The sequence below is a fragment of the Streptomyces sp. NPDC020996 genome, from assembly GCF_040641355.1.
Classification (GTDB): Bacteria; Actinomycetota; Actinomycetes; order Streptomycetales; family Streptomycetaceae; genus Streptomyces.
This window is the reverse complement of sequence record NZ_JBFADM010000007.1, coordinates 1-165,400: the sequence shown is the minus strand read 5'-3', so window position 1 is coordinate 165,400 and position 165,400 is coordinate 1. Positions and strand designations below refer to the sequence as shown.

137 protein-coding genes and 2 tRNA genes are annotated in these 165,400 nt (G+C 71.8%); 41 read left to right on the top strand and 98 right to left on the bottom strand.

Going from position 1 to position 165,400, the window contains the following annotated elements; genetic code table 11:
* The first annotated feature begins 1,195 nt into the window (after positions 1-1,195).
* Positions 1,196-2,857, top strand: coding sequence for a CDP-alcohol phosphatidyltransferase (locus AB0G63_RS08190; RefSeq protein WP_360746179.1), 1,662 nt, complete (start codon positions 1,196-1,198; stop codon positions 2,855-2,857).
* Between the two features lie 23 nt (positions 2,858-2,880).
* Here the strand turns inward: AB0G63_RS08190 and AB0G63_RS08185 are convergent, their stop codons facing one another.
* The gene (locus tag AB0G63_RS08185; protein ID WP_360746126.1) at positions 2,881-3,408 is read right to left on the bottom strand and encodes a hypothetical protein; all 528 of its coding nucleotides are present in this window, start codon (positions 3,406-3,408) and stop codon (positions 2,881-2,883) included.
* A 44-nt stretch (positions 3,409-3,452) separates the two neighbouring features.
* The gene (gene dusB / locus AB0G63_RS08180; RefSeq protein WP_360746123.1) at positions 3,453-4,595 is read right to left on the bottom strand and encodes a tRNA dihydrouridine synthase DusB; all 1,143 of its coding nucleotides are present in this window, start codon (positions 4,593-4,595) and stop codon (positions 3,453-3,455) included.
* Positions 4,596-4,700: 105 nt separating this feature from the next.
* Here dusB and AB0G63_RS08175 point away from each other — a divergent pair, with 105 nt between their 5' ends.
* Entirely contained in the window at positions 4,701-6,146 is a 1,446-nt protein-coding gene (locus AB0G63_RS08175; protein ID WP_360746120.1) for an MFS transporter, read from the top strand.
* Positions 6,147-6,469: 323 nt separating this feature from the next.
* Here AB0G63_RS08175 and AB0G63_RS08170 read toward each other — a convergent pair whose 3' ends face one another.
* The gene (locus AB0G63_RS08170) at positions 6,470-7,477 is read right to left on the bottom strand and encodes a helix-turn-helix transcriptional regulator (protein ID WP_360746117.1); all 1,008 of its coding nucleotides are present in this window, start codon (positions 7,475-7,477) and stop codon (positions 6,470-6,472) included.
* Positions 7,478-7,578: 101 nt separating this feature from the next.
* Here AB0G63_RS08170 and AB0G63_RS08165 point away from each other — a divergent pair, with 101 nt between their 5' ends.
* Complete coding sequence (locus tag AB0G63_RS08165; RefSeq protein WP_360746114.1) at positions 7,579-9,006, top strand: MFS transporter; 1,428 nt, start codon at positions 7,579-7,581, stop codon at positions 9,004-9,006.
* Positions 9,007-9,141: 135 nt separating this feature from the next.
* Here AB0G63_RS08165 and AB0G63_RS08160 read toward each other — a convergent pair whose 3' ends face one another.
* Positions 9,142-10,524, bottom strand: a complete 1,383-nt coding sequence (locus tag AB0G63_RS08160) for a glycine--tRNA ligase (RefSeq protein WP_360746111.1) — start codon at positions 10,522-10,524, stop codon at positions 9,142-9,144.
* Positions 10,525-10,697: 173 nt separating this feature from the next.
* Here AB0G63_RS08160 and AB0G63_RS08155 point away from each other — a divergent pair, with 173 nt between their 5' ends.
* From AB0G63_RS08155 to AB0G63_RS08140, 4 genes are read left to right on the top strand one after another with little or no spacing between them, the layout of a single operon-like run.
* Entirely contained in the window at positions 10,698-11,642 is a 945-nt protein-coding gene (locus AB0G63_RS08155; RefSeq protein WP_360746109.1) for a metal ABC transporter substrate-binding protein, read from the top strand.
* 17 nt (positions 11,643-11,659) lie between these two features.
* Positions 11,660-12,469 (top strand): metal ABC transporter ATP-binding protein, encoded by an 810-nt coding sequence (locus AB0G63_RS08150; RefSeq protein WP_360746106.1) that lies wholly within the window; start codon positions 11,660-11,662, stop codon positions 12,467-12,469.
* Positions 12,469-13,371, top strand: a complete 903-nt coding sequence (locus tag AB0G63_RS08145; RefSeq protein ID WP_360746103.1) for a metal ABC transporter permease — start codon at positions 12,469-12,471, stop codon at positions 13,369-13,371. Before AB0G63_RS08150 ends, AB0G63_RS08145 begins: the two co-directional genes overlap by 1 nt.
* A gap of 57 nt (positions 13,372-13,428) precedes the next feature.
* The gene (locus AB0G63_RS08140; protein WP_360746100.1) at positions 13,429-13,851 is read left to right on the top strand and encodes a transcriptional repressor; all 423 of its coding nucleotides are present in this window, start codon (positions 13,429-13,431) and stop codon (positions 13,849-13,851) included.
* A 1-nt stretch (position 13,852) separates the two neighbouring features.
* Here the strand turns inward: AB0G63_RS08140 and AB0G63_RS08135 are convergent, their stop codons facing one another.
* From AB0G63_RS08135 to recO, 3 genes are all read right to left on the bottom strand, one after another.
* Positions 13,853-14,389, bottom strand: coding sequence for a YcxB family protein (locus AB0G63_RS08135; protein WP_360746097.1), 537 nt, complete (start codon positions 14,387-14,389; stop codon positions 13,853-13,855).
* Positions 14,390-14,528: 139 nt separating this feature from the next.
* The gene (locus AB0G63_RS08130; protein ID WP_360746094.1) at positions 14,529-15,380 is read right to left on the bottom strand and encodes an isoprenyl transferase; all 852 of its coding nucleotides are present in this window, start codon (positions 15,378-15,380) and stop codon (positions 14,529-14,531) included.
* Positions 15,381-15,409: 29 nt separating this feature from the next.
* Complete coding sequence (gene recO, locus AB0G63_RS08125; RefSeq protein WP_360746091.1) at positions 15,410-16,159, bottom strand: DNA repair protein RecO; 750 nt, start codon at positions 16,157-16,159, stop codon at positions 15,410-15,412.
* Positions 16,160-16,281: 122 nt separating this feature from the next.
* Here recO and AB0G63_RS08120 point away from each other — a divergent pair, with 122 nt between their 5' ends.
* The 3 genes from AB0G63_RS08120 to bla all read left to right on the top strand — a co-directional run bounded on the left by AB0G63_RS08120 (position 16,282) and on the right by bla (position 20,694).
* Positions 16,282-18,009, top strand: coding sequence for an FAD-dependent oxidoreductase (locus tag AB0G63_RS08120; RefSeq protein ID WP_360746088.1), 1,728 nt, complete (start codon positions 16,282-16,284; stop codon positions 18,007-18,009).
* Entirely contained in the window at positions 17,985-19,664 is a 1,680-nt protein-coding gene (locus tag AB0G63_RS08115) for an FAD-dependent monooxygenase (protein ID WP_360746085.1), read from the top strand. The genes AB0G63_RS08120 and AB0G63_RS08115 overlap by 25 nt, the downstream gene beginning before the upstream one ends.
* 145 nt (positions 19,665-19,809) lie before the next feature.
* Positions 19,810-20,694, top strand: a complete 885-nt coding sequence (bla, locus tag AB0G63_RS08110) for a class A beta-lactamase (protein ID WP_360746083.1) — start codon at positions 19,810-19,812, stop codon at positions 20,692-20,694.
* Here bla and AB0G63_RS08105 read toward each other — a convergent pair.
* On the bottom strand, positions 20,691-21,134 hold the full coding sequence (locus AB0G63_RS08105) for a protein phosphatase (protein WP_360746080.1): 444 nt from the start codon (positions 21,132-21,134) through the stop codon (positions 20,691-20,693). The two genes, bla and AB0G63_RS08105, sit on opposite strands and share 4 nt — an antisense overlap.
* A gap of 95 nt (positions 21,135-21,229) precedes the next feature.
* Between AB0G63_RS08105 and AB0G63_RS08100 the strand changes: the two genes are divergently transcribed.
* The 4 genes from AB0G63_RS08100 (at position 21,230) to AB0G63_RS08085 (ending at position 27,257) form a co-directional block, all read left to right on the top strand.
* Positions 21,230-22,165, top strand: a complete 936-nt coding sequence (locus AB0G63_RS08100; protein WP_360746077.1) for a dihydrodipicolinate synthase family protein — start codon at positions 21,230-21,232, stop codon at positions 22,163-22,165.
* A 165-nt stretch (positions 22,166-22,330) separates the two neighbouring features.
* Positions 22,331-26,116, top strand: coding sequence for a CHAT domain-containing protein (locus AB0G63_RS08095; RefSeq protein ID WP_360746074.1), 3,786 nt, complete (start codon positions 22,331-22,333; stop codon positions 26,114-26,116).
* A 42-nt stretch (positions 26,117-26,158) separates the two neighbouring features.
* The gene (locus tag AB0G63_RS08090) at positions 26,159-26,530 is read left to right on the top strand and encodes a CATRA system-associated protein (protein ID WP_360746072.1); all 372 of its coding nucleotides are present in this window, start codon (positions 26,159-26,161) and stop codon (positions 26,528-26,530) included.
* A 10-nt stretch (positions 26,531-26,540) separates the two neighbouring features.
* Positions 26,541-27,257, top strand: a complete 717-nt coding sequence (locus AB0G63_RS08085; RefSeq protein ID WP_360746069.1) for a hypothetical protein — start codon at positions 26,541-26,543, stop codon at positions 27,255-27,257.
* A gap of 130 nt (positions 27,258-27,387) precedes the next feature.
* Here the strand turns inward: AB0G63_RS08085 and AB0G63_RS08080 are convergent, their stop codons facing one another.
* The 3 genes from AB0G63_RS08080 to AB0G63_RS08070 are packed head-to-tail and all read right to left on the bottom strand — an operon-like array spanning position 27,388 to position 28,725.
* Entirely contained in the window at positions 27,388-27,774 is a 387-nt protein-coding gene (locus AB0G63_RS08080) for a hypothetical protein (protein WP_360746066.1), read from the bottom strand.
* 27 nt (positions 27,775-27,801) lie between these two features.
* A complete protein-coding gene (locus AB0G63_RS08075; protein ID WP_360746063.1) occupies positions 27,802-27,975 on the bottom strand; it encodes a hypothetical protein in 174 nt (57 codons plus the stop codon).
* A gap of 30 nt (positions 27,976-28,005) precedes the next feature.
* Positions 28,006-28,725: a hypothetical protein gene (locus AB0G63_RS08070; RefSeq protein WP_360746060.1), complete on the bottom strand. Its 720-nt coding sequence runs from the start codon at positions 28,723-28,725 to the stop codon at positions 28,006-28,008.
* Positions 28,726-28,965: 240 nt separating this feature from the next.
* Here AB0G63_RS08070 and AB0G63_RS08065 point away from each other — a divergent pair, with 240 nt between their 5' ends.
* Positions 28,966-29,916 carry a helix-turn-helix transcriptional regulator gene (locus AB0G63_RS08065; protein WP_360746057.1) on the top strand — a complete coding sequence of 317 codons (951 nt, stop codon included), beginning with the start codon at positions 28,966-28,968 and terminating at the stop codon, positions 29,914-29,916.
* Here the strand turns inward: AB0G63_RS08065 and AB0G63_RS08060 are convergent.
* The 4 genes from AB0G63_RS08060 to leuA all read right to left on the bottom strand — a co-directional run bounded on the left by AB0G63_RS08060 (position 29,880) and on the right by leuA (position 37,663).
* Positions 29,880-32,270 (bottom strand): tetratricopeptide repeat protein, encoded by a 2,391-nt coding sequence (locus tag AB0G63_RS08060; RefSeq protein WP_360746054.1) that lies wholly within the window; start codon positions 32,268-32,270, stop codon positions 29,880-29,882. The genes AB0G63_RS08065 and AB0G63_RS08060 overlap by 37 nt on opposite strands.
* A gap of 418 nt (positions 32,271-32,688) precedes the next feature.
* Entirely contained in the window at positions 32,689-34,857 is a 2,169-nt protein-coding gene (locus AB0G63_RS08055; RefSeq protein ID WP_360746051.1) for a CATRA conflict system CASPASE/TPR repeat-associated protein, read from the bottom strand.
* Between the two features lie 203 nt (positions 34,858-35,060).
* A complete protein-coding gene (locus AB0G63_RS08050) occupies positions 35,061-35,756 on the bottom strand; it encodes a TerB family tellurite resistance protein (RefSeq protein WP_360746048.1) in 696 nt (231 codons plus the stop codon).
* Positions 35,757-35,941: 185 nt separating this feature from the next.
* Positions 35,942-37,663 carry a 2-isopropylmalate synthase gene (leuA, locus tag AB0G63_RS08045; protein WP_360746045.1) on the bottom strand — a complete coding sequence of 574 codons (1,722 nt, stop codon included), beginning with the start codon at positions 37,661-37,663 and terminating at the stop codon, positions 35,942-35,944.
* A 319-nt stretch (positions 37,664-37,982) separates the two neighbouring features.
* On the opposite strand from leuA, the gene AB0G63_RS08040 reads away from it, so the two are divergent.
* From AB0G63_RS08040 to AB0G63_RS08025, 4 genes are read left to right on the top strand one after another with little or no spacing between them, the layout of a single operon-like run.
* A complete protein-coding gene (locus AB0G63_RS08040; RefSeq protein WP_360746042.1) occupies positions 37,983-39,056 on the top strand; it encodes a M4 family metallopeptidase in 1,074 nt (357 codons plus the stop codon).
* Between the two features lie 21 nt (positions 39,057-39,077).
* Positions 39,078-39,344: a protealysin inhibitor emfourin gene (locus tag AB0G63_RS08035; RefSeq protein WP_360746039.1), complete on the top strand. Its 267-nt coding sequence runs from the start codon at positions 39,078-39,080 to the stop codon at positions 39,342-39,344.
* Between the two features lie 57 nt (positions 39,345-39,401).
* The gene (locus AB0G63_RS08030; protein WP_360746036.1) at positions 39,402-40,709 is read left to right on the top strand and encodes a GH1 family beta-glucosidase; all 1,308 of its coding nucleotides are present in this window, start codon (positions 39,402-39,404) and stop codon (positions 40,707-40,709) included.
* Positions 40,706-41,977 (top strand): MFS transporter, encoded by a 1,272-nt coding sequence (locus AB0G63_RS08025; RefSeq protein ID WP_360746033.1) that lies wholly within the window; start codon positions 40,706-40,708, stop codon positions 41,975-41,977. The genes AB0G63_RS08030 and AB0G63_RS08025 overlap by 4 nt, the downstream gene beginning before the upstream one ends.
* Before the next feature lie 91 nt (positions 41,978-42,068).
* Here the strand turns inward: AB0G63_RS08025 and era are convergent, their stop codons facing one another.
* Complete coding sequence (era, locus tag AB0G63_RS08020) at positions 42,069-43,028, bottom strand: GTPase Era (protein WP_360746030.1); 960 nt, start codon at positions 43,026-43,028, stop codon at positions 42,069-42,071.
* A gap of 174 nt (positions 43,029-43,202) precedes the next feature.
* Between era and AB0G63_RS08015 the strand changes: the two genes are divergently transcribed.
* Both AB0G63_RS08015 and AB0G63_RS08010 read left to right on the top strand, forming a co-directional pair.
* The gene (locus AB0G63_RS08015; protein ID WP_360746176.1) at positions 43,203-44,513 is read left to right on the top strand and encodes an ammonium transporter; all 1,311 of its coding nucleotides are present in this window, start codon (positions 43,203-43,205) and stop codon (positions 44,511-44,513) included.
* The gene (locus tag AB0G63_RS08010) at positions 44,510-44,848 is read left to right on the top strand and encodes a P-II family nitrogen regulator (RefSeq protein WP_360746027.1); all 339 of its coding nucleotides are present in this window, start codon (positions 44,510-44,512) and stop codon (positions 44,846-44,848) included. The genes AB0G63_RS08015 and AB0G63_RS08010 overlap by 4 nt, the downstream gene beginning before the upstream one ends.
* Here AB0G63_RS08010 and AB0G63_RS08005 read toward each other — a convergent pair.
* From AB0G63_RS08005 to AB0G63_RS07995, 3 genes are all read right to left on the bottom strand, one after another.
* Complete coding sequence (locus tag AB0G63_RS08005; protein ID WP_360746024.1) at positions 44,742-45,848, bottom strand: DUF916 domain-containing protein; 1,107 nt, start codon at positions 45,846-45,848, stop codon at positions 44,742-44,744. The genes AB0G63_RS08010 and AB0G63_RS08005 overlap by 107 nt on opposite strands.
* A 146-nt stretch (positions 45,849-45,994) precedes the next feature.
* A complete protein-coding gene (locus tag AB0G63_RS08000) occupies positions 45,995-47,341 on the bottom strand; it encodes a beta-xylosidase (protein WP_360746021.1) in 1,347 nt (448 codons plus the stop codon).
* A gap of 285 nt (positions 47,342-47,626) precedes the next feature.
* Entirely contained in the window at positions 47,627-48,103 is a 477-nt protein-coding gene (locus tag AB0G63_RS07995) for a hypothetical protein (RefSeq protein ID WP_360746018.1), read from the bottom strand.
* Positions 48,104-48,498: 395 nt separating this feature from the next.
* On the opposite strand from AB0G63_RS07995, the gene AB0G63_RS07990 reads away from it, so the two are divergent.
* From AB0G63_RS07990 to AB0G63_RS07970, 5 genes are all read left to right on the top strand, one after another.
* Positions 48,499-49,572: a PhoH family protein gene (locus AB0G63_RS07990; RefSeq protein ID WP_360746015.1), complete on the top strand. Its 1,074-nt coding sequence runs from the start codon at positions 48,499-48,501 to the stop codon at positions 49,570-49,572.
* 13 nt (positions 49,573-49,585) lie between these two features.
* Positions 49,586-50,083: an rRNA maturation RNase YbeY gene (gene ybeY / locus AB0G63_RS07985; protein ID WP_360746012.1), complete on the top strand. Its 498-nt coding sequence runs from the start codon at positions 49,586-49,588 to the stop codon at positions 50,081-50,083.
* The gene (locus tag AB0G63_RS07980; RefSeq protein ID WP_360746009.1) at positions 50,080-51,384 is read left to right on the top strand and encodes a hemolysin family protein; all 1,305 of its coding nucleotides are present in this window, start codon (positions 50,080-50,082) and stop codon (positions 51,382-51,384) included. Before ybeY ends, AB0G63_RS07980 begins: the two co-directional genes overlap by 4 nt.
* Positions 51,381-51,740 (top strand): MmcQ/YjbR family DNA-binding protein, encoded by a 360-nt coding sequence (locus tag AB0G63_RS07975; RefSeq protein ID WP_360746006.1) that lies wholly within the window; start codon positions 51,381-51,383, stop codon positions 51,738-51,740. Before AB0G63_RS07980 ends, AB0G63_RS07975 begins: the two co-directional genes overlap by 4 nt.
* Positions 51,741-51,810: 70 nt before the next feature.
* A complete protein-coding gene (locus AB0G63_RS07970; protein ID WP_360746003.1) occupies positions 51,811-52,164 on the top strand; it encodes a cytidine deaminase in 354 nt (117 codons plus the stop codon).
* Positions 52,165-52,858: 694 nt separating this feature from the next.
* On the opposite strand, the gene AB0G63_RS07965 is transcribed toward AB0G63_RS07970, so the two are convergent.
* Positions 52,859-53,908, bottom strand: coding sequence for a PfkB family carbohydrate kinase (locus AB0G63_RS07965; protein WP_360746173.1), 1,050 nt, complete (start codon positions 53,906-53,908; stop codon positions 52,859-52,861).
* Between the two features lie 194 nt (positions 53,909-54,102).
* Entirely contained in the window at positions 54,103-55,392 is a 1,290-nt protein-coding gene (locus AB0G63_RS07960) for a glucarate dehydratase family protein (RefSeq protein ID WP_360746000.1), read from the bottom strand.
* A gap of 108 nt (positions 55,393-55,500) precedes the next feature.
* On the opposite strand from AB0G63_RS07960, the gene AB0G63_RS07955 reads away from it, so the two are divergent.
* Positions 55,501-56,304, top strand: a complete 804-nt coding sequence (locus AB0G63_RS07955) for an IclR family transcriptional regulator (protein ID WP_360745997.1) — start codon at positions 55,501-55,503, stop codon at positions 56,302-56,304.
* A gap of 67 nt (positions 56,305-56,371) precedes the next feature.
* On the opposite strand, the gene AB0G63_RS07950 is transcribed toward AB0G63_RS07955, so the two are convergent.
* From AB0G63_RS07950 to hrcA, 10 genes are all read right to left on the bottom strand, one after another.
* Entirely contained in the window at positions 56,372-57,361 is a 990-nt protein-coding gene (locus tag AB0G63_RS07950) for an adenosine deaminase (RefSeq protein WP_360745994.1), read from the bottom strand.
* A gap of 20 nt (positions 57,362-57,381) precedes the next feature.
* Positions 57,382-58,287: a ribonuclease Z gene (locus AB0G63_RS07945; RefSeq protein WP_360745991.1), complete on the bottom strand. Its 906-nt coding sequence runs from the start codon at positions 58,285-58,287 to the stop codon at positions 57,382-57,384.
* A gap of 6 nt (positions 58,288-58,293) precedes the next feature.
* Positions 58,294-58,647 carry a histidine triad nucleotide-binding protein gene (locus AB0G63_RS07940; protein ID WP_324784312.1) on the bottom strand — a complete coding sequence of 118 codons (354 nt, stop codon included), beginning with the start codon at positions 58,645-58,647 and terminating at the stop codon, positions 58,294-58,296.
* Between the two features lie 92 nt (positions 58,648-58,739).
* The gene (locus tag AB0G63_RS07935; RefSeq protein WP_360745987.1) at positions 58,740-61,937 is read right to left on the bottom strand and encodes a PDZ domain-containing protein; all 3,198 of its coding nucleotides are present in this window, start codon (positions 61,935-61,937) and stop codon (positions 58,740-58,742) included.
* Positions 61,938-62,012: 75 nt separating this feature from the next.
* On the bottom strand, positions 62,013-62,558 hold the full coding sequence (locus AB0G63_RS07930) for a hypothetical protein (protein WP_360745984.1): 546 nt from the start codon (positions 62,556-62,558) through the stop codon (positions 62,013-62,015).
* A gap of 120 nt (positions 62,559-62,678) precedes the next feature.
* Positions 62,679-63,071: a VOC family protein gene (locus tag AB0G63_RS07925; RefSeq protein ID WP_360745981.1), complete on the bottom strand. Its 393-nt coding sequence runs from the start codon at positions 63,069-63,071 to the stop codon at positions 62,679-62,681.
* Positions 63,072-63,115: 44 nt separating this feature from the next.
* Positions 63,116-63,874, bottom strand: coding sequence for a 16S rRNA (uracil(1498)-N(3))-methyltransferase (locus tag AB0G63_RS07920; RefSeq protein ID WP_360745978.1), 759 nt, complete (start codon positions 63,872-63,874; stop codon positions 63,116-63,118).
* Positions 63,871-64,944 (bottom strand): nitronate monooxygenase, encoded by a 1,074-nt coding sequence (locus AB0G63_RS07915; RefSeq protein WP_360745975.1) that lies wholly within the window; start codon positions 64,942-64,944, stop codon positions 63,871-63,873. Before AB0G63_RS07915 ends, AB0G63_RS07920 begins: the two co-directional genes overlap by 4 nt.
* A gap of 78 nt (positions 64,945-65,022) precedes the next feature.
* Positions 65,023-66,159, bottom strand: coding sequence for a molecular chaperone DnaJ (dnaJ, locus tag AB0G63_RS07910; protein ID WP_324784318.1), 1,137 nt, complete (start codon positions 66,157-66,159; stop codon positions 65,023-65,025).
* Complete coding sequence (hrcA, locus tag AB0G63_RS07905; protein WP_360745971.1) at positions 66,160-67,176, bottom strand: heat-inducible transcriptional repressor HrcA; 1,017 nt, start codon at positions 67,174-67,176, stop codon at positions 66,160-66,162.
* A 152-nt stretch (positions 67,177-67,328) separates the two neighbouring features.
* On the opposite strand from hrcA, the gene AB0G63_RS07900 reads away from it, so the two are divergent.
* Entirely contained in the window at positions 67,329-68,060 is a 732-nt protein-coding gene (locus tag AB0G63_RS07900) for an MBL fold metallo-hydrolase (protein ID WP_360745968.1), read from the top strand.
* A gap of 31 nt (positions 68,061-68,091) precedes the next feature.
* Entirely contained in the window at positions 68,092-68,898 is an 807-nt protein-coding gene (locus AB0G63_RS07895) for a DUF3097 domain-containing protein (protein WP_360745965.1), read from the top strand.
* Here AB0G63_RS07895 and AB0G63_RS07890 read toward each other — a convergent pair.
* From AB0G63_RS07890 to lepA, 5 genes are all read right to left on the bottom strand, one after another.
* Positions 68,882-69,454, bottom strand: a complete 573-nt coding sequence (locus AB0G63_RS07890; protein ID WP_360745963.1) for a Uma2 family endonuclease — start codon at positions 69,452-69,454, stop codon at positions 68,882-68,884. The two genes, AB0G63_RS07895 and AB0G63_RS07890, sit on opposite strands and share 17 nt — an antisense overlap.
* Positions 69,455-69,555: 101 nt before the next feature.
* On the bottom strand, positions 69,556-70,788 hold the full coding sequence (gene hemW / locus AB0G63_RS07885) for a radical SAM family heme chaperone HemW (RefSeq protein ID WP_360745960.1): 1,233 nt from the start codon (positions 70,786-70,788) through the stop codon (positions 69,556-69,558).
* Positions 70,789-70,899: 111 nt separating this feature from the next.
* Positions 70,900-72,942, bottom strand: a complete 2,043-nt coding sequence (locus AB0G63_RS07880) for a SpoIIE family protein phosphatase (protein WP_360745957.1) — start codon at positions 72,940-72,942, stop codon at positions 70,900-70,902.
* Between the two features lie 264 nt (positions 72,943-73,206).
* Complete coding sequence (locus AB0G63_RS07875) at positions 73,207-75,081, bottom strand: AMP-dependent synthetase/ligase (protein WP_360745954.1); 1,875 nt, start codon at positions 75,079-75,081, stop codon at positions 73,207-73,209.
* A 292-nt stretch (positions 75,082-75,373) separates the two neighbouring features.
* Positions 75,374-77,242: a translation elongation factor 4 gene (gene lepA, locus AB0G63_RS07870; protein ID WP_360745950.1), complete on the bottom strand. Its 1,869-nt coding sequence runs from the start codon at positions 77,240-77,242 to the stop codon at positions 75,374-75,376.
* A gap of 220 nt (positions 77,243-77,462) precedes the next feature.
* On the opposite strand from lepA, the gene rpsT reads away from it, so the two are divergent.
* A complete protein-coding gene (rpsT, locus tag AB0G63_RS07865) occupies positions 77,463-77,729 on the top strand; it encodes a 30S ribosomal protein S20 (protein ID WP_086168781.1) in 267 nt (88 codons plus the stop codon).
* A gap of 205 nt (positions 77,730-77,934) precedes the next feature.
* Here the strand turns inward: rpsT and holA are convergent, their stop codons facing one another.
* The 7 genes from holA to leuS all read right to left on the bottom strand — a co-directional run bounded on the left by holA (position 77,935) and on the right by leuS (position 88,089).
* Positions 77,935-78,918 carry a DNA polymerase III subunit delta gene (holA, locus tag AB0G63_RS07860; protein WP_360745946.1) on the bottom strand — a complete coding sequence of 328 codons (984 nt, stop codon included), beginning with the start codon at positions 78,916-78,918 and terminating at the stop codon, positions 77,935-77,937.
* A gap of 241 nt (positions 78,919-79,159) precedes the next feature.
* A complete protein-coding gene (locus AB0G63_RS07855; RefSeq protein ID WP_360745943.1) occupies positions 79,160-79,405 on the bottom strand; it encodes a hypothetical protein in 246 nt (81 codons plus the stop codon).
* A gap of 79 nt (positions 79,406-79,484) precedes the next feature.
* Entirely contained in the window at positions 79,485-82,100 is a 2,616-nt protein-coding gene (locus AB0G63_RS07850; RefSeq protein WP_360745940.1) for a ComEC/Rec2 family competence protein, read from the bottom strand.
* Positions 82,097-83,197, bottom strand: coding sequence for a ComEA family DNA-binding protein (locus tag AB0G63_RS07845; protein ID WP_360745937.1), 1,101 nt, complete (start codon positions 83,195-83,197; stop codon positions 82,097-82,099). The genes AB0G63_RS07850 and AB0G63_RS07845 overlap by 4 nt, the downstream gene beginning before the upstream one ends.
* 143 nt (positions 83,198-83,340) lie before the next feature.
* Positions 83,341-84,186: a DegV family protein gene (locus tag AB0G63_RS07840; protein ID WP_351886939.1), complete on the bottom strand. Its 846-nt coding sequence runs from the start codon at positions 84,184-84,186 to the stop codon at positions 83,341-83,343.
* Between the two features lie 72 nt (positions 84,187-84,258).
* The gene (locus AB0G63_RS07835; RefSeq protein WP_360745933.1) at positions 84,259-84,999 is read right to left on the bottom strand and encodes a hypothetical protein; all 741 of its coding nucleotides are present in this window, start codon (positions 84,997-84,999) and stop codon (positions 84,259-84,261) included.
* A 201-nt stretch (positions 85,000-85,200) separates the two neighbouring features.
* Entirely contained in the window at positions 85,201-88,089 is a 2,889-nt protein-coding gene (gene leuS / locus AB0G63_RS07830) for a leucine--tRNA ligase (protein ID WP_360745930.1), read from the bottom strand.
* A 408-nt stretch (positions 88,090-88,497) separates the two neighbouring features.
* Between leuS and AB0G63_RS07825 the strand changes: the two genes are divergently transcribed.
* Together AB0G63_RS07825 and AB0G63_RS07820 are read left to right on the top strand one after the other, a co-directional pair.
* Positions 88,498-89,832, top strand: coding sequence for a cytochrome b/b6 domain-containing protein (locus AB0G63_RS07825; RefSeq protein WP_360745927.1), 1,335 nt, complete (start codon positions 88,498-88,500; stop codon positions 89,830-89,832).
* Positions 89,829-91,442, top strand: a complete 1,614-nt coding sequence (locus AB0G63_RS07820; protein WP_360745924.1) for an NADH-ubiquinone oxidoreductase-F iron-sulfur binding region domain-containing protein — start codon at positions 89,829-89,831, stop codon at positions 91,440-91,442. The genes AB0G63_RS07825 and AB0G63_RS07820 overlap by 4 nt, the downstream gene beginning before the upstream one ends.
* Positions 91,443-91,622: 180 nt before the next feature.
* On the opposite strand, the gene AB0G63_RS07815 is transcribed toward AB0G63_RS07820, so the two are convergent.
* The 4 genes from AB0G63_RS07815 to AB0G63_RS07800 all read right to left on the bottom strand — a co-directional run bounded on the left by AB0G63_RS07815 (position 91,623) and on the right by AB0G63_RS07800 (position 93,642).
* Positions 91,623-91,695: transfer RNA gene (locus AB0G63_RS07815), tRNA-Ala, on the bottom strand.
* A gap of 108 nt (positions 91,696-91,803) precedes the next feature.
* On the bottom strand, positions 91,804-92,037 hold the full coding sequence (locus tag AB0G63_RS07810) for a hypothetical protein (protein WP_003976229.1): 234 nt from the start codon (positions 92,035-92,037) through the stop codon (positions 91,804-91,806).
* A 3-nt stretch (positions 92,038-92,040) separates the two neighbouring features.
* Positions 92,041-92,214 (bottom strand): hypothetical protein, encoded by a 174-nt coding sequence (locus AB0G63_RS07805; protein ID WP_107057459.1) that lies wholly within the window; start codon positions 92,212-92,214, stop codon positions 92,041-92,043.
* Positions 92,215-92,283: 69 nt separating this feature from the next.
* Complete coding sequence (locus AB0G63_RS07800) at positions 92,284-93,642, bottom strand: MFS transporter (protein ID WP_360746170.1); 1,359 nt, start codon at positions 93,640-93,642, stop codon at positions 92,284-92,286.
* Between the two features lie 237 nt (positions 93,643-93,879).
* On the opposite strand from AB0G63_RS07800, the gene AB0G63_RS07795 reads away from it, so the two are divergent.
* A complete protein-coding gene (locus AB0G63_RS07795; RefSeq protein ID WP_360745920.1) occupies positions 93,880-94,800 on the top strand; it encodes a helix-turn-helix transcriptional regulator in 921 nt (306 codons plus the stop codon).
* Positions 94,801-94,884: 84 nt separating this feature from the next.
* On the opposite strand, the gene AB0G63_RS07790 is transcribed toward AB0G63_RS07795, so the two are convergent.
* The 7 genes from AB0G63_RS07790 to AB0G63_RS07760 all read right to left on the bottom strand — a co-directional run bounded on the left by AB0G63_RS07790 (position 94,885) and on the right by AB0G63_RS07760 (position 99,366).
* Positions 94,885-94,957 (bottom strand) — tRNA-Ala (locus AB0G63_RS07790).
* Between the two features lie 116 nt (positions 94,958-95,073).
* Complete coding sequence (locus AB0G63_RS07785) at positions 95,074-95,742, bottom strand: histidine phosphatase family protein (RefSeq protein ID WP_360745917.1); 669 nt, start codon at positions 95,740-95,742, stop codon at positions 95,074-95,076.
* The gene (gene rsfS / locus AB0G63_RS07780) at positions 95,742-96,185 is read right to left on the bottom strand and encodes a ribosome silencing factor (RefSeq protein WP_360745914.1); all 444 of its coding nucleotides are present in this window, start codon (positions 96,183-96,185) and stop codon (positions 95,742-95,744) included. Before rsfS ends, AB0G63_RS07785 begins: the two co-directional genes overlap by 1 nt.
* 112 nt (positions 96,186-96,297) lie before the next feature.
* A complete protein-coding gene (locus AB0G63_RS07775; RefSeq protein ID WP_360745912.1) occupies positions 96,298-98,055 on the bottom strand; it encodes a LytR C-terminal domain-containing protein in 1,758 nt (585 codons plus the stop codon).
* 17 nt (positions 98,056-98,072) lie between these two features.
* The gene (nadD, locus tag AB0G63_RS07770; RefSeq protein WP_360745909.1) at positions 98,073-98,828 is read right to left on the bottom strand and encodes a nicotinate-nucleotide adenylyltransferase; all 756 of its coding nucleotides are present in this window, start codon (positions 98,826-98,828) and stop codon (positions 98,073-98,075) included.
* A gap of 70 nt (positions 98,829-98,898) precedes the next feature.
* Entirely contained in the window at positions 98,899-99,063 is a 165-nt protein-coding gene (locus AB0G63_RS07765; RefSeq protein ID WP_324785662.1) for a hypothetical protein, read from the bottom strand.
* Between the two features lie 108 nt (positions 99,064-99,171).
* Positions 99,172-99,366 (bottom strand): hypothetical protein, encoded by a 195-nt coding sequence (locus AB0G63_RS07760; RefSeq protein ID WP_360746182.1) that lies wholly within the window; start codon positions 99,364-99,366, stop codon positions 99,172-99,174.
* Between the two features lie 92 nt (positions 99,367-99,458).
* On the opposite strand from AB0G63_RS07760, the gene AB0G63_RS07755 reads away from it, so the two are divergent.
* Complete coding sequence (locus AB0G63_RS07755) at positions 99,459-100,583, top strand: M48 family metallopeptidase (RefSeq protein ID WP_360746167.1); 1,125 nt, start codon at positions 99,459-99,461, stop codon at positions 100,581-100,583.
* Between the two features lie 43 nt (positions 100,584-100,626).
* Here the strand turns inward: AB0G63_RS07755 and AB0G63_RS07750 are convergent, their stop codons facing one another.
* The 7 genes from AB0G63_RS07750 to AB0G63_RS07720 all read right to left on the bottom strand — a co-directional run bounded on the left by AB0G63_RS07750 (position 100,627) and on the right by AB0G63_RS07720 (position 107,840).
* Positions 100,627-101,697: a hypothetical protein gene (locus AB0G63_RS07750; protein ID WP_360745905.1), complete on the bottom strand. Its 1,071-nt coding sequence runs from the start codon at positions 101,695-101,697 to the stop codon at positions 100,627-100,629.
* Positions 101,698-101,832: 135 nt separating this feature from the next.
* A complete protein-coding gene (locus tag AB0G63_RS07745; RefSeq protein ID WP_360745902.1) occupies positions 101,833-102,435 on the bottom strand; it encodes a hypothetical protein in 603 nt (200 codons plus the stop codon).
* Between the two features lie 112 nt (positions 102,436-102,547).
* Entirely contained in the window at positions 102,548-103,834 is a 1,287-nt protein-coding gene (locus AB0G63_RS07740; protein ID WP_360745899.1) for a glutamate-5-semialdehyde dehydrogenase, read from the bottom strand.
* Positions 103,835-103,895: 61 nt separating this feature from the next.
* On the bottom strand, positions 103,896-104,366 hold the full coding sequence (locus tag AB0G63_RS07735) for a hypothetical protein (protein ID WP_360745896.1): 471 nt from the start codon (positions 104,364-104,366) through the stop codon (positions 103,896-103,898).
* 133 nt (positions 104,367-104,499) lie between these two features.
* Positions 104,500-105,660, bottom strand: a complete 1,161-nt coding sequence (proB, locus tag AB0G63_RS07730) for a glutamate 5-kinase (protein WP_360746164.1) — start codon at positions 105,658-105,660, stop codon at positions 104,500-104,502.
* 114 nt (positions 105,661-105,774) lie between these two features.
* Positions 105,775-106,959, bottom strand: a complete 1,185-nt coding sequence (locus AB0G63_RS07725) for a phospholipase D-like domain-containing protein (RefSeq protein ID WP_360745893.1) — start codon at positions 106,957-106,959, stop codon at positions 105,775-105,777.
* Between the two features lie 83 nt (positions 106,960-107,042).
* Positions 107,043-107,840 carry a trypsin-like serine protease gene (locus AB0G63_RS07720; RefSeq protein WP_360745890.1) on the bottom strand — a complete coding sequence of 266 codons (798 nt, stop codon included), beginning with the start codon at positions 107,838-107,840 and terminating at the stop codon, positions 107,043-107,045.
* A 267-nt stretch (positions 107,841-108,107) separates the two neighbouring features.
* On the opposite strand from AB0G63_RS07720, the gene AB0G63_RS07715 reads away from it, so the two are divergent.
* Positions 108,108-108,860, top strand: a complete 753-nt coding sequence (locus AB0G63_RS07715) for an AfsR/SARP family transcriptional regulator (protein WP_360745887.1) — start codon at positions 108,108-108,110, stop codon at positions 108,858-108,860.
* A gap of 76 nt (positions 108,861-108,936) precedes the next feature.
* Here the strand turns inward: AB0G63_RS07715 and AB0G63_RS07710 are convergent, their stop codons facing one another.
* The 13 genes from AB0G63_RS07710 to AB0G63_RS07650 all read right to left on the bottom strand — a co-directional run bounded on the left by AB0G63_RS07710 (position 108,937) and on the right by AB0G63_RS07650 (position 129,559).
* The gene (locus AB0G63_RS07710) at positions 108,937-110,148 is read right to left on the bottom strand and encodes a glycosyltransferase family 2 protein (protein WP_360745884.1); all 1,212 of its coding nucleotides are present in this window, start codon (positions 110,146-110,148) and stop codon (positions 108,937-108,939) included.
* Between the two features lie 295 nt (positions 110,149-110,443).
* A complete protein-coding gene (locus AB0G63_RS07705; RefSeq protein ID WP_360745881.1) occupies positions 110,444-112,582 on the bottom strand; it encodes a hypothetical protein in 2,139 nt (712 codons plus the stop codon).
* A 156-nt stretch (positions 112,583-112,738) separates the two neighbouring features.
* The gene (locus tag AB0G63_RS07700; RefSeq protein WP_360745878.1) at positions 112,739-114,235 is read right to left on the bottom strand and encodes a bifunctional cytidylyltransferase/SDR family oxidoreductase; all 1,497 of its coding nucleotides are present in this window, start codon (positions 114,233-114,235) and stop codon (positions 112,739-112,741) included.
* A 210-nt stretch (positions 114,236-114,445) separates the two neighbouring features.
* Positions 114,446-115,636: a hypothetical protein gene (locus AB0G63_RS07695; RefSeq protein WP_360745875.1), complete on the bottom strand. Its 1,191-nt coding sequence runs from the start codon at positions 115,634-115,636 to the stop codon at positions 114,446-114,448.
* Between the two features lie 142 nt (positions 115,637-115,778).
* Positions 115,779-117,329, bottom strand: a complete 1,551-nt coding sequence (locus tag AB0G63_RS07690; RefSeq protein ID WP_360745873.1) for an alkaline phosphatase D family protein — start codon at positions 117,327-117,329, stop codon at positions 115,779-115,781.
* Between the two features lie 217 nt (positions 117,330-117,546).
* Positions 117,547-119,049, bottom strand: coding sequence for an FG-GAP-like repeat-containing protein (locus AB0G63_RS07685; protein ID WP_360745870.1), 1,503 nt, complete (start codon positions 119,047-119,049; stop codon positions 117,547-117,549).
* Between the two features lie 29 nt (positions 119,050-119,078).
* Positions 119,079-120,557, bottom strand: a complete 1,479-nt coding sequence (locus tag AB0G63_RS07680; RefSeq protein ID WP_360745867.1) for an FG-GAP-like repeat-containing protein — start codon at positions 120,555-120,557, stop codon at positions 119,079-119,081.
* 152 nt (positions 120,558-120,709) lie between these two features.
* Positions 120,710-122,146, bottom strand: a complete 1,437-nt coding sequence (obgE, locus tag AB0G63_RS07675; protein ID WP_360745864.1) for a GTPase ObgE — start codon at positions 122,144-122,146, stop codon at positions 120,710-120,712.
* A gap of 164 nt (positions 122,147-122,310) precedes the next feature.
* The gene (rpmA, locus tag AB0G63_RS07670) at positions 122,311-122,565 is read right to left on the bottom strand and encodes a 50S ribosomal protein L27 (protein ID WP_324785643.1); all 255 of its coding nucleotides are present in this window, start codon (positions 122,563-122,565) and stop codon (positions 122,311-122,313) included.
* A gap of 14 nt (positions 122,566-122,579) precedes the next feature.
* Positions 122,580-122,900, bottom strand: a complete 321-nt coding sequence (rplU, locus tag AB0G63_RS07665) for a 50S ribosomal protein L21 (protein WP_004931419.1) — start codon at positions 122,898-122,900, stop codon at positions 122,580-122,582.
* 237 nt (positions 122,901-123,137) lie between these two features.
* Positions 123,138-127,340: an Rne/Rng family ribonuclease gene (locus AB0G63_RS07660; protein WP_360745859.1), complete on the bottom strand. Its 4,203-nt coding sequence runs from the start codon at positions 127,338-127,340 to the stop codon at positions 123,138-123,140.
* 272 nt (positions 127,341-127,612) lie between these two features.
* A complete protein-coding gene (locus AB0G63_RS07655; RefSeq protein ID WP_360745856.1) occupies positions 127,613-128,377 on the bottom strand; it encodes a TIGR03936 family radical SAM-associated protein in 765 nt (254 codons plus the stop codon).
* A gap of 48 nt (positions 128,378-128,425) precedes the next feature.
* Positions 128,426-129,559: a hypothetical protein gene (locus AB0G63_RS07650; RefSeq protein ID WP_360745853.1), complete on the bottom strand. Its 1,134-nt coding sequence runs from the start codon at positions 129,557-129,559 to the stop codon at positions 128,426-128,428.
* Between the two features lie 143 nt (positions 129,560-129,702).
* Here AB0G63_RS07650 and AB0G63_RS07645 point away from each other — a divergent pair, with 143 nt between their 5' ends.
* A complete protein-coding gene (locus tag AB0G63_RS07645; RefSeq protein WP_360745850.1) occupies positions 129,703-130,071 on the top strand; it encodes a hypothetical protein in 369 nt (122 codons plus the stop codon).
* A 50-nt stretch (positions 130,072-130,121) separates the two neighbouring features.
* Here the strand turns inward: AB0G63_RS07645 and AB0G63_RS07640 are convergent, their stop codons facing one another.
* The gene (locus tag AB0G63_RS07640) at positions 130,122-132,161 is read right to left on the bottom strand and encodes a restriction endonuclease (RefSeq protein WP_360745848.1); all 2,040 of its coding nucleotides are present in this window, start codon (positions 132,159-132,161) and stop codon (positions 130,122-130,124) included.
* Between the two features lie 438 nt (positions 132,162-132,599).
* Here AB0G63_RS07640 and AB0G63_RS07635 point away from each other — a divergent pair, with 438 nt between their 5' ends.
* The 3 genes from AB0G63_RS07635 to AB0G63_RS07625 all read left to right on the top strand — a co-directional run bounded on the left by AB0G63_RS07635 (position 132,600) and on the right by AB0G63_RS07625 (position 138,661).
* Positions 132,600-134,279 carry a SpoIIE family protein phosphatase gene (locus tag AB0G63_RS07635; RefSeq protein WP_360745845.1) on the top strand — a complete coding sequence of 560 codons (1,680 nt, stop codon included), beginning with the start codon at positions 132,600-132,602 and terminating at the stop codon, positions 134,277-134,279.
* A 218-nt stretch (positions 134,280-134,497) separates the two neighbouring features.
* Positions 134,498-135,493, top strand: coding sequence for a hypothetical protein (locus tag AB0G63_RS07630; protein ID WP_360745842.1), 996 nt, complete (start codon positions 134,498-134,500; stop codon positions 135,491-135,493).
* 1,554 nt (positions 135,494-137,047) lie between these two features.
* On the top strand, positions 137,048-138,661 hold the full coding sequence (locus tag AB0G63_RS07625) for a recombinase family protein (RefSeq protein WP_360745839.1): 1,614 nt from the start codon (positions 137,048-137,050) through the stop codon (positions 138,659-138,661).
* A gap of 64 nt (positions 138,662-138,725) precedes the next feature.
* On the opposite strand, the gene AB0G63_RS07620 is transcribed toward AB0G63_RS07625, so the two are convergent.
* From AB0G63_RS07620 to AB0G63_RS07600, 5 genes are all read right to left on the bottom strand, one after another.
* On the bottom strand, positions 138,726-138,884 hold the full coding sequence (locus AB0G63_RS07620) for a hypothetical protein (protein ID WP_360745836.1): 159 nt from the start codon (positions 138,882-138,884) through the stop codon (positions 138,726-138,728).
* Positions 138,881-140,239 carry a replication initiator gene (locus tag AB0G63_RS07615; protein WP_360746161.1) on the bottom strand — a complete coding sequence of 453 codons (1,359 nt, stop codon included), beginning with the start codon at positions 140,237-140,239 and terminating at the stop codon, positions 138,881-138,883. Before AB0G63_RS07615 ends, AB0G63_RS07620 begins: the two co-directional genes overlap by 4 nt.
* Positions 140,240-140,531: 292 nt before the next feature.
* The gene (locus tag AB0G63_RS07610) at positions 140,532-140,729 is read right to left on the bottom strand and encodes a hypothetical protein (protein ID WP_345060559.1); all 198 of its coding nucleotides are present in this window, start codon (positions 140,727-140,729) and stop codon (positions 140,532-140,534) included.
* The gene (locus AB0G63_RS07605; RefSeq protein WP_360745833.1) at positions 140,726-142,027 is read right to left on the bottom strand and encodes an FtsK/SpoIIIE domain-containing protein; all 1,302 of its coding nucleotides are present in this window, start codon (positions 142,025-142,027) and stop codon (positions 140,726-140,728) included. The genes AB0G63_RS07610 and AB0G63_RS07605 overlap by 4 nt, the downstream gene beginning before the upstream one ends.
* Positions 142,027-142,371, bottom strand: coding sequence for a hypothetical protein (locus AB0G63_RS07600; protein WP_360745830.1), 345 nt, complete (start codon positions 142,369-142,371; stop codon positions 142,027-142,029). Before AB0G63_RS07600 ends, AB0G63_RS07605 begins: the two co-directional genes overlap by 1 nt.
* Positions 142,372-142,534: 163 nt before the next feature.
* Between AB0G63_RS07600 and AB0G63_RS07595 the strand changes: the two genes are divergently transcribed.
* The gene (locus tag AB0G63_RS07595; RefSeq protein WP_360745827.1) at positions 142,535-143,314 is read left to right on the top strand and encodes a GntR family transcriptional regulator; all 780 of its coding nucleotides are present in this window, start codon (positions 142,535-142,537) and stop codon (positions 143,312-143,314) included.
* A 368-nt stretch (positions 143,315-143,682) separates the two neighbouring features.
* Here AB0G63_RS07595 and AB0G63_RS07590 read toward each other — a convergent pair whose 3' ends face one another.
* Together AB0G63_RS07590 and AB0G63_RS07585 are read right to left on the bottom strand one after the other, a co-directional pair.
* The gene (locus AB0G63_RS07590; RefSeq protein ID WP_360745824.1) at positions 143,683-143,988 is read right to left on the bottom strand and encodes a hypothetical protein; all 306 of its coding nucleotides are present in this window, start codon (positions 143,986-143,988) and stop codon (positions 143,683-143,685) included.
* A 313-nt stretch (positions 143,989-144,301) separates the two neighbouring features.
* A complete protein-coding gene (locus AB0G63_RS07585; protein WP_360745821.1) occupies positions 144,302-144,856 on the bottom strand; it encodes an ATP-binding protein in 555 nt (184 codons plus the stop codon).
* Between the two features lie 198 nt (positions 144,857-145,054).
* Here AB0G63_RS07585 and AB0G63_RS07580 point away from each other — a divergent pair, with 198 nt between their 5' ends.
* Complete coding sequence (locus AB0G63_RS07580; RefSeq protein WP_360745818.1) at positions 145,055-146,431, top strand: sporulation protein; 1,377 nt, start codon at positions 145,055-145,057, stop codon at positions 146,429-146,431.
* 3 nt (positions 146,432-146,434) lie between these two features.
* On the opposite strand, the gene AB0G63_RS07575 is transcribed toward AB0G63_RS07580, so the two are convergent.
* The 16 genes from AB0G63_RS07575 to AB0G63_RS07500 all read right to left on the bottom strand — a co-directional run bounded on the left by AB0G63_RS07575 (position 146,435) and on the right by AB0G63_RS07500 (position 164,369).
* Positions 146,435-147,349 (bottom strand): aminoglycoside phosphotransferase family protein, encoded by a 915-nt coding sequence (locus AB0G63_RS07575; RefSeq protein ID WP_360745815.1) that lies wholly within the window; start codon positions 147,347-147,349, stop codon positions 146,435-146,437.
* 197 nt (positions 147,350-147,546) lie between these two features.
* Positions 147,547-147,714 (bottom strand): hypothetical protein, encoded by a 168-nt coding sequence (locus AB0G63_RS07570; protein ID WP_360745813.1) that lies wholly within the window; start codon positions 147,712-147,714, stop codon positions 147,547-147,549.
* Positions 147,715-147,751: 37 nt separating this feature from the next.
* Positions 147,752-148,495, bottom strand: a complete 744-nt coding sequence (locus tag AB0G63_RS07565; RefSeq protein ID WP_360745810.1) for a GAF domain-containing protein — start codon at positions 148,493-148,495, stop codon at positions 147,752-147,754.
* A 343-nt stretch (positions 148,496-148,838) separates the two neighbouring features.
* Positions 148,839-150,113, bottom strand: coding sequence for a hypothetical protein (locus AB0G63_RS07560; protein WP_360745807.1), 1,275 nt, complete (start codon positions 150,111-150,113; stop codon positions 148,839-148,841).
* Positions 150,114-150,753: 640 nt separating this feature from the next.
* On the bottom strand, positions 150,754-151,185 hold the full coding sequence (locus AB0G63_RS07555) for a hypothetical protein (RefSeq protein ID WP_360745804.1): 432 nt from the start codon (positions 151,183-151,185) through the stop codon (positions 150,754-150,756).
* Positions 151,186-151,342: 157 nt separating this feature from the next.
* Complete coding sequence (locus AB0G63_RS07550; RefSeq protein ID WP_360745801.1) at positions 151,343-151,531, bottom strand: hypothetical protein; 189 nt, start codon at positions 151,529-151,531, stop codon at positions 151,343-151,345.
* Positions 151,528-153,504, bottom strand: coding sequence for a TIGR03960 family B12-binding radical SAM protein (locus tag AB0G63_RS07545; protein ID WP_360745798.1), 1,977 nt, complete (start codon positions 153,502-153,504; stop codon positions 151,528-151,530). Before AB0G63_RS07545 ends, AB0G63_RS07550 begins: the two co-directional genes overlap by 4 nt.
* 94 nt (positions 153,505-153,598) lie before the next feature.
* Positions 153,599-155,116, bottom strand: coding sequence for a CYTH and CHAD domain-containing protein (locus AB0G63_RS07540; RefSeq protein WP_360745795.1), 1,518 nt, complete (start codon positions 155,114-155,116; stop codon positions 153,599-153,601).
* 180 nt (positions 155,117-155,296) lie between these two features.
* Positions 155,297-156,496 (bottom strand): rod shape-determining protein RodA, encoded by a 1,200-nt coding sequence (gene rodA, locus AB0G63_RS07535; RefSeq protein ID WP_360745793.1) that lies wholly within the window; start codon positions 156,494-156,496, stop codon positions 155,297-155,299.
* Positions 156,493-158,742, bottom strand: coding sequence for a penicillin-binding protein 2 (gene mrdA, locus AB0G63_RS07530; protein WP_360745790.1), 2,250 nt, complete (start codon positions 158,740-158,742; stop codon positions 156,493-156,495). Before mrdA ends, rodA begins: the two co-directional genes overlap by 4 nt.
* 83 nt (positions 158,743-158,825) lie before the next feature.
* Entirely contained in the window at positions 158,826-159,506 is a 681-nt protein-coding gene (mreD, locus tag AB0G63_RS07525) for a rod shape-determining protein MreD (RefSeq protein ID WP_360745787.1), read from the bottom strand.
* 13 nt (positions 159,507-159,519) lie between these two features.
* Positions 159,520-160,461, bottom strand: a complete 942-nt coding sequence (gene mreC, locus AB0G63_RS07520; protein WP_360745784.1) for a rod shape-determining protein MreC — start codon at positions 160,459-160,461, stop codon at positions 159,520-159,522.
* 169 nt (positions 160,462-160,630) lie between these two features.
* Positions 160,631-161,650 (bottom strand): rod shape-determining protein, encoded by a 1,020-nt coding sequence (locus tag AB0G63_RS07515; RefSeq protein WP_006133575.1) that lies wholly within the window; start codon positions 161,648-161,650, stop codon positions 160,631-160,633.
* A 392-nt stretch (positions 161,651-162,042) separates the two neighbouring features.
* On the bottom strand, positions 162,043-162,456 hold the full coding sequence (ndk, locus tag AB0G63_RS07510) for a nucleoside-diphosphate kinase (RefSeq protein WP_360745780.1): 414 nt from the start codon (positions 162,454-162,456) through the stop codon (positions 162,043-162,045).
* A gap of 67 nt (positions 162,457-162,523) precedes the next feature.
* The gene (locus AB0G63_RS07505; protein WP_360745777.1) at positions 162,524-162,880 is read right to left on the bottom strand and encodes a DUF4233 domain-containing protein; all 357 of its coding nucleotides are present in this window, start codon (positions 162,878-162,880) and stop codon (positions 162,524-162,526) included.
* Between the two features lie 4 nt (positions 162,881-162,884).
* Positions 162,885-164,369: a folylpolyglutamate synthase/dihydrofolate synthase family protein gene (locus AB0G63_RS07500; protein WP_360745774.1), complete on the bottom strand. Its 1,485-nt coding sequence runs from the start codon at positions 164,367-164,369 to the stop codon at positions 162,885-162,887.
* Positions 164,370-165,400 lie beyond the last annotated feature (1,031 nt).

Genomic DNA, 165,400 nt, shown 5'->3' with positions numbered 1-165,400 from the left:
GACGGCGCACAGACGCCCCGCACGGGGCGCGCGCCGAGCCGGCACCGGCCGCCCGACGTACTCGCCGGGTACTGGCACCGCACCCACCGGGACCCGACGCCCCACCCGCACGCGTGCGCACGCGAATCCCGCTCGGCGGCGGCACCACTCGCCCTCCTCACAGCGGTCGGCGGCGCGCAGGCGCTCCGCGCGGGTGGGCGGCGACGACGACCGGCACCGCCCGGCCAGAGGTGCTCCCCGGGTACAGGCACCCCACCCACGCGGGGCCGGTGCCCACCCGCACGCCGGCGTGCGCGAGCCCGGTCGGCGGCGCACAGACGCCCCGCGCGGGCACCGGGCACCGGCTGCCCGACGTGTTCGCCGGGCAGGGCGCGGCACCACCGGGAACCGGCGCCCCACCCGCAAGCCCGCGTGCACGAGCCTCGCTCGGCAGCGCACAGACGCCCCGCACGGGGGTGCGGCCGAGCCGGCACCAGCCGCCCGACCTGCTCGCCGAGTACAGGCGCCACACCCACGGGACCCGGCGCCCCGCCCGCACGCCCGCGAGCACAAGCCCCGCTCGGCGGCGCGCAGACGCTCCGCGCCGGGCCCGGCCGTACGCGGTGACGGCGACCGGGCACCCGAGCACCGGCCGTCCGACGTGCTCGCCGGGTACGGGCGCCGCGCCTGCGGGGAGCCGGTGCCTTGTCCGCGCGTGTGCCTGCGCGGGTAAGGCACCGGTGGCGTGCAGGCGCCCCGCGCCGGGCCACACGGCGGCGGCGACCGGAACCGGGTGCCGGAGGTGCTCGCCGGATATGGGCGGGGCGCCCGCGCGGAGGCGGTGCCTGCCCGCACGCGTGCGTGCGTGCGCGGATCACGGCCGGCGGCGGCCTGACGCCCCGCGCGGGGCCCGTCCGCGGCTGCGTTGACCAGCCGTTTGCCGGGTGTTTGCCCGGGACTGTGAACAGGTCTCCGCGGCCGGCCGTACGGGAGGACGGCGGGCCCCGAGCCTCCCCGGTGCGGCCCGCCCTCCGCCACGGGCCTCGCACGGAAGGACCTTCGGGTGCCTGTCTTCACGCGCCTTCGTCAACTGCCGGACACGACCGACCCCGTGAGCGGGGAGCCGTCGCCCGGGGCCGGGACCGCGAGCGCGCCGGAGCCGGCGGCCCCCGCGCGGAACGCCCTGCGCGCCCGTCTGGCCGCCCCGCGCGCCCGTCTGGCCGCCCTGCGCGACCGCCACCCGGGGGCCGTGCGCGCCGCCCGCTGGACCGTCACGGCCCTGGCCGCAGCCCTGGTGCTCGGGGCGCTGCTGTTGCCGAACACGTCGGCCGCGCTGCGGCCGAACCGGTTCACCCGCATCCCGGTGGAGGCGATCATCGGGGCGGCCGTGCTGCTGGCGCTGCCGCGCCGCAGGCCGCGGCAGGCGGTGGCGGCGCTGGCCGGGCTGGCGCTGGGCGCGATGACGATCCTGAACCTGCTGGACATGGGGTTCACCGACTATCTCGGCCGCGGCTTCAACCCGGTCCTGGACTGGGAGCTGCTGGACGACGCGCGGTCGTACGTCCGGGACTCGATGGGCGGCGCCGTGGCGGCCGGCGCGGTGGTCGGCGTCGTCGTCCTGGTCCTGCTCGTGCTCGGTCTCATGGCCCTGGCGACGGTCCGGCTCGGCAACCTGCTGGACCGCAACCGGCGGACGGCGACCAGGGCGACGCTGGTGGCGGCCGTCGTGTGGGTGCTGTGCTCCGGTCTGGGGCTGGAGCTCATGGGCGTGCCGGTCGCCTCCGACCGCACCGCCGCGGCCCTGCAGATCCAGGTGCGCCGGGTGCGGGACACCCTGCGGGACGAGGCCGCCTTCGGCAAGGAGGCCAGGAGCGACACCTTCGGCAACACGCCGGGCAGCCAGCTGGTGCCCGACCTGCGCGGCAAGGACATGATCTTCACGTTCATCGAGAGCTACGGCCGTAGCGCGATCGAGGACCCGATCATGGCGCCCGGCGTCGACCGGACGCTCGACGCGCGCACCGCGGCCCTGGCGAAGGCCGGCTTCCACGCCAGGAGCGGCTGGCTGACGTCGGCGACGTACGGCGGCAGCAGCTGGCTGGGGCACTCGACGACCCTGTCGGGCCTGTGGATCGACAACCAGCAGCGGTATCGCACGGTCATGGCCAGCGACCACCTCAGCCTCACCAAGGCGTTCAAGAAGACGGGCGCCTGGGACACGGTCGGCATCATGCCGGGCGTGCAGAAGGGCTGGCCGGAGGCGAAGTTCTACGGCCTGGACAAGGTGCGCAACGCCTTCCAGCTCGGCTACCGGGGGCCGAAGTTCAGCTGGTCGACGATGCCCGACCAGTACGCCCTGGAGGCCTTCCAGCGCCTGGAGCACGGCAGGAAGCGCGACAAGCCGCTGATGTCGGAGATCATCCTCACCTCCAGCCACCAGCCCTGGGCGCCGGTCCCGAAGATGGTCGGCTGGGACGAACTCGGTGACGGGTCGGTCTTCGACGCGATCCAGAAGGCCGGCAAGAAGCCGTCGGACATCATCACCAGCCCGGCCAAGTCCCGCGCGGAGTACGGCAAGTCCATCCAGTACTCGGTGACCGCGCTCACCCAGTGGCTGGAGCGCTACGGCGACGACGACACCGTCCTGGTCTTCCTCGGCGACCACCAGCCGATCGCCCGCGTCAGCGGCGACCACGCCAGCCGTGACGTGCCGGTCTCGATCGTCGCCAAGGACCCGAAGGTGCTCGACAAGATCGGCTCCTGGGGCTGGACGGACGGCCTGCGCCCGGCCCACGACGCCCCGGTGTGGAAGATGAGCGCCTTCCGCGACCGCTTCCTGACCGCGTACGGATCGACCCCGCATCCGAAGAAGGGCTGAACTCGAGGGAGGGCGGGGGCCCTTCAGGCCACATCCATCACGGCGCGCGCCGTTTCGGCGAACCGGTCCAGGGACACCAGGCAGGCGTCCCGGGCCGCGTCGAAGCGGACGCGCGCCTCCGGCTCCCCGCGGCAGACGTGCCACAGGGCGCGGCTGACCTCCGTCGCCGCCGCAAGCACCGCCTGCGCCGCCTCCGCCACCTGCGCGGGACCCTCCAGGCGCACGACGCGGACACCCCGCAGGAGCGGGTCGTACGCCTCACGCACCGCCCCGCGTATCTCCTGGCAGCGCGTCAGGAATCGCTCGGAACCGGCGAGTTGGAAGTACGCGTCGACGACCTGCCGGTACAGCTCGCCCATGGCGTGCGAGCGCTCCATCAGCTCCAGATACGCCGCCCGCCGCAACTCCCGCACCCGTAACCGGTGTTGCGCCCGCGCCGTCTCCTCCGCCTGCACTCTGGCCGCCCGCACGCTCCCCATGGTGGCCACCCAGCTCGCGAGCACCGCCGTACCGCCGGTGAACGCCGCGACCCACACCGCGCTGTCCCCCACGCGGATCAGTGTCGGCCCGCGCCCGGAAGCTGTCGAGGGGACGGTCAGCCGCCCGACGTGTCCAGTTCGGCGTCCTCGCCGACGCCCGCGCAGTCGTACGGGTCCTTCAGCCAGCCGTCCGGCAGGACCACCCGGTTGTTGCCGGAGGTGCGGCCGCGGGGGCCGTCGGCACCGGCCGGCCAGGGCTGGTCGAGGTCCAGTTCGTCGAGGCCGGCGCGGAGCTCCTCCAGGGAGGAGGTGACGGCAAGGCGCTTGCGCATCTCGCTGCCGACCGCGAAGCCCTTCAGGTACCAGGCCACGTGCTTGCGGAAGTCGATCACGCCCCGGGAGGCGTCGCCGAGCCATTCGCCGAGGAGGGCCGCGTGCCGGACCATGACGTCGGCGACCTCGCGGAGGGCGGGCCGGGCGATGTCGTCGTCGCGGCCCTCGAAGGACGCCACCAGGTCGGAGAACAGCCACGGGCGGCCCAGGCAGCCGCGTCCGACGACGACTCCGTCGCAGCCGGTCTCCCGCACCATCCGCACGGCGTCACCGGCCGACCAGATGTCGCCGTTGCCGAGCACCGGGATCTCCGGGACGTGCTCCTTCAGGCGGGCGATGGCGTCCCAGTCGGCGGTGCCGCCGTAGTGCTGGGCGGCGGTGCGGCCGTGCAGGGCGATGGCGGTGACGCCCTCCTCGACGGCGATCCGGCCGGCGTCGAGGTAGGTGAGGTGGTCGTCGTCGATGCCCTTGCGCATCTTCATCGTCACCGGGAGGTCCCCGGCGCCCGACACCGCCTCGCGCAGGATCGCGCGCAGCAGGTTGCGCTTGTACGGGAGGGCCGAGCCGCCGCCCTTCCTGGTCACCTTCGGCACCGGGCAGCCGAAGTTGAGGTCGATGTGGTCGGCGAGGTCCTCTTCCGCGATCATGCGGACGGCCTTGCCGACGGTCGCCGGGTCGACGCCGTACAGCTGGATCGAGCGGGGTGTCTCGCTCGCGTCGAAGCGGACCAGCTGCATGGTCTTCTCGTTGCGCTCGACCAGCGCCCGGGTCGTGATCATCTCGCTCACGAACAGGCCCTTGCCGCCGCTGAACTCCCGGCACAGGGTGCGGAAGGGCGCGTTGGTGATCCCGGTCATGGGGGCGAGGACGACGGGCGGCTGGACGCTGTGCGGGCCGATCTGCAGGGGCGTGGTGGGCGTGGGCATTCCCCCATTGTCCCGTACGGCGGGCGCTGCCCGTGACTGGCCGGGAAACGACCATGCACAGACCATTAGTTAGACGCACTATCGACATCGTCGTACGATGACCGCATGCCCGAGCTCAGCCATCGCCGACGCTTCCTGGTCCTCGCGATCTGTTGCATGAGCCTGCTGATCGTGAGCCTCGACGTCACCGCCCTGAACGTCGCCCTGCCCTCGATGCAGCGCGAGCTGGACGCGAGCACGGCGGGCCTGCAGTGGGCCGTCGACGCGTACACGCTGGTGCTGGCCGCGCTGCTGATGCTGGCGGGCTCCACGGCCGACCGGATCGGCCGCAAGCGCGTCTTCATGTCCGGCCTGGCGGTCTTCACGCTCGGCTCGCTGCTGTGTTCCCTCGCCCCGAACCTCCAGGCGCTGGTCGCCTTCCGGATGCTCCAGGCGGTGGGCGGCTCGATGCTCAACCCGGTCGCCATGTCGATCATCACCAACACCTTCACGGACCCGCGTGAGCGCGCCCGCGCGATAGGCGTGTGGGGCGGGGTGGTCGGCCTGTCGATGGCCGCGGGTCCGCTGGCCGGCGGGCTGCTGGTGGACTCGGTCGGCTGGCGCTCCATCTTCTGGGTCAACCTGCCGGTGGGCCTGGCGGCCCTGCTGCTGACCCTGCGCTTCGTCCCGGAGTCCCGCGCCCCCAGGGCCCGCCGCCCCGACCCGGTCGGCCAGGTGCTCGTCATCGCCCTGTTCGGTTCGCTGACGTACGCGATCATCGAGGCGCCGGCGTCCGGAGCGGCCTCCGTCCTGCCGTTCGCCGCGGTGGCGCTCGCCGCGCTGCTGGGCCTGCTGCTGTACGAGCCCCGTCGCGCCGAGCCGCTCATCGACCTGCGGTTCTTCCGCTCGGCGCCGTTCAGCGGGGCGACGGTGATCGCGGTCAGCGCGTTCGCCGCGCTGGGCGGTTTCCTCTTCCTGTCGACGCTGTACCTGCAGAACGTGCGCGGCTACGACGCCCTGCACGCGGGTCTGTGGATGCTGCCGATGGCGATCCCCTGCTTCCTGTGCGCGCCCCTGTCCGGACGACTGGTCGGCAGCCGCGGCCCGCGCCCGTCCCTGCTGGCCGCCGGGGTCACGATCACCGCGAGCGGGGTGCTGTTCGCGGCGTTCGAGGCGGAGACGTCGGACGTCACCCTGTTCCTCGGGTACGTCCTGTTCGGCATCGGCTTCGGCCTGGTGAACGCGCCGATCACCAACACGGCCGTCTCGGGCATGCCGCGTGCCCAGGCGGGCGTCGCCGCCGCGGTGGCCTCCACGAGCCGGCAGCTCGGCCAGACGCTGGGCGTCGCGGTGGTCGGCGCGGTACTGGCCTCCGGGGTGGGCTCGTCGCCGTACCGGGAGGTGTTCGTCCGGGCGGCCCGCCCCGGCTGGTGGATCCTCACGGCCTGCGGCGCCGCGGTGCTCGTCCTGGGCGCCCTGACGAGCGGCCGCTGGGCCCGGCGGACCGCGGAACGCACGGCGGAGCGGCTGGAGTCGGCCGAGGTGCGCGAGGCGGCCCGGGTCGGCGCGTGATCCGGCCGCTCACTGGCCGACCCGCCTCGTAAGCCGGCCGCTCACGGGCCGACCCGCCTCGTAAGCCAGCCGCTCACTGGCCGACCAGCCGCGTGAGCCGGCCCCTGAGCGCCCGGTGTCACTGTCGGCCGGGGCGCGCCGGCCGGCCTGCGGTTCCCGGGCCGGCCGCAGCGGGCGCAGACGGTGGACAGCCGCCCGGCACGACGTCGGCGTACGCCTGGTCCGGCACCTGGTCCGGTACCGCGCCGAGGACGCGGGGCTCCGCGAGGACGCGCTCGGGCGGTTCCACCGGCGGCGGTCGGCGGGGCGCGGCCGGGCGTGGGTCAGCGGCCCATGGCGCGGCCGGCGTGCCGCTCCAGCGCGATGGCGTGCAGCTGCTCCAGGCGTTGCCGCGATTCCTCGTCCGCCGGGGCGTAGGTGACCATGCGGGGGCCCGGCTCCGGGGTGAGCCACAGGTCCGTGTGGTCGACGGTGACGCGGCCGACGTAGCGGTTGCGGAACTCCTTGCGCTTGGTGCGGTGGGCGACGACCTCGTGGCGGTCCCACGCCGCGCGGAACTCCGCGGACTCCGCGCACAGGCGCTTCAGGAGCGTCTTCCAGGCCGGCTCGGCGAGATGGCCCGCCATCGCGGCGCGGAACCGGGCGGCCATCAGCCGCTGCGCCTCCTCCAGATGCACGATCGAGGAGCGCCACTCGGTGTTCGTGTACGACAGGATCATGCAGTTGCGGTCCTCGGGCGGCACCGCGTCCAGGTCGCACAGCAGCAGGCCGTAGGTGCGGTTGTGGGCGAGGATGTCGTACCGGCTGTTCTGCACGCAGGCCGGGAGGGGTTCGAGCTGCTCCAGCACGGCCCGCACGGCCGGTGTGACGGACGGGCAGACGGTGGCCGGCGCCGGGTCCACGTGCCCGGCCAGCTGGAAGAGGTGCGCCCGCTCGCTGGGGTCCAGCAGCAGGGTGCGGGCCAGGGCGTCGAGGACCTGGACGGAGACCTGGATGTCGCGGGCCTGCTCGAGCCAGGTGTACCAGGTGACGCCGACCGCGGAGAGCTGGGCGACCTCCTCGCGGCGCAGGCCCGGCGTGCGGCGCCGGCGGCCGCGGGGCAGGCCGACCTGCTCGGGGGTGATGTGCTCGCGGCGGTGACGCAGGAAGGCGGCGAGTTCACGCCGGCGGACCGCCGCCGACGCCGTCCCCGGAGCCGCCGCCGACGCCGTCCCCGGCGCCGTCCCCGGGGCGGTCTCCCGGACCGTGGTTCCCTGAGCGGTGGTTCCCTGAACGGTGGTTCCCTGAGCCGTGGTTCCCCGGGGCGCGGTTTCCTGGGCCGTGGTCGTCATGCACCAAGCCTGCCGTGCGCCGGAACCTGTTGCCAGGTACTCCTTCTACCAGGACAAGGAGACTCTGGTACCAGGCTGGGCGCGGTCGCAGAGTCTCGTACGTGACCGACACCATCACCTCACGCACCGTCCGCCCGCCGTCCGCGCCACCCGCGCTCGGCGGCCTCGGACTCTTCACCGTGCTGCTGGCCGCGGCACTCCCCCTCGTCGACTTCTTCATCGTCAACGTCGCCCTCCCGACCATCGGCCGGGACCTCGACGCGAGCGAGTCCGTCCTGGAACTCGTCGTCGCCGGATACGGGCTCGCGTACGCCGTGCTCCTCGTCCTCGGCGGCAGGCTCGGCGACCTGTTCGGGCGGCGCCGCTTCTTCCTGGGCGGGATGGCGGCGTTCGGCCTGACCTCGCTGCTGTGCGGGCTCGCGCCGGGCGCGTGGAGCCTCGTCGCGGCCCGGGTCGCGCAGGGCGCGTCGGCCGCCGCGATGCTGCCGCAGGTGCTCGCCACCATCCAGGCGGCCACCGCCGGGCCCCGGCGGGCGCGGGCCATGGGCCTGTACGGCGCCACAGCCGGCCTGTCGATGGTGGCCGGGCAGATCCTCGGCGGGGTCCTGGTGGCCGCCGACGTCGCCGGCACCGGCTGGCGCTCGGTGTTCCTGGTGAACGTCCCGGTCGTCGTCGTGGGCCTGGTCCTGGCCGCCCGCTCGGTCCCCGAGACCCGCTCACCGCACCCGGAGCCGGTGGACGGCCCCGGCACCGTCCTGCTCACCGCCTCCCTGCTCGCCCTGCTGGCCCCGCTCACCGAGGGCAGGTCGGCGGGCTGGCCGCTGTGGACGTGGCTGTCGCTGGCCGCGTTCCCGTTCCTGACGGCGGCGTTCTTCGCGGTGGAGCGCCGGGCGGACCGGCACGGCCGTACGCCGCTGGTGCCGCCCGGCCTGCTCGCGCTGACCTCGCTGCGGCGCGGGCTGGTGATGATCCTGCCGTTCTCGGTCGGCTTCAGCGGCTTCATGTTCGTGATCGCGGTGGCGTTGCAGCGGGGCGCCGGCCTGGGCCCGGTGGCCGCCGGGCTGGCGCTCGCCCCCATGGCCGTCGCGTTCTTCCTCGTCTCGCTCGCCGGTCCGCGCCTGGTCACCCGGTACGGCACCCGGGTCGTGACCGTCGGCGCGCTCGTCCAGGCGGCGGGCGTGGCCCTGCTGGCGCTGGCCGCGTGGCGCTCCTGGCCGGACCTCGGCTTCGCCGGGCTGCTCCCCGGCGCGGCGGTCGCCGGCGCCGGACAGGCGCTCCAACTGCCCATCCTCTTCCGCATCGTGCTGTCCGAGGTGCCGCCCGCCCGGGCGGGCGTCGGCGGCGGCGTCATGGTCACCACCCAGCAGTCGGCGCTGGCCCTGGGGGTAGCCACCCTCGGCACCCTGTTCCTGTCCCTCGTCCCGCACCTGGGCATGCGGGACGCCCTGGTGACGACGCTGCTGGTACAGCTGGCCGGGGTGGCCCTGACCGGGCTGCTGAGCCTGCGGCTGCCGCGCACGATCGGGTGAGCCCGTCGTGGGCGCCGACGGGCGGCACACCCCACCGCACAGCACCGCCCCACCGCCCCACCGCACAGCACGAGGCCGGCCCCGACGGGGGATTCCGTCGGGGCCGGCCTCGTAGGTACCGCGGGAGCAGGGGGGCTAGCAGCCGACCAGGCGGCCCGCCAGGTAGCCCTCGATCTGGTCCAGCGACACGCGCTCCTGCTTCATCGAGTCGCGCTCGCGCACCGTCACGGCGTTGTCCTCGAGGGTGTCGAAGTCGACCGTCACGCAGTACGGGGTGCCGATCTCGTCCTGGCGGCGGTAGCGGCGGCCGATGGCGCCCGCGTCGTCGAACTCGATGTTCCAGTTCTGCCGCAGCGCCTGGGCCAGGCCCTTGGCCTTGGGCGACAGCTCCGGGTTGCGGGACAGCGGCAGGACCGCGACCTTGACCGGGGCGAGGCGGTGGTCGAGGCGCAGGACGGTGCGCTTCTCCAGCTTGCCCTTGGCGTTGGGCGCCTCGTCCTCGACGTAGGCGTCGAGCAGGAACGCCAGCATCGCGCGGCCGACACCGGCCGCGGGCTCGATGACGTACGGCGTCCAGCGCTCGCCGGCCTCCTGGTCGAAGTAGGACAGGTCCTGGCCGGAGGCCTTGGAGTGCGCGCCGAGGTCGTAGTCGGTGCGGTTGGCGACGCCCTCCAGCTCGCCCCACTCGCTGCCGCCGAACTGGAAGCGGTACTCGATGTCGGCGGTGCGCTTGGAGTAGTGGGAGAGCTTCTCCTTGGGGTGCTCGTACCAGCGCATGTTCTCTTCACGCAGGCCCAGGCCGGTGTACCAGTTCCAGCGCTGCTCCATCCAGTACTCCTGCCACTTCTCGTCCTCGCCCGGCTTGACGAAGAACTCCATCTCCATCTGCTCGAACTCGCGGGTGCGGAAGATGAAGTTGCCCGGCGTGATCTCGTTGCGGAACGACTTGCCCATCTGGGCGATGCCGAACGGCGGCTTGCGGCGCGAAGTGGTCTGCACCTGGGCGAAGTTGGTGAAGATGCCCTGGGCGGTCTCGGGGCGCAGGTAGGCGATGGAGCCGGAGTCCTGCGTGGGACCGAGGTGGGTGGAGAGCAGGCCCGAGAACTGCTTGGGCTCGGTGAACTGGCCCTTGTTGCCGCAGTTGGGGCAGTTGACGTCCGCCAGGCCGTTCCCCGGCAGGCGGCCGTGCTTGGCCTCGTAGGCCTCCTCCAAGTGGTCCGCGCGGAACCGCTTGTGGCAGGAGGTGCACTCGGTGAGCGGGTCGGTGAAGGTGGCGACGTGACCGGAGGCCACCCAGACCTCGGAGGCCAGGATGACGGACGAGTCGATGCCGACCACGTCCTCGCGCGACGTCACCATGTAGCGCCACCACTGGCGCTTGAGGTTCTCCTTGAGCTCGACACCCAGCGGTCCGTAGTCCCAGGCGGCACGCTGGCCGCCGTAGATCTCACTACAGGGGAATACGAAGCCACGGCGCTTGCTCAGGCTGACGATGGTGTCGATCTTGTCGGCGGCCACGGTGCTCTCTTCATTACGACGACGGGCGACGAAGCGAGATGCTTCCAGCGAATGCTTCAGGGTACCGGCGGGGTGTCCCCCTCAACCAAATTGGGCCGTCCCCCTCGACCGATCCCCCGGCCGATCGAACCCGTTGTTGACAACGGTTTCCATCTTCGTTGAAAATGACTGTCATGAACGCCCGACGACCCCTCATACCCGCGGTGGCGACGACCGTGGTCACGGCCCTGGCCCTCGCCTCCCTCTCCGCCTGCTCCGGCAGCGCGGCCGCGGGCAACACGGACAAGTTCGACGTCGTCGCGTCGTTCTACCCGATGGCCTTCCTCGCGGAGCGGATCGGCGGCGGCCACGTCAACGTCACCACCCTGACCCAGCCCGGCCAGGAGCCGCACGACCTGGAGATCAGCGCCCGGCAGACCGCGCAGCTCCAGGAGTCCGACGCGGTGCTCTACCTCAAGAACCTCCAGCCCTCCGTCGACGACGCGGTGGCCCAGTCAGAGGTCAAGACCAAGATCGACGCCGCCTCGCTGACCACGCTCGAGGAGCACGGCAACGAGGTCGGCGGCCACGCGGCCGCGCACGGCGGGGAGGCGGCCGGCAAGGACCCGCACATCTGGCTCGACCCGGTGCGCTACGCCGAGGTCGCCGAGGGCGTCGGCAAGGCCTTCGAGAAGGCCGACCCGGACCACGCCGCCGACTACCGCAGGAACACCGCCGTCCTGGTCGGGAAGCTGGAGGCGCTCGACACCGCGTTCAAGGACGGCCTGGCCGGCACGCGGTCGAAGGTCTTCATCACCACCCACGCCGCCTTCGGCTACCTCGCCGAGCGCTACGGCCTGACCGAGGAGGCCATCAACGGCCTCGACCCCGAGTCCGAGCCGAGCGCGGGGAGGGTGAGGGAACTCGAGAAGACGGCCAAGGCCGACGGCGTCACCACCGTCTTCTACGAGACGCTCGTCAGCGACAAGACCGCGAAGACCGTCGCCGAGGACGCGGGCCTGAAGACCGACGTCCTCGATCCCATCGAGGGCATCACGTCCAAGTCCCGGGGCCAGGACTACATCTCGGTCATGAAGGCCAACCTCAAGGCGCTGCAGACGGCCCTGGGAAGCAAGTGATCCGCATGGAGGGCGTCATGGACAGCACACGGGAGCCCGTCATATCCCTGCGCGGGGTACGCGCCGAGCTGGGCGCGCGCCCCGTCCTGCGCGGCATCGACCTCACGGTGGGCCGCGGCGAGGTCGTCGCGCTGCTCGGCGCGAACGGCTCCGGCAAGTCGACCGCGGTGCGCAGCGTCATCGGGCAGGTCCCGGTCAGCGCGGGCGAGGTCGAACTGTTCGGCGTCCCGCGGCGCCGGTTCCGCGACTGGGCCCGCGTCGGGTACGTCCCGCAGCGCACCACGGCCGCGGGCGGGGTGCCGTCGACGGTGACCGAGGTGGTCACCTCGGGCCGGCTGTCCCGGGCCCGCTTCGGCATGCTGCGGAGGGCCGACCACGCGGCCGTGCGCCGGGCGCTGGAACTGGTCGGCATGGCGGACCGGGCGAAGGATTCGGTGAACGCCCTGTCCGGCGGCCAGCACCAGCGCGTGCTGATCGCCCGCGCGCTCACCGCCGAACCCGAGCTGCTGATCATGGACGAGCCGATGGCGGGCGTCGACCTGGCCAGCCAGGAGGTGCTGGCCCGCACGCTGCGGGAGCAGATCGCCGCCGGGGTCACGGTCCTGCTGGTGCTGCACGAGCTGGGCCCCCTGGAGCCCCTGATCGACCGGGCGGTCGTACTGCGCGACGGCTGCGTCCTGCACGACGGCCCGCCCCCGAAGGCCGTGGCCAGCACTCCCCCACTCTCGGCTTCGCTCGAGCGGGGGGACCCCCAGCACGGCCACGACCACGTCCACCCGCACGCGCCCGCGGGCACCGAACCGATCCGCACGGGACTGCTGAGCTGATGGACCTCCTGAACTACGCCTTCATGCAGCGGGCGCTGCTCGCCGCCGTCCTGGTCGGCGTCACCGCCCCCGCCATCGGCATCTACCTGGTGCAGCGCCGCCAGGCCCTGATGGGCGACGGCATCGGCCACGTGGCGATGACCGGCGTCGGCCTCGGCTTCCTGCTGAACGCCTCGCCGGTGTGGATGGCGACGCTGGTCTCCGTGCTGGGCGCGGTGCTGATGGAGCTGATCCGCTGGTACGGCCGCACCCGCGGCGACATCGCCCTGGCGATGCTCTTCTACGGCGGCATGGCCGGCGGCGTGATGTTCATCAACCTCGCCCCGACCGGGTCCAACGCCAACCTCACCTCGTACCTCTTCGGTTCCCTGTCCACGGTGTCGGAGTCGGACGTCACGGCGATCTGCCTGCTGGCCGGGTTCGTGGTGCTGGTCACCGTCGGGCTGCGCCGCCAGTTGTTCGCGGTCAGCCAGGACGAGGAGTTCGCGCGGGTCACGGGCCTGCCGGTGCGCGCCCTGAACCTGCTCACCGCGGTCACCGCGGCGGTGACGGTGACCGTCGCGATGCGCGTGGTGGGCCTGCTGCTGGTGTCGGCCCTGATGGTGGTCCCGGTGGCGGCGGCCCAGCAGCTCAGCCGCAGCTTCGCGGCGACGTTCGCGATCGCCGTCGCCATCGGCGTGACCGTGACGATCGGCGGCACCGTCACCTCGTACTACCAGGACGTGCCGCCCGGCGCGACGATCGTGCTGCTGACCATCGCGGCGTTCGTCGCGCTGACCGCGCTGGCCGCCCCGCTGGCCCGCCGACGCGCCCGCGCGGCGGCCGCCGCGCAGCCCGCCGGGGACCCCGCCGAGTGCGCGATTCCGGCCACCCGGGCGGCCGCCGACGAGGCCGGCGTCTGACCGCGGCCCGGGCCGGGCTGGCACAATGGCCGGCAGGCAGTGTGAAGGAGGCAACCGGTGACGACCGCTGGACCGCCCGTGAAGGGCCGCGCCACCCGGCAGCGCGCCGCGGTGGCGGCAGCCCTCGACGAGGTCGACGAGTTCCGCAGCGCGCAGGAACTGCACGACATGCTCAAGCACAAGGGTGACTCGGTCGGCCTCACCACGGTGTACCGCACGCTGCAGTCCCTCGCCGACGCGGGCGAGGTCGACGTCCTGCGCACCTCCGACGGCGAGTCCGTCTACCGCCGCTGCTCCACCGGCGAGCACCACCATCACCTCGTCTGCCGGGCCTGCGGCAAGGCGGTGGAGGTGGAGGGCCCGGCGGTGGAGAAGTGGGCCGAGGCCATCGCCGCCGAGCACGGGTACGTCAACGTCGCCCACACCGTCGAGATCTTCGGCACGTGCGCGGACTGCGCCGGGGCCGCTGAGGGCCGCTGAGCTACCCGCGCGTCAGGTGCCGGTCGAGGATCGCGCGCAGCCGGTCGGCGTCGGCGGGGTCCGGGAGGCCGCGCTTGGGCAGCACGGTGAAGCAGGAGGCGTTCTTGTCGTCGCTGTAGGTGATGAAGGCGTCTTCGGTCTCCCGGTAGCGGGGCTGCGCCGCCCAGTTGACCGACGTCGTGCTGTTGTCGGTGGCCATCGTCAGCCCGGCGTCCGCCACGGTCGCGCGATACGTGCCGTTGCGGGCGGCGAGCTTGAGGAAGGCGCGGGCCTGGACCCGGGGCATGCAGTGCAGCAGGGCCGCGGCCAGGGGCATACAGGTGAGCAGGAACCAGTCGGGTTTCTCGCTCCCCGCCACCGAGAGTGAGGCGTTCAGCACGAAAGCGGCGGCCACGAGACCGACGGCCCAGCGCCGCACCCACACCCGCCGCCGCAACCGCTCGCGTTCCCGCAGCGCCCCCAGGAAATCCCCCGCGACCGGCTGGTAGGCCAGCTCGACCACGCCCTGACCGGCGTCCCGCCCCATGTCCATGACCATGGGGCGGAGCGTAGCGGTGCCGGTCAGCTCCGGTCGAAGCACTTACGGGGGGCCGGGGACGGATCTTCCGCATCCCCGACGGCCCGCATCCCCGACGGCCCGCATGAAACGGCGGCCCTCACGAAACGGCGGCCGGCCGTCAGCTGCCCGACGGTTCCTCCTCCGTGCGGCCCTCCATGGCCAGCAGTTCCTCGTTGGGGATGGCCCCGCCGAACCGCCGGTCGCGGGAGGCGAATTCAACGCACGCCCGCCACAGGTCACGGCGGTCGAAGTCGGGCCACAGGACGTCCTGGAAGACCATCTCGGCGTAAGCGCTCTGCCAGATCAGGTAGTTGGAGGTGCGCTGCTCGCCGCTGGGCCGCAGGAACATGTCCACGTCCGGCATGTCGGCGTAGTACAAGTGCTTCTGGATGATCTTCTCGGTGATCTTCGACGGGTCGAGCCGGCCGGCCCTGACCTCCTCGGCGATCGCCTGCACCGCGTCGGTGATCTCGGCACGGCCGCCGTAGTTCATGCAGAAGTACAGGGTGAGCAGGTCGTTGTCCTTGGTCTGCTCCTGGGCGACCTGGAGTTCCTTGGCGACCGACTTCCACAGCCGGGGCATCCGGCCCGCCCAGCGCACCCGGACGCCGAGTGCGTCGAGCTGGTCGCGGGACTTGCGGATGAAGTCGCGGTTGAAATTCATCAGGAAGCGGACCTCTTCGGGCGAGCGCTTCCAGTTCTCCGTGGAGAAGGCGTACAGGGAGATGTTGCGGACGCCGATCTCGATCGCGCCCTGGAGCACGTCGAGGACCTGCTCGGCGCCGACCTTGTGGCCCTCGGTGCGCGGCAGTCCGCGTTCCTTGGCCCAGCGGCCGTTCCCGTCCATGACGATCGCCACATGGTTCGGGACCAGCTCGCCCGGGAGCTTCGGCGGGCGGGCGCCGGACGGGTGCGGTTCCGGCGTCCTGTACTCGCGGCGCTGGCGTCCCAGGATCCCGCGTACGACCATGTGCTCTCGTCTCCCTCTGGCTTTTCCCGCTAGCTTTTCTCTACGTACCTGAGCGAGCGCAGCCCGCGCTCCAGGTGCCAGTGCAGGTAGGCGGACACCAGCCCGCTCCCCTCCCGGACGTGGCGCGGCTCGCACGCGTCCGCGGTCTCCCAGTCTCCCGTAAGCAGCGCGCCGAGCAGTTCCAGGGTCCGCGGCGAGGGCACGACGCTGCCCGGAACCCGGCAGTCGGCGCAGACCGAGCCGCCGGAGGCCACCGAGAAGAACCGGTTCGGACCGGGCATCCCGCACTTCGCGCAGTCGCTGAAGCTGGGGGCGTAGCCGTTGACGGCCAGGGAGCGCAGGAGGAACGCGTCGAGCACCAGGTGCGGGGCGTGCTCGGCCCGGGCGAGGGTGCGCAGCGCGCCGACCAGCAGCAGGTACTGCTGCACGGCCGGCTCGCCCTCGTGGTCGGTGAAGCGTTCGGCGGTCTCCAGCATGGCGGTGCCTGCGGTGTAGCGGGCGTAGTCCGTGACGATGCCGCCGCCGTAGGGGGCGATGGTCTCGCTCTGCGTGCACAGCGGCAGCCCGCGGCCGACCAGCTCGCTCCCGCGCGCGAAGAACTGCACGTCGACGTGGGAGAAGGGTTCCAGCCGGGCGCCGAACTTCGACTTCGTGCGCCGTACTCCGCGGGCGACGGCCCGCACCCGCCCGTGTCCGCGCGTCAGCAGCGTGATGATGCGGTCCGCCTCACCCAGCTTCTGGGTGCGCAGCACGATGCCGTCGTCGCGGAACAGACTCATGCGTCCATTCTCGCCTACGCCGGCTGTGCGCCGGTCCGCGCTCCTCCCTTTCCCACCTAACTCAACGTATGTAGAATTCAACGCACAGTGCATTTGGTGTCCGACCGGCAGTGAGGCCCGCGATGGCGACCAGTGGCGCGAACGGTGCGGTGTACGACGTCGGCGTGATCGGCGGGGGCTTCACCGGCCCTCTGCTCGCGGCCGTGCTGGCCCGGGCCGGCGTGCGGACGGTGCTCCTCGCGCCGGATGCCGCACCGGACGCCGGGCCGGACATCGCGGTCGGCGAGACAATCGTGCCGTACGCCTCCGCGCTGCTGCGGGTCGTGGCCCGCCGCTACGACGTGCCCGAGCTGGAGGCGCTCGCCACGCTGAAGGGCGTCGAGCGGGACGTCTCGCCCCGCTGCGGGGTCATGCGGAACATCGGTTTCGTCCTGCACCGCGAGGGCCTGCGCCAGCACCCCGGCGAGGTGTACCAGGTCGTCAACCCCAAGGTCGTCGCCGATCCGCCGCACCTGTGGCGCGAGGACACCGACGGCTATCTGCTCGACGTGGCACGGCACCACGGCGCCGACGTGCGCACCGGGCCCGGAGCCCGCGTCGAGAAGGTGCGGATCGACCCGGAGGCGGGAGCGTGGCTGCGCACCGCCGACGGCACCACCTGCGAGATGCGGTACGTGGTCGACGCCGACGGCCGCGGATCGCCGCTCGCCCGAGAGCTGGGGCTGCGGGAGGACCCGCCGGCGCCGCGGCACCGGGCGCGCACCCTGTCCACCCGCATGACCGGCGTGCTGCCGTACGACGAGACCCCGGCCGGACGGCTGCACGGCCAGCCCAGCCCCTGGCACGAGGGCACCCTGCACCACGTCTTCGACGGCGGCTGGCTGCGCGTCGTGCCGTTCGGCAACCAGCGGCGGGCGTCGCCGGGGGCGCCGTGCGCCGTCGCGCTCACCCTCGACGCGCGCAGGCACCCGTTCATCGAGGGCCGACCGGCCGAGGAGGAACTGCGTACGGTCCTGCGCCGGTTCCCGGACATCGGCGCGCAGTTCGAGCAGGCCGTCGCGGCGGGCCCCTGGACGTCCACCGGCCGGCGGTCGCAGTACTCCCGCCGGGATCCGGTCGGCGACCGCTACTGCCTCGCCGCGCACGCCGCCGGATTCGTCGACCCGCTGTACGCGCGGGGTCCGGCGTACAGCCTGGAGGTCGTGAACAGCCTCGCCCGGCCGCTGATCGACGCCGCGCGCGACGGCGACTGGTCCACCGCGCGCTTCCGGCACGTGGCGGACCTCCAGCGGCGGCGGCTCGCCGCGCAGGACGACCTCGCGTACGCGTCCTTCACCGCGTTCCGCGACCACGGCCTGTTCAACGCCGTCGTCCGGGTGTGGACGCTCGGCACCGTGCTCGGCGCGCTCGCGGTGGAGGACGCCTGCGCCGCGTACGGCAGGACGGGGGACGACACGGTCTTCCGTGCCCTGGAGCCGGGCCGGCGCCCGGGTGCGCCCTCCCCGGGCGCCGACCACTTCGACTCGCTCGGCCCGCTCGCCCGCACGCTGTGCGAGGAGGTCGAGCGGGGCGCACGCACCCCGCGGGACGCGGCGGAGGACCTCTTCGCCGCCCTCCGCGCGGCCGACTACGTGCCGCCCTCGCTGGGGCTCGCCGATCCCACCGACCGCTTCTTCCACAACACCCCGGCACGCCTGCTGCGGGCCGCCCGCTGGGTGCGTACCGAGGCACCCGAGGAGACCGCCGCCCTCTTGAAGTCGGCCATGGGCGGACTCGTCCGGGAGCGGTTCGCCGGCCGTCGACAACGACGACAAGGAGACAGCAAATGGAGTCGCAGGGCAGCACGTTAGAGCTGGAGAAGGAGACGTTCGACGTCGCGATCCTCGGGTCGGGGGTCGCCGGCTCGATCCTGGGCGCGATCCTGGCCCGCAACGGCGCGAAAACGCTTCTGCTGGACGCCGGTTCGCATCCGCGGTTCGCGATCGGCGAGTCGACCATCCCGTTCACACTGGTGTCGATGCGCACGCTCGCCGAGCGCTACGACGTCCCGGAGATCGCGCACCTGGCGTCGTTCACGGACACCACGCGCGCCATCGGGCCCCGCTTCGGCGTCAAGCGGCACTTCGGGTTCCTGCTGCACCATGAGGGGGCGCCGCAGAACCCGCGCGAGGTCAACGAGTTCAACACCCCGCCGCAGCTGCTGCACGAGGCGGCGCACCTGTTCCGGCAGGACACCGACTCCTACCTCTTCCAGGTCGCGGTGAAGTACGGGTGCAGGATCCGGCAGAACTTCTTCGTCACCGACATCGACTTCGACGGCTCGGGAGTCACGCTGGCGGGCCGGGACGGCTCGTACCGGGCCCGCTACCTGGTCGACGCGAGCGGGTTCCGCTCGCCGGTCGCCGACAAGTTCGGCCTGCGGGAGGATCCCTGCCGGTTCAAGCACCACTCCCGTTCGGTGTGGAACCACGTGGTCGACCTGACGCCCACCGACCGCCTCTTCGAGCACGTTCCCGCGAGCCAGCAGCCGCCCGTGCCCTGGTACGAGGGCACCGTCCACCACATGTTCGAGCGGGGCTGGGCGTGGGTGATCGGCTTCGACAACAACAAGTGGTCGAAGAACCCGCTGTGCAGCGTCGGCATGACGGTCGACCCGCGCCGCTATCCGAAGCCGGAGGGCGTGACGCCGGAGGAGGACTTCCGGCGGCTGGCCTCGCCGTACCCGGACATCGTCCGCCAGTTCGAGGGCATGAAGCCGGTCCGCGAGTGGACGTCCACGGGCCGCCTGCAGTACTCCTCCAGGCAGACGGCCGGTGACCGCTGGTTCCTGCTCTCGCACGCGGCCGGCTTCATCGACCCGCTGTTCTCCCGGGGCCTGTCCAACACCACCGAGGCGCTGAACCTGCTGGCGTGGCGCCTGCTGAAGGCGGTGAAGGACGACGACTTCTCCGGCGAGCGCTTCGCCCCGGTCGACCGACTGCAGCAGGGCCTGTTCGACTACAACGACTCCCTCGTCAACTCGGCCTTCATCTCCTGGTGCGACTACGACCTGTGGAGCGCCGTCTTCCGGATCTGGGCGTGGGGCGCCAACGCGGGCGTCTACCGCATGCAGACCGCCCTGACCGCGTACCGCAAGGACGGCCGGGACAGCCACTTCACGGACCTGGAGGACGTGCCGCACCCGGGCCTGTACTGGCCCGACCACGAGGGCTTCGCCGGCCTGTACGACGCGATGGTCAGACAGTGCGAGGCGGTCGAGGCGGGCGTGGTGAGCGCGCCGGACGCGGCCGACTTCCTCTACGAACGGCTCCAGGCCGCCGACTTCGTGCCCAAGCACTTCGGCTTCGCCGAACGGGACATCCGCTTCCTCAACCCCCGCCCCAAGACGCTGCTGCGCATGGTCCGCTGGGCGGCCACGGACGCGGACCCGGTCGTCCGCCGCCTGGTGCTCGGCACCGGACGCGAGGCGGTCAAGGCGCGGCTGCGGGGCAAGAAGCTGCTGTGACGCCCGCGCCGGGCCGGACGCGGTGCGCGCGTCCGGCCCGGCAGCGGAGCAACCGGCGTACGGCGTCCGGGCGTCGGTCAAGGGGAGACGGCAGACCCGCACCGAGCGAAGGAGAACGACGATCTCAGGCTCGCACCGCTCCCCGATGACCCGACGTGCCCTGCTCGCGGCCGGAACCGCCACCGCGGCCGCCCTGCTCACGAGCGCGCCCGCCCACGCCGCCGCCCCGGCCACCGCCCCCGGCGCCGCTGATGACCGTCTGCGCGAGCTGGAGCGGCGACACGGCGCCCGGCTGGGGGTGTTCGGGCGCAACGTCCGCACGGGACGCACCGTCGGCCACCGCGCCGACGAGCTGTTCCCCGTCTGCTCCCTGTTCAAGACCCTGGCCGCGGCGGCCGTCCTGCGCGACCTGGACCGCCACGGCGAGGTCCTCGCCCGCCGGATCCACTACACGGAGGCCGACCCGGTGGACGGCTCCGACGTGACCCGCGCGCACCTGGCCGAGGGCCTGACGGTCGCCGAACTCGCCGACGCCGCGATCCGGTTCAGCGACAACACCGCGGGCAACCTGCTCCTGCGCGAGCTGGGCGGCCCCACCGCGGTCACCCGCTTCGCCCGCTCCCTCGGCGACCCGGTGACCCGGCTGGACCGCTGGGAGACCGAGCTGAACTCGGCGGAGCCCTGGCGCCGCACGGACACCACCAGCCCGCGCGCGATCGGCCGTACGTACGCCCGGCTGGTCCTCGGCGACGCGCTGGACGCTCCCGACCGGGCCCTGCTCACCCACTGGCTGCTGAACAACACGACCAGCGGAAACCGCCTGCGCGCGGGACTGCCGGCCTCCTGGACGGTCGCCGACAAGACCGGCGCGGGCTCCTACGGCGCCGACAACGACGCGGGCATCGCGTGGACCCCGGACGGCACACCCGTGGTGCTGGCGATCCAGGTGACGAAACCGGACCGGGACGCGGCGTGGGACCACGCGCTGATCGCCGAGACGGCGACCGTGCTGGCCGAGGCTCTCGTCTAGGGCGGGCCTGCCCGGAACCGCCGGACGTACCGCTTCTGCCACGGTGTCTCCACCGCGCGGCGGTCGTAGTGGCGGCGGACGAAGTCCACCGCCTCCGCGGCCGGTACGCCGTCCAGGACCGCCAGGCAGGCCAGCGCGGTCCCGGTGCGGCCGCGGCCGCCGCCGCAGGCGATCTCGACGCGCTCGCCGGCGGCCCGCTCCCAGGCCTCGGTGAGCGCGGCGCGGGCGTCCGCCCGGTCGGCGGGCAGCCGGAAGTCGGGCCAGCGGACCCAGCGGGACTCCCAGTGGACGGGCGCGGGCGGCCGGCCGAGCAGGTGGAGGGCGTACGAGGGCGTGGGCGTCCCCGGCGCCAGGGGGCGCCGCAGTCCCCGCCCCCGCACCAGCCGCCCCGACGGCAGCCGGAGCACACCGGGGTCCGCGGGCTGCCAGGTCTCCGTCACCGGGCCAGCGTACGGTTCCGCGCGCTGCCGTCATGCTGGAACGCAGGACCAGCCGACGCGCGGCCCCCGTGCGTCACAGCGAGCAAGGAGCCCGTATGACCTTCCCCGCCCCGCTCACCGGAGTCGTCCCGCCCGTGTGCACGCCCCTGACACCGGAGCGCGAGGTGGACGTTCCCTCGCTGCTCAGGCTGGTCGACCACCTGGTGGGAGGCGGCGTGCACGCGCTGTTCGTGCTGGGCTCGTCGTCGGAGGCGGCGTACCTGACCGACCGGCAGCGCGCCCTGGTGGTGACGTCGGTGGTGGCGCACGTGGGCGGACAGCTGCCGGTGCTGGCCGGCGCGATCGACATGACGACGCCGAGGGTGCTGGACCACGTCGCGGCGGTGACGGCGGCGGGCGCGGACGCGGTGGTCGTGACCGCGCCCTTCTACGCGCGCACCCACCCGGCCGAGATCGCCCGCCACTACCGCCTGGTCGCCGCCGCGTCCCCGGTCCCGGTCGTCGCCTACGACATCCCGGTCTCCGTCCACACCAAGCTGCCCGCCGAACTGGTCCTGGAGCTGGCCGCCGACGGCACGCTCGCCGCCCTGAAGGACTCCAGCGGCGACCTGGCCGCCTTCCGCGAGGTCGTCACCGGCGCCCGCAGCGATCCCGGGATCACCGGCTTCAGCGTGCTCACCGGCTCGGAGCTGATCGTGGACTCGGCGCTCGCGCTCGGCGCCGACGGAGCCGTGCCCGGCCTCGCCAACGTCGACCCGCACGGCTACGTCCGCCTCGACCGCCTGTGCCGCTCCGGCGACCGGGAGCGGGCCCGGCTCGAACAGGAGCGGCTGTGCGCCCTGTTCGGCATCGTGCGGGCCGGGGATCCCGCCCGGATGGGCGCCGGTTCGGCGGCGCTGGGCGCGTTCAAGGCGGCGCTGCACCTGCGCGGGATCATCGACTGCCCGGCGACGGCGGAGCCCCAGGTGCCGCTGTCGCCGCGGGAGGTGGAACGGGTCGGCGAACACCTCGCCGCGGCCGGCCTGCTGTAGGGCGGGCCGGCCGCGGCAAGGACATGCGTGTCCTGCCGCGCCCGGTGCCGCGAGCCGGACGGGACCCCCGGAGCACGTCCAGGGCGTCCCCGGCGGCCCGGGGGCCGTTTGTCGGAGATTTCCGGATGACGACCGGAGCGGGTCGCGGGCGGGAAGACTGGCGGTGTGTCAGAGATACGAACGGCCGTGGACCGGATGCTGGTGCGCTGTGAGGCGGCGTGGACGCCGGCCGTCGAACGGCTGGTCGCCGGCGCCGGTGAGGACCCGGAGAGCTGGCTGCCGTCGGCGGCCGGGCTGCTGCGCGCTTCCTGGAGCGAGGGTGGCCGGGACTGCGCGGTGGCCGCGGTGGCCGTCCTGGAGTACGCGCTCGACGTCGGGGAGAGGCGGGATCCGCGGCGGCCCCGTTGGGTGCTGCACCTGTGGCTGGCCGAGCGCACACTGGCGCTGCGGTTCCAGGACCACCGGTTGTCGGACGACGTCCACCACCATCTCGCCGCCCAGACCGGGGGCCGGCCGGCGGACGACCCGGTGGCGGTCGCGGCGACCTACCCGGAGGAGCCCCCGCCCCGCCACTTCGAGCCGCCCCGGCCGTCGCATCCGCACGCCGTACGACTGGCCGAAGGGCTTCCGGCGGACGACCTGGTCCGGCCCTGTCTGCTGGTCCGGCTGGCGCAGTCGGCGCTGTTCCGCCTGGAGTCGGGCGACATGTCGGCGCTGGAGGACGCCGGACGGTGGGCCGACGCGGCGTTCACCGGCATCACCGCCGACCATCCGGAGGCGGGTCTGGTCAGCTGTACCGCCGTCCAGGCGGCGCTGGCCCGCTTCCGCGACCGGCCGAGCGACACACGGGGCGTGCGGCTGGCGCTGAGTGCCGGCCGGTCGGCACTGCGGGCGGTCGAGCACTCCCGGCGCCACGGCACCCGCCCGGTCGACGGCGAGGCCGCCTCGGCCCATCTGATGTTCTCCCTCGCCCTCACCGCCGGTCTGCCGCTCGATCTGGACGAGGAGCTGGTCGACGAGGCCATCGCCCAGCTGGAGGCGTTCCGGGCCTGCGCGCCACCCGACGACAGCGGGCTCTACGCCGGGAACATGCCGGCGCTGCTCGTCTCGCGGGCCCTCCTCACCGGGTCACGGGACGACCTCCGGCGCTCGGACGAACTGTGGGCCGCGCTCCAGCGGGACCTGCCGCCCGCCCACCCCCTGCTGCCGCACATCGCCGACAAACGCGCCGCGTGCGCCGAGTTGGCGCGGATGCTCAGGTGGCTGCCGGTCAACGGCGGCCGGCTGCTCAAGCTCGCGGGTCCGATGCTGGGACCGCTGCTGACCGGGGTGCAGCTGCCGCCCGTCCGGATGTACGTCCCGCCGGGCCGCCCCGGCGTGCGCTCCCCCGGTCCCGGCCCGGAGGACTTCGCCCCCCTCACCGGCGCCCCCCGGCCGGCCACGGCGGACACCGGGCCCCGCCGCGCCGGGGCCGCCGACGCCGTATGGCCGCCCGGGCCGCCCGCGGACGCCGGGCCCGCGGAGCCGCCCTCCGCGGCGGACCTCGACGGGCTGCCCCCGGACGCCGCGGCCGTGCAGGCCGCCCTGCTGGGCACTGGGGTCAGCGATCCGCGCCGGCTCGCCCTGGCCGTGGACCAGTTGGACGCCGTGCTGGCCGGGCCGCTGCCCGACGGGCGGCGGGGCTTCGTCGCCACCGTCCTGGTGCAGTTACTGGCCGCGCGGTACACCTTCAGCGAGGACCCGGAGGACCTGGAACGGGCCGTGCGGTGCGGGGACCGGCAGCTGGCCCTGCTGCCGGCCACCAGTTCGCGGTACGTCGAGCTGCTGTGCGCGGTGGAGGCGCACCGGTACAACCACGGGACACTGCACCAGGACGAGGCGACGCTCGCCCGCGCCTGCGAGGCGCTGGCCTGGGCGGTCGGCCGGGTGCCGGAGATGTCGGCGAGCTGGCTCGGCTGTGTCATCCCTTACGCACAGGCACTGGCCGCCGTCTCCTGGCACCGCCGGGACGCGGCCGGCACCCAGGAGGCGGTACGACTCGCCGAGCTGGCGGCGCGGCGCCTCGAAGCCCTGCCGGACCGGCCGGAGTACTCGCCCGAGCTGGCCGCACTGCGCGAACAGCTCCGCCCCGCCCTGGCCACCGTCGCCGAACTGGCCCGCCGCGCCCACGACGAGGTCACCTGGTACCGCTACGGCGACGACGGGCCCGTCTCCTGGGACCCGGCCGCCGACCGGGCGCTGCCGCCCCGGGCCCGGTTCGAGAACGCGCGGGTCGCGCTCGGCGAGGCGGTGGAGCGCCATGACTGGGCGCTGGCGACGGATGCCGCCGAGGCCGCGCTGGAGGCGCTGCCGCTGATGGTGTCCCAGGCACTGCACCGCGACGACCGCCGGGCCGTGCTGCGCACCGCGCTGCTCGGCCGCCGCTATCCGGGCCCGGCCGGCACCCGCCGCGCCGCCGATCTCCCGGACGGGCTCGCCGGGACGAGTCTGGCCCGCACCGCGTGCGCGGTGGCGCTCCGCGCGGGCCGCACGGAGCAGGCGGCGGCGCTGCTGGAGCAGGGGCGGGCGGTGCTGATGGGGCAGGACCTCCAGGCCCGCAGCGACGTCTCCGACCTGGCCGCGGTCCATCCGGAGGCGGCGAGCGAGTTCACCGCCCTCGCCCGCCGGCTGCGGGAGACGGAGACGGCGGGCGCGCCGGACGGGGGGCCGGGCAGCCGGGCGTCTGCTTCTCCCACGGCCGGCGGGGACGGCGAAGCCGCGCGGATCCGGGAGCAGCACGCGGTGGCCGAGGAGTGGCAGCGGCTGCTGACCCGGATCCGGGGGCTCGACGGGTTCGAGCACTTCCTGCTGCCGCCGAGCGCCGAGCAGATGCGGGCCGAGGCGAAGGAGGGGCCGATCGTACTGGTCAACATCGACCGGCTGCGCTCCGACGCCCTCGTCGTCACGCCCCAGGGCATCGAGCTCGTGCCGCTCGACGCCACCGAGGGGCGGCTCGCGCACACCGCGCGGCGTTTCCTCACCGCGGTCTCCGTGGGTGCCGGAGAGTCACGCGCCCGGCGCGAGGAAGCCGCCGAGACCGTGTTCGACACCCTCGAATGGCTCTGGGACGCCATCGCCGAACCGGTGCTGGAGACGGCGGGCCTGACCCGGCCGATCGCCGAGGGCACCCCGCGCGGTGCGGTCCCGAGGCTGTGGTGGTCGGCGTCCGGGCCGCTGGCCCATCTGCCGCTGCACGCCGCCGGGCATCATCGGGGAACCGCGCTCGGCGACGGTCGCTCGGTGCTGGACCGGGTCGCCTCCTCGTACACGCCCAGCATCAGGGCGTTGCGGCACGCCCGGCAGGCCCCGGCGGCGGGCCGGGACGCCGGGCCCTACCTGGCGGTGCGCCGGCCCACCGGTGCCGGCGGCCGGGACGGCGCGTCCGTCGCCGAGGTCGAGGCGATGGCAGCCGCCGTGGGCGGGTTACGGACCGTGCAGGGCGCCGACGCGACGGTCGCACGGGTGCTCGCCGAGCTGTCCTCGGCGGCCACCGTGCACTTCGCGTGTCATGGTCTCAGCGACGCCGAGGACCCCTCCAGGAGCCATCTGGAGCTCGCCGACGGAGGGCTCGGGGTGCTGGACGTGGCCCGCAGGCATCTGCCGCACGCCCAGCTCGCCGTCCTGCTGGCCTGCCACACCACGCGCACCGACCGCCTCCCCGACGAGGCCGTCCATCTGACGTCGGCGTTCCAGACGGCCGGGTATCCGCAGGTGGTCGGGGCGTTGTGGGAGGCGCCGGATCTGGCGTCGGTGCGGCTGACGGGACGTCTGTACCGCGCCCTGCGGGCGTACGGCGGCGGGCTCGACGTCACCGACACCGCGCGGGCCGTGCACGGGATCGTACGGGAACTGCGGGCGCGGCATGCCGGGTCGCCGCGCATGTGGGCGCCGTACGTCCACACCGGGCGCTGACGGATGACGACGGGTGAGACGAGTGAGAGGGAGGACGACGGCGTGAGCACATCGGACAGGGCGGCCGTGATCGACCGGGAGACCGCCGGCGCGGCGCGGCTGGCGCTGCGGCTGATGCTGGAGGAGTGGCGGCTGCCGCCCGAGGTGTGGGAGGAGATCGCCGAGCTGCTGCCCGAGTTGTCGGCGGCCGTCGCCGCGGGGGACTCGCCGGCGGTGGACGCGCTGACGATCAGGCTGGAGGAGCTGTCGGACAGCCGGGTCACCCGGATCGGGGACGCCCAGGACGGGGGGTCCGACGACGGGAAGGTGGCGCTGCCCGAGCCGTACCGGGAGCGTGTCGTCGCCCTCGTGCACGCGCTCGACCCGGACTCCCCGCCCGGCGGACCGCAGCCCGCGCCCGCCGAGCGGACCTGACGGGCCGCCGATGCTGTCGGTATTCGCGAATGTCGCGATCGGTCTGCTGACCAGCCTCGTCGGTCTCGGTCTGGGGTCGTTGTGGGAGCGGGGACGGCGGACCAGGGAGCTGTACCGCAGGGCCGCCTTCTTCGGCACCCGGCCGGGCGAGCCCTGTGTGATCGTCGTCGGGACCAAGCACGGGCAGCCGGGCACGACCCAGCAGCGGGATCTGCGGGCGGTCGTCGAACTGGCCGTGCTGCTGAGCGAACTGGGCTGCCGGGTGAGCGTGGAGTCCGGCGATCTGCGCGGCAGCAACGGGGACCGTACCGAGTTCTGTGTCGGCGGGCCGATCGGCGGGTCCAATCCGCGCACCGGCGGGCATCTCACCGCCCATCTGCCCGGGGTGACGATCGTTCCGTTCAGCGACCGTCCCGACTCCGTGGCGATCGTGGTCGGCGGCGAGCGCTACTACTTCGACCGCGGGCGCCAGGAGTACGCGGTGGTCGCCAAGTTCACGCCACCGGAGTCGAGCCGGCCGGTCGTGCTGGTGTGCGGGCAGAGCTCGGTGGCGAACCAGGCGGCGGTCCACTTCATGCGGCGCGAGTACGCGCGGGTGGCCCGGTCCGTGGCGTCGGTGGACCGGTACTGCCTGCTGGTGAAGGTCTCCCACATCGACGTCTACTCGTTCCACCGGTCGGTGCTCGAACGGGACGTGTCCGCGGAGGCGTTCGCCACGGCCGGCTGAGCACCGGACGGGAGGGCGGCATACGGCGACGAGCACCCGGACGGCAGGGCACGCACACGGCGACGAGCACCCGGTCCCCCGCACCGGGTGCTCGTCCGTCCTCGGGGCCGGAGCCGGCCGTCGAGGCCGTTCAGATGCCCGAGAACTCCATGGACGGATCGAGGTCCGACAACGCGTCGACGTACCGGCGGATCTTGCGGTTCGCCTTGATGCCGAAGGCGCCGAGGTTGCGGCCGACGCCCAGCATGATCTCGCGGTGCGCGCCCCGGTTCCACATGTACATGTGGACCGCGGACTTCTGGATCTCCGCTCCCCGGCCGCCGAGGATCGCCATCACGGCGAAGTCGGGCCGGTCCTCGGCCACGGTGTCGAAGACCGAGCCTCTAGGTTCCTCGAAGGTGGTCCCCGCGCCGGTGATGTTCTCGCTCCACCAGCTCACCCGCATCGCCGCGCGGAAGGCGTCGGCCGCCTCCGCCATCGACAGCCGGGTCGTTATCTCCACCGGTGACTTGGCCATGCCCTGCTCCCTACTCGTTCCGCTCGCTCACTTGTCCTCGAAGACCTTTTCGCTGAACCGGTAGCGCCGACCGCTCTCGATCCAGTTCTTGCAGGCGGGGTTGCGGCACTCGTAGACGACCCACGAGCCCATCGGCTGCCGCTGTTCGCTCTTGACACTCATGCGCTGCCGGCAGACCTGGCAGCTGCGGCCTTTGGCCATGTTTCTCTCTCTCCTCGGGAGCCGGTCGCCTCAGATACGGGACGGAGGCAGGGGTATGAACGGGCGCAGTTCGTCGGCGACCCAGTGGACCGGGGTCTGGAACGCCTCGCCGATCCAGGTGTAGAGGTCGTGCAGGGTGTCCGCCGAGGTCCAGTCGAAGCGGCAGCGGGTGGGGCCGGGGTCGCCGGCCGGCGCGTCGACGACGGCCTTGACACGGCCGTCGGGGGCGGCGGCGACGTAGACGACGTTGGCGTCCGGGTCCTCGGTGACCTGCGCGATCCGGCGCAGCTCCCCCGGCGCGAGGGGCGCGATCCGCGCCTCCTCGGGCGTCGGCAGGGGCCGGCCCACGAGCCAGGGCTCGGAGCGGTTCTCCTGCCAGAAACGCCAGTCGGCGGCGGACAGGCGGTTGCTCGGCACCCCGTTCGCCCGGAAGAACTCCAGCGCGGCCATCCGTACGGCGCCGTAGGCGGGGCTGCTGAAGTCGGAGCCGACCAGGTTCCACACCGTGCGCGCGGCGCCGAACAGGGCGAACCCGCCGGCCGGCAGCACGGCGTCGGCCAGCGCGCGGGCGAAGCCGTGCGGGTCCGACTGCGCGAACGGCAGGAAGGGCGCCTGGAGTTCGCCCCACACGTCGGAGGCGTCGATGTCGGTGCCGACGGGGTCGAACTCGAAGCGGCCGAACCGCTCCATCAGCGACACCACGTCGCCCGGCAGCGGTGTGGCGCGGGACGTCCTGGGAAACAGAGCCATGGTCCTCTCCTGGCGCAAGAGCAGGAATCGGCCGGTGCGGGAGCACCGGAACCGGGCGCAACCTGTCTAACAAGGGCCGGAGCCGGCCCTCAACGGTTCTCCGGCGAACCGGACGATCCCCGGAAAACCGGGACGGCCGGCGGGCAGGCCGACAGGACCGGGACGACTCGCCCGGGCGTGTGCCAGACTCGGCGGCGACAGCGGCGGCAACGCGGGTGCGGAGAAGGGGAGTCACGCACGATGGGGCGTCCGCAGAAGGAGATCGTGCTGGACGGGTCACCGGCCCGGCTCTTCGCGTACTGGCTCCGGGACCTGCGCGGATCGGCCGGACTCACGCTGGACCAGTTGGCCCGCCGCACCGGCTACGGCAGGACGACCGTCAGCGACGCCATGCGGGGCGAGAAGCACCCCACCCGTCCGGTCACCCTGGCGATCGTCGGCGCCTGCGGGGGCGATGTGCGGCGGTGGGGCGAGTACTGGGCGCAGGTGCGCCGGGCCATGGACCCCGACTGTCCGGACGGCCCGGCCGGGGTCACCCCGCCGCCCTGGGACGGCCCGGCGGACCGCGCGACCGGGGTGCACGCCGAGCAGTGCCCGGCGGACTGCGCGCGCACCGAGCCGCACGGCTGGTACACCGAGTCGGTGTCCACCCTGCTCAGGCTGGACACCCCGACCCCCGAGGCGCTGGAGCGCCGGATCGTGGTCGCGACCTGCGACGGGCTGGCGCGGATACCGGTCGGGGTCAGCGTGCCCCGGCGCGCCGGTGACACGACGCCCGGGCACGGGCTGGAGATCTCCGCCGTCCGGGGCGGACGGCTGGAGAACGGCGGGCCGCAGTACGAGAGCTACTTCGAGCGGTTCCTGGTGCCGCCCGCGCCGCTGAAGGCCGGGACGCGGCACGTGTACGAACTGCGGCTGCTGATACCGCCGGCCCAGCCGATGGCACCGCACTTCGTCCATGTGCCGCTGACCCGCAGCGAGCACTTCCGGCTGCGGGTCCGCTTCGACCGGGCGAGGCCGCCGCGCACGGTGTGGCGGCTGGTAGGGGTGCCGACCGCCGTGATCTACCAGCGGAACCCGGGCACGCCGGTGGTGCGCCCGGACGAACAGGGCGTGGTGGACGTCGAGTTCGCGGCGATGAAGGTGGGCTACGGCTACGGGTTGTGCTGGCTGGAGGCGGGCACGGGATAGTCCGCCGCGATCCCGCGCAGCCTGGCCCGGACCGGCTCGGCGTCGGGGTGGTGCAGGTCCTCGAAGAGCGCCAGGGCCTCCTCCCACAGGGAACGCGCGTCCTCGCCCCGGCCGAGTGCGGCGTGGGCGTCCCCGAGGTGCGTGAGTGCGTGGGCCTCGCGGTAGCGGTCGCCCAGGGCCCGGTCGAGGGCCAGGGAGAGCTCGTAGTGGCCGATCGCGGCGGCGGGCCGGCCGAGCCCCTGTTCGGCGCGGCCCATGCCGATCAGGATGCCCGCTTGTCCGTCGAGGTGGCCGAGCCGGGTGTAGAGGTCCAGCGCCCGGCGTGCGTGGTCGAGGGCCACGGTGTGCTCTCCCAGCCGTTCCCACTGCTGGGCCACGGAGGTGAAGCCGTCGGCGAGCGCGAGCGGGTCTCCGGTGCGCCGTGCCATGGCGAGGGCGAGCCGGGCGTGCGGCAGCGCCCTGCGCGGGTCGCCGCACGCGTCGTACACCCGGACCAGGGAGAGCCGTACCTCCCGTGCGCCCTCCTCGTCGCCCAGGTCGCGGCAGGCGCGCAGGGTCTCGTACAGCAGCTCCAGCGCCTCCGTCCTGCGGTTCAGGCGGGAGAGGGCGTCGGCGAGACGGCGGGTGGCGACGGCGTGGGCGGCGCGGTCCCCGGCCCGGCCCGCGGCGTCCCGGGCCAGTGCGTGCACGGCGGCTCGCTGGGCCCGGCGGCCGGAGCGGCGCAGATGGACGGCGCAGGCATCGGCCAGCCGCCAGGCGTACGGCTCCAGGCCCGGGGTGGCGGCGGCCTGGGCGATGAGGGCCTGCAACGAGGCCAGTTCGGTCTCGAACCAGCCGGTCGCCGCGGCGTGGTCGGCGATGGGCGGCTGGGCGGCGCCGGGTCTCGGCGCCCCGCCGGGTGTCGGACGCCAGGGTTCGAGGTGGTGGTCGGCCAGGCGTGCGGTGTCCAGACAGTGCCGCAGCAGCCGCTCGGTGCCGTCCCGGCGCTCCTGCGGCGGGGCGCTGTCGAGGAGTTCCGCGGCGTAGAGCCGGAGCAGGTCGTGCAGGGTGTAGCGGCCCGGGGTGTGCTGGCGGACGAGGTGGGCGGCGGTGAGGGTCTCGAGGAGGGCGGTGGGCGGTTCCGCGGCGCCGATGAGGCCCGCGCAGGCCGTGACGTCGATCTCGGGTCCGGGGTGGCAGCCGAGGAGCCGGAAGAGACGGGCGGCGGGCGCCGGCAGCAGGGCGTACGAACCGTGGAAGACGGTCCGCAGGTCGACATCCGCGTCGTGCACCCCGAACAGGTCCAACGGCGCCCGCGCGCGCCGTACTTCGCGGACGAAGGCGCCGACCGAGCCGACCGGGGCGGCGGCCGTGCGGGCGGCGGCGACGCTCAGCGCGAGCGGCAGCCGGGCGCAGAGGTCGACCAGCTCGTCGGCCTCCCGCCGCTCCAGGGCCAGCCGGTCGGCGCCCAGCTGCCGCTCCAGAAGGGTGCGGGCGACATAGCGGGGCAGTACGTCGAGGGCTATCCGCAGGGCGCCCTCGCGTACGACGAGGCCGTCGAGGCGGTTGCGGCTGGTGACGAGGGCGACGGAACCGGGGTGGGTGGGCAGCAGCGGCCGTACCTGGTCGGCGGAGCGGGCGTTGTCCAGGACCAGCAGCACCCGGCGGCCCGCCAGCAGGGTGCGCAGCAGTCCGGAGGCGACGGCGGGGTCGGCCGGGACGGCGGCGGGGGTGACGCCGAGGGCCTGGAGGAAGCCGTGCAGGGCCTCGCCGGGGTCCATGACCGCCTCGGGCCCGAACCCCCGGAGGTTGACGTAGAGCTGGCCGTCCGGGAAGCGGTGCTGTGCCCGGTGCGCCCAGTGCAGGGCGAGCGCGGTCTTGCCGACGCCCGCGGTGCCCTCGACGACGGCGACGACAGCCCCGCCCCGGGCAGGGTCGTCGGGCGGGCTCGGTAACCCTTCCAGCCGGGCGAGTTCGGCGTCCCGTCCGACGAAGAACGGGTGGCTCAGCGGGAGTTGGCGAGGCACGGGGAGGGCGGTGGAGGACTGGCCGGGGTGCGAGCGGGCGGCGGCCGGGCGAAGTCGCCGGGCGGCGTCGGCCTCGTCCCGCAGGGTGGCGAGCCGGCCGGCCTCGGGTCCGGGGACCCCCAGCGCCGCGAGGAGAGCGTCGAAGACCCGGGTTCCGGGCAGGGTGGTGCCGTTGAGGTAGGCGTACAGGCTGCTGGTGGAGACGTTGAGGCGCCTGGCGAGTTCCCGGCGGTCCAGTGTTCTGCCCAACCGCTTCTCGGCCTGGACGACAGCGCGGGTCAGTTCGACCGCCAGCCGCTGTCCGAGTGCCTTCCCGTCCTCCCCGGGCAGCCGGGGGACTTCGTTCACCACCGTTCCTCCGCGGGGACGTTCACGGGTCCGCACCGCGCGGATCCAGACGTTTCCAGTGTGTTCCAGGTTCGCGGGCGGCCGGACGGATCCGCGTGTTTGCCTGCGGATCGAACGCCGAGGGGATAACGGTCCTCGGCCGGCCGCAGGAGGACGACAGCCGTGCAGACCCACTGAACACCGCGCCGCACCGCCCCCGGCCCTCTGCGTCCACCGGCGGGACGCGGGGGGCCGGTCGCGCGTCGGGCGGGTCCGAGCGGCAGGGGACACGGCCGGTCCGGAGCGGAGGCGGTTCCCGGCGCGGGCCGGGCTCCGGGACGGACCCGGAGCGGAGGCGGTTCCCGGCGCGGGCCGGGCTCGGGGACGGACCCGGATCAGGCGGTTCCCGGCGCGGGCCGGGCTCGGGGACGGACCCGGATCAGGCGGTTCCGTGGGGGCGTACGCAGTCGAGCACGGTGGCGGCGGCCGTGGCCCAGGTGCACCGGGCGGCCATCTCCTCGCGGAGTTCGGCGGCGTCCCGGAAGGCGGCCGGCAGGTTCCGCATGACGGCGTGGATGGACTTCTCCCACGATCGGACGTCCGCCACGAGGTCCCGCGTGGTGGCCGCCACGTCCACCACGGCCTGGTCGGCGACCGGCAGACGCTGGTCGAGCAACAGCACGCCGAGCCCGCTGCGGGCGCTCACCAGCACCGGCACCCCCGCTCCGATCGCCTCCAGACCGACCAGGCCGAACGCCTCCGCGCGGGACGGCATGAGGACGAGACTCGCCCGTGCCACGTCCTCCTGGATGTGCCGGGGGTCCGCGGAGAACGGGCGCAGGGTCACATCCACCGCGGGGGTGCCGATCCAGTCCTCCACCTGCTCGCGCAGTTCCCGCGACTTCCGGTCGGGCACGCCGCGGATCAGCAGTTCCCAGGAACCGTGCTCCGCCCTGGGGGGCACCGCCGCCCCCAGCGCCCGGCAGGCGATGTCGAGCCCCTTGAGCGAGGCGTCGTCCAGCCTGCCCATCATCAGGATCTGCGGGATCTCGTCGGAGCCGGGGCAGGAGGCGGCGGGCCTCCCGTCGAATCCCGGGTCGACGCGCACCAGGGGGGCCAGAGCCCGGGTGCGCAGGTGACGCCGCAGGTTCCTCGCCAGCCGGGGGCCGACCGCCACCGACCGCGAAGCCCCCTCGCAGAGTCCGAGTTCCCGCTCCGTGCGTTCCTGGGAGCGGACGGCGAGGTCGCCTTCGGGGTCCGGCTTCTGGGCCTCCGCCCGGTCCGGTTCCACATGCAGGAAGTGCAGTCGCTCCGCGTTGCCGAAATGCTGCTCCACCTGCACCCGGGCGGCCGGCCCGCTGACCCTGCCGTGGCCGAGCACCAGGTCGGGCTCGAATCCATCGGTGAACGGCGGCCGCAGGAACAGGGGCACCTTTTCCGGGACATCCGGCCGAGCAGCGTCAACGAGCCGCACGTCGTGCTCGGCCGCGTCCTCGCGTTCGTCCTCGGTGGAGGACACCACCAGGACGCGGACGTCCGCGCCGGCCGCGGCGAGCGCGATGCACAGCCCGCGGTTGAACGCGCTCAGGCCACCGTGCGCGGGGAACCACTCGTCGACGACGGCCAGCACCCGGACCCGGCCCGCCGCCCGGGGGCTGCGCTCGGCCGGGCGCGGCGACGGCTCCTCGGCGGCCGCCAGTTCCCGGAGGACGAGGAGGTCGTCCAGCCGCTGGACGAACGACGCGGCGAACCGCTGGTCCGCCTGCGGCACGGCCTCCCCGTCGAGACCCGCGTCCTCCAGGGCGTGCCGGGCGTTGTCCAGGAGCGTCTCCACCCCGTGCCGCATCAAGCGGAGTTCGGCCCCGGCGTCCCTCAGGGCTCGGTGCTGCGCACCGGAGTACGGCAGCCGCACCACGGCGAGCGGCCCGCCCCGGCCCGCGGCCCTCGCCTCGCCGAGCGAGTGGTGCGCCGCCCACTGGTGGCGCAGGGCAGTCATGTGCATGAGGTAGCGAACGAAGTGCGGCATCTCCGGGCGCCGGTCGTCCGACCACGCGAGGGCGCCGAGCCGCGCGTCCGCGCCGGCCCGCCCCAGCATCCGCAGCAGCCGGTGCCGCTGCGACTCGTCGCCGCCCTCCGGCTCCGACAGGTCGACGTCCCCGGGTGTTCCCTCCGGCAGCTTCCCCAGTTCCAGTGTCACCGCACCCAGGTGGTACGCCCCGACCGGGCCGGTGACCGTCTCCAGCCGCCGGCGCAACCCGGACCACTCCCGGTCCCGTCCGGCGCCCAGCAGGACCGACAGATTGAGGATCTCCCCGTGCAGCCGCAGGATCGCCTGGTCGAGCCGGTCGGCGGACTGCACGCCCGCCAGCACGAGCGAGCCGCGCGGGGGCGGGGCGGGCAGGGTGTCCGGCACCCGGACCGGCAGCGTGGCGTACAGCGGCCTGCCGGCGTGCTGCAGCTCGCGGAAGCGCCCCCACATGGCGCGCAGGGAGGCGACCCCCTCCTCGACGCGGGTCCCGTCCAGCGGGACGAAGACGTGGACCGCGGTCTCCTGCTCCGTGACCTGCCGTCCGGTGACCTCGTGCGCGGTCGCTTCTCTCTCGGGCACGTGCCGGTACACCCCCGCCTCGCGTCGCCGCTCCCGGCGCTCTCGCCACCGTCGAGTCCATGCAGTCTAGGGCGGATTCACCCGGTACGGGTATGGACGCGGAGGCGCCGGCCCCCGGTGCCGCGCGGCGCGGTCGGCACTGCCGCACCGCGGCCCCGTCGGGCCCAGGAGCGAGTCGCCGGGCGGTTGCTCCCCGGGGAGGGTCAGGACGGCGTGCGGGCCGCTTCCAGCAGGCGGCTGACGTCGTCGGCGCAGATGGTCAGGGCCGCGCCGACGGTGGCGAGCACGTCGCGTTCGGCGGGGGTGTAGGGGCCGTCGGCGAGGGCGATGCGGGCGCCCTGCAGCAGGACCGACTCGCGGCCGACGGGGGCGAGGTGCGGGGCGAGCGGGTCGAGGGCCTCGTGCAGTTCTATGGCGAGGCCGGCCCCGCAGGACGGGCCGTGCACCCGCCCGGTGTCGGCGGCCAGCGCCTCGACCAGCGCGGCCAGCTGCTCCTCGGTGCAGTCGTCGAAGCCGGCCGCGCGGACGGCGCCCGCTGCCGCCTCCAGGGCCGTACGGGAGGATGTGCCGCCCGCGGACAGCACCGCGAGGGCGACGGTGTGGACGGCGTCGCGGAGCATCGCGGAGAAGCGGACGGTGGTGGGGTGGTCGAGGACGTCGGTGCCGAAGTGGCGGCGGCAGGCGGCGCACTCGACGACCGGCGCGGTCTCGCCGCGCGGCACCACCGGGACGCCGAGCAGGGTGAGACGGCGGCGGCCGGTGAGGCGCTGGTAGTTGCGGTCGCCTCCGCAGCCGGGACAGAAGAACTCGCCGTCCGACACGGGTGTCCACGCGGTACGGCTGCCCAGGATGCGCGCAGGCCTGGCGGCACGGCCGTTTCGTCCCCGTCCTGGCAGCACGTCGCACCTCCGTAACCCCACGGCAACATTGCCGCGCCTCCGTGATGTTAGCCACATCGGGCAGGCTCAGTCAGCACCTTGGACGAGACCTTTCCGTGACCTGCACGGGCGGATGGCCGACACGCGACGGGGCCCCGGCCGCCGTATGCGGCGGCCAGGGCCCCGAAATGCCCGGTCAGCGGGGGTCAGCGGGCCGCGCGGTTGACGGCGGAGACGACCGCCTTCAGCGACGCACGCGTCGTGTTCGCGTCGATGCCGATGCCCCACAGCACCTTGTCGTCGATCGCGCACTCGATGTACGAGGCGGCCTGCGCGGAGGCGCCCTCGCTCATCGTGTGCTCCTGGTAGTCCAGCAGGCGTACGTCGATGCCGATGGACTGCAGGGCGTCGAAGAAGGCGGAGATCGGACCGTTGCCGGAGCCGGTCAGGACGGTGTCCCGGCCGTCGACGGTGGCCTCGACGGTGAGGGTGTCCACGCCGTCGGTGTCGGTGGTCGACTGGCCGGTCCGCACCTGGATGCGGCCCCACGGGTTGTCCGGGTTGGGCAGGTACTCGTCCTGGAAGACCGCCCAGATCTCCTTCGGCGTGATCTCGCCGCCCTCGGCGTCCGTCTTCGCCTGGATGATCTTCGAGAACTCGATCTGCATCCGGCGCGGCAGGTCCAGCTTGTGGTCGTTCTTCAGGACGTAGGAGATGCCGCCCTTGCCGGACTGCGAGTTGACGCGGATGACGGCCTCGTAGGAGCGGCCGACGTCCTTGGGGTCGATGGGCAGGTAGGGCACCGCCCACTCGATGTCGTCGACGGTGACGCCCTTGGCCTTCGCGTCGGCCTCCATGGCGTCGAAGCCCTTCTTGATGGCGTCCTGGTGGGAGCCGGAGAAGGACGTGTAGACCAGGTCGCCCACGTACGGGTGGCGCGGGTGGACCTCCATCTGGTTGCAGTACTCCCACGTACGGCGGATCTCGTCGATGTCGGAGAAGTCGATCTGCGGGTCGACGCCCTGCGAGAACAGGTTCATGCCCAGGGTGACCAGGTCGACGTTGCCGGTGCGCTCGCCCTGGCCGAACAGGCAGCCCTCGACGCGGTCGGCGCCGGCCATGACGGCCAGCTCGGCGGCGGCGACGGCGGTGCCGCGGTCGTTGTGCGGGTGGACGGACAGGCAGACGTACTCGCGCCGGGACAGGTTGCGGTGCATCCACTCGAAGCGGTCCGCGTGCGTGGACGGCGTCGAACGCTCCACGGTGGCCGGCAGGTTGAGGATGATCTCGCGGCCCGGGCCGGGCTGCCAGACGTCCATGACCGCCTCGCAGACCTCCAGCGCGAAGTCCAGCTCGGTGTCGGTGAAGATCTCCGGGCTGTACTGGTAGCCGAAGTCGGTCTCCGGGCCCAGCAGCTTCTCGGCGTACTCCATCACCAGGCGGGTGCCGTCGACGGCGATCTGCTTGATGTCGTCCTTGGAGCCGCGGAAGACCACGCGGCGGAAGACCGGCGCGGTGGCGTTGTACAGGTGGACGGTGGCGTGCTTGGCGCCCTTCAGGGACTCCACGGTCCGCTCGATCAGGTCCTCGCGGGCCTGGGTCAGCACGGAGATGGTGACGTCGTCGGGGATCGCGCCCTCTTCCTCGATGATCGAGCGCACGAAGTCGAAGTCGGTCTGGCCGGAGGCGGGGAAGCCGACCTCGATCTCCTTGTAGCCCATCTTGACCAGCTGGTCGAACATACGGCGCTTGCGCTCGGGCGACATCGGGTCGATCAGGGCCTGGTTGCCGTCCCGCAGGTCGGTGGAGAGCCAGCGGGGGGCTACGGTGATCCGCTGGTCGGGCCAGGTGCGGTCGGGGATGTCCACCTGCTCGTAGCGGCCGTACTTGTGGATCGGCATGGTGCTGGGCTGCTGGCGGTTCGCCATGTCTGCGGGGCTCCTCAGGATGTCCGGAAGGACGGCCGACGACGCAACGCGAAGCTCCGCGGGGAGGGAGTCGACCTGGACTACAGGCCCTCGCCGCGGCAGCTAAGAAGAAGCAGCCCGAAACGCATGATGCTCCGCATGCTAGCCGAGCCCCTTCGGACGCGGGGCGCCGTATCAGTATGCGGGACTCGCGCGGCAACCGGGACAAAAAGTGCTCTATACCACTCTGTCGCAGAGCGTGCGGCCCACTGTCCCGATATTTCACCAATCATGGTGGCGACCGGTGACAGCACGGTCACCGAGTGCAAGGGTGCCGGGCATGACGAAGACCAACGGGGGCTTCGAGCCCGTCTTCTGCACCGTCGTACCGCCGCACGTCCTGGACCGGCTGGCCCGGCACGAGGACCCGGCGCTCGCGCGTCCCGCCCGCAGGACCCTGGAACGCGACGCCTATGAGCGCACCCACCGCCGGCTGACCACCGTCATCGGCGCCCCGGCCGTCGCCCCGCCCGCCGCGGCCGCGCCCGACGCGCCGCACCGCACGATCTACGACGCCCGGCACGGCACCGACCTGCCCGGCCACAAGGTCCGCGGCGAGGGCGAGGAGCCCGGCACGGACGCCACCGTCAACCGCGCCTACGCGGGTCTCGGCGCCACCTTCGAGATGTACCTCCAGGCGTTCGGCCGCCGGTCGATCGACGGCGACGGACTCCCGCTCGACGCGACGGTCCACTTCGACCGCGACTACGACAACGCCTTCTGGAACGGCGAGCAGATGGTGTTCGGCGACGGGGACGGGGAGGTCTTCCTCGACTTCACCATCCCCGTCGACGTCATCGGCCACGAACTCACCCACGGCGTCACGCAGCACACGGCCAACCTCACCTACTTCGGCCAGCCCGGCGCCCTCAACGAGTCGTTGTCGGACGTCTTCGGCTCGCTGATCAAGCAGTACACGCTGGGCCAGACCGCCGCCGAGGCCGACTGGCTCATCGGCGCCGGGCTGCTCGCCCCCCGCGTGACCGGCAGGGCGCTGCGCTCGATGAAGGAGCCGGGCACCGCGTACGACGACGACGTCCTCGGCAAGGACCCGCAGCCGGCGACGATGGCCGGCTACGTGCGCACCGGCCGCGACAACGGCGGCGTGCACATCAACTCCGGCATCCCCAACCACGCCTTCTACCTGGTCGCCACCGCCCTCGGCGGCCACGCCTGGGAGCGGGCCGGACAGATCTGGTACGACGTGCTGACCGGCGGCGAGCTGAAGCAGGACGCGCTGTTCGCGGACTTCGCGACGCTCACCGCCAAGGCGGCCAGGGAGCGCTACGGGCAGGGCGAGGAACTGCGGGCGGTGCAGAAGAGCTGGGAGCAGGTCGGGGTGCGCGCCGCGTAGTTCCGTACTAGACAGGGACCCATGCGTATTCAGGTGAGGCGCACCGGCGGGTTCGCGGGCATCGAGCGGTACGCCGAGGTGGACACCTCGGGGCGGCCGGACGCGGGCGACTGGCAGTCGCTGGCCGAACAGGCGCTCGCGGCCGGCCGGCACACGCCTCCGGTCGGCGTACCGGACGGCTTCAACTACCAGATCACGGTGGACGGCACGACGGTGTACGCCTCCGACCCGCGGCTGACCGACGAGCAGCGCAAGCTGGTCTCCCGGGTGCTGAAAGAGGGTGCGTAACTCGTCGTTCACGCCCGCCCGTTGACTTCCGTTACCGGCGGTAGCGATGATCCGCGCATGGCGACGGACCAGATACCCCAGTTCCCGGCAGGCTTCCTGTGGGGCGTTTCGACCTCGGCCCACCAGATCGAGGGCGCGGCCGACGAGCGCGAACCGTCCGTGTGGGACGCGTTCACGGCCGAGCCGGGGCGGGTGAAGGACGGCTCGACCGCGGCGGTCGCCTGCGACCACTACCACCGCCACGGCGAGGACGTGGCCCTGCTGGCCGGCCTGGGCGTGGACGCGTACCGCTTCTCCGTCTCCTGGCCGCGCGTGAACTCCCCCGGCGGCCTGGACTTCTACGACCGTCTCGTCGACGAGCTGTGCGCGGCGGGCGTACGGCCGGTCCCGACCCTGTTCCACTGGGACCTGCCGGTCGCGCTGGACTGGCTGGAACGGGACACCGCGTCGCGCTTCGCCGAGTACGTGACGGTGGTCGCCGAGCGGCTGGGCGACCGGGTGCACAAGTGGATCACCCTCAACGAGCCCGCCGAGCACACCCTGCTCGGCCACGCGCTCGGCGTCCACGCGCCGGGCAGCCGGCTGCTGTTCGACGCGCTTCCGGTGGCCCACCACCAACTGCTGGCCCACGGCCTGGCGGTACGGGCGCTGCGCGCGGCCGGCGCCGGGGACATCGGGATCGCCAACTCGCACGGGCCGACCTGGCCGGCGTCCGCCGAGCCGGCCGACGTGGCGGCGGCGGACTTCTACGACCTGCTGCTGGGCCGCCTGTTCGCCGACCCGCTGCTGCTCGGCCGCTACCCGGACGGCATCGGCGAGCTGATGCCGTCGGCCGACCTGGAGTCGGACCTGAAGGTCATCTCCGAGCCGCTGGACTGGTACGGCGTCAACTACTACGCGCCGACCCGGGTGGGCGCCCCGCAGGGCGCGGACGGCGAGTTCGGCGGGGTGCCCATCCCGGCCGAACTGCCTTTCTCCGTTAAGGAGATCGAAGGGGTCCCGGTCACCGACTTCGGCTGGCCGGTGGTCCCGGAGGGGCTGACGGAGCTGCTGACCGGCTTCCGCGAGCGCTACGGCGACCGCCTGCCGCCGGTCGTGATCACCGAGAACGGCTGCTCCTACGAGGGCCTCGACGACCAGGACCGCATCGCCTACCTGGACGGCCACATCCGGGCGCTGCACCGGGCGCTGGAGGCGGGGGTGGACGTGCGCGGCTACTTCGTGTGGTCGCTGCTCGACAACTTCGAGTGGGCGGAGGGGTACGCGCGCCGGTTCGGCCTGGTGCACGTCGACTTCGCGACGCTCGAGCGGACCCCGAAGGCCTCCTACGCCTGGTTCCGGGACGTGCTGCGGGCGCAGAGATGACCGGGACCCGGCCGGTGCGGCCCGCCGTTCCCGCGGCGGCGCTGGCCGAACCCGTCGAGAAGGTCGGCCGCCGCTGGATCGCGGCGCTCTCGCTCGCCAACGGCGCGATCTGGGTGGGCTGGTACGGCCCGCTGCAGATCCTGCTGGCCTCCCAGGCGAAGGACTTCGCGCCCGGCTCCGGCATGTCCAAGGAGACGATGCTGGCGTGGGTGACGGGAGCCGGCGCGCTGGTGTCCCTGGTGGCCAACCCGTTCTTCGGCGCGCTGTCGGACCGCACGACGTCCCGCTTCGGCCGCCGTACGCCGTGGATCGTGGCCGGCGCGGCGGGCGGGGCGCTGTCGCTGCTGCTGCTCGCGGGCGCGGGCGGCGTGGCGACGATGGCGGTGGGCTGGTGCCTGGTGCAGCTGACGCTGAACGCCGCCTTCGCCGCGGTGACCGCGGCGGTCCCGGACCGGGTGCCCAGACGGCAGCGGGGCTCGGTGGGCGGCTGGCTGGGCGCGGCGCAGATCCTGGGCGTGGTCGGCGGCACGGGGCTCGCGACGGCCGCCGGGGGCGTGGCGGCCGGGTACGCGGCGTGCGCGGTGTTCACGCTGGTGGGCGTGGCGCCGTACGTCCTGCGCCACCCGGACCTGCGGCTGGCGCCGGCCGACCGGCCCGCCTGGACCTGGCGCGGGTTCCTGGCCGGGTTCTGGCTGAGCCCGCGCCGGCACCCCGACCTGGCCTGGGCGTGGCTGACCCGGTTCCTGATCAACCTCAGCAACGCGCTGGTGCTGCTGTACCTGCTGTACTACCTGCGCGACCGGCTGCACCGCCCCGACCCCGACGAGGGCGTGCTGATCCTGACCGCGGTGAACGGTCTGACGCTGCTCGCCACGGTCGTCGTCGGCGGTGTCTGGTCGGACCGGGTGGGCCGGCGCAAGCCCTTCGTGGTCTGGTCCGGCGTGCTGATGGCGGTGGCGACGGCCGCGCTGGCCACCTGGCAGACCTGGCCGGGCGCGATCGCCGCCGCGGCGGTGCTCGGGGTCGGCTTCGGGGTGTTCACGTCGGTCGACTTCGCGCTGATGACCGACGTACTGCCGAAGGCGCTGGACCGCGGCAAGGACCTCGGCGTCATCAACGTCGCCAACGCCCTCCCCCAGGTCGCCGCTCCCGTACTCGCCGCGCCCATCGTGACGCACCTCGGCGGCTACCGGGTGCTGTACCTGGTCGCGGCGGCGATCGGTCTGGCGGGAGCGGTACTCGTGGGCCGGATCCGCGGCGTGGACTGAACACCGGCCACCGGGCACCGGACAGGGCCTGGGTGCGGGTGCGGGTGCGGGTGGCGGGCGCGCAGGACGCGTCCCCGGCCCGCACCGGGCCTCAGAATCCCAGGCGCCGCAGCTGCTTGGGGTCGCGCTGCCAGTCCTTGGCCACCTTCACGTGCAGGTCCAGGAAGACCGGGGTGCCGAGCAGGGCCTCGATCTGCTTGCGGCTCTTGATGCCGACCTCTTTCAGGCGCTTGCCCTTGGGGCCGATCACGATGCCCTTCTGGCTGGGGCGTTCGATGAAAAGGTTGGCGTGGATGTCCAGGAGGGGCTTGTCGGCGGGGCGGTCCTCGCGGGGCAGCATCTCCTCCACGACCACCGCGATGGAGTGCGGCAGCTCGTCACGGACGCCCTCCAGGGCCGCCTCGCGGATCAGCTCCGCCACCATCACCTGCTCGGGCTCGTCCGTGAGGTCGCCCTCCGGGTAGAGCGCCGGGCCCTCGGGCAGCAGCGGGATCAGCAGGTCCGCCAGCAGGCTCACCTGCTTGTCCCCGACCGCCGACACCGGCACGATCTCCGCCCACTCGAACCCCAGCTCCTTGCCGAGCTGGTCGATCGCGATCAGCTGCTCGGCGAGGGCCTTGGAGTCGACCAGGTCGGTCTTGGTGACGATCGCGACCTTCGGCGTCTTGCGGATGCCGGCCAGTTCCTTGGCGATGAACCGGTCGCCCGGACCGATCTTCTGGTCGGCCGGCAGGCAGAAGCCGATCACGTCCACCTCGGCCCAGGTGGTGCGCACCACGTCGTTCAGGCGCTCGCCCAGCAGCGTCCGCGGCTTGTGCAGGCCGGGGGTGTCGACCAGGATCAGCTGGGCGTCCTCCCGGTGCACGATCCCGCGCACCGTGTGCCGCGTCGTCTGCGGCCGGTTCGAGGTGATCGCCACCTTCTGCCCGACCAGAGCGTTCGTGAGGGTGGACTTGCCCGCGTTGGGGCGGCCGACGAAACAGGCGAAGCCGGCCCGGTGGACGGCCTCCGGCATTTCCGACGGCTCGGATGACTGGCTGCGAACGCTCATGCGGCCCATTCTCCCTGATCCACAACGCCCCGCCGCACCGCCGCCCGCCCGGCCCCCGCACCGTGAGATCCCGGTAACCCCGACGCAATGAAACGCCACGGAAACACATCCGTACACATCCGGAAACGCACGGCGGTGACCCTCGGACGAGCCCCCGCACCGTTGGAGACGACCGTGACCCTCGCCGCCGCGCACGCAGACACCGGCGACACCGCCTGGCTGCTCGCCGCCACCGCCCTCGTGCTGCTGATGACCCCGGGCCTGGCCCTGTTCTACGGCGGCATGGTCCGCACGAAGAGCGTCCTGAACATGCTGATGATGAGCTTCGTGTCGATCGCCCTCGTCACGGTGGTGTGGCTGGTCGCCGGATACTCCCTGGCCTTCGGCGACGACGCCGGCGGCGGCCTGATCGGCGGACTGCGGCACGCCGGGATGGCGGATCTCGGGCCGGACAGCGTCCACGGAACCGTCCCCACCCTGCTCTTCGCCGCCTTCCAGCTCACCTTCGCGATCGTCACGGCCGCCCTGGTCAGCGGCGCGATCGCGGACCGGGCGAAGTTCGGGGCGTGGCTGGTCTTCGTGCCCGTGTGGACGCTGCTGGTATACGTTCCGGTCGCCCACTGGGTGTGGGGCCCAGGCGGCTGGATCGTGCACGACCTCGGCGCGCTCGACTTCGCGGGCGGCCTGCCGGTCGAGATCGCCTCCGGCGCCTCCGGGCTCGCCCTGTGCCTGGTCCTCGGTCCGCGGCTGGGCTTCAAGAAGGACGCCATGCGCCCGCACAACCTGCCCATGGTCATGCTGGGCGCGGGCCTGCTGTGGTTCGGCTGGTTCGGGTTCAACGCCGGCTCGGCCCTCGGCGCCAACGGTCTCGCGGCCGCCGCCTTCCTCAACACCCTCGCCGCCGGCTGCACCGGCCTGCTCGGCTGGCTCTTCGTCGAGCAGAAGCGCGACGGCCACCCGACGACGCTGGGCGCGGCGTCCGGCGCGGTCGCCGGCCTGGTCGCCGTCACACCGTCCTGCGGGGCCGTCTCGCTGCTCGGCGCGCTGGTCGTGGGCCTGGCCGCAGGCGCCGTCTGCTCGTACGCGGTGAGCTGGAAGTTCAAGCTGAACTACGACGACTCCCTCGACGTAGTCGGCGTCCATCTGGTCGGCGGTGTCATCGGCACCCTGCTCATCGGCGTCTTCGCGGAGAAGGCGATGACCGGCGGCGCCGAGGGCCTGTTCTACGGCGGCGGGCTCGCCCAGCTCGGCAGGCAGCTGGTGGCCGTGGCGGTCGTCGCGGCGTACGCGTTCGGCGTCACCTACGGCCTCGGCAAGCTGATCGACGTCACCATGGGCTTCCGCGCGAGCGAGGAGCAGGAGCACACCGGCCTGGACCTTACGGTGCACGCGGAGACGGCATACGATCACGGCGTCCTGGGGCACGGCGCCCCGGTCGCCCCGTCCGTCCTCTCCCCCGCCCAGAAGGTCAAGAACCAGGCATGAAGCTGATCACCGCGGTCGTCAAGCCGTACCGCCTCGACGAGGTGAAGACCGCTCTGCAGGAGCTCGGCGTGCACGGGCTGACCGTGACCGAGGCCAGCGGGTACGGCCGTCAGCGCGGCCACACCGAGGTCTACCGCGGCGCCGAGTACCAGGTCGACCTCGTCCCCAAGGTCCGCATCGAGGTCGTCGTCGGGGACGCGGAGTCCGAGGCCGTGATCGACGCGATCGTCAAGGCCGCGCAGACGGGGAAGATCGGGGACGGGAAGGTGTGGGCGGTGCCGGTGGAGACGGTCGTGCGGGTACGGACGGGCGAACGCGGTCCCGACGCCCTCTGAGCGGCGCGGCAAGGCGCCGGAGCGCTGACCGGGGCCGCCCGCCGCGCCGGCGGGCCCGCGCCAGCAGCGCTCCGCCCGCCACCGCCGCGGCGAGCACCAGAGCCACCGCCGGCCACGGCAGCGCCAGGAACGACGCGCCGCCCGACTCCCGGGTGCCGTTCGCGCGCGCCGTCAGCGTGACATCGGCCCGGTCCAGCTGAGGCGCCCCGGACCAGGACTCGGTGAGCCGGACCCGCCGGCCCGGCAGCAGCTCGGTGGGGACGCGGGTCACCTTCCGGGTCAGCAGCGTCCGGCCGAACAGACCGCGCGCCTTCAGCTCCACCTCGGGGCGGAGGGTGACGTTGCCGGTGTTGTGGAGGGTGTAGGAGATCGTCGCGGTGCTGTCGCCGAGGCCGGGCACGAGCGGCTGGTGGTGGCTGACCCGCACGTCCTCCACGGCGATCGCGGGCAGCGCGGGGCCGCCCACCCTGAGGTAGATCCGGGCGCCGACGGCCCGCTGCACCCCGAGCGCCAGGGAGCCGGCGCCCTTCTGCACCCGCTCGTCCAGCGCGACGATCGCCCCGGGGTGGTCGCCCGGCTCGGCGCCCTCGGGCACCCGCAGCGTGAACGGCACGATGACCGACCTGTGCCCGGGGACCGTCACCCGGGACTTCGCGGGCCTCGCCCACGCGCCCACGCCCCGCATCCGCTCCTTCACCGTGCGCACCGCGAACCCGCCGTCACGGGCAGTGTTGTAGGCGTCGGCGGCGTAGAGCCGGAAGGTCAGGGGCCGGGCCGTCTTGTTGGCGACGACGACCTCGTCCTCGAGGGTCTGCCCGGGATCGGCGGAGAGATAGAAGTACGGCCGCGCGGCGACGGCGGAGGCGGCGGGGTGGACCGACCAGCTCCCGTTGTCCGCGGCGCGGGCGGGAACGGCGGCCGTCACCAGCAGCGACTCCACACCCAGCAGCAGGGACAGCAGCGGCAGGAGCAACAGGAGGCGGTCGTACGGCTTGCGCATGGGTGCGGACCTCCCACGGACGTCGCGACAGGTGCAGCGGTGCGGCGGTGCCGGGGCGGACGGGCGGGTGCGGGCCGGCGGAGCGGCCGCCCGGCCGCCCGGCACGACGGTGCTCGGACGGTGCGTACGGGGGACGGTGCGTACGGTCAGGTGAGCGTGAGCGTGAGCACGCCGGAGTACGTCCCCGGAGGCGTGAACGCCGGTACGTCCAGGGAGAGCCGGGCGTCCGCCGTGAACTCACCGCCGGTGAGGGTGGAGTCGGGCGTCGAGGCCAGGGTCGCCCCCGAACTGCCCACCGTGCCCGCGGAACCGGCCTGGCAGGTGCTCGGGCTGCCCGCCTTGGTGGCGCAGGCGGGCGTCCAGCTCAGCTTCCCGGCGTCGATCCTGGCGCCGGGCCCGGTGAAGTCGGTGACCTTGCCGGTCAGGGACCAGCCCGCGGGCCCGCCGCGGAAGTCCTTGACGGTCACCGTCCGCAGGCTCCCGGTGGAGGCCCCGCCCCGGCCGAAGTCGACCGCCGAGAGGGACACGGCGTCCCCGGCCTGGGACATGGACAGCGTCCCCGCCTTCACGGTGGTGGTCAGCTTCTGGCTCCCGGCGGGCACCGGAGTGTCGTCGACGACGGTGTACGCGGCCGGTCCCGCGCCCTTGCCGTCGCTCCACGCGCTGCCCTCGTACGCCACGATCCCCGTCGTGGTCTTGTCGTTGACGGTGAGCGAACCGCTGAAGGTGCCCGTGGAGCTTGCGGTCACCGTCGCCGTGTCCGCGGTCTGGGCCGCCCCGGACCGCCCGGCGAGGGTGACGGTGGCGCCCGGCGTGAAGTCGCTGCCGGTGACGGTCACGCTGTCGCCGGGCTTGCCGGATGCCGAACCCAGGCTGATGGCACGGGTGTTGGGCTGTGTCGCGTCGGTCGCGGTGACGCTCTCCGAGACCGGAGCCGGCGGGTTCGTCACCGTGCACGGGGTGTCCAGCTCCATGATGTAGCTGGTGTGGATGTTGTAGTCACCGGGCGAGAGCGTGATCGTGCCCGCGTGGGTCACGGTGAACGTCCCGGTCATCGAGAAGGAGGGGAAGGCCCCCTTGCCCGGTACCGGGTCGTTCTTCTTGGGGCCGGTGACCGTGACGTCGCCGCTCTGGGCGCCGCCGAGGGTCACCTTGCCGGTGGGCGTCATGATGTCGGCCGGCAGGGCCAGGTCGGTGGGGTTGCCGGCGGCAGGCTTGACCACCGTGTAGGTCACGGTGACCGTGTCGCCCACCTTGGCGTTCTCCTTGTCCACCGAGACGTTCGCAGTGGTGGTGCCGTCGATCGGCGGAAGTCCCGCGATCGCCGGCGGGATGCAGTGCGTCGCGTAGTCCACGTCGGTGCCCGCCGCGCCGGCCGGGCAGGCCAGCGCGCCGTTCGCCGTGACCGCGAGGGCGGCCGCGCCGAGCAGCGGGACCAGACGCCGTCTTCGGGATCCCCTGGACCTCCAGGGGCTTCGACCCTTGGAACCCATCCTTGCCCCCTCCTGAAGGGATGCGGGCGCAGCGGCTCGTCTGCACCCGGGCAGGGGGCCATTGATGTGGAGACGAGGTGAGAAGTCAATGGAGATGCGACAGGAAAACTGACGAGCTGTCAGATACATCGTCAGATGCGTCATCGGATACGTCATCGGATGCCTCGCGGTCTCGCGTTCTCCTGCCGCATCGGGAGGCCGGTGCGGCGGGCCAGGGGATCAGCCGCGGATCAGCCGGACATCAGCCGGACGTCAGCCGGACATCAGCCGGAGATCAGCCGGACGTCAGTCGAACACGAACGGGCCGGGTGACTGGTTGGCGGTCGCCGTACAGGTGACGGTGATGCCGAAGATCACCATCTTCAGCGAGCCGCCGTACATGTCGAGGCTGTCGCCGGAGGCCACGGTGCCGGGGAGCGGACCGACGGTGACCGCGGAGCCGGCGGCCATGGCCGGGTTCACGGTCCCGCTGAAGACGGACGTGCCGCCGCCCGCCTTGGTCATGGTGAGCGTGGACTTGATCGAGTTCGCCGACAGCGCGAGCGGCGTGGTGATCGCCGTGGACGAGAGGGTGAGGGTGGCCGAGGTGCCGCTCTGGGTGGCCGTGAGGGTGGCGGCGCCGCCGCCGAAGGCGCCGCAGTTGGCGGTGATCGCCGCCGACTGCGGGGTGACCGCCAGCGCGCCGGGCGCGAACGCCAGCCCGGCGACCGCGAGGGCCCCCGCTGTCAGTGCCGCACCTGTTCCGATTCGTTTGGCTCTCATGGGATCCGGTTCCCTTCCCGAGTCTGGGAATGCCATGGGGATGGACGGGAGGAATCCGGCCGGGCCGTCGGCGAGCGTGGTGCGGGACGCTGCGCGGGCGGTGGCCGTCGGCGGTGACCGCGGGGGGTGACCGCCGGGGCGGACCTGACGGCCCGCCGGAACTGTCGTCCCCATTGATGCGCCCGGGGCCGAGTACGGCAAGGGCGGATTCCGGACCACTTCCGCGCGGACGGGGACCCGGCGCACCGCGCCCGGCGGCCCGGCCGCCGGCCGCCGTTCCGGTGCCGAAAAGCCCTACGGCGTTGTCAGTAGCGCGTCGTACCCTTGGAATCGCGAGGCCGCCCTCAGCCAGGCGGCCGTGACGAGGAGGAATCGCAGGCCTACAGAGCCGGCCCATGACTGAGACACCCACAGCTCACACCTCCGCGCAGGAACAGGCACGAGCACAGTTCACCGTCCCCGCCCAGCACCCCATGGTGACGGTCCTGGGATCCGGCGACGTCCTCCTGCGCGTGATCGAGAAAGCCTTCCCGGCGGCCGACATCCACGTCCGGGGCAATGAGATCAGCGTGGTCGGGGATCCGGTGGAGGTCGCCCTCGTCTCACGCGTGTTCGACGAGATGATGCTGGTGCTCCGCACGGGGCAGCCGATGACGGAGGACGCAGTGGAACGCTCGATCGCCATGCTGAAGGCGAGCGAGAACGGGACGAGCGACGGCCACGAGACCCCGGCCGAGGTACTGACGCAGAACATCCTGTCCTCCCGCGGCCGCACCATCCGCCCCAAGACCCTCAACCAGAAGCGGTACGTCGACGCGATCGACAAGCACACGATCGTCTTCGGCATCGGCCCCGCCGGCACCGGCAAGACCTACCTCGCCATGGCCAAGGCGGTGCAGGCCCTGCAGTCCAAGCAGGTCAACCGCATCATCCTGACCCGCCCCGCGGTCGAGGCGGGCGAGCGCCTGGGCTTCCTGCCCGGCACCCTCTACGAGAAGATCGACCCCTACCTGCGCCCGCTGTACGACGCGCTGCACGACATGCTGGACCCGGACTCGATCCCCCGCCTGATGGCCGCAGGCACGATCGAGGTGGCCCCGCTGGCCTATATGCGCGGTCGCACCCTCAATGATGCTTTCATCATCCTGGACGAGGCGCAGAACACCTCCCCCGAGCAGATGAAGATGTTCCTCACCCGGCTCGGGTTCGACTCGAAGATCGTCATCACGGGTGACGTGACGCAGGTCGACCTCCCGGACGGCACCAAGTCGGGTCTGCGTCAGGTGCAGGACATCCTGGAGGGCGTCGAGGACGTCCACTTCTCCCGGCTGACGTCCCACGACGTCGTACGGCACAAGCTGGTGGGCCGTATCGTCGACGCCTACGAGAAGTACGACAGCACGCACGGCACCGAGAACGGCACCCGGAAGGGCGGCCGGGGCAGGCAGTCCGGGCACAAGGGGAAGTAGACCGAGCAGCACCATGTCGATCGACGTCAACAACGAGTCCGGAACCGAGGTCGACGAGCAGGCGATCCTCGACATCGCCCGCTACGCACTCGCGCGGATGCGCATCCACCCGCTCTCCGAGCTCTCGGTGATCGTCGTGGACGCCGACGCCATGGAGCAGCTGCACATGCAGTGGATGGACCTGCCGGGGCCGACGGACGTCATGTCCTTCCCGATGGACGAGCTTCGTCCGCCGTCGAAGGACGACGACGAGCCCCCGCAGGGCCTGCTCGGCGACATCGTGCTGTGTCCCGAGGTCGCCGCCAAGCAGGGCGCCGAGGCGCCCACGCAGCACTCCATGGACGAGGAACTGCACCTGCTCACCGTCCACGGCGTGCTGCACCTCCTCGGGTACGACCACGAGGAGCCGGACGAGAAGGCCGAGATGTTCGGCCTGCAGGCCGCCATCGTGGACGGCTGGCGCACGGAGAGGGGCCTGACCGGCCCGTCCCCGGCCCCGACCGTGTCATGAGCCCGCAGATCGTCGCGGGCGCGATCGCGCTGGTCGTCGTCGCGTGGCTGGCCGCCTGCGCGGAGGCGGGCCTGGCCCGCGTGTCCAGTTTCCGCGCCGAGGAGGCCGTGCGCTCGGGCCGGCGGGGCAGCGCCAAACTGGCGCAGGTCGCCGCCGACCCCACCCGCTACCTCAACGTGGCCCTGCTGGTCCGCGTCGCCTGCGAGATGGCGGCGGCCGCCCTGGTGACGTACGCCTGCCTCCAGGAGATACGGAGCACGACCAGCGCCCTGCTGGCCGCGATCGGCGTGATGGTCCTGGTGTCGTACGTCGCCGTCGGCGTCTCCCCGCGCACCATCGGCCGCCAGCATCCGCTGAACACGGCGACGGCGGCGGCGTACGTGCTGGTGCCGCTGGCCCGGATCATGGGCCCGATCCCGTCGCTGCTGATCCTCATCGGCAACGCGCTCACCCCCGGCAAGGGCTTCCGCCGCGGCCCCTTCGCCTCCGAGGCGGAGCTGCGGGCGCTGGTGGACCTGGCGGAGAAGGAGTCCCTGATCGAGGACGAGGAGCGCCGGATGGTGCACTCGGTCTTCGAACTCGGCGACACCCTCGTGCGGGAGGTCATGGTCCCGCGCACCGACCTGGTGGTGATCGAGCGGTACAAGACGATCCGCCAGGCGCTGAGCCTGGCGCTGCGCTCCGGTTTCTCGCGCATACCGGTCACCGGCGAGAGCGAGGACGACATCGTCGGGATCGTGTACCTGAAGGACCTGGCCCGCAAGACGCACATCAGCCGCGACGCCGAGAACGAGCTGGTGTCCACGGCCATGCGGCCGGCGTTCTTCGTGCCCGACACCAAGAACGCGGGCGATCTGCTGCGGGAGATGCAGAAGGAGCGCAACCACGTCGCCGTCGTCGTCGACGAGTACGGCGGCACGGCGGGCATCGTCACCATCGAGGACATCCTCGAGGAGATCGTCGGCGAGATCACCGACGAGTACGACCGTGAGCTGCCGCCGGTGGAGGACCTCGGCGACGACCGCTACCGGGTCACCGCCCGCCTCGACATCACCGACCTCGGCGAGCTGTACGGCCTCGACGAGTACGACGACGAGGACGTGGAGACGGTCGGCGGTCTGCTCGCCAAGGCGCTGGGCCGGGTGCCGATCGCGGGCGCGTCGAGCGTGGTCGAACTGCCGGACGGCCGGGAGCTGCGGCTGACCGCGGAGGCGGCGGCCGGACGCCGGAACAAGATCGTGACCGTGCTGGTGGAGCCGGTCGGTCCGGCCGGGCCGGCCGAGGAGGAGAAGCCGGAGTGACCCCGCGGCAGCTGCGCACCCTGTGCCTGTCCTTCAACGCCGCCGTGGAGGACTTCCCGTTCGGTCCGGACACGTCGGTCTTCAAGGTGCTGGGCAAGATGTTCGCGCTGTCGAGCCTGGACGCGCGGCCGCTGACGGTGAACCTGAAGTGCGATCCGGAGGACGCGGTCCGGCTGCGCGCCGAGCACGAGGGCCTGGTCGTTCCCGGCTACCACATGAACAAGCGGCACTGGAACACGGTCACGGCCGACGGCGGGCTCCCCGACCGCCTGGTACGGGAGCTCGTGGAGGACTCCTACGACCTGGTGGTGGCGGGGCTGCCGCGCGCGGACCGGCTCCGCCTCGACCGCCCCTGAGCGGCGGCGGCGCGGGCCGGCGGCCACCCCGTGGGCTGATGACCGGCGTGGTTGTTCGTATGCTCGGGGCATGACCGACAGCAACGCGCTTGACCCCGAGGACCGCAAGATCGTCACCCTGGCCCGTTCCGCGCGGGCCCGCAACGGTGTGCCCGAGGGGGCGGCCGTGCGGGACGAGACCGGCCGTACCTATGTCGCCGGGACGGTGGATCTGGCGTCGCTGAAGCTGAGCGCGCTGCAGACGGCGGTGGCGATGGCGGTGGCGTCCGGGGCGAAGTCGCTGGAGGCGGCGGCCGTGGTGACGGAGGCGGAGACGGCGTCGGCCGGCGATCTGGCCGCGGTCCGGGACCTCGGCGGCGCGGAGACGCCGGTGCTGGTCGCCGCCCCGGACGGCTCCCTGCGGGCGACGGTCACGGCGGGCTGAGCCCGCGCCCTCGCCTCACGCGGGCACAATCCCACGACACACCGCGTCCCCGCCCGGGCAGGATCGCGGCACCCCAGCAACGCGCCGCGCCCCTGCCTGGGCGGACGGCACCCACCACACGCCGCGTGCTCCCCCGGGCGGACGGCACCCCTACGACGCCTCGCCCTCACACGGGCAGGCGGCACCCCACAACGCGCCTGGCGCTCCCCGGGCAGGCGGCCGGCACCCTCTCGACGCCCCTGGCCCTCACCAGACAGACGGCACACCGCCCCACCACACGCCGCGCCCCCGCCCGGACGGACACCGCGCCACTACACGCCGCGCCCCTGCCCGGGCAGGCGGCACCCTCGCGACACTCCTGGCCCTCCCCGAGCAGGCGGCACCCCACGCGCCGCACCCCCGCCCAGGCGGCCGGCACCCCGCCACGCGCCGCACCCCCGCCCGGACGGACAGCACCCCACCACACACCGCTCCCCTGCCCGGGCGGACGGCACCCTCGCGACACGCCTGGCCCTAACCGGGGCAGGCGGGCGCCCCCGCCCGAGCGGACGGCGCCCCGCGCCGCACCCCCGCCGGACGGCGCCCCGCGGGGAGTTCACCGCGCGGGGGTCAGCCCGAGGGGACGGCACCCCGCGACGCAACCCCGCCCAGGCGGACAAGCGGCACCCCCGCCGGACGGCACCCCGCGCGGGGGTCAGCCCGAGCGGCCGAAGCCGATCGTCGGGACCGCCCGTTGCAGTGGCCACGGTCTCGCCGCCGCAGGCAGGAGGCGTTCCAGGAAGGCGTACCGGCGCAGGGCCGCCGGGTCCTGGCCCTCGACCGACTGGACCTTGCGCCACCAGGCCCCGATCTCCGACCAGCCGGGAGCCGACAGGGAGCCGCCGAACTCCTGGACCGACAGGGCCGCGGTCAGGCCGGCGAAGGCGAGCCGGTCGGCCAGCGGCCAGCCCGCCAGTGAGCCGGTGACGAAGCCGGCCACGAAGACGTCCCCCGCGCCGGTGGGGTCGAGGGCCTCCACGGCGATGGCGGGCACCTCGGCGCTCTCGCCGGTGCGCCGGTCCACCGCGTACGCGCCCTCCGCGCCGAGGGTGACGACGGCGACCGGCACGTACTCGGTGAGGGCGTGCGCGGCGGCGCGCGGGCAGCCGGTGCCGGTGTAGCGCATGGCCTCCTCCGCGTTCGGCAGGAACGCCTCGCAGTGCCGGAGGTCGGTCAGGCCGGCCAGGTCCCAGGCGCCGGTGTCGTCCCAGCCGACGTCGCCGAAGACGCGGGTGCCCTCGCGCGCGGCCTGCGCGATCCAGGGGGCGCTCCGGCCGGGGGTGAGGGAGGCGACGGCGGCACGGGCGCGGGGCGGGCAGTCGGGGGCGGGTTCCTCCGGCGGCGGTTCGTGGCCGTGGGAGACCATCGTGCGTTCGCCCTCGTAGGCCATCGAGACGGTGACCGGGGAGTGCCAGCCGGGCACGGTGCGGGAGGTGGACAGGTCGATGCCCTCGCCCTGTTGCAGGACGTCCCAGCAGTACTCCCCGTAGTGGTCGTCGCCGAAGGCCGCCGCCAGGGAGGTGCGCAGGCCGAGGCGGGCCAGTGCGGTGGCCATGTTGGCGACGCCGCCGGGGCTGGAGCCCATCCCGCGCGCCCAGGACTCCGTGCCGCGCACCGGCGCGGAGTCGAGCCCGGTGAAGATGATGTCGAGGAAGACCGTGCCCGTCAGGTACACGTCCCAGGGCGGGTCGTCCGGTGTGCGCAGGGCGGCGAGGGGATCGAGGTGGGCCCAGCTCTGCGTCGCCCGGGTGAAGGGCGAGGGTCCCTTTCCGTCGGTCGCGGTCACGGTGCACTCCCTGGCATGGTGCGGATCAGGACAGTGTGCACCACGGGACCGACAGGGAGGGCGGCGCGCGCCGCGCGGGGCCGGGCGCCGTCGGCGTCACCAGCGGGGGACCGTCACCAGCGGGGGACGGACGGAGCGGTCCAGCCGGGGTCGGCGACGCGCATGGCGGCCGCGTCGTCGCGGTCGCGCAGTGCGCCGTCGTCGTCGAGCCAGCGCCGGTGCAGCGAGCGCAGCCGGTCGCGGTCGAGTTCGACGCCGAGGCCGGGCAGGTCCGGCACGGTGACCTTGCCGCCGTCGAAGGACGGCCGCTCGGTGAGGACGTCCTCCGACTGCCAGGGGTAGTGGGTGTCGCAGGCGTGGTGCAGGCCGGGCACGGTGGAGGCGACGTGGGTCATCGCGGCCAGGCTGATGCCCAGGTGGGTGTTGGAGTGCATGGACACGCCGACGCCGAAGGCGTCGCAGACGGCGGCCAGCCGGCGGGTGGCGCGCAGGCCGCCCCAGTAGTGGTGGTCGGAGAGGACGACCTGGACGGCGCCCGCGGTGAACGCCTCCTCGATCTCGTCGAACGTCGTCACGCACATGTTGGTGGCGAGCGGCACGCCGGTGCGGGCGGCGACCTCGGCCATGGCGGGCGTGCCGAGCACCGGGTCCTCCAGGTATTCGAGGACGCCAGCCAGTTCGTCCGCCACCCGCAGGGCCGTCGGCACGGACCAGGCGCCGTTGGGGTCGAGGCGCAGCGGGTGCCCGGGGAAGGCCTCCGCCAGGGCGCGGACGGCGGCGATCTCCTCGTCCGGCGGGAAGACGCCGCCCTTGAGCTTGAACGAGGTGAACCCGTACCGCTCCGTGAACCGGCGGGCCTGCTCGACCACCCCGGCCGGGTCGACGGCGGCGCCCCAGTCGTCCGGCTCGCAGGGCACGCCGTCGGGGTGGGCGGCCCACCGGTAGAAGAGGTAGGCGCTGTACTCGACGGCGTCCCGCACCTTGCCGCCGAGCAGGGCGTGCACGGGCAGGCCGAGCGCCTTGCCGAGGGCGTCGAGGCAGGCGACCTCGAAGGCGGAGACGACGGACAGGCGCAGCTTGTCGGCGGTCTGGACGCCGCGCAGCCCGCCGACGTCGACCCGGCCGGAGACGCGGGAGGCGTCCACGGCGACCGCGTCGGCGACGGCGGGCAGGCCGTTGGTGTCGGTGATCCGGCGGCCGGTCAGCCGGGCGGCCAGCGGGCGGGCGAGTTCCAGGTACTTGGTGTCGCCGTACGTCTCGCCGACGCCGGTGATGCCGTCGGCGGTCTCGACCTCGACGATCAGCCGGGGCGTGTACGGCTGGTGCACGCCCTGCGTGTTGAGCAGGGGCGGGTCGGCGACCAGGACCGGGGTGAGGCGGACGTCCGCGATGGTGAGGTTCACCGGGGCGCTTCATCTCCCTATGTAGACGACATCCACGTATGGAGATGAAGGTTAGATAGCCGGACAACGGCCGTCAACGGCGCGGTCCCGCCCCGTTACGATCGGCGCATGCCGGAGACAGCAGGCGGCGCGGGAGGCGCCGGGGGCGTCCGCGAGGTGAAGTCGGCGGCGCGGACGGTGGAGCTGCTGGAACTGCTCGCCGCGCGCGGTGACCGGCCGGCGCGGCTGCAGGAGCTGGCGGACGCCCTGGAGGTGCCGCGCAGCTCCATGTACGCGCTGCTGCAGACCCTCGCCGGCCGGGGCTGGGTGCGCACGGACGTCACCGGCTCGCTCTACGGCATCGGCATCCGCGCCCTGCTCACCGGCACCGGCTACCTCGACTCCGACCCGCGGGTGCGCGCCGTGCGCCCGTACCTCGACGAGGCGTCGGAGGCGCTCGGCGAGACGATCCACCTGGGGCGGCTGGACGGCCGGGACGTGGCCTACCTCGCGACCCGGGAGTCGCACGAGTACCTCAGGACGATCAGCAGGGTGGGCCGCAGGCTGCCGGCGCACGCGGGCGCGCTGGGCAAGGCCCTGCTGGCCGAGCGCCCCGACGCCGAACTGCCCCCGGGGCCGTACGAGGCGCTGACGGCGCGCACCCACACCGGCCGCGCGTCGCTGGCCGCCGACCTCGCCGAGGTCCGCGCCCGCGGATACGCGATCGACCGCGAGGAGGGCGTCCCCGGCATCGTGGGTTTCGGCTTCGCCCTGCGCTACGACTCCCCCGCGCGGGACGCGGTCAGCTGCTCGGTGCCGGTGGCCCGGCTGACGCCGGAGCACGAGGCGCGGATCGTGGCGGTGATGCGGGAGACCAGGACGAGGATCGAGGCGACGGTCCCGGCCGGCGGCGGAACCGTGCAGTGGCGATGAGCCCCCAGGACCCGGCGCCCAGGGCCTGTCGTTCGGATCACCCGGCGTCGCGGGCCCTGGCACAGCCCTAGAACTCGTACGCCTCCACCTCGGCCAGGTACCGCGCCCGGCGCTCCTCGTCGTCGTCCAGGAAGGACGCGAGGAAGGAGTTGCGGGCCAGTTCGCGCAGCCGGTCCTCCGGCAGGCCCAGGGCGGTGCGGACGGCGTCGAAGTTGTCGCCGGCGTAGCCGCCGAAGTAGGCCGGGTCGTCGGAGTTGACCGTGCACAGCAGGCCGGCGTCGAGCATGGCCGGCAGCGGGTGGTCGGCGAGGGTGTCCACGGTGCGCAGGCGGACGTTGGACAGCGGGCACAGGGTGAGCGGGACGCGCTCCCGCACCAGCCGCTCGACCAGCGCCGGGTCCTCCACGCAGCGCAGGCCGTGGTCGACGCGCTCCACGCCGAGCACGTCGAGCGCCTCGGTGATGTACTCCGGCGGTCCCTCCTCGCCGGCGTGCGCGACGCGCCGCAGCCCCAGCGCGGCGGCGGCCCGGTACACCTCGCGGAACTTCGCCGGCGGGTGCCCGACCTCGGCCGAGTCCAGGCCGACACCGGTGATCCGGTCGAGGTACGGCCGGGCGGCCTCCAGGGTCTGCATGGCCGACTCGGCCGGCTCGTCGCGCAGGAAGCACATGATGAGCCGGGTCGACACGCCGTGCGCCGCCTCGCTGCCGCCCAGCGCCCGCCACAGCCCCTCGACGACCGTGCCCAGCTCCACGCCCCGGGCCAGGTGCGCCTGCGGGTCGAAGAAGATCTCCGCGTGCCGCACGCCCTGTGCCGCGGCGCGGGCCAGGTAGGCGTCGGCGAGGTCGGCGAAGTCCTGCTCGGTGCGCAGGACGGTCATGAGCTCGTAGTACAGGTTCAGGAAGGACTGGAGGTCCTGGAACCGGTACGCCTCGCGCAGTTCGTCGGTGTCCGCGTAGGGCAGGTCGACGCCGTTGCGGGCGGCGAGCTCGAAGGCCAGCTCGGGCTCCAGGGTGCCTTCGATGTGAAGGTGCAGCTCTGCTTTCGGGAGGGGCATCAAAGCATCGTACGGGTGCTTCATCTGCGCTTCGGAAGCGGGACACGCAGCAGGTCGTACGCCACGGTCAGCTCGCCCTCGAAGCCGGCCTGGCGGGCCTGGCGTTCGAATTCGTCGGGTTCGGTGTAGCGCTGGCTGAAGTGGGTGAGCACGAGGTGGCGCACCCCCGCGTCCCGCGCCACCCGGGCCGCCTGCCCGGCGGTCAGATGGCCGTACTCGTCGGCGAGGCCGGCGTCCTCGTCGAGGAACGTCGACTCGATGACGAGCAGGTCGCAGCCCTCGGCCAGGGCGTGCACCCCGTCGCACAGCCGGGTGTCCATGACGAACGCGAACCGCTGCCCGCGCCGCGTCTCGCTGACGTCCTCGACGTGGACGCCGCCGAGCACGCCCTCGCGCTGGAGGCGGCCGACGTCCGGGCCCTTGATGCCGTGCGCGGCCAGCAGGTCGGGCAGCATGCGGCGCGCGTCGGGCTCGACGAGCCGGTAGCCGTAGGACTCGACGGGGTGCGAGAGCCTGCGGGCCTCCAGCGTGTACGCCGGTGTCGTCGCGAGGACGCCGTCCGCGTCCACGGGGGCCTCGGTCAGGGCGACGGTCTCCCGGTAGGCGGTGGCGTACCGCAGCCGGTCGAAGAAGCGCTGCCCGGAGCGCGGGTAGTGGACGGTGATCCGGTGCGGGACCTTGTCGAGGTTGATGCGCTGGATGACGCCGGCCAGGCCGAGGGAGTGGTCGCCGTGGAAGTGCGTGACGCAGATCCGGTTCAGGTCGTGCGCCGCGGCCCCGGCGCGCAGCATCTGGCGCTGCGTGCCCTCGCCGGGGTCGAACAGGAGGCCCTCGCCGTCCCACCGCAGCAGATAGCCATTGTGGTTGCGGTGCCGGGTGGGGACCTGGCTCGCGGTGCCGAGGACCACCAGTTCACGGACGGACACGACGCCTCACCCGGGGGGCCACTGCAGGCCGCGGCCGCCGAGGACGTGGGCGTGGGCGTGCCAGACGGTCTGGCCGGCCCCGCTGCCGGTGTTGAAGACGACGCGGTAGCTGTCCAGCTTCTCCTCGTCGGCGACCGCCTGGGTCTCGCGCAGCACGTCCGCGGCGAGCTGCGGCGCGCCGGCGGCGAGCGCGGCGGCGTCCCGGTAGTGCGCCTTGGGGATCACCAGGACGTGCGTGGGGGCCTGCGGGTTTATGTCCCGGAAGGCGACGGTCGTCTCCGTCTCGCGGACGACGGTCGAGGGGACGGTCCCCGCGACGATCTTGCAGAACAGGCAGTCGTCCTGCGGCTCCCCTGCCATGGTCCCTCCGGGTGTCGGCGGCGCTTTACGTGAGGCATCGTATCGTCGCCCGGTGCGGGTGATCCGGGGCCCGTCGGACGGTCGCCGCACCGTCACGTCGGCAGGGCGGGCGGCGTCTTCGCCGGGCTGGTCTCCAGCGCCTGGAGCGCGGTCCGGATCGCCTCGTCGAGCTGGGCGTCCCGGCCCTCCTGCCAGTCCTGCGGGCGCTGCACCACCTCGATGTCGGGGTCGACGCCGCGGTTCTCCACCGACCAGTCGTAGCCCTCCAGCCACATCGCGTACTTGGGCTGCGTGATCAGCGTGCCGTCGACCAGCCGGTAGCGGCTGTCGATGCCGATGACGCCGCCCCACGTGCGGGTGCCGACCACCGGGCCGATGCCCAGCGTCTTGATCGCCGCGTTGACGATGTCGCCGTCGGAGCCGGACCACTCGTCGGCGACGGCGACGACCGGGCCGCGGGGCGCGTCCATGGGATAGCTGTAGGGCCGCATGCCGCGCGGCACGCCCCAGCCGACGACGCGCCGGGCCAGCTTCTCGACGACCAGCTGGGAGGTGTGACCGCCGGCGTTCTCCCTGAGGTCCACCACGAGCCCCTCCCGGGCCACCTCGACCCGCAGGTCGCGGTGGATCTGCGCCCAGCCGGGCGCCATCATGTCGGGGACGTGGAGGTAGCCGAGGCGGCCGTCGGAGCGTTCGTGGACGTGGGCGCGGCGGCCGGCCACCCAGGCGTGGTAGCGCAGCGGCGTCTCGTCCGCGATCGGCACCACGACCGCGTGCCGCAGCTCGCCCCCGCCGGCCGGCGAGACGGTCAGCTCCACGGGCTTGCCCGCCGTGCCGACCAGCAGCGGGCCGGGACCGGTGACCGGGTCCACCGGGCGGCCGGCGACCGCGACGATCGCGTCGCCCGCGCGGATCGCGACGCCGGGCGCGGCGAGCGGGGAGCGGGCGTCCGGGTCGGAGGTCTCCGCGGGCAGCACGCGGTCGACGCGCCAGCTGCCGTCCTCGTGCCGGGAGAGGTCCGCGCCGAGCAGTCCCTGGCGGGGGCCGCCCGAGCCGCCGCGGGGCACGACGTAGGCGTGCGAGGTGCCGAGTTCGCCCTGTACCTCCCACAGCAGGTCCACCAGGTCGCTGTGGGTGGCGACGCGGTCCAGGACGGGCCGGTAGCGGTCGAGTACGCCGTCCCAGTCGACGCCGCCCATGTCCGGCCGCCAGAAGTGGTCCCGCATGACGCGGCCGGTCTCCTCGTACATCTGCCGCCACTCGGCGGCCGGGTCGACGGTCTGCCTGATCCGGGTGAGGTCGACGGTGACGTTGCTGTCGCTGTCCTCGTCGCCCGAGGCGCGCCGGTCGCTGGGCACGACCCGCAGGCGGTCGCCGGTCCACAGCAGGACCCGCTTGCCGTCCCCGCTGACCTCGAAGTCCTCGGCGTCGGAGGCGAGGTGCTCGACGCGCTGCTGGAGCAGGTCGTAGCGCTCCAGGTCGCTGCCGGGGTCGGTGTCCTCGGGCGTGGCGCGGGAGGCGCCGAGGACGCCCTGCACGGGGTGGCGCAGCCAGAGCACGCCGTCCTTCGCCGCGCGCAGGCCGGAGTAGCGGGCGGCCTCGACCGGGAAGGGCACGATGCGGTCGGCGAGGCCCTCGAGGTCTATGCGGGTGGCGGGGACGCCCTCGCTGTCGGGGGTCTCGTCCTTGTCGGGCGCGTCGAAGGGGCGGCCGTGCCGCTGCGGGCCGAACGGCGAGGGCGTGGTCGCGGCCAGGGTGATCAGGTACGGGCGGGAGCCGACCACGAACGCCAGGTCGAAGACGTGCTCGTCGTAGACGGGGTCGAAGGAGCGGCTGGAGAGGAACGCGAGGTGCCTGCCGTCGAGGGTGAAGGCGGGGGCGTAGTCCTGGAAGCGCAGCGGGGTGGCCTCGGTGACCGACAGGTCGGCGGTGTTGGCGAGCTTGAGCTGGGACAGCGGGCGCGGGCCGGGGTGGGACCAGGCCAGCCACGCCGAGTCCGGCGAGAAGACCAGCCCGGACACCTCGCCGTCCGCGCTGCGGTCGACCTCGCGCACCTCGCCGCTGTCGCGTTCGACGAGCAGCAGCCGTCCGTCGTGCGAGGCGACCGCGGCGCGGCTGCCGTCGGGCGCCATCGCGAGCTCCAGGACCCGGCCGAGCTGCCCGGCGGCGAGCCGGCGCGGGGTGGCGCCGGGCGCGAGGCCGGTGGCCGGGGCGAACTCGAGGGCGTCGTCGCCCTCGGCGTCCGTCACCCACACCGCCCATTCCTCGCCGTCGGTGCGGAAGGCGCGCGGCAGCCGGGCCCGTACGCCGGGTTCGGCCGCCAGCGCGCGGGCCGGACCGGAGCGGTGGGTGACCCAGTGGACGGCGCCGCGCACGCAGACGGCGCTGCCGCGCGCGGTGTGGTCGGGGGCGGCGGACCGGAAGCAGCGGGCGGCGTTGACGGCGTACGGCTGCAGGTCGGTGCGCTGCCCGCCGAGGCGGATGTCGAGCCGGCGCGGCTCGGCGCCGTCGAGGTCGTCCAGGATCCACAGCTCGCCGGCGGAGCAGTAGACGACGCGGGTGCCGTCGCCGGAGGCGTGCCGGGCGTAGAAGCCGGGCTCGACGGGGGTGTGGCGGCGCAGGCCGGAGCCGTCGGCGAGCGAGGAGTACAGCGCCCCGACGCCTTCGTGGTCGGACAGGAAGGCGATGCGGTCCCCCGCCCAGACGGGGCACTCGATGTTGCCGTCGAGGTCCTCGTGCAGCCGCACGAACCGGCCGTCGCCGTCGCGGTCGATCCACAGCTTGCCCGCCGTGCCGCCGCGGTAGCGCTTCCAGCGGGCGGCCTCCAGGCCCATGGGCGCCGACAGCAGCACGGTGCTCGGCCCGTACGCGACGTCGCCGACCGGCCCGTACGGCAGTGTGGTGGCCGGTCCGCCGTCGAGCGGGATCGCGCGGGCCCAGGTGCGGCGCGCGCTCGCCTGTCCCTCGGCGCTGATCGCGAGGATCCGCCCGTCGGGTGTCCAGCCGCGCACGGCGGTCCAGCTGCCCCAGTACGTCAGGCGGGTGGAGGGGCCGCCGTCGGCCGGCGCGACGTGCACCTCGGGGGCGCCGTCGCGGGTGGAGGTCCAGGCGACGGTCGTGCCGTCGGGCGAGATGCGCGGCTGGCCGACCGGCATGTTGTCGGCGCTGACCCGCCACGCCCGGCCGCCGCCGAGCGGGGCGAGCCACACGTCGTCCTCGGCGGTGAACGCGACCGAATCGCCGTGCAGATGGGGGTGGCGGAGATACGCGGGCGCTGCGGGCTGTGTCACCCGATCACTCTATGCAGCCGCGGCGCCGCGCGACAGGGGGCGTTGGATCACTCGCCGGCGCGCCCGGCCGGGCCGTCACTTGCCCTCGACCGGCCGGCACTGCGGGTCGCTCTCGCACCAGATGGTGCGGGTGACCGTGACGGTGGCGGCGGGCCCGGGCTGCCCGGCCGTCGGGTTGTTGCCGACGGGCGACGGGGTGGCGTCGCAGTTGCCGAGCCCGCTCACGTGGAACCGCACCTTGCCGCCCACCTTGGCGGTGAGGTCGCCGCGCACGCAGGCGCCGTTCACGGCGCGGGTGACGGTGCCGGTGACGGTGATCTTCCGGCCGTCCTTGGTCCGGCCCTGGCAGTCGACGTCGGCGACGCCGGTCTCGCTCGCCGTGGGCTTGGAACTCTTGGCGTCGTTGCCGTAGTTGGCGGTGCAGCTCAGCCACTGCACGTCGAGTTTCTGCCGCTCCAGCGCCTTGGTCGCCGTCTGGTCGGTGGTGTACGCGACCGCCGCGGAGCTCAGTCCGCCCGGATCGCAGGCCACGATCCCGCCGACGCCCGCCACCACGATCCCGGCCACGGCCGCCGCCCGCGACCCGCGTGGCCGGCGCCAGTTACGCCTCAACGCCCCCATGAAGGGCAGCCTGCCACCGACCAGGCCGGCGCGGTAGAGCGCATACGGCCACGAACGCGCCCCCGGGCGGCTCTTGCGGGGCGGTCGCGCGTCGTCCGCGACCGCCCTGAAGTACGGCCGTCAGGTGCGCAGCAGGAGCCACTCCTGAAGTTCCACCACGTTGCCCTCGGGGTCCTTGAGATGGGCCACGCGCATGCGGTCCGTCATGGCGGCCGGGCCGTGCAGCAGGGTCGCTCCGCGGCCGGTGATCTGTTCGCAGTAGGCGTTCAGGTCGTCGACGCGCAGCACCACCAGGGAGCGGTGTCCGTTCGCCGGTCCGCCCAGTTCGTCGAGGATCTCCGCCATCATCGCCCGGTCCTGCAGGGCGATGCCCGCGGAGCCGGCCGCCGGGCTGAACTTCTCGTACGGTCCCCGGGTCGCCCCCGACTGCGGCTTCAGCCCCAGGACTTCGGCGTAGAAGCGGTAGCAGGCGGGGAAGTCGCTGACGAGGAGCCGGACTTGGGCGAGTTCCACGGGGTCTCCCTGGGGCGTCAGGAGGGGGCGTTCAGGAGGGGCGGTCAGGACCAGCGGCCGGTGCGGCCTAGCAGCAGGGCGGTCGCCGCCGTGCCGGCGGTGGAGGTGCGCAGCACGCTGCGGCCCAGCCGGTACGCCTTCGCCCCCGCCTGCTCGAACAGCGCCAACTCCTCCGGGGAGACGCCCCCTTCGGGGCCGACGACCAGCACGATCTCGCCCTCGGCGGGGAGTTCGGCGGTGGCGAGCGGCTCGCTGGGGTAGGCGCGGTCCTCGTGCAGCACTGCGGCGAGGTCGGCCTTGGCGAGAAGTGCGGCAACCTGTTTGCTCGTCGCCGCGTCCGCGACCTCGGGGAAGCGGACCCGGCGGGACTGCTTGCCGGCCTCCCGGGCGGTCGCCCGCCACTTGGCGAGGGACTTCAGGCCCCGCTCGCCCTTCCACTGGGTGACGCAGCGGGAGGCCGTCCACGGCACGATCGCGTCGACGCCGGTCTCGGTCATCGTCTCCACGGCCAGCTCGCCCCGGTCGCCCTTGGGCAGGGCCTGCACGACGGTGATGCGGGGCTGCGCCGGGGGCTCCTCGCGGACGCTCCCGAGGTCCGTGACGACGAGGCGGTCCTTGCCCTCGGCGGCCTTGACGACGCCCTCCGTCCAGCGTCCGCGGCCGTCGGTCAGGACGACCTCCTCGCCGGGCCGCATCCGCTTCACGGAGACGGCGTGCCGTCCCTCCGGGCCGTCGAGGACGTACTCCCCGCCGCGGTGGTCCGGCAGGACCAGCGGATCGAGCACGAACACCGGGGCCGTCATCGCACACCGCCTTCCGACAGCGCCGCTCTCGCTTCCTCGAGTTCGGCGGCCAGCACCTCCACCAGCTGTCCCGCGGACAGCTCCCGGGCCATCCGGTGGCCCTGCCCGGCCCACAGCGCCATGCCCTGCGCGTCGCCGGCCTTCGCCGCCGCCTTCCGCAGCGGCGCGGTGAGGTGGTGGACGTCGGGATAGGCGGCGGGCGCGTACGGGCCGTGTTCCCGCAGGAAGCGGTTGACCAGGCCGCGGGCCGGGCGGCCGGAGAACGCGCGGGTCAGCTCGGTGCGGACGAACAGGGGGTTGGTCAGCGCCTGCTTGTGCACGGCGTTCGCCCCGGACTCCGGGGTGACCAGGAAGGCGGTGCCGAGCTGGGCGGCGCACGCGCCGGCGGCGAGGACGGCGGCGATCTGGCTGCCGCGCATGATGCCGCCGGCGGCGACGACCGGGATGCTCACGGTCTCGCGGATCTGGGCGACCAGGGACAGCAGGCCGATGCCGGCGCGGTCGTTCTCCGGGACGTCGCGGTGGGTGCCCTGGTGGCCGCCGGCCTCGACGCCCTGGGCTATGACCGCGTCGGCGCCGGCCCGCTGCACGGCGAGGGCCTCCTCCGCGGTGGTCGCGGTGGCCATGGTGAAGGTGCCGGCGCGGCGCAGGGAGTCGAGGACGTCGCGGGTGGGGACGCCGAAGTGGAAGGAGACCACCGGCACCGGGTTGTCGAGCAGCACGGCGAGCTTGGCGTCGTAGCCGTCGTCACGGCCGTTGTCGGGGTCGCCGAGCTCGGTGTCGTACCAGGAGGCCTCGCCGGCCAGCTGGTGGGCGTAGAGCTCCACCGTGGCGGGGTCGGAGTGGTCGGGCTGCGGCATGAAGAGGTTCACGCCGAAGGGCCGGTCGGTGATGCTCCGCAGCTGCTTGATCTCCTGGTACATGCCGTCGGCGGTCTTGTACCCGGCGGCGAGGAAGCCGAGCCCGCCGGCCGCGCAGACGGCGGCGGCGAGGTGGGGCACGGAGACGCCGCCCGCCATGGGGGCCTGCACGATCGGATGGGGGCAGAGATCGGTCAGTGCGGAGGACATGACCGCATGTTGTCACGTCCCGTGTACAAGTCCGAATCGGGACGGGCCCCTGGCCCGGGCCAGGGGCGTCCCGTGTGGTCAGCGCCCGTTGAAGGCGTCCTTGAGCCGGGAGAACAGGCCCTGCTGGCCCGGCTGGAACTGGCCCTGCGGGCGTTCCTCGCCGCGCAGCTTGGCGAGCTCGCGCAGCAGGCGTTCCTGCTCGACGTCGAGCTTGGTGGGGGTCTGCACCTCGACGTGGACGATGAGGTCGCCCCGGCCGCCGCCGCGCAGGTGGGTGACGCCCCGGCCGTGCAGCGGGATCGACTGGCCGGACTGGGTGCCCGGGCGGATGTCGACCTCTTCGAGGCCGTCGAGGGTCTCCAGCGGGACCTTGGTGCCGAGGGCGGCCGCGGTCATCGGGATGGTGACCGTGCAGTGCAGGTCGTCGCCGCGCCGCTGGAACATCGGGTGCGGCAGTTCGTGGATCTCGACGTACAGGTCGCCGGCCGGGCCGCCGCCGGGGCCGACCTCGCCCTCGCCCGCGAGCTGGATGCGGGTGCCGTTGTCGACGCCGGCCGGGATCTTGACGGTCAGCGTGCGGCGGGAGCGGATCCGGCCGTCGCCCGCGCACTCCGGGCAGGGGGTGGGCACGACCGTGCCGAAGCCCTGGCACTGCGGGCAGGGGCGCGAGGTCATGACCTGGCCCAGGAAGGACCGGGTGACCTGGGAGACCTCGCCGCGGCCGCGGCACATGTCGCAGGTCTGGGCGGAGGTGCCCGGCGCGGCGCCCTCACCGTTGCAGGTGGAGCAGACGATCGCCGTGTCGACCTGGATGTCCTTGGTGGTGCCGAAGGCCGCCTCGTCGAGGTCGATCTCCAGGCGGATCATCGCGTCCTGGCCGCGCCGGGTGCGCGAGCGCGGGCCGCGCTGGGACGCCGTGCCGAAGAAGGCGTCCATGATGTCCGAGAAGTTCCCGAAGCCGCCCGCGCCGAAGCCGCCCGCGCCGGCGCCGCCGGACTGCGAGAGCGGGTCGCCGCCGAGGTCGTAGACCTGCTTCTTCTGCGGGTCCGACAGCACCTCGTAGGCGGCGTTGATCTCCTTGAACCGCTCCTGGGTCTTCGGATCGGGGTTGACGTCCGGGTGCAGCTCGCGTGCGAGCCGCCGGAAGGCCTTCTTGATCTCTTCCTGCGACGCGTCGCGGCGCACGCCGAGAACGGCGTAGTAGTCCGTGGCCACTTACGACTCCGCCAGGATCTGTCCGACGTACCGTGCCACTGCGCGTACCGCTCCCATCGTTCCCGGGTAATCCATGCGGGTCGGTCCGACCACGCCGAGCTTGGCGACTGCCTCGCCGCCCGAACCGTAGCCGACCGAGACCACGGACGTGGAGTTGAGTCCTTCATAGGCGTTCTCGTGCCCGATGCGCACGGTCATGCCCGAATCGCCTGCCTCGCCGAGGAGTTTGAGGAGGACGACCTGCTCCTCCAGGGCCTCCAGGACGGGCCGGATGGTGAGGGGGAAGTCGTGTCCGAAGCGGGTCAGATTGGCGGTGCCGCCGATCATCAGCCGCTCCTCGTTCTCCTCGACGAGCGTCTCCAGGAGGGTGGACAGCACCGTCGAGACGGTGCCGCGGTCCTCGACGTCGAAGCCCTCGGGGAGGTCTTCCACCAGCCGCGGGACGTCCGCGAACCGGCGGCCCGCGACCCGGCTGTTCAGCCGCGCCCGCAGGTCCGCGAGGGACGCCTCGCCGAACGGCGCCGGGCAGTCGACCATGCGCTGCTCGACCCGGCCGGTGTCGGTGATCAGCACCAGCATCACGCGCGCGGGGGCGAGCGAGAGCAGTTCCACGTGCCGGACCGTGGACCGGGTGAGCGACGGGTACTGCACGACGGCGACCTGCCGGGTGAGCTGCGCGAGCAGCCGCACCGTGCGCGCCACGACGTCGTCGAGGTCGACGGCGCCGTCGAGGAAGTTCTGGATCGCGCGCCGCTCGGGGGCGCTCATCGGCTTGACGCCCGCGAGCTTGTCGACGAACAGCCGGTAGCCCTTGTCGGTGGGGATGCGCCCGGCGCTGGTGTGCGGCTGGGCGATGTACCCCTCGTCCTCCAGGGCCGCCATGTCGTTGCGCACGGTCGCCGGGGACACGCCGAGGTTGTGCCGCTCGGTCAGGGCCTTCGACCCGACCGGCTCCTCGGTGCCGACGTAGTCCTGGACGATGGCGCGCAATACCTGGAGCCGTCGTTCACTCAGCATGGCGCACACCTCCAGAAAGTCGTCCCCTGACGCCTTGCCTGGCACTCTGCGTGTCCGAGTGCCAGCGTTCCCCGGCCCAGTGTACGGCGGTGGGGTACTGACTGGGCAAGGTCGGTCCTGCCGGGGCGGGTCCGTACGGCTAGCGTCGCGGTATGACGGTGACTTGGGAAGAGCTCGGGTGGGAGCGGCTGGCGGCCGGGGTCGGGCGGTGCCGGCTTCCTGGCTGGGACTGCACGGCCGGGCTGGTCGTCGGGGCTGACACGGCGCTGGTGGTCGACGCGGGGTCGAGCCTGCCGGAGGGGGCGCGGCTGCGGGCGCAGGCGCAGCGGCTGGCCGGTCACCGTGTGACCCATCTCGCTCTCACCCACCCCCACTTCGACCATGTCTTCGGGACGGCGGCGTTCGCGGGCGCGGAGGTGTTCGGGGCGGTCGGCGCCGACGCGGTGTTCACCGGGCGGCACGGACGCGAGGAGCTGCGCGCGGACGCGGTGCGGTGCGGGCTGGACGCGCGGCTGGCCGAGGAGGCGGTGGACGCGCTCGCCGCGCCCCGCCATCACGTCAGCGGCGAGTGGACGCTCGACCTGGGCGGCGGCCGGCAGGTGCTGCTGGCGAACGTGGGCCCGGCGCACACCGCCCACGACCTGGTCGTGCTGGTCCCGGGCACGCCGGAGGTCGTCTTCTGCGGGGACCTGGTCGAGGAGTCGGGCGAGCCGCAGGCGGGCCCGGACGCCGTGCCGTCGCGATGGCCGGCCGCGCTGGACCGGCTGCTCGACCTCGGCGGCGAGGACGCGCTGTACGTGCCCGGTCACGGGGCGGTGGTCGACGCGGCGTTCGTCCGGGCGCAGCGGGACGCGCTGGCGGACCGTTTCGGCGTGTCGCGGTGATCGGCGGGACGGTTCTCCTATCGTCGTTCGAATGCGCCAGTACTCTCCGGACCTGACCCCTCCGTGGAAGAAGACCCAGCCCGCGCCGGAGGTCCCGGCGGAGCCGGGCCTGGTGGTCGAGGAGCCCGGGAGCGGCTTCTGCGGGGCGGTGATCCGCTGTGAGGCGGGCACGGTGACCCTGGAGGACCGCTTCGGCAAGCACCGGGTGTTCCCGCTGGAGCCGCGCGGGTTCCTGCTGGAGGGCCGCCCGGTGACCCTCGTCAAGCCGTCTTCCGGCCCGCTGCGGCCCACCCGTACGGCGTCCGGTTCCGTCGCCGTGCCCGGCGCACGCGCGCGCGTGGCCCGCGCCGGGCGCATCTACGTCGAGGGACGGCACGACGCGGAGCTGGTCGAGAAGGTGTGGGGCGACGACCTGCGCGTCGAGGGCGTGGTGGTGGAGTACCTGGAGGGCGTGGACGACCTGCCGTCGATCGTGGCCGGGTTCGCGCCGGGCCCGGACGCGCGGCTGGGCGTCCTGGTCGACCACCTGGTCCCCGGGTCGAAGGAGTGGCGGATCGCGCAGCAGGTGACCAGCGAGCACGCGCTGGTCGTCGGCCATCCGTACATCGACGTCTGGGAGGCGGTGAAGCCGTCCTCCCTGGGCATCGCGGGCTGGCCGCGCGTGCCGCACGGGCAGGACTGGAAGACGGGCGTGTGCCGGGCGCTGGGCTGGCCGTCGGACAACACGGGCGCCGTGTGGCAGGCGATCCTGGCGCGGGTGGAGTCCTACAAGGACCTGCAGCCGGAGCTGCTGGGGCGGGTGGAGGAGCTGATCGACTTCGTCACGGCTCAGCCGTGAGAGGCGGCAGGGTGCCGAACCCGCTGGTGTCGAGGTCCACCCCCACGATCGGCAGCGGCACCGGGTCGCCGAACTTGCGGGTGCGCTCGTACTGGTAGTCCGCCGCCAGGCCCCTGCCGGTCGGCTCCGCCAGCACCAGGCACCTGGCCCGGAAGGGATCGATGACCAGATACACCGGGACGCCGCCCGCGGCGTAGATCGACCGCTTCTCGACGTAGTCCCGGTGGACGCTGGTCTTGGAGACCACTTCGACCAGCATCGTCACGGCGTCCGCGGGGACCAGCCGGCCCGGGGTGTCGTCGGCGCCGATCTCCATGACCACGAGGTCCGGCTGGGGCTCGCTGTCCTCGTCCGGGAACGCGATGTCCTGCGTCTGCAGCCGCTCCCACCGCCCGGAGGGGATCTGGTCCTGCACCGATTGCACGATGCGGTTGTGGACCTTGTCGGGCCCGGCCATCATCACGATTTCCCCCCGGATGAGCTCAGCCTTGAAGCCCTCGGGAACCTCCAGGTTCTCGAATGCCTCATGCACCCGGCGATCATCCGCAGCGGTCATCTCCGTGGTCCTCCGCTCTCGCCGCCGCGTGTACGGCGGCAGCCTACGAACCAGGTTAGGGACCGGACCGGCGTTCCGCAGTGATTCACTCCGCCGGGTGATCAGTCCACCAGGTCCCTGACCACCGCGTCCGCCAGCAGCCGGCCCCGCAGGGTGAGGGCCGCCCGTCCCTCGTCGTACGGCGTCCTCTCCAGCAGGCCGTCCGCCAGTGCGCGCCGGGAGGCCGCCAGGCCGTCCTCCTTCAGCAGGGACAGCGGTACTCCGTCCCGCAGCCGCAGCTCCAGCAGGATCCGCTCCACGCGCCGGTCCTCGTCGGACAGCAGCTCGCGGCCGGCCCCCGGCGAGCGCCCGGCCGCGAGGGCCGCCGCGTAGGCGCCGGGGTGCTTGACGTTCCACCAGCGCACCCCGCCGACGTGCGAGTGCGCCCCGGGACCCGCGCCCCACCAGTCGGCGCCGCGCCAGTACAGCTCGTTGTGCAGGCAGCGGGCCTGCTCGGAGGTGGCCCAGTTGGAGACCTCGTACCAGCCGAAGCCGGCCGCCGACAGGGTCTCCTCCGCGATCAGGTAGCGGTCGGCGTGCACGTCGTCGTCGGTCATCGGGACCTCGCCGCGGCGGATGCGGTGGGCGAGCCGTGTGCCCTCCTCGACGATCAGGGCGTACGCCGAGACGTGGTCGGGACCCGCGCCGATCGCCGCGTCGAGCGAAGCCCGCCAGTCGTCGTCCGACTCGCCCGGGGTGCCGTAGATCAGGTCGAGGTTGACGTGCGCGAAGCCGGCCGCGCGGGCCTCGGCGACGCAGGCCTCCGGGCGGCCGGGGGTGTGGGTGCGGTCGAGGACCCGCAGGACGTGCTGCCGGGCGCTCTGCATGCCGAAGGAGACCCGGTTGAAGCCGCCCTCCCGCAGCGCGGCCAGGTACGCCGGGCCGACCGACTCCGGGTTCGCCTCCGTGGTGACCTCCGCGTCCGCCGCGAGGCCGAACTCGTCGCGGATCGCGCCCAGCATCCGTACCAGGTCGGCGGCGGCCAGCAGGGTCGGGGTGCCGCCGCCGACGAAGACCGTGCGGACCTCCCGCGGGTCGTCGCCGAGCACCTTGCGGGCCAGCCGGATCTCGTCGATCAGCGTGTCCGCGTAGTTGTCGCGGGAGGCGAGGACGCCGCCGGTGCCGCGCAGCTCGGTCGCGGTGTAGGTGTTGAAGTCGCAGTAGCCGCAGCGGGTCGCGCAGTACGGGACGTGCAGGTAGAACCCGAGGGGGCGGTCGGCGGCCCCGGCGAGCGCGGGCGCGGGCAGGGCGCCGTCGGCGGGGACGGGCTCGCCGTCGGGGAGTGCGGAAGGCATGTGCTCCATTGTCCCGTACCCGCGCGGGCGCCGGTCCGGGGCGCGGGCCGTGGGCCGGTCGCCGCGGGCATCCGCCATTCAGCTGTTCCGCCGCTCGGTTCCGCTACTCCGCTACTCCGCCTGGAGCACCAGCAGCGCCAGGTCGTCGTCCGGGGCGTCGCCGCCGAACTCGTGCACCAGCCGCCGGATGCGCTCGGCGATGCGGCGGGCGCTCAGCCCGGCGCATCCGGCGAGGGCCGTCGCGAGCCCGTCGGCGTCGTCGAACTGGCGCGAGCCGCAGCGCCGCTCCGTCACGCCGTCGGTGACGCACAGCAGGCTGTCGCCGGGCCGCAGTTCGAACGTCTCGCTGGTGTACGTCTCGTCCTCGACGACGCCGATGAGCGTCTGCGGCCGGGCTACGGTGCGGACGCCGCCGTCGGGCCCGAGCAGCAGCGGCAGCGGGTGCCCGGCGGAGGCGAGGGTGCAGCGGACGCCGCCCTCGAAGGGGATCAGCTCGCCGTACAGGACGGAGAGGAAGCGGGTCTGCGGGCCGTCGCCGGGGCCGGGCGGCCGCACCAGGGCCCGGGCGGCGGCGTCGGCGGCCTCCATCGCGTCGTCGAGGAGCAGCCGGTTGAGCCGGTCCAGCACGTCGGCGACGCGGTAGCCCTCGCGGGCGAGCAGCCGCAGCCAGGGCCGGACGAGACCGATGACGACGGCGGCCTCGGGGCCCTTGCCCTGCACGTCGCCGACCGCGAAGCACCATCGGCCGTCGCCGGCCGGGAAGAGGTCGTAGAAGTCGCCGCTGGGCCCGCCCTTGTCGCAGGGCTCGTAGACGAGGGCGCTGCGCACGCCGGGGATCTCGGCGACGGCGGTGGGCAGCAGGCCGCGCTGCAGGACGCGGCTGATGGTGGCCTGGCGGGCGTACTGGCGGGCGGCCCCGACGGCCAGCGCCACCCGGCGGCTGAAGTCCTCGACCAGTCCGGTGATCTCGTCGGGGAAGCTGAGCAGTCCGGCGCGTCCGATCACGAGGGTGCCCAGCGGCCGGCCGCCCGCGATCAGGGGGTGGGCGAGTGCCGTGCCGGCCGCCTCGCCCGGCCCGAGCGCCTCGCCGGGCCAGGCGTAGGGCGCGGGCCCCGACTTCCCGGGGGGCTCCCGGCGGCGGGGCGGGGCCTTCTCCAGGACGCGGCGGAGTTCCTCGATGCGGTTCTCGCTGCTGTGCCAGACGCGGGCGAGCCGCGGTCCGGTGCCGGGGGTACCGTCGGCCGACCGGCCCGCGCGGCCGGTGATCTCGTCCTCCAGCCAGATCGCGCACCAGTCGGCGAGCCGCGGCACGATCAGCTGGCCGGCGAGCGCGGCGACCAGGTTCTCGTCGAGCTGCCCGGCGAGCAGGTCGGAGGCCTCCGCGAGGAACGACAGGGCGCCGCGGCCCAGCCAGTCCCGGTCGCGCTCGGCACGCCGGACGTCCGCCGCCCGGAGCGCGGCGGGCAGCGGGAGCGGAGGCGTGGCCGGGAGCTGCACCTGGAACCGCGCCGGGAGCGGGATCCGGAGCGGGGCGGGGAACAGCGGCGGCTCGGGGGCGAGGAACCCGGCGACGGCGAGGTCGTGCTGCGGGGCGGGCCGGTCGGCCGGCTCGCCGGTCCGGCCCTCAGTGGCGCTGCCGTCGGCGGGCAGCCGCGCCCACACCGTCTTGGCGCCCCTGCGGAAGGTGACGCCCCAGGATTCGGCGAGCGTGGCGACCAGGTGCAGGCCGCGGCCGTACTCCGTCTCGTGCGCCGGCTCGGTGACGGGGTCGCGCGGGGCGCGGGAGGGGTGGCGGTCGGAGACCTCCACGACGACGGCGCCGGTCGCCTCCTCCGCCCGGCAGACCACCTCGACCTCGGTGCCCGCGTGCACGACGGCGTTGGTGACGAGTTCGCTGACGACGACGAGGACGTCCTCGACGAGGCGCTCGGTGAGGTACCCGGTGCCGGGCCGCCCGGCCCGGGCCGCTTCGGTGAGCGCGGCGCGCACGAGGTCGCGGGCGGAGCGCGGCGCGTCGGGGCCGGGCGGCAGGGTCGCGCCCGCCGCGACGTCCTCCGCGGGCCGGCGCCCGCCGCGGCGCGCCGACGCGTCGCAGACACCGCAGGCATCGGGCACACCGGGAGCGGTCTCCCGTCGCCTCGGAACGACCTCCATGTCCAGCTCCCCGAGCGGTCAGCACGCATACGCCTCAGTCGACACCGACAGAGTGACAGAGCGAATGCGCCCGTAAGCAGCGGGTTACCGAAGGAGGTCGGCATGAGTACGGAAACTGCTCCGCGTGTGCTCGAAGAGGGGCGCAATCCCGAGCGGGTTCGAGCATCCGGGCCGCGCCTTCTGACCGCCCCGAGCAGGTGATCGACGTGTCACGGCGGGCGGGCGGACCGCCTGAACGCTCCGCCCGCCCGCCGTGCGCCGGTCTCACGCCTCGCGCGTGCCGGCGTACATCTCGTCGATGAGGTGCTTGTACTCCCGCTCGACGACCGGCCGCTTCAGCTTCAGGCTCGGCGTGATCTCGCCGTGCTCGACGTCGAGGTCGCGCGGCAGCAGGCGGAACTTCTTGATCGTCTGCCAGCGCTGCAGCCCTTCGTTGAGCTGCGTGACGTAGCCCTGGACCAGCTCGACGGTGGCCGGCGCGGCCACCACCTCGGCGTACGGCTTGCCCGCCAGCCCGTTGTCCTTCGCCCACTCCAGGATGGACGGCTCGTCCAGGGCGATGAGCGCCGTGCAGAAGTTCCGGTCGGCGCCGTGCACGAGGATGTTGGACACGTACGGGCACACGGCCTTGAACTGTCCCTCGACCTCGGCGGGCGCGATGTACTTGCCGCCGGACGTCTTGATGAGGTCCTTCTTGCGGTCGGTGATGCGCAGGTAGCCGTCGGGCGACAGCTCGCCGATGTCGCCGGTGTGGAACCAGCCGTCCGGCTCCAGCACCTCGGCGGTCTTCTCGGGCAGCCCGTGGTAGCCCTGCATGATGCCGGGGCCGCGCAGCAGGATCTCGCCGTCGTCCGCGATGCGCACCTGCGTGCCGGGCAGCGGCTTGCCGACCGTGCCGGTGCGGTAGGCCTCGCCGGGGTTGACGAAGGAGGCGGCGGAGGACTCCGTCAGGCCGTAGCCCTCCAGGATGTGGATGCCGGCGCCGGAGAAGAAGAAGCCGATCTCCGGGGCGAGGGCGGCGGAACCGGAGACGCAGGCGCGCAGCCTGCCGCCGAAGGCCTCGCGGATCTTGGCGTAGACGAGGGCGTCGGCGACCTTGTGCTTGGCGCCGAGCCCGAAGGGTACGGAGGCGGTGCCGGTGCGCCGGAAGTTGTCCTGGGCGGTCCTGGCGTACTCGCGGGCGACCTCGGCGGCCCACTGGAAGATCTTGTACTTGGCGGCGCCGCCCGCGCGGGCCTTGGCGGCGACCCCGTTGTAGACCTTCTCGAAGATGCGCGGCACGGCGGCCATGTAGGTCGGCTGCACGACCGGCAGGTTCTCGATGATCTTGTCGACGCGGCCGTCGACGGCCGTGACGTGGCCGGCCTCGATCTGGCCGGAGGTCAGCACCTTGCCGAAGACGTGCGCGAGCGGCAGCCACAGGTACTGCACGTCCTCGGCGCTGATCAGCCCGGTCGCGGAGATCGCCTTGGCCATGTACGACCAGTTGTCGTGCGGGAGGCGGACGCCCTTGGGCCGGCCGGTGGTGCCGGAGGTGTAGATGAGGGTGGCGAGCTGGTCCTTGGTGATCTTGCCGACGCGCTCCCGGATCAGGTTCGGGTTCTTCTCCAGGTGCGCCGCTCCGCGGCTCTCCAGCTCGGCGAGGGTGAGCACCCAGTCGCCGGTCTCCACGCCGTCCTCGTCGATCACCACGACGTGGGTCAGCTCGGGCAGCTCGGCACGCTTCTGCAGGGCCTTGGCCAGCTGCTCGGCGTTCTCCGCGATCAGCACCCGGCTCTCGGAGTCGGAGAGGATGAACGCCGACTCCTCGGCATTGGTCTGCGGGTAGACGGTCGTCGTGGCCGCCCCGGCGCACATGATGCCGAGGTCGGCGAGGATCCACTCCAGGCGGGTGGAGGAGGCGAGCGCGACGCGCTGCTCGGGCTGCACGCCGAGTTCGATCAGCCCGGCCGCGATGGCGTACACCCGATCGGCGGACTGCGCCCAGGTCAGCGACTTCCAGTCGTCGGGACCCGTGCCCGATGCGGGCGGAACGGGGTAGCGGTAGGCCTCGGCGTCCGGAGTGGCCGCCACACGCTCCAGGAAGAGGGCCGCCACGGACGGCGGACGGTTCTCGATCAGTGTCTGTGTGTCGCTCACGACATCCTCCGGGACCCGCGACGGTGCGGCTGGCTCAGTACGGCCGGCTCGGCGAGGCCGGCTCAGTAGGGCTGACTCAGTACGGCTGGTTCTTACCCGCGACGCGTTGTTTAACTCACGAGTAACTATTGAGCAGGGATCAGAGTACGGCCCGACCGCCCGGTTCGTAAGGGGCGGCGGACTGTCACTTCGTACGGAGAGCGACGCCACGCACGCGCGGGGGCCCGCCGCGCTTTCGTGCGGCGGACCCCCGTTGCGCCCGGTTTGCCGTGTCGGCGGCGGCGGGCGGCGGTTACTTCTTGCCCTTGGCCGGCCCCGCGCTGTCATCGCTGCTCAGCACGGCGATGAAGGCCTCCTGCGGAACTTCCACCGAACCGACCATCTTCATCCGCTTCTTGCCCTCCTTCTGCTTCTCCAGCAGCTTGCGCTTGCGGGAGATGTCGCCGCCGTAGCACTTGGCGAGGACGTCCTTGCGGATGGCGCGGATGGTCTCGCGGGCGATGACCCGCGAACCGATGGCGGCCTGCACCGGCACCTCGAAGTTCTGCCGCGGGATGAGCTCCTTGAGCTTGGCGACGAGCCGGACGCCGTACGCGTACGCCTGGTCCTTGTGGGTGATCGCGGAGAAGGCGTCCACCTTGTCGCCGTGCAGCAGGATGTCGACCTTGACGAGCGAGCTGGACTGCTCGCCGGTGGGCTCGTAGTCCAGCGAGGCGTAACCGCGCGTCTTGGACTTCAGCTGGTCGAAGAAGTCGAAGACGATCTCGGCGAGCGGGAGGGTGTAGCGGATCTCGACGCGGTCCTCGGAGAGGTAGTCCATGCCGAGCAGGGTGCCGCGCCGGGTCTGGCACAGCTCCATGATCGCGCCGATGAACTCGGTCGGCGCGAGGATCGTCGCCCGCACGACGGGCTCGAACACCTCGTCGATCTTGCCCTCGGGGAACTCGCTCGGGTTGGTGACGACCGCCTCGGTGCCGTCCTCCATGATCACGCGGTAGACCACGTTGGGCGCGGTGGCGATCAGGTCGAGACCGAACTCGCGCTCCAGGCGCTCCCGGATGACGTCGAGGTGCAGCAGACCCAGGAAGCCGACGCGGAAGCCGAAGCCGAGGGCGGCGGAGGTCTCCGGCTCGTAGACCAGCGCGGCGTCGTTGAGCTGGAGCTTGTCCAGCGCCTCGCGCAGCTCGGGGTAGTCGGAGCCGTCCAGCGGATACAGGCCGGAGAAGACCATCGGCTTGGGGTCCTTGTAACCGCCGAGCGCCTCCGTGGCCCCCTTGTGCTGGCTGGTGACGGTGTCGCCGACCTTGGACTGGCGGACGTCCTTCACACCGGTGATCAGGTAGCCCACCTCGCCGACGCCGAGGCCGTCGGCGGGCAGCATCTCCGGCGAGTTGGTGCCGATCTCCAGCAGCTCGTGGGTGGCGCCGGTCGACATCATCCGGATGCGCTCGCGCTTGTTGAGCTGGCCGTCGATGACACGGACGTACGTCACGACGCCGCGGTAGGAGTCGTACACGGAGTCGAAGATCATGGCGCGGGCGGGGGCGTCCGCGACGCCGACCGGGGCCGGGATCTCGGCGACGACCTTGTCGAGCAGCGCCTCGACGCCCAGACCGGTCTTGGCGGAGACCTTCAGCACGTCACCGGGCTCGCAGCCGACGAGGTTGGCGAGCTCCTCGGCGAACTTCTCCGGCTGCGCGGCCGGCAGGTCGATCTTGTTGAGCACCGGGATGATCGTGAGGTCGTTCTCCATCGCCAGGTAGAGGTTGGCGAGGGTCTGCGCCTCGATGCCCTGGGCGGCGTCGACGAGGAGGATGGTCCCCTCGCAGGCGGCGAGCGACCGCGAGACCTCGTACGTGAAGTCGACGTGCCCCGGGGTGTCGATCATGTTGAGGATGTGCGTGTTGCCCGGGTCGTCGGTGGGAGCCCAGGGCAGGCGCACGGCCTGGGACTTGATCGTGATGCCGCGCTCGCGCTCGATGTCCATGCGGTCGAGGTACTGGGCGCGCATCTGCCGCTGCTCGACGACGCCGGTCAGCTGGAGCATCCGGTCGGCGAGCGTGGACTTGCCGTGGTCGATGTGCGCGATGATGCAGAAATTGCGGATCAGAGCCGGGGCGGTACGGCTCGGCTCGGGCACATTGTTAGGGGTCGCGGGCACGCAGGGTCCTGTCTCTTGAGGCGCCTTATGCCTCGGGTCGGATCGATACGTAGCCTCCATGGTCCCACGCGCGCGGACCGGCGACCGGTTTGGGCCACTCGGGCGGCCGCTGGTAGCCTGGGTGGCTGTGTCTCATGCCCTCTCAGCGCGAGGCACTCTCAAGAAATCACCTGGCACGGGACCCCTGCGGCCCCGTGCCTGAACCTGAAAAGGCTCATTCGTGGCGAACATCAAGTCCCAGATCAAGCGGATCAAGACCAACGAGAAGGCCCGGCTGCGCAACAAGGCCGTCAAGTCCTCCCTGAAGACCGCGATCCGCAAGGCCCGCGAGGCCGCTGCCGCGGGTGACGTCGAGAAGGCCACCGAGTACCAGCGCGCTGCCGCGCGTCAGCTCGACAAGGCCGTCTCGAAGGGCGTCATCCACAAGAACCAGGCCGCCAACAAGAAGTCGGCGCTGGCTGCCAAGGTCGCGTCCCTCAAGGGCTGACACCAGCTCTTGATCTGACCGCCGGAGGGAATCGAGCGGGCCCTCTCTCATCCGCTCCCGTCCGGCATCCCGAGTCCGTACGCGGCCTGCGTTCGCCACGCGGGTACGGACTCACCGGCTTCACCGAAGGCCCCGTCTCCTCTCCCCCTCCCCAGGGGCAGGGAGGCGGGGCTTCGTCCTTTCCCGGGGGGCGGGGCTGGGGCTCCTACCGTCGGCTGCGCGCGGCGCGGGCGATGGTGACCACCGCCTTCTCCAGGGCGTAGCCGGGGTCGTCCCCGCCGCCCTTGACCCCGGCGTCGGCGTCGGCGACCGCGCGCAGGGCGACCGCGACCCCGTCCGGGGTCCAGCCCCGCATCTGCTGGCGCACCCGGTCGATCTTCCACGGCGGCATGCCCAGCTCCCGCGCCAGATCGGCGGGCCGTCCCCCGCGGGCGGAGGACAGCTTGCCGATCGCCCGCACGCCCTGCGCGAGGGCGCTGGTGATCATCACCGGCGCGACGCCCGTCGCCAGCGCCCAGCGCAGCGCCTCCAGGGCCTCGGCCGCCCGCCCTTCCACGGCGCGGTCGGCGACCGTGAAGCTCGACGCCTCGGCCCGCCCGGTGTAGTACCGCCCGACGACCGCCTCGTCGATGGTCCCCTCGACGTCGGCGACCAGCTGGGAGACCGCGGACGCCAGCTCGCGCAGGTCGCTTCCGATCGCGTCGACGAGCGCCTGGCACGCCTCGGGGGTGGCGGACCTGCCGGTCGCCCGGAACTCCCCCCGCACGAAGGCCAGCCGGTCGGCCGGCTTCGTCATCTTCGGGCACGCCACCTCCCGCGCGCCCGCCTTGCGGGCCGCGTCGAGCAGGCCCTTGCCCTTGGCGCCGCCCGCGTGCAGCAGCACGAGGGTGATCTCCTCGGCGGGCGCGCCGAGGTACCCCTTCACGTCCTTGACCGTGTCGGCGGACAGGTCCTGCGCGTTGCGCACGACCACGACCTTGCGCTCCGCGAAGAGCGAGGGGCTGGTCAGCTCGGCGAGTGTGCCGGGCTGCAGCTGGTCCGAGGTGAGGTCCCGTACGTCCGTGTCGGCGTCGGCGGCCCGGGCTGCGGCCACCACCTCCTGCACGGCACGGTCGAGCAGCAGGTCCTCCTGGCCCACGGCAAGGGTCACCGGGGCGAGAGGGTCGTCGTTCGCAGTCTTCCTGGCCATCGCGACAAGCATGGCATGCGGCACCGACATCGAGGTCGGGGCACTGTGTCGCTGCCCGCACCGCCCTGCGGCCCGTGTCGGCCCCAGGGCCCGCGTCCGCCCCACTGCCCACGTCCGCCTCGCAGCCCGCACCGCCCCGCGGCCCATGTCGGCCCCAGGGCCCGCGTCCGCCTCGCAGCCCACGTCGTCGCCATGGCCCGTGTCCGCGCCATGGCCCATCTCCGCGCCATGGCCCGGCGGCCTACGGCTCCTCGCGCCAGCCGTCCCACTCCCCGGCGAACGCGTCCAGCTCCGCCGCGTCCAGCCGCGACTCCGCGTCTCGCAGAACGACGAGCCACTGCGCGTCCTCGGCATCGTCCTCGCCGGCCAGGGCGTCCCGCACCAGTTCCGGCTCCTCGTCGGTCCCGAACCGCTCCCCCAACGCCCGGGCCGCCTCCTGCGCGGCGTCACGGTCGGGCAGCACCAGCACATGTCTCACGTCGCTCACGAGCCCATTCTCCGCCACCCCGCCGGGCTCACGGTCGAGACGTGGCAAGACTCGGCACAGGGACGAGAACGACATGCCGTCAGTATTCCGCCACCCGCAGGCCCGTGCCGGTCCCGGCCACCGCGAGCGCCCCGTCCCGGTCCGTCCGTACCACCACCGCGCCCCCGGCCCGCAGCGCCGCCACCGTGCTGGGCGCCGGATGCCCGTACGGGTTGTCCGCGCCGCAGGAGATGAGCGCCAGCCGCGGCGCCACCCGGCGTATCAGCTCCGGGTCCTGGTACGCCGAACCGTGGTGCGCGACCTTCAGCACGTCCACACCGTCCAGCAGCGCACCCTCCGGCGACCTCGACAGCGCCTGCTGCGCCGGGGGTTCGAGGTCTCCGAGCAGCAGCAGACGCAACCCAGCCGAACGGACCAGCAGGGTGACGCTGGCGTCGTTCGGCCCGTCCGGGTCGGGCGTGGGGCCGACCGGGGGCCACAGCACCTGCCAGGACAGCGGGCCGGTGCGCCGCCGTTCCCCGGCGACGGCGCGGCTCAGCGGGATGCGCCCGGCGTCCGCCTCCTTCCGCACGAACTCCACCTGATCGGCGGGCTGTTCAAAGCCGGTCGTCTCGATCCCGCCCACCGACCGGCCACGCAACACGCCCGGCAGCCCGGCGACATGGTCCGCGTGAAAGTGGGTCAGCACCACCAACGGGATCCTCGTGATGCCGAGCGTGCGCAGGCAGCGGTCGACGAGCGTGGGGTCGGGCCCGGCGTCCACGACGACGCCGCTGCCCGCCCCCGACGCGAGCACCATCGCGTCCCCCTGCCCCACGTCGCACATCACCAGCCGCCATCCCGGCGGCGGCCAGCCCGTGATCACCCTGGTCAGCGGCGGCGGCTGCACCACCACCAGGGCGAGCAGCACCCCCAGGGCCCCGCACCACCACGGATGCCTCAGCAGCCGCCGGCCGAGGACCAGGACGCTCAGCGTGACCAGGCCGAGCAGCGCCGCACCGCCCCAGGTCCCCGGCCAGTCCACTCCCCCGCCGGGCAGCGCCGCCCCCGTGCGGGCCACGCCCGCGATCCACTCGGCGGGCCAACTCGCGCACCACGCGAGCGCCTTGGCGACGGGCAACGCCACCGGTGCCGTCGCCAGCGCGGCGAACCCCAGCACCGTGGCCGGCGCCACCGCGAGCTCCGCGATCAGGTTGCACGGCACCGCCACGAGGCTCACGCGCGCCGACAGCACGGCGACGACCGGTGCGCACAGGGCCTGCGCGGCGCCCGCCGCGGCCAGCGCCTCGGCCGCTCTGGGCGGGAGTCCGCGGCGCCGCAGCGCCTCGCTCCAGCGCGGCGCGAGGGTGAGCAGGGCTCCGGTGGCCAGCACGGAGAGCAGGAAGCCGTAACTGCGGGCCAGCCACGGGTCGTACAGCACCAGCAGGAGAACGGCCGTCGCCAGCGCGGGGATCAGGGATCTGCGGCGGCCGGTCGCCAGCGCGAGCAGCGCGACCGCTCCGCAGGCCGCCGCCCGCAGCACGCTCGGGTCCGGCCGGCACACGACGACGAATCCGAGCGTGAGCGCCCCGCCGAGCAGCGCGGTCGTCCGCAGGGGGATGCCGAGGCGGGGCGCGAGACCGCGCCGCTCCGCCAGCCGGGCCAGGCCGGGCGGCCCGACGAGCAGGGCGAGGATGATCGTGAGGTTGCTGCCGGACACGGCGAGCATGTGCGCCAGGTCGGTCTCCTTGAACGCCTCGTCGAGTTCCGGGGTGATCCGCGAGGTGTCCCCGACGACCAGTCCCGGCAGCAGCGCCCGGGCGTCCGCCGGCAGCGCGTCGGTCGCCTCGCGCAACCCGGCGCGCAGTCGTCCGGCGAACCGTTGCGCGCGCGACGGCTCCCCCACCACGTCCGGCGCGATCTGTCCCCGTAACCGCAGCACGCCCGCGACTCTGCCGCCGCCCGCCAGCGGGGGCACCACCCGCGCCGTGACACGGACACGGGTGGAGGGCAGCAGGCCCAGCCACGGCGACGCGCGAGCGGCGTCGGCCGCACCCGCGACGGCGGCTCCCCTGCTTCTGCTTCCCGCTCGGATGCCTCCCGTTCGGACATCGACGACGAGCAGCACCGGTGTCCGCGTCGTCATCGCCGTCCCGTCCGCCTCGGTCACCCGCCGCACGTCGGCCTCGATCAGGACGGCGGCCGGAGCGGCACGGTCCCCGGTGATCCGGGGCCGGGTGAGCCGCGGATCGGAGGCGACCTCCACCTCTGCGGTCACCGTGGCGTACTGCCGCGCCAGCGCGGGCACCGGCCCGCGCCGCAGATCGGCGCCGTGCAACCCGGCCGAGACGGCGGCCGCGGCGGCGCAGAGCAGAACGGCGGCGAGCGAGACGCGCGGCCAGGCACCACGCGAGGTCCGGGCACGTGCTCGTACAGCTGCCCGCATCGGCAGCAGCAGACCGGCCGCCACGAGGCACACGGCCACGACGCCGACGATCCACCCCCACCGGGCGTCCAGCGTCAGCGCGGCCGTGGCCCAGACCGCGACCGCGGGCGGTACGAGCCGCAGGTCCGCGGGCCCTTCCTGGCGCGGATGGGCGTCCCCGAGCCGTCGCCCGGAACCGGCGTGAACGGCTCGACGGGACACCGGACGCCGGCGGCTGTCCACCCCGGCGCCGGAAGCGTGCCCGGGCGGGATGTCGTGGGCGGGGCTCATGGCCGTACGAGGTTGCGCAGATCGGCGAAGCGTCGGTCGCCGATGCCGTTGACCTCGCGCAGTTCGTCGACCGAGCGGAAGCCGCCGTGCTGGGTGCGGTAGTCGACGATGTGCCGGGCCAGCACCGGTCCCACGCCCGGAAGGGCGTCGAGCTGGTCCGCCGTGGCCGTGTTGAGGGACACCGGCGCACCGGCCGCCCCCGTCCCCGCTGCCGGCCCCGCCGGCCCGGCCGGACCGCCGCCCGGCACCGGCGGGGGGACCGGCCCGCCGACGACGACCTGCTCGCCGTCCACCAGGAAGCGGGCCTGGTTGAGCCCTTCGGTCCTCGTGCCCGGGCGTACCCCGCCCGCCGCCCGCAGGGCGTCCACGACTCGTGCACCGGCGGGCAGTCGGTGGATTCCCGGGTCGCGCACCTTGCCGCTGACGTCCACCACGATCTCGGCGCCGGCAGACCCCCGGGCACTCGGCGCCGCCCCCGCCGGGCCACCGGACGCGCGTGCGCCTGCGGCGGCCCGTTCCCCGGCGGCAGCCACCGCCCGCACCACCTCGGGCGCCCGCACGGACTGTGTACGGCCGGCCCAGAAGTGCTGGACGGCGAACACGGCCGTGAGGACCAGCAACACCGCGAGCGCGAACACGCTGCGCCGCTCCAGCCCGCACCGCGTCTGCACCCACAGCGGCATCCGCTCCCGCAGCACCGCCCCGGCCCGCCCCCGCCAGTCCCCGCCCGCGTCCTCCGTGTCTGCTCGCGTCTCCACCTCCGCATCCGCTGCCGCGTCCGCATCCGCGGAGGCGACCGGTGTCGGCGGGCCCTCCCCAGGTGCCCCGGGTGACGCATCCGCAGACCTGCCGGTGCTCCCGGCATCCCCTCCCCGCCCCCGCGCACCCGGCGGTCCGGTCCCCGACTCCCCTGCGGCGCCGGCGCGTTCGGGAAAGAGCGCCCCGGCACGCCGGCGGAGTTCGTCCGCCGAGGCGCGCCGGTGCCGGGCGGCGCCGAGGCCGGGTGCTCGGCGATGGCGGACCCGGCTGTCGGAGGCAGGGCCCCGCCCCGGGCCACTGGTCGCGGTCGCTGTCCGTGAACGTGATCGAAGTGCCATGCGTCGAGGATCGGGCACCTCGCCCACCGCGCGATGATCTTGCCCGGAATCCGTGGACTACCGCCCGGTTGTGGACAACTCGGCCACCCACGTGGGTGAAAAGGAGCGGCAGCGGCGTCGGCGGAGGCGGTGACGCGGCCCCGTCACCGGGGCGAGACCACGGCCCCCAGCAGTCCGGGCCCCGTGTGCGCCCCGATCACCGCTCCGACCTCGCTCACATGCAGGTCGGCCAGGCCGGGCACCCGTGCCCGAAGACGGTCCGCCAGGGCCTCCGCCCGGTCGTGGGCGGCGAGGTGGTGGACGGCGATGTCGACCTCGGCGCCGGCGGCGCGGTCGGTCACGATCTCCTCCAGGCGGGCGATCGCCCTCGACGCCGTACGCACCTTCTCCAGCGGCTCGATACGGCCGTCCCGCAGCTGGAGCAGCGGTTTCACGGCGAGCGCGGAGCCGAGCAGGGCTCGGGCGGCGCCGATCCGTCCGCCGCGGCGCAGGTAGTCGAGGGTGTCGACGTAGAAGAAGGCGGACGTGCCGGAGGCCCGCTTCTCCGCGGCCGTGACCGCCTCGTCCACCGTGCCGCCTCCCTCCGCGGTCCTCGCCGCGGCGAGCGCGCAGAAGCCCAGCGCCATCGCGATCATGCCGGTGTCCACCACCCGCACCGGGACCGGCGCCTCGCGCGCTGCGAGGACGGCCGCGTCGTAGGTGCCGGACAGTTCGGCGGACAGGTGGAGGGAGACGATGCCGGTGGCCCCGGACTCGGCGACCTTGCGGTAGGTCTCGGCGAAGACCTGCGGGCTGGGCCTGGAGGTGGTGACGGGGCGTCGCTTCTGCAGTGCCTGGGCCAGGGAGCGGGTGGAGATCTCCGTGCCCTCCTCCAGCGCCCGGTCGCCCAGGACCACCGTCAGGGGGACCGCTGTGATGCCGTGGCGCTCCATCGTCCGCGGCGGCAGGTAGGCCGTTGAATCGGTGACGATCGCGACATGGCGGGACATGAGCTGGAGGTTACCTGGCGTGCTGCCCGGACGGCAGCACGACCCTTTTCACCTGGGCATACCTTGACCGGATCACGTCGTCGTCTCCGGGCGGGCCTTCTTCTGCCAGGGGTGGACGGGAGGCCGTACCGGAGGGGTTATGGCGGGCCGGGCCGGCTCCTGGGCCTGGCTTGGGGCGGGCGGCTCGGCGGAGGTCTGCCGGGCCGTCGGGCCGTCGGCGGCCGGGGTCCGGGGCCGCGAGTCGGGAGCGGAGGCGGGGGTGTGTTCCGGCTCGGTCCAGTGGCGCAGGGCGCCCGCCTCGACGTCGATCTGCGCGCTCAGCGCGTCCAGTTCGTCGTCGGCGAAGCGGCGGGCCCGGTCGCGGGCCGCCCAACGCAGCGAGTCCGCCGAGCCGATGACGCGTTCGGCACGCTCGCGCAGGGCGGGAAGTCGCTCGACGAGCCGCTTGCGGTCCGGCTCGGACTCCAGGCGCCTGAGTTCGTCGTCCAGCTCGTGCCCGTACGCGCTGAGACGCTCGAAGAGGCCCAGGGCCTCCTTGAGTGACGCGTCCTCGGGCACGCCCGCGTGCAGCGCGTCCCGGGTGGCGCGCATCGACGCCCGCAGCTTCAGCCGGAGTTGGGCCAGCTCGCCGGCCGGACCGGGCTGGGCGAAGGATTTGGCCCGCAGCGTGTGGTCCTCGACCGTGCGCCGGGCCTGGGTGAGGGTGCGGTCCACGCCCCGCTTGGCGGCGCCGACCGCCTTCACCGTGGCGTAGGCGCCGAGCACCACGAGGAGCACGAAAAGCAGGGCGAGGACTGCGATCACTGCTTCCACTGCGCTCCTCCTCCGGCGTCACGGCGCGCACCGCGCCGCTCTTCCACGGTAAACGCAACGGGCAGGCCCGGAGTTCCAGAAAAACCCCGAACCTGCCCGTAGGGGACCACCCGGATGAGGCGGTCGGCCGATCACCAGGCGAAGATCACGCGAGAAAGATCACGCGGGAGCGGTCATGCGGGAACGGTCACGCAGGGACCATCACGCGGGAACGATGTTCACCAGCTTCGGCGCCCGCACGATGACCTTGCGGATCCCGGCGCCGCCCAGCGCCGCGACGACCTTGTCGTCGGCCAGCGCGACCTTCTCCAGCTCCTCCTCGGAGATGGCCGGCGAGACCTCCAGCCGTGCCTTGACCTTGCCCTTGATCTGCACCACGCAGGTCACCGTCTCGTCGACGACGTACGCCGGGTCGGCCACCGGGAAGTCCTGGTGGACGACGGAGTCGGTGTGGCCCAGGCGGCGCCACAGCTCCTCGGCGATGTGCGGGGCCAGCGGGGCGACCATCAGCACCAGCGGCTCGGCGACCGAGCGCGGCACCGCTCCGCCCGCCTTGGTCAGGTGGTTGTTCAGCTCCGTGACCTTGGCGATGGCGGTGTTGAAGCGCAGGCCCTCCAGGTCCTGGCGCACGCCGTCGATCGCCTTGTGCAGGGCGCGCAGCGTCTCCTCGTCGGCCTCGGCGTCGACGACCGTCGTCTCGCCGGTGGTCTCGTCGACGATGTTGCGCCACAGCCGCTGCAGCAGCCGGAACTGGCCGACCACCGCGCGCGTGTCCCACGGCCGGGAGACGTCCAGCGGGCCCATCGCCATCTCGTACAGGCGCAGCGTGTCGGCGCCGTACTCGGCGCAGATCTCGTCCGGGGTGACCGCGTTCTTCAGGGACTTGCCCATCTTGCCCAGCAGCCGGGAGACCTTCTCGCCCTGGTAGTAGTACGCGCCGTCGCGCTCCTCCACCTCGGCCGCGGGCACCGCGATGCCGCGGCTGTCGCGGTATACGTAGGCCTGGATCATGCCCTGGTTGAACAGCTTGTGGAACGGCTCCGCGGAGGAGACGTGCCCCAGGTCGTACAGCACCTTGGACCAGAAGCGGGCGTACAGCAGGTGCAGCACGGCGTGCTCGGCGCCGCCGACGTACAGGTCGACGCCGCCGTGCGGCTGCCCGTCCCGCGGGCCCATCCAGTACCGCTCGATCTCGGGGTCGACCAGCCGGCGCTCGTTGTGCGGGTCCAGGTAGCGCAGCTCGTACCAGCAGGAGCCGGCCCAGTTGGGCATGGTGTTGGTCTCGCGGCGGTACTTGCGCGGGCCGCGCCCGTCGCCCAGGTCCAGGGTGACGTGGACCCATTCCTCGTTGCGCGACAGCGGGGTCTCGGGCTGGGTGTCGGCGTCGTCCGGGTCGAAGGTGCGCGGGCTGTAGTCCTCGACCTCGGGCAGCTCCAGCGGCAGCATCGACTCGGGCAGCGCGTGGGCGACGCCGTCCTCGTCGTAGACGATCGGGAAGGGCTCGCCCCAGTAGCGCTGGCGGCTGAACAGCCAGTCGCGCAGCCGGAAGTTGACGGTGCCCTCGCCGATGCCGCGGCGCTCCAGCCACTCGGTGATGCGGGCCTTGGCGTCGGCGACGCCCAGGCCGTCCAGGGAGATCTCGTCGTTGGACGAGTTGATGATCTTCGCGTCGTAGGAGGCGAAGGCGTCCTCCCACGTCGAGGTGTCGGTGCCGCGGCCGTCGGTCGGCTCGACGATGCAGTGGACCGGCAGTTCGAAGGCGCGCGCGAACTCGAAGTCGCGCTGGTCGCCCGCGGGCACGGCCATGATCGCGCCGGTGCCGTAGCCCATCAGGACGTAGTCGGCGATGAAGACGGGGATCCGCTCGCCGTTGACCGGGTTGGTCGCGTACGCGCCGATGAAGACACCGGTCTTGTCCTTGGCCTCGGCCTGCCGCTCCACGTCCGACTTGGACGCGGCCTGCGCGCGGTAGGCGGAGACGGCCTCGGCGGGCGTGGCGTGACCGCCCGTCCACACCTGGTGGGTGCCCTCCGGCCAGGCCTCCGGGGTGAACTTCTCCACCAGGGGGTGCTCGGGCGCCAGGACCATGTAGGTCGCGCCGAACAGGGTGTCGGGGCGGGTGGTGAAGACGGTGATCCGCTCGCCGTCCACGGGGAAGTCGACGCGGGCGCCCTCGGAGCGGCCGATCCAGTTGCGCTGCTGCAGCTTGATGGCCTCGGGCCAGTCCAGCTCCTCCAGGTCGTCCAGCAGCCGGTCGGCGTACGCGGTGATCCGCATGTTCCACTGGCGCAGCTTGGCCTTGAAGACCGGGAAGTTGCCGCGCTCGGAGCGGCCGTCGGCGGTGACCTCCTCGTTGGCCAGCACGGTGCCCAGGCCGGGGCACCAGTTGACCGGCGCGTCGGAGGCGTAGGCCAGCCGGAACCCGCCCAGGACGTCGGCGCGCTCGGCGGCGCTCAGTTCGTGCCACGCGCGCGTGTGGCCGGGCACGGTGCGCTCACCGGTCTCGAACTGGGCGATCAGCTCGGAGATCGGGCGGGCCTTGTCCGCCTCGTCGTCGTACCAGGAGTTGTAGATCTGCAGGAAGATCCACTGGGTCCACTTGTAGTAGTCCGGGTCGATCGTGGCGAACGAGCGGCGCTTGTCGTGGCCCAGGCCCAGCCGGCGCAGCTGGGCCTTCATGTTCTCGATGTTGGCCTCGGTGGACACGCGCGGGTGCGTGCCGGTCTGCACGGCGTACTGCTCGGCGGGCAGGCCGAAGGCGTCGAAGCCCAGGGTGTGCAGGACGTTGTGGCCGGTCATCCGCTGGAAGCGGGCGAAGACGTCGGTGGCGATGTAACCCAGCGGGTGGCCGACGTGCAGGCCGGCGCCGGACGGGTAGGGGAACATGTCCATGATGAACTTCTTGGGGCGGGCGACGACCTCGGGGTCGCCGGCCAGGTCGCCCTCGGGGTTCGGCGCCGCGTAGGTGCCCTCGGCGTCCCAGAAGTCCTGCCAGCGTGCCTCGATCTCCGCGGCCATGGCGGCCGTGTAGCGGTGTGGCGCGACCTCCGCTGACGTCGCAGCGGTGGCAGCGGGGTTCGTCTCGCTCATGATCCTCAAAGCTCCATCGATCGTCTCTGCCGGCGGCTGCGCTTCCCAGGAAACGAAAAATCCCCTCGCACAGGAGGGGACGCCGCGCCGATGCCGACCATCCGATTCGCCCGGCGGTCGGGACTGATCAGCGCGGCTCGCTAAGCAGAAGGCGTACGGCACGCATGGCGTTAGGGTACCGCAGCCCTTGAGCAGACTGCGACGCACATACGTATGCCTCCTTGGCCCCCGGTGCCGCCCGGCGCCGGAGCCAGAGGTTACTTCGCGTAACGACAACTACAGGACATCACAGCGACCGCCCACCGCCCGCACGACCACGCAATAGCCCAAACCTCGTACCCACCGGTATGGCGCCACTTAAAGTTCGGCAGCGGGACCGCTTTCCCGAAACTGCTCGGAGTTGCCCCCATGAACCCTCGTCGTAGCAACAGCTCGCTCCCCAAACCGGGCCGGTCGGCCTACGGGATGGCGACCGCTGTCGTACTGCTGCTCATACCCGTCGTCGTGCTGTTCGGAGGCGGCTGGCTCCAGGACTTCCTCAACTTCGGCGCGGGCGTCCTGTCCCTGGTGAGCCTCACCTGCTCGGTGATCTGGGGGCTGGTCGCCCAGGACCGGCTCGTCCTGAACATCCGCCAGCGCATCGTGGCGCAGGGCATCCACCGGGTGACCGCCGTCGCCTCCATCGCGTTCCTGCTCGTGCACATCACCATCAAGCTGGCGCTCGACCACACCCAGCTGATCGCCGCGCTGATCCCCTTCAGCCTCGGCGTCCAGGGCAGCGCCGGACTCATCGGCCTCGGCTCCCTGGCCGGCCTGCTCATGATCTTCGTGGGCGTCACCGGCGCCCTGCGCAACCAGTTCGCCTCCCCCGCGCCGGTGGCCGCACGCTGGCGCGCGATGCACATGCTGGCCTACCCCGCCTGGTGCGCGGCCCTGATCCACGGCCTGTTCGCGGGACGCCCGGCCAAGACGTTCTTCATGGTGTCCTACGAGCTGTGCCTGGTCGCGGTCGCCGCGGCGCTCGCCCTGCGCGCGGCCCCGCGCCCGTTCAAGCGCAGGGTCGCCGACCGGATCGCCGCCTTCCTGGGCACGGAGGAGCGCGCGGGCCGCGACGAACTGGACGCGAGCCGGGCCCGGATGGCCGAGGCGGCGTCCGCGCTGCCGGGCTACGGCAACGCGCGCGTGCCGAGGTCGTCGTCCCGCGCGGAGACGGCGGCGTCCGCCTCGGCCCCCCGGTACGAGACTCCCCAGTACGAGACTCCCCAGTACGAGGCCCCGGCCTCGCGCACCATGACCCCGGAGCCGGCGGACGGCTTCGCGGCCGCCTACCGCGCCGTCTCCACCCCGCGCGGGGCGCAGTCCTTCCCGGCCGACCAGACCGCCCGCATGGACCTGCCGACTGACATGCAGCCGACGCAGGCGATGCCGCGCGCGGACAGCGGCGGCAGCACCTCGGGCAGCTGGCCGGTCCCGTCGCCGCCGCCGGTCGGCGAGGCGCCGCCGTCGGCCTACGACCCGCTCCAGGACACCGGGTACAACATCCCCGCCTACGGCAGCGCGGGCGCGGCCGCCTACCAGGGCAGTGACATGTACGACACCGGTGAGACGAACACCCGCTACGGCACGTACAACCCCAACGACACGTACAACAGCGGTCCCGCGGGCGAACCGGCTCCCGGCGCGTCCTTCGACGCACCGGGTTCGGGCGAACCCTGGAACACGCCTTCCGGAGGCTATAGGTGAACGAGGCCCTGCCCGACGTCCCGGAAGTCCGCGTGGTCGGCCTTCCGCAGCTCACTTCGGGCTTCGACCTTGTCGAGCGGCTCGACCTGCCCATGCATCTGAAGGTGCACGGGCCGCTCGAACCCCTGGGCGGCGAGCAGCTCGCGCAGCTCTCCGAGAGCATCAATCTCAAGGGCCGCGGCGGCGCGGGCTTCCCCTTCCACAAGAAGCTGCGCTCGGTCGCCGAGTCGGCGATCAAGCGCGGCGTACGGCCGGTCGTGGTCGTCAACGGAAGCGAGGACGAACCGGCCTGCCGCAAGGACACGGTGCTCATCAACCGTGCCCCGCACCTCATCCTGGACGGCGCGCTGCTGTGCGCCGAGGCCCTGGGCGCCCGCACGCTGGTGGTGGGGGTCACCCGGGAGTCCACCCAGCGCTCCATGGAGGCCGCGCTCGCCGAACGCGGGCTGAGCAACAGCCGCCGTTCGGCGCTGCGCGCGTTCGTGCAGCGCAACCCCGTGCGGATGGTCACCGGCGCCGCCGCGTCGCTGATCCGCTCCATCGACGGCGGCCCGGCGATCCCGCCCGGCCGCAAGGTCAGCGCCTCGCAGAACGGCGTCGGCGGAGCGCCCACCCTGCTGTCGAACGCCGAGACGTTCGCGCAGCTCGCCATCGCCGCCCGCATCGGCCCGGAGCGCTACGGCAACACCGGCCTGTACGACGAGCCGGGCACCGTCATGCTGACGGTCTCCGGCGCCGTCGCCCGCCCGATGGTGATCGAGGTCCCCACGGGCGTTCCGCTGCGCTACGTGCTGCAGCTGGCCGGCGCGCCGCCGGTGCCGCAGGGCGTGCTGACCGGCGGCTACCACGGCAAGTGGATCGACGCGGCCACCGTCGACGAGGCGATCGTCTCCCGCAACTCCCTGGACGCGGTAGGCGGTTCGCTGGGCGCCGGGGCGATCCTGCCGATCAGCCAGGAGACCTGTCCGCTGGGCGAGTCGCTGCGTGTGGCGCAGTGGCTGGCGGAGGAGAGCGCGGGACAGTGCGGTCCCTGCTACCTCGGCCTGCCCGCGGCCGCGCGCGGTATGGAGGACATCATCAACGGCGGCGGCCCGGCCGCCCTGGAGGCGCTGAGGCAGGTCGCCAAGAACGTCAAGCGGCGCGGGGCCTGCTCGCACCCCGACGGCTCCGCGATGTTCCTGGAGTCGACCATCAAGGCGTTCACCGACGACCTCGCCGCGCACGTCCTCGGCAACGGCTGCGGACGGCCCGTGGAGGGCGTCCTGCCGCTGTTCGAGGGGGGCAGGGCTCCCACGGGCATCCCGGGCGGCGCGGAGCCCGAGGAGACCGGCCCGAGCCGTCAGAAGATCTACGTCGACTGGACGCTGTGCCGGGGGCACGGCCTGTGCGCGGACATCCTCCCGGAGGTGTTCGAGCTCGGCGCCGACGGCTTCCCCACCGTGGCGCAGGCGCAGGTGCCGCGCTACGCGGAGGCCAAGGCGCTGCGCGCGGTACGCCGCTGCCCCGCGCTCGCCCTGCGCATCGAGGAGGAGGCCCCGCGCGACCGGGCCCCCTCCCGCAACCTGCCGGTGCTCTCGCAGGGCCGGGGGCGGCGGGCGCTGGGCCGCTGAGACGGACCCGAACGGGACGGCGGGCCACCTCTGCTGGGGTCGGCCCGCCGTCCCGTCCCGTCTCGCTTCCCGCACGCACGGAGACGCACTGAGACGCACTGAGACGCACTGAGAAGACTGAAATGCGCTGAGACGCACCGAGGGCGGGCCATCCATCGGATGACCCGCCCTCGATCGCTGTGGAGCTAAGGAGAATTGAACTCCTGACCTCCTGCATGCCATGCAGGCGCTCTACCAACTGAGCTATAGCCCCTTGCCGGTGTCCCACCGGGTTTCCCCGGCGGCGACGCCAACATTACACGGTCGACCCCGGCCAACACCAAATCGTTTCCGTCGACGCCCCTTCGGACGCCCGCCGGGGTCAGGCGGTGACGAACGAGTAGAACCGTTTGAGGGTGCAGTGCTCCTCCAGGAGCCGGCCGTAGATCGGCTCGCCCTCGAGTTCGCGGTACGTCTCGATCGGGTCGCCTTTTATGATCAGCGCCCGCGCGCACTCCTCGCACCAGTACTGGTAGTCGGGGTTGACCGGCTCCATGTCGCGGACGATCGGCGTACCGCTGCCGCACCAGTCGCACTTCCGTCGGTGTGCACCCATCGCTCAGCTCCAGCTGTGGCCGCAGGCCGTGCACACGTAGGAGATCCCGCCGTTGTCGCCGAGGACCTGGGCGACGTGCACGGAACCGCAGGAAGGGCAGCTGAGCCGGGTGACCGTGTCCCGTGTCGACGCCGCTTCGAGAAGGTGGCCGACCTCCTCGAGGATGCTCGCAGGCATCACTGCTCCCTCCCGTCGGGTCGCGCCCCCTTCCGGCCGTTTGATTCTGCCACGGCCGGACCGATACGGTCAGCGACGCCTCAGTACCAGTCCGGACACGGCACCCGCCGCGGCCGTCCCGGCCAGTGCGAACATGCACGCCAGAAGCGCCTCCGCAGAGGTATACGCCGTGAGGGCCCCGAGTGACTCAAGCCGGTTCAGGAACAGTGTGCCGAACGCGGCGACTCCGGTCAGCTGCCCGAGCTGGGTGACCGTCGCCAGCAGACCGCTGGCGTCCGCCGCGTCCTCCTGCCGTACGGTCGCCAGCGCGCGGGTCAGGGTGGGGCTGAAGCCGAGCGCGAGTCCCAAGCCGACACCGGCGTACGCGACGTACAGCGGCGCGCCGCCCTCGTCGCCGCCCTTGAGCACCAGCCCCACGCCCGCCACGGACAGCGCCGTGACCAAGAACCCGGCGGGGATCAGCAGGCGCTGCCAGGTCGCCGGCCAGGACCGCCAGGTCAGCCCGACCAGCCCGAAGACCACCGCGGTCGGCGCGAAGGTGAGACCGGAGCGCAGGGCGCTGTAGCCGAGGCCGCCCTGGACGTGCAGGGTGACCGCGAACAGGAAGCCGCCGTTGACGGCCATCACGGCGAAGACGCGGAAGACCGCCAGGCTCATGCCGGGGTGGCGCAGCACCCGGGGCGCGATCAGCGGGGCGCCGCCGCGCCGGGCGAGCCGGGACTCGTAGCGGCAGAACGCGGCGAACAGGACGGCCGAGGCGGCCAGCGACAGCCAGGACCACAGCGGCCAGTCCTCCTCCTGGCCGAGCACCAGCGGCACCGTGAACAGCGACACGGCCGCGCCGAGCAGCACCAGGCCCGGCAGGTCCAGCCCGCGCGCCCGCTCGGCTCCCGTGCCGCGCGGCAGGACGCGCCGGCCGACGGCGAGCAGGACGAGGCCCACCGGCACGTTGACCAGGAACACCGGCCGCCAGCTGGTGCCGAACAGGTCGGCGCTGACCAGGATCCCGCCGACCACCTGCCCGGCGGCGGCGCCGACCGCGAGGACCGCCGAGTACGCGCCGAGTGCCCGGGCCCGGGCCTCGCCGGTGAAGGTCCGCTGGATGAGGCTGAGCACCTGCGGGATCATCAGCGCCGAGCCGGCTCCCTGCACCAGCCGGAAGACGATCAGTTCGGTGGATCCCTGGGCCAGCCCGCAGGCGAGCGAGGCGGCGGTGAAGAGGGCGAGCCCGGCGAGGTGCACCCGGCCGTGCCCGAGACGGTCGCCGAGCCGGGCGCCGGTGATCAGCAGGACCGAGTACGTGATGGCGTATCCGGCGATCACCAGTTGCAGGTCGGCTCCGGACGCCCGCAGTTCCGTGCCGATGGTGGGGGCCGCGACGTTCACGATGAACACGTCGAGCAGCGCCATGAACTGGGCCGCGAGCACCAGCGCGAGCACCGCCCGGGGCCGGTTGTCAGTGGCGGGGGCTTTACTGGATGCGGGACGGGGAGCCGGCCGCGTACCGGCGCTCGTCCCGGAGGTGGTCCTGGGAGTGGTCGTCATGCCGCTGAGCCTGGCGAGACTCCGGTACGGGTGCCGAGAGCCCGCCGATGCTGGTACTGACAGCACCTGGCAGGCGACGCGGCGGGCACCGACGATGGTCGTGACGAGGGGGGCGTGAGGATGGGGACGGCACAGCGACGGCGGCCCGAGCTGGCCGCGTTCCTGCGCAGCAGGCGGGCCCGGGTGACACCGGCGGACGTGGGGATGCCGCCGGGGCTGCGGCGCCGCACGCCGGGGCTGCGCCGCGAGGAGGTCGCCCAGCTCTCGGGCGTCGGCGTCACCTGGTACACGTGGCTGGAGCAGGGCCGGCCGATCAACGCCTCCGGGCAGGTCCTGGACGCCGTGGCGCGCACCCTGCGGCTGGACCCTCCGGAGCGCGAGCACCTCTACCACCTGGCGGAGGTGCCGTACCCGCCCGCGCCGGAGGAGCTGGCGCAGACGGTGGGACCGGAGATCCAGGGCATCATCGACGCCCTGGTCCCGCGCCCGGCGGTGGTCTACAACTCGCGGTACGACATCCTGGCCGCCAACTCCGTCTACCGGGACCTGTTCTATCCGGAGCCGACAGCGGCCGGCCATCCTCCCAACGCGCTGTGGAGGCTGTTCACGGCGGACGAGGAGAGCTGCCCGCTGCTGTACCGGGAGCGGGAGCTGCCGGTGATGGTGGCGACCCTGCGCGCCGCCTACGGGCTGCACGCCGGGGAGCCGGCCTGGGAGGACTTCATACGCGACCTGTCCGCGGCGAGCCCGCTGTTCGCCGGTCTGTGGGAGACCGGCGACGTGGCGCAGCCGGGACGGCGGGTGAAGGTCTTCCGGCACGCGGACGTGGGCGAGCTGCGGATGACGTCGGTGTCGCTGTCGGTCAACGGCATGCCGGAGTGCCGGATCGTCGTCTACACGCCGGACGACGAGGAGACGGCGCGGCGCACGGCGGTGCTGCTGGAGCGCAGGGAGGGCCTGTGGCCGCCCACGGCGACGGCCGCGGCGACGGCGCGGGCGCAGGCCCGGACGCAGGTGCCGGCGCAGGTGCGGGCGCAATGAAAAGATCCCGCCCCTCAGGGGCGGGATCTCATCGACGATCTTTGACAACTCGACAGTGTGTCGACCCGTGGAGCTGCCGATCCGTGGAGCTAAGGAGAATTGAACTCCTGACCTCCTGCATGCCATGCAGGCGCTCTACCAACTGAGCTATAGCCCCTTGCCGTTCTTCCCGCTCGGCGGGGCGAACAAGAAGAACTTTAGCCTGCGACCTGCCGGAAAGTGAAATCCGGGTCCGGGCCCGGGACGACGGCCCGGACGACGCCCGGCCGCGGCTCAGTCGTCGTCGCCGAGGACCGGCTCCGGCAGGGTGCCGGCGTTGTGCTCCAGCAGGCGCCAGCCGCGGGCTCCCTCGCCGAGCACGGACCAGCAGCAGTTGGACAGACCGCCGAGGCTCTCCCAGTGGCGGGCCTCCAGGCCCAGGAGGCGCCCGATGGTGGTGCGGATCGTGCCGCCGTGGCTGACCACGACGAGCGTGCCGTCGTCGGGGAGCTTCTCGGCGTGCCGCAGCACGACCGGGGCGGCGCGCTCGGCCACCTCGGTCTCCAGTTCGCCGCCGCCGCGGCGGACCGGCTCGCCGCGCTTCCACGCGCCGTACTCAGCGCCGTACCGCTCGAGGATCTCCTCGTGCGTCAGGCCCTGCCACTTGCCCGCGTAGGTCTCGCGCAGCCCCTCGTCGTGGGTGACCTCCAGGCCGGTGAGCGCGGCGAGCTCGCCGGCCGTCCGGGCGGCCCGCTGGAGGTCGGAGGCGACGATCGCGTCGGGCCTGAGGGAGACGAGCAGCCGGGCGGCGCGGCGGGCCTGGGCGACGCCGGTCTCGGTGAGCGGGACGTCCGTGGTGCCCTGGAACCGCCGCTCCACGTTCCATGAGGTCTGGCCGTGCCGCCACAGGATGAGGCGACGGCCCCGGCTCTTGTCGCCGGGCACCTCGTCGGTGGTGCTCATCACCACTCACCGCCCGGCTCCGCCGCCTCCTCGGCCGCCCTCAGCTTGGCGTGCTCCTCGGCCTTGCCGCGGGTGGCCTTGGCGTCCTCGGGCAGTTCGATCTCGGGGCAGTCCTTCCACAGCCGCTCCAGGGCGTAGAAGACGCGCTCCTCGCTGTGCTGCACGTGGACGACGATGTCGACGTAGTCGAGCAGGACCCAGCGGGCCTCGCGGTCGCCCTCGCGGCGCACCGGCTTGGCGCCGAGCTCCTTCAGGAGCCGCTCCTCGATCTCGTCGACGATCGACTTGACCTGGCGGTCGCTGGGGGCGGACGCCAGCAGGAAGGCGTCCGTGATCGACAGCACGTCGCTGACGTCGTAGGCGATGATGTCGTGCGCCAGCTTGTCGGCGGCCGCCTGCGCGGCGGTGTTGATGAGCTCCAGAGAGCGGTCAGTGGCGGTCACTACGTGGCTTTCGGTCGGCGGTCACTTGGCATCAAGGGTCTCACGGACCGGCCTCGGCGCCCCACGTGATATGCACGCATCACGTGGGGCGCCGCCGGTCTCGGCGGGCCCGCTACTGGGACGACGACGGGCGGTAGTCCTGGCCGAGGACGACCATGACGTCCGCGCTCGAGGTGACCTTGCCCTTGGTGACGACGCCGGTGGACAGGCCCAGCGTCTTGGCGACCTCGGTGGCGTTCTCCTTGTCGGCGGCGTCCGTGTAGACCACCTTCGAGGTCGCCGCGGCGGAGGCGGTGCCGCCGTCCAGGAAGGTGAAGCCGCCGTTGAGGAGGACGACGCGGGCCTTCTGGGTGTTGTCCTTCACACCGCTGGCGTTCTGGACGGAGACCCGGACGGCGGCGTCCTTGGAGGGGCTCTTCGCGGTGCCGCCGAGCACGTCCTTGACCACACCGGCGCCGGTCTGCGCGCTGAGGGTGCCGTCGGCCTGGACGGGCAGCAGGGCGGTCTTGTAGTCGCCGCCCTTGGCGAGGTCGGCGAGCTTGGCGAGGAAGGTTCCGAGGTCCTTGTCGGTCAGCGACGGGTCCAGGATCTGCGCCAGGGTCTGCACGGTGGTCGTCGCGGCCGTCGGATCGGACGACAGCTTGCGCAGCACGCCCTGCATGACCTGCCCGAACCGCTGCAGCTGGGCGTTCTGGTTCTCGCCGGAGGCGCGGTAGGTGGCGTAGGCGACGGCCATCTTGCCGCTGAGGGTCTGGTTCTCGCCCCGGTGCACCAGGGGCGAGGCGCCCTTCTTGCCGGCGGCCGGGTCGGGGACGTCGGTGTCGGTGTCGACCTCGATGTTGCCGACGAGGTCGACAAGGTTCTGCAGGTAGGGGGTGTCCAGGCGCCAGGTGCCCTGGATCTGGGTGCCGAGGACGGTGTCGAGGGCGTCGCGGGTGCCGGAGGAGCCGTCGTCCGCGACGGACTTGGCGAGGGTGGTGGTGGTGCCGTCGTCGTCCGTGACGGCGAGCGAGTTGGGCAGCAGGACGGTGGTGCCCCGCTTGGTGGTGGTGTTGTCGACGAGCAGCGCCGTCGAGGTGCCGCCCTTCTTGGTGTTGTGCAGGTGGACGACGATCACGTCGCGGTTCTGGGCACCTGCGGCCGTCGTCCCGCCGGTCTTGGTGTCCGGGTCCGACAGGCCGGGGAGCTTCCCGGCGGCCCAGAGGTAGCCCACTCCGCCGACCGCGACCAGGGCCAGTACCACGACGAGGGCGATCAGGCGGCTGCGGGCGCGGCGCTTGGCCTCCTCGCGGCGCTCGGTGCGGTTCTCGGTGAAGTTCAGCCAGTCGATGACGTCCTCGGCGTCGCCCTCGGGCTCCTCGACGAACGCGAACTGCTCGGTGCGGTAGTCGCGTTCGGGCGGGGCGGAGGCCGGGGACGGCTCGGCGTCGGCGGGGCCGGGCTGCTGCGGGATGTGGGCGGTCTGCTCGGCGACCCGGGGCTGCCGGCCGGTGACCGCGCCCTGCGCCTGCCCCTGCCCCTGTGCCTGCCCGTAGGGGTCGTACCCGCCGCTCTGGGACGCGCCGGTGCCGTAGGGGTCGTAGGAGGGCGCGGACGGCTGCTGAGCTGTGCCGTAGGGATCGTACGGGGGCGCCGGCTGCTGGACGCCCGTGGCGTAGGGGTCGTAGCCGTAGCCCTGCTGCGGGGCCTGCGGCTGCGGCTGCGCGTACGGGTCGTAGGAGTCGTACGGCTGCTGTGGAGCCTGCTGGGGGTAGGGCTGCTGCGGAGCCTGCTGGGGCGGGACCTGGCGGTACACAGGCTGCCCGTACTCGTCGTATCCGACGAGCTCGTACTGGTCGCCCCCGTACCCAGCGTCGTATCGGTCGTTCACCGGTAGCCCCTCTCGGCTCACTCGCCGCGGTACAGCTTGCGCTTGTGGATGTAGCGCACGACTCCGTCCGGCACCATGTACCAGATGGGGTCGCCCTTGGCGACTCTCGCACGGCAGTCCGTGGAGGAGATGGCGAGCGCGGGCACCTCGACGAGCGAGACGCCGCCCTCGGGCAGCCCGTGGTCCGACAGGTGGTGGCCGGGCCGGGTGCAGCCGATGAAGTGCGCGAGGGAGAACAGTTCCTCGGAGTCCCGCCAGGTCAGGATCTGGCCGAGCGCGTCGGCGCCGGTGATGAAGAACAGGTCCGTGTCGGGGTTGAGGGCGCGCAGGTCGCGCAGCGTGTCCACGGTGTAGGTGGGGCCGCCGCGGTCGATGTCGATGCGGCTCACGGAGAACTGCGGGTTCTCGGCGGTCGCGATGACCGTCATCAGGTAGCGGTCCTCGGCCGGTGAGACGTGGCGGTGGGTCTTCTGCCACGGCTGGCCGGTCGGCACGAACACCACCTCGTCGAGGCCGAACTGGGCGGCGACCTCGCTGGCCGCCACCAGGTGCCCGTGGTGGATCGGGTCGAACGTTCCGCCCATGACCCCGAGGCGGCGCTTGCCCGGCTCCGAGCGGCCGTTGCCGGTGCCGGACGGGCGGAGTCCGGTGCCGTCCGCCGGGCGGGGCCCGGTGCCGTCCGCCGGGCGGGGCCCGGTGCCGTCCGCCGGGCGGGTCTGCGTGCCGTCGGCCGTGTCGTTCGCCGGACCGGTAGGCGTGTCCTGCTCTCCCATGCGTGCAGACCCTACCGGCCCGGCCTGAGGGCTCCGGCCGCCAGTTCCCCGTCGGCGGTCCGCGACGGGCTCAGCGGTCGCGGTTGAAGCGGGTGGTGACCCACAGCAGGAGCAGCAGGATGAGCAGGGCGCTGCCGCCGGTGACGTAGGGGCTGAGGCTCTCGTGGTTGCCGCCGTGCTCCTCACCCTCCGCGGCGAGGGTGACCAACTGGGCAGCGGTGCTGTGGAAGCTCATCTCGGCAGGACCTATCGCGTGTGGGCGGGATAAAGATGTCGGCCCATGGTAAGCGGGGGTCCCGTCGGCGATCACGCCGACTCCGCCGTTGGGAACCCCGGGCGGCGTTCAGTCGTCTTTCCGCTTGTAACCCCGTAGCAGGAACCAGGCGGTCAGCGCGCACCCCACGATCATCACGATCAGTACGACCCGGAGCAGGTTGCCCGCCCCCTGCCGCTCGGCGGCGCTCGTGGCCTCGGCCAGCCAGACGGCCGCGGGCGTGTGCTCCATGGCGACGGACTCCTTCGGTGTGGTGCCGTCCACGGTAACTCCGCCTAGGCTGGGCCCTGCTTCGGGGGCGCGAAGGACCGCACGAGGGACCGTAAAGGGCCACTCACACGCACATGGGGGACCACATGTCCGACGACGGCCACCAGCACGACGGGCACGAGAAGGCGCCGAGCAGGCAGCGCACACGCTTCCCGGGCATCTCCTCGCGCGCCTACGAGCACCCCGCCGACCGCTCCGCCCTGGTGGCGCTGCGCAAGCTGAGCGGCTTCGACACGGTGTTCAAGGCGCTCAGCGGCCTGCTTCCCGAGCGCAGCCTGCGGCTGCTGTTCCTGTCCGACTCGGTGCGCGTGTCCGACCAGCAGTTCGCCCATCTCCACGACATGCTGCGGGACGCCTGTTACATCCTGGACCTGGAGAAGGTCCCGCCGATGTACGTCAACCAGGACCCGCAGCCGAACGCGATGTGCATCGGCCTGGACGAGCCGATCATCGTGGTCACCACGGGCCTCGTCGAGCTGCTCGACGAGGAGGAGATGCGGGCGGTCATCGGCCACGAGGTGGGCCACGCGCTGTCCGGCCACGCCGTGTACCGCACGATCCTGCTGTTCCTGACCAGCCTGGCGGTCCGGGTCGCCTGGATCCCGCTGGGCAACCTCGCGGTCATGGCGATCGTGACGGCGCTGCGCGAGTGGTTCCGCAAGTCGGAGCTGTCCGCCGACCGGGCGGGCCTCCTCGTCGGCCAGGACCTGCAGGCGTCGATGCGCGGTCTGATGAAGATCGCGGGCGGCAACCACCTGCACCAGATGAACGTGGACGCGTTCCTGCAGCAGGCCGAGGAGTACGAGGCGGGCGGCGACCTGCGCGACTCCGTGCTGAAGATCCTGAACCTGCTGCCGCGCTCCCACCCGTTCACCACGATCCGGGCGGCCGAGCTGAAGAAGTGGGCGGCGTCCCGCGACCACCAGCGGATCATGGACGGCCACTACCCGCGGCGCGGCGAGGACAAGGACACGTCGGTCACGGACTCGCTCCGCGAGTCGGCGGCGCACTACTCCAGCAGCGTCAAGAACTCCAAGGACCCGCTGATGAAGCTGGTCAGCGACATCGCTGGCGGGGCGGGGGACCTGGGCGGCCGGGTCCGGCGCGGCTTCGGCGGGTTCGCGTCGGCTCCCCCGAAGGACCAGCCCCCGCAGGACCAGACGCCGCACGACCAGCCACCGGCCGACGGCCCCGCGCGGGACGACGACTGACCGCGACAGCCGACCAGGACGAGGACCGGGACGGGGACAGGGGTCACACCTTCGGCTGGGCGCTCTTCGCCAGGGAGCCGCACAGGGCCGTCGCGCCGCCCGTGTCGTACGGGTCGGTGCCCGCCGGACCGCCCGCCCTGGCCGTCTGGCCGGCCAGCAGCGGGCGCAGGTGGTTGGCCGAGTCCTCGGCGCAGGACAGGGGCCCGGCCTGGACGTAGGAGACGACGAGCTGCGCCTGGTGCAGGCGCAGGTCGTCGCGGTCGAAGCGGAAGTGCAGCTCGCGCCGCACGGTGAACAGCGAGGCGTCGGCCTTCGCGCCGGCTCCGGTGGGCCGCAGCGCGTAGACGAAGGTGTGGTCCGCGGTGACCTCGAGGGTGGCTGAGTCGGTCTCGGCGGCCTGCAGCGAGCCCTGGACCCGGACCCTGGCGTCGGCGAGCTCGGCGGCGGTCGGGTCGAAGCGGACCAGCCACCCGGTCGGCGCGTGCCGCCCGTCGGCCGTCGGCTGCGCGAAGCTCTGGTCGAACTGGCCGAGCTGGTCGGCGTCGAGCATGACCCGCACGGGGCGGACGCTCTGCCCGTCGAGCACCTCGGGGTAGAGCGAGGACCGCACGATGTAGTCCTTGGCCGTGGTCAGGGCGGCCACGACCTGGCCGTCGGAGAAGTGCGCGGTACGCCGAGTGGCGGGCAGCGGTATGCCCTCGGCGCCGACGCGGAACTGCGCGGCGGGGCTGTGCTCGTACAGGTACTCGGGATCGGCCGCTCCGGGCACCCTGCCCTGCGGGGACAGCGGGATCACGGTCATCCGCAGGGGCTGGACGGGCTGCCGCGCGCCCGGGGCCTGGTACGGGTGCCGCACGCCCATGTAGATCGCCGTGCCGAAGGCGACCGCGATCAGCATGACGAGGACCAGGGCCTGCCGGGACAGTCCCCGGCGCATCGGCGGGCGGCGGCGCACCGCGGGCGCGTGGTCGGCCATGCGCTCCTGCGCGGAGTACTCCTGCAGACGGGCAGCACGGACGAACGATTCGTCGAAGACGACGGACCGGTACTCGTCCTCCCCACCCCCGGGGGCGCCCTCGGGTGTCCCCTCAGGTGGGTCTCCAGGCCCTCCCATACCTTTCAGGGTAGGTCTCCTGAGGCTTCGGTAAACGCCCTGGTACACGACAAGTTGGGACAGCTTCGGAGGCCGGGACCCCTCCGACGGCCCCCGATGTCATCTGCCGGCGCTCCTGCCGGCCCCCTACGGGCCCTAGGGGCTGCGCGGGATGACCGGGACCGCGGGCTGGGAGTGGTCGGCCGACGCGGAGGGGGGCGCCGCACCGCTCTGCTCCGGGCCGGTCGAGGCGGGCGGCGGCACCTGGTCCTGACGGCTGGAGGAGCCGCCCCGGTAGACGGCCGCGAAGGCCAGGGCGACCATGCCGATCCCCATCACCAGGGCTAGCATCCAGGCGACCGGGCGGTGCCAGCGGACCTGCCTGCCGTACGGCCCGAAGGCGCGGTAGCGGCCCCCGTAGGCATCGGAGTCGTCCAGGTCGTCGAACTCCGGATCATGACCGAAACCGGCGCGGCCGCCGGGGCCGTAGCCGTCCTCGTAGCGGTCGCCTCTGCCGTGGGTCCGGCGGGCCTCCGCCTCGGAGGCCTCCGCTCTTGCCTGGGCGGCGGCCAGGAGGCGCTCCACGGCGGTCGGCTCGTGCACCGCGGCCGCCCGTACGAAGGCCTCGTCGAAGACCACGGAGGCGAACTCTTCGTCCGACACCCCGCGGTCGTGGTCGTCGTCGGGCTCCCAGCCGTCAGGGAACGGCGTGCCCCCCACGTCCTCCGGCACGGATCCAGAGTAGACCTGGGGGGTCATTTTGGGCAGACGGTATGGAAATTCATCCGCCTGATGAGACGGCCGCCCGGGATGGGGGCGCCTACCGGACGCGCGTGCCGACCGCATATGCGCCCCCGGCCGGCGGCCCGTCTCAGCGCCGCACGTGCCCGTCCCCGGTGACGATGTACTTGGTGCTGGTCAGCTCCGGCAGGCCCATCGGGCCGCGCGCGTGCAGCTTCTGCGTGGAGATGCCGATCTCCGCGCCGAAGCCGAACTGGCCGCCGTCGGTGAAGCGGGTGGAGGCGTTGACGGCGACCGTCGTGGAATCGACCAGCTGGGTGAAGCGACGGGCGGCCTGCTGCGAGGTCGTGACGATCGCCTCGGTGTGGCCGGAGGTCCACAGCCGGATGTGCTCGACGGCCTTGTCCAGCGAGTCCACCACCGCGGCGGCGATGTCGTAGGAGAGGTACTCCGTCTCCCAGTCCTCGGCCGTGGCCTCGACGACGGTCGCGGCGGAGTCCTTGGCGTAGGCCATCACCCGCTCGTCGGCGTGGACCGTGACCCCGGCCTCCGCGAGGGCGTCGAGGGCGCGCGGCAGGAACTCGGGCGCGATGTCCTGGTGGACGAGGAGGGTCTCGGCGGCGTTGCAGACGCTGACGCGCTGCGCCTTGGAGTTGATCAGGATGTCGACGGCCATGTCGATGTCGGCGTGGGCGTCGACGTAGACGTGGCAGTTGCCGGTGCCGGTCTCGATGACGGGGACGGTGGACTCGTTGACCACCGTGCGGATCAGCGAGGCGCCGCCGCGCGGGATGAGGACGTCGACCAGGCCGCGGGCGCGCATCAGCTCGCGCACGCTGTCGCGGCTCTCGCCGGGCACCAGCTGCACGGCGTCGGCAGGCAGACCGGCGCCGCCGACGGCGTCGCGGATGACCCGCACGAGGGCGGTGTTCGACTCGTAGGCGGAGGCCGAGCCGCGCAGCAGGACGGCGTTGCCGGACTTCAGGCACAGGGCGGCGGCGTCGACGGTGACGTTCGGGCGGGCCTCGTAGATGATGCCGACGACGCCGAGCGGGACGCGGACCTGGCGCAGGTCGATGCCGTTGGGCAGGGTGGAGCCGCGGACGACCTCGCCGACCGGGTCGGGCAGCGCCACGACGTCCCGGACGTCGGAGGCGATGGCGCGCACCCGCTCGGGGGTGAGCGTGAGCCGGTCGACGATCGCCTCGCTGGTGCCGGCCTCGCGCGCCTTGGCCACGTCCTTGGCGTTGGCCTCGATGATCTCGCTCGTACGGACCTCCAGCGCGTCCGCGATGGCGAGCAGCGCGTCGTCCTTCACCGCGCGCGGCAGCGGGGCGAGGTCGGCGGCGGCGGCTTTGGCGCGGTAGGCGGCCTGGGTGACCGGGGACATGGAGTCGTACGGCGAAAGCGTGGTCATGCCCGCAGCGTAGTGCTCCGCACGCGCGCGTTCACGGCTCATCCCACGAGTCGAGACGGGTTCAAAAGGGATGAACCCCCACCGACGACGCGGGCGGCGGGCCGTAGCCCTCGGCGACGCGCTGGTGGTACGTCTCGCGGTCGATGACCTCCAGGCCGACGATCTCCCAGGGCGGCAGCTTGGCGGTCTGCCGGTGCTCGCCCCACAGGCGCAGGGCCACGGCGGCGGCGTCGTGCAGGTCGCGGGCCTCCTCCCAGTAGCGGATCTCGGCGTGGTCGCCCGCGTACCTGCTGGTCAGCAGGAAGGGGTGGTCGTGGGCGAGCTGTTCGAGGCCGCGCCGCACCTCGGTCAGGGGCGCCTGGGCGCCGGAGACGCTGAGGGTGACGTGCCACAGGCGCGGCAGGTCCGCCGGTTCCTCGTAGCGGCCGCCGGCGGCGACGCTGGTCAGAGCGCGTTCCCCGCCGGCCGTGCGGGAGGGGGCGCCGGCGGCGCCGGCACTGCGGGACGCCGTCCCAGGGCGCACTCGTCTCACGACGGCCTCCTTTACGCAGGGTTCGAGCAGTGCTCGTGCGGAATGTGTCCCTGGGTCAAAGTTGAGCAGGCCGCAGACCGTCGCGTGGCACTTTTGCGGAACGTCCACCACCGGGAGCGGACGTTTCGGGCGTTTACGGGTGCAGGACCACCAGGTCGTCCCTGTGTACGACCTCCCGCTCGTACGCCGGGCCGAGTTCCCGGGCAAGTTCCCGCGTCGAGCGGCCGAGCAGCTGGGGGATCTCCTTGGCGTCGAAGTTGACCAGTCCGCGCGCCACCGCACGCCCCTCGGTGTCGCGCAGTTCGACCGGGTCGCCGGCGCTGAAGTCGCCCTCGACGGCGGCGATCCCGGCCGGCAGCAGCGACTTGCGCCGGTCCACGACCGCGCGCACCGCGCCGTCGTCCAGGGTCAGCGCCCCCTGCGGGGTGGACGCGTGCTGCAGCCACAGCAGCCGGTCGGCGGAGCGCCTGCCGGTGGGGTGGAAATAGGTGCCGGTGTCGCCGCCGGACAGCGCCTCGGCCGCGTGGACGGCGCTGGTCAGCACGACGGGGATGCCGGCCGCGGCGGCGATCCCGGCGGCCTCGACCTTGGTGACCATGCCGCCGGTGCCGACACCTGCCTTGCCGGCGCTGCCGATCTCCACGCCCGCCAGGTCGGCGGGCCCGCGCACCTCGGCTATCCGCGAGGTGCCCGGCCGGGACGGGTCGCCGTCGTACAAGCCGTCCACGTCGGACAGCAGCACCAGCAGGTCGGCGTGGACCAGGTGGGCGACGAGGGCGGCGAGGCGGTCGTTGTCGCCGAAGCGGATCTCGTCGGTGGCGACGGTGTCGTTCTCGTTCACCACCGGGAAGGCGCCCATGGCGAGCAGCTTGTCGAGGGTGCGGGAGGCGTTGCGGTGGTGGGCGCGGCGGCTCATGTCGTCGGAGGTGAGCAGGACCTGGCCGACGCGGACGCCGTAGCGGGCGAAGGACGCGGTGTAGCGGGCGACGAGCAGGCCCTGCCCGACGCTGGCGGCGGCCTGCTGGCGGGCCAGGTCCCGGGGGCGGCGGCGCAGGCCGAGCGGGGCGAGTCCGGCGGCGATGGCACCGGAGGAGACGAGGACGATCTCCCGCTCTCCTCCGCCTCCCCGCCTCCCACCACCACCCTCAGCGGAGGCCCTTCGGGCCGCCCATTCGTTTCGGCTCTTGGCGAGCACGTTGACGAGCGCGTCCACGCGGTCGGCGTCCAGGCCGCCCGACGCCGTGGTGAGCGACGAGGATCCCACCTTGACGACGATCCTGCGGGCCTCGCCCACGGCCTGCCTTGCCCCTGCCACGTGCTCTCTCCACTTCCCTGCGCGTGGCAACAATCTACGCGAACGGGGCCGCCGCGCATGCGGCGGTCCGGTGTGCGGACAGCGGTCGTTCTCTCAGTAGCCGCGGACGACTGTGCGCATCGACACGAAGTTCGACTTGTACTGATCATGGATGGAGTCGCTCTTGAAGCGCAGCAGCGCTTCGTCGTTCTCACGCAGTGAGGAGACGTCGTAGTTCGGGCTGCCGGTGAACACCCACTTGGTGTCCTTCTGGCCCGCGTACGTGCCCTCGATCAGCATGTACTTCGAGTGGATGAGGTCGCCGTCGTCCTGGTTCAGCTCGTAGAGCTTGATGCGGTCATGGCCGGACAGGGTGTCGGCGACGCCGGTGCCCAGGTGACGGTAGACGACGTCGACCCAGCAGTTCCGGTCGGCCAGTTGCCGGAGCTTGTTCGCGATACCGGTGCGGGTGAGGTCCCACGCTCCGATCCGGATCTGCGTTCGCCCCGTGGGCGTACCGACAGACGTGTTCCCCTCGCAGGTGACGTTGTCGAGGATCTCGACGATGGTGTCGGTGGAGTCGTCCGTGCCGGCACGCGGGAAGAAGTACAACTTCACGTCGCCCGAGGTCGTCATGCGGTAGTAGTCGTCCGTCTCCCGGTCCGGAGAAGCGGCCAGGTCCGCGAAGTAGTCCACGTATGCCGTGTACAGGGGGGTGTTCCCGACCACCGTGACGGCGTTGTTCCAGTAGTCCACGGTGTTGTGCGGGGTCAGGTTCGCCGAGGACTGGACGACGACGTCGTCCGCGCCGCCGGTGCGTGAGAAGAGGTAGAACTTGTTGTGCATCCGAGGAGTTCCGGCGTTCCCGATGCACGCCCGGTGCACGCACCGCTTGACGTAGGAGTTCGCCGACCGGTCGGTGCCCAGCGCGGTCCTCAGCTTGGCGTAGGACGCGTCGTTGTCCTCGGAGGCGTCCAGCACGATCCGGACGTGCACTCCGCGCGCGCTGGCCGCGATGAGCTCGTCCACGAAGCCCATGTCCGTGATGACGTAGACAGCGAGCCGCAGTCGCGCTTCGGCGGGAGCCTGACGGACCAGATTCTCGATGTGGTCCACGATCGCGTTCTGCTGGGTGGCGGTGCCCTGCGGGTCGTTGAAGACTGCCCCGGTGGTGATCGCGGCCGTGGCCGCCGGCACTTCGTCGGCCACCGCCGGCACGGGGTCCGTCCCGGTGATCAGGACGGCCGCGAGGGCGGCCAGGACAGCGAGACCGCGCATGAACGACGACTTGAGAGCCATGAGGGTTCCTCGGGTGTCGGTGGCCGGCCGTGTGGTGGCCCCGGGGCCGTGATCCGGGGCCACCACACGGCGTGTCGGGACGGTCAGAGACCGGCGACCTGCTGGATCCAGTCGAGGCTGGTGGGAACCGTCGCGGCGTTCATCGGTCCGACACAGATGCCGCCCTGCACGCCCGTGGTCGACGTCACGCCGACCTGGTAGCGGCTGCCGTCGACGAGCTTGAACTGCGGACCGCCGGAGTCGCCGGCACAGGCGATGCCGTTGCCCTTCGAACTCCTGATGCCCCGGCCGTCGAAGGCGTCCGTGCTGTTGATGTCGGTCACCTTGATCGTCGCGCGCCTCAGGCTCTTGGACGGGGACCCGTAGTAGTTGCCCGTCGTGCCCCAGCCGAAGATGTAGTTGGTGGTGCCTTCCACCGGGCTGGCGCTCGCCAGCCGTACGTGCTCGGCATTCGCGTCGCGCGTCAGGTGGAGCAGAGCGATGTCGTGGCTGGTACGCCACTTGATGTCGTCCACCTCGATCACACCGCCGCCCTCGTTGTACTTCAGGCTCTTCACCCTGACCTGAATCTTGGACGCGTCCTGGCCCACCGGCGTGTTCGCGAAGCAGTGCTTCGCGGTGAGAATCCACCGCTCCGCGATGATGGAGCCGGAACACAGCAGGTTGCCGCGCCCCGTGCCCGGGTCGTCGTTGTCCCAGAGGATCGCGGCCAGACCGTCCGACGACGTCGCGAGTTCGCCGTTGACGACTGCGGGCTCGTCTGACACCGCGTCAGCGGAATTGGCTATCGGGGTGCGCTGGGTGATGTCCGCGTCGTCCGCCGACGCGGTGGGCACACCCGCGGCCAGGACGGACGCTCCGACGACTGCGACAGTGGTCACGAAGGTGCGAATTCTCACGGATCATCCTTCTGTCAGGGTCTGCGGGCAGAAAGATGATCGGCACCACCGCTGAAAATGTACTGAAACACCGTTGAAAGGGGCCGCACGAGAAGGACTGAAGACTCCGCCGCCACAACCCGAAGAATCGTCACCAAGACGACAAATTCAATAAATCAAGAGATGTCTTGGAACGAGGGTGTCATGCGTCAAGTCGTGGGTTAAATTTGCAACAACTTGGGGGAACTTGAAGAAAACAAGGGGGAGGCAATGCAGCGCATCCAGTTCCGGCTGCTGGGACCGGTAGGCGTCTGGCTGGGAGACCAGCCATTGGGGCCGACCACCCCACAACAGCGCAGCGTTCTCGCGGTACTGCTCATCGACGCCAACCGCGTCGTTTCCATGGACAACATGTCGCGTGCACTTTGGGGGGAGAATCCACCGAATTCCGCCCGGAATGCCATTCAGGGATATGTGAGCAGACTGAGACGCGTGCTGGCGCCGTCATCCGAGGCGGAGATCATCACGCAGCCGGGCGGATACTCCCTGCGGGCGGAAAAAACACAGATCGATCTGCACCTTTTCCGGAGCCTGGTCGGCACCGCTCAGCACACCGACGCGACGAGAGCCAGCGCCCAACTGGAGCACGCCCTCGAACTGTGGAGCGGCCCGCCGCTCGCCGGTGTGTCGGGCCACTGGCTGCCATCGAGAGTCGGCATACACATCGAGGAGGAACGCCTGTCGGCTCTCGAGGAGCATGCCGCGGCCACCCTTGCGGCAGGGCGTCTCCAGGAGGCGACGATAGAACTCACCTCACTCATCCGGGACCATCCCCTGCGCGAACGTGCGGTGAGCCTGCTCATGACGGCGTTGCACCGATCCGGCAGACGCGCCGAGGCGTTGCGGGTGTTCCAGGCCACCCGTCAACACCTCGTGCGGGAACTGGGCCTGGAACCGGACGGCATTCTGCGCGCCACGCATCAGCAGATCCTGACCGACGCACCCACGCTCCTCCCCACCTGATTCGGTGGTTGGTGCGGCTCCGGTCCGAACGAGCGCCGCACGCGACTCGGAGACCAGCCCCACGGAACCTCAGCGGTCAGGCCGCCGCTGCCGTCCCGCCGGGGGCCGTGAGCACCCGGCGGGCCTTCCGCACGGCCCTGCGCAGCACGGAGTCGGCGGCGCCCTCCCGGTAGCCCGGGAAGGCGCGGGCCTCGCGGGGTGCGGCGAGGTAGACGGAGTCCGGGACGCCCGCCCGCTCGTCGCGGAAGTGCGGGTAGACGAGGTAGAGGCGGCGGCCCTTCTTCTCCAGCAGGGCCGGGGCCTGCTTCTTGGCCTTGACGAACCGCAGGACCTCCGTGAGGAGTTCGGGGCGCTGCTCGGCCACCAGGTGCAGTCTGAGCCGCTCTTCGACCTTGAGGCGGCGGGCGACGCCCTCGGTCCAGTACTTCTCCGTCAGCGGCCGCGCCAGTTCGAACTTGTGCCGTCGTACCTCCTCGCTGTCCTTGAGGTACTTGGGGCCGAACTGCGGCAGCAGGGTGATCAGGAAGGGCCGGATCATGAGCGCGTCGCGCCGCTCGCCGGCCGGGACGTGCTCGGCTATCAGGTTCATCAGGGCGCGGGCGGAGTCGAAGCGCAGGGTGTAACTCCCGCTCTTGGTCACGTGCTTGCCGTCCGCGCGGCCCACCAGGTAGTAGCAGGTGTGGTCGGCGACCACCGAGACGCCGTTCGCCCGCAGGTAGGCCTCCATCGTGAACAGCGCGTCCTCGCCGGTCCACAGGGACTCGTCGAAGCGCATGCCGTGCCGCTCCAGGAAGTCGCGGCGGAACAGCTTCTGCGCGCTGAGCGTGAACTTGATGTTGGAGGAGAAGACGTCAGTACGGTCCAGGGTCTTGCCCCACATCGACTGCGGCGGCTTGCGGTTGATCCCCTCGACCCGGCCGAGCACCACGTCGGTGCCGTTGCGGTCGGCCATCGCCACCATGCGCTCCAGCGCCTCGGTGCCGAGCCGGTCGTCGGCGTCGAGGAAGAAGACGTAGCGCCCCGCCGCCTTCCCCAATCCGACGTTGCGCGGGCCGCTGGGCCCGCCGGAGTTGTCCTGCCGGATCACCGTCACCGGCATGGGCGCGCGGGCGGCGAACTCCTCGAGGTACTCCCCCGTGCCGTCCGTCGAGCCGTCGTCGACCGCGATGACCTCGATACGTGCCGGGTCGATGGTCTGCGACTCGACGGAGGCCAGGCAGTCGATCAGATAAGGCATCGCCTCGTAGGCCCCGATGATCACACTGACATCAGGCTGCGCGACGCTCACGGTTCCCCCTTGGTCAAAGGTGTATTTCCCCCGTATCGGCATAATCGCAACCTGTTAGACGGGGGACCGCCCGAGGAGGTTGCCTCACGACTCGGAATGAGTGACGCACGTCACATGACGCGCGGACTTGACGCACGGCCCGTGACGGCCCACCAGGCCGGACACCCTGACAGTACGCACGGCGGGTGAGAGCCGCTCAGCGAGCGGTACGAGGAAGCGGTAAGAGACGGGAAAGGGCCCGGGCCCCGAGGAACGTTCCTCGGGGCCCGGGCCCGTCGTGTCCGGCGGCGCGCGGTCAGCGCCTGGTCGCGCCGTCCGTGTCGCCGTTCGCCGGCACCGGCTGCTGCGCGGACAGCGCGTCCGACAGCTCGTCGGCCCCGGCGGCGCCGGCCGCGGCCCGCGACTCCTGGCCGAGGTTGCGGGTCTCGGCCTTCAGCGCCAGGTCGGCCACCGCGGTGTTGAACTGCACGATGGACGCCGGCTCGTCGGGGCCCAGGAGGTACTGCTTGAGCTCCTTGCGGTCCTCGGCCAGCGGGTCGGCCGCCGGGTCCCGGACCGCGCCCAGCAGCTCGCCCAGTTCGGCGGCGCTGTTGGACAGGATCACCGCGGCGCGCACGGCCGTGTTCTGCCGCTTGAACTCCTCGGCGCCCAGCTCGGCGGAGTCCGTGACCGCGTACGGCTTGCCGCTGGCGATGAAGTCGGAGACCACGCTGGAGATGTCGGAGACCATCGCGTCGGAGACGTTGAAGCAGTCGTACAGGCGCGGCTCGGCGCCCGTGATGACGCGGTGCTCCCAGTCGGGGAAGGAGCGCCAGTAGGCGTCGTTCCACTCGTCCCGCAGCCGGGCGATCTCCTCGTGCTTCTGCGGGTCGGCCACGCCGTCGCGGCTGGCCTCGGCCTCGTCGCCCCGGCCGCCGGCGGCACCGGACAGCTCGGCCAGCCGGGCCTCGACGCGGGCCAGCTCGGCCTTGGCGCGGTCCTGCGCGGCGGCGTCGGCGGTGAAGCGGGGGTCGGCGGCCCGCCCGGCGGCGGCCTTCTCGACCAGGGCGGTGATGCGCTGGTGGGCGGCCTTGGCGTCGGCGCTGCGGGTGCCGGTGAAGGGGTGCGGCTTGTACAGGACACGGACCGGCGGGTCGGCCGTGACGAGCTTCTTCACGATGTTCTCGCCGGCCAGCAGGATCGAGGTGTTGCCCGGGTTGTCGTCCCAGCCCTCCCAGGTGGGCGCGTACAGCACGGTCGGGCAGCGTCCGTCGGCGGCGTCGCCGCGGGGGCCCTCGGAAGCGCCCCGCCAGGTCTGGATCGGCGCCAGCTGCGGGCGGCCGACCTCGACGATGTCCTCGTCGCGGACGCCGACGTCCGCTATGGCGTAGCGGTCGCGGCCCGCGCGGCCGGCGGTCCACACCTCGTCGTACACCTTGCTGAAGGGGTTCACGCTGGCGAGCTTGTCGCTGTCGCCGTGGCCGATGAAGACGTGCTTCATGGTGGGCACGCGCAGCAGGTGGATGTTCTTGCCGACGTTCGCCGCGTACAGCGCGACCCGCACGGTGGACAGGTCCATGTTCATCAGGTGCACACCGCCGGGCACGCAGACGACGGGGACCGTGGTGGGCGCGAGGTTCGCCAGGATGACGCGCTCGCGCAGGATGACCAGCGGCCGGGAGTCGAGCTGCTCCATCGTCTCCAGCCACATGTTGACCTGGTAGGCGGAGTCGCGGGAGCCGGAGAAGTACAGCACCGTCTGCGGCTGGTACTCGCGCAGCCAGTCGTCGACGGCGGCCAGCACCTTGTCGGCGGTCGGCGGGATCTTCCGGCCGCGGACGTACGGCATCAGCGTGAGGACGTACCCGCAGCCCAGCACGAGGGTGACGCCGATGCCGGTGAAGGCGGCCACGGGCGAGTCCATGGCCGCGGAGACCAGCACGCCCACCACGGCGGCGAGGTCGAGGTGGAGCATCTTCTCGGCCGAACGGTTGAGCAGGCGGCGCGGCGGGGCGTCCGGGATGCGGATGCGGGAGGCCAGATCGACGTTGCGGGTGGCGACCGGCATCCGGCGGCGGTTGCGGATGAGGGTGACCAGGGCGCCGTGCGGGGCCTGCAGTCCGTAGAAGGCGATGAAGCCGGCGATCGCCCCGTAGAAGACCAGGTTGTCCGACAGGGACATCCGGGCGAGCAGCAGGACCAGCAGCAGCTGGCGGATCAGGAAGCGGATCGACAGGCCGGCGCGGACCTTGCTGAGCCGGTTGACGAGGTAGCTGCCCTTGCGGTGCAGATAGTGGTCCGCCAGGTACGTCACGGCGGCCGCTGCCGCGAAGGCGTAGACGCTCGGGACGAGCGCGGCCAGCATGAGTGCCGGGTAGCCCAGCATCATGAGGACCGCCGCGGCCAGTTCGGCCGCGCTGCCCACCCGGGCGACGCGAATAGCGGTGGATATCACGGAGAACCTGCTCTGGGAGGGGGGGGAGTGCCGGTTTGTTCTAAGATGCGCAGGATTTGCGGGTAATGCATCTGGTACGGACTCAGGCCCCTGCGAACGCCCGCTTAACGGGCAATCTCAGAGGCCTGAATTACCGAAGTCCAATTGCGCCGATTATTACACGCCGTCCTGACGGTCCAGCACCGAGGCCAGCGCCTGCTCAAATCCGGTGGCCTTCGCCGCTCCCGCCGTCGGGTCCTGCTGGCGGACGTCGATCACGTGCCCGGTCAGTTCCGAGAGCAGCACGTCGAGCGAGGTGCGCGCCACGGCCTCGGATGACAGCAGGCTGCCCGCGGGCTCCTGGCCGAAGGCCTTGGTGCGCATCGGCGTGGCGGTGCGCTCGGGGTTGATGCAGTTGACCCGGATGGCCTCGCCCGCCCACTCGTCGGACAGCGCCTGGGTGAGGTTCACCATCGCGGCCTTGGTCGAGGAGTAGAGGCTGTACTCGGCGCGGCCCCGGGTGTAGCTGCTGGAGGTGTAGAGCAGCAGCTGGCCCTTGGTCTCGACGAGGTACTTGTAGGCCGAACGGGCGATCTGCACCGGGGCCAGGTAGTTGACCTTCAGCGCCTCCTCGATGGTGGCGTTGTCCGTCTCGGCCAGCTTGCCTATGCGCAGCACGCCCGCGGTGTTGACGACGTAGTCGATGCGCCCGGTCTCCGCGTACGCCTTGGACAGCGCGTCGTCGACCTCCTCCGGGTTCTCCACGTGCGTGCCCGTGGTGGAACGGCCCAGCGCGTACACCGTGGCGCCGTAGGACTCGGCGAGTTCGGCGATGTCCTTGCCGATGCCGTAGGAGCCGCCGAAGATGACGATCGTCTTGCCGGTCAGCAGCTCGCGGTAGGCGTCCTCGCCGTTCTGCTCGGGGGCGGCCGTGGAGGCGAGCTGGAAGAGCTTGTCGGCGATGAAGACGTCGACCGGCTGAGTGACCTTCATGTTGTACTCGTCGCCGGCGACGACGTGGATCGGCACGTCGGGCAGGTACTTGAGCACGACGGAGCAGTCGTCCGTGGCCTGGAAGTTGGGGTCGCCGGCGGCGACCTGGTAGGCGCGGCGGATCGTGGACAGCTTGAAGGCCTGCGGGGTCTGGCCGCGGCGCAGCCGGGAGCGGTCCGGGATCTCGGTGATGAACTCGCCGTCCTCGCCGTGCGTGCGGGTCACGATGATGGTGTCCGCGGACGGGATGGCGACGTCGACGGCCTGGTAGCGCTCCAGGGCGGCGACGCAGTCGTCGATCACCCGCTGCGACAGCAGGGGGCGTACGGCGTCGTGGAAGAGGACGTTGAGGTCCTCGCCCTCGGCCAGGCCCTCGCCGAGTGCCTCGATGGCGCGCTCGGTCGTCTCGTTCCGCGTGGAGCCGCCCTCGATGATCTTCTTGACCTTCGTGAACCCGGCCTTGGCCACGATCTTTTCGACGTCGGGCACGTAGCCCGGCGCCATCAGCACGATGATGTCGTCGATCGAGTCGGCCTTCTCGAAGGTGGTCAGGGTGTGCTCGATGACAGCCTTGCCGGCGATCTTCAGCAGCTGCTTGGGGATCGACAGACCCACGCGCTGGCCGGTGCCACCGGCCAGGATCACTGCGGTGGTACGGGGCTTGGCTATGTGCTGGGACACAGGAGACCTACCTTGGGGCGACAGGGAACGGGGAAATGGTCCCACTTGCGGTTACCGCAGTGCAAGGTGAGCGCCGTTCGCCGCATATGTGCGCGCCATCTGTCATTCATCTTGCACCGCCGGTGACGGACGAGTCCGTTCGTGGCGCCGGTGGAATTGCGGTGAGTCACTTCACAGGGAGTTCACTTGGCCGGGTGACGCCCGAACGGCTCAACGGCGCCGCAGCCGCTTGAGACAACGGTGGCCGAGCACCTTCACGAGTTCCTTGGAAGGCGTCTGATGAACCGTACGCGCCTTGGCCGGGTCGGTGTGCCGCACGGGTGCCGCGGCGGCCGCGGCGAGCGCGCCGTACAGTGCCTGGGCGGCCACCTCGGGGGCGATCCGCGGCTCGGCGGGCGCCTCCCGGACCTGGGGTCCCGGCACGGCCGACAGCAGCGCGGGGTCGCCGATGACGCGCACGCCGGTGCCGCCGATCCGCCCGGCCATCTCGGCGCCGATCGCGGCGGCGGCCTCCAGGGCCCAGACCGGGGTGGCGATCTTCACGTCCTCGGGCGACGGACTGCACGCGTTCTTCATGTGCATCACCGCGCCGTTGCGTACGAGCCGCGAATACAGCTCGGCCGGCAGCTCATTGCCGCGGAATTCCTTGTTAAGATTCCGCAGCATTTCGGTCTCGGCGAGGGTAAGAGAACGGTTGGCCGTGTCCGGGACCGGTTGCAGGAGATTCTGCGGGAGGCCGAGGAGCGCCTCGAAGGTGCGCAGCAGCCCGCCCTTGTCGCGGTCGTCCACCACGACGACGGTGACCCGCTCGGGGCCGGCTGCCCGCACCCAGCGCTCGACCAGCCGGTCGTGCCGGTGCCGCCGCCAGAAGCTCGGGTTGGGCTGCTCGTACGGGGCCTTCCTGAGCATGTGCTCGAGCCAGTTCCCGTAGTCCATGCGCAGGCCGTTCTGCACGTACTGCTGCCACTGCGAGGGCATGATCTTCGCCAGCGGGCGCAGCGTCACCAGGACGTGCACGCGGTCACCGCCGAGCTGCTCGACGATCCGCGCGGCGGTCGCGTCGTCCTCGGCGTCGGCGAAGAACTCGCTGCTGACGACGGAGGTGCGCCCGCCGGTGGCGTTCACCTGTTCGAGGAGTTTGCGCCAGTGCCGGCCGGTGGGCACCGGGTCGCCCAGCATGGCGGGCCGGGCGCAGGCGGCCAGCGCGGCTTCCATGGGGTGCCTGGTGTGCGCCGGGAACACGACGCCGTGCGCGGGCAGCAGATCCCTGGCGGCGAACAGCGCGCCCTGGATCGAGGTGGTCCCGGTCTTGTGCGGGCCGATGTGCAGCAGCCGGGTGCCGGCGGGCAGCGGGGCGATGCCGTTCACCCGGGCGTCGTCTCTCGTACAGTCCGTCTCCATGGTCAGAGGATGGTAAGAGCGCTTCCTGAGACCTGGCTGAGGCTTCCTGAGACCTGGCTGAGAGAGGCCCGGCTGAGAGAGGCCCGGCACGCAGGATGAGTCCCAGGCCCTCTCCTCACACCGGCTTCTCACGCCAAGGGCGTCACGCCGGTACGACCCCGGGGCGGCCGGACTCGACCCGCAGCCGCGCCAGGGTGCTCGGCGTCGCCTGCGGGCGGACCACCGTGTCCACGACCCGGACCTGCGCGTCGATGCCGTCGTGGCGGATGTCGAAGAGGTGGTAGCCGCGGTGGGCGTCGATCAGCTTCCAGTGCGGATTGTCCGGCATCCGCGGATCCCACGTGGCGTGGAAGGCGGCCTGGTCCTGGTCGCCGTTGCTGGAGATGGAGGTGCCGACGAACTCGGCGCCGACGACATCGGATTCCGGGTCGGCGAAGTCCTCCTTCAGATCGCTGATCATCGTCAGGTGCCGGTCGCCGCTGAGCACCACCGGATTGCGGACGTCCGCGAACTCCCGCATCAGCGCGTTGCGTTCGGCCTGGTAGCCGTCCCAGGCGTCGTAGTACCAGAGCTTGCCCTCGCCGATCTGCAGGTCGGTCTCGGCCATCATGATCTGCGAGGCGATCAGGTTCCAGCGGGCCGGCGAGTCGTGCAGCCCGTCGAGCAGCCACTGCTTCTGCGCGGCGCCCAGCATGGTCGTCGACGGGTCCTCGGCGCCGGCCTGGCTCGTGGCCTGGTCGCTGCGGAACTGCCGGGTGTCCAGGACGTTGAGCCGGGCCAGGCGGCCGAACTCCAGGCGGCGGTACATCTGGATGTGCGGGCCGTCCGGGATCGCGGTGGCGCGGACCGGCATGTGCTCGTAGTACGCCTGGTAGGCCGCCGTCAGCCGGGCGACGAACGCGTCGTGCGACTGCTTGCCGGGGTCCTGCGGGATCTCGCCGGCGAAGTCGTTGTCGACCTCGTGGTCGTCGAAGGTGACCACCCAGGGGGCGTTCGCGTGCATCGCGGCGAGGTCGGGGTCGCTGCGGTACTGCGCGTAGCGGTTGCGGTACTGCGTCAGGGTGTACGGCTCCCCGGTCCCCTCGTGCCGTCGTACGCCCGTCGACGACGGCGTCGACTCGTAGATGTAGTCGCCGACGAACAGGACGACGTCGGGGTCCTGGGCGAGCATGTCGGCGTACGGCGTGAAGTAGCCGTGCTGCCAGTTCTGGCAGGAGGCCAGCGCGACGCGCAGCGAGCCGCCCCGGCTGTGCGGGTGGGGGGCCGTGCGGGTGCGGCCGGCCGGGGAGAGCACGCCGCCGGCGCGGAAGCGGTACCAGTACGCGCGGCCCGGGCGCAGGCCCCGTACGTCGACGTGGACGCTGTGCCCGTACTCGGGCCGGGCCTGGACGGCGCCCCGGCGCACGGGCTTGCGGAACCGCTCGTCCTCGGCGATCTCCCACTCCACGGGCACGACGTCGTCGGGCATGCCTCCGCCATTGAGCGGGTCGGGCGCGAGCCGGGTCCACAGCACGACCCCGTCGGGCAGCGGGTCGCCGGAGGCGACGCCGAGGGCGAACACGCCGTCGGGCAGGGAGGCCGCGGCCGCCCGGGCGGTGCCGGGCAGCCACAGCTGGGCGGAGGCGGCGGCGCCGAGAACGGCGGCGCCGGCGGTCAGAAAGCGGCGTCGGTCGGGTGAGCTGGTGCCGGTCATCAGCGAACTCCCTTGCCTCGCTTGCCTCTTGGACATGTCGAAGCTCACGCTTCGGGGCGGTCCGCCCGTTGAACGCGGAAGCTCGCGCGCATGACGAATCGGCAGACAGCAGAAGACCCGTTGCGACACGGGAACAACAGGGTGAACGTCGTTTCGTCGCAACGGGTCACGACACACGTCGCGGACGCGGGTCGGGGAGCCTGTGGCCGATCCTCCGTCAGTCGCCCAGCGACCTGCCGAACAGGGCGCCGGCGCGGGGCAGTCGGACGGTGCCCGCGCCGAAGGAGAACGACCCGCTCGCGGTGATGCCGGAGGAGGACGGGGAGAAGACCCACACGGAGCCGTCGGAGGCGTTCTCGTCCGGGTCGCCGACGGCCAGTCCGTCCTTCCGGTCGCCGTCGCCGTCGACCAGGGAGGTCTCCACGCCGAAGCGGTCCGCTTTCTCGGCGGTGCCGGGCACCCCGCGGGTGTTCTGGCTGAAGGACCTGGCGCCGGTGCCGGTCGGTCCGTTCGCGCCGCCCCGCAGCACGAGGACCCTGCCCGCGTCGGTGACGCCGTCGAGGTCCTCGCCCGGCAGGCCGGTGGCCACGTCGAGGTAGCCGTCGCCGTCGGTGTCGCCGATCGACAGGGCCGATCCCATGCCGTCGCCGCGCTCGCCCACGCCCGGCACGCCCGGGGTGTCCTGGTTGATCCACACCGGCTTGCGCGTGCCGGAGACGCCGTCCGGGCCGCCGTAGACGACGCCCAGGGCACCGCCCTCGGTGGGCATCTCGACGTCGCTGTCGTAACCGTCGAAGGAGTGGCCTACGACGATGTCGCCGTAGCCGTCCTTGTTCAGGTCGCCGATCGCGACCTCCTCGCCCCCGACGGGGCGGCCCACGGCGTCCTTGGGTGAGCCCTTGCGGGTGAGGCCGTCCGGGCCGCCGGTGAGCAGGGCGATCCCGCGCGAGTCGGGCTCGTCGGGGCTGCTGGTGCGTACGACGAGGTCGGCGATGCCGTCGCCGTTCACGTCACCCGCCGCGAGGGACCGGCCCCGCAGGGAGCGGTCGGGGTCGACGGTGAAGTACGTCGTCCGGGTGCCGGGCCTGTCCCGGGTGAACGGTCCGTGCACCACGGCGCCGTCCGCCTGCGCGGTGTCCGGATGGATGCCGAGACGCACCAGGTCGGGGTGGTGGTCGCCGTCCACGTCGGCGACCGTGTAGTCCCGCATCGCCATGGCGTCCGGCAGCCCGGACAGCACCGTCGGCCGGGCCGAAAGCCCCTTGGGGCCGCCCCAGTTGACCTCGATGAACGTGCCGTGGTCGCCGTCCACCGGGGTCCAGGACACGACCGAGAGCAGGTCGGCGTAACCGTCCTCGTCGAGGTCGGCGGTGCGCAGCCCGGAGCCGTACCCGGTCTCGGGCGAGTCCGCGTTCTCCCGGGCGGCCCAGCTCAGCACCTGCCTGCGGGAGGTGGACAGCCCGCTCGCCGAGCCGTACAGCACGGTGACCGCGCCCGCCTTCGGCAGGGTGCCCAGCGCGGTTCCGGGCGCGCCGATCGCCAGGTCGGGGTAGCCGTCGCCGTTGAAGTCGTCGTGCAGTCGCCTGCCGCTGGGGCCGGTGCCGGCCGTCGCCTGGGCGGCGGGGACGGTGAGGAGGCCGGCGGCGAGCGCCAGACCGGCGGCGAGCGCGAGCGCCGGCCGCCCGCGGCGGGTGCGCGGGCGGCGGGTGCGTGAGGTCATGGAACCTGTCCCGGGTTCGTGAGCGGAGGTCAGTCGGAGAACACGGCGCCGAGCTGGGCGCCGGACGCGGTCGTGCCCAGCGTCCCGGCGCCGAAGACGAAGGAACCCCTGGCCGTCGCGCCGGCGGAGGTGGCGCGGAACACCCAGACGGCGCCGGCGCGGGAGTCCTCCCACGGCGCGCTGACGACCGGCTCGGCCCTGCCGTCGCCGTTCGCGTCGACGAGGTGGACGGCGAGGCCGAAGCGGTCGCCGGTCTCGGCCACGCCCGGAACGCGCGCGCTGTTCTGACTGAACGCCTTGGTCCCGGCCCCGGTCGGCCCGGCCGGCCCGCCCGGGATGACGACGAAGGCGCCGGCGTCCCTCAGCCCGCCGAAGTCCTCCTCCGAAACGCCCGCCAGGATGTCGCCGTACCCGTCGCCGTCGACGTCCCCGACCGAGAAGTGGTTGCCGAACTGGTCACCCAACTCCTGGACGCCCGGCACCCCGGGCGTGTCCTGGGTGATCACGCGGGGGGCGGTGTCGGTGAGGCCCTGCTTGCCGGCGCGCAGGACGCGGAGGGTGTTCCGGCCGTCGGCGACGAGGTCGGCCCGGCCGTCGCCGTCGAGGTCGCCGAGCGCCACGCTGTCGGCCTTCGGACCGTCCAGTCGCGTCAGACGGACGGGGGTGCTCAGTCCGTCGCGGCCGCCGCGCGAGTAGTAGACATAGTTGCCGTAGGTGCCTTCGTCGTCCCAGCCGTCGGACGCGCGGCCCACCGTCACGATGTCGTCGGCGCCGTCGCCGTCCGTGTCGCCGACCGCCACCGTGACCACGATCTTCATCGGCTCGTCCTCGTCGGTGAAGGGCTGCCCGTCCTGCACTGCCGCGGGAACGCCGTCGCGGCCGAACGGGCCCCACATCACGCGGCCGTTGCGCGCCAGGTCCTGGTGCCCGTCGCCGTTGAAGTCGCCGGCGACGGTGAACGGGGCCTGGCTGAGACCGGTGCCCTCGGCGGGCAGCACCTTGCCGGAGACGAACCCGGCGCGGCTGCCCCACAGCACGGTCCGGGACCCCGCCCGCTCGATACCGTCCTGCTGCCAGCGCTCACCGCCGGACCCCACCAGCAGATCGGTGAAGCCGTCGCCGTCGAGGTCGGCCGCGCTCATCCGGAAGCCGAACATGTCGTTCTTCTCGGGCGTGTCGGGGATGCCGGGCGACGCCTGCGTGTAGACCTTCCGGGAGGCGGCGAGCAGGCCCTTCGGGCTGCCGTACAGCACGGCGACGTAACCGGCCTTGGTCTTGCCGCCGACGGTGGCGTAGGGGGCGGCCACGGCGAGGTCGGCGTAGCCGTCTCCGTTGAAGTCCTGCCGCGCCTCGCGCGTCGGCGCGGGCTGGGCGTGGGCGGCCGGTACGGCGGCGGTGACGGCGCTCGTGGCGAGCAGGGCGACCGCGATCGCCACGGCACGGCGGGCGGTGGCGCGCCGGGCGGTGGGCACGACGGCAGAGTGGGGCGCGGCGACAGACTGGGGCACGTCGACTCCGTTGGACTGGAGGGCGGATGAGCGGAAAAGCTGTTGACCGCCCAGTACGACTCACCGGATCCGGCGGAAGTTGCCCTGGAGTGCGTCACGGATTCGTCCGGCGTTCACCCGCGGGCCGCGGGTGAACGCCGGCGCGCGCTCGATCAGAACGGCTCGAAGCCCTCGAACTCGCCGAACGCCTCGTCCCGTTCCGCCTGCCGGTCCCGGCGCCGCTGTGCCGCGGGCCGCGGCGCCTCGAAGCGGTGGTCCTCGCCCCGGCGGCCCAGCATCTCCGCCCCGGCCGTCACGGACGGCTCCCAGTCGAAGACGACGGCGTTGTCCTCGGGCCCGATGGCGACGCCGTCCCCGGCGCGGGCGCCGGCCTTCATCAACTCGTCCTCCACGCCAAGCCGGTTGAGCCGGTCGGCGAGGTAGCCCACGGCCTCGTCGTTGTTGAAGTCGGTCTGCCGCACCCAGCGTTCGGGCTTCTCGCCGCGCACCCGGAACAGGCCGTCGTCCTCACGCGTCACCGTGAAGCCGGCGTCGTCCACGGCCTTCGGCCGGATGACGATCCGCGTCGCCTCCTCCTTCGGCAGCGCGGCCCGCGCCTTGGCCACCGACTCGGCCAGCGCGAAGGACAGTTCCTTCAGCCCGAGGTGGGCGACGGCGGACACCTCGAAGACCCGGTAGCCGCGGGCCTCCAGGTCCGGCCGCACCATCTCGGCGAGGTCCTTGCCGTCCGGCACGTCGATCTTGTTGAGGACGACGACCCGCGGCCGGTGGCCGAGGCCGCCGTACTCGCGCAGCTCCGCCTCGATGACGTCCAGGTCGGAGACGGGGTCGCGGTCGGACTCCAGCGTCGCCGTGTCCAGCACGTGCACGAGCACGCTGCACCGCTCCACGTGCCGCAGGAACTCCAGCCCCAGTCCCTTGCCCTGGCTGGCGCCCGGGATCAGTCCGGGCACGTCCGCGATGGTGTAGACGGTCGAACCCGCCGTCACCACGCCGAGGTTGGGCACCAGGGTGGTGAAGGGATAGTCCGCGATCTTCGGCTTGGCCGCGCTCAGCACCGAGATCAGCGAGGACTTGCCCGCGCTCGGGTAGCCGACGAGCGCCACGTCGGCGACCGTCTTCAGCTCCAGCACGATGTCCCGCAGGTCCCCCGGCTCGCCGAGCAGGGCGAAGCCGGGCGCCTTGCGCCGCGCCGACGCCAGCGCGGCGTTGCCGAGCCCGCCGCGGCCGCCCTGCGCGGCGACGTAGGACGTGCCGTGCCCGACGAGGTCGGCGAGGACGTTGCCCGCCTTGTCGAGGACGACGGTGCCGTCCGGCACCGGCAGGACGAGGTCCTGGCCGTCCTTGCCGGACCGGTTGCCGCCCTCGCCTGGCTTGCCGTTGGTGGCCTTGCGGTGGGGCGAGTGGTGGTAGTCGAGCAGGGTGGTCACGGACTGGTCGACGGTGAGGATCACGTCGCCGCCCCGGCCGCCGTTGCCGCCGTCCGGGCCGCCGAGCGGCTTGAACTTCTCACGGTGGACGGAGGCACAGCCGTGGCCTCCGTTACCCGCGGCGACGTGCAGCTCGACGCGGTCCACGAAGGTGGTCATGGTGGGGTGCCTCCAGCACTTTCCGTACGCACGTCGCTGACGCACGTTCCTGCTTGTCTACTGCCTAACACGCGAAAGGCGGACCCGCCTTCCCGACCGGGAAGTGAGGTCCGCCTCGCGAAACGTTCGGTCGAAGCCGTGAAGTCAGACGGAAGTCGGACGACTCAGGCGACCGGGACGATGTTCACGACCTTGCGGCCACGGTAGGTGCCGAACTCGACCGCACCCGCCTGCAGCGCGAACAGCGTGTCGTCGCCGCCGCGGCCGACGCCGGAGCCCGGGTGGAAGTGGGTGCCGCGCTGACGGACCAGGATCTCGCCCGCGTTGACGACCTGACCGCCGAACCGCTTCACGCCGAGGCGCTGAGCGTTGGAGTCACGACCGTTACGGGTGGACGATGCGCCCTTCTTGTGTGCCATCTCTCCTCAGTCCCTTACTTCGCAGCCGCGGGGATCTCAGTGACCTTGATCGCCGTGTACTGCTGGCGGTGGCCCTGACGACGGCGGTAGCCGGTCTTGTTCTTGTAGCGCAGAATGTCGATCTTCTGGCCCTTGTGGTGGTCCACGACCTCGGCCTGGACCTTGATGCCGGCCAGCACCCACGGGTCGCTGGTCACAGCGTCGCCGTCGACAACGAGCAGGGTCGAGAGCTCGACCGTGTCGCCAACCTTGGCGGTGGAAATCTTGTCAACCTCAACGATGTCGCCGACAGCAACCTTGTGCTGGCGACCACCGCTGCGCACGATGGCGTACACGCGGATCTCACTCTCTCGCTCGGGAACGGCACCCCCGCAGTCCAGCCGCCCGGCACACGGGCGGCCTCTCCGCAGCACCCGGTGCTCCGGAGGATGAGGTTTACGGGGATGTGGCGCGCCCATGTCCACGGGACACGCCGACGGTCAAGGTTACGGGGCCCCGGCCGAAGGGGTCAAACCGGGCCGGGCCCCGCCGGTGTGCGGCCGGTCACTCGGGCCGGCCGCACACCGCGCGGGTCACTCCTCGTCGGCGGCGGCCGGGACCGCGGTCTTCTTCGCCGTCGACTTCGCGGCGGCCGTCTTGGCGGTCGTCGCCGCCTTCTTCGCCGTCGTCTTCTTGGCGGCCGTCTTCTTCGCCGCCGTCTTCTTCGCCGCGGTCTTCTTGACGGCGGCCTTCTTCGCCGTGGCCTTCTTGGCCGCCTTGCGGGCGGTCTTCTTGGCCGGAGCCGCCTCGGCCTCCGCCGCGGGCTCCTCCTCGCCGGCCGGGCCCTCCGTGGCCGTCGGGACGACCACGACGGCCGCCTCCACGGGCGCGGTGGGCGCGGTCTCCTTGCGCACGGCGCGGCGGCGCGGGCGGACCGGGGCGGCGCTCTCGGCGGGCGCCTCGGGCTGCGGTGCCGGGGCTTCCTCGGCCGCCTGCGGCTCGGGGGCCGGCGCGGTCTCGGCGACGGTCACCACGGCGGCCTCGGCCCCCGCGGGCGACCCGGCGGGCGCGGACACCCTGCGGGTGGCACGACGGCGCGTACGGCCCTTGGGCGCGGCCTCCTCGGCCTCCGCCGGAGCTTCGACGACCGCTGCCGGGGCCTCGACGGCCTCCGCCGGGGTCTCGACGACCGCGTCCTCGACGGCGGCCGGCTCGGCCAGCGCCTGGGCGGCCGCCTCCGGCTGCACCGGACGCCCGGCCTCCTCGGCGGCGGTGACGTCCTGCGCCGTGGGGGCGGCTGCCTCAGCAGCCGGGACCACCTCCGCCTTCGGCTCCTTCGGCTCCTCGGCCCTGGCCGCCTCGCGCCGGGGCGCACCCGCCGGGGCGGACGCCCGCCGGCTCGACCGGCGCCGGGCGCGGCCGCCGCGGGCGACCGCGGCCTCCGCTTCGGCGACGCTGCTGTACAGCTCCTCGTCCGGCGTGAACTCGGGCGCGGGCAGCGCGACCGGCTCGGCGGCCTCGGCGGCCACCTCGGCCGCGCTCTCCGCCTCCGGCTCGACGGCTTCGACCGCTTCGACGGTCTCCACGGCCACGGCGGCGGCCTCGTGCTCGTGCACGGCCCCGTCGGCGCCGCGTCCGCGCTTCTTGCGCTTGCCGCCTCCCCCGACGGAGGTCGGCTGCTCGATGTGCACGATGACGCCGCGGCCGTTGCAGTGCACGCAGGTCTCGGAGAAGGACTCCAGCAGGCCCTGGCCGACGCGCTTGCGCGTCATCTGCACCAGCCCCAGCGAGGTCACCTCCGCAACCTGGTGCTTGGTGCGGTCCCGGCCCAGGCACTCCAGCAGGCGACGCAGCACCAGGTCCCGGTTGGACTCCAGCACCATGTCGATGAAGTCGATGACGATGATGCCGCCGAGGTCGCGCAGCCTGAGCTGGCGCACGATCTCCTCGGCCGCCTCCAGGTTGTTCCTGGTGACCGTCTCCTCGAGGTTGCCGCCCTGGCCGGTGAACTTGCCGGTGTTGACGTCGACGACGACCATCGCCTCGGTCCGGTCGATGACCAGCGAACCGCCGCTGGGCAGCCAGACCTTGCGGTCGAGCGCCTTGGCGAGCTGTTCGTCGATCCGGTAGGTGGCGAAGACGTCGACCTCCGACGTCCACCTCTGCAGCCGCTCGGCGAGGTCCGGGGCGACGTGCGAGACGTACCCGTGGATGGTCTGCCACGCGTCGTCGCCGCTGACGATGACCTTGGAGAAGTCCTCGTTGAAGATGTCGCGGACGACGCGGACGGTCATGTCCGGCTCGCCGTACAGCAGCGTGGGGGCGTTGCCGTTCTTCGCCTTCTTCTGGATGTCCTCCCACTGCGCCTGCAGCCGCTCGACGTCGCGGCGCAGCTCGTCCTCGCTCGCGCCCTCGGCGGCGGTGCGCACGATGACGCCCGCGTCCTCGGGGACGATCTTCTTGAGGATGGTCTTCAGCCGGGCGCGCTCGGTGTCGGGCAGCTTGCGGCTGATGCCGGTCATCGAGCCCTCGGGCACGTACACGAGGTAGCGGCCCGGGAGGGAGACCTGGCTGGTGAGGCGGGCGCCCTTGTGCCCGATCGGGTCCTTGGTGACCTGCACGAGCACGGACTGCCCGGACTTCAGGGCGGACTCGATGCGCCGCGGCCCGTTGGCCATGCCCAGCGCCTCGAAGTTGACCTCACCGGCGTACAGGACGGCGTTGCGGCCCTTGCCGATGTCGACGAAGGCGGCCTCCATCGACGGCAGCACGTTCTGGACCTTGCCCAGGTAGACGTTGCCGACGTACGAGGTCGACTGCTCCTTGTTGACGTAGTGCTCGACGAGCACGCCGTCCTCCAGGACGCCGATCTGGGTGCGGTCGCCGTGCTGGCGGACGACCATCACGCGCTCGACGGCCTCCCGGCGGGCCAGGAACTCGGCCTCGGTGATGATCGGCACGCGGCGGCGCCCCTGCTCGCGGCCTTCCCGGCGGCGCTGCTTCTTGGCCTCCAGGCGGGTCGAGCCCTTGATGGACTGCACCTCGTCGGACGGCTCGGCGGGCTTGCGGGGCTCGCGGACCTTGACGACGGTGCGCTCGGGGTCGTTTTCACCGGGCTCGGTGTCGACGGACGTGTCACCGGCGCGGCGACGCCGGCGACGGCGACGGCGGCTGCCGGCGGTGGACCCGCCCTCCTCGGAGCGGCCCGCCTCGGCGTCCTCTTCCTCCTGCTCGGCGGTGTCCTCGGCGTCCTGGGCGGCCTGCTCGGCGGCGAGGTCGTCGGACTCGTCCGCGTCCTCGTCCCCGCCGGCCTCGGCCAACTCGCCACGACGGCGGCGACGGCCGCCCCGGCGACGGCGGCGGCGCGAACCGCCCTCCTCGCCGTCCTCGCCCTCGACGACGTCCTCGGCCGACTCCTCGGCCTCCTCCGCCTCGTCCTCGGCGACGGTCTCCGCGGCCCTGGCCCCGGTCTCCTCGTCGGCCGCGGAACCCCGGCGGCGACGGCGGCGGCGCGTCCCGGCGGACTGCTCCTCCGACGGCTCCTCGGCCTCCACGGACGTCACTACGTCCACTACGTCCACGACGTCCACGACGTCCACGACGTCCACGGCCTCCGCCGCCTCGGCGGCGGCTTCGGCGGCGGCGCGCTCCGGCGTCTGGAACTTCGGCTCCGTGAACACGGGCGCCTGGAAGACGGCGACGGCGGGCCGCGCGGGGCGCCGCTTCTCCTCGGGCTCGGCGGTCACCGGGGCGGGCGCGGAGAACCCGACGGCGGCCTTGCGTACCGCCCGGCGACGGCGCCGGGGAGCGGTGTCCTCGGCGGCCTCAGGGGCCTCGGCGGCGGGAGCTTCGGCAGCAGGGGGCTCGATGACGGCCTCGGCGGCGGGCGCCTGCGCCTCCTCGGGGGCCGGGGCGGCGGGCGCGGCCGCCTGACGGGTGGCGCGGCGACGCGTACGACGCGGAGCGGCCTCCTCGGCCGGCGCCTCCTCCTGGACCTCGGCGGCAGGCGTCCCGGTGACGGCCTCCGCCTCGGCCCCGGCGCTCTCGGCGGACTCCGGCGCACCGGCGGGCGCCGACACCCGCCGCGTGGCACGCCGACGCGTACGACCGGCAGCCGGCGCGGCCTCCTCGACAGCAGGCGCCTCGACAGCAGGCGTCTCGGCGACGGCCTCGGCGGCAGGGGTCTCGGCAACGGCTTCGGCGGCGGGCGTCTCGACGACCACCTCGGCCCCGGCGCTCTCGACGGACTCCGGCGCACCGGCGGGCGCGGACACCCGCCGCGTGGCACGCCGACGCGTACGACCGGCAGCCGGCGCGGCCTCCTCAGCAGCGGGCGCCTCGACGGCGGGCGTCTCGGCGACGGCTTCGGCCGCGGTCCCGGCGCTCTCGGCGCTGTCGGCGCTCTCGGCGACGGAAGCCGACGGCAGCACGGTCTCCGCGCTCTCCGCGGCGGGAGACCCGGCGGGCGCGGAGGCCCGGCGGGTCGCACGGCGACGCGACCGAGCGGCGGGCGGCGCCGGCTCGGCGGCTTCGGCCGTCTCCTCAGCCGCTGCGGTCTGCTCGGCCACGGCAGCCTCGTCGGCCGTCTCGGCCTCTTCAGCCGTCTCGGCCTCTTCGGCCGGGTCGCCGTCATAGGCCGTCACGGTCGGCGCGGTGATCTCGGCCACGGTCTCGGCGGCACCGGCGGGCGGTCCCGCCGGCCGGGAAGCGGCACGGCGCCGACGACGCGGCGGCAGGGTGTCGCTGGGAGTGTTCAGTTCTTCGGAACCCTGGGTGGGTTCGGTCGGTTCGAGCATGCGGGCGTTTCTCCCGTCAGGCTCCCGGGCGCCGCGCCTGGTCCGGCGTCGATGACTCGACCGCCGTTGACGTCCGCGGCTCGCGCTGTGCGCGGTGCCGCCGTCCGGGGCGCGGGCGCCACACGGGAGCTCTCTGTGTCCTGTCTCGCCGGTTCCGTCCGCCGATTTGCGGACGGCCTGGCGAAAGTCTTGTGGTCGATGCGCTGCCCGACCCAGGTGGCTCCCGAGTCCGAGGGCGGCGCTTACGACGTCCGTCCTTCGCGGGACCTTCCTTACGCCGGCGCCTTCGCGGCGGCGGCTGAACCGGCCGAGATGAAGGCCGTCGCCGCCTCGCGGTCGGGCGCGAGCGGGTCGGTCACCGTGCCGGTCTCTTCATCGAGCAGCCCCTGCGCCAGCCTGGTCACCGCTACGGGGACCGGCGGCGCCAGGTCGGCCACGGCGCGGAGACCGGACAGGACGTCGTCGGGTCGTACGGCAGGCGTCACGTGCCGAACCACCAGCCGCAGTATCGCACAGGGCTGGTCGGTCGGCCTATCAGCCGGTTCAGCTTGTGTTTCAAGTTGCACGACTGCCGGGCGTGCGTCGAACGTCCGTACGCCGTTCTTCGTCATGCGCTGGACCTCGACGGCCTCGGCGGCCTTGAAGGCGGCGACCGCCCGCTCCGCCTCGGCCGGGTCGACGCCGTCCAGCCGCAGCTCCCACTCGGAAGCGGTCAGCCGGTCGGCCAGCCCGGAGGTTCTCGCCTCCACCGCCTCGACGACGTCGAGCCCGGCGGGCAGCGACTCGTCGAGGAGCGCCCTGAGCAGCTCCGGATCACGCGCCTCGGTGAGGGCGATCTCCAGGTACTCCGCCTCGCTGCCCGTGCCGGTGGGTGCGGCATTGGCGTACGACACCTTCGGATGCGGCGTGAACCCCGCCGAGTACGCCATGGGCACCTCGGCGCGGCGCAGCGCACGCTCGAAGGCGCGCTGGAAGTCACGGTGGCTGGTGAACCGGAGGCGGCCGCGCTTGGTGTAGCGCAGTCGGATGCGCTGCACCGCGGGTGCGGGCGGCGGGCCTTCGGGCTGTCGCTTGCCCAGTGTCGTTCAGTCCTTCGTGAGAGCGGTCGTACTGCTACCAAGAGTACGCGTCTCGCGACCCGAAGGTTCCCGTCGGTCCCCGGACACGGTCCTCTCCGGTTCCTTCTCCGGTTCCCTCTGCGGCGCCCCGAGGAGCATCCGCCGGAAGTCGGCCCGTGCCTGCCGCACGGACGCGCGGGCGGAGGCCAGCGCCTCCCGCACGGCCCGCCCCACCGCGCGCGCGGCCTCGGCGGCGGGCCTCAGCACCACGTCTCGCAGGACGTGCCCGACGGGGGTGAGCACCGTCCGGTACACCCACCGCACCGGCTCCACGAAGATCCACCGCAGGAGGGTCCCGAGGAACCGCCCGACGGCGAGCGAGATCCGCCCGGCGACCCGCCAGGCGTGCCCGAGCGCGTCGCGGACCTCCCGCCCGACGACGGCGAGGAGCCGCCCGGCGGGCGCGAGCACCCAGCGCCACAGCGCGAGCGCGGGAAGGACGACCAGGACCCGGGCGAGCCAGTACAGCCCGACGCCGACACCGGTCACCACCAGGCCCGCGAACCGCACGAGCCCCCTCGCGCACCAGGCGACGGCCCGCCCGGCCGGCGCGAGCACCCACGCGTACACCCACCGGGCCGGTACGACGAGCAGGTACCGCACGAGCCATGCCACGGCGGCGAACAGCCCGGCGGCGACCAGGGCGAGAACGGCCCCGCCCTTCCGGAGCACCCACAGCACGGCATGCCCGAGGGGCGTCAGCACGCGCGCGTACACCCACACCAGACCGGCACCGATCCCCCGCAAAACCCAGACCACACCGTGCCCCAAGGGCGTCAGCACGCGCGCGTACACCCAGGCGAGGGGGACGACGACGAGCACCTTGCCCAGCCACGCCAGCCCCTTGCCGGCCGGCACCAGGACGTACCGCCACAGCCCCACGAACGGCCAGACGAAGACAGCCCGGCCGAGCCACGCCAACGCCCGCCCGAGCGGCCGCAGCACGGTGTCCCGCAGCACCCGGCCCGCCACGACGAGCGCGTCCCACACCATCCGCACCGGCACGACCAGCACGAGCACGACGATCCGTACGGGAACGCGGATCGCGACGGCGAGGCACCCCTCGGGCTCCCGGCGCTGCGGCGGCTTCTCCAGATCCATACCTGCGTAGACGCGGCGAACCGCCCCGCGGATGCAGCCCGGCCCGCCCGGCCCGCCCGGCCCGCCATTCCAGGTCGACCGGCCCCGCGCGAGGGCCCGTCAGCACCTGCCCCACGCCCCGGCCGGCAGGGCACGCTCACACCATGACCGGCAACCACGCATCCCCTGGCATCGGATCACGGCGCCCCGAGGGCTTCATGATCCTCACCCCGTCACAGTTAGACGTCACGGCCGGAGAGGACTTCACGGCGACCGCGACCGTGTGGCCGGCCGGACCCCGGCACACCGTGGCCGCGTCCGCCCCCGACGACTCCGGCCTGCGCGTCCAGGTGATCGGCCACAAGGTGACCGTCACCGGCCGCATCCCGGCCCCCGGCGAAAGCCTCACCGTCCAGGTGACCGTCCGGGACGGCACGGACGTCGCCCACGACACACTGACCGTCAACTCGGCCCGCACCCCGCACCCCGGAGCGGTCCTGGCGGGACCGCGACGCCTGCGGCACCGGGCCTGATGCCAGGCCTTGGTACGGCGCCGACGGCATCGGCTTCGGCGACCCCGGCGTCACTCCACGTCGATGCCGAAGTCCCGGACGAGTTCCTCCAGACCTCCGGTGTAGCCCTTCCCGCCGAGCACGAAGTCCCAGTCACCGCCTGCCCTGCGCCGGAAGGAACCGAGGACCAGGGCGGTCTCGCGGGCGCGTCCGTCGGACACCTCGAGCCGCCCCAGTTCGGTCATCGCCGGGTCCAGCAGCCGGATGCGGGCGTCGGTGAAGCCGGAAAGGTCGGCGTGCGGGTTCACCTCCGGATCGACGGCCGCCACCAGCACGAACCGGTCGGCGGCCGCGGGCAGCGCGTCGAACGAGACCCGCATCGCCGCCTTGTCCGGCGCCACCGCCCGCACCGCGCGTACCGAGCCGTCCGGGGTCTGCGGGTTGTTGAAGAAGACGAAGTGGTCCTCGCCGACCACCCGGTTGCCGTGACAGACCAGCGCGCACACGTCCAGCGCGACGTCCCCGGACCAGGTCAGCCCCAGCACGTTGTGGTCGTCGGGGGCGGCCGCGGGACCGGGCGGCGCCGGTCGTGCCGGTGCCGGCCGGCCGCCCTCCCCCAGGCGTCCCCGCAGGCCGTGCCGGTGCAGCAGGTCGACGAGTTCCCGGCCCGAGACGAGCTCCAGGGGCTTGCCCCGGACGAAGGTGTGCGAGCCCGGTCCGAACCCGGACGTGGTCACCAGGACGCCCTTGTTCGCGCCGACGTCCTGGACCGTGCCGTACAGGTCGCGCACCGCCGTGGGAGGCACCGTGTTGCGGTAGCGCTTGACCTGCACGACGATCTTGCCGCCGCGGATGGGCGCCGGGTCCACCGCGTCGACGTCCACGCCGCCGTCGTTCGAGCGCTGCGTCGTCACCGCCTGCATCCCCATGGCCCGGAAGAGATCGGCCACGAGGGACTCGAAGGCGAGCGGATCCATTTCGTACAGGTCCGGTTCCCCGTCATCACCGTGGGCGGCCGCATGCCGTCCGACGTCCTGGGGCTGCCGCCCCGGCCGCACGGCGGAAGTGAGCTGGTCGGGCCGGGTCGCGAGCTGTCCCCGCAGGGCCTCGCTCAGGCAGCTCACCGCATCCACCTGCGCCAGGTGCAGCTCGGTGAACACCGCCCGCGGGGCCATGACGGTCGCCAGGAAGATGTGCGCCTGCCTGCCCGTCGCCGGATCGCGGGCGTCCACGTAGCCGTTCAACGCGACGGAGTCGAGGACGCGGTGCTCGTCCGCGGCGAACAGCTGATGCAGGACCAGCAGCATGCTCTGCGCCAGCACCTCCCGGTACAGCGCACGTCGTTGGCTCACAGGACGTGCCGTCTCCTTGTACTGGTCGGTGGCGGACACATATCTCACCGACTTCGCCTCCGGGACGACGTCGTACCCCGGAAGCTCCCAGTCCAGGACCAGTTGCCGTGCCTGCGGGTCGTAGGCCGCGGCGACCTGCCGCGGGAACTCCGCGGGCCAGGCCGTCGACGAGTAGAGCGCGGCGGTGAAGTACTCGACCACGGCGTCGGGTTCGCCCCGCCTGACCCCCTCGACCGCCTCGCGGATCCCGGCGTTGTGCCGACGCACCTCGGCCCGCAGGGCCTCCGCCCGCTGCTCGTGCTCCCGCTGCAACGCCGCCAACTGCCTTTGCCGGTCCGCCTCGGCGGCCTGCGCGGCATGCCAGTCCTGCTCGAAACGTGCCCGCGCCTCGGCCTGCGCCTGCGCCCGCCGGTTCGCGGTCCAGCCGCTCTGCGCCTGGTACTGCGCCGGATCGGGCATGCGCACCGGCCAGGCCAGCCGCCCCGGATCGAACGGCAGGACCTCCTCCGCGCGCATCAAGGACGACGCCCTGAAGGCCGGCGCCCCGCAGCCCGCACTCAACACCGCCTGCAACGCGGCCGTCCGGGCCTCCAACTCCTCCGTACGCCGTCCGGCCTCCGCCTGCCGCTGTTCCCGGTGGTTCTGGGCGGCCAGCCGCTGACGGGCCCGTGCCTGCCTCGCCTCGGCTTCCGCCTGGCGCTGCTGCTGTCGCTGGATCTCGGCCCAGGCACCGACGAAACCAGCAGAGCGACGACTCATCCGCTACAGGCCCTCCCCAGGACGTCGGCACCGCCGACCGAGCTCCGGCCGCCCCCCGGCGACCAGCAGTAACCATGCGACTGTATCCAGCAATCGCCGCCCCGGAGCCGATGCCCCCGATCTCGTCGTCGCACTCCGTTCGCCGGCCGGCCCGATCGGCTGGGTGGGATGTCTGGCGCAAGATCCGGAAAGTCACTAACATGCACACAATCCGGCCACAGTCGGCCGGGCAGGCAGACTTCCCCGGCAGAGCGGACGCACCCTCCGGTGCGAGAGCCCTGTTCGCCTCCAGGAGGGAACGGTGTCGTAGTCCCGTAGGCTCTCAGGTCGCCTCACCGGCTGGTTCCCGTCGACCACTCGCTGCAAGGCATGGCCCACCCGGTTGAGCACCGTCGACCCCTCAGAGGGAAGTAGTTCACGCCGCGCCAGGGAGATCCAGTGAAAGACGTCGAGTCGGCGCGTACTGCCGCGTCCCGGGGAGGCGCGTCCCGTCCCGGCGCCTTCCAGGCCAGCGCGAGCATGGTGGAGGCGGGCTTCTTCTGCTGGGAGATCGCCACCGGCGAGATCAGTTGCGACCCGCTCACCCTCGCACTGCACGGCATGCCCACGGACGGCCCGTCGGACATCTCGGACTTCCTGGCCGCTGTGCACGAGTCCGATCTGGTCGATGTGCGCGACGCTCTGACACTGATAGCGAAGTCCTGCGGCAACTACCAGATCGAGTACCGCGTCACCTCCGGCGACGGCCGGCAGCGGTCCCTCGAAGCCCGGGGCCGCGTCCTGCCGGGGAGCGACGGGCTGCCGGCCCGCATGGTCGGCGTGGTCATGGACACCACGGCCGTGCACGAACGCCACGAGGCGGAGCGGCGGCGGTTCCACGAGCGGGCCACCCGCGACCGCTGGATGCGGGAGCTGACCGCGGCGCTGGCCGTCGCGGTGACGGTCAAGGACATCATGGCCGCCGCGCAGGCGGGACTGCGCACCTTCGGAGCGGACGCGCTGACGGTGGTCGCCCCGGAGGGAAACCGGCTGACCGTCGTCGCCTCGTGCACCGACGACGAGCAGAACGAGGACTGCCCGCCGGTCCTCGACGCCACGGCCCGCGCCCTCGTGGAGGAGTCACTCAACCGCCGGGCGCCCGTCCTCGTCGGCTCCGCCGACGCACTGACCACCGACTATCCGCACCTGGCGCCGCTCACGCCGCCGACCCCGCAGGCCTGGGCGGCGCTTCCGCTCACGGACTCGCGCGGCCGCGTCAGTTCCTGCCTCGTCAGTTTCCCCGAGCCGCAGGAATTCCTGCCCGAGGAGCGGGCCCTGCTGGTCGCCGCCATCGGACTGCTCTCCCAGTCGCTGGAGCGAGCCGGCATGTACGAGTCCGAACACGCGCTCGCCACCGAGCTCCAGCGTGGCATGCTGCCGCGCGGACCGCTCGCGGTGCCGGGGGTGACCATCGCCGCCCGCTACCAGGCCGCCACCTCCGGCATGTGGATCGGCGGCGACTGGTACGACGCCATCAGCCTGCCCGGCGGCGGCGTGGCCCTGGTCATAGGAGACGTGCAGGGACACAGCGTGCACGCCGCGTCCCTCATGGGGCGGCTGCGCACCGCCGTGCACGCCTACGCGAACGAAGGACACCCGCCCGCGGCCGTCCTGGAACGCACCAACCGCCTGCTGACCGAACTGAACACCGACCCGGACCGGGCCCTGTTCGCCACCTGCTGCTACCTGGCGCTCGACCCCTCCGACGGAACGCTCCAGGTGTGCCGGGCCGGTCACCCGGCGCCCGCGCTGGTCACGCCCCGCAAACGGCCGCGCCTCCTGAAAGTGCCCGGCGGCCTCCCGCTGGGGATCGACCGGGACCAGCAGTACCCGACCACCCGCCTGCGCATCGCTCCGGGCAGCGTGCTCGCGCTGACCACCGACGGCCTGCTCGAGGCCGTGAACAAGGACATCGACCAGGGCACCGAGAAGTTCCTCAAGGGGCTGCGGGGCGCGTGCACGGCAGACCTGGAGACCGTGGTCGACGACCTCCTCGCCGGCACCCGCAAGGCCCACGGCCTGGGCGACGACGTCGCCGTGCTCCTGGCCCGGCTGAACCGGCCCGACCGCCGCCGCTGAACCGGCCCCGAAACCCCCCGGCCCGCGGAGCCGCCCCGCCAGGAGCGCCGGGCGCCGGAAAAGCGAGACCTCTGTCGAACGCCGCCGACCGGCAAGGTAATTTACCTCGGTGGCCGGGACTTCCTGGTCATGCTCCTTGCGGACCTTGGGCATTGCCGCACCGGCAATGCCGCTGGATGTCGCGAATGGCAGAGAAGCACCGGGAAGCGAGCTGACGTATGGACAACTTCCGGATTCCGGACCTCTGCACACCCGTACCGGCGGCGCTCAATCCGGAACTCGCGACGGCAACGGCGGCCACCGATGCGTGGCTTGACGAGTTCGGCCTGGTGCCCACCGAGGAGGCAAGCCGGCACGTGCAGCGCACTCGGGTGGACCGGCTGACCGCATGGCTGTGCCCGACCGCCGCACCGGAGGCGCTGACCCTCATCACCCAGTGGAACGCATGGCTGTTCCAACTTGACGACCAGTTCGACGACGACCCTGTACGCGGCTACCAGCCCGAGCGGTGGCGGGAGGCGTTCGGACCGTTGTTCGCCGTCTTCGACGGAACCGTCGCGGCCGGACCGCTGACACGTTCCCTCGCCGACCTGTGGCGCCGTACGACGGCCGTCCGATCCGCCACGTGGCAACGCCGTTTCGTCCCGCACCTGTTGTGGTACTTCGACAGCTACCGGGCCGACATGATCCACCGTGAGGAAGGACGCATACCCGGTCTGCAGCAGTATCTCGCCCATCGCCGCGCCTCGTTCGCGTTCGACGCCGTCCTGGACCTGATCGAGATCGGTACCGGCGTGGACCTGCCCGACCGACTCCACGCGAACCCGGCCTTCGCGGACATGCGGGAGGCGGTCATCTACGCGAACGCCTGCATCAACGACCTCTACTCGCTGCGCAAAGAACTCGCGCACGACTACGCGTTCAACGCCGTCACGGTGATCCGTCATCACCACGGGTGCAGCCTCCAGGAGGCGGTGGACCGAGTGGCCGTGATGCAGGCCGGATACGTACAGCGCATCCTCGACCTCGAACCGGTCCTGCCGGAGCGGCTGACGCAGGCCGGCCTCGCCGACGACGTCGTCGACGACGCGCTGCGCTGCGTCAGGGACTTCCACGCGCTCACCGCCGGGAACGTCGCCTGGTCGAAGGAGACCGGCCGCTACGCGGAGATAGAGACCGAACCGACCTACCTGGCCGACTTGTTCACCCCGTAGTCCCCTCGGCCGGTGTCCAGACAACGCCGAGCCCCCTCCCGAGGTGAGGAGGAGGCTCAGCGGTTCTCCGTGTGCTTCACAAGGCCCCGGCAGGGTCAGTGGGCGTGACCACCCGGCGCCGGCGCCGCGTTCTTGACCGTCAGCGGCAGCAGCCCCTTGCCGGTCGGGCCGATCTCAGCAACCCGGCGCAACGGTCCGCCGATTCCGTTGGCGGACTGTCAAGAAGGTTCGAGCTACGTCCAGTCGGTGCAGGAGTTAAGCTTAGTGTCGCCTTCGAAGCGCGCTACCTCAACGCCAGTCTCAAAAATGCCGTACTCACTTTGGGCGGTGGTGCTGAGTGTGAGGGTTTCCCCGGAGCCCGAAGTGAGGCTGTGCCACGCCCAGGGGAAAACCTGCTGGCTTCCAACAGGCTTGCTGAGGAAACGGATCCGTACATGGTGGCCGTCGGCGGATGTGTCCGTAAGCGAGAGCGCGATCTTGAATTCCCCGTAGGGCCACCGGTCCCCTGAGGGCCGAGTCGCCCCCATGCTGCCTCGCGCTCCAGTCGTCGAGCAACTGGCGGTGCCACCTGCGACGGTGGGCGCCAGAACGGACTCCGTCCCGGGGTCGGCGGCTTGCGGGGTTGCCGACGCTTGACCAGTGAACGTGATCGTGACCATAGCCGCCGCGGCACAGGCGGCAGCCAAGCGTGTGCGAGTGCTCATCCTATTTCCCCTCCCGGTTGCCGGGCCCCGATCTCCCCCTACAGGGCGGGCCACCCGATGATCGACGCCGATGATTACCTAGACACTTAGGCAAACACAATCGGCATATTCCACGATTGACCAATATTGGCCGCTTCACCCAGCATGAGCGGATTGACTCAAAAACCCTTATAGGCGGACATCGCACCTCACTTTCTGCTGACTCATTCGTGTCCATTACGAATAGATCACCCATTCGAGGGATTGACTCAATCGTCACTGCGGACGAGACGCTCGATCGGTATCTCACCGGGGCGCCCGAGGCTGTGGGGCCGGCCCAGGTGGAGCGGCTGGAGCGGGAGTAGGAGCGGGGTCGCTCGCGCACGGCTGGCCGGACCAGCGGTGGACCCTGGCGAGAATCAAGACGCCGACCGGCTCAGTCGAGGGCACATGACTGCCGTCGAAGCAGACGCTGCGAGTCCCCCTCCAGCTCATCGGAAGGGGACTCGGACGCCTTCGCTGTCCCGCAAAAGCCCTGCAGCGACTCAGATCCACTCCACCCCTGAGTGGATGTCCGAAGCGCCTCCAGGCGCCGACAGGGGCGTCATAGGCCCGCGCTGCGCCGTCGACGGCCGCCGCACCGATGCGCCGACATCGGCCAGGGTGGCGAGAACATCGTCCTCACTGGCCCCCGCCAGGCCGTCAGCAATCCGCAAGAGACTCACTCGCGTCAGTGAGACTGACCGCTGGTCGGACCGTCCTGCTTGACCGTCAGCGGCAGCAGCTTCTTGCCGGTTGGGCCGATTTGGATGGAAGTGTCCATCTGCGGCCATATGGACACATGCCCAAAACCAGCTCTACCGTCACTGACATGGGGACACGCACACGGAAACGCACAGCGGCCGACCAGAGGCAGTACTCGGTTGAGGCCGAGTGGACTGACGCGGATCGCGCGCTCCTGGAGGAGCTGAAGGCGGCTGAGGCCCTACTGCCCGAAGACGCTCCGCGGGCTCTCTTATCCATCCGTCTGTCCGTACTGACGGACGAAACCACGTCGCCGGTGCGGCAGGAACTCGACCTTCGCATGCTGGCAAGGGAGCGAGGCTGTCGAGTCGTCGGCGTCGCTTCGGACCTGAACGTGTCGGCGACGAAGGTTCCGCCATGGAAGAGGAAGGAACTCGGGGACTGGCTGAACAACCGCTCCCCCGAGTTCGACGAGCTCTTGTTCTGGAAGCTCGACCGCTTCGTACGCCGCCTCTCTGACCTCTCGACCATGATCGAGTGGAGCCTGAAACGCGGGAAGAACCTCGTCTCGAAGAACGACAGCCTCGATCTCACGACGACCGCCGGAAAGATCATGGTCACGATCATCGGTGGTATCGCCGAGATCGAAGCGGCCAACACCTCCACCCGGGTCACCAGCCTGTGGGACTACGCGAAGACCCAGGAAGAATGGATCATCGGCAAGCCGACGTACGGCTACGTCACGGACGAGGACGACTCGGGGAAGCCCGTCCTCGTCATCGACCCCGATGCGCACAAGGCACTGCACTGGGCTCGACGCATGGCAATCCGAGGACGTTCCGCGCGGTTCATGGTGCGCTGCCTGAAGCGGTCCGGGCTCATGAGCCAGGGGCTCACCGTGGCAACGCTCCACCGCCGCCTCCGCAACCCTGCGCTTCTCGGCTACCGGGTAGAAGAGGACAAGCAGGGAGGGCAACGGCGATCGAAGGCGGTCCTCGGCAAGGACGGCAGGCCGATCATGGTCGCTCCCCCCATCTTCACCGAGGCGGAGTTCGAGACCCTCGGCGCGGCTCTGGACAAACGCAAGAAGAACCAGCCCCCGCGCCGTGTCGGCGGAGCGACTCAGTTCCTCGGCGTCCTACTGTGCGCCGACTGCAAGACGAACATGACTGTGCAGATCACGAACAACACGTACGGGACCTACCACTACCTGCGGTGCCGCAACTGCAAGAGTGGCGGACTCGGCGCACCCAACCCCGAGCGGGTCTACGAGCGCCTCGTGGAGGACGTGCTCAAAGTTCTCGGTGACTTCCCGGTGCAGGTGCGCCAGTACGCCGAGGGCGCCGAGGTGCGGCGGGAGATCAAGCGCCTTCAAGAGTCCATCGCTCTCTATATGAAGGAGCTCGAACCCGGGGGTCGGTACACGAAGACCCGGTTCACGAGGGAACAGGCAGAGGCGACGCTCGACAAGCTCATCGGGGAGTTGGAAGCCATCGACCCCGAGACGGCGAAGGACCGATGGGTCAACGTCCACGGCGGTAAGACCTTCCGCGAACACTGGCAGGAAGGCGGCATGGAAGCCATGGCCGCAGACCTGTACCGAGTCGGCATCCGGTGCGAGGTCACCCGCACGAAGGTGCCGAAGGTGCGGGCGCCGAAGGTGCACCTCCGCCTTCTGATCCCGAAGGACGTACGCGAGCGGCTCGTGATCCGAGAGGACGACTTCGCGGAAGCCTTCTGACAAGACCGAGCCGACGCACGAAAGAGCCGCCTCCCCGAGGTGTAAGGGGAGGCGGCTCCTCGTTTCAGTCGAACCACGAAGCCGGGTCGAAGGGCTCTTCCGTGCCGTCATCGTCAACGATCACGATCTCGCTCTCGATCAGGTCCACGGCCATCTCGCCACCAGCCCGAGGCAGCGACGAGCGCCGAGATTTCTGATTCTCGCGTTCGGTCGGAGCGGTCATCGGCACCACTCCCCCTCCTGCCTCCTTTCCAGGCTGACCCGTCGAGACTCGGCAAGGTCTTCGGCAACGCCGGCCGCGATGAGCGCAGCGCCCGGGGTGTGACCCGAGCCGACGTAGCGCCAGTTCCGTTCGGTGATTGCGTCGGGTATGTCGGTGTGGCCCTGGTGATGGGCCCGTTGGGCGCGGAGTGCGGCGTAAGTAGTGGAGTACGCACGGGACTTGGTGAGGATGTGTCCCCGGTAGCCAAGCGTGTGAGTCCAAGCGCGTAGGCGGAGAGACGTGTACTCGGGTAGGCCGCCGAGGCGCCAACAGGTCCGCATGAGGGTGCGGGTGTGCTCGCTCACGGGGGCCGACTCGATTTCGGCCCAGGTCGAGAGCGGGTGGTCAGTGCCGGCGCCTGTGTCGCTCGCGCCTTTGGTGACGTACTTGGCGACGTACGCGGCGACCGCGTCATCGTCAGGGCCCTCACCGTCGGTCCTCAGGGGCCGGGCGTCTTTCTGGGCGCCCCAGCGTAGGTTCAACTCGCCCACGGCGGGGCTGTAGGGCGTGCGGACCAGGACCCGCCGGGCGGAGGCGCGTACAGCGTCGATGAGCAGTTCGGTCGTACCCCAGGTCGGCGGATCGTCTCCGGGTCCGGCCGGGCCGTCGAGGCGGACGACGGCATGGACGTGGACGGCAACCCGCTTCTGGTACTCGGCGACGCGGGCGAAGGACAGCCGGGCGTGCCGGGCGAAGCGGGACTGCACCAAGCCGACCGATGATGCGAGGCGCCGTCGAACGTCGATGACGAAGCGGTCCCAGAGTTTGGAGGCATGCGCGTGCCACAGGACATGGGCGGTGTAGTCGTAGCAGTCAGGGCAGAGCGGTTGACCGACACTCGGTTCGTCCGGCGTGTGGACGAGGCTGCAGCCAAGGGGGCGGCCGTGTTCGCAGGTGCCGCCGCCGCGGCGGGGACGGCACAGCTCCGATGACCGGTGGACCGGGCCGAACGACGGGGCGGTGAGAGTGACGAACAGCCGGGGCCGGTGGCGGACGGAGTCGGGGACACTCTTGCCACCGAGGAGGCCCGCTCGGACGAGATGGAAGGTGTCTCCGGCATGGAGGCGGGAGCAGGCCGGGCAAATGGTTGCCCGACGGTTGCGGCAGCGGACCAGGAGGCGTTCGCCGGGTTCGTTGCGCGTGTCGTATTGCTGGAGGATCTCGCCGGTTGTGCCATCCACGGTGGTGGTGGAGCCAGAGAGGTGGATGGGTTGGGAGCAGCCGCCGGTTGCGGTGATCTGCTCCAGCAGGCGGGGAAACTTCGGGTCCTGTGCGAGTCGGATTGCGTCGCGGTCTGCTTCGGGGAGCTGACGCAGGCGCGCCGCGCGGTCGAGGCCGGCGCGCCGGTCAGCCGGGAAGAGGTCCGGGTTGATGGTGGTGACCTTCCGGGGTGGGCCGCCGAAGCGGCAGAGGCATGGGCGGGTGGTGCGGTGTGGGGCATGGGGATCACCTCCGTGTCGGGGGCGGGCTGGTGGTCAGCGGATGGTTCCGGTGCCCCGGCAGACGCGGCAGCGGCGCGTGCGTCCGGTCCAGGTCTTGCGGGCTCCGTCGCCCTTGCAGTGGGGGCACCTCACGCGAGGCATGGGCATTGCTGTGTGTCCCTTCGGGTCAGTGGTGGGCGAATCCGCTGATGAGCCAGGTCACGAGACCGTGGACGGTGAAGACCACCGGGGTCTGGCCGAGGTAGAGGCCGAAGAGGCCGACGCAGACCGCTTCCCAGGCGCGCACGTCGCGGGAGCGGACGAGGAGGACGGTGATGATCCCGAAGATCACCGAGAACGTGAACGCCGTACCTTCGCTGATCACTTGTCGTCTCCTTCCAGCACCTCAGGGGCGCGGCGCAGGGCGGGCAGTTCCGGTGCCGTCGCGGCGTACTTGCGCGCTGTGGAGACGGCTTCCTCGGTCGGGGTGAGGTGAGAGCGGGCGCGGCTCCAGCCGCCGTCCGGGCCAGTGCAGACAGCCACGCCGCGTTCCTCTGCCGTGATCGACTGGGCCACCGCGACCGCGTCCTTGTTCAGGTCGCCCAGGGTCATTTCGGCGGTGCCCGGGTCGTTGACGCGGTGACAGATCCGGCCGCCGAGCTGGGCGCGCAGTGCGGTGACTCCGGGGCCGAGGTCGGAGCCGACACGTTGGCCGGCGACGACCAGGTGCAGACCGAGCGCGGCCCCGAGCTGCCCAACGCGGAGCAGGAGGATGGAGCACTGTTCGGCTTCCGCCTTGCTCTCGCGAGTGCCGTCGGACAAGTACAGTTCGGCGATCTCGTCCACGATCACGACGATCGGCACCGGCCGTACCTTGTCGGGCAGTTCCCAGATGGAGCGGACCCCGGCCGACCGGCAGGCGCTCATTCGGTCCTGCATGTCGACCACGAGCGCGGAGAGCACGGCAACCGCTTCGCGTCGGCAGGTGGCCAGCGCGCTCAGTCGGTCGGCGAACAGGCCGAGTTCCATGCCGCCCTTGCAGTCGATGCCGACCAGCGCGACCGGCTGCGGGGCGAGCTGAGTGATCAGCCGGGCCAGCAGCGTGGACTTGCCCGAGCGGGTGGCACCGGCGATGAGCCAGTGCGGGACCAAGCGCAGGTTCATCACCCAGGCGCCGCCGCTCTCCATGACCCCGATGAGCGCCGACAGCAACTCGGCCGGAGCAGACGCTAAGCCGGGCCGCTGAAGGGGATCCGTGGCCGTCGCCGTCAGCAGGACGAGCCCACGTTCGGGCGAGGTGACCCGGACCGCGTGGACCTTCCACGCGTGCACGAACGCGTCAGCGGCCTTCAAGAAGGTCGCCGGGGTCTGACCGGCATGAAGTCGGACCAGCACTGTCAGGCTCATGCGTGTGGCGCGCGGGAAGGAAATCCGCGGGGCCACCGGTCGCAGCGCGTCACCCTTGACGACCAGGTCACCGAGCAGCCCGCGCGGCGGACGCTTGGACACAGCCAGGTCATTGAGCATGGCGACCTTGCGCCAGGTGAACACGACCCGACAGGCAGTGGCCGGGTAGCCGATCAGGTACCAGTGCCAGACGGGGCGGTGCCGGCGAACCAAGTCACCGACGACGAGCCCCCACGCCAGCACGGCCAAGCCAAGGGCGAGCAGAAGGGGTCCCATCAGGCGTCACCACCCTTGGTGTGCGCCGGACCGGTCACGGGGGTGATCGCGTCGGCGCGGAAGCTGACGCCGTGCCGGTCCCCCATCGACCACATGAACGCAGTCAGGCCGGTGACCTTGACGATCTGCCCTTCCTCGATGCCCTTCGGCTGACCGCTCACGGCGATCTCGATGACGGAGATCCGTCGTCCGTCCTGCCGCACGGTGACGGCCACGGTCCAAACCGGGTTGCCGTCCCGGTCCCTCTTCACCTCCTGCGTCTCGGGGTTGCTGATCTTCGCTTCAGGCGCGATGGCGCACCGCAGTACGCCCAGCCGCGCCGTGTCCACGGGAATGGACTGCATTTCGTTGGCCTCCCTGGCCAGTCAGGACGCCAGCAATATGCTGACGTCACTTGTCCTAACGAGTGACGACTATGAAGTCCTGTACGGCGATAGCGCAACTACTTATGCTGACGAGTGATGTCGCGCGTGCGACGTGCCTATGACTTCATCCGGAGATGACCGAATGTCGGAGATCCAGCGCCCAGGAGCCCTCTACCAGCAGGTTGCCGCCGCGATCCGTGCGGCGATCCTGTCCGGCGAGTTCGCGCCCGAGTCCCTGCTGCCGTCCGAGGCCCAGCTCATGGCCCGCTACGGCGTCTCCCGGCCGACCGTCCGCAACGCAATTGCCGCGCTGCGGGCCGAAGGGCTCATCGACGTGCGGCACGGCAAGGGCAGCTTCGTACGCTCCAGCGGACACCCCGTCCTCACTGTGGAGCGCCGCATCAGCCGCACGGCGGAGGGCACGTTCGTGATGCCAGGCGGCGACATCTGGCAGGAAGCCGAGGAACCGAGCACCTACCGCACCCACACCAGCAGGGACACCGGCTGGCTCCTCCAACTCGGCGAGGAAGAGGCAGTGTTCGGCTGTGACCGGCTGCTCACTGACCCAAGCACCGGGACACGCGCCATGCACCGCATGTTGATCCCGTTCGAGGTCGCCGAGGCTGTACCAGCGCTTGCCAAGGAGCCGTGCCAGCGCCCGACCGAGGTCTACCGGCATTTCGCCGAGGACGGCCACAAGCTCACCTGGACCGAAACCGTGCGTGCCCGCATGCCCCTGCCTGATGAGCGCACCACTCTCCAGCTCCCGGACGCTACACCGATCCTGCACGTCAGCCGCGTCACGCACGGCACCGACGACCGGCCGCTGATCCTCGAAGAACTGCGCTTCGGCGCCGACCGGGCCGAACTCGCCTACCGGATCACCGCCGACAAACAGCCCGCACGACGCCCCCGCGCCTGAGCGCCGACAGCGATCGGTCGAAACTGCCTTCACTTCCTCAAGGGCGCGCCTGCGGCGCGCCGGGGCGCCCGGCCGCCCCGGCCGGGCGTGCGGCGTGGACGCCGGTCCCGTCCGGTCGGCTGGCGCCCCCGCCTGCAGCACGCCCAAGGAGTCGAGGCGTCGACCGACCATCGGTGCCGAACCTCGGGCGGTACCGGCCGCAACGATCAAGAACCGGGAAGCGTGCTTGCTGCCGGTGGATGGCTGAGCGAGACACACACGTGCCAGCTCGTTCGCCGCACGGCATCGTCGTGGCTGACTGTCTGTGGCTGAGGCATCGAGCAGGGGAGTCGCCGGCCTTACGCAGACTTCACCAGCGGAAGCACCCGTCATGCTGCACCGCCATCGCTGTCCGCGCATGCCTCCAAGAGTTCAGCGAGCTGGTCTACGACGCCCGGCCAGCCCGTCAGTCGCACCACCCCGCGGCCGTCCTCGTTCGTCGACGCGGCGGCCCGCACAGCGGACAGTTCCAAGCCCACGCCCAGAAGTGCGCGGTTCAGCCGCTCGGCAACCTCACGCGCCTCACGCCAACCGGAGATGTAGTCCACCCCGGGCGCCCAGAGTCCCGAGTCCGCTCCCGGCAGATCGAGACCATCGTTCAGCCAGCCCTCACCCGAGCCAGTCACCTTGCCCACCTCTGCCCTGATCTAGGTAACGGATCATCAACTTCCTTGGACCAGGGCCAAAACGCAGCACGGCGGCCCCGGTACCATCAGGCACCGGGAACCGCCGTGTTCCCAGCCGGGCCACCCTTCGCTTTCCAGGGCTGACGGGGTGGCCCGGCCTATATGGGGATGTGAAGCGCGGACTCTCGCTCGGGAGGAAAGCCCCCGGGCCGTCCGAGAGACCGCGCCCCTTCGGCCGGAGTGGTCAAGCTCCGACCATGACCGGGCCGCCGCCCCACTCCTGATCGCGAGGGAGTTGGCAGGGGCGGCGACCCGGCGTCTGTCAGGCCGAGCAGACGGCCGACTGGTCAAGGTCGAATCGGCACCACACGGTCTTGCCGCCTCGTTCTTCCGGCGACCACCAGACCGATGTGGCGAGCCGCTGCGCGATGAGCAGCCCACGACCGTTGTCCGGCAGTGCCGCTTCCGACAGCTCACCGACCAGCGCGGCGGGGAACATGTCACCCGCCGGAAGCAACGGGGGCGTCGAGTCCTCGTCGCCGACCCCGATGAAGACCCACTTCGGGTACTTCTTGAAGGTCACGTCAATGCGGCGGCAGCCACCGGGCCGGGCGAGGTGACGATCAGGAACGGTGTGGTTCACGACGTTCGCCACCAGTTCCGAGACGACCAACTGCGCGTCGTCGACGAGTTCACCCGCACCGACACCGCGCAGGAACACCGCCGTCACCTCACGCGCGACCCGCGCGGTGTTGCCGAATTCGGCGAACAGGGTGACTGCCAGAAAATGTCCGCCTGCAGCCGGATCCGGCGCTGCGAACCAGTGAGCGTAGGCGTCCAGCTCCCCGCTCAGATGCTTGGTCTTTGCCGCGTCCATCGCGTCCCTTCCCAGCTCTCGCAGCACCGATTGCGTTGCGCAAGCCAGTACACGGCTCTGGACCGGCGACCGGGAGGGTCCGTCGAGGGGTTCACGTGAACACCGGCAAAGGACGAGGGAGTTCATCAATGAACCCCCAGCCCGAAACTGCTGTGACACGATGAACACTCGCCGTAATTCTCGGGTTGGCAGGGGAGCATGAGCCGAGAACCGAACGCTCAGTTGATCGCGGTCATGGACGAAGCGAAGGTCTCCAACAAGGGGCTGGCCAAGCGGATGAAGGACGCTGCCGCCCAGCGGGGTATCGGTCTCGGAACGACACACGTCTCGGTGCAACGCTGGCGAGACGGCGCCGGCATCAAGCCGGAGACGGCAGCGATCATGGCCGACGTTCTCAGCGCCAAGCTGGACCGTCGTGTCACGCCAGGTGATCTTGGCTTCTTCGACCATGCTCAGTCGACCGCCCCTGAGCCGATCGGCTACCCGAATACCGTCCCCGAAGCCCTGTCGATGCTGGACGACCTTGCACAGGAGCGCGCCGACCCCGCTGCGTTCGATCACCTGATCATTAGGGACGCCGACCTCAGCTCAGCGGTCCTGTCATGGGTGATCGCCCGGCCCGACGGCGTGCAGGCTGACAGGCCCGCACAGCAACGAGTCGGCATGCGCGACGTCCGCGCGATCAGGGATGCCGCCTCGATGTTCATGCAACTCGACTTCAAGTACGGCGGCGGCCATGGCCACAAGGCGTTACGCCACTACTTCCGGCACGAGGTCCTTCCGCTGCTTAACGCCAGCTACAGCGAGAAGGTAGGCACGGCACTGTTCGGGGCCGCCGCCGAGGTCTCTCAACTGCTCGCGTGGACCGCGTACGACGTGGGTAACCACCGGCTGGCCCACCGCTACCTCACATCCACGCTGCGGCTGTCCCAGGTCATCGACGACCGCATGTTCGGGGCACGCATCCTGGGCAACCTCAGCCACCAGGCCAACTACCTGGGGAACCACACCCAAGCCATCCAGCTTGCCCGCGCAGCCGTCGAGGGTGCCAAAGGCCGGGCCACTCCGCGAGCTATGGCCAACTACTGGGCGATGGAAGCCCGGGCGCTCTCCAACGCAGGCGACCGGGCCGGCGCGGCCGAGGCGATGAACCAAGCGGAACGAAACTTCGAGCGGGCCGACAGCGCCGACGACCCGGCGTGGCTGAGCTACTTCGATGACGCCGAGCTCTTGGGCGAGTTCTGCCACTGCTTCCGAGACCTGAGAATGCGACGGGAAGCCGTCGAGCACGCGCAACGAGCCGTGGACAGTACCGATCCGCAGTACGCCCGCACGTTGGGGTTCTGCCGCATGGTGCTCGCCCAGAGCCAGCTACTGAACGGCGAACTGGAGGCCGCCGTCACCACCGCGAGCCTTGCCGTCGTCGGCGGCGACTCCCTCCAGTCCTCCCGCTTCCAGCGCTACGTCACCGACTTCCAGGCCGAGGTCAGCACACACGCCGCACACCCCGCCGTCGTCGCTTTCAACGCGCAGGTGAGCGAAGCTCTCGCCCGCCTGGACGACGAGGACGAGTAGCGGCTACCACGGACGCCAATCCCGCGGCGCATCGTCGTTGCGCAAGCCAGCGATGCGCCGGCGGTACTCGGCCGCCGTCTCCTCGTTCTCCTGCACGTTCTGCATGAGCCACGTCGTCATACCGAACTCTTGCAGGCGCCGGAGCGTGTCGTAGCCGTGCCAGTCGTACAGGTCCCGCCCGTAGGCCCGCACGAAGTCCGCGTACTGCTCATCGGTCTGCCACCCAAGGCTGTGATGCTCGACCGCCGTGACCATCAGGTCCCACTCCGGGTGGTCGAAGCAGAAGCCCTCGAAGTCGATCAGGATCACCTCGTCCCGATCGTTCACCATGAGGTTCTGCACGTGAGCATCACCGTGCACGGGCCCCTTCGGAGTCTCGAACCTCAACTCCTCAAACTGAAGCCGCAGTTCCTGCCACCGCTTGCGGAGGAAGACCCGATCGTCGTCCGGGATCGGCGCCTTACTGATCCGCAACTCTTGCTTGTCGAAGGGGTCGAAGGCAGGCAGCTCAAGGTCCGCGGGCAGCGTCATAGAGTGCAGGTCCCTCAGGATGCCGCCCAGTTCCCCGTACGTGGCCTTCCGGTCGCCCTCCACAATGAGGCGCCAGAAGGTCACCGGGTGGCCGTCAGCCACAACCGGCTGCTCCAAGCCGTCAACGAGTCTGGCCGCAGGAAACCCCTCTGCCGCCAGCCACCTGGCCACAGCTACCTCAACACGAGCCTTCGGCAACCAGGGCTCTCCCCGAGCAACGCGGACGATGATCGGCGCCGACGCCAGCCGGAACAGCGCGTTCTCTCCAAGACGAATCAGCGCCGCGTCTCCGTTGTCGAGCCCCGCAGCCCGGCACGCGGCACTCATCACCCGCGTAGCCCTCGCCGACGTGAATCCCTCTTCCGATCGAGCAGCGTCAACTGCCATGCCCGTACCAGCTCCCCTAGTCCTGCGCGATCAACCAACGCACGCCTACGGGTGACCAACCCGACGTACGCCGGACACGCCTCAGACCGTACACATGGGAGACTCAGTTGGGCGAGAAGTAGCTGTTAAAATTCGACGGAAAATTTCCGTATTCTCGGCATGGAAGGCGTTCCATGTTCCGCGCCTTTGCGCCCCAGTCAGGCCGGCTTCTTCTTTACTTTATGCACCTTGATACGCTCAGCTACTTTACTGCGTGCGGTCTTCAGCGCTTCCTCCCGAATTTGATCGAAGTAGTCATCGCTCGAGAGATCTCCCGCCACCCACTTACTGCCGAGCTCCGCTACCACACGCTCTCGATGAGCCATAGCAACTCACACCTTTCTATCTGTGATTAGTTGCCACCTAAGCCTGGAAAATCCCGCTTCCAAGTAGATTCGCTAGCACTCTCACGAGTTGGACGTGAACATTCGTGAGGTCCCCAATATCTGGAGCGTCAACCGTCAGGAGGCCGAGCGCCTCATCGCCCGCGGTCACACTTACCGCAATGACTGTCCTATAGCCGGATGTCGTGGGAGTCACAAGAGGATTGCTAGCTATATCCTCAACGAATATTAGGTCTTTAGCTTGGACAAGATTAAGTAGATAATCACCGTCACTGGTGCCTGCCGAAAACTTCTCGCGGGGCGACTCGGCGCGCCCACTGTAACAAACCCGGTTAAGGTCACTGCCAACCATCTCATAATAGGCGCTTCTCGCCTTTTCATGTGTCAGCTTCACGGCCGATTGAACGATAGCTTGGCGAAGCTGGCCGATCTCCGCCTTACGCATGGCGCGAGGAGAAGCGGATATCTTCCCAAGGTAGCTCGTTATCGGAGCCAGAGCACCATTGAGGGTAGCGGTTAGGTCCGTTTGCGCCTGAATGGCAATATCTTCAGCAGCTTTGATAGATTTGCTATCTCGAACCTTCTCAATCGCGTTCACGGCAATACCCGCGAGGACCAAGGCTGACCCGGCAACAAGCAACCAGTGCTGAGCTGCACCTTTCGCCCCGCCAGCCAGCACACCGATGACGAAGGATCCAACGGCTGAAGCCGCAGATAGAAGCAATAGGATGTAGTAGCCGAGTCTATTAAAGACCGAAGCCATGCCGACACTCCCCGATACGACTTTTACACATACAGAATGGCTCCGTGAAACACGGAGCCATTCAGGTGACGCTCTTATGACTCATGTACGCGGCCGGCCATGCGTCGTACAGCATGCTCGAATGCGTTGGTGGATTGTGACTGCTCGGCAACTCGGCGTTGGACCCTTTCCTTCAAGACTCGGAGAACACTCAGAGGGAAGTATTCGTCGATTGCTTCCTGGACAGCAGTACGAGGGTCCGGATTTCCGTGACCGCTGCGCCGCTGGGTTAACGCTTTACTCACGTGACTCACCTTTCAACTAGGTGGGTGTTACGCATTGTACCGCACGCCGACGCCAATATCTAACCGATTTGCGCGGTGTACTGCTTCTTGCGTTTCAACCAGACGAACCCATCGCCCCGGGAAATAAGCGCCACATCTATTTCGCCGCCAACGGTTTGAGCATCATATATGCTGACTCTCTGCTTCAAGGAGGTGAGGTTGACGAGGCTCTCCGCAAGGACCCCGAGTTCGCCTTTTGGAAGTGAGGCGACACTTTGCCACATGGGCTCGATGTACTGGGTTTCCTGTTCATGCTGCATGCGCTTGAGGAAATCCCTATAGCGACCATGTATGGCCCGATGAAATAGCGTCGAGATCGTTTTCACGTCTTCCTCGGACAGACTTGGGAGGGCTTCTCCAAGTGAGGTTTCTGCCTCCGAGGAACTCTCAGCTACCCACTTGTCCCAGTAGTCAATGATGCTGCGTCTCACTTTTCCATTGATACCGGAAAGGAAGCTCCAGGCCATCTCGTCTTGGGCGAAGGTTTCCAAATGCCCTGGCTCAGCTAGAGTGACCTGCCGGGTCTGCAAGGGATCGGACAGGAGCGTTCCCATAACCCTTCCACCGACTTCTGCATGGCACATCCTCGGAAAGTAATCACTCTGACCGAATCCCGCAACAACGAGACCCGAGGAAGCCAAACCATGCTCATTTTTGCGCAAAGAATTCAATGCAACGTCAACGAGACGCTTCTTCTGCAATCTATTCAGGTCGAACTTGGCAAATAGCTCATCCAACAGGATGGCCACCGTGTCGGAATATTCCGCCCGAAGCTTCGCAAGGGGGAGCTTGTTCGACCACGGCCCATCTTCGCCTCTATCGGCTTCTTCAATGGCGTTTTCAATAGCGGAATCAACCAGCCTTTTCAGCTTGGCCTTGACGAGCTTTGCATCCTTCGTAAAACATGCCTCGAAGCCTTTCATTATGGAATCAAAAACGCCAACTAAAGCGGCGTAAGCCGCATCCAGGACAAGGAATTCTTCATTCTCCGTCGTGATCATTGAGTCATCTTGGATGATGAACTGAAGAAAATCTTCGGCGTAATCTTCAAGCCTGTCGAAAGATTTACCGGATCGGCTTTCGCGGTAACATTTTATAATGGTTTCCCAGGGCATCCCGCAGAGCTCTGAATTGTCGTACACCATTATGCCTACCGGGGCACCCTCAATCAGTTCGAACAACTTATTGACGGTGTCGTAGGTTTTTACTCCGCGCCGGCCGCTCGCGATCGTTACCGCGCTGTCCGCTGCCATTGCGACAGCAGATTTATTCATCACTACAGCTTCCGCTGTCACCCCGAGTGCCCCCACTCATCCCCATGGCGTCCCCGCTGGGAGGATACCCAGAGACGCACATGTATGAACAGACTCATCGTCAGCTCACCAATAGCGGTGCGATCAGACTGCCTCCGTCAGACCATCACGCCCCACGGATCATGATCATCTATAATCAAGATCCACTTTCGCAACAGACACCAGCGACCTCTCCGGCTCATCGGCCCGGTGAAGCAATCAGTGCGCCAGTCAACTCCCTACCGGGGTCGAGGCGCACCTTCTCTCTGACGGTACGACCGAGCCTCACATCCACTCCACCTCAGAGACGATCTGTGCACCGCTTCCATGACCTGGCAACAGCACATGAGAAGGGGTACACGGCACCGGCGGGTGAAGACGCGGAGTGCTCACCGCAGCCGCCTCCTCCTCGCTTGCCCCTGCCAGCGCCTCCATCGCCCGGTCGAGTGCCTCGCTCACGTCAGTGTTCGTGACCACTCGAAGCCGCCGCCTGACCAGCCTTCTTGACCGTCAGCGGCAGCAACTTCTCTCCGCTGTTACTTACTTGCGGCCAAGTGTCAATCTGCGGACACACCTTTCGCTACAACTGTGAGGTGAGCCCCTCAGCAGGTCAGGCCAGCTCTGCCTACGGACGCTAGAAGGGTCAACTGACCGCGACGCCGGGGATGAAGGCCACGAGGCCGGACAAGAAGCTGCCGATCGCGGCCAGCGTCACGAGAGTGGCCTTGCCGTCCGAGAACAGACCGGAGCAGAACTCGCGTACCTGGCGTCGGAGGATGAGCATCTTGAGCTTCTGCCAACGGTGTTGGCGGATGTGGCAGCCCATGAGGAGACCAGATGCATTGTTCCGGCAGCCGTCCTCACGGCCCCTGACAGGAGCAGCGCATGTCACGGGTGCTTGAAAGAAGCACCAGACGAGGACCAGCGCCGACAGAATAGCGACAATCGCAGGCCCTGCAGCCTTGTTGATCCATGCGGCAATCAGCAGCGCGGCGGCGATCACGCCCCACCACTGTCCCAAGCCGCCGAGTCGGCTATTTCTTGCCCTTGCCCCCGAGGTTGCCATGTTGCTCATAGTGACGTGGCGCAGGGTGCTGCGTGCCGTTTCCTGACCTCTTGACCGAAAAGGCTCTAAGCCTGGCTGACGTCTGGCTGCCAACGCATACAGCCTCAGACCGGTATCCGAGACGGCGAAGGTGCCCCGCAAAGATCCACAGTGCCCCTATGTACCCTCATACCCACTCCACCTCGGAGTGCACGCTGGAGGAGCTCCCCGGCCCCGGCAGTGGCGTCCTAGGGGTCACCTGCGCCAGCCGCTGGCGCCCCCGCTGCACGCCGAGCACGCCCAGCAGCGCCACCGCCTCTTCCTCTGTGACTTCCGCCATAGCGCCGGCGAGGCGCTGCAGCAGGTCATCACTCACGTCAGCGGCCCATTTGGGCTGCTCGGAGCCGTCTTTTTGACCGTCAGCGGCAGCAACTTCTTTCCGCTGTTACTTACTTGTGGCCAAGTGTCCATCTGCGGGCACACCCCGCAGTCGAAGCAGGGGGTCCAGCGGCAGTCCTCGACCTCTGTTTCGTCGAGGGCGTCCTGCCAGTCCTCCCAGAGCCAGTCCTTGTCCAGTCCGGAGTCCAGGTGGTCCCAGGGGAGGACCTCCTCGTAGGTGCGCTCGCGGGTGGTGTACCAGTCGACGTCCACGCCGAAGGGGGCCAGCGCCTTGTCGGCGCAGCTCATCCAGCGGTCGTAGGAGAAGTGCTCGCGCCAGCCGTCGAAGCGGCCGCCGTCGTCGTAGACCGCGCGGATGACGGCGCCGACGCGGCGGTCGCCGCGGGAGAGCAGGCCCTCGACGATGCCGGGCTTGCCGTCGTGGTAGCGGAAGCCGATCGAGCGGCCGTACTTCTTGTCGCCGCGGATCTTGTCCCGGAGCTTGGCCAGGCGGGCGTCCGTCTCCTCGGCGGAGAGCTGGGGCGCCCACTGGAAGGGGGTGTGGGGCTTGGGGACGAAGCCGCCGATCGAGACCGTGCAGCGGATGTCGTTGGAGCCGGAGACCTCGCGGCCCTTGGCGATGACCCGCGTCGCCATGTCGGCGATCTGCAGGACGTCGTCGTCGGTCTCCGTCGGCAGGCCGCACATGAAGTACAGCTTCACCTGGCGCCAGCCGTTGCCGTAGGCGGTGGCGACGGTGCGGATCAGGTCGTCCTCCGAGACCATCTTGTTGATGACCTTGCGGATGCGTTCCGAGCCGCCTTCGGGGGCGAAGGTGAGGCCGGAGCGGCGGCCGTTGCGGGTGAGTTCGTTCGCCAGGTCGATGTTGAAGGCGTCCACGCGGGTGGAGGGGAGGGAGAGGCCGATCTTGTCTTCCTCGTAGCGGTCCGCCAGGCCCTTGGCGATGTCGCCGATCTCCGAGTGGTCCGCGGAGGAGAGGGAGAGGAGTCCGACCTCCTCGAAGCCCGTCGCCTTCAGACCCTTGTCGACCATCTCGCCGATGCCGGTGATCGAGCGCTCACGCACCGGGCGGGTGATCATGCCCGCCTGGCAGAAGCGGCAGCCGCGCGTGCAGCCGCGGAAGATCTCCACCGACATGCGCTCGTGGACGGTCTCGGCGAGCGGGACCAGGGGCTGCTTGGGGTACGGCCATTCGTCGAGGTCCATGACCGTGTGCTTGGACACGCGCCAGGGGACTCCCGACCGGTTGGGGACCACGCGGGCGATGCGGCCGTCGGGGAGGTACTCGACGTCGTAGAAGGCCGGGACGTACACCCCGCCGGTCTTCGCCAGGCGGAGCAGGACCTCCTCGCGGCCGCCGGGGCGGCCCTCCGCCTTCCACTCCTTGATGATCCGCGTCATGTCGAGCACGGCCTGCTCGCCGTCCCCGATGACCGCCGCGTCGATGAAGTCCGCGATCGGCTCGGGGTTGAACGCGGCGTGGCCGCCGGCCAGCACGATCGGGTCGTCGAGGGTGCGGTCCTCGGACTCCAGCGGGATGCCCGCCAGGTCCAGGGCCGTCAGCATGTTCGTGTAGCCGAGCTCCGTGGAGAAGGACAGGCCGAACACGTCGAACGCCTTCACCGGGCGGTGGCTGTCCACCGTGAACTGCGGGACGCCGTGCTCCCGCATCAGCGCCTCCAGGTCCGGCCACACGCTGTAGGTGCGCTCGGCGAGGACGCCGTCCTGTTCGTTCAGGACCTCGTAGAGGATCATGACGCCCTGGTTGGGCAGCCCGACCTCGTAGGCGTCCGGGTACATCAGCGCCCAGCGGACGTCACAGGACTCCCACGGCTTGACCGTGGAGTTGAGCTCTCCGCCGACGTACTGGATCGGCTTCTGCACATGCGGGAGCAGAGCTTCGAGCTGCGGGAACACGGACTCGGCGGCCGCAGCGACTTCGGCAGACATCTCGCGAACCTTCGTGGGATGGACTGGCAGGGGTGACCATCTAGCCTAACGCGGCCGCCGCCCTTCCCCGTACGTTCAGAGGGCCGCCGTACGTTCAGATGTCCGTCGCCTGCCGCATCGGCGTCCACAGTCCGGGCAGCTGCGTCTCGGCCGTCGCCGCGCGGTGCTCCTCACGGCCGTAGAGGACGCCGTAGGTGAACGTGTTCTCCCCGGCCGCGTGCGCCACCGCGGCCAGCTCGCGCAGGGCCTGGCGGGCCATGACGCTGTCCTGGTGGTCGCCGAGCAGGCCCTGCAGGGTCTTCATGGACCTGGCCAGGTCGGACGCCGGGTCGCCGAGGGCCGCTACGGCCGCCTCCGCCGCGTACCGGGCCCGCTTGGCCTTCTTGCGGGCCTCGTGCAGGGCGAGGTCGCGGTCCTGGCCGGGCGGGAGCTCGATGGCCTGCTCGACGAGCGCCGCGACCCTGCCGAAGTCCTTGCGCACGGCCTTGGCGATCACCTTGGACGGCTTGCCGGAGGCCGCCGGGAGGAGCGGCGGGTGGTCGAGCAGCGCGTCGAGGGAGCCGAGGAGGGCGAGGTAGCGGGGTCCGTCCAGTACGGCGATCAGGCGCCGGCGCGACCCGCCGCGCCGGGCCTTCGCCCAGCGGCGCACGCGGGCGCGGACGGGGCCCGACACGAGGGCGTCGGGCAGTTCGTCCAGGGCGGCGGTGAGGCGGTCGGTGAGCACTTCGTGGTCGCGGTCGACGCCGAGTTCGCCGGCGAGCCACTTCAGTTCCTCGCCGACGGGGTCGGTGACAGCGCGGTCGAGCACCTTGCCGTAGGAGCGGAAGACGCTGCGCATCCGGCGGGTGGCGACGCGCATGCGGTGCACGGAGTCGTACGTGTCGAGCCGTACGGCCGGGTCGAGGGCGAGGACGGCCTCCCGCTGGGCCCGGAGGTAGGCCAGGACGTGGTCGCCGGCGGTCCGCGGGGCCTTGACGGGCCGCTGCTTGGCGCGCCGCTTCTTCCCGCTGCCGCGCGGGGCGGTCTCCGCCAGCGCGCGGGCCAGCTTCGACGGGGACTCCGACGGCCGTACGCCGGCGCCGCGCAGCCGCTTGTCGACCTGGTCGAGGAAGGCGGGGTCGCCGCCGTCGGCGAGTTCCACCTCGATCTCGGTCCACTGGGCGGCGCAGCCGGCGCCGGTGAGGCGTTCGGCGTGCACGGCGTCGACGCTGGCCTCGGCGAGCACGCGTCCTTCGGCGTCGACGAGGTCGCGCACGTCGCGGTCGGAGCGCAGCCGGACCACCGGGATCAGCTCGGCGTCGCGGATGCGGGAGCGGACGAGCCCGAGGTGGCCGGGCGGGACGGTGTCGGTGAGCGGGGCCCTGATCTCGTCCCGGACGCCGGGGGCGACGGGGAGTTTGAGGTGCCAGCCCGCGTCGGAGCCGCCGGTGCGGCGGCGCAGGGTGATGGCGGCCGCGGCGAGGCGCTGGTCGGCGGTGTCGTAGTAGGTGGCGTCCAGGCTCACGACACCCTTGTCGATGACGGCCGCGATCCCGGCGACGCCGGTGAGGTCGGGCAGGCCGCTGTCGTCGGATTCGTACTTCCGCTCGATCTCGCGCTTTGTGTCCGCCATGCCCCGAATCTACTGGGACATCACCCCGGGCGGCAGGGCCCTTCGGGCACGATCGTCCGCCGGCCGGGGGCAGCGCCCCCGAAGGGGCGCGGGGAACTGCGCGACCGGCCACGACGGCGCGGCAGACGATCGACGGCCTGGCGCGGCACGTCCACAGGCACGGCACTCCCAGCGGAGCGCTCAGGCCGACATGGGGCGCTGGACCTTGATCGACTGGAGCAGTCCGACCGCCACCCACACCGCGAACATCGACGAGCCGCCGTAGGACACGAACGGCAGCGGCAGGCCGGTCACCGGCATGATGCCGAGGGTCATGCCGATGTTCTCGAAGGACTGGAAGGCGAACCAGGCGACGACGCCGGCGGCGACCACCGTGCCGTACAGCTCGGTCGAGTCGCGGGCGATGCGGCAGGCGCGCCACAGCACCACACCCAGCAGAACGATTATCAGGCCCGCGCCGACGAAGCCGAGTTCCTCGCCCGCGACGGTGAAGACGAAGTCCGTCTGCTGCTCGGGCACGAACTGGCCGGTGGTCTGCGAGCCGTGGAAGAGGCCGGCGCCGGTCAGTCCGCCGGAGCCGATGGCGATACGGGCCTGGTTGGTGTTGTAGCCGACGCCGGCCGGGTCGAGGTCGGGGTTGGCGAAGGCGGCGAAGCGGTTGATCTGGTAGTCGTCCAGGATGTGCAGCTGCCAGACGGCGATCGCGCCGACGGCGCCGGCCGTGATCAGGCCGAACACCCAGCGGTTGGAGGCGCCGGAGGCGAGCAGCACGCCGAGGATGATGATGACCATGACCATGACCGAGCCGAGGTCGGGCATGAGCAGCACGATCAGTATCGGTACGGAGGCCAGTCCCAGGGACTGCAGGACGGTGCGGTGGTCGGGGTACTGCCGGTCGCCCGCGTCGACCTGGGCCGCCAGCAGCATCGCCATGCCCAGGATGATCGTGATCTTCACGAACTCCGAGGGCTGGAGAGAGAATCCGCCGCCGAGGACGATCCACGAGTGGGCGCCGTTGACGGTGGAGCCGAGCGGGGTGAGCACCAGCAGGATGAGCAGGACCGAGGCGCCGTAGAGGATGGGCACGACCGTGCGCAGGGTGCGGTGGCCGAACCAGATGGTGCCGATCATCAGGGCGAGTCCGATGCCGGTGTTCATCAGGTGCCGGAGCAGGAAGTAGTACGGGTCGCCCTGGTTGATCTCGTTGCGGTTGCGGGTCGCCGAGTAGACGAGGACGGAGCCGATCGCGGACAGCGCGAGGGCCGCCAGCAGTATCGGCCAGTCCAGGCGGCGGGTGACGGAGTCGCGGGCGAAGACGCGGCTCAAGCCCGCGCGTTCGGGACCGTATCCGGAGACGGAGAAGGTGTTGGCTCCGGTCATGTGAGCATCCTCCGGCTTCCCTTCCCGCGCGACCGCCTTCGGGTGTCGCGGTTGGTCGTCGTGGGCGACGCCGTGGTCGCGCCGGGCTGGGTCCCGTCCGGCGCGGTCGCGCCCTCGTCGGTCGCCTGGAGGTCCTCGACCGGGTCCTTGGAGATCTTCGGGGAGGCGATCGCGCCGTCGGTCTTGATCTTCGGCAGGGCCTTCTGCGGGGTGGGCAGCAGCGCCTTCTTCTTGTCGATCGAGCCGTCGGACTGGACGCCGTACAGCGCGCTGTAGATGTTGCGCACGGCCTCACCGGAGGCGCCGGAACCCGTACCGGCCTGGGCGATGGTCATGACGACCGTGTAGTCCTTGGAGTACGTGGCGAGCCAGGAGGTGGTCTGCTTGCCGTAGACCTCGGCGGTGCCGGTCTTGGCGTGCAGTTCGATCTGGTTCTGCGGCCAGCCGCCGAACTTCCAGGCGGCGGTACCGCGGGTGATGACGCCGGCGAGGGCGGAGTCCATGCCCTTGAGGGTGGCCTTGCTGACCGGCAGCTTGCCCTGGGCCTTGGGCTTGATCTCCCGTACGGTCTTGCCGTCCGCGCTGATGACCGCCTTGCCGATGGTCGGCTGGTACATGGTGCCGCCGTTGGCGAGGGCGCCGTAGATCACGGCCTCCTGGATCGGCGTGACGAGGGTGTCGCCCTGGCCGATGGAGTAGTTGATCTCGTCACCGGCGCGCATCTTGTTGCCTTCGAGGCAGTTCTCGTAGGCGATCCGCTCGACGTAGGAGCCGTCCTTCTTGCCGGTCTTGCACCAGTAGCCCTTGTTGGCCTCCCAGAACGCCTGCTTCCACTTGCGGTCCGGGACGCGGCCGGTGACCTCGTTGGGCAGGTCGACGCCGGTCTCCTTGCCGAGGCCGAACTGGTGGGCGGCCTTGAAGAAGTAGTCCTTGGCCTGGCCCTTCTTGGGGTTGATGCCGCCGTCCTTCTTCCACTCGTTGTGGGCGAGGCCGTAGAAGACGGTGTCGCAGGAGACCTCGAGGGCGCGGCCGAGGGAGATGGGGCCGAAGTTCTCGCCCTCGAAGTTCTTGAAGACCTGGCCGCCGACGGAGTAGGAGCTGGTGCAGGGGTAGCCGCCGTCCCACTCGTAGCCGGCCTCGACCGCGGCGGCGGTGGAGACCACCTTGAACGTCGAGCCGGGCGCGGACTGACCCTGTATGGCCCTGTTGATCAGCGGGTAGTCGGAGTTCTTGCCGGTGAGCTTCTTGTAGTCCTTGGCGGAGATGCCGCCGACCCACACGTTGGGGTCGTACGTCGGCGCGGACGCCATGGCGACGACGCGGCCGGTCTTGGCCTCCATGACGACGACGGCGCCGGAGTCGGCCTTGTAGTTGGTGCCGGTGATCTTGTCGAACTGCTGGCGGGCGACCTTCATCGCGCGGTCCAGCTCGTACTCGGCGACGCGCTGGACGCGGGCGTCGATGCTGGTGACGAGGTTGGAGCCGGGCTGGGCGGCGTCCGCCTCGGCCTTGCCGATGACGCGGCCGAGGTTGTCGACCTCGTAGCGGGTGACGCCGGCCTTGCCGCGCAGCACCTTGTCGTACTGGCGCTCCAGGCCGGAGCGGCCGACCTGGTCGGAGCGCAGGTAGGGCGAGTCGGTGTCCTGGGCCTGCTGGATCTCCTCGTCGGTGACCGGCGAGAGGTAGCCGAGGACCTGCGCGGTGTTGGACTTGCCGGGGCTCGCGTAGCGGCGGACGGCCTCGGGTTCGGCGGTGATGCCGGGGAAGTCCTCGGCGCGTTCGCGGATCTGCAGGGCCTGCCGGGCCGTGGCCTCGTCGGTGATGGGGATCGGCTGGTACGGCGAGCCGTTCCAGCACGGCTGCGGCGTCTTGGCGTCGCACAGCCGCACCTTCAGCAGGACCTCCTTGGGGTCCATGCCGAGGACGCCGGCCAGCTTGGTGAGGACGGCCTTGCCGTCGTCCTTCATCTTCAGCAGGTCGGTGCGGGAGGCGGAGACCACGAGGCGGGTCTCGTTGTCGGCGAGCGGCACCCCGCGCGCGTCCAGGATCGAGCCGCGCACCGCGGGCTGGACGACCTGCTGGACGTGGTTGCCGGAGGCCTTCTTGGCGTACTCGGCGCCCTCGCGGATCTGCAGGTACCACAGGCGGCCGCCGAGGGTGCCGAGCAGGGAGAGCACGAGGATCTGGATGACGACGAGACGGATCTGGACGCGTGGTGTCCGTCCGGTCTCCGGGATATTCGTCATGGTGGCTGTCTCCCCCTCTCAGTGCGTGTACGAGTGATATACGACGGACCTGTGAGGCTCCGCGGCGGGCAACTGCCGTGTCGTCACAGCCGCTTGACCCCCTTGATGCGGCCCACGCGCGTGGTGCGGGTACGGGCCTTGGTCTTCAGGCCGCCGAGGCCGCCGCGCTGCCCGCCGATCTTCAGGCCGGTGCCGGTGGAGATCCAGCCGGAGGAGATGTCGGCGCTCTTCTTGGCGGCGGAGGTGCTGTCGGCGAGCGGGTCGTTCTCGGCGCGCCGGGCCAGGGCCATGATCCCGGGGACCACGAACGGGGCGAGCAGCAGGTCGTACAGGGCCGCGGTGAACATCAGGCCGGGCAGGCCGACGTGGCGGGCGGCGGTGTCGCCGACGAGGGCGCCGACGCCCGCGTACAGCAGGGTCGAGCCGATCGCCGCGACGACCACGGTGAGCATGGGGCCGGCGGCGGACTTCAGCCGCCCGTTCTCCGGTTTCATCAGGCCGGCGCAGTAGCCGATGACGCACAGCACCAGGGCGTAGCGGCCGGCGGCGTGGTCGGCGGGCGGGGCGAGGTCGGCGAGCAGGCCGGCGCCGAAGCCGATGAGGGCGCCGCCGACGTGACCGTAGACCATGGCGAGGCCGAGGACGGTGAGCAGCAGCAGGTCGGGGACGGCGCCGGGCAGGTGGAGGCGGGCGAGGACGCTCACCTGGATCACCAGGGCGACGGCGACGAGCACCGAGGCGAGCAGGATCCGGTTGACGCGCACGGGGAATCAGCTCCTACTGCTGGGACTGGCCGTCGGCAGGCGCGCCGGCTGACGGGGTGACCGTGACGGTGACCGTCGGCCTCGGGGTGGGCTTGGGCTTCTTCGGGAGCACCGTGTCGCGCGGGTCCTTCTTCGGGGCCTCCACGACGACGCCGACGATGTCGAGCTTGGTGAAGCTGACGTACGGCGTGACGTAGAGGGTGCGGGTGAGGCCGCCGCCGGAGGGGTCGACGCGGGAGACGACGCCGACCGGGACGCCGGGCACGAAGGGCTTGTCGGCCTGGGAGCCGAAGGTGGCCAGGCGGTCGCCCTTCTTCACCTCGGCCTTGCCGTTGAGGAGTTCGACGCGCATCGGGCGGTCGCCCTGCCCGGCGGCGAAGCCGAGTTCGTCGCTGTTCTCCATGCGGGCGCCGACGGTGAAGTCGGGGTCGTTGGCGAGCAGGACGGTGGAGGTGTCGGGGCCGACGGTGGTGACGCGGCCGACCAGGCCGTCGCCGTTGAGCACGGTCATGTCGCGTCTGATGCCGTCGTTGGCTCCGACGTCGATGGTGATGGTCCAGGAGAAGCCCTGGGCCGCCCCGATGGCGATGACCTCGGCGCCCTTGATGCCGTACTGGCCCTGGCCCGCGAGCTTCAGCATCCTGTCGAGCTGCTTGAGGCGGCTGCGGCTGCGGTCGTCGCTGCCGAGCTTCGCCTTGAGGGCCGCGTTCTCCTTCTCCAGCCGGGCGAGCCGGTCGTGCCGCTCACCGGAGTCCCGGATCGCGGAGACGGCGTTGCCGACCGGGTCGACCGCGGCGGACACGCCGTTCTCGATCGGGCCGAAGACGGTGGCCGCCGCCTGGCGGGCACCGTCGACCGGCGAGTCCTCTCCGCCGCGGATGTCCACCGTGATCAGCGCGAACGCGATGGCGATCAGCAGCACCAGGAGCAGCCGGCTCTCTCGTGTGTCCCTCACGTGCGGCGGCCGTGCCCTTCCTCATAGGAATGCGGTGGTTGGGAAATGTGATGGTGAATCGGGGCGAGCATATGCCTCTGCGGCAACTGCCTCCATGTCAACTGCCTCTATATCAACGATCCGCCGTACGAGAGGAGATCGTCTCGTACGGCGGAATCGAAGAGGCGGGTCATCTGCGCGGCTGGGCGTCCAGCACCTGCTGGAGCGCCTCGAACTCCTCGACGCACTTGCCCGAGCCGAGCGCCACGCTGTCCAGCGGGTCCTCGGCGATGTGGATCGGCATGCCCGTCTCGCGGCGCAGCCGCTCGTCGAGTCCGCGCAGCAGGGCGCCGCCGCCGGTCAGCACGATGCCGCGGTCCATGATGTCGCCGGACAGCTCCGGCGGGCACTTGTCGAGGGTCGTCTTGACGGCGTCGACGATCGCGTTGACGGGCTCCTCGATCGCCTTGCGCACTTCGGCGGCGGAGATGACGACGGTCTTGGGCAGCCCGGAGACGAGGTCCCGGCCGCGGATCTCGGTGTGCTCGTCGGTGTCGAGGTCGTACGCCGAACCGATCGTGATCTTGATCTGTTCGGCCGTCCGCTCACCCAGCAGCAGCGAGTACTCCTTCTTGATGTGCTGGATGATCGCGTTGTCCAGTTCGTCGCCGGCGACGCGGATGGACTGGGCGGTGACGATGCCGCCGAGGGAGATCACCGCGACCTCCGTGGTGCCGCCGCCGATGTCCACGACCATGTTGCCCGTGGCCTCGTGGACCGGCAGGCCGGAGCCGATGGCCGCGGCCATGGGCTCCTCGATGATGTGCACCTGCCGGGCGCCGGCCTGGGACGACGCCTCGATGACGGCGCGGCGCTCGACGCCGGTGATGCCGGAGGGCACACAGACGACGACCCGCGGACGAGCCAGATACCTCCGCTTGTGGATCTTCAGGATGAAGTAGCGGAGCATCCGCTCGGTGATCTCGAAGTCGGCGATCACGCCGTCCTTCAGCGGACGCACGGCGACGATGTTGCCGGGCGTACGCCCGATCATCTTCTTCGCTTCGGCGCCGACCGCGAGAATGCCACCGGTGTTCGTGTTGATCGCGACGACGGACGGCTCGTTGAGTACGATCCCGCGACCCCTGACGTACACCAGCGTGTTGGCGGTCCCGAGGTCGACAGCCATGTCACGGCCGATGAACGACATTGAGTTCCCCATCAGGATTCGTCTGGCCTTCCTGGGAGCTTTTGAGGGCTTTTCAGGTCGGCGAAGCGGGTGCGGTGACGTGAAGGCTTACATCGTAGACGCGCCTTCGCGAACACTGCGGGAGGGTCTTCGCCATTGTCAGCAGATGATGCGCGGCTCCGCTTGTGGAGACGGGCGTTCGGGGGCACTCGTTCCCTCGAACGCCGCCGCGTATGCACGAGGGTGCGGGGCCGCGGCACCGCACCCTCCGCTTGTGCTGACGCAGGCGCCGCGCGCGGAATGCGCGCGGCGTTGCACGTGGGACGCACGCGGCCGCGCGGCGCGGAATGCGCGGAACGGGGCTGTGCGCGGGCTGTGCGGGGGGCTGCGCGCGTGGGGTTACGCGCGGCGGGTTACGCGCGCCCCGGGAAGAAGATCTTCACCTCGCGCTCGGCGGACTCCTCGGAGTCGGAGGCGTGGATCAAGTTCTCGCGGACGATGACGCCGTAGTCGCCGCGGATGGAGCCGGGCGCGGCGGCGATCGGGTCGGTCGGGCCGGCCAGCGCGCGGACGCCCTCGATGACCCGCTCGCCCTCCACGATCAGCGCGACGACCGGGCCGGAGGACATGAACTCGACCAGCGGCTCGTAGAACGGCTTGCCCTTGTGCTCGCCGTAGTGCTGCTCCAGCGTCTCCTGGTCCAGGGTGCGCAGTTCCAGCGCGGTGATCTGCCAGCCGGCCTTGCGCTCGATGCGGCTGATGATCTCGCCGGTCAGGCCGCGACGGACGGCGTCGGGCTTGAGGAGGACGAGGGTGCGCTGGGTCACGGGAAGGCTCCTTATTTCCTGCCAGGTGTGCGGTGGGACGAGGCTACAGGGCGTGTCCGGGCACCTGTTACACAGCGTCAGGGGTCGAGGAGTCCGACTGTGCCGCGAATCTCGCCTTCGCCTCGTCGATCTTCCGTCCGTAGTGCACCGACGCCCACCACAGGGCGGCGAAGACGGCGCCCAGGAAGAACATCGTCGGGACGGCGAAGCCGGAGGCGATCAGGGCGGCCTGCAGGACCCAGCCCAGCACGACGCCGCCCGGACGGGTGACGAAACCGCACAGCAGCAGGCACAGCAGCATCGCGACGCCGCTGACGGTCCACACGGTCGTCATGGACAGCGCGGGATCCTTCATCGCGACCAGCCCGGCGAAGCCGATGACGAAGAACTCGCCGATCAGGGTCGAGGAACACAGCACGCGCACGGGGTCAGCCCCTTCCCAGGAGCAGTCGGGCCTCGCCGACGGTGATGACGGAGCCGGTGACGAGGACGCCGCCGCCCGCGAACTCGCCCTCCTCCTCGGCGAGCGTGATGGCCGCCTCCAGGGCGTCCGGCAGCCGCGGCTCGACCTGGACGCGCTCCTCGCCGAACACCTCGACGGCGATCGCGGCGAGCTCGTCCGCGTCCATGGCGCGGTGGCTGGAGTTCTGGGTGACGACGACCTCGGCGAAGATCGGCTCGAACGCCTCAAGGAGCCCGCGGACGTTCTTGTCGCCGCTCGCGCCGACCACGCCGATGAGGCGGCTGAAGTCGAACGCCTCCTGCACCGCCTCGGCGGTGACGCGGGCGCCCGCCGGGTTGTGGGCGGCGTCCAGGACGACGGTGGGCGAGCGCCGCACGACCTCCATGCGGCCCGGCGAGGAGACGGCCGCGAACGCCTTGCGGACGGTGTCGATGTCCAGCGGCTCGGCACGCGCGGCGCCGACGCCGAAGAACGCCTCGACGGCGGCGAGCGCCACGGCCGCGTTGTGCGCCTGGTGCGCGCCGTGCAGCGGCAGGTACACCTCGGCGTACTCGCCGCCCAGGCCGCGCAGGGTGACCAGCTGCCCGCCGACGGCGACCTGCCGGGCGACGACGCCGAACTCCAGGCCCTCGCGGGCCACGGTGGCGTCCACCTCGACGGCCTTCTTCAGCAGCACCTGCGCCGCGTCCACCGGCTGCTGGGCCATGATCACGGTCGCGTCCTGCTTGATGATGCCGGCCTTCTCCACGGCGATCTCGCCGGGCGTCCCGCCGAGCCGGTCGGTGTGGTCGAGGTCGATCGGCGTGACCACGGCGACGTCCCCGTCGATCACGTTGGTGGCGTCCCAGCTGCCGCCCATGCCGACCTCGACGACGGCCACGTCTACGGGCGCGTCGGCGAAGGCGGCGTAGGCCATGCCCGTGAGCACCTCGAAGAACGACAGGCGGTACTCCTGCTGGGAGTCGACCATCTCGACGTAGGGCTTGACGTCCCGGTAGGTCTCGATGAACCGCTCGGCGGAGATCGGGGCGCCGTCCAGGCTGATCCGCTCGGTGATCGACTGGACGTGCGGCGAGGTGTAGCGGCCGGTGCGCAGCTCGAAGGCGCCGAGGAGGGCCTCGATCATGCGGGCGGTGGAGGTCTTGCCGTTGGTGCCGGTGATGTGGATCGAGGGGTACGACCGCTGCGGTTCGCCCAGCACGTCCATCAGCGCGGAGATACGGCTGACCGAGGGCTCCAGCTTGGTCTCGCCCCAGCGGGTGGCGAGTTCCGCCTCGACCTCCCGGAGCGCCTTGTCCACCTCGGGGTCCTCCGGGCGCGCGGGCACGTCGGCCTGCGGCGGGCCGCCCTGGGTGCGCAGGGTGCGGCTGCCGGCCTCGATCACGGCGAGATCGGGGTCGCGGTCGGTCTCGGCGTCGATGATCTCGTCGAAGGGATCGCTCTCACTCACGCGGCCAGTCTACGGAGCCCCGAAGGCAAAGTCGGCGCTGCCTCGGGGGCCGGGCGACGGGGGCGGGCCCCGAGGCACGGGATACCTCGCGGCGTGCCCGGGAGGCTGGGCGGCCGGGGCACGGGACGCCGGAGAGACTGGGCGGCGAGGGCACGGGACGCCCCCCCCCCCGAGACCGGGCGGCCAGGGCGCGGGACGCCCGAGAGACCAGGCGGCCAGGGCACGGGACGCCCCCAGAGACCAGGCGGCCGGGGCGCAGGACGCCCCCAGAGACCGGGCGGCCGGGGCGCAGGACGCCCAAGAGACCGGGCGGCCGGGGCGCAGGACGCCCAAGAGACCGGGCGGCCGGGGCGCAGGACGCCCCCAGAGACCGGGCGGCCGGGGCGCAGGACGCCCAAGAGACCGGATGGGCGAGGCACGGGATGCCCGAGAGACCGGGCACCGGAGGCACCGGACGCCCCCAGAGACCGGGCGCCGGAGGCACCGGACGACCGAGACGCAGGGCGGCCAAGGCGCGCGGCACTCCCAGAGACCGGGCGCCCGAGGCGCGGGACGCCCCAGACACGGGGTAGCACGAGACGCCGACGCCCCAGAAACCAGGTACCCGAGACGCCGGACGCCGGAGAGGCAGGGGGCCGCGGGGGCCTGTGGGGCGGGGTGCGGGGTGATCGAGATGCCGGGATGGCCGAGAGACCGACGTGACCGAGAGGCAAGGTGCCCCAGAGGCAAGGTGACCGAAGGGCCGGGATGTCGAGGGGCCGGGGCTGGTGCGATCGGGGCCGGGGCGGCCAAGTGGGTGCGGCCGGGGCTGGACCGGCGCGGGCGGGTGGCTGCGGCCTGGCCGGGTCGCGGCAGCCGGACGGCTGCGGCCGCGCCGGTCGCGCCGGTCGGGCCGGTCGGGCCGGTCGGGCCGGTCGGGCCGGTCGGGCCGGTCGGGCCGGTCGGGCCGGTCGGGCCGAGCCGGTCAAGCGGCCTCGGCCAGCGCTGGACCGGGGCAACCGGACGGCTGCGGCCGCGCCGGTCGGGCCGGT

What these genes read in the sequence shown, in the direction of transcription:
- dusB (WP_360746123.1), bottom strand. Translation starts at nt 4,595, where the DNA reads ATGCCCACGCCCACCACGCCCCTGCAGATCGGCCCGCACAGCGTCCAG.
- AB0G63_RS08175 (WP_360746120.1), top strand. Translation starts at nt 4,701, where the DNA reads ATGCCCGAGCTCAGCCATCGCCGACGCTTCCTGGTCCTCGCGATCTGT.
- AB0G63_RS08170 (WP_360746117.1), bottom strand. Translation starts at nt 7,477, where the DNA reads ATGACGACCACGGCCCAGGAAACCGCGCCCCGGGGAACCACGGCTCAG.
- AB0G63_RS08155 (WP_360746109.1), top strand. Translation starts at nt 10,698, where the DNA reads ATGAACGCCCGACGACCCCTCATACCCGCGGTGGCGACGACCGTGGTC.
- AB0G63_RS08150 (WP_360746106.1), top strand. Translation starts at nt 11,660, where the DNA reads ATGGACAGCACACGGGAGCCCGTCATATCCCTGCGCGGGGTACGCGCC.
- AB0G63_RS08145 (WP_360746103.1), top strand. Translation starts at nt 12,469, where the DNA reads ATGGACCTCCTGAACTACGCCTTCATGCAGCGGGCGCTGCTCGCCGCC.
- AB0G63_RS08135 (WP_360746097.1), bottom strand. Translation starts at nt 14,389, where the DNA reads ATGGTCATGGACATGGGGCGGGACGCCGGTCAGGGCGTGGTCGAGCTG.
- AB0G63_RS08130 (WP_360746094.1), bottom strand. Translation starts at nt 15,380, where the DNA reads ATGGTCGTACGCGGGATCCTGGGACGCCAGCGCCGCGAGTACAGGACG.
- recO (WP_360746091.1), bottom strand. Translation starts at nt 16,159, where the DNA reads ATGAGTCTGTTCCGCGACGACGGCATCGTGCTGCGCACCCAGAAGCTG.
- AB0G63_RS08120 (WP_360746088.1), top strand. Translation starts at nt 16,282, where the DNA reads ATGGCGACCAGTGGCGCGAACGGTGCGGTGTACGACGTCGGCGTGATC.
- AB0G63_RS08115 (WP_360746085.1), top strand. Translation starts at nt 17,985, where the DNA reads ATGGAGTCGCAGGGCAGCACGTTAGAGCTGGAGAAGGAGACGTTCGAC.
- bla (WP_360746083.1), top strand. Translation starts at nt 19,810, where the DNA reads ATGACCCGACGTGCCCTGCTCGCGGCCGGAACCGCCACCGCGGCCGCC.
- AB0G63_RS08100 (WP_360746077.1), top strand. Translation starts at nt 21,230, where the DNA reads ATGACCTTCCCCGCCCCGCTCACCGGAGTCGTCCCGCCCGTGTGCACG.
- AB0G63_RS08085 (WP_360746069.1), top strand. Translation starts at nt 26,541, where the DNA reads ATGCTGTCGGTATTCGCGAATGTCGCGATCGGTCTGCTGACCAGCCTC.
- AB0G63_RS08080 (WP_360746066.1), bottom strand. Translation starts at nt 27,774, where the DNA reads ATGGCCAAGTCACCGGTGGAGATAACGACCCGGCTGTCGATGGCGGAG.
- AB0G63_RS08075 (WP_360746063.1), bottom strand. Translation starts at nt 27,975, where the DNA reads ATGGCCAAAGGCCGCAGCTGCCAGGTCTGCCGGCAGCGCATGAGTGTC.
- AB0G63_RS08070 (WP_360746060.1), bottom strand. Translation starts at nt 28,725, where the DNA reads ATGGCTCTGTTTCCCAGGACGTCCCGCGCCACACCGCTGCCGGGCGAC.
- AB0G63_RS08065 (WP_360746057.1), top strand. Translation starts at nt 28,966, where the DNA reads ATGGGGCGTCCGCAGAAGGAGATCGTGCTGGACGGGTCACCGGCCCGG.
- leuA (WP_360746045.1), bottom strand. Translation starts at nt 37,663, where the DNA reads ATGGCGAACCGCCAGCAGCCCAGCACCATGCCGATCCACAAGTACGGC.
- AB0G63_RS08040 (WP_360746042.1), top strand. Translation starts at nt 37,983, where the DNA reads ATGACGAAGACCAACGGGGGCTTCGAGCCCGTCTTCTGCACCGTCGTA.
- AB0G63_RS08035 (WP_360746039.1), top strand. Translation starts at nt 39,078, where the DNA reads ATGCGTATTCAGGTGAGGCGCACCGGCGGGTTCGCGGGCATCGAGCGG.
- AB0G63_RS08030 (WP_360746036.1), top strand. Translation starts at nt 39,402, where the DNA reads ATGGCGACGGACCAGATACCCCAGTTCCCGGCAGGCTTCCTGTGGGGC.
- AB0G63_RS08025 (WP_360746033.1), top strand. Translation starts at nt 40,706, where the DNA reads ATGACCGGGACCCGGCCGGTGCGGCCCGCCGTTCCCGCGGCGGCGCTG.
- era (WP_360746030.1), bottom strand. Translation starts at nt 43,028, where the DNA reads ATGAGCGTTCGCAGCCAGTCATCCGAGCCGTCGGAAATGCCGGAGGCC.
- AB0G63_RS08010 (WP_360746027.1), top strand. Translation starts at nt 44,510, where the DNA reads ATGAAGCTGATCACCGCGGTCGTCAAGCCGTACCGCCTCGACGAGGTG.
- AB0G63_RS08005 (WP_360746024.1), bottom strand. Translation starts at nt 45,848, where the DNA reads ATGCGCAAGCCGTACGACCGCCTCCTGTTGCTCCTGCCGCTGCTGTCC.
- AB0G63_RS08000 (WP_360746021.1), bottom strand. Translation starts at nt 47,341, where the DNA reads ATGGGTTCCAAGGGTCGAAGCCCCTGGAGGTCCAGGGGATCCCGAAGA.
- AB0G63_RS07995 (WP_360746018.1), bottom strand. Translation starts at nt 48,103, where the DNA reads ATGAGAGCCAAACGAATCGGAACAGGTGCGGCACTGACAGCGGGGGCC.
- AB0G63_RS07990 (WP_360746015.1), top strand. Translation starts at nt 48,499, where the DNA reads ATGACTGAGACACCCACAGCTCACACCTCCGCGCAGGAACAGGCACGA.
- ybeY (WP_360746012.1), top strand. Translation starts at nt 49,586, where the DNA reads ATGTCGATCGACGTCAACAACGAGTCCGGAACCGAGGTCGACGAGCAG.
- AB0G63_RS07980 (WP_360746009.1), top strand. Translation starts at nt 50,080, where the DNA reads ATGAGCCCGCAGATCGTCGCGGGCGCGATCGCGCTGGTCGTCGTCGCG.
- AB0G63_RS07970 (WP_360746003.1), top strand. Translation starts at nt 51,811, where the DNA reads ATGACCGACAGCAACGCGCTTGACCCCGAGGACCGCAAGATCGTCACC.
- AB0G63_RS07955 (WP_360745997.1), top strand. Translation starts at nt 55,501, where the DNA reads ATGCCGGAGACAGCAGGCGGCGCGGGAGGCGCCGGGGGCGTCCGCGAG.
- AB0G63_RS07950 (WP_360745994.1), bottom strand. Translation starts at nt 57,361, where the DNA reads ATGCCCCTCCCGAAAGCAGAGCTGCACCTTCACATCGAAGGCACCCTG.
- AB0G63_RS07940 (WP_324784312.1), bottom strand. Translation starts at nt 58,647, where the DNA reads ATGGCAGGGGAGCCGCAGGACGACTGCCTGTTCTGCAAGATCGTCGCG.
- AB0G63_RS07930 (WP_360745984.1), bottom strand. Translation starts at nt 62,558, where the DNA reads ATGGGGGCGTTGAGGCGTAACTGGCGCCGGCCACGCGGGTCGCGGGCG.
- AB0G63_RS07920 (WP_360745978.1), bottom strand. Translation starts at nt 63,874, where the DNA reads ATGACGGCCCCGGTGTTCGTGCTCGATCCGCTGGTCCTGCCGGACCAC.
- AB0G63_RS07915 (WP_360745975.1), bottom strand. Translation starts at nt 64,944, where the DNA reads ATGTCCTCCGCACTGACCGATCTCTGCCCCCATCCGATCGTGCAGGCC.
- hrcA (WP_360745971.1), bottom strand. Translation starts at nt 67,176, where the DNA reads ATGCTGAGTGAACGACGGCTCCAGGTATTGCGCGCCATCGTCCAGGAC.
- AB0G63_RS07900 (WP_360745968.1), top strand. Translation starts at nt 67,329, where the DNA reads ATGACGGTGACTTGGGAAGAGCTCGGGTGGGAGCGGCTGGCGGCCGGG.
- AB0G63_RS07895 (WP_360745965.1), top strand. Translation starts at nt 68,092, where the DNA reads ATGCGCCAGTACTCTCCGGACCTGACCCCTCCGTGGAAGAAGACCCAG.
- AB0G63_RS07890 (WP_360745963.1), bottom strand. Translation starts at nt 69,454, where the DNA reads ATGACCGCTGCGGATGATCGCCGGGTGCATGAGGCATTCGAGAACCTG.
- hemW (WP_360745960.1), bottom strand. Translation starts at nt 70,788, where the DNA reads ATGCCTTCCGCACTCCCCGACGGCGAGCCCGTCCCCGCCGACGGCGCC.
- AB0G63_RS07880 (WP_360745957.1), bottom strand. Translation starts at nt 72,942, where the DNA reads ATGGAGGTCGTTCCGAGGCGACGGGAGACCGCTCCCGGTGTGCCCGAT.
- holA (WP_360745946.1), bottom strand. Translation starts at nt 78,918, where the DNA reads ATGGCCAGGAAGACTGCGAACGACGACCCTCTCGCCCCGGTGACCCTT.
- AB0G63_RS07850 (WP_360745940.1), bottom strand. Translation starts at nt 82,100, where the DNA reads ATGAGCCCCGCCCACGACATCCCGCCCGGGCACGCTTCCGGCGCCGGG.
- AB0G63_RS07845 (WP_360745937.1), bottom strand. Translation starts at nt 83,197, where the DNA reads ATGGCACTTCGATCACGTTCACGGACAGCGACCGCGACCAGTGGCCCG.
- AB0G63_RS07840 (WP_351886939.1), bottom strand. Translation starts at nt 84,186, where the DNA reads ATGTCCCGCCATGTCGCGATCGTCACCGATTCAACGGCCTACCTGCCG.
- leuS (WP_360745930.1), bottom strand. Translation starts at nt 88,089, where the DNA reads ATGAGCGAGACGAACCCCGCTGCCACCGCTGCGACGTCAGCGGAGGTC.
- AB0G63_RS07825 (WP_360745927.1), top strand. Translation starts at nt 88,498, where the DNA reads ATGAACCCTCGTCGTAGCAACAGCTCGCTCCCCAAACCGGGCCGGTCG.
- AB0G63_RS07810 (WP_003976229.1), bottom strand. Translation starts at nt 92,037, where the DNA reads ATGGGTGCACACCGACGGAAGTGCGACTGGTGCGGCAGCGGTACGCCG.
- AB0G63_RS07805 (WP_107057459.1), bottom strand. Translation starts at nt 92,214, where the DNA reads ATGCCTGCGAGCATCCTCGAGGAGGTCGGCCACCTTCTCGAAGCGGCG.
- AB0G63_RS07795 (WP_360745920.1), top strand. Translation starts at nt 93,880, where the DNA reads ATGGGGACGGCACAGCGACGGCGGCCCGAGCTGGCCGCGTTCCTGCGC.
- AB0G63_RS07785 (WP_360745917.1), bottom strand. Translation starts at nt 95,742, where the DNA reads ATGAGCACCACCGACGAGGTGCCCGGCGACAAGAGCCGGGGCCGTCGC.
- nadD (WP_360745909.1), bottom strand. Translation starts at nt 98,828, where the DNA reads ATGGGAGAGCAGGACACGCCTACCGGTCCGGCGAACGACACGGCCGAC.
- AB0G63_RS07765 (WP_324785662.1), bottom strand. Translation starts at nt 99,063, where the DNA reads ATGAGCTTCCACAGCACCGCTGCCCAGTTGGTCACCCTCGCCGCGGAG.
- AB0G63_RS07755 (WP_360746167.1), top strand. Translation starts at nt 99,459, where the DNA reads ATGTCCGACGACGGCCACCAGCACGACGGGCACGAGAAGGCGCCGAGC.
- AB0G63_RS07750 (WP_360745905.1), bottom strand. Translation starts at nt 101,697, where the DNA reads ATGGGAGGGCCTGGAGACCCACCTGAGGGGACACCCGAGGGCGCCCCC.
- AB0G63_RS07745 (WP_360745902.1), bottom strand. Translation starts at nt 102,435, where the DNA reads ATGACCCCCCAGGTCTACTCTGGATCCGTGCCGGAGGACGTGGGGGGC.
- AB0G63_RS07740 (WP_360745899.1), bottom strand. Translation starts at nt 103,834, where the DNA reads ATGACCACGCTTTCGCCGTACGACTCCATGTCCCCGGTCACCCAGGCC.
- AB0G63_RS07725 (WP_360745893.1), bottom strand. Translation starts at nt 106,959, where the DNA reads ATGGCTCTCAAGTCGTCGTTCATGCGCGGTCTCGCTGTCCTGGCCGCC.
- AB0G63_RS07715 (WP_360745887.1), top strand. Translation starts at nt 108,108, where the DNA reads ATGCAGCGCATCCAGTTCCGGCTGCTGGGACCGGTAGGCGTCTGGCTG.
- AB0G63_RS07695 (WP_360745875.1), bottom strand. Translation starts at nt 115,636, where the DNA reads ATGGAGACGGACTGTACGAGAGACGACGCCCGGGTGAACGGCATCGCC.
- AB0G63_RS07690 (WP_360745873.1), bottom strand. Translation starts at nt 117,329, where the DNA reads ATGACCGGCACCAGCTCACCCGACCGACGCCGCTTTCTGACCGCCGGC.
- AB0G63_RS07685 (WP_360745870.1), bottom strand. Translation starts at nt 119,049, where the DNA reads ATGACCTCACGCACCCGCCGCCCGCGCACCCGCCGCGGGCGGCCGGCG.
- obgE (WP_360745864.1), bottom strand. Translation starts at nt 122,146, where the DNA reads ATGACCACCTTCGTGGACCGCGTCGAGCTGCACGTCGCCGCGGGTAAC.
- rpmA (WP_324785643.1), bottom strand. Translation starts at nt 122,565, where the DNA reads ATGGCACACAAGAAGGGCGCATCGTCCACCCGTAACGGTCGTGACTCC.
- AB0G63_RS07660 (WP_360745859.1), bottom strand. Translation starts at nt 127,340, where the DNA reads ATGCTCGAACCGACCGAACCCACCCAGGGTTCCGAAGAACTGAACACT.
- AB0G63_RS07650 (WP_360745853.1), bottom strand. Translation starts at nt 129,559, where the DNA reads ATGGATCTGGAGAAGCCGCCGCAGCGCCGGGAGCCCGAGGGGTGCCTC.
- AB0G63_RS07645 (WP_360745850.1), top strand. Translation starts at nt 129,703, where the DNA reads ATGACCGGCAACCACGCATCCCCTGGCATCGGATCACGGCGCCCCGAG.
- AB0G63_RS07640 (WP_360745848.1), bottom strand. Translation starts at nt 132,161, where the DNA reads ATGAGTCGTCGCTCTGCTGGTTTCGTCGGTGCCTGGGCCGAGATCCAG.
- AB0G63_RS07630 (WP_360745842.1), top strand. Translation starts at nt 134,498, where the DNA reads ATGGACAACTTCCGGATTCCGGACCTCTGCACACCCGTACCGGCGGCG.
- AB0G63_RS07625 (WP_360745839.1), top strand. Translation starts at nt 137,048, where the DNA reads ATGGGGACACGCACACGGAAACGCACAGCGGCCGACCAGAGGCAGTAC.
- AB0G63_RS07620 (WP_360745836.1), bottom strand. Translation starts at nt 138,884, where the DNA reads ATGACCGCTCCGACCGAACGCGAGAATCAGAAATCTCGGCGCTCGTCG.
- AB0G63_RS07605 (WP_360745833.1), bottom strand. Translation starts at nt 142,027, where the DNA reads ATGGGACCCCTTCTGCTCGCCCTTGGCTTGGCCGTGCTGGCGTGGGGG.
- AB0G63_RS07600 (WP_360745830.1), bottom strand. Translation starts at nt 142,371, where the DNA reads ATGCAGTCCATTCCCGTGGACACGGCGCGGCTGGGCGTACTGCGGTGC.
- AB0G63_RS07595 (WP_360745827.1), top strand. Translation starts at nt 142,535, where the DNA reads ATGTCGGAGATCCAGCGCCCAGGAGCCCTCTACCAGCAGGTTGCCGCC.
- AB0G63_RS07585 (WP_360745821.1), bottom strand. Translation starts at nt 144,856, where the DNA reads ATGGACGCGGCAAAGACCAAGCATCTGAGCGGGGAGCTGGACGCCTAC.
- AB0G63_RS07580 (WP_360745818.1), top strand. Translation starts at nt 145,055, where the DNA reads ATGAGCCGAGAACCGAACGCTCAGTTGATCGCGGTCATGGACGAAGCG.
- AB0G63_RS07575 (WP_360745815.1), bottom strand. Translation starts at nt 147,349, where the DNA reads ATGGCAGTTGACGCTGCTCGATCGGAAGAGGGATTCACGTCGGCGAGG.
- AB0G63_RS07570 (WP_360745813.1), bottom strand. Translation starts at nt 147,714, where the DNA reads ATGGCTCATCGAGAGCGTGTGGTAGCGGAGCTCGGCAGTAAGTGGGTG.
- AB0G63_RS07565 (WP_360745810.1), bottom strand. Translation starts at nt 148,495, where the DNA reads ATGGCTTCGGTCTTTAATAGACTCGGCTACTACATCCTATTGCTTCTA.
- AB0G63_RS07555 (WP_360745804.1), bottom strand. Translation starts at nt 151,185, where the DNA reads ATGAGCAACATGGCAACCTCGGGGGCAAGGGCAAGAAATAGCCGACTC.
- AB0G63_RS07545 (WP_360745798.1), bottom strand. Translation starts at nt 153,504, where the DNA reads ATGTCTGCCGAAGTCGCTGCGGCCGCCGAGTCCGTGTTCCCGCAGCTC.
- AB0G63_RS07540 (WP_360745795.1), bottom strand. Translation starts at nt 155,116, where the DNA reads ATGGCGGACACAAAGCGCGAGATCGAGCGGAAGTACGAATCCGACGAC.
- rodA (WP_360745793.1), bottom strand. Translation starts at nt 156,496, where the DNA reads ATGACCGGAGCCAACACCTTCTCCGTCTCCGGATACGGTCCCGAACGC.
- mrdA (WP_360745790.1), bottom strand. Translation starts at nt 158,742, where the DNA reads ATGACGAATATCCCGGAGACCGGACGGACACCACGCGTCCAGATCCGT.
- AB0G63_RS07515 (WP_006133575.1), bottom strand. Translation starts at nt 161,650, where the DNA reads ATGTCGTTCATCGGCCGTGACATGGCTGTCGACCTCGGGACCGCCAAC.